Raw genomic sequence first — 230,686 nt, 5'->3', positions numbered from 1 at the left:
AGCCGGGTCAGCCGGGTCAGGGCAACCAGGTCGGAGCGCCCGCGGCGGCGCCGCAGCCGGGTCAGCCGGCGGCGGGACCGGGACAGCAGCCGGCCCCGGCGGGGCCCCCCGCGCCGAGCGGCTACGGCTTCCCGCAGCCCGGCACCCCCAACGCCCAGCCGCAGCCGCAGCCGCAGCCCGGTGGATACGGGTTCCCGCAGGCACCGGCCCCGCAGGCGAACCCCAACGCGCAGGCACAGCCCGGCGGATACGGGTTCCCGCAGGCGCCGGTCGATCCGCGGTCCGGTGCCGCGTGGCCGCAGCCCGTTCAGCACGACCAGCGGCAGCCGACCAACCCGGGTGCGGCGCCGCTCGGTTACACCGCCGCCGTGGAGCTGTCCTCGGACCGACTGCTCAACAACAAGAGGCAGAAGGCGAAGAGCGGGCGGCCCGCCGCGGCGGGCGGCCGGTTCAAGATCGGCGGCAAGAAGGAGGAGGCCGAGCGGCAGCGCAAGCTGGAGCTGATCCGCACGCCGGTGCTCTCCTGCTACCGCATCGCGGTCATCAGCCTCAAGGGCGGCGTCGGGAAGACCACGACCACCACGGCGCTCGGCTCCACCCTCGCCACCGAGCGGCAGGACAAGATCCTCGCCATCGACGCCAACCCGGACGCCGGCACGCTCGGGCGGCGTGTGCGCCGGGAGACCGGGGCGACCATCCGCGACCTCGTCCAGGCGATCCCGTACCTGAACTCGTACATGGACATCCGGCGGTTCACCTCGCAGGCGTCCTCCGGGCTGGAGATCATCGCCAACGACGTGGACCCGGCCGTCTCGACGACGTTCAACGACGAGGACTACCGGCGGGCGATCGACGTGCTCGGCCGGCAGTACCCGGTCATCCTGACCGACTCGGGCACCGGTCTGCTGTACAGCGCCATGCGCGGGGTGCTCGACCTCGCCGACCAGCTCATCATCATCTCCACGCCGTCCGTGGACGGTGCGAGCAGCGCCAGTACGACGCTGGACTGGCTGTCCGCGCACGGGTACGCGGACCTGGTCTCGCGGTCCCTCACCGTGATCTCCGGGGTCCGCGAGACCGGCAAGATGATCAAGGTCGAGGACATCGTGTCGCACTTCGAGACGCGGACCCGCGGGGTCGTGGTCGTGCCCTTCGACGAGCATCTGGCCGCCGGTGCCGAGGTCGACCTCGACATGATGCGGCCGCGGACGCGCGAGGCGTACTTCAACCTCGCCGCGCTGGTCGCCGAGGACTTCGTACGGCACCAGCAGTCGCACGGGCTGTGGACCAGCGACGGCAACCCACCGCCGGTGGCCGCCCCGCCCATGCCGGGCCAGCCGATGCCCGGTCAGCCCATGCCCGGCCAGCCGATGCCGGGCCAGCCGATGCCGGGCCAGCCCATGCCGGGTCAGCCGATGCCCGGCCAGCCCTATCCGCCCGGCCAGCAGCCCTACCCGCCCCAGCAGGGCCAGCCGTACCCGCAGGCCGCGCCGGGCCAGCAGCCGTACCCGCAGGCGGCGCCGGGTCAGCAGCAGCCCTACCCGCAGGCGGCGCCGGGTCAGCAGCAGCCCTACCCTCCGCAGCAGCCTGGCCAGCCCTACGGCTACCCGCAGCCTCCGCAGCAGGGGCAGCAGCCGCCGCAGCAGTAGCACGGAAAAGGGCGGCCGGTGCGTTCTTCGCACCGGCCGCCCTTCGCCATGCAGAAATGGCGGAATGGAGGAATGGAGAAGCGGGGGAACGCGCCGCGTAGGACCTACGCCTCCGCGGCGACGATCTCCCGGCACCGCTTCACATCCGCGGCCATCTGCTCCAGCAGGGCCTCCAGCGAGTCGAACTTCGCCTGGCCGCGCACGTAGGAGAGGAAGTCGACGGCGACGTGCAGCCCGTACAGGTCGAGGCCGACGCGGTCGATGGCGTACGCCTCCACCGTGCGCTCGGTGCCGTCGAACTGCGGGTTCGTGCCCACGGAGATCGCGGCCGGCATGGCCTCGCCCTCGACGTGCAGATAGCCGGCGTACACACCGTCCGCGGGGATGGCGGTATGCGGGAGGGTCTCCACATTGGCCGTGGGGAAGCCCAGTTCACGGCCGCGCTGGGCGCCGCGCACGACCACGCCCTCCACGCGGTGCGGGCGGCCCAGGATCTCGCGGGCGCCCTCGACGTCGCCCTCGGCGACCAGGCGGCGGGTCAGGGTGGAGGAGAACGGCTGTCCGCCGCCCGCCTCGCCGGTGACGTACAGGTCGACGACCTCGACCTCGAAGTCGTAGGTCTTGCCCTGCTCGGCGAGGAAGTCGACGTTGCCGGCGGCCTTGTGGCCGAAGCGGAAGTTGGGGCCCTCCACGACCGCCTTCGCGTGCAGCTTGTCCACCAGGACCTTCACGACGAACTCGGCGGGCGAGAGCTTCGAGAACTCGGTGGTGAAGGGGAGGATGAGGACCGCGTCCACGCCCAGGTCCGCCATCAGCTCGGCGCGGCGGTGGTGCGGGGCGAGCAGCGGCGGGTGGCTGCCGGGGCGGACGACCTCGCTGGGGTGCGGGTCGAAGGTGACCACGACGGCCGGGACGCCCAGCTCGCGGGCGCGGTCGACGGCGTGCTTGATGATCAGCTGGTGGCCCCGGTGGACGCCGTCGTAGGAACCGATGGTGACGACGCTGCGCCCCCAGTCCTGGGGGATCTCCTCCAAGCCACGCCAGCGCTGCACTGTGACCGCTCCTCGAACCCGTGTCCGTGTCTGTCCTGACCTCTTGTGCAGGTCTAAGGGTGCCATGCCGGGTGCCCCGGGCCCGCATCGGTACCAGGGCTGTGACCGGGCGCACGTTCACCGCTCGGCCCGGCGGCTCACGCCGGTACGCGCGGGCCCGCCAGGTTCTCCAGCATGCGGCGGGTGCTGGGGCCCACCACGGCGGCCCAGTCCTCCGGGGCGGCGGCCAGCCAGCGGGCCATCCGGGCGGCGAAGCCGGGCACGTGCCGGCCCAGGTCGACCAGGCCGCGGTCGAAGTGGGTGGCGCCCTCGGGGGTGCGGACGAGGAGCAGGCCGGTGCGGTGGACGAGCCCGCGGGCCTCCTCCTCCCAGCCCTCCCCGTCTTCCCGGGCTTCCCTGTCTTCCCCGCCCTCCCGGTCTCCCCCGCCATCGGCGCCTCCACCGCCCTCCGCACCGCCGTCGCCGTAGCCGTGCGCGGCCGCCGCGTGCAGGACGGCGTCCAGGACGGAGGCGGCCTGTTCCCGGGCGAGCAGGAACTCCAGCAGTTCGCGGCGCAGGGGGCGGGAGGCGGCGGTGCCGGGGGCGGCCAGGACGGTCGCGAGGGCGGTCCGCAGCTGTTCGGGGGCGTCGTCGAGCAGGCCGGTGACCAGCGGCAGCAGGACCGGGCGGGTGGTGGGGCCCTGGGCGAGGCGGCGGTCGACATGGGCGGCGACGTGTCCGGCGGTGGCCGGGTGCAGCCGTACCGCCTCCCGGATCAGGGCCGCGACGCGGCGGGCGAGGGCCGGGGTCGTGACGTCGGTCAGGGTGCCCAGTGCCTCGCGCGCGTGGGGGCCGCGCAGTCGGGCGCGGAAGGCCTCCAGGACCGGTTCGGGGTGGATGGTCAGGGCGGGGGCCAGGGCGCCCGGCGGGAACTGCGGGTCGCCGTCGGCGAAGTGCCGCAGGGCCGCGGTGAGGTGCCGGTCGCGGGTGTGCGGGTCGAGGACCAGCAGGGCGAGGGCGCCGCCGTGCAGGGTGCAGTCGGCGGGGCGGGCGAGCAGGGCGAGGGCGGCGTAGCGCAGCAGCTCGCGGTCGGCCGTCGAGCGGACGTGCGGGGCCGCGCGCAGCCCGAAGGCCACGGCCGCGACCCGGCGGGCGGGGCGCTCGTCGTGCGCCCAGCGGTCCACGGCCCGGCACACGGCCGACGGTTCGTCCTCGGCGAGGGTGGTGAGCAGTTCGTCGGCGCGCGGGTGCGCGCTCGCCACCAGGATCTCGGTGAGGTCGTCCAGCGCGCCGTGCCGGTGGGTGTGCAGCAGTGCCTGGGCGGCGGTCGCGACGGTGGCGTGCGGCGTCGCGGGCAGCGGCCGCTCGTCGTCGAACCAGCGCGTCAGCCCCGGCTGTACGACGGCGGGGGCGGCGGCGAGCAGCCGGGCGACGGCGTCCAGGTAGCGTTCGCCGGCCTCCGGGGGCGCCTGGTCGGCCAGCACGAGACGGCGCAGCAGATCGAGCCGCTCGGTGTCGCGGACCGGCAGTTCGGTCCAGAAGGCGGGACCGAACTCGGCAGGCACGGGCCGCTGGGCGCGGCGCCAGTCGACGACGCGGTCGGCGAGCAGCCGCAGCACCTCGGTGTACGGGGTCGCGTCCGGGACCTGGAGCAGGGTGCGGGCGAGCAGCCGGGCAGCCCACCAGGAGCCGGCATCGCGGTCCAGGGCGTCCGTCAAGTCCCGCAGCCGGGCGGCGAGTCGGTGTTCTCCGTACTGCCGGGCGAGGAGCAGCAGGGCTTGCACGACGGGGCCGATCCGGTGGTGCGGCACCGGCACGGGAGCGGTTGCGCGGTCGGCGCGGGGGCGGTGGACCAGGACGCGCAGGGCCTCGTCGAGGTCGAGGTGCAGGCCCTGGATCCAGTCGGCCAGCTCCTCGTGCGCGAAGCGGTAGCCGCGGCCCGCCGGGACGAGGAGGCCCTCGGTGAGGACGGCGGACGCCCAGCCGGCGCCGCCGCCCAGCCGGGCCGGGGCAGGCCCCCAGGGGAACACCGCTTCGAAGGACTCCCGGTCCAGCTCGCCCTGGCCGGGCCCGAGGCTGCGCCGGGCGGCCTCGTGCACCTGCCCGGCGACGCGTGCGGCGAGCCGGCGTACGGCCGTGCCGCGCAGGCCGCTCCCGGCGGCGAGCCGGACCGCGATCCGCAGGCACATCAGGTCCAGGTGGGCCGCGAACACCTCGTGCCGGTCGACCGGCCCCGTGACCGGCATGTCCGGCACGGCGGCGCGGACCTCGGCCAACAGGCGGAGGGTCAGCGGATGCCGGGCTTCGCGCTCGGCGAGGACCCCGTCCGGGATCCAGTAGCGGGCCCGGGCGAGACGCGCCTCGTCCTCGGTGAGGTCGGGGAGGCGCAGGTGGGGCGGGAGGGTGGGGGTGGGCCCGCTGGGGGCGTGCTCGGTGGGGGCGGGTGCGTCCTCCGGCGCAGTGGTCCCGGAGGTGGAAACGGCCGGCATGGGCGAGGCTGTGGCGGGGGCCGGGCACGGCGGGGTGTACAGCAGGTCGGTGGGGAATTCCGCCCCCGCGCGCTCCCAGTACTCCTCCCGGCAGGCCACCACCAGACGTGCGCCGGTCTCCCGCAGCCAGGCGGCCGTTCCCGCCGTCCACTCGGGCAGCCGGTGGGCGAGGACGGGGGGCATCTCCTCGGGGCCGTCGAGGAGGAGCAGCAGCGGGCGGCCGGCCCGTGCGGCGAGGCGGGCCAGGCGTTCCGGGCCGAGGTCCCCCAGGTCGGCGGGGTGGCCGGCGCGGGCGGCGGCGATGATCCGTGCGGCCCGTTCCAGGGTGCGGCGGGCCGCGTCGGCCACGGAGCCGTCGGCGTCCTCCAGGTCGGCGCCGCGCAGCCAGAGCGTCGGGGCGGGGCGCTCGCCGCGGGCCCGCCGTGCGGCGAGCGCGGCGAGTTCCGTCGTACGGCCGCTGCCCGGGGCGCCGACCAGCCCGAGCACCGTGCGATCGCCCTCCGTGAAGGCCGTCAACTCGCTTACCGCATCGCCCCGTTCGACCGGTCCCACGGCACCCGCGAGGAAGCTCCGGGGGCTGTCCTGGCCGGCCGAGGTGGCGGTCAGCTGCAGGATGCCGGCCAGGTTGAGGTCGGCGCCGTAGGCGGGCACCGTGGCCGCGTTGCGGGCGAGCAGTTCCGCGAGGGGGCCGTCGGCGGGTCGAAGCGGCACCGCGAAGCCCGTGTCGCGCTGTGCCGAGTGCAGGGCGGTGCCGAGGACGCCGAGCACCGCGCCGGTGCCCGCGTCGAGCACCGGTCCCCCGGCCGCCCCGCCGCCCAGCCGCAGTGCGTCCTGGCCGGCGGTGCCGATGGCCAGCTCCAGCGCCTCCTGGACGAGGTGGAAGCGGTCGGTGGCGGTGTACGTCACCTCGGTGGCGGCCAGCACCCGTGCCTCCCGCCAGCAGCCCGCCGGGACCCGTACGTACGTACCGGCGTCGATGCGTTCCCGCGCGGTCAGCGGCAGTGGCTCCAGGCCCAGGCCCTGGGTGCGGATCAGGGCCAGGTCGAGGGCGGGCAGTGGGGTGACGGCGTCGGCGGCCACCACACAGGTGTGGTCGTCCGCGGTACGCAGGACGAGCTGGGGCAGACCGTCGACGGCCTCATGGCTGGTGAGCAGGGTCCCCTGGTGATCGGCGGGGAATCCGACGCCCCGGGGCCGTCCGGCGAGGTCGCGGATCTGGACGAGGGCGGGGTCGGGACCGGGGCCGGGGCCGTCGCCGGTGAGCCGGGCGGGGCCGGCTGTGGGGGCGGCGGGGTGCGGGGTGTTGCCGATGCCGGTCGTTCCGGTGGTTCTGCCGATGCTGCCGATGCCACTGGTACCGGTGGTGTATGCGGTGCCCGCAGGGTTGCTGGTGCGGCAGCTGCCGGCGGTGCCGGTCGTGTACCCGGTGTCGTTGCCCCCGGCCCCGGCAGCCGTGCGGTCCCTGCCGTGCCCCCGGCCCCGGTCCTCCCGTCGAGCGCCGTACGCCGGTTCCCCCGTGCCGTCCGCCGCAGCCCCGCGACCGCTTCCGGTGCGCGGGCCCCGTCCCGCCATGCCGTACCTCCCGCCCTTACCGACGTGCCCTGTTCCCGACGGTAGGTGCGCGGTGATCGACGGGACAGATCGCCAGGCGAAAGCGCCCCCTTCCGCTCCCCCGGTTCACTCCGAGCGCCTGCCCGGACGGGTGAATAGACGGGAGCCGTTGGATAACCCTAGAGGTGGGGGAACCGAGGGGGGACCGTGGAGCGGCGGCCGGGGCGCACGAGCGCGGCCGGCCGCCGCTCCACGGGCGACGCCCGTGGCAGGGTGTCTCAGCCGAAGACGGCCAGGCTCTTGGCCTTGCCCTTCTGCTGCTCGACAAGCGCGAGGAAACGGCCCTCGGGGTCGAACACGGCGACGGGACCGACGCCCGCGTACTCGTCCGGCATCTCCAGCCGGACGCCGTTCCGCAGCAGCCCGGCGCGCCGGGCGTCCACCTGCCAGCGCGGGAACGCGGCCTCGGCGGCCTGGGCGATCGGCATCACGGTCAGCTCCTGCTGGAGCTGGTCCAGCGTCTTCGCCGTGTCGATCTTGTACGGTCCGACGCGCGTCCGGCGCAGCGCGGTGAGGTGGCCGCCGACGCCCAGGTCGGCCCCCAGGTCGCGGGCCAGGGCGCGGATGTAGGTGCCGGAGGAGCAGACCACGGACACGACCAGGTCGAGCACCGCGGTGCCGTCGTCGGCGACGGCGTCCCGGACGTCGTACACCGTGAAGGAGGAGACCGTTACCGGCCGCGCGGGGATCTCGAAGTCCTCGCCGTCGCGGGCCCGCTTGTACGACCGTACGCCGTCGATCTTGATGGCGCTGACCTTGGACGGGACCTGCATGATGTCGCCGGTCAGCTTGGCGATGCCGGAGTCGATGGCGTCCCGGGTCACCTTGGAGGCGTCGGTGGACGAGGTGATCTCGCCCTCGGCGTCGTCGGTGATCGTGTTCTGGCCCAGGCGGATGGTGCCCAGGTACTCCTTCTCGGTGAGGGCGAGGTGTCCGAGGAGCTTGGTGGCGCGCTCGACCCCGAGGACCAGGACACCGGTCGCCATCGGGTCGAGGGTGCCGGCGTGGCCGACGCGGCGGGTCCTGGCGATCCCGCGCATCTTGGCGACCACGTCGTGCGAAGTGAAGCCCGACGGCTTGTCGACGATGACGAGGCCGTCGGGCGTGGTGTGCTTCTGGGTCATTCCGCGGCGTCGCCGTCCGTCTCGGTCGTGTCGTCGTCCGCCGGCTTGCGGTACGGGTCAGCGCCGCCCGCGTAGTGGGCGCCGGCGGAGGCCTCGCGGACCTTCGCGTCGGACTGCCGTGCCTTGTCGAGGAGGTCCTCGATGGTCCGGGCGGTGTCCGGCAGGGCGTCCGCGACGAAGGTCAGGGTCGGCGTGAACTTCACGCCCGCCGCGCGGCCGACCTCGGAGCGCAGGATGCCCTTGGCGCTCTCCAGGCCCGCCGCCGCGGCCTTCCGCTCCTCGTCGTCGCCGTAGACCGTGTAGAAGACGGTCGCCTCCCGCAGGTCACCCGTGACCCGGGTGTCCGTGATGGTGACGTGCGAGCCGAGCCGCGGGTCCTTGATCCCGCGCTGCAGCTTCTGGGCCACCACCTCCCGGATGAGGTCCGCCAGCCTTTTCGCCCGCGCGTTGTCGGCCACTGGTCCGTCTCCCGTTCTTTCTTCTTCTTGCGTTCTGTGGTCTGGTCGCCGGTTGTTGTGCGTGTCAGTCGTCTTCGCCGTGGAAGCGGCGTCGGACCGACAGCAGTTCCACCTCCGGGCGGGCGGCGACCAGCCGTTCGCACCGGTCCAGTACGTCGGTGAGATGCGCCGCGTCGCCGGAGACCATGGCGAGGCCGATGATCGCCCGCCGGTGGAGGTCCATGTGGTCCACCTCGGCCGCGCTCACCGCGTACTTCCGCTGGAGTTCGGCGACGATCGGGCGGACGACGGAGCGCTTCTCCTTCAGCGAGTGGACGTCGCCGAGGAGGAGGTCGAAGGACAGAGTCCCCACATACATGTGTGTGACCGGTTCACCCGCCGGTACGGGATCGATGGCCCCGGGCCCGTGTGGGCCGGGGACACCAAGAAGGTTACGCGAACCCGCGCGGCCGCTCGACGGGGTTTTCCGCGGCCCCGGCAACGGCGAGCTGGCCGACGGGACCGAAGTCCCGCCGGCCAGCTCCGGAAACCGTGGGCCGTTACGCCCGCGGCTTCTCCCGCATCTCGTACGTCGCGATGACGTCGTCGACCTTGATGTCGTTGAAGTTGCCGAGGTTGATACCACCCTCGTAGCCTTCGCGGATCTCGGTGACGTCGTCCTTGAAGCGACGCAGGCCCTCGATGTTGAGGTTCTCCGCGACCACCTTGCCGTCGCGGATGAGGCGCGCCTTGGTGTTGCGCTTGACCTCGCCCGAGCGGATGAGGACACCGGCGATGTTGCCCAGCTTGGACGACTTGAAGACCTCGCGGATCTCCGCCGTACCGAGCTCGACCTCTTCGTACTCCGGCTTGAGCATGCCCTTGAGGGCCGCCTCGATCTCCTCGATCGCCTGGTAGATGACCGAGTAGTACCGGACGTCCACACCCTCGCGCTCGGCCATCTGCGCCGCGCGGCCGGCCGCACGGACGTTGAAGCCGATCACGATGGCGTCGGAGCCCATGGCCAGGTCGATGTCGGACTCCGTGACCGCACCGACACCGCGGTGCAGGACGCGGATGTCGACCTCTTCGCCGACGTCCAGCTGGAGCAGCGAGGACTCGAGGGCCTCGACGGAACCAGAAGCGTCACCCTTGATGATCAGGTTCAGCTGCTGGACCTCGCCGGCCTTGAGCACCTTGTCCAGGTCCTCCAGGGACACGCGGCGCGTGCGCTTGGCGAAGGCCGCGTTGCGCTCACGGGCGGCGCGCTTCTCGGCGATCTGACGGGCCGTACGGTCCTCGTCCACCACCAGGAAGTTGTCGCCCGCACCCGGGACGTTGGTCAGGCCCAGGACCTGGACCGGCGTCGACGGGCCGGCCTCGGCGACGTTGTTGCCGTTGTCGTCGAGCATGGCGCGGACACGGCCGTAGGCGTCGCCCACCACCATCGTGTCGCCGACCCGCAGCGTGCCTCGCTGGACGAGGACCGTCGCCACGGCACCGCGGCCGCGGTCGAGGCGGGACTCGATCGAGATGCCCTGCGCGTCCTGGTTCGGGTTGGCCCGCAGGTCGAGCGAGGCGTCGGCCGTGAGGATCACGGCCTCCAGCAGCGAGTCGATGTGCAGACCCTGCTTGGCGGAGATGTCGACGAACATGGTGTCGCCGCCGTACTCCTCGGCCACCAGGCCGTACTCGGTCAGCTGACCGCGCACCTTGGTCGGGTCGGCACCCTCGACGTCGATCTTGTTGACCGCGACCACGATCGGCACGTCGGCCGCCTTGGCGTGGTTGAGCGCCTCGACCGTCTGCGGCATGACGCCGTCGTTGGCCGCGACGACCAGGATCGCGATGTCGGTCGACTTCGCACCACGGGCACGCATGGCGGTGAACGCCTCGTGACCCGGGGTGTCGATGAAGGTGATCTTGCGCTCTTCGTCGTTGACCTCGGTCGCGACCTGGTAGGCACCGATGTGCTGGGTGATGCCACCGGCCTCGCCCGCAATGACGTTCGTCTTGCGGATCGCGTCGAGCAGTCGGGTCTTACCGTGGTCGACGTGACCCATGACGGTCACCACCGGCGGACGGACGACCAGGTCCTCCTCGGAGCCCTCGTCCTCGCCGAACTCGATGTCGAAGGACTCGAGAAGCTCGCGGTCCTCCTCCTCCGGGCTGACGATCTGAACCGCGTAGTTCATCTCGTCCGCGAGGAGCTGCAGCGTCTCGTCGGAGACGGACTGCGTCGCGGTGACCATCTCGCCGAGGTTCATCATGACCGCGACGAGCGACGCCGGGTTGGCGTTGATCTTCTCCGCGAAGTCGGTGAGCGACGCGCCGCGGGAGAGACGGATGGTCTCGCCGTTGCCGCGCGGCAGCATCACGCCGCCGACGCTCGGGGCCTGCATGGCCTCGTACTCCTGGCGCCTCTGCCGCTTCGACTTGCGGCCACGGCGCGCGGGACCGCCGGGACGGCCGAAGGCGCCCTGCGTGCCACCACGACCGCCCGGACCACCGGGACGACCGCCGAAGCCGGGACGGCCACCGCCGCCACCGCCGGGACCACCGGGACGGCCGGCGAAGCCGCCACCGCCACCGCCGCCGGGACCACCGGGACGGCCGGCGAAGCCGCCACCGCCACCGCCACCGGGACGACCGGCGAAGCCGGGACGGCCACCGCCGCCACCGCCGGGACGACCGCCGGCACCGGGACCGCGGCCGCCGGGGCCACCGCCGCCCGGACGCGGGCCGGCAGCGGGACGCTGCGGCATCATGCCGGGGTTCGGACGCGGACCGGCCGGGCCGGGACGCGGACCGCCCTGCGGCCGGGGCATGCCGGCCGGCGACGGGCGGGGACCGCCGGGAGCCTGCGGACGCGGACCGCCGCCCTGCTGGCCGGGGGCCTGCGGACGGGGACCGGCGCCGGGGGCACCCGGGCCGCCCGGACGGGGACCGCCCTGCGGGCGCGGGGCCTGCGGACGGGCCATGCCGGTGGAGCCACCGGAGGTGAAGGGGTTGTTGCCCGGACGCGGACCGGCCGGACGGGCACCCGGACGCGGGGCCTGGCCACCGGCGCGCGGAGCGCCCTGGCCCGGACGGGCCTGGCCCTGGCCGGAGGCCGGACGGCCACCGGGCTTCGGGGCACCCGGACGGGCGCCCGGACGCGGACCCTGCGCGGCCGGAGCCTGCGGGGTCTGGGCGGCCGGAGCGGCCGGCGGAGCGGTGAACTCCGGGGCGGCCGGAGCCGGACGCGGCGCGGGCTTCGGGCCGGGAACCGGACGCGGACCCGGGGCCGGCGCGGGCGCCGAGGGAGCCGACGGGGCGGCCGGCTGCTGGGCAGCGGGCGCCGTCGGAGGCTTGGGAGCCGCCGGCCTCGGGGCCGGGGCAGCCGGACGTGCCGCCTGCGCCGGGGAGGGCGCGGCGGGCTTGGGGGAAGCCTTGCGGGGGGCGGGCTTACCGGCGGACTTGCCGTTGCCACCGCCCTGGAAGGCGTCGGTCAGCTTGCGTACAACCGGCGCTTCGATGGTCGAAGACGCCGAACGGACGAATTCACCGAGTTCCTGGAGCTTGGCCATGACGACCTTGCTCTCGACACCGAACTCCTTGGCGAGTTCGTAGACCCGGACCTTAGCCACTTCGCTCCTTTGAGGTCCGGGTTGAAGCCGGACCGTCGCTAGTTCATGGGCGTACTCATCGCGTACTCATCGAGTGCTCATCGCAATCTCGACCTGCTTTCGACTCGCGAGGTACCAGGCCGCACGGGGTTCCGTACGGCACGTCTTACGGTGTTGCCTGCTCGGCAACTCTTGTCTGCTCGACGTACTGGCGCAACGCCTTTGTGTCGAGCGGCCCCGGGGCGCGCAGTGCCCGCGGGAACGCCCGGCGGCGTACCGCCTGGTCGAGACAGACCAGGGCGGGGTGTACGTAGGCACCCCGGCCGGGCAGCGTACCGCGAGGATCGGGGGCGCATGCGTCCTCGATCCTCACGATCCGCAACAGATCGTTTTTGGCCGCCCGCTTCCGGCACCCCACACAGGTGCGTTCAGGGCATGCTCCGGCGTGCGTCCGGCCAGACACAGTTAAGTCTACCTCCCCGTAGCGACCTCACCCCTTCGGGGCAAAGATCGAACGGTTGTTGTCGTGATCTCAGCGACCTGCGGCCGGGATTTATTCCCCGCCTATTCCCCGGCCTGCTCGGTGTCGGGCCGGATGTCGATGCGCCAGCCGGTGAGCCGGGCGGCGAGCCGGGCGTTCTGCCCCTCCTTGCCGATCGCGAGCGACAGCTGGTAGTCCGGCACGGTGACCCGGGCGGAGCGGGCGGCCATGTCGACGACCTCCACCTTGCTCACCCGAGCGGGTGACAGGGCGTTGGCCACCATCTCGGCCGGGTCGTCCGACCAGTCGACGATGTCGATCTTCTCGCCGTTCAGCTCGCCCATCACATTGCGCACCCGGCCGCCCATCGGGCCGATGCAGGCGCCCTTGGCGTTCAGGCCCGAACGGGTGGACCGTACGGCGATCTTGGTGCGGTGACCGGCCTCACGGGCGATCGCGGCGATCTCGACGGACCCGTCGGCGATCTCCGGCACCTCCAGGGCGAAGAGCTTCTTCACCAGGTTCGGGTGCGTACGGGACAGGGTGACCGACGGTCCCCGGACGCCCTTCGCCACCCGGACGACGTACGACCGCAGGCGCATGCCGTGCGGGTAGGTCTCGCCGGGCACCTGCTCCTGCACCGGCAGGATGGCCTCCAGCTTGCCGATGTCGACCAGCACGTTCTTCGGGTCGCGGCCCTGCTGGACCACGCCGGTGACGATGTCGCCCTCGCGCCCGGCGTACTCGCCGAGCGTCGCGTCGTCCTCGGCGTCGCGCAGCCGCTGCAGGATCACCTGCTTGGCGGTGGTGGCGGCGATACGGCCGAAGCCCGACGGGGTGTCGTCGAACTCGCGCGGCTCCTGCCCCTCTTCCAGGTCCTCGGGGTCCTCCTTCGCCCACACGGTCACATGCCCGGTCTCCCGGTTGAGCTCCACGCGCGCGTGTCGGCGGCTTCCCTCGGTGCGGTGGTAGGCGATGAGGAGGGCCGACTCGATCGCCTCGACCAGCAGGTCGAAGGAGATCTCCTTCTCCCTGACCAAGCCCCGCAGGGCGCTCATGTCGATGTCCACGGCTACGCCTCCTCCTCTTCCTTCATGTCCTTCTCGGCCTTGTCGGCCTTGTCTTCCTTGCGGTTGAACTCGACCTGCACGCGCGCCTTGTCGATCTCCGGGAAGCCGAGCCTGCGGGTGGTCGCCTTGCGGCCCTTGACCCCGGGTACCTCGACGTCGAGACCGTCCTCGTCGACCGTCAGGATCCTGGCGACCAGTTCGCCGCCCTCGGTCAGCTGGAACTTCACGAGCCGGTCGGTGGCGCGCACGAAGTGCCGGTGCTCGGTGAGGAGGCGCTCCGCGCCGGGGGTTCCGACCTCCAGGTCGTACGCCGCGTCGCCCATCGCGTTGGTCTCGTCGAGCTTCGCCGAGAGCGCACGGCTCACATCGGCGATGGTGTCCAGATCCGCTCCGGTGTCGGAGTCGACGACCACGCGCAGCACCCGCTTGCGTCCGACGGAGTCCACGGCGATCTCTTCGAGATCCAGCCCCTGGGAGGTGACGAGCGGTTCCAGCAGCTCTCGCAGCCTCTCGCTCTGGGTGGTGCTCATCCGGGTGACTCCTCGGCCGCGTGTGCTGTTGTGGGATGGGTCGCGTGTCTGGTCAAAGGGTATCCGGTCGCGAGGACTGTTGCTGTCCCCTCCAGGGGTGGGGCTGCCCCGCGCGCCTCGGGCGGGTCCGCTGAGCCGGTGACGAGAAGCGGAGGTGTGCGCGGGTACCGTGATCACGGCGGGGTGCCCTCCCGCCCGTGTGTTCGTACCAGGCCCCGAGGACATCAGCCGTGCCGTACCCGCCACCTTTCCGCACCCCGTCGGGGCCGCGCAGAAGATCCCTGCTCGCCTCGGCCGCCGGCACCGCGCTGCTGGTGGGCTGTTCGGCCGATCCGGATTCCGGCGGCAGCGGCGGCCCGTCGGCGACGGCACGGGCACGCGCGCGTGCCGCGGGGGACAGCCGTGGGCTGCTGGAGCGGTACGACGCCGTCCTCGCGGCGCATCCGGGGCTCGCGGAGCGGCTGCGCCCGCTGCGCGCCCAGGTCGCCGCCCACGCCGCGGCCTTCACGGACGGTGCGCCGCCCACGACGGCGGCCTCGGACTCCCCCTCCCCCGCCCCGGTTCCGGCCGGGGAGAAGGACGCGCTGGCCTCTCTGGCCGCCGCCGAGCGCGCCCTCGCCGACCGGCGTGCGAAGGAGCTGCTGGAGGTGCCGGGCGAGCTGGCGCGGCTGCTGGCGTCGGTGGCGGCGGCGGGCGCCACGCACGCGTACCTGCTGACGGAGGCGGCGAAGTGAGCGGCCGGGCGAGGGACGAGTCGAAGGCGGCCGAGCTGACCGCGCTGCAGGCGTCGCTGGCGGCCGAACACGCGGCGGTGTACGGGTACGGCGTCGTCGGCGGCCGGATCGGCGCGGCGCGCCAGTCGGAGGCGCGGGCGGCCTACGACGCCCACCGGGCGCGCCGGGACGCGCTGACCCTGGAGATCCGCGACCTGGGCGGCCAGCCGGTCGCCGCGAACGCCGCGTACGCGCTGCCGTTCCCGGTGCCGGACGCGGCCGCGGCCGTACGGCTCGCCGCCCGGCTGGAGGAGCGGCTGGCCGGCGTGTACGCGGACCTGGTGCGGGCGGCGACGGGCGCGCGGCGCGGTGCGGCCGCCGCGGCGCTGCGGGAGGCCGCGGTGCGCGCGGTGCGCTGGAGCGGCGAGAGCGTAGCCTTCCCTGGGCTCGCCGAGCGGGCCGGCGAGGGGGCGGGCGCGGCCGGTGCGGCCCCGTCGGCCGCCGCCCCGGCGGCACCGTCACGGTGACCCGGTGAGCGCCCGTACGACAGGAGCCGGACTGGAAGGGAACGACTCGCGCATGGCTTTCGAACCGCCGCCGCGCCTGGTACGGGCGCTCGGTGAGACGGCACCGGCCGGGGACGCCTGGCTGGCGGAGCTGCCCGTGATCGCCGAACGGGCCGTCGCCAGGGACGACTTGACCGTGGAGCGGGTCCAGGTGCCGGGCGGGCGCAGCAGCCTCGTGGTGCTGGTGCGGCGGGCGGACGGCACCCCGGCCGTACTGAAGCTCGCCCCGCCGAGGGCCCGCCCGGAGAGCGAGCGGGCGGCGCTGGCGCACTGGGGCGGACGGGGCGCCGTAGAGCTGCTGGACACCGGTGCCGGGGACGGTGTGCTGCTGCTGGAGCGGCTGCACCCGGATGTGTCGGTGCGGTCGCTGCCGGAGGCGAAGGCGCTGCTGGAGGCGGCGGGGACGCTGCGGCGGCTGTGGGTGGAGCCGCCGGCCGGACACACCTTCGAGACCGTCGCCGAGCGCACCGGGCGGCAGGCGACGGCCATGCGGGCGGGCGCCGACGCGGACCCCGAGGTGGCACCGCTGGTCGACGCGGCGCTCACGGCCCGCGAGCAGCTGCTGGCCGCCCCGCCCGAGCAGCGGTTGCTCCACGGCACGTTCCGGCAGAGCAAGGTGCTCGCCGCGGAGCGGATGCCGTGGCTCGCGGTGGGGCCGGATCCGGTGGTGGGCGAGTGTGCGTTCGACCTGGCGCGGCTGGTGCGCGACCGGGTGGAGGACCTGATCGCGGCGCCGTCCGGAGCGGCTGTCGTCCGGCGGCGGGTGAAGCGGCTCGCGGAGTCGCTGGACGTGGATCAGGAGCGGCTGCGCGGGTGGACGCTGTTCCGGGCGGTGGAGTCCGGTGTACGGGCGCTGCGGGTGGGGCGGCCGAAGGACGGGGAGCTGTTGCTGGAGTTCGCGGGGTGGCTCTAGGGAGCCGAGCGGCCGAAGCCCCCTGGGGCGCGCGCTCCCAGGGGGCTTCCTTCCGGTTCTTCGCTACGCCGTCAGGCGGGCGATCGCGTCCTGCACGGACAGTTCCTCGCGCTCGCCGGTCCTGCGGTCCTTCAGCTCCAGCACGCCCTCACCGGAGCGGCGGCCGGCCACCAGGATCTGCGGCACGCCGATCAGCTCCGCGTCGGTGAACTTCACGCCCGGGGAGACCCCGGCCCGGTCGTCCACCAGGACGCGGACACCGGCGGCGGCCAGCTTCTCGGCGACGTCGAGGGCCAGCTCGGTCTGCAGGGCCTTGCCGGCCGCGACCACGTGCACATCGGCCGGCGCGACCTCCTTGGCCCACACCAGGCCCTTGTCGTCGGCGTGCTGCTCGGCGAGGGCGGCGACGGCGCGGGAGACGCCGATGCCGTAGGAGCCCATGGTGACGCGGACCGGCTTGCCGTTCTGGCCGAGGACGTCCAGCTTGAGGGCGTCGGTGTACTTGCGGCCCAGCTGGAAGATGTGGCCGATCTCGATGGCGCGGTCCAGCTTGAGGCCGGTGCCGCACTTGGGGCAGGGGTCGCCCTCCTGCACGACCACGACGTCGACGTACTCGCCGACCTCGAAGTCACGGCCGGCGACGACGTTCTTCGCGTGCGTGTGCTCCTTGTTGGCGCCGGTGATCCAGGCGGTGCCGGGGGCCACGCGCGGGTCGGCGATGTACTTCACCTTCTCGCCCAGGCCCTGCGGGCCGACGTAGCCGCGGACCAGGTCGGGACGGCCGGCGAAGTCCCCCTCGGTGACCATCTCGACGACGGCCGGGGCGAAGTGCGCCTCGACCTTGCCCAGGTCCACCTCGCGGTCACCGGGCACGCCCACGGCGACGATCTCGCCGTCCACCTTCACCAGCAGGTTCTTCAGCGTGGCGGAGGCCGGTACGCCGAGGGAGGCGGCCAGGGTCTCGATGGTCGGGGTGTCGGGGGTGGGGATCTCCTCCAGGGCCGGGACGGCCGAGCCGTCCACCGGCCGGAGCGCATACGTGATCGCCTCCGTGTTGGCGGCGAAGTCGCAGTTCGGGCAGTCCGCGAAGGTGTCCTCGCCGGCCTCGGCCGGAGCGAGGAACTCCTCCGACTTCGAGCCGCCCATGGCGCCGGCGGTGGCGGCGCAGATGCGGTAGTCCAGCCCGAGGCGCTCGAAGATGCGCTGGTAGGCCGCGCGGTGCAGGGCGTAGGACTTCGCCAGGCCCTCGTCCTCGGTGTCGAAGGAGTACGAGTCCTTCATCAGGAACTCGCGGCCGCGCAGGATGCCGGCGCGGGGGCGGGCCTCGTCCCGGAACTTGGTCTGGATCTGGTACAGGATCACCGGCAGGTCCTTGTAGGACGTGCACTGGTCCTTGACCAGGAGGGTGAAGATCTCCTCGTGGGTGGGGCCGAGGAGGTAGTCGCCGCCCTTGCGGTCCTTGAGCCGGAACAGCTCCTGCCCGTACTCGTCCCAGCGGCCGGTCGCCTCGTAGGGCTCACGGGGCAGCAGGGCGGGGAGGGTGACCTCCTGGGCGCCGATGGCGTCCATCTCCTCGCGGACGATCCGCTCGACGTTGGCGAGGACCTTCTTGCCGAGCGGCAGCCAGCTCCAGATGCCGGCGGCCGTGCGGCGGACGTAACCGGCGCGGACGAGGAGCTTGTGGCTGAGGACCTCGGCGTCCGCCGGGTCGTCGCGCAGCGTCTTCGCCATCAACTGGGACATGCGCTGGACCGGTGCGTTCGCCATGGTTCTCGTACTCCTGCCGGGTAAGGGTGATGGCACAGGAGGTTAGCCGGGCTGGCTGTGCCGGTGGAAATCGGATATGACCCGGGCTTTGCCCGCAGCCCTATCTGCGCCGCAGCGGCAGCGGGGCACCCATCACCACGTACGGACGCGGCGCGCTCGGGAAGTGGACCTGGCGGGCGAGGTCCACATAGCCGAGGGAGTGGTAGAGGCCGCGGGCCGGGCTGTCGGTGTCGATCGCGGAGAGGATCGAGCGGGGTTCGGCGGCGGTGTCGGTGATCGTGGTGATCAGGCGGCGGCCGATGCCGCGGTTCTGGTGGTCGGGGTGGACGTGCAGCTCGGTGATCACGAAGGAGTCGTCGAGCCAGAAGTCGTGGCCGCCCGCGCGGAGGTAGGGCTCCACGACGGTGGACCACCAGTGCGTGCGGGCGTTCGGCATGCCGTACACGAACCCCACGAGGTGGCCGCCGACCGTGGCCCCGAGGGCCCTCGCTCCCCGGTACTGCATATGGCGCTGGACGATCTGACGGCGTACGGCGACTTCGTCGGGGCCGAGCCCGAAGGCGACGGCCTGGACGGCGAGGGCCTCGTCGACGTGGGCTGCGAGGTCCAGGGGGCCGATCACGAGGTCCATGACGGGAGCGTACCGGTGTGCACAGGAGTTCAGAACAGCACGCTCATGAAGGCGCCGACCTCCTGGAAGCCCACCCGGCGGTACGTCCGCCGCGCCGCCGTGTTGAAGTCGTTCACGTAGAGGCTGGCGACCGGGGCCACGTCGGCGAGCGCATACCGCAGGACCGCCGCCATGCCGGGGGCGGCGAGCCCCCTCCCCCGGTACTCGGGGGCCACCCACACACCCTGGATCTGGCAGGCCTGGCGGGTCGCCGCGCCGATCTCCGCCTTGAAGACGACCTTGCCGTGCTCGTCGAGGCGGGCGAAGGAGCGGCCGGCGCCGACGAGTTCGGCGACGCGGGCCTGGTACAGCAGCCCGCCGTCACCGGCGAGCGGCGACACCCCGACCTCCTCGGTGAACATCGCCACGCACGCCGGCATGATCGTCTCCATCTCGTCCTTGCGGACGCGACGGACATAGGGGTCCGGGGCGATGTCGGCGGGCATGCGGTCGGTGACCATCAGCGGCTGGTGGGCGCGGACGTCGCGGGCGGGGCCCCAGTGCGGCTCCAGCAGGCGCCACAGCGCGGCGGTGGGCCCGGCGGGGCCGACGATGGAGGAGCAGCGCCGTCCGGCCCGCCTCGCCCGGTCCGCGAAGGCGCGGACGGCGCGCGGGGTGGCACAGACCGGGACCAGGTTGGCGCCCGCGTAGCACAGGGACGTGAGCATGCCGTCCTCGTACCAGCCCCACATCTCGCCGCCCAGGCGCCACGGGTCCAGCCCGGCGACCTGCACCCGGGCCGCCACGAAGGCGTTCGCCACCGGCTCGCGGCCGAGGACGGCGAGCGCGGCGTCGAGGTCACTCGGTTCGAGCACCCGGGAGCTGGTCTGGGTCAACACGTACGGGGCCTCACCCTGGGGTTCTGCTGGTCTCGGCACTGTACCCCGAGGGGTTGCGAGGCGCTCCGGAGCGAGGATCGGGGGCCCTGCGTCATTTCAGGATCGAACGGCGGAAATCGTTCCAGACTCCGCGAACTGCTGCCGAAAGCTCGGCAGCGGACAGGTCGCCGGGCTCTCGTAGATCCGGTTCGACTTCGTAATCCTCAAGGAGCATGAAAACGCGATCAAAAAGATCCGCGAGAGGACCCTGGATGCGTTCGCCGTCCATTTGGGAGGCGCGCCGCGCCTTCCACCAGCCGTGGGCGAAATCGGACGCTGTGCACGTCCCTTCCACCAACTGGTCGAGCAGCTCCAGCTGCCTTGCCGCAGAGCTTCCGGGAGCCACGTCCGACGGACGGGACCATGCTCTCTGCCGAGCGGGGTAGGAATCTGCCACAGCGGTCAGGCCAGGGTGCCGATGCTGGAGGGAACCCGCATATCGACGGAAACGCGCGCGTGCCGTGTCCGTTCCTTCGCCGACTGCGGAAGCCATGAATTTATCGGTTCCGCCGACGAGTGCATAACCCGCTTCCGGGAACAGTACGGCTCCCTGGAGGTCGGGCGTGTAGATGACGGACGGTGGTTGCACGTCCGCCTGCCCCAGATTCACCGGGAGCAGCGGTGTGTTTTCGACGTGATCGCCGAGCCGGGCCCACAGGACGTGCTGCGCCCCGACAGCCCGACAGCCGGCCGTCACCCTGCGAATCAGCGCCGTGTCCATGTGTGAGCCCGCAGGTACCGGTGCGACCGACTTGCTCCGCAGCCAGGAGGGGGAGAAGGCCGCCCTGTCCGGGGCGAGGATCGCGGTGAGATCCGGTTCTTCTTCACCTGCCGCCTTCACCATCACCAGAGGAACCCCTTGTCGACAATCCCCTGGAACTGCTTGTCTCCCAGTTTCCAAGCAGACCAGAACGTTCCATCAGAATGCAGCATCACCATCTTCTGGGATGCCGGATCAATAAATCCGACCGCAGAGCCTTGGTTGCGATAATTGAAACGGTACATCTTCGTCCCGTCTGCGGTCATGTGCTCACGCATGGCGTCTTGGAAACGCTGCAGATTTGCCTTGTTCAGGTTTCCGGGATTATCCAGGAAGTCTCCGGCATGAGCGTGGAACTTCTTGCTCATGGTCTTCTGACTGGAGAAGTCGGCCTTGTCTGCCCAACCTCCCCGGGCACACGGGGCGAGCCCGAGCGGGTCAGTCCACTCTTGAGGATTGAGAACATATCCTACTGGGTTCGGCGCCGGTGCAAGGCCCAGAGGATCCGCGGTCAGGTAGCGGGCGGTTTCGGGGTCGTAGTGGCGGAAGTAGTTGTAGTGGAGGCCGGTTTCCGGGTCGTAGTACTGGCCGGGGAAGCGCAGGGGTGTGTAGGTGGTGCTGTTGGTAGCCCATGCCGTGGTGCCCCACAGGGTGCTGCGTGTGCGCCAGGCTATGTCACCGTGTTCGTCGATCAGTTCGCTGGGGGTGCCGACGAGGTCGGTGACTATGGCGAAGAAGCGGGAGTCGATCTCGTCCTGCGGGGCGTCGGCCGCGGTGATGCGTTCCGTCTGGGCCAGGGGGCGCAGGCCCTGGTGGTCCCAGGTGAGGGTGACCGGGTTGGGGAGGGACGCAGAGGTTGTCGTCTGCTCGCAGAGAGTGGTGCCGTCCCAGGTGAAGTCCACCCGTTCCAGGACCGTTTCGCCGTCCGCAGCGAGGCGGAGTTTTGCGGTGCGGCGGCCCAGGGGGTCGTAGGTGTAGCGCCAGCGGGTGCCGTCGGGGGTGACGACCGAGGTCAGGCGGTCCTCGGCGTCCCACTCGTAGTGCCAGGTGTCCGGCTTGCGGGACAGGCGGGTCTTCTGGCGGAGGGTGATGCGGCCCAGGGCGTCGTGTTCGTAGCGGACGTTGCCGGCGCGGGTGATGCGGGTGCCCGCGTAGGTGCGGGGGCCGGTTGCCTCGGCACCGGGGTGGTTCGCCGGCCAGATGGCTTCCGTCTGGTTGCCCGCCTCGTCGTAGGCGTAGCGCTCCGTCCAGTCCGCCGCGTGGACCGCTGTCACCCTGCCCGTCGCGTCCAGGTCGAAGCGGCGGGTGCCCGAGAGTTGGTCATCGATGCCGATGACGTTGCCGTCGGCGCGGTAGGTGTACGCCCGGCTCTGCAGCGTGCGGCCCTGTGCGCCGGTCACCGACTGGGTGGTCAGGCGGCCCAGGGGGTCGAAGGTGTGCTCCAGGGTGATCGTTTCGGCTATACGGCGGGTCAGTTCGCGGCCCGCCTCGTCGTAGGCGAAGTCGATCGTGCGGCCGTTGGTCGTCAGCCGGGTGCGGTTGCCCGCCGCGTCGTACGACCACGTGGAAACGGCGCCGGTCGGTGTGGTGCGGCCCGTGCGGCGGCCCAGGGAGTCGTAGGCGTAGGTCAGCGTCCGGCCGTTGACCGTTTCCGACTGCAGGCGGCCGTAGCGGTCGCGCAGCAGCGTCAGGGCCGTGCCGTCCGGGCCCGTTGCCTGGGCGAGTTGGTCGGTGAAGTCGTAGGCGTACGTGGTGAGGGCACCGGAGGCGTCCTTGGTGGTGATGCGGCCCAGGACGTCGCGTTCGAAGGACGTGACCTCGCCAAGGGCGTTCCGGCGGGAGATCAGGCGGCCCGTCGGGTCGTACCCGTACGTCAGTGTGCGGTCGTCGAAGTCCTTCTCCGACAGCAGGCGGCCGGCCGGGTCGTAGGTGTACTCCCACGTCAGGCCCTGCGGATTCGTGACCTTCGTCAGGTTCAGTTCGGTGTCGTGGGTGAACTCGTACCGGACGCCGTCCGGGCCTGTGCGGGCGGACAGGAGGTCGAAGTGGGTGTACTCGAAGCGGGTGACGCCGCCGAGGGGGTCCGTGTGGCTGGTGCAGTTGCCCTCGCCGTCGTACGTCCAGCTCTCCGTCGCGCCGTCGGGGGCCGTGCGGCGGGCCAGGTGGCCTTCCACCGTCCATTCCAGGTGGGTCGTCGCGCCGGTCGGGTCGGTGATCCCGATCGGGCGGCCGAAGGCGTCCCGGGTGTAGCGGGTGACCGCGCCCAGGGGGTCGGTCACCTCGATGGGGAGGCCCGCGCGGTCGCAGATCACCGTCGTCGTGTTGCCCAGCGGGTCCGTCACCGAGGTCAGGTGGCCGGCCTCCGAGTAGGTGAAGCGGGTGGCCTGGGACCCGGGGTCCGTCACCGTTGTGCGATTGCCCCGCTCGTCGTAGGTACGGCGGTGGGTGTTGCCGTCCGTGCCGGTCACCTTCACCGGCAGGCCCAGGTCGTTGTACTCCGCCCTCGCCTCGCGGCCGTCCGGGCGGATGACCGAGACGAGGTTGCCCTCGTCGTCGTAGCGGAACGTCGTCGTGTGGCCCAGCGGGTCCGTCGTCGAGAGCAGGCGGTTGTAGCGGTCGCGGGTGAAGTGGGTCGCCGCGCCGAGCGGGTCGATCTCGGTGACGACCTGGCCATTGGCGTTGATCAGGTAGCGGCGGGTGTGGCCCTCGCCGGTCACCGTGGTGGTGACGCGGTGGCCGGTCGCCGGGTCCGTGTCGTCGTAGGACAGGCGCAGGGCCAGGTGGCCGTGGGAGCCGCTCTCGGCGACGCAGCGGTCCCGGTCGTCGTACTCGTAGGTGTAGCTGCGGTCGTTCGTGTCCGTCCAGGACACCACCCGGCCGCGGTCGTCGTAGCCGAAGCGCAGGGGCAGGCCCGAGCTGTTGACGACCTCCGTCAGGTGGCCCTCGGCGGAGTAGCCGTAGCGCTTGATCTCGACATCGGTGCCGTCCGGGGCCGCGCCCGCCAGGTGCAGGGCCGTGATCCGGCTGCCCGCTGTCGTGATCTTCAGGCGGTAGCCGGCGGAGGAGGCGATCGCGAGTGGGGTGCCCTCGGTGTCGTACTCGAAGGTGAGCCAGTTGCCGTTGCGGTCGTCGATCTGTTCCAGGACCGCCCTGGTCCCGGTCTGGTCGGCGAAGTGCCAGACCCGGCCCGAGCGGGGATCCGTGATCGTGTAGCCGCCGTCCACTCTGTGCAGGGGCCAGCGGTTGCTGCCGTGGGTGGGGAGCGACGGGGCGCCCGGCTGCGGGTGGGGGTAGTCGAGGAGGCGGCCGTCCTCGGTGACGAAGATGATTCCCTCGGCGTCGACGGCCAGGTGCTGGTCGACCGTGGAGGACCAGGACGGGCCGAACCAGCGGCCCAGGTGGTAGCCGGATTCGACGCGGCGGGTGAAGGTCAGCGGGAGGGTGCCGGGGAGTACGACATCGGTCTGCGGCAGGTACATCTTGCCGGTGACCAGGTCGACCGGGTCCGTGTTGTCGTCCTGGACCTTGTTCTTCGGGTTCTCCGCCACCCCCTCGGGGTCCTCGCCCGCGGCCCGGCGGGCGTCGCCCGCCGCGGCCCGCTCGCCCGCGCTCAGGTCGGAGCCGAGGCCGTCGAGTCCGCTGGGCAGGGCGCGGGCGCCGGGGATGGAGATGCCGTCGAAGAGGGCGCGGAAGCCGCCTGCCTCGCCCGCCGCCCTGGCGAGGGCTCCCCCGCCGCCGAACATGCCGCCGAAGACCATGCCGGATGTCGCCGCGTCGCTCGCCTCGTCGAGGCTGAAGCCCTTGCTCTCGCCGGTGGCCATGGAGACCGGCTGGGTGACGGCCAGGTCGACGGCCACCGACTCGACACCGCCGAACGCGGCCGTGGCCAGGGTGGTGCCCGCGATCGTGGCGATCTCCGTGGAGACCTCGATGCCCAGGGTTCCGGCCAGTTCCACGATGCTCGCGGTGGCCGCCGCTGCCGCGCCCTCGGAGATACCGGCCGTGAAGATGGCCAGCGCGGTGCCCGCGACGATGGTCGCGCCGACGATCTCCAGCTCGTGTTCCAGCCTCTTGACCGCCTTGTGCACGACGTCGGCGTACTTGTCGAGCGCCTTGGCCATGCCCCGGGCGGCGTCGGACATGTCCTTGAGCCAGCCGTGGCCGTTGTAGTAGTAGCGGCGCCAGTACGGGTCGTCGAAGGCGGAGATCGCCTCGCCCTTGTTGTTGTCGATGATGCCGCGGGCCGACTTGTTCGCCGCGGACAGTACGTCGTCGATGTCGTCGGCGAAGTCCCGCCAGGCCTTCGCCGCGTCCCGCAGTCCGTCCTCGTCGGCCGCCGGCCACCACATGCCGGTGAGGTCCTGGACGATCTGCTTCGCCTTGTCGGCCGCGCTCACTTCGGCTGGCCCCCGCCCTCGCCGTGGCCGTCGTGCTCCACCTGGATCCGGCTGAACATCGAATGGATCAGCTGCTCGTTGTCGATATGGCCGTCCGCCATGTCCGTCATCGCCGTCTCGATGCTGGCCAGACCCTCGGCGAGGATGGACGCGGCCTTCTCGATCTTCGTGACGTTCGGGCCGTAGACCTTGTGGAACTCCTTGCCCTGCTTGTCGTCGCCCCACGGCGAACCGGCGGCCGCGAGGGCCGTCTTGAGCTTGGTCAGGGCTTTGGTGAGGTCGGTGCTGTGCGTGTGGAAATGCGGAGCCGTCTGCTTCAGATCGGCCATCTTGATGTCGAGTATCTTGCCGTCGCCGCCGCCCTGGTCACCCATGGTGCCGCGCCCCTCCCCGTCAGTCTGCACACCAGCCCGAAAACCCTAGTGAGCACGACGCGTTCGCGATCGGGAGCGGCACCAAAGGGACGGTAAAGTTCCGTTCAGAAGTGCGTAAGCCTCAGGAACCCCTCCCAGGCGGCGGGGGGCAGCGTGAGGGTGGGGGCGGTGGCCGGGTTCTGCTTGGAGTCGCGTACGTGGATGGTGGTGGGGCTGGTGGCGACCTCTACGCATTCGCCGCCCGACCCTGTGCTATAGCTGCTCTTGAACCACGTCAGCTCGGATGAGTCTTCTACCTTCATGTCTCTCCCAGCAACTTCTCTACGAGGGCTAGTGATTCACTCGGCGTCAGGGCCTGGGCGCGCAAGACGCCGTACTGCTGCTCCAGCTCCCTGACCGTCTCACGATCGGTGTAGAGGCGGCTGCTCTTGTAGGCCTCCACATAGGCGATCCTGCGCCCGTTCTTCGTTTCGATCAAGGTGAACGGGCCTTCAATTCCAGCGTGCGCCTCGCGAGTTGTCGGCATCACCTGGATTTCGACGTTGCGACGCTGCCCGTGGAGCAGGATCTGTTCCAACTGCCCACGCATCACCGCCTGCCCGCCCAGCGGTCGGCGTAGCAGGTGCTCCTCGATCACGAAGCTGATGGTCGGGAACACCGGTTGGGCAAAGATGTCCTGCCGGGCCAGACGGGCCGCGACCCGCTTCTGCACAGTCTCCTCATCCAGGAGTGGACGCCACATCCTGCACACGGCAAACGCGTAGTCCTCCGTCTGGAGGAGGCCCGGGATCGCCTTCGTAGCGAACACGTGCAGTTCGACGGCCTTCTTCTCCAGAGCCGCCGCATCCTGGAAGAACGCCGGATACTGCGCCTTCTCCATGTCCTCGATGAGCTCAACAAGTACCCCGCGCGCACCCAGCGCCTCGTCGGCCCGCATGATGAACCGCGCCGGCGGAATACGCCTGCCCTGCTCGAACGACGCGATGGTCGACGCCGAGTACCCGGTACGGGAGCCGAGTTCGGCGCGTTCCATGCCCGCCTGTGTCCGCAGCCGCTTCAACAACCGCCCGAAGATGAGCGGAACACCTGAGCCCGGCTCGGACTCCCCCTCCGCCTCCGGTACTTCCAGCTCTGCCCGCACTTCTTCGCTCACGTACACCCCCAATGTCCTCGCGCCACCCTCGGTCACGGCGCGCCCGCGTACAGCCGCACCCCACGCTCGTACAACGCGCGTTGGTCAAGGGGCTGCCGCTGTTCAACGCTACTGAGCGTGCGGAAGCGTAAGCAGTATGAAGTCGGAAATCTCCACCCACGAATTCGCCATGCGCTTCACGTCCACCCCGCGCGGCGCCCGGCTCGCCCGGCGGCTCGTCTCGCACCGGCTGGACGAGTGGGGGCACCCCTACGACGGCCCCGTCAACGAAGCCGTCACGCTGATCGCCGCGGAGCTCGCCGCGAACGCCGTACGGCATGGACACGTACCCGGGCGGGACTTCCACCTCCGGCTCATCGAGTCGGGCCGCAGCCTGCGCCTGGAGGTCTCCGACACCCGTACCGAGCGGTTGCCCGAGGTGCGCGTGCCCGGCGGTGAGTCCGGCCGTGGGCTGCTGCTGGTCGAGGCGCTCGCCGACAAGTGGGGCGTCACACCACGACTGCCCGGCAAATCCGTCTGGGCGGAGGTACACGTGAGTCCCGCCACCGAGCGGTGACGGGACTCACACGACGGTCGGAGGGGTCAGCCGGACACGGACACCGACGGCTCGCCCGACTCCACGCCCTCGTCCTGCATCTGCTCGGCCAGCTTCATGGCCTCCTCGATGAGGGTCTCGACGATCTTGGACTCGGGGACGGTCTTGATGACCTCGCCCTTGACGAAGATCTGGCCCTTGCCGTTGCCGGAGGCGACGCCGAGGTCGGCCTCGCGGGCCTCGCCGGGGCCGTTGACCACGCAGCCCATGACGGCCACCCGGAGGGGGACGTCCATGCCCGTCAGGCCTGCGGTGACCTCCTCCGCCAGCTTGTACACGTCGACCTGGGCGCGGCCGCAGGACGGGCAGGAGACGATCTCCAGGCCGCGCTGGCGCAGGCCGAGCGACTGGAGGATCTGGAGGCCGACCTTGACCTCCTCGGCGGGGGGCGCGGACAGGGACACGCGGATCGTGTCACCGATGCCCTGGCTCAGCAGCGCGCCGAACGCCACCGCCGACTTGATCGTGCCCTGGAAGGCGGGACCGGCCTCCGTGACGCCGAGGTGGAGCGGGTAGTCGCACTGCTCGGCGAGCTGGCGGTAGGCCTCGATCATGACGACCGGGTCGTTGTGCTTGACGGAGATCTTGATGTCCCGGAAGTCGTGCTCCTCGAAGAGGGACGCCTCCCACAGGGCCGACTCGACCAGGGCCTCGGGGGTCGCCTTGCCGTACTTCTGGAGGAGGCGCTTGTCGAGGGAGCCGGCGTTGACGCCGATGCGGATCGGGGTGCCGTGGTCCTTGGCGGCCTTGGCGATCTCCCTGACCTTGTCGTCGAACTGCTTGATGTTGCCGGGGTTGACGCGGACCGCGGCGCAGCCGGCCTCGATGGCGGCGAAGACGTACTTGGGCTGGAAGTGGATGTCCGCGATGACCGGGATCTGGGACTTCCTGGCGATGGTCGCGAGGGCGTCGGCGTCGTCCTGGGTGGGGCAGGCCACCCGGACGATCTGGCAGCCGGACGCGGTCAGCTCGGCGATCTGCTGGAGGGTGGCGCCGATGTCGGACGTACGGGTCGTCGTCATCGACTGGACCGAGACGGGCGCGTCTCCGCCGACGGCCACGCTTCCGACCTGGATCTGCCGGCTCTTGCGGCGCTCGGCGAGCTTGGTCGGAACGGACGGCATGCCGAGAGAAATCGCAGTCATCTGCTGTGCAACCCCAAGTCGTGGATCAAGGCCCGGTCCCGTCAGCAGCGGGCTCCGGGCTTCGAGATTACGGCACGGACGTGAACGGAGGCACGCGGCGTCCCAGCGGTCCACCCTATGGCGTCGCGCCGCAGGGGTCCGGGCATGGTGCGGGGCCCTGAGGAGCAGGATCCCTGGTTGATCACCGTGCCCGGCCCGTGGCCGGTTAGGGTCGGGTGGTGATCTCCCTGCGTGAGCCCGTCTTCTTCAGCCGCCTGCGCGAGGCGGGCCGGGTCCTCGTCGCGGGGGCGGGCGGGGGGTTCGACGTCTACGCCGGGCTGCCGCTGGCCCTCGCGCTGCGGTCGGCCGGTGCCGAGGTGCACCTGGCCAGCCTGTCCTTCTCCGACCTGTTCGGGCTGGACCTGGACTCCTGGGTCGCGGAGGACGTCGCCGCCGTCCGCCCGGACACCCCGCTGCGCGGCGACTACTTCCCCGAGCGCGCCCTCGCCCGCTGGCTCCACTCGCGGGACCTGCCCGACACCGTGTACGCCTTCCCCCGCACGGGTGTGCAGCCGCTGCGTGCCGCCTACCGGGCGCTGCTGGAGCACCTGGGCGGGGTGGACGCGATCGTGCTGGTGGACGGCGGGACCGACATCCTGATGCGGGGTGACGAGCACGGGCTCGGCACCCCGGAGGAGGACATGGCCAGCCTCGCGGCCGTCGCGGGACTGGACGAGGTCACGCACCGGCTCGTGGCCTGCGTGGGCTTCGGCGTGGACGCCTACCACGGCGTCAACCACTCGCTGGTGCTGGAGAACCTGGCCGCCCTGGACCGCGCGGGCGGGTATCTGGGGGCGTTCTCGCTGCCCCGCGAGAGCATCGAGGGTGCCGCCTATCTCGACGCGGTGGCCGATGCCCAGCGCAGCCATGCGAGCCATCCGAGCATCGTCCACGGGTCCGTCGCCGCCGCCGTGCGGGGGGAGTTCGGGGACGTACGGTTCACCGAGCGCACCCGTGGCAGCGAGCTGTTCGTGAACCCGCTGATGTCGCTGTACTTCTGTGTCGACCTGCCCGTCCTGGCGCGCGCGAACCTCTACCTCGACCGGCTGGAGGACACGGTTCTGATGCGCCAGATCAGCTCCGCGATATCCGGTTTCCGCGAGGAACTGCCCCGGCAGCGGCCACCTCGGGCCTTTCCGCACTGAGTCCTGCGCGTTGCTCGCGGTGCCCTCGGTCAGTCGCCGTTGAACAGGAGGTACCTGTGCGGACGCTCCGAAACCACATCCATCAGTTTCGCAAGCTCCGCCAGAGCCTCCGTCTCGTCGGCGGCACAGTGCTCGCGCAGCTGTACCAGTTCTTCGCGTAGGTGCGACACCTGGGTCCTGTTGAACACGGTGTCGTCGTACTTGTCCACGCAGCCCAGCATCACCAGACCGCGTTTCCGCGCGGACTCACATATCGCGCCGATGGCGGGATGGGCGGACGTCGCCAAGACCTCACCTGTATAGGTGCGTACCAGAATGCTGAGTGGCATTACCTCACCTCTTCGCCGCCCCGCACTGAGCCGGACAGCGGCACGAAGGCTCCCGTGCCGAGGGGCGAGGCTACGATCCTCACCCGCAACGGCACAGGAGCCCCGCGTGTGCTGCGTGGACCTCAGTCCGTACGCCGAAACGGTCCGAAGCGGGACGGTGTCATGGAGTTCCCCTCATCTTCGTGCCACTGGCAATGTGTCGCATGGACATAGTCGGCCCCGTCGTTCAGAACGAACCATTTTCCTCGCGGGCTCTCGATCTTCACCCCCGGCATGGCGAAGTGCTCGTCCTCATGTACCTCGAACCACTCGAAGCTCGTCGGAAGGTGCATGAAGTTGACGTTCGAGAAGAGCACGTCCACACGAGTCGGGGAGTACTCGGTGAGGCTGCGCAGCAACAGCCGCTGATAGCTCACCGAGTAATGCCACACTCGGAACCCGCGTTCCCACCGGGCGATAGTCACCTCAAGAACCCCCTAGATATTTGGATCCGGAATAGACTTCGTCGGTGACGTCTTTTCCGTCCAGGTAGAAGGTGACCCTGTTCCGGGGCAGCTCACCCACGCGGTGGGCTCGCTCCAGAAACGCCATCTCTCTCTGTGTGGTATACCAGTCCTCGCCCTGGCCTTCCTTAACGGCATCGTCGAAGAGCTCGGCCGGGGTTCCACCGCGATTTTGGAGGCGCGGGCCTGCGCTGCGGCGGTGTAGGCGGCGCTGGCGGATGCCCGGACCCACTGGGCGGAGCCGGCGGCGTCGACGGCGGAGGCGGCGGCGTCGCTTGCGGCCTGGTCGGCGGAGGCGGCTGCCTGGTCGGCGGAAGCCTGGGCGTCTTTGGCCGACTTGGCCGACTGGTCGGCGTAGCCCTTGGCCCGCTTGGCGGATGCGTCGGCCTTCTTCGCCCAGTAGGCCGCCTGATCCTTGGCCCTGACCGCGTTGGCGGCGGCCTGGTCCGGATCCCGTGCATCGAGCGCAACGGCATGGCCGCGGTGAAGGCGGTCACCGCCGCCAAGATGGCCATGCGCGGCGACGGCTCCCACAAGGTGTCCCTGGACAAGGTCATCAAGACCATGAAGGACACCGGCGCGGACATGTCGGTGAAGTACAAGGAGACGGCGCGGGGCGGGCTGGCTGTGAACATCATCGAGTGCTGAGGGCATGGGCCCGGAAGCGGTGGGGCGGCTCGTCCAGTGAGGTGACGAGCCGCCTTTCTGGTTACCGGTGTCAGTCGGGCGGACACAGCTTTCGAGCTTGTTCACGCAGCTCGCCGGGCAGTGTCTCTGACTCCGCCGCAGATTCCAGCAGTCCGGATACCAGCTGCGAATCGAAGCCGGGCATGCGCGCCATTCGAGTGAGCCACTGAACAGCCAGCGCCATCCAATAGGGGCGCCCTCGTTTACACGCGGATTGCACCGTCAGCTCCACCAGCTTCTCCGGGGTGGAAACCCCATGCCCCCCAAGGAGGTGCCAGGATCTCGTGAAGTCATCGAGGCACTCGACGAGATCCCGCTCCAGGAAAGGCCACATGGCTACGTAGCCGGACCCCTCCAGCGTCGCCCTGCCCTCGTCCGCCTTGCCGACACCGAGCATTCCGTTCGGCATGACACCCAGCCACGAGTCGTAACTGCTCCTCAGGACCGGCGTCCACTCTCCCATGTCTAGCCCCATGATTCGTACTCGGCCTTGATCCCGTAGCTTTCCATGAGCTTTTTGAACTGATCCCATGCGGCAGGTGTCCAGTTGTGCCCAAAATGGCCGCTCTCTTGCGTGAAGACGAGCTGTCCCTCCGCATCACGGTACAGCGTGCCACCCGCTACCGCCTTCGGATCGGCCCCCATTTTCGCCACCAACTGCTCATGGGGGCTGAGCCCTCCGGAAATCGGCTCTCTGTCTCCTGCGAGGAACTTTCCGGTGGTGGGGTCGAAGACGTACTCGGTCTCCGGCTTTGGTGAAGTGAAGGAGGACAAAGAATCAGCGGAGCTGATCCCAGGCCCTAGTTCAATGTCACCGCAGGTGCTGTTGTGCACCAGTACGGGAGTTGTTCCGGCGAGTACATAGTAGGTGTGGAGGTCGTCGACGGTGAGGTTGTAAGTCCGGGTGTGCTGGTCGAAGGCTCGGTTGGCCTGGACACGGACGGTGGTGCCGTTGGTGCTGAGGAGGGTGGTGCCAGGGGTGAGGTCGCGGGCCTTGACCCACCGGTGTACTGAGGGGCTCCAGAAGGGGTGTTCGTAGGTGGCGGTGAGATTCCGGGGGCCGCTGGGGGTGGTGATGGTGAGTTCGTCGAAGTGCTTGTCGCCGTCGGTGATGATGAGACGGCTGACCTTGCGGGGCGCGGTGCGGCCGGTGAACGGGTCGGTGGCCAGGACGGTGTCACCCGGGTGGATCGTCTCGATACTCCGCCGGCCGGTGTCGGCCATAAGGACCTTGGTGCCGGCCGGGAAGCACTGGGTGCACCCCTTCAGGTAACGGACGCGGCGCAGGTCCTCCAGCGCTTGCACCCCGCGTTCGAAGAGCCTGAGCTTGGATCTCATGGTGACGTCGGCGAAGAGCTCGCCGCAGGCGATGAGATCGCGGCGCTCGAAACAGTCCTCCCCTCGCCCGATGCCGGTGGTGTCCTTCACGAAGTCCCACAGCTGCTGCATCGCGGCGTTGGCGGCGGGGGCCTGGGAGAGGACCTCGCAGAAGGTCTCGTTGTGCTGGCACCAGTGCGCCGGGTGTTCGACGGCGTCGCAGCCGAGGATGCCGCAGCGGTAGCGGGCTTCGGCCTGGGTCCCGGTGTCCTTCTCGGCGGCCTTTCGTTCGGCTTCCTTCTTCTCCACGGCGGTCTGGAAGGCGTCCGCGAAGGCCTTGTCGGCGGCCTTGGAGTCCTTGCCGGCCGCGAGCTCGGAGGCGCGGGCCTGAGCGCCGGCGCTGTAGGCGTCGGCGGCGGATGCCTGGGCCCACTGGGCGGAGCCTGCGGCGTCGACGGCGGAGGCGGCGGCGTCGCTTGCGGCCTGGTCGGCGGAGGCGGCTGCCTTCGCGGCGGTGTGGGCGGAGGCGGCTGCCTGGTCGGCGGAGGCCTGGGCGTCCTTGGCCGACTTGGCGGCCTGGTCGGCGTAGCCCTTGGCCTGCTTGGCGGAGGCGTCGGCCTTCTTCGCCCAGTCGGCCGCCTGGTCCCTGGCCCTGACCGCGTTGGCAGCGGCCCTGTGGGCGTCGGCGGCGTTCTGCTGGGCGGTGGCCGCGACACCGGCGGCGTCCGCGATCAGCTGGGCGATCTGCGCGGTGTGGGTCGCGCCGAGGTGGTCCTGGCGCTGGGCCTTGTACTGCCCGATCTGGATGAAATGATCCAGCAGGTCGTCAGGGCCTTCCAGGGCGATCCGCGCCGCGGACTTCATCTGCGGGCCGCCGCTGTCGATCAGCTGGGCCGCGCGGACGCGTTCGTCCTGGGTACGGGCCTGGTACTGGCCGGTGGTGAGGAACTGCCGGTATTTCTGCGGATCGTTGGAGTCCAGTGCGGCCCGGCCGGTCTGCTGGACCACCGGTCCGCCGGCGTTGATGACCTGGGCGATGTTCACCCGGAAGTCCTGCGCACCCGCTTCGTACTGGCCGGTGGCCAGGAACGCCGAGACCTGGTCGTCGCTGCCCTTGAGCGCTTCCTCGGCCGCGGTGCGCACCGAGGCCAGGGAGCTCTCCTGGGCCAGCGTCTGCACGCGGTAGCGGTCGTCCTGGTGGGCGGCCTGGTCGCGGCGGGTGGTGAGGTAGTCGACGACGTCCTGGTCGGTGCCGGTCAGGGCGGTTTCGGCGGCGCCCTGGCTCCAGGGCCCGCCGGTCTGCATGGTCGCCAGCGCGACCTTGCGGCCGGCCGCAGCGAGGGTCTTGGGGTCGGCCCCGGGCTGGACGGCCTGCGCGGCCAGGCTCTTGGCCTGGCCGTCGGTGTCCTTGACCTGCTGGGCGGCAGCGGCGTCGGCGGCTGCCCGCTGGTCCTGCTGGGCCTTGAGGTCCTTGGCCTGCGCGATACCGGCGTTGGTGCGCTCGGTCAGCTCCTCCGTCTCGATCTTGACCGCGGTCTGATGGGTCTTCTGGGCCTTGGCGACGGCCGCGGTGGCGGCGTCGGCCGCCTCCTGGGCGGCCTTGGCATGCGCCGCCGACTGGGCGGCGGCGGTGGAAGCCTCGCCGGCGTGCTTGGCCGCGTCATCGGCGTCCTTGGCGGCGTTGTCCGCATGCGTGGCCGCCGCGTTCGCCGCGTCCTGTGCGTCACTCGCCGCGCTGGCCGACTCCCCGGCCAGTGCTGCTGCCGCGTTGGCGGCGCGGTTGGCCTCCTGCGCGTGACGGCGGGCAGCTGCCGCCTCGACACCGGCCTCGGACGAGTGGACGCCGGCCTGGGTGGCGTAGTCGTTGGCCTGATCGGCCGCGTCCGCGGCGGCGTCGGCGTTGCTGCCTGCATCGGCGGCGGCCTTCGCCGCGGTGCCGGCCTCGGCCGCCGCGTTGCCGGCCTGTTTGGCCGCGTCCGCCGCCAGCCGCGCTCCCTTGGCCGCGGTACGGGCGTCCTCGGCCGCCTTGCGCGCCGCCGAGGCCTTGCCCGCGTCGTTGGCCGCGTCCGCGGCGGCACTCTGCGCACGGGACGCCGCCTGCGCGGCACCCACCGCCGCCGAAGCCGCCTGCTCCGCCGCGCTGGCCGCCAGGCGCGCGGAGTTGTTGGCGGCCGCGGCGGCGTCGATCGCCTCCTGCGCGGCCTCCGCGGCCTGCTTGGCCGCCGACGCCGCCCGGCCGGCCGCCGAAGCCGCGTGCATCGAGTCGTTCTTCGCGGCCTGGGTCTCGGCCGCCGCCTTCTGCGCGGCCTCCTTGGCCAGCTTCGCCGCCGTCACAGCGCGCGCGGAGGCGTCCTTGGCGGCCTTGGTCTGCGCCGCCGCCCTGCTCCCGGCCTTCGTGGCCTGCGCCGCCAGCTGGGCGACCGTGGCGTGCTCCTGGTCACGGGCACGCGCCACGTACTGGCCGACCTCCAGGAACTCGTGGATGTCGTCGGCCGTGCCGTTCAGCGCGATCCGGCCGGCCGCCGCCACGTTGGAGCCGCCCGCGCTGATGATCTGCGCGACCTCGACCCGCTCGTCCTGCGCCCGCCGGTCGTACTGACCGGTGGACAAGAACGCCTTGATGTCGTCCGGCGTCCCGTTCAGCGCGGCCTGCCCGGCCTTCTGCACCTCCGGGCCGCCCGCATCGATGATCTGCGCGACCTGAACCCGCTGATCCTGGAAGAACGGATCCTGCCAGCCGCTGGAAAGAAAGGCCCGCAGGTCGTGTTCGGATCCGCCCAGAGCCTTCGCAGCCGCGTCCTGCAAATTCCGCCCGCCCACACTCGCGAGCTGTGCTGCGCTGACACGTTCGTCCTGGAACTCGGCGCTCCAGGCCGACTTCTCCAGGAAGTTCCTGACGTCGTCGTCGCTACCTGTCAACGCGGCTTCCGCAGCGGCCCGCACCTCGGGCCCGCCGGTCGACCACAGGTCGAGCACCCGAGCCCGGTCGGCAATCTCGGTGTTGCCGGAACTCGCCGGTGAACCGTCGGCCAGGGCATGGGAGGGGAGACCTCCCATCAGGCCGACGGCAAGGGCGATGGGCAGCAGAATCAGACAGAGCTTGTGTATCGCATGCGAGACCGTTCTCGCATGCATACTCCCGGGTTTCACTTTTCTCAACTGTCTCTCGAATCTTTCATGGGAAAGCGAAATGAGCAGTCGGCGCCGACGGCCGCACACAGAACGTCGGGGTCAGGCCCGTGAGCGGAGGAGTCGAACGCCGTTCCAGGCTGTTCAGTCGGCGGGCGCCAGCTGGACTTCGTCGTGGAGGCCCTTGGCGTCGACGCCGGTGAAGTAGCTGACGTGGCCGTCGTTCCAGCGGACGAGGATGTCGTTGGCGGTGGTGTTGGTGCTGAAGGCGCCGACGGTGACCGCAGCCGCGTTGGTCCAGTACGACTTCTCGGGCCGGATCCTGATCTCGGCGGGCAGGGCCTTGCCGGTCATGCCGGGGTAGATGGTGGTCTCGCCGTCGATCCAGCGCACCAGCAGGTCATCGGTGGTCTTGCCGGTGAAGGAGCCGGTGGCGAGTTTCTCGGCGAAGGGCCAGGTGTTGTTCTTCGCGACGGTCTGGGCCTGCTTCTTCAGGCCGTTGGCCGCCAGGTCGCTGAAGACGGAGACGTGGCCGTCCTTCCAGGTGACCAGCAGGTCGTCGCGCCGGCCGCCCGGGGTGAAGCGGCCGGCGGTCAGCTGCTGGGCGTCGTTCTGCCACTCGGCGGTGTGGGGCGGGGCGAGCTGCTTCTCGCCGTGGAAGCCCTTGGCGTCGACCGAGTTGTAGAGGGTCATCTCGCCGTCGTTCCAGCGGACCACGACTCCGTCGGTGGCGCCGCCGGTGTTGGCGCCGGTCACGTTGACGGCGTGGGTCCAGATGCTCTTCTCGGGCTGCAGCTGGTGTTCCGCGGTGAAGGGGCGGGCGGGGTCGTTGCCGTAGCCGCCCTGGTAGAGGGTGACCTTGCCGCTGTCCCAGACGACGATCAGGTCCATGTGACGGGTGCCGCCGGCCGAGTCGCCGGTGTAGTAGCCGGCCGTGATCTGCACGGCGTGCTTCCACGGGGCGGCCGCGAAGACGGGGGCGTAGGCGACCTGCTGGACCCAGGAGGCGAGGTCGTCGACCCGGGCGGCCACCGCGCCGGTGCGGGTCTCGGCCGGGTCGGTGCCCAGGCAACCGCCCTGCCACGACAGGCTGCTGACACCCAGGACCGCTCCGGTGGTGCTCAGCACCGGGCCGCCGGTGTCGCCCTTGCAGATCGCCGCGCCGTCGGACTTGCCGGCCAGATCGAGGGTGGTGGCGGCGGTGTTCTGGACGGTGAAAGCGGCCGCGTGCACCTGGTCGGGCACCCACTCCTCGTGGGTACGCCCCAACCCCGCGGCCTGGACTTCGTCCCCGGTCGCAGGCGCGGCGGTCGCCACCGGGACGGGCGTGATGCCGCCGACGGGCTTGGCGAGTTGGGCCATCACGACGTCACGGTCCGCGCGCGGCACCAGGTTCACCACCTGCTGGGCGCTGCCACCGAGGGTGGCGGTCGTCTTCAGCTTGGGCGCGCCGGGTGCGAGCGCGGTGCCCGGGGTGTCGGTGAAGCAGCTCGCGGCGGTCAGCAGCCACTGCGCGGCGACCAGGGTGGCCGAACAGCCGCGCTGGCCGCCGACATCGAGCCGGGCGGTGGCGGCCGCGACCGTGTCAGAAGCGGTCGGGCCGGATACGGCGGTGGCGGGTGCGGCGGTCAGGGAGACGGCCAGCGAGGTGGCGGCGATCAGGCCGCCGGTCCACGCGGTGCGCGGACGAAAGCCAGACATGAAGGGGTTCCTTGCTGTCGTGCGAGAGCGATGAGAGGGAGCGGGCAGGCGGGTGGGCCGGGTCAGCCGGTGACCCGCAGTTCCAGCAGCACGGACGGTGCACCACCGGCCGCGCCCTCGCCCACGCTCTGGTAGCCGTTCTTGTCGACGGTCACCGTCTTCGCCGGCGCCGTGGGATCGGCCTGCGGCCGCAGGTCCGCGCTGATCGGGTGGTCGGTGGTCTCCAGCGCGAACACCCGCGGCAGTTCCAGCGTGAGATACCCGGACTTCGCGGAGGCCTTGAAGCAGTACGCGCCCTGCGGGTTGCCGGCCTGCCCCTGCACGGTGAGGACCTTGATCTGCTGGGCCGAGTCGGCGCACGTGGCGAGGGTGATGTGTCCGTCGCCCTTGATCAGCTTGATGCCCTGATCCTTCTGGATCTGATCCGCGTTCGGGTAGGCGTAGTCCTCCACCGCGGACGGCGGCGTGGCCCCGGCGGTCCCCCCGGTCGGCTGCGGGTCGGCGGACGCGAGCATCGGCGTGCCCGCCAGCGCCAGGACGACAGCAGCCCCCGCGACGGGGAGCATCCTGCGCATACGAGGAGTCACCCGAATTCCTTTCCAGGCACGGGTGACGGCATGACGGAAGAACATCTGCAGCCCCCCGCGCACACAGACGTAAAGCAAAAATAAGTGGTCGAGCGAGAGGCTAAAACGGCGTCAGATCGGAAACAACGTGACCATCGCCATAGAGAACCCACGGAACCTGTACAGCAATTTCACACTGAGGCGTGGACATAGCGGCACAGAAAGGACTGCCGCTTTAATGGGTGAGAAAATCTTAGCGAAATCTAACCATAAACAATCGCGCACACGAACGAGGGGCGGTCTGTGGAAGACCGCCCCTCACACGCCTGCCCGTCGGACCGCTAACTGATCTTGACCGGGTTAACGACGTCCGCGATCAGGACCAGGATCGTGAAGCAGACGAAGATCCCCGCCACCACATAAGCCACCGGCATCAGCTTCGCCACGTCGAACGGACCGGGGTCCGGGCGGCGCAGCACCCTGGCCACGTTGCGGCGCAGGGACTCCCACAGGGCGCCCGCGATGTGTCCGCCGTCGAGGGGGAGCAGCGGGAGCATGTTGAACAGGAACAGGGAGAGGTTGAAGCCGGCGAGGAGCATCACGAACCCTGCCACCTGCTGGGAGGCGGGGATGTCCAGGGTGGCGATCTCGCCGGTGACCCGGGCCGCGCCGACGATGCCCATCGGGGAATCCGGTTCGCGCGGGCCGTCGCCGAAGGCGGCGTCCCACAGGGCGGGGATCTTGCCGGGCAGGGCGGCGAGGGAGTCGACGGCGTCGCCGACCCGGTCGGTCATCCAGGTCACGGACTGGCCGAAGTCCTGGTGCACCACGCCGGTGGCGGCGCCGAAGCCGAGGAAGCCGGCCTCGACGTACTTGCCCCGGACGTACTGTCCGCTGGAGTCCTTCTTGGCGACCTTGTTCGTCGCGATCGTCGTGTGCAGGGTCAGCTGCCGGCCCTTGCGGTCGACGACGATCGCGACCCTCTTGCCGGCGCTGTCGCGGATGAGGTCCGAGAGCGTGTTCCAGTCCTTGGTCGGCACGCCGTCGAAGGAGACGATCTTGTCGTGCGGCTTCATGCCCGCCTGCGCCGCCGGGGACACCGGGTCGGACTTCTTGCAGGTGTCGCGGTGCTGGCTCTGGTCGATGGAGCACGGCGAGACCGAGGCGACGGTCGTGGTCTGCTGCTGGATGCCGAAACCCATCAGGACCGTGAAGAACAGGCCGATCGCCAGGATCAGGTTCATGAAGGGGCCCGCGAACATGACGATGACGCGCTTCCACGGCTTGCGCGTGTAGAACATGCGCGTCTCGTCGCCCGGCTGGAGCTCCTCGAAGGCGGCCGAGCGGGCGTCCTCGATCATGCCGCGCCACGGGGAGGTGGAGCGGGCGGAGACCCGGCCCTGGTCGTCGGGCGGGAACATCCCGATCATGCGGATGTAGCCGCCGAGCGGGATGCCCTTGATGCCGTACTCGGTCTCACCCTTCTTCCGCGACCAGATGGTCGGGCCGAAGCCGACCATGTACTGCGGGACGCGGATGCCGAAGAGCTTGGCCGTGGACAGGTGCCCCAGCTCGTGCCACGCGATCGAGACCAGCAGGCCGACCACGAAGACCACTATGCCGAGGATGAACATCAAGGTCGTCATGCACGCGCCTCCGCGGTCGCCGTCGTGGCAGTCAGTTCACGGGCCCGGGCTCGTGCCCAGGTCTCCGCTTCGAGGACGTCCGACACCGTGAGTGAAGTTCCCGTGTCCGGGGTGCCGTGCTCCTCGACGACCCGGGTGACGGTTTCCATGATCCCGTTGAAGGGCAGCGCGCCGCTGCGGAACGCCTCGACGCACTCCTCGTTGGCCGCATTGAACACCGCCGGGGCGGTCCCCGCGAGCTGCCCCACGTGCCGGGCGAGGTTCACCGACGGGAAGGCCTCGTTGTCCAGCGGGAAGAACTCCCAGGTGGAGGCCGTGCTCCAGTCGAAGGCGGGCGCGGCGTCGGGGACGCGTTCGGGCCAGCCCAGACCGATGGCGATGGGCCCGCGCATGTCGGGGGGCGTCGCCTGGGCGATCGTGGATCCGTCGGTGAACTCGACCATCGAGTGGACATACGACTGGGGATGCACGACCACCTCAATGCGGTCGAAGGGAATGTCGTAGAGGAGGTGTGCCTCGATGACCTCCAGGCCCTTGTTGACGAGGGTCGCGGAGTTGATCGTGATCACCGGGCCCATGGCCCAGGTGGGGTGGGCGAGGGCGTCCTCGACCGTCACGTCCGCCAGCTCGGCCCTCGTCCGGCCGCGGAAGGGGCCGCCGGAGGCCGTCACCACCAGCTTGCGGACGTCTGCCCTGGTCCCGGACGCCAGCGCCTGGAAGAGGGCGGCGTGCTCGGAGTCGACCGGGATGATCTGGCCGGGCTTGGCGAGCGCCTTGACCAGCGGCCCGCCGACGATCAGCGACTCCTTGTTGGCGAGCGCGAGGGTGCGGCCGGCCTCCAGGGCGGCGAGGGTGGGGGCGAGGCCGATGGAGCCGGTGATGCCGTTCAGCACCGTGTGGCAGGGGGAGGCGGCGACCTGGGTGGCGGCGTCCGGGCCGGCGAGGAGCTCGGGGAGCGGCTCGCCGGGGCCGTACTCGGCGGCGAGCGCCTCGCGCAGGGCGGGTACGACGTCCTCGCGGGCGACCGCGACGGTCCGCACCCGCAGCCGGTGCGCCTGCTCGGCGAGGAGGGCGACGCGGCCGCCGTTCGCGGACAGGGCGGTGACCCGGAAGCGGTCGGGGTGGCGCAGCACGAGGTCGATGGCCTGGGTGCCGATGGATCCGGTGGAGCCGAGGATCACCACGTCCTTGGGGCCGTGGCCCGCGAGGGGGTCGTAGACGAGGTGCGGGTCGGCGAGGGGTGCCGGATGGGCGGGGCTGTCGGTCATCCCTCCATTGTTGCCGCAAGCGGAGACGGTCAGGACAGGGCGTCCCCCGGGCGGGTGCGTGCACGGGTTTCGTCACCGGACGGAGGGAATCTCCCGTTGTGAAGCACAGGTGAAGATCCTGTGATAACACTTCAGTCGCATCACTTTCGCGGACGACATCCTTGGGGGGATCTCTCCATGCGTACTGTGCGCCTTCGCGCCGCCGTGCCCGCCCTCGCCGGCGCAGCCCTGCTCACCGGCACCCTGCTCAGCACCCCGGCCCAGGCGGCCGGAGGCGTGCAGATCCACCACGTCTGGTTCGACAGCCCGGGCAGCGACAACCGTTCCAACGCCAGCCTGAACGCCGAGTGGGTGCAGATCAGGAACACCGGTGGCACGGCCGTCTCGCTCAACGGCTGGGTGCTGAAGGACGCCTCCAACCACCGGTACGTCTTCCCGAACGTCAAGATCGGCGCCGGGAAGTACATGAAGATCCACACCGGTCGCGGCTCGGACACCGCGTCGGACAAGTACCAGGGCCGCCGCGCCTACGTCTGGAACAACGACAGGGACACGGCCACCCTCACCAGGGCGAGCGGCGCCAAGGTGGACTCGTGCTCCTGGACCACGCGGGACCCCAGCGACAAGTACTGCTGAACAAGTCCTGCTTAAATTACGCACGTCAGGTCCCGGGGGATGGCATTCTTCTCCGTCGGGGCCCAGTCAAGAAGGGCCAAAGGGGGAGGAGTCACCACCATGAACCGCATGCGCGCGACCGCGGCCGTCCTGGCCACCGCGGGAGTTCTGACCGCCGCTCAGCTCGGACTCGCCGGAGCGGCATCGGCCGCCACCCGGACGTCGGCCGGCACGGGTTGCCCGGTCAACATCGTCTACCCGAGCCGTTTCTACATCGACTCGCACGGCTGGGTCACGAACGGGGGCCTGTACTTCGGCATCAAGAGCAATACGTCCCAGAGCTTCAAGAGGGTCACGTTCAACGTCACGAACCTCAAGAACGTCCGCTTCGGCCACGCCAAGCCGACCGGTGGCCGGATCACCCGCAACTCGTCGACGTCGGTGTCCGTCTACACGGGGACGCTCAAGGGCAAGGCCAGCCTGGGCTTCAGGGTGCCCTCGCACCTGCTCAACACGCACTCGTACCAGCTGAAGTTCAGCCTGTACGGCTCGGGCTGGAACTGCGCCGTGAAGCAGGGCACCTGGGGAGCCTGACCCAGGCGCCCTGCCGGCCGGCACAGGAGCGGCTCAGTCGCCGTAGGGGCGACGCTCGCTCGGCCGGGTGGCGGCTCCGGGGGTCGCGTCGGCGATCCACGGGCCGTCGTCCGACGGGTCGATGACCCCCTCCTCCAGCCAGGTGTACGCACCGCCGAGCACGCCCTTGACCACGCTGTGGTCGAGGGCGTCGGTGTTGGTCCACAGCCGGCCGAAGAGTTCCTCGACGCGGATGCGGGCCTGCCGGCAGAAGGCGTCGGCCAGCTGGTAGGCCTCGCGGCCGTGTTCGTCGCGGCGGCGCAGCAGTTCGGCGCGGACGCAGGCCGCGCTCATCGCGAACAGTTCGGCGCCGATGTCCACGATCCGGCCGAGGAAGCCCTGCTTGGTCTCCATCCGGCCCTGCCAGCGGGACATGGCGTAGAAGGTGGAGCGGGCCAGTTTGCGGGCGGTGCGCTCGACATAGCGCAGATGCCCGGACAGGTCGACGTCATGCCGGAACTCGCCGTAGGACGTGGGGAGCTGGCCGGGCCCGGCGACGAGCTTCGGCAGCCACTTGGCGTAGAAGACGCCCGCGTTCGCGCCCGCCCTGGCCTTGTCGGACAGGGACTTGTCGGGGTCGATGAGGTCACCGGCGACCGCGAGGTGGGCGTCGACGGCCTCGCGGGCGATCAGCAGGTGCATGATCTCCGTCGAGCCCTCGAAGATGCGGTTGATGCGCAGGTCGCGCAGCATCTGTTCGGCCGGGACCGCCCGTTCGCCACGGGCCCTGAGGGACTCGGCGGTCTCGTAGCCGCGTCCGCCGCGGATCTGGACCAGTTCGTCGGCCATCTTCCAGGCCATCTCGGAGCCGTAGAGCTTGGCGAGGGCGGCCTCGATGCGGATGTCGTTGCGGTCCTCGTCGGCCATCTGCGAGGACAGGTCGAGGACGGCCTCCAGGGCGAAGGTGGTGGCCGCGATGAAGCTGATCTTGGAGCCGACGGCCTCGTGCAGCGCGACCGGCTTGCCCCACTGCTCGCGCTCCGCCGACCATTCGCGGGCGATCTTCAGGCACCACTTGCCTGAGCCGGCGCACATCGCGGGCAGCGAGAGCCGGCCGGTGTTGAGGGTGGTGAGCGCGATCTTCAGGCCCGCGCCCTCCGGGCCGATCCGGTTGGCGGCCGGGACCCGCACCTGGTGGAAGCGGGTGACGCCGTTCTCGATGCCGCGCAGGCCCATGAAGGCGTTGCGGTTCTCGACGGTGACGCCCTCCGAGGTCGCCTCCACGACGAACGCGGTGATGCCGCCCTTGTGCCCCTCGGACTTCGGCACGCGCGCCATGACGACGAGCAGGTCGGCGACCACGCCGTTGGTGGTCCACAGCTTCACCCCGTCGAGGACGTAGTCGTCCCCGTCCGGTACGGCCGTGGTGGCGAGCCGCGCCGGGTCGGAGCCGACGTCCGGCTCGGTGAGCAGGAAGGCGGAGATGTCGGTGCGGGCGCAGCGCGGCAGGAAGGCGTCCTTCTGCTCCTGGGTGCCGAAGATCTTCAGCGGCTGGGGTACGCCGATCGACTGGTGGGCGGAGAGCAGCGCGCCGACGGCCGGGCTCGCGGAGCCGGCCAGCGCGAGGGCCTTGTTGTAGTAGAGCTGGGTGAGACCGAGACCGCCGTACTCGGGGTCGATCTTCATGCCGAGGGCACCGAGTTCCTTCAGGCCCGCCACGACCTCGTCGGGGATGCGGGCCTCGCGCTCGATGCGGGCGGAGTCGATCGTGGACTCGCAGAACGCGCGCAGCTTGGCGAGGAACTCCTCGCCGCGCCGGACGCTCTCGGGGTCCGGGAGGGGGTGGGGGTGGATGAGGTCGAGCCGGAAGCGCCCGAGGAACAGCTCCTTGGCGAAGCTGGGCTTGCGCCAGTCCCGTTCCCGGGCGTCCTCCGCCACCCGGCGCGCCTCGCGCTCGGTGACGGTGGTGCGTGAAGTGGTGGGGGCGGACATGAGGCTCACCTCGCCGCGAAGAGGGATGATTGCGGACCGTTCGTTACCGACCAGTGCTACTGGATCGTTGGTACCCGAAACGGGCCGACCCCACCACCCCTCGCGCGTCCGAACGGCCGAAAGGTCTGCCGGGGCCGGGTTCTCGGGTGTGTACTGCTTCCCAGTGACTCGTTCGGCATCTCGACCACGCAGAGAGCAGGGAAAAAGGCGTCGAAGCGCTTCGATGCGCTCTGGACACGCTGCCCTCGCTGGGGCTAGTGTCCATCACACCCTCACATTCATCGTCGGCAGAGCGCATTGTCGAAGCGCTTCACAACGCTTGGAGCACGGATGGTCACCCTCGCCGAGGTCGCCCAGCACGCCGGAGTCTCGGCGAGCACGGTGAGCTATGTCCTCAGCGGCAAGCGGTCCATCTCGTCGACCACCCGGCAGCGCGTCGAGCAGAGCATCCGGGAACTGGGCTACCACCCCAACGCCGGCGCCCGCGCCCTGGCCGGCAAGAGGTCGAACATCATCGCGCTGATGATCCCGCTGCGCACCGACATGTATGTGCCGGTGATGATGGAGATCGCCATCGCGGTGGCCACCACGGCCCGTACACACGGCTACGACGTCCTGCTGCTCACCGGAGAGGAGGGACCGGACGCGGTGCGCCGGGTGACCGGCAGCGGGCTCGCCGACGCCATGATCCTGATGGACGTCGAGCTCCAGGACGAGCGGCTGCCGCTGCTGCGGCAGACCCACCAGCCCTCGGTGCTGATCGGCCTGCCCGCCGACACAGCGGGTCTGACCTGCGTGGACCTTGACTGGAGCGCGACCGGCGCGCTGTGCGTGGAGCACCTGGCGGGCCTCGGTCACCGTGACATCGCCGTCATCGGCGAGGCCCCGGCCGTCTACGAACGGCACACCGGCTTCGCCGAGCGCACCCTCGACGGACTGCGCACCCGGGCCCGCGAGTCGGGCGTCCGGGTCCTGCACCGGCCGTGCGAGGGCGGGTACGACGCGATGGCCGCGACCCTGGCCCGCGTCTTCGACGAACGCCCGGCGACCACCGGGTTCGTGGTGCAGAACGAGTCGGCGGTGGAGCCGCTGCTCGCACTGCTGCGCCAGCAGGGCCGGGCCGTGCCGGAGGACGTGTCCGTGGTCGCGGTCTGCCCCGACCAGGTCGCCGTCCAGGCCTCGGTACGACTGACCTCCGTCGCCGTCCCCGCGCAGGAGATGGGCCGGCACGCGGTCGGGCATCTGGTGGCCAAGCTGGACGGGCGGGGCAGCGACGAGATCGTGCTGATCGCGCCCGAGCTGACGGTACGGGCGAGTTCGGGACCGGCACCGGCCGCCCCCTGACCTGCCCTCCCGTGCTCCGGTGGGTCCGGGGCACCCCTCTGCCTGCCTTGTCCCCGTCCCGCACGCCTTCAGGAGCACGCAGTGAACCAGCCTGCCGTCGCACAGCCCGAGGTCGGTCTCGCCCAGTCCTCCCCCACCGTCGGCACCTTCCGTGAACGGGACGGGGCGCTGGAGTGGAGCGGCCGTCAGGAGACGGTGCGGATCGAGCCCTGGGGTCCGGACGCGGTCCGGGTGCGCGCCCGGCTGGGCGGCCCGGTGCTCGACGGCCTGCCGGGGGCGCTCCTCGACTCCCCGCCCGAGCGGACCGGCACGGTGGAGACAGGTGACGGTGCGGGCCGGCTGACGGTCGGCGCGCTGACCGTCGAGGTGACCGCCGAGGGCCTGGTCCGCTTCCTGCGCACCGAGGACCGTACCGAACTGCTCGCCGAGGAGCGGGCCCACTTCTGGTGGCCCGGCCCGCGCCTGTACACGGCGGTCGGGGGCGGCCGGCACCGCCTGGAGCAGCGCTTCGCCGCCTACGAGGGCGAGAAGCTGTACGGCCTCGGGCAGCACCAGCACGGGCGGCTGGACCAGAAGGGCCTGGTGCTGGACCTGGTGCAGCGCAACGCCGAGGTGAGCGTCCCGGTGCTGGTCTCCAGCCGGGGCTACACCCTGCTGTGGAACAACCCGGCGATCGGCCGGGTGGAACTGGCCGGCAACGGCACCCGCTGGGTGGCGGACGCGGCCCGGCAGATCGACTACTGGATCACGGCGGGCACCCCGGCCGACGGCCAGCGCGCCTACACCGCCGTCACCGGACGCGCACCGATGCTCCCGGAGTGGGCGGCCGGCTTCTGGCAGTGCAAGCTGCGCTACCGCACCCAGGACGAACTCCTGGAAGTCGCACGGGAGTACAGCCGCCGGGGCCTGCCCGTCTCCGCGATCGTCTGCGACTTCTTCCACTGGACCCACCTCGGCGAGTGGAGGTTCGACCCCAAGGAGTGGCCGGACCCGGCGGCGATGGTGCGTGAGCTGGACGAGCTGGGCATCAAACTGGTCGTGTCCGTGTGGCCGTCGGTGTCGCCACTGAGCGAGAACCACCGGCTCATGGAGCAGCGCGGCTATTTCATCGGCACCCAGTACGGCCCGATGGCGCACGCCGACTGGCCCGACAAGGAGGTCGCCACCCCGGTCCAGGTCGCTTTCTACGACGCCACCAACCCCGAGGCGCGGGAGTTCGTGTGGTCGCGCGTCCGCGACAACTACCTGGTGCCGTACGGCATCACGGCCTTCTGGCTGGACGCCTGCGAGCCCGAGCTGAAGCCGGGCTTCCCGGAGAACCTGCGCTACTGGGCGGGCCCGGGCCTGGAGGTCGGCAACCTGTACCCGCGCGAGAACGCCCGCACGTTCCACGAGGGCCTGCGCGCCCAGGGTGAGGAGGTCATCACCCTCAACCGCTCGGCGTGGGCGGGCAGCCAGCGCTACGGCGCCGCCCTGTGGTCCGGTGACATCGGCACCGACTTCGCCACGCTGCGCCGCCAGCTCGCGGCCGGCCTCAACACCGCGCTGTCCGGCATCCCCTGGTGGAACACGGACATCGGCGGCTTCCACGGCGGCGACCCGCGGGACCCGGCGTACCGCGAGGTGATGATCCGCTGGTTCCAGTTCGGCGCGCTGTCCCCGCTGATGCGGCTGCACGGCTTCCGCGACCCGGGCATGCCGCTGGGCCCGGAGATGACCGGCGGCCCGAACGAGGTGTGGTCGTACGGCGAGGAGGCGGGCGCGATCCTGGAGCGGTACCTGCGCCTGCGCGAGCGCCTGAAGCCGTACGTCCTGACGGTGATGCGGGAGACCCACGAGCAGGGGCTGCCGGTGATGCGCCCGCTGTTCCTGGAGTTCCCGGACGACCAGGCCGCGTGGTCGGTGGACGACGCCTACCTCTTCGGCCCGGACCTGCTGGTCGCCCCGGTGCTGACCGCGGGCGCCACGGCCCGGACGACGTACCTGCCGGCGGGCGCCCGCTGGACGGACGCCTGGACGGGCGAGACGTACGAGGGCGGTACGGCGGTGACGGTGGACGCGCCGCTGGACCGCATCCCGCTGTTCCTGCGGGACGGGGCGGAGCTGCCGGTGGCGGAGTAGCCGAGTCCGTGCGGCCGGGCCCCTGCGAGGGAGCCCGGCCGCACCCGTCCGGTCAGTCCTGGCAGACGGACACCAGGGAGCGCACGAGCGCACCCGTGTGCAGCGGGTCGGGGCGCTTCTCGTGGTGGACCTCGACGACGGCTGCGACGAGCTCGGGCCCGCAGGCCGGGGTGGCGCGCTCCGCGGCGGTGCCGGCGAGGGTGCGGACGAGGTCCGTGTTGATGCGGTTGATCGTCTGCCGGACGACGTTCAGGTCCGGCTTGGTGGTCGGGGCCTGCTCGGGATGGGCCGTCCACCGGGCGAACAGGCCGCGCTGGACGGTCTTGTTGGCCTCTATCTGGTCGCGGAAGACCCGCCGGGCCTCGTCCGGATCGGCGCCGAGCTGCTCGGCCTGTGCGGCCACGGAGTCGAGGACCTGCTGTTCCCGGGCCGGGTCGTCGATGGGGCTGTCGGTGCCCCACTTGGCGGCGGCGACCAGGTCGGCGGTGGCGAGGCGGTCGGCGGCGAGGGAGGCCACGGGGTGGAGGGGCGAGGACAGGGGAGCCGCCGCCGCGGTGCCCGGCACGGCGAGCAGTGCGGCAGCGGCGGTCAGGGTGCGGACGAGGGGGGCGGAGATGCGCATGGAGTCCATGAAACCCCATCCCCCGGCTTCTCAACCGCTGCCGGCCGTCCCGTTGTTGACGGTGAGGTCCAGACCGCCGGACGAGGCCGTGATCTCGCGGGGGCCCGGTTCGCGGGTCCCGTGGACCGGTGCGTGGCTCACCCCTTCACGGCTCCTGTCAGCATCCCCTTCCTGAAGTGCTTCTGGACGAACGGCGACAGCACGGCCACCGGCAGCAGCGCCATCACCATGACGGCCATCTGCACCGCGAGCCCCGACAGCTCGCCGGTCTTGATCGCCTGCCCCAGCCCCACCGGAGCCTCCTGCTTCTGCACCAGCTGGATCATGACGTTCTGCAGCGGCATCTTGTCCTGGTCGTTCAGATACAGCGACGCGTTGAACCACGCGCTCCAGTACCCGACGGCGTAGAACAGCGTGATGACGGCGAGCACCGCCCGCGACAGCGGCATCACGATCTGCCGGAGGATCCGGAAGTCACCGGCACCGTCGATGCGCGCGCTGTCGATGAGTTCCTGCGAGATGCCCATGAAGAACCCGCGCAGGACCAGGATGTTGAAGACGCTCACGGCGCTCGGCAGGATCAGCGCCAGATAGCTGTCCATCAGGCCCAGGGACTGCACCAGCAGGTAGGTCGGGATGAGCCCGGCGCTGAAGAACATGGTCGCCAGCAGCAGCATCAGCAGCCAGCGGTGGCCGAGCGAGCCGATGCGCGAGAGGCCGTACGCGCACAGCACCGACACGGTCATCGAGAACAGCGTGCCGATCAGGGTGACCAGGACGCTGATGACCGCGGCCCGGGTGACCTGGCCGCCGCTCAGCAGCTCCCGGTACGCGACGAACGTGATGCCCCTCGGGATCATCACCAGCCCGCCCGCCTGGTCGATCGTCTTCCGGGACGACAGGCTGGTGACGACCACGATCCAGAGCGGGAAGAGGATGGCGAGGCAGGCCAGCGTCAGGACCAGGCCCTTGCCGGCCACCCCCGCGCCGCTCGGCTGCTCCTCCCACACCGGGCGGGGCGGCGCGGCCCACCGGGACGGCGGCCGTACGGGCGGCTTGTCGATGGCGGCGGTCACTTCTTGTACACCCCCTGCTCGCCCATGAGATGGGCCACCTTGTTCGCGGCGAGGACCAGTCCGAGGCTGACCACGCCCTTGATCAGGCCCGCGGCTGCCGCGTAGCCGAAGTCCTGGTTGCGGACGCCGTTCCACCACACGAAGGTGTCGAGGACTTCGGCGGCCCCCGGTCCGACGGCGTCGCGTTGCAGCAGGATCTGCTCGAAGCCGACCGTCAGCGCGTCGCCCACGCGCAGCACCAGCAGCAGCGCGATCACCGGGCGCAGCGCGGGAAGCGTGACGTGCCAGATCCGGCGCCAGCGGCCGGCGCCGTCCATCGCGGCGGCCTCGTACAGGTCGGGGCTCACCGAGGCCAGCGCGGCGAGGAAGATGATGATCCCCCAGCCCGCGTCCTTCCAGATCCCCTCCGCCGTGACGAGGAACTTGAAGGTGGAGGGGTCGGTCATGATGTCCAGGCCGCTGTAGCCGTGCCGGCGCAGGAGCTGCGACAGGACGCCCGCGCCGCCGAAGAGCTGCTGGAAGACCGCGATGACCAGCACCCAGGAGAAGAAGTGCGGGAGGTACAGGACCGCCTGTGCGATCGCCCGTACTCTCGGCCTGACCACGCTGTTGATGAGCAGTGCGAGCAGGACCGGTACCGGGAAGAACAGCAGGAGTTGCAGGAAGAACAGCACCAGCGTGTTCTCCACCGCGTTCCAGAAGGCCGGGTCCTGGAAGATCCGCTGGAAGTTCTCGAAGCCGACCCAGGGACTGTGCAGCACCGAGACGATGCCGTTGTCACTGATGTAGGGGTCGTAGTCCTGGAAGGCGACGATGTTGCCGAGGATCGGCAGGTAGTTGAAGAGCAGGATCAGCAGGACCGCCGGCAGCGTCATCAGGAGCAGGACGCGGTCGCGCCGGAATCTGAGGCGCAGCCCGAGCCGCCTGGCCGTCTTGCCGGTTCCGGTGGCGTCGCCGGAGGCCACCGGAATCTTTGCCGCCCTGTCGTCCGCCTCGGCCCCGCCGCGGGGCAACGTGCTGTGGGACACGGCCTTCTCCTTGCCTCGGTACCTCGCCTCAGCCGGCCGCCGTGCCGTTCTCGTCGAGGAGCTTCTTGTACCAGTCGCGCAGCTTGTCGCCGCCCTTGCTCTTCCAGTCGGAGACGGCCTGCTGCATGTCGCTGATCTTCTTGCGGCCCCGGGTGATGTCGTCCTCCAGCTGCTCGAAGTCGTTGCCGAGGTTGGTGTAGCGGGAGGGCTCGGTGATCATCTGGCCCCAGAAGCTGGACTTCCTGGTGAAGGCGCCCATCCGCTGCTGCCACTCGACCTGGGCCTTGGCGACCTCGGGGAAGTCGGGGTGGGCGACGGTGGCGGCGGGGCTCGCGACCATGACGTAGGCGTTCATGACCTCGTTGTTGCCCTGGGTGGTCTTGACGGGCACGCCGTTCTTGACGGTGTAGTGCGTTCCCTCGACGCCGTAGTTGGTGAGCATGTACTCCTTGGTGCCGTACGGCGCGGCGGTGACGTCGGCGACGGCCAGCACGTCACGGATCACGGACTCCGGGGCCTTCTTGTTGACGTAGGCGAAGACGCCGGCCGGCTGTTCGGCCCACAGCCGCGGGTGGCCGCCGTCGTGGCCGAAGATGTCCATGCCCCAGATCTTGAACTGCGGGTTCTGGGTGGCCTGTTCGGCGGTACGGCCCCACCACTGGCTGATGTTGTTGGGGTAGATCAGGAACTCGCCCGCCGCGAACTTGGGTCCGGGGTCGGGGGCGTTCTTGCCCATCCTGGCGTCGGGGTGGACGTACCCGGCGGCGAAGAGCTTGCGGGTCCACTCCAGCGCTTCGAGGTACTCCTCGGTCTCGATGCGGTTGACCAGCTTGCCGTCGACGAGGTTCCAGCCGAGGGGCTTCTCGCTGCCGGACATCACGCCGAAGGCCTGGAAGGCGGTCCACTTCATGTCGAGGCAGGCCCAGCGCCTGGCCCTGGCGTTGGTGATCTCCTTGCAGAGGGCCGTGAACTCGTCCGCCGAGCGCGGGACCCGGTAGCCCTCCTTGTCGAAGACGTCCTTGCGGTACAGGGGCACGATGCCGGTGACGTACGGGGTGGGCTGCGGCAGGCCGCGCAGCGCGCCGCCGATGATGCAGCGCTGCCAGGCGTCGGTCGGGATGGCGGCGAGGTTCGGGTATTCCTTGACCCTGTCGCCGGAGAGGTAGGGGCCGAGGTCGGCGAACTTGTTGATGATGGCGGTGGGTATCCTGCCGCCCATGTTCCAGCTCGGGACGACCACCACGTCCGGTACGTCGCTGGAGGCGAGGACCGCGCCGAGCTTCTGGTCGTAGGTGTTGCCGTCCTGGTTCTGCCAGAGGACGTCGACGCCGATCAGGTCGTTCATCGCCCGGTAGTAGGCGTTGTCGCCCTTGGGCGGGGAGCCCCAGAAGGGCGACATGACGGTGACCTTGCCGCCCTTGCCGAGCTTCCTGGGGACCGAGGTCTTCAGGGTCGCCAGGTCGAGCCTGCCGGTGAAGCCGATCGCCGAACCGTTCTTCGCGGGGATGTCCGGGGCCACCACATCACTCGCGACATGGGCCGGCAGCAGCTTCTTCTCGTCCTTGCCCGCGGAGGAGCCGCCGCCCGAACCGCTGTCCGAACCCCCGCACGCGGTGAGCAGCGGCATCCCCCCGGCGACCGCCGCGGCGGCGACCGCGGTGGAGGCGAGGAAGCTCCTCCGGCTGGGTGGGGTTGTCCCGCTGGTCGCGGCGGATGCGGAAACGGCGTTCGGCGTCATTGCGTCAACCCTTCATGGCGCACCAGGACACCCGGCGGGGGCCGTCGGCTGCGGTGTCTTGAGTGGATCTGGCTGAGCGGATATCTGCTCCGGCGGAGCGAGCACTCTGTCGAAGCGCTTCGATGTCCTGGAGGTTAAGTGAACGCCTGGGGGCGCACAAGGGGCGCTTCCAAGATTGCTCACGGGCCTTTTCCGCGCCCAGCACCTTGACACCTCACCCTCGGCCGATCCAGCATCGAAGCGCTTCGAAAGCATTCCGTCGCTCCCTCCGCAAGGGAAACCCGCCCGTGACCGCTGTCCCGCCGCCCACGCCGCCCTTCCGCGATCCGCAGCTGCCGTTCGCCAAACGCATCGACGATCTGCTGGCGCGGCTCACCCCGGCCGAGAAGATCTCCTTCCTGCACCAGTGCGCACCCGCCGTGGAACGCCTGGGCATCGCCGCCTTCCGTACCGGCCAGGAGGCGCTGCACGGCGTCGCCTGGATGGGGCCGGCGACGGTGTTCCCGCAGGCCGTCGGGCTCGGCGCGACCTGGAACCCGGAGCTGGTGCGGCGGGTGGGCGAGGCGGTGTCCAAGGAGGTGCGGGCGATGCGGGCCCGGGACGACCGGGTGGGCCTCAACGTCTGGGCGCCGACGGTCAATCTGCTGCGGCATCCGCTGTGGGGCCGTAACGAGGAGGGCTATTCGGAGGATCCGAAGCTGACCTCGGCGATCGCCACGGCGTACACACAGGGCCTGCGCGGCGACCATCCGGTGTACTGGCGCACGGCTCCCGTCCTCAAGCACTGGCTGGCCCACAACAACGAGACCGACCGGGCGACGTCGTCCGCCTCGGTCCGCCCGCGCGTGCTGCACGAGTACGACCTGCACGCCTTCAAGGAGACGGTCGAGGCGGGCGCGGTGGCCGGGGTGATGCCGGCCTACAACCTGGTCAACGGCCGCCCGAACCACCTCTCCCCGTACCTGCGCGAGCAGCTGCGCACCTGGACCGACGAGGAGCTGCTGGTCTGCTCGGACGCGGGCGCGCCCTCCAACCTGGTCGACGCCGAGCACTACTTCGACACCCATGAGGAGGCCACCGCGGCCGCCCTGCTGGCCGGCGTGGACAGCTTCACCGACCACGGCACGGACTCCGGGCCGATCACCGCCCGGGTCAAGGGTGCCCTGGCGCAGGGCCGGTTGACGGAGGCGGACATCGACACCGCCGTACGCCGCCAGCTCTCCGTCCGCTTCCGGCTCGGCGAGTTCGACCCGGACCACGACCCGCACGCCGGCACCGGCGCGTTCGACACCCCGGCGCACCGGGCGCTCGCCCGGGAGGCGGCCGAGCAGGCGGTCGTGCTGCTGAAGAACGACGACGGCCTGCTGCCGCTCGCGGCGGACACCCGGGTCGCGGTCGTCGGCCTGCTCGCGGACGAGTGCAAGCTGGACTGGTACAGCGGCGGCCTGCTGCACCGCTCGACTCCGCTGGAGGGCCTGTACGAGCGGTTCGGCGCGGAGCGTGTGGAGTTCGCGGAGGGCGTCGACCGGGTCCGGCTGCGCACCGCCGCGGGTGCCTTCCTGCACGTGCCGCCCGCGAACGCGCCGGTCGAGGCGCGCGGCGCCGAGGGCGCGCTGGACCCGGCGCTGCTGTCGGGCCGCACGGACCTGCCGCCGCTCACCACGGCGCCGGCCGGCACGGAGTTCGCCCTGGTCGACTGGGGTGAGGGCGTGCTGACCCTGCGCGCGCCCGACGGCCGCTACCTCTCGGTCGCCGAGGACGGACGGGTCCGCGCCGCGGCGGACCAGCCGGGCGGCTGGGTGGTCCAGGAGACGTTCCGTCTCGAACCGCACCGCGGCGGTCACCTCCTCAAGCACCTGGGCACGGGTCGTCATGTGCAGGTCGCCGCCGACGGCGTGCGGGTTGCCGAGGCCGGCGGATCCGGTGACGTCTTCCAGGTGATCACCGTCGAGCGGGGCGAGGAGGCGGTGGCCCGGGTGGCGCAGCGGGCGGACGTCGTCGTGGTGGTCGCGGGCAACGACCCGCACATCAACGGCCGGGAGACCGAGGACCGTACGACCCTGCGGCTGCCCGGCCACCAGGAGCGGCTGGTGCGTGCGGCCCGCGCCGCGAACCCGCGCACGGTGCTGGTCCTGACGTCGGCGTATCCCTACGCGGTGGACACCGCCCGGCTTCCCGCCGTGCTGTGGACCGCACACGGCGGCCAGGCGGCGGGCACGGCGCTGGCCCGGGTCCTGGCGGGCGACGTCTCCCCCGCCGGCCGTCTCCCGCAGACCTGGTACGCGGCGGACGCCGACCTGCCCGACCTCCTCGACTACGACGTGATCGGCAGCCGCCAGACCTACCTGTACTTCGAGGGCACCCCGCTCTTCCCCTTCGGCCACGGTCTGTCGTACGCGTCCTTCGCCTACGCCGGCCTGACGGCCACGGTGGAGGGCGGCACGCTGCGGGTGTCCTGCACGCTCACCAACACCGGCGACCGCACGGCGGACGAGGTGCCGCAGCTGTACGCACGCGCCGTGGAGCCCTCGGTCCCCCGCCCGCGCCGCGCACTGCTGGCCCACCGCCGCCTCACCCTCACGCCCGGCGAAAGCGCCGAGGTCGCCTTCGAGGTCCCGCTCGCGGCGCTGGAGTTCTGGGACGTGGCCCGGGGCGGCCCGGTTCTCGAACAGGGCCCGTACGACGTGCTGATCGGCGCGTCCAGTGAGGACATCCGCCTGCGTACGACCGTCCACCTCGCCGGTGAGCCGCCCGCCCCGCGTCCGGTGGCCCAACGCGGTCTGGCGGGCGCCGACTTCGACGAGCAGTCGGGCATCGCGATCGTGGACAGGACGCGGGCGGCGGGCGACGCGGTGACGCCGGCGGGCGGCGGGGCGGGGGAACTGGTCTACCGCTCCTGCGACTTCGGCACCGGGGTGACCGGACTGCGCGCACGGCTGGCGGGCGAGGGAGTCCTGGAACTCTCCCTGGACGGCGGCCCGGTCCTGGCCTCCCTCACACTCGACGCCCCCACCGTCGACGCCTACGCCTACACCACCCTCGGAGCCGGGCTCGTCGCGGACGGCGTGCACGACGTCCACCTCAGGCTGCGCGGTCCGCTGCGGCTCGCGCACGTCGGATTCACCGGTTGAGGGTCCGGAGGAGCCCGGCGGTACGCCAGAGTCTCCCGTTGCGGGTGTGACGTGCGTTTTCGACACTGGTGTGGAGAAAGAAATCCCCTGCCACCTGATCGGAATGCGGGGACCCTCCATGACTCGCTCAGCGAACAGCCAGATCAAACCGCTCAATGTCGTACTCCGTCCCGGCTCGCCGGCCAGCCGGGCCTACGCGCGCAGGCAGGCACCCGCGGCCGTCTCGGCGGAGGCGGTCACCGCCGAGGGATTCCGTGAGATCCCCAAGTGGGACCTGAAGGACCACGGAGGACGGAAGATCACGGATCTCGTCTTCGTCAACCGCTACCTCGGCGGTGCCGCGGCCTGGGACACGGGGGACATGAAGAACATCGACACGGCGCTCTCGGGCGCGATGTCCGACAGCAGGCTGGAATCGGTGATCGCCCAGTACTACCCGGGTGCGATCTCGTCCCGGATGCTGCCCTCCGACGTGGTGCCCGGTGCCGTGCCGGCGAGGTTCTTCAAGGACCAGGCGGAGGAACTCGCCGCGCGGCTCTTCAAGGAGGGGGTGCTCGGTGACAGCGACCCCAGGGAGAGCGTCATCAACCTCCTGCTTCCGCGTGGTGTCGTCCTCGTCGACGGCTTCTCGCCGGGCTTCCAGCCGCCCCCCGGCACGGAGGAGGAACACGGTCGCCGCCAGGAGGCGCTGATCAAACTGGATGACGACGCCGACAGCGATTCCGCGCACGGGCTGGGCGGCTTCCACGAATCGGTCCACGTGAAGCACAACGGCCAGGACGTCACGGTCTACTACGCGGTCGGAGTCTTCTCCGAAGGGGACAACGGCATCGTGGTGTTCGACGGGCAGAACGACGCCTGGGCGAACGTCGTCGCCACCTTCTACCACGAGCTCAACGAAGCGCGGACCGACCCCGACGTCGGGGACGCCATCCGGCTGAACGACATCCGGAAGCTCGGGTGGTACTCCGAGGCGGGCCAGGGCGAGATAGGCGATCTCCCCGTCAACGAAGCCGAGTCCGGACCGCATCCCGACATCAGCCGGGTCTTCAAGGTGGTGCCACTGGCCAACGGGACCGGCAAGGTTCCGGTCCAGCTCATGTGGTCGAACGCGGCGCACGCTCCCGCCGAGTCCCTGTGAAGGGGACTGCCGACGCGGGCCTTCACGGTACGACGGCCCGGGTCGGGGACCCGGGCCGTCGCGAGGGCGATGCGCGGCGTCAGCCGCGGCTCGCCTTGCCGAGGGCCGGCACGAAGCGGAGGGCGTCCAGGGTGCCCACGCCGGTGGCCATGTCGTAGCCGTTCACGGCCTTGTAGCCCTTGACACCCTGGTAGGTGTTGTCGGTGCCGTCGTTGACGTCGACGATGCCCGGGTTCTTCTGCTTGAGAAGGGTGTACAGGGCTCCGTTGATGTCACCCACGCGGTGGCCGGCCGCCTGGTCGGCGAGGGCGACGATGCCCGAGAAGAGCGGGCTGGCCTCGCTGGTGCCGCCGCTGACGTCCCAGCCGGTGGCGGTCGGGTCGTAGCTGGAGTAGACCCAGGCACCGCCGTTGACCGCGGCGGCCATCGAGATGTCCGGGGTGCCGCGGCGGGTGCCCACGACGTTCTTCACGCCGTTCTGGAAGGCCGGGCGCGTGAAGACGTGGGACTGGCCGCCGCCGCCCGCGCCGTTGTCGTTGTAGACGCTGTCCGGCTTGACGCGCTCACCCTTGTCGTTCAGGTGGAGCTGGGTGCCGCCGATGGAGGTGACCAGCGGGTCCGACGAGGGCCAGGAGTTGACGCGCTTCTTGTAGTACGTCTTGCCGTCCAGCTTCATGTCCGTGGCGCCGCCGTCACCGGAGGAGGCGAGGACGGTCACGTGCTTGCGCTGGGCGTCCTCGAAGGCGTACCGCAGCTTCTTGATGCTGGAGAAGTCGCCCTTGCCGAAGCCCGGGAAGGTGTTCTCGGTGGCGCCGAAGCTCTGGCTGATGACATCGCCGACGCCCTGGTCGATCAGGTGCTTCTCGGCGGACATCATCTCCGGCAGACCGGTGGTCCCCTCGGTCTCCGAGACCGCCGTCTCCACCAGGACGATCTTGGCGCCGGGCGCGACGGCGTGGGCCATCTCGACGTCCAGGGTGGTCTCGCCGGCCCAGCCGGTCATGTCGGAGTTCTTGGGGTCGAACTTGGGGACGTGGCCCCACTTGACGACCTTGACCTTGGTGCTGGGCAGCCCGAACTGCTTGCTGTAGACGTCCAGATCGTGCTGGACGGTCGGGGAACCGAAGGAGTCGACGATGACGATCGTGCGGCCCTTGCCGGTGATCCCCTTCTTGTACAGGGGGTTCAGGTTGTACGCGGTGCGGTACTGCAGCGGGTTGTAGCAGTTGATGTGCCACTTGGTCTGGCACTGCTCGATCGGAAGGGGGCTGGCCACACCGTGGACCAGGTTGTGCCCCGCGATGGCCGGTGCCGCGAAGGTGTGCGGTACGCCGGCGGGCGCGGCGGTGGTGGCGCCGGCCTGGGAGGTGGCCGCCAGTGCGGCGGCGACGAGTGCGACGGTGGCGGCGGACGCCGCGACCCCGCGCCCGGTACGGGCTATGTGCATGTGGTCCCCTGAGAGAGCCTGAGACGTTCCGAGTTGGGCGAACCAACTGGACGAAGTGGTCAGGCGCATCTCATCGGGAGAGTCATGGACAGAACAAGACTCTTGAACCGCCGATATCAAATCCTTTACCAGCAGGCAGAAAACGGGTTACTCCGGCCGGGCGCGCATGCGAACGGCCGGAGCCCCCGCACAGTGGGCTCCGGCCGTTCCGTCCGACCTGTCCGTGGCAGGTCAGAGCGCGAGTCCGGTGAGAACCAGCACGCGCTCGTAGGTGTAGTCCTCCATCGCGAACCGCACGCCTTCGCGGCCCACACCGGACTGCTTGGCGCCGCCGTACGGCATCTGGTCGGCGCGGTAGGACGGGACGTCGCCGATGACCACGCCGCCGACCTCCAGGGCGCGGTGGGCACGGAAGGCGACCTGCAGGTCGTGGGTGAACACGCCCGCCTGGAGGCCGTACTTGGAGTCGTTGACCGCGGCGAACGCCTCGGCCTCGCCGTCCACCTTCTGCACGGTCAGGACCGGCCCGAAGACCTCCTCGCAGGCGAGGGTGGCGCCGGCCGGTACGCCGGTGAGGACGGTCGGCGCGTAGGAGGCGCCGTCGCGGTCACCGCCGGTGAGGAGCGTGGCACCGGCCTCGACGGCCTCCTTGACCCACGACTCGACGCGCTTGGCGGCGTCCTCGCTGACCAGCGGGCCGACATCCGTCTTGGCGTCGGACGGGTCACCGGTGACCTGGGCCTCGACGGCGGCGACGATGCGCGGCAGCAGACGGTCGTAGACGGAGGCGTCCACGATGACCCGCTGCACGGAGATGCAGGACTGGCCGCCCTGGTAGTTGGAGAAGGTCGCGATACGGGTCGCGGCCCAGTCCAGGTCCGCGTCGGAGGAGAAGTCGCCGAGGACGACCGCGGCTCCGTTGCCGCCCAGCTCCAGCGTGCAGTGCTTGCGCGGCACCGAGTCCATGATCGCGTAGCCGACCTTCTCGGAACCGGTGAAGGAGATGACCGGCAGGCGCTCGTCCTGGACGAGGGCGGGCATCTTGTCGTTGGCGACCGGGAGGATCGACCAGGAGCCGGCGGGCAGGTCGGTCTCGGCGAGCAGGTCGCCGAGGATCAGGCCGGACAGCGGGGTGGCCGGGGCCGGCTTGAGGATGATCGGGGCGCCGGCGGCGATCGCCGGGGCGACCTTGTGGGCGCACAGGTTCAGCGGGAAGTTGAACGGCGCGATGCCGAGCACGACACCCTTCGGGAAGCGGCGGGTGAGCGCCAGCCGGCCCTGGCCGCCGGCGTCGGTGTCCAGCCGCTGGGCCTCGCCGCCGTTGAACCGTCGGGCCTCTTCGGCGGCGAACCGGAACACGGAGACGGCACGGCCGACTTCCCCGCGGGCCCACTTGATCGGCTTGCCGTTCTCGGCGGAGATCAGCTGGGCGATCTCCTCGGTGCGCTCGGCCAGCCGCTTGCTGACGTGGTCCAGGGCGGCGGCGCGCACGTGCGCCGGGGTGGCGGCGAACTCGTCCCGCACGGCGTACGCGGCGGCCACGGCCTCCTCGACCTGGGCGTCGGTCGGCACGCTGACCCTGCCGACGAGCCGGCCGTCCCACGGGGAGGTGACGTCGAAGGTGTCCTCGCCGGTGACCTGGCGGCCGGCGAGCCAGAAGGCGTGGGTGGAAGTCATGTGCGAGTCCCGGCCTTTCCGCGTAGTGGGTGTGCTTGGCTTGCGTGCTCCACGGTAGGGCGGGGGCAGCCGGGGGTCGCTTGTCCGAGTCGTAGCAGTAGCCGGACCGGGCACTACTGTTTGGACTATTCGGTGCTGGTCGCCTTCAGGGCGAGCCACAGCTCCATCCGCACGTCGGGATCGTCCAGCGACCGTCCCAGGATCTCCTCGACCCGCCGCATCCGGTACCGCAGCGTGTGCCGGTGCACCCCCAGATCCGCCGCGGCCGCGTCCCACTGCCCGTGCCGGGACAACCACGCCCGCAGGGAGGCGACGAGATCCCCCCGCCCCGTCGCGTCATGCTCGTGCAGCGCCCGCAGCAGCCCGTCGGCGAACGCCTTCACCGCGTCGTCGGCCAGCAGCGGCAGTACGGACCCGGCGGCCAGCTGCTCGTGTTCCACCAGGACGCGCCCCCGCCGCCGGGCCACGGACAGCGCCTGCTCGGCCTGTTTGTAGGCCGCCGCCGCGGCGATCGGCCCCGCCGGTGCGGACAACCCGACGACCAGCTCGTCCTCGTCGGCCCCGGCCTGCTCGGCCACCGCTCGCGCCGCCTCCAGCGCCGCCGCGTACTGCGTACAGGCGGCCACCGCCGCGCCCCCGTCGGCGGCGAGCACCACCAGCCGCTCCCCCTCGGGCACCACCAGTACGGCCTCCCCGGAGCGCGCGGCGGCGGACTCCACGGTCTCCGCCAGCCCGCCCAGCCGATCCCCGGCGCTGTCGGCGGCGGCGAGCGCGGCGGCCGGGGGCGCCTGCTTGGCGGCACCGGGCACACGCGCGTGAGCGTGGGCATGGGCGTCCGCGTGCGCCCGTGCGGCCGAGCCGGACACCGACTCGGCGACGATCACCCGGAACGGCGCGTCGAGCAGCCCGCCGTACAGGTCCCCGGCGACGGCCCGGGCATGGTCGGGCTGCCCGGCGAGCAGCATGCGCAGCACCGCCGTACCGATGCGCTGCTCGGCCGCGTACAGGGAGCGGGAGCGTTCGGTGGTGAGGGTGAGCAGCGCGATGGCGGAGTGGACGGCGTACCGTTCGGCGGTGCCGAGGGCCGCGGCCGTGCCGACGGCGAGCGCGGCGCGCGGGCGCCGTCCCGTGCCCAGGGAGTGCAGCTCGACCCGGTCCTCGTGATCCGGCCCGCCGACGACGGAGGAGGCCGGGGCGGGCCGCTCCCGCAGCCGCTCGACCTCGGCGGTCAGCCGGGCGGCCCGCCGGCCGGCCCACTCGGGCGCGGCGGCGACGACGGCGCCGGAGGCGTCGTACAGGGCGGCCCACCCGTCGACCTGCCCGGCGAGCGCGCCGAGCAGCCCCTCGGGCCCGGAGTTCAGCGCCTGCTTGGTCAGCTCTCGCTGCGCGGCGAAGCCGGCCGTGACGGCCCGGTACTGGTCGGCGGCGATGGCGGCGGACACGGCCTTGCTGATGGCGAGGAACGGGGTGCGGCGGGGCACCTCCAGCAGCGGCAGCCCTTCCTCGCGCGCGGCCTCGACGAGCGCCTCGGGAATCTCTTCGTAGTTCACCCCGACGGCGAACCCGAGCCCTACGACACCGGCCCCCACCAGCCGCTTCACATACCGCCGCATGACCTCGGGGTTCTCGGCGTCCAGCTTGAGCGCGGTGATCAGCAGCAGCTCGCCGCCCTCCATGTACGGCACGGGGTCGGCCAGCTCGCTGACGTGGGCCCAGCGGACGGGCACGTCGAGGCGGTCCTCGCCCGCGCGCACGGTCAGTTTGAGCGCGGAGTGGTGGACGAGCGAGGCGAGGGTCGGGGGCATGGGGCCTTCACGGTGAGGAAGATCGGGTGCTCTGCCGGGGATCTTTCGCTGATCTCTTGGCCGCGACGTATGAACGGCCTACGCCGATTCTGCCTCACCGTACGGTCCCCCGCCGCCCCCTCACCCCCGCAGATCCACCAGCAACGGCGGCGCGTGCTCCCCGCGCACACTGGTCAACGACAACACGGCATGCCCGGCCGGCACCCCATGAGCCAACTCGGAAGCCGACCAGCGCTCCCGCTCGACCTGCCGGACGGTGACGGCTTCCGTCGTCACCGCCTTGCCGGTCACCAGCTTGCGCAGAGCATGGATGGCGCGTGTCATCGGCTGGTCCGCAAACACGGTGTGGCGAGCCACGTCCCGGGTCTCCACCCACTGCGTGCCCCAGGCTTCCGCGAACCTGCCGCCGTCCCATGTGCTCACCCCGGAGAACGCCATACGGCAACCCACCGCCGCGTACAGCGGCCCGTGCAGCGCCTCGGGGACGTCACCGACCGTACGAAGAGTGAGCACCACGGCCGCGTTGCAGGACCGCAAGCGCTGGATACGGCGGACGGACTCGGTCGTCACCACACCCGTGGCGTCATCCAGGACGAGGCAGGCGAAGTGGGCCCGCTCGCCTGTCGCCACCACGGCGCCGAACTGGGCGAGCAGCAGCCGGGTGACGATCCGGGACGCCTCTTCGTGTCCGCGGTCGGGCAGGTCGATGCGCACACGGAGCGGATGATGGGCGACGGCACGCAGGGAGAACGGCCGAGCGCTCCCGCCGTCCCCACCGAAGAACTCGGCGAACACCGGCCGGTCCAGCACGGCGAGCCGGTCGGCGAGGACCGGTCCGGGATCTCCCGCAGTGTCTGACTGCCGGGCACGCGCTTCCAGTTCCCGGCGCATCGCGGTGTGCTCGTCCCCGGCGAGTGCACCGCGTAGCGCGGCAATGGCCGAAGCCTCGCCTTGCAGCAGTTCTCGCAGCATGGGCAGCGTCGGGAAGCGCCCGTAGGCCGCCCGGTAGGGGCCGAGGAGCTGGGCCAGCGCGGTGACCGCCCGCTGACCGCTCACCGAGTCAAGGTCGCCGGCCAGCCCTTCCGCCAGAAAGACGGCCGCCTCGTCGGGGTCGTCGGAATCCGCGTACGGGTCGAGGTCGTGCACGGACGCCGGGTCGCCGAGGCGTACGACCACATCGTAGGCCGAGTCGGGTCCGAGCGGAGTGCCGGCCGCACACACGACGACCACGGCGCACTGTCCCGCGAGCGCCTGCAGTCCGAGCGACTCGACGACGGGACGGATCAGGTGGCGCGTCTTGCCGGAGCCGGAGGGCCCGACGGCCAGCAACGAGGTGCCCAGGGTGTCCGGCGCGAGAGCGGCTCCGGCCCCGCCGTAGGCGAGCGGGGTGCGCTCCCCTGCCACCCACTGCCCGATGCGCACCTGTCCGGCGAGCAGATCATGCCGTGCTGCCCGGCCGGGCAAGTCACGGTCGCCGGACGGGTGCGTCCAGGCGGCACCCCCCTCGCGCAGCACGGTCTCGGCGAAAGAGAAGACTCGGGCACGGGCACGGGCCACAGTCCACATGTGGCCGATCCTGGCGCAGTCCACGTCGTTCATCCGGCCGGCGTCAACCTCGGCGGCGAGAACGTCCGCGGCCTGATGCTGACCGGCCTCGCGAAGTTCCGGCCATTGCGACGGCCGCCGGTCAACGGCCGGTTGCGGGACTTCGGCCGTCCTGGCCCGCGCCCGCGCGGCCAGCGCCTGCTTCGCGAGGGGCCACCAGCCGCCGACCCGGGCGAACGGCCACAGCACCAGCACGGTGATGAGCGCGTACAGTCCGTCGGTGAGCGGCTCAGACGCGAATACACCATAGTCTCCGCTGATCAGAACGATCAGGGAGAACAACGGGTCCTGAACGGGCAAGGCGTCCCAGCCGAGGCCGAACGCGCTCGGGAAGACGAAGGCCAGCGCGATCAGCGCCCCGAGAGCGGCGATGAGGGCGCGAGCGGGTTGCTCACGCCGGGTGACAACGTGCCGGATGATGTCCGCCCAGCTGCCCAGGCGCGCCATGACGTAGACGAGGATCACGAAGAACACTCCGTCGGCAACCGTCTTTGCCTCGGCGCCCTGGTAGCTCTTCGGCGACACGGTGCCGCTCCACCACCAGTCGTCAGGGGTGAGCAGCTTCAGAACCGTCCACTGGTACGGGATCGTGCCGTGTCGCCACAGTGACCACAGAAGCAGTCCCGCCACAAGGGGGACAACGAAACCGACGATGGTCACGGGGGCCAGGCGCTGTCCCTCTGCCGCCTTGGGCAGGCGGTAGCCGTAGCGCCAGATCCCGGGATCGACGGCCGGGCGCGGCTGGTCGAGCCACTCGGCAACGGGCGAGCGGGTTTGCGTCGAGTGGAGGGCATGCCCGGGTGGCACGGCCGACGGCAGGTCAGGCGCCCGCGTCGGCCGTGGCGGCATGGCAGGGGCGCCGTATGGCGGAGCCGCGCCGCTGTAGGGCGTGGCCGGCCCGTTCCGGGCCGCCGCGGGCATATCTGTCGGCTCCGCTGGGCGCGGCACAGGATGAGCATGTGTGCCCCGCGTGTCCTGCGTCCCGTCGCTGTCCATCGCCCCTGCCCCCTGAGCAGCCGCTCCGTCCACCATCAGCGAGTCAATCTAATGCCCTTGCACGGGGAGTTCAGCGATTGCGTGGCAGGGCACGCGGTGAGATGCGCGCACGCCGTCGCGCCGTCCTCCCAGTTCCTCTATATCCACTCCGGACAACCGTTCTCGCCGACAACGCCCACATGGAGCATGCCCACCCCCCTCCCCCGCCCCTAGCCTGCGGAGAAAGATAGGTAAGCGGCTGAAAACGCACCGCCCGGGATCGTCCGGGATCGCCCGGTACGCAGACTCAACGCAAGATCATCAGGGAGCCCCCATGACCGCACTTCCGCAGGAGCGCCGCGTCGTCACCGCCATCCCCGGCCCGAAGTCGCAGGAGCTGCAGGCCCGCCGTACCGCTGTGGTCGCGCAGGGTGTGGGCTCCGTGCTGCCCGTCTTCACCGCGCGCGCGGGCGGCGGGATCATCGAGGACGTCGACGGCAACCGGCTCATCGACTTCGGGTCCGGTATCGCCGTGACCTCCGTGGGTGCCTCCGCCGAGGCCGTCGTGCGGCGTGCCTCCGCCCAGCTGGCGGACTTCACCCACACCTGTTTCATGGTCACCCCGTACGAGGGGTACGTGGAGGTCGCGGAGGCGCTCGCCGAGCTCACGCCCGGTGACCACGCCAAGAAGTCCGCGCTGTTCAACTCCGGCGCCGAGGCCGTCGAGAACGCCGTCAAGATCGCCCGTGCCTACACCAAGCGGCAGGCCGTGGTGGTGTTCGACCACGGGTACCACGGGCGGACCAACCTGACCATGGCGCTGACGGCGAAGAACATGCCGTACAAGCACGGGTTCGGGCCGTTCGCGCCCGAGGTGTACCGGGTGCCGGTGGCGTACGGCTACCGCTGGCCGACCGGGGCGGAGAACGCCGGTCCCGAGGCCGCCAAGCAGGCCATCGACCAGATGTCCAAGCAGGTCGGCGCGGACAACATCGCCGCGATCATCATCGAGCCGGTGCTCGGCGAGGGCGGCTTCATCGAGCCGGCCAAGGGCTTCCTGCCGGAGATCGTGAAGTTCGCCAACGACAACGGCATCGTGTTCGTGGCCGATGAGATCCAGAGCGGCTTCTGCCGGACCGGGCAGTGGTTCGCCTGTGAGGACGAGGGCATCGTGCCCGACCTCATCACCACCGCCAAGGGCATCGCGGGCGGACTTCCGCTCGCCGCCGTCACCGGGCGCGCCGAGATCATGGACGCCGCGCACGCCGGTGGCCTCGGGGGGACGTACGGCGGCAACCCCGTCGCCTGCGCGGGTGCGCTCGGCGCGATCGAGACCATGAAGGAGCTCGACCTCAACGGCAAGGCCAAGCGCATCGAGGAGATCATGAAGGGTCGCCTCACCGCCATGGCCGAGAAGTTCGACATCATCGGTGATGTGCGTGGGCGCGGCGCCATGATCGCCATCGAGCTCGTCAAGGACCGGACCACCAAGGAGCCGAACCCCGAGGCCACCGCCGCCCTCGCCAAGGCCTGCCACGCCGAGGGCCTGCTGGTCCTGACCTGTGGCACCTACGGCAACGTGCTGCGCTTCCTGCCCCCGCTGGTGATCGGCGAGGACCTCCTGAACGAGGGTCTCGACATCATCGAGCAGGCCTTCTCGCGCATCTGAGCGAGAGTTCGGCACCGGTGACGGGGCCCTGCGGCAGGCCATGTGAAGAAGGTGTGCGAGGTGGATGACGGGACGCGATTCCGTCTGCCCAAGCGCCTTCGCCTGCCGTAGGTTCTACCCAGATGAGAGATACACCCCGCCCACAGGGGACTGTGGGCGATTTCAGGCCGGGGCCTCCCCAGCTTCGACCTGGTCGTGCCCTCGCGCACACAACCGGCGCCTGACGGCTCCGGGATCTCCTCACCGATCGGACGGTCGCCGCCCCAAACCCCCCGGGGCGCGCGGCGTTCCGATCCGGACGGCCGCCTCGGAACGCCCCCCCTGTTCCGGGGCGGCCGACCTCCTTCGCGCCGAGCACGTCTGTCAGGCTGAGCGCCGTGTCGACCGCAGTCCGCCGCGCCCCGCTCCTCGGCCTCCCGGCCGTCCTCTTCGCGCTCATCACCTGGCAGGTGGTCGGCCACGGCCCGCTGCTGCGCCTGGACGCCCGCCTCAGCAGAGCCCTCGTCCATCCGGACCGGTTCTCCGGGCTTCTCTCCGACCTGGGGAACATCCAGGTCGCCGTCCCCGTGCTGGCCCTGGCCCTCGGGTGCGCGGCCTGGCGGGGACGCGCCGCCGGTGCGCACCGGTGGTGGCTGCCGCCGCTCGCCGCGGCCGTCCTGATGGCCCTGGTCCCGGCGGTCGTCGTACCGCTCAAGGACTGGACGGCACGGCCGGGGACCCCGGAGATGCCCCCGGGGGTGGGGTACTTCCCCTCCGGTCACACGGCCACGGCGGCCGTCGCCTACGGCTCCGCGACCCTGCTCCTGCTCCCCTGGCTGCGTTCCACGGCCGCCCGCCGCACCCTGGTCGCCGGCTGCGCGGCCCTTGTCCTCGGGGTGTCGTACGGCCTGGTCCGCCACGGCTACCACTGGCCGCTGGACGTGGTGGCCAGCTGGTGTCTGTGCACCGTGCCGCTGACCGCCCTCGCCCTGTTCACCGGCTTCGCCGGCCGCAGCAGGCGGCGAAGTCCTCCTGGAACTCCCCGTTCGCACGGCGGTCCCCGTTCACCGGCCACGCGGGTGAAGGACTCCCGGCCCTAACCGTCCCGCTCCCCGCCCCCGACCGGTCCCGCCGCCGCCTCGTGCATCGCCAGCTCCAGCAGCGCCGGGTCGGTCAGCGTGCCCGAGCCGTCCGGCGGCACCAGCCAGCGCACGCCCTGGGCGGCCCGGCCCGGATAGGGCACGACGATCCAGGTGCCGGATCCGGCGGTACGGATGCCGGTGCCGAGCCAGCGGGCCGCGGTGCCCGGGGGTACGAAGAACCCGACCCGGTTGTCACCGAGGTCGGCGAGTACCGGGCCGGGCCGGTCGATGACCCGGGTGAGCACGTCCAGGGTCGGATGCCCGAGGTCGCCCGGCAGGATCAGCACGTCCCAGGCCCGGCCGGCGGGCAGCAGCGCGACACCGAGGGGATTGCGCTCCCACGCCCAGCGGCAGGCCTCGGGATCCGGCGCGACGGATAGCAGCCACTCGACGGCCGTCTTCGCCCCAGTCATGAGAAGGCCTCCCTCTTCTCTCGCCCGACCGTCCCTGCGCGGTCGCGTCGGGAGGAGAGAGGGAGGCCTCGCGGGGGCATTACGCGGGTTTCGGGACCCGGTTCACGTGACCTGGATCACGCGACCTGGCTCACGAACGCACGGGCTCAGCTGTCGAAGCCCAGGCCCAGCCGGTCCATCGTCCGCAGCCACAGGTTGCGCCGGCCGCCGTGCGCGTCCGCGCGGGCCAGGGACCACTTGGTGAGGGCGATCCCGGTCCAGGCGAACGGCTCGGGCGGGAACGGCAGCGGCTTCCTGCGGACCATCTCCAGCTCCGTCCGCTCGGTGCGCTCCCCGTCCAGCAGGTCCAGCATCACGTCGGCGCCGAAGCGGGTCGCGCCGACGCCCAGGCCGGTGTAGCCCGCCGCGTACGCGACCTTCCCCTGGTGCGCCGTGCCGAAGAACGCCGAGAAGCGGGAGCAGGTGTCGATCGCGCCGCCCCAGGCGTGGGTGAAGCGGACGCCCTCCAGCTGCGGGAAGCAGGTGAAGAAGTGGCCCGCGAGCTTGGCGTACGTCTCCGGCCGGTCGTCGTACTCGGCGCGGACCCGGCCGCCGTAGTGGTGGATCGCGTCGTAGCCGCCCCAGAGGATGCGGTTGTCGGCGGACAGGCGGAAGTAGTGGAACTGGTTGGCCGAGTCGCCGAGGCCCTGTCTGTTCTTCCAGCCGACCGACTCCAGTTGCGCGTCGCTCAGCGGCTCGGTCATCAGCGCGTAGTCGTAGACCGGGACGGTGTAGGAGCGCACGCGGCGCAGCAGGCTCGGGAAGATGTTGGTGCCGAGGGCGACGCGCCGGGCGCGGACCGCGCCGTACGGGGTGCGTACGGCCATCCCGGCGCCGTACTGCTTGAGGGTCAGCGCGGGTGTGTGCTCGTACACCCGCACCCCGAGCCGCGTGCACGCCTTCTTCAGGCCCCAGGCCAGCTTGGCCGGGTGCAGCATCGCCACGCCTTCGCGGTCCCACAGGCCGGCCTCGAAGGTGGGCGAGTTCACCTGCTCGCGCACCGCGTCGGCGTCCAGGAACTCGATGCCGTCGGCGAGGCCCCTCTCCTCCAGTTCCCGGTGCCAGTCCTTCAGTTCCCAGGCCTGGTAGGTCTCGGTGGCGACATCGATCTCGCCGGTGCGCTCGAAGTCGCAGTCGATGCCGTGCCGGGCGATCGCGGCCTCGATCTCGTCGAGGTTGCGCCGGCCCAGCGCCTCCAGCTTGTGGATCTCGTCGGGCCAGCGGGTGAGGCCGTTGGGCAGGCCGTGGGTGAGGGAGGCGGCGCAGAAGCCGCCGTTGCGGCCGGAGGCGGCCCAGCCCACCTCGCGGCCTTCCAGCAGCACCACATCGCGCTGCGGGTCGCGCTCCTTGGCGTTCAGCGCGGTCCACAGCCCGCTGTAGCCGCCGCCTACGACCAGCAGGTCGCAGGTGTCGGTGCCGGTGAGGGCGGGCTCGGCGGACGGCTTGCCGGGGTCTTCCAGCCAGTACGGGACCGGCTGGGCTTCGGAGAGAGAGGAGATCCAGTTGTCTTTGCCACGGCTCATGGCGCTTGGGGCCATGATTTCAACTCCCTACAGAGGACTTTCCGGAAAAGGCCTATGCCTTTTGCTTGTTACGGCGGTTGCTGACGACCATCGAGGTCAGGACGAAGAGCACGGCGACGAGGAACATGGCCGTACCGATGACGTTGATCTGGACGGGCGTGCCGCGCTGCGCCGAACCCCACACGAACATCGGGAAGGTGACGGTCGAGCCGGCGTTGAAGTTCGTGATGATGAAGTCGTCGAAGGAGAGCGCGAACGACAGCAGCGCGCCCGCGGCGATGCCCGGCGCCGCGATCGGCAGGGTGACCCGCAGGAAGGTCTGCGCGGGGCCGGCGTACAGGTCCCGGGCGGCCTCCTCCAGGCGCGGGTCCATCGACATCACGCGCGCCTTGACCGCGGTGACGACGAAGCTGAGGCAGAACATGATGTGCGCGATCAGGATCGTGTAGAAGCCCAGCTGGGCGCCCATGTTGAGGAACAGGGTGAGCAGCGAGGCGGCCATGACGACCTCGGGCATCGCCATCGGCAGGAAGATCAGCGAGTTGACGGCGCCGCGGGCGCGGAAGCGGTAGCGGACCAGCGCGAAGGCGATCATCGTGCCGAGCAGGGTGGCGCCGATCGTCGCCCATACGGCGATCTGGAGGCTGATGGAGAGCGAGCCGCACATGTCGGCGACGCCGCACGGCTGCTTCCAGGCGTCCAGCGAGAACTGCTGCCACTCGTAGTTGAAGCGTCCCTTCGGCTTGTTGAAGGAGAACACCGTGACGATGACGTTCGGCAGCAGCAGGTACGCGAGCGTCAGGAGCCCCGCGATGACGACGAGATGGCGCTTGAGCCAGGTGACGAAGGGCATTTAGACCAGATCCTCCGTCCCGGACCGGCGGATGTAGATCGTGACCATGGCCAGGATGGCGGCCATGAGGATGAAGGACAGGGCCGCGGCGGTCGGGTAGTCCAGGATCCGCAGGAACTGCGTCTGGATGACGTTGCCGATCATGCGGGTGTCGGTGGAGCCGAGGAGTTCGGCGTTGACGTAGTCACCGGCCGCGGGGATGAAGGTCAGCAGGGTGCCGGAGACCACGCCCGGCATCGACAGCGGGAAGGTGACCTTGCGGAAGGTGGTCCACGGCTTGGCGTACAGGTCGCCGGCCGCCTCGTGCAGCCTCCCGTCGATCCGCTCCAGCGAGGTGTAGAGGGGGAGGATCATGAACGGGAGGAAGTTGTACGTCAGCCCGCAGACGACCGCCAGTGGTGTGGCCAGGACGCGGTCGCCGGCCGTCCAGCCGAGCCAGTTGGTGAGGTCCAGGACGTGCAGCGAGCTCAGGGCGTGCACGACCGGGCCGTTGTCGGCGAGGATCGTCTTCCAGGCCAGGGTGCGGATCAGGAAGCTGGTGAAGAACGGCGCGATCACCAGGATCATGATCAGGTTCCGCCAGCGGCCCGCGCGGAAGGCGATCAGGTAGGCCAGCGGATAGCCGAGCAGCAGGCAGCCCGCGGTCGCGGCGGCGGCGTAGAGGACGGACCGCAGGAACTGCGGCCAGTATTCGCTGAGCGCGTCCCAGTAGGTCACGAAGTGCCAGGTGACCTTGTAGCCGGTCTCCAGGGAGCCGGTCTGCACGGAGGTGGAGGCCTGGTAGATCATCGGCAGCGCGAAGAAGACCACCAGCCACAGCAGGCCGGGCAGCAGCAGCCAGTACGGGGTGAACCGGCCGCGTCTGCGCGGGGGCTTCTTCTCCGGTGCGGTGGGCGCGAGGGGCGGGGGCGCCTCGGTGAGTGTCGACATCAGGCGGCCGCCTCTTCCTCGGTGCCCGCGTCGATGTCCTGAGCGGCGTCCAGGCCGAAGGTGTGCGCCGGGCTCCAGTGCAGGACGACGTCGGCGCCGGGCACCAGCCGGCCGTCGCGCTCGACGTTCTGGACGTAGACCGAGAGTTCGTCGCAGACCGGGCTGTCGATCACGTACTGGGTGGAGACGCCGATGAAGCTGGCGTCGGCGATCTTGCCGGTGAGGCGGTTGCGGCCCTCGGGGATCGAGCCCGCGTCGTCGGCGTGCGTGAGCGCGATCTTCTCGGGGCGGATGCCGACCAGCACCTTGCCGCCGGCCGTGGTGGGGGCGGAACATCGCGCCTCGGGCAGCACCAGCTTGCCGCCGGCCGCCTTGAGCACGATGTCGTCGCCGTTCCTGGTGTCGACCTCGGCCTCGATGAGGTTGGAGGTGCCGAGGAAGTTCGCGACGAAGGTCGTCTGCGGGTTCTCGTAGAGGTCGGTCGGCGAGCCGAGCTGTTCGACGCGGCCCGCGTTCATCACGGCGACCGTGTCGGCCATGGTCATGGCCTCCTCCTGGTCGTGCGTGACGTGCACGAAGGTGATGCCGACCTCGGTCTGGATGCGCTTGAGCTCCAGCTGCATCTGGCGGCGCAGCTTGAGGTCGAGGGCGCCGAGCGGCTCGTCGAGGAGGAGCACCTTCGGGTGGTTGATGAGGGCGCGGGCGACGGCGACGCGCTGCTGCTGGCCGCCGGAGAGCTGGTGCGGCTTCTTGCGCGCCTGCTCGCCCAGCTGGACCAGCTCCAGCATCTCCTCGACCTGCTTCTTCACGCTCTTGATGCCGCGCCGGCGCAGACCGAAGGCGACGTTCTCGAAGATGTCCAGGTGCGGGAAGAGGGCGTAGGACTGGAAGACCGTGTTGACCGGCCGTTTGTACGGCGGCAGGTGGGTGACGTCCTGGTCGCCGAGGCGCACGGTCCCGGAGGAAGGTTCCTCCAGGCCGGCGATCATGCGCAGGGTGGTGGTCTTGCCGCAGCCGGAGGCGCCGAGCAGGGCGAAGAAGGAGCCCTGCGGCACGGTCAGGTCGAGCGGCTGTACGGCGGTGAAGCCGTTGTCGTAGGTCTTGGAGATACCGGAGAGGCGGACGTCGCCGCTGTTGTCTGGTGTCGTCATCGTCGTCACGCCCCTGTGAGCTTCGAGAACTTCTGCTGGTAGGCCGTCTCTTCCTTCTGCGTCAGCGCGCGGAAGGCGTGGGACCTCGCCTGTATGGCCTTGTCGGGAATGATCAGCGGGTTGCCCGCCGCCGACTTGTCGATCTTCGCAAGATAGGGCTTCACGTTCGCGACGGGGCTCACGTAGTTGATGTACGCGGCCAGCTCGGCGGCCGGTCCGGGCTCGTAGAAGTAGTCGATGAGCCGCTCGGCGTTCGTCTTGTGGCGCGCCTTGTTGGGGATCAGCATGTTGTCGGTCGACGTCATGTAGCCGCTGTCGGGGATCACATAGCCGACGTCCGGGTTGTCCGACTGCAGCTGCACGATGTCACCGCCCCACGCGATGCACGCGGCGAAGTCCCCCTTGGTGAGGTCGGAGGTGTAGTCGTTGCCGGTGAAGCGGCGGATCTGGCCCTGGTCGACGGCCTTCTGGAGGCGGGCGATCACCGCGTCGAAGTCGTCGTCGGTGAACTTCGCCGGGTCCTTGCCCATGTCGAGCATGGTCATGCCGATGCTGTCGCGCATCTCGGTGAGGAAGCCGACGCGGCCCTTGAGCCGGGGGTTGTCGAGCAGGTCGGAGACCGACTTCACCTCGATGCCGTCGAGCGCCTTCTTGTTGTAGGCGATGACGGTGGAGATGCCCTGCCAGGGGTACGAGTAGGCGCGGCCCGGGTCCCAGTCGGGGGCGCGGAACTGGTCCGACAGGTTGGCGAAGGCGTGCGGCAGGTTGGCCGGGTCCAGTTTCTGGACGTACCCGAGGCGGATCATGCGGGCGGCCAGCCAGTCGGTGAGCACGATGAGGTCACGGCCGGTGTCCTGGCCCGCGGCGAGCTGCGGCTGGATCTTGCCGAAGAACTCGTCGTTGTCGTTGATGTCCTCGGTGTACTTGACCTGGATGCCGGTCCGCCGGGCGAACGCGTCGAGCGTGGGGTGGCGCTTGCCCTTGTCGTCCACGTCGATGTACTCGGGCCAGTTGGAGAAGTCGACGACCTTCTCCTTGGCCGAGTGGTCGTCCGCGGGGACGCCGCCCTGCGTCTTGGTCGCCGCGGGGATGCCGCAGGCGCTCAGCGCGCCGAGTCCGCCGGCCGCGAGCGCACCGCCCGCGGACGCCCGCAGCAGGGACCGGCGGGTCATGGCGGCCCGGCCGTTGCGGAGGCTGCGCCGCATCGCGGCGACTTCGACCGGTGTCAGGCGGTCGGGCTCGTACTGCTCCATGCGCGTGGTGCCCTTTCGGGAGTGATCGGCCTGGTCACTGGCCTGGTCGTCGCTAGCGGTCCCCGAAAACGGTGCGGTGCCAGTCCTTCGCGGCCACCGCGGTGTTGTCGAACATTACGTGTTTGACCTGCGTGTACTCCTCGAAGGAGTACGCCGACATGTCCTTGCCGAAGCCGGAGGCCTTGTAGCCGCCGTGCGGCATCTCACTGATGATCGGGATGTGGTCGTTGATCCACACGCAGCCCGCCTTGATCTCGCGGGTGCAGCGGTTGGCGCGGTAGACGTTCGTGCTCCACGCGGAGGCGGCGAGGCCGTAGGGGGTGTCGTTGGCCAGCCGGATGCCCTCATCATCACCGTCGAAGGGCAGGACGACCAGTACGGGGCCGAAGATCTCGGACTGGACGATCTCGCTGTCCTGGGCGGCGTCGGCGATCAGGGTCGGCCGGTAGTAGGCGCCGTTCTCCAGCCCGCCCTTCGGTGCCTCGCCGCCGGTCACCACGCGCGCGTAGGCACGGGCGCGGTCCACGAAGCCGGCCACCCGGTCCCGGTGGACGTGCGAGATGAGCGGGCCGAGGTCGGTGCCGACGGCGAACGGGTCCCCGAGCCGGACGGTCTCCATCAGCGCGGCGGTCCGCTCGACGAACGCCTCGTACAGCGGTCGCTGCACGTACGCGCGCGTGGCGGCCGTGCAGTCCTGTCCGCTGTTGATGAGCGCCCCGGCGACGGCTCCGTGGACGGCGGCTTCCAGATCGGCGTCGTCGAACACGACGAAGGGCGCCTTGCCGCCGAGCTCCAGGTGCAGCCGCTTGACGGTGGCGGTGGCGACCTCGGCGACGCGTCTGCCGACGGCGGTGGACCCGGTGAAGGAGGTCATGGCGACATCGGGGTGGCCGACCAGGTGCTCCCCCGCTTCCTTCCCGGTACCGGTGACGATGTTGATCACACCGTCGGGGAGGCCGGCGTCCGTGGCGGCCTGGGCGAAGAGCAGCGAGGTGAGCGGAGTCAGCTCGGCGGGCTTCAGCACGATGGTGTTGCCGGCGGCGATCGCCGGGAGGATCTTCCAGGCGGCCATCTGGAGCGGGTAGTTCCAGGGCGCGATCGACCCGACCACGCCGATCGGCTCGCGCCGGACGTACGAGGTGTGGTCGCCCGAGTACTCGCCGGCGGACTGGCCCTGCAGGTGCCGGGCGGCGCCCGCGAAGAAGGCGGTGTTGTCGATCGTCCCCGGTACGTCGAACTCGCGGGTCAGCTTCAGCGGCTTGCCGCACTGCAGCGACTCGGCGCGGGCGAAGTCCTCGGCGCGCCCGGCGAGCACGGCCGCGAACCGGTGCAGGGCGTCGGAGCGCTCGCCCGGGGTGGCCGAGGCCCAGCCCGGGAAGGCCTCGCGCGCGGCGGCGACGGCCGCGTCGACGTCGTCGGTGCCGGCCAGCTCGTAGCGGTACACCTCCTCGCCGGTGGCGGGGTCTACCACGGCGTGGGTACGGCCCGAGGTGCCCTTGGTCAGCCGGCCGGCGATGAACTGCGCGCCGGCGACGAATCGCTCCTCGGCGGGAAATCGTTCCGGGGTGGCGGTGCCCGGGTTGTGCATGTCGCTCTCCTCCGCCGTTTCGCCCCGTCCCGGGGGGTGGGTGGCGTAGCTCCAGCTCGATTTGAGTGCCGATCCTGACAGAGGTAATGGACTCCAACAAGTGATTCCGTTGTTGCCTTTTGGTTACGCGACGGAATCTGTCGACCAGGTGTCGAGTCCGGAGCGAAAAGGCCGGACGGAGTGTCAGTGGTGCGTGCCAGACTCGCGTGCATGGGGAAGATCGACGGGGTGGAAGCCCTGATCAGGGAGGTCCGGGCAGGGGCCCGGATCACGTATCTGCACTTCTGGGGGCACCGGCCGCGGCCGGACGGCCGGATCGGCGCGAGCTGTCTGAGCCAGTGGTGGCCGTCCCCGTTCACGGTGGACGGGGTGGAGTACGCCACGGCCGAGCACTGGATGATGGCCGGCAAGGCGCGGCTGTTCGGGGACGCGGAGGCGGAGCGCCGGGTGCTGGCCGCGGAGCATCCCGCTCAGGCCAAGAAGGCGGGGCGGCTGGTCCGGGGCTTCGACGAGGCGGTGTGGGAGCGGGAGCGCTTCCGGCTCGTGGTCGAGGGCAGTGTCCACAAGTTCGCGTCGGACGACGACCTGCGGGTGTTCCTGCTGGGCACCGGCGACCGGGTGCTGGTGGAGGCGAGCCCCGTGGACCGCATATGGGGCATCGGCCTCGCGGCGGACGACGAGGCGGCCTCGGATCCGGAGCGGTGGCGCGGGCCGAACCTGCTGGGGTTCGCGCTGATGGAAGCGCGGGAGCGGTTGTCGGGGGCCGGGGCCTGAGCGGACCGGGAGCTGGGGGGCCGGCCCGGTGCCAGGCCCCCGTTCGCTTCCTGGTCCGCCGGGACCGTCAGACCGTGCTGGCGCTGAAGAGGCTGGCGAAGAAGACGAAGACCAGCAGCGGCAGGAGCACGGTGGCGATGATGCCGCACACGAGACCGGCGGTCGCCGCGCCCCTGTTGGTGGCCTCACCGCGGTTGGCCTTGCCCCGGCCGACGGCACCGAAGATGATCGCCAGGATGCCCAGGATCATCCCGAGGACTTCCATGGCGATGGTGAGGCTGCAGACCACTCCGATGATGCCCAGCACCAGTCCCGCGGTGCCCATGCCGTTGCTCGGCTGCATCTGCATCGCATAGCCGGGGGCCTGCGGGTATGCCGTGGGCGGCGCGGCCGGGTAGGACGGCCCCGGCCCCGACTGGGGGTAGCCGTAACCGGGCCCCGGCTGCTGCGGGTATCCGTAGCCCGGCGGCTGCTGCGGAGCCGGCGGACCGAAACCGGGTTCCGGGTTGATGTTGGACATGAAGCGGGTTCCCCTCCGTTGACGATCAAGGCATCGTAATGGCCGTACGGAGGAGCGGGAGCGGGTTCCGGCCGACGGATGAGGGGCCGCGGCCCGGCGGACTCAGCGGCCGGCGGCCACCGTCACCGGGACGCTGCGGGCGGAGTTGTCGTCGTAGGGGTCGGTGTGCTTGCTGCCCTCGTGGATGGCGGCGGTGATACCGATCGCGAGCAGGACGATCACAGCGATGCCGAGCACGATGCCGACGACACCCATGATCAGGCCCGCCTGGGCCTGGCCGTGGTTGGTGGCCTCACCGAGATCGGCCCGCCGGCGGCCCTTGATGCCGAAGACCACCGCCAGGATGCCGAGGACCACCGAGACGACGCCGTACATGCAGAACAGGCACAGGGAGAGGATGCCGAGCACCATCGCCGCGGTGCCCATGCCGTTCTGCGGGGCCATCGGCATGCCGGGCCAGCCGTAGCCCGCCGAGTAGCCGGGGTAGCCGTAGCCGCCGGAAGCGGGCGGTGCGGGTATGCCGGGGCCCGAGGGGGCGATCGGCGGGGGCGGCACCGCCTCGCCGCCCACCGGTGCCGTGCCCGGCACGCCGTATCCGGAGGCGGCGGGCGGCGGCGCGAAGCCGGGAGGGGAGGCGGGCGGCGGGAAGCCGGGGGCGGGCGGTGCGAAGCCGTCGGTCGGCAGCGAGGTCATGGTCGCCTGGTCGTGCACGGACGGCGGCTGCACGGGCGGTTGGGCCTCCGCCTGGGGCGGCTGCTTCTCCAGCGAAGTCCGCTGCTCGGGCGGCGCCCATATGTTGTGGTCGCCCCCCGGGGTGCCACTCGGCTGCGCTCCGTCACTCACGGGCATGTCCCCCTCGGTCGTTCGTCCCGCCATGCTACGGCCTCGCCGCCGGACCACCGCGGCCCGGTCCCACCGGTCCGCCGGACCCGCCGCCCGCGGGGGCGGCCGGCGAGGTGCCGGGTGTCCCGGGGCACCACCGGGCCTCCGCCGACCGGTCCGCACCCGCCGCCCGCCTACGATGTCGTCCGTGCCACCGATCAGCCGATCACCCGCGCCTCGCCCGTACCGGGCCGCCGGCGCCCTGCCCGGGGAGGACCCCATGACCGACAGCAGCTCCGTACCCGCCGCCGGCACGGCCGACCGCGATCTGCGGGCCTTCATCGCCGGGCTGCCCAAGGCCGAACTGCACGTCCACCACGTCGGCTCCGCCTCCCCGCGCATCGTCTCGGAGCTGGCCGCCCGGCACCCCGACTCCAAGGTGCCCACCGACCCCGAGGCCCTGGCCGACTTCTTCACCTTCACCGACTTCGCGCACTTCATCGACGTGTACCTGTCGGTCGTCGACCTGATCCGCACCCCGGAGGACGTCCGGCTGCTCACCTACGAGGTGGCCCGCGACCTGGCCCGGCAGCAGGTGCGGTACGCCGAGCTGACCGTCACGCCCTTCTCCTCGACCCGGCGCGGCATCGACGAGCTGGCGTTCATGGCGGCGATCGAGGACGCCCGCAAGGCGGCCGAGGCCGAGTTCGGGACCGTGCTGCGGTGGTGCTTCGACATCCCCGGTGAGGCCGGGCTGGAATCGGCCGAGGAGACGGCACGGCTCGCCACCGACGACCGGATCCGCCCGGAGGGGCTCGTGTCGTTCGGGCTGGGCGGGCCCGAGATCGGCGTCCCCCGGCCGCAGTTCAAGCCGTACTTCGACCGGGCCATCGCCGCCGGTCTGCACTCCGTGCCGCACGCCGGCGAGACGACCGGCCCGGAGACGGTGTGGGACGCCCTGCGCGAACTGCGCGCGGAGCGGATCGGGCACGGCACCAGCTCCGCGCAGGACCCCGAGCTGCTCGCGCACCTCGCCGAGCACCGCATCCCGCTGGAGGTCTGCCCGACCTCCAACATCGCCACCCGCGCGGTCCGCACCCTGGACGAGCACCCGGTCAGGGAGTTCGTGCGGGCAGGGGTGCTGGTCACGATCAACTCCGACGACCCGCCGATGTTCGGCACCGACCTCAACAACGAGTACGCGGTGGCCGCCCGGCTGCTGGACCTGGACGAGCGGGGTCTGGCCGGCCTCGCCCGCAACGCGGTGGAGGCGTCCTTCCTGGACGCCGAGGGCAAGGCCCGTATCGCGGCGGAGATCGACACGTACACCAGCACCTGGCTCGCCTCCTGACGCCCACCACAATGGGGGCCATGCAGACCGTGACCGCCGTGGCCCACCGCGGCGCCCCCTACCGTTTCCGCGAGAACACCGTCGACTCGCTGCGTTCCGCGCTCGACCAGGGCGCGGACGCGGTCGAGATCGACGTACGGCTCACCCGCGACGGCGTCCCCGTGCTGCTGCACGACGCGACGCTCGCGCGGCTGTGGGACGTCGACCGGCCGCTCGGCGCGCTGTCCGCGGAGGAACTGCGCGGGCTCACCGCGGGCGGGGTGCCGACGCTCGCCGAGGCACTGGCCGCGACCGGTGACTGCCGGGTGATGGTGGACCTGTGCGGGCGGCCCGGCCGACGGTCGGTGGACCGGATCATGGACGTGGTCCGGCAGAGCGGTGCCCGGGAACGCGTCTACTACTGCGCGGGCGCCGAGGCGATGCTCGCCGTCCGCGCCGCCGACCCGGCCGCCGAGATCGCCCTGACCTGGACGACGCTCGCCCCGCCCCGGCCCGTGCTGCTGGACGTGGTCCGCCCGCGCTGGCTCAACTACCGTTTCTCGCTGGTCAGCCGGGAGCTGGCGGCCCGGGTGCACCACGGCGGACATCTGCTGTCCGTGTGGACCCCGGACACCCGCCGCTCGATGAGCCGCCTGCTGGAGCTGGGCGTCGACTCGATCACCACGAACCGGATCGACGCCCTGCACGCCCTGCGCGACGGCGGCCGGGCAGGACGAGGTCCGGCGCCCGCCACGGCTACGGAGCAGCCGGAGCGCTGAGCGGTGCGCTGAGCGCCGCCAGGCGCTTGATCTTCTTCCGTACGACGTACAGCGGGACGACTCCGAACACCCCGAAGGACATGTCGATCAGGCTCCAGAAGAAGGGGATCCCCCGGATCGGGCCGCAGATCAGGGCGAGCGGGATGATGCCGGCGCAGGCGATCATCCCGAACTCGACGACCCAGATGTTGCGGACGGGGTCGCGGTACGCGCCGTAGAAGGCGACCGCGATGACGAGGTGGGCGAAGGCCAGCCAGTCGGTGCCGTAGAGCAGGAACGGGTAGTCGGCGTCGGCCGTGTCGAGTCCGTCGCGCACCCGCGTGATCCAGGCCATGAGTCCCGGCAGGTGCTCCGGCACGGACAGGGCGCGCAACGCGCTGTCCGTCCACCGCAGTTCGTGCACCAGGGGGAAGGCCGTGGCCCCGCTGAGCACGAGGCACACGACGAAGAGGACCAACCAGACGCGAATGCCCTTGAGCAGGGCGGCTCTGTCGCTCATGGAAGGAGCGTACGCCCGTATTTGAACGCGTTCAAAAGTGGCCCCTCTCCTTCCCGTCACCCCAGCCGGTCGTCCAGCGGCACCTGCCACACGCCCGGCAGATGCCCGTCCAACTCGCCCGGCTCGAAGCGGCACATGCCCACCGCGTGCCAGAACTCGCCGGTGACGTCCCCCTCGTACTTGTAGCCGCCGGACGGGGCGAGCGCCGCCCAGCCGCCGGGCATGCCGACCAGGGTGACCCGCAGGGTGGCCGGGGCGTCGGCGGGGACGTTCCACAGCCGTACCGTGCCGTCCTCGCCGCCGCTGGCCAGCAAGGAGCCGTCGGGGCTGAACACCACCGCGAGGATCCGGCCGGTGTGGCCTCTCAGAACCGCCGTCTGCTCGCCGGTGTCCGGGTTCCACAGGCGGACGGTCCGGTCGTCGCCCGCCGTCGCCAGCAGGGGGCGCAGCGGGTGGGCGGCGGCGGTCCAGAGCTTGCCGGTGTGGCCGGTCAGCCGGTGGTCGATCTCGCCGTCCTTCCAGATCACCGCCGTACCGTCCCAGGAGGCGCTGGCCAGCCAGGAGCCGTCCGGGGCGAAGGCCACGGCGTACACCCGGTCGGTGTGGCCGTCCAGTTCGGCGGTGATCCGGTGGCCGTCCAGGTCCCAGATCCGCACCTTGCGGTCGTCGCAGCCGGTGGCCAGGACCGCGCCGTCGGACCGGAAGTCGATCGCGCGGACCCGCCCGTAGTGTTCCCCGATGGTGGCGACATGCGCTCCGGTGGCCCGGTACCACAGCCGTACCGTGTCGTCGTCGTTGGCGGTGGCGAGGAGTTCGCCGTCGGCGCTGAACGCCTCCGCCCACACATGGTCGGTCTCGACGTCCAGTTCGCGCTGGTACTCGCCGGTGGCCGCGTTCCACAGGTAGACGTCGCCGTCGCTGCTCGCGGTGGCCAGCAGGGATCCGGAGGGACCGAACGCCGCCGACACCAGGCGGTCGCTCTGGCCGGTCAGTTCGCGCAGCCGCCGGCCGGAGGCGGAGTGCCACACCCGCACGACACCGTCGTTGCCGCCGGCCGCCAGCAGGGTGCCGTCGGCGCTGAAGGACAGCGTGCCGATGCGCCGCCCGTGGCCGCGCAGGATGCGCCGGCCCTGGCCGGTGGCGGGCTCCCACAGCCGTACGACACCGTCGTTGCCGCCGGTCACCAGCAGGGTGCCGGGACCCTGGGCGGGCGTGTCGCCGTGCGGGCGGAACTTGCACACCCACACAGAGCCGCGGTGCTCGGCGGGCTGCCGGCTCAGCGGCGCCGCGACCGGGTCGGCCGCCGGGTCGATCCGCCACAGCCGGACCACCCCGGCGCTGTCCCCGGCGGCGAGCAGGGTCCCGTCGGGGTCGAACAGCACCTGGTACACGGCCCCGCGGCAGCCGCCGAGCAGCCCGGCCGAGCGTCCGGCCGCCAGGTCCCACAGCCGTACCTCCCCGTTGGTGTCGCCGCTGACCAGCAGGGCTCCGCCGGGGTGGAAGTCGAGGGTGTAGACGCGGCCGGAGTGCCCGCTGAACGTGTGCCGCGGCGTCCCGGTGGCGAAGTCCCACACGCGCACCGTGCCGCCGTGCTCCTCGTCGCCGCGGTCGGCGGTGGCCAGCAGGGTGCCGTCCGGGCTGAACCGCGCCCGGTAGACCACGCCGTGGTGACCGGGCAGCTCCCCGGTCTGCCGTCCGGTGGCCAGGTCCCACAGGCGTACGACGGTGGAGGCGTCCCCGGTGACCAGGGTGGCGTCGCCGGGTCCGAACGCGACGGTGTAGACGGGCGCCGCGTGTCCGGGCAGCCGGTGCAGCGGGGTGCCGGAGGCGGTGTCCCAGAGGGTGACCACGCCGTCGGCGTCGCCGATGGCCAGGCGCGAGCCGTCGGTGTCCAGGGCGAGGGGCCACACGCCGTTCGGGTGGATCTCCAGCCGGTGCAGGCAGCGGCCGGAGACCGGGTCCCACAGCCGTACCGTGCCGTCGGAGCTGCCGGTGGCCAGCACGCGTTCGCGGAACTTGACGGCGTAGACCCGGCCGGTGTGGCCCTGCAGGGTGCGCAGGGCGATGCCGGTGGCGGCGTCGCAGACCAGGACGCCGCCGTCCTCGCTGCCCACGGCGAGCAGTTCGCCGTCGGGGCTGTACGAGATGGGCTCGGGCAGCCGGATGCGGGCCTCGTAGCCGTACGGCACCCCGACCGTGGAGGGCCGGAAGCCGGAGTCGACGGCCATGCCGGGCGCGATCGCGGCTCCCCGCAGTTCGGGGGCTTCCGCGAGGGGCCCGGTGGTCGCCGAGATCAGCGCCGCCCGCCGCCACCGGCCGCCGTCCACCCGGGCGCCGGTCAGGTCGGTGCCGATCAGCCGGGCCCGTCTGAGGTCGGCCCCGCGCAGGTCGGCCCCGGTCAGGTCCGCGCCGTCCAGCCGGGCGCCGGTCAGCCGGGCGCCGCGCAGGACGGCGCCGGAGAGGTTGGCGCCGACCAGCCGGGCGTCGGTGAGGTCGGCGCGGGTCAGGTCCACGCCGGAGAAGTCGCGGTGGGACAGGTCCTCGCCGGCCAGGGCGGCGCCGCGCAGATCGGTGTGGGCGGGCACCCGGAGCCGGCTGAGGATCTTCACGGCGTTGGCGTGGCCGGCGTCCGAGGAGGCGTCCCCGGGTGTGCCGGACAGCTCCCGCTCGGCCCACGCCTGGCAGACCCGGTGGTCGGCGAGGTCGCACAGGAACTCGACGGCCAGCTGACTGAGCTGGCGCCGCCCCAGCAGGGCGCTGTCGCCCGCGGTGAGGCCGCGGGCGCACTCCCGGGCGACCAGCCACTCCACCACCGAGCCGTGGATGAACCGGAACACGCCGTCGTCGCTGCGCACCAGCAGACTGCCGGAGCCGATGGCGTGCGCGGTCTGCGGCACCGACAGCCGGGCGTCCGCGAGCCCGCTCAGGGTCTCGGCGACATCGGTCAGCTCGTCCAGCCGCAGCGAGTCCTGCCCGCTCTCCCACAGCCGCAGGGCGAGCGCGGTGACCGCGTCCCACAGCTGCTCCAGGGAGAGCCCGGGGGCCCGGCCGGGGCTGCCGCTGCCGCGCTGGACCTCGAAGTTCAGCCAGGCGGTGAGGACCTCCTGGTACAGCCCGGCGGGGCTGAGGGCGCGTCCGGCGCCGGCGACCGCGCGCAGCCGGTCGTCGTCCAGGTCGGCGACGAAGCCGAGCAGCCGGGGGTTGCGGCACAGGGCGAGCAGGTCGGGGATGGCGTCCAGCAGCCGCAGCCGGTGGTCGGCGGCGCGTTCGTCGCCGTCGTAGCGGTTGACCAGGTAGGCGCGGATCTGCTGCGGGGTGAACTCCTGGACGGCCAGGACCCGGCGGTGCGGGAGCAGGCCGACGCGTTCGCCGAGCGCGGTCAGCACCTGCCCCTGGGAGCGGAAGTGCTGGGTCCGGCTGGAGACCACGATCTTGGCGCTGTCCACGGCGGAGTCCAGCAGCACCTGCAGACGCTCGGCGGCACGGTCGTAGGTGACCTGGTTGACGAGTTCGTCGAAGCCGTCGAAGAGCAGCACGATCCGCCCCTGCTGGAGCATGTACCTGAAGGCCCGCAGGTCGATGTTGTCGACGCCGTGCGCGGCGAGGTGCGCGGCGACCAGCCCCTCGAACGAATACGCCCGGTCCAGCGAGTGCAGCTCCACCAGCAGCGGGACCAGGTGCGGCAGTTCGGCGGGGACCCGGCGGGCCAGTTCGCGCAGCGCGAAGGTCTTGCCGTGCCCGAAGTCGCCGAGCAGCAGCAGGAAGCGGCCCTGGTCGGAGTCGAGCAGCCGCAGCATCTCGTCGACGAGCCCGTCACGGTCCTCGGCGTCGAGGCGTTCCACCTCCCGGTACCGCTGCGGCAGGTACATGCCCGGGGGATAGCGCGGGTCGGTGCGCAGCCGCTCGCTCTGCGCACCGACGTATCCGCGCAGGTCCAGCAGGCCCTGGAACTCGGTGAAGCTGCGCACCCGGACGCCTCGCCGCCGGGCCGCGTCGCGCAGCTCGCGGGCGGGCGGCGGGCCGTCGTGGACGAGTTCGGCCTCGCTCTCGGCGTCGGCGGCGTGCACGAGGGCCACGAACCGGTCGACGTCCTGCGCGGTCGGGGTGCCGGTGTGCACGGCCACGCGCTGCTGCCGGACGAAGCCGGACTGGGTCCAGGTGACCAGCAGTTGCGGCAGCGGCCCGTCGACCTGGCGGATCTGTGCGCCCTCGTGGCGGGTGCGGCACACCTCGGCGACCCGGGCGAGCAGTATCCCCACCGGGCTCGTCAGGGCGCGCGGCTCCGGCTCGGGCTCGGGGAGGCCGTTCGGGCCGGCCGCGGGCACGTGGTCCGTGCGGGGGCCGCTCTCCTCGGTGCCGAAGGCCCGGTGGGCCCTGTGCCACCGGACCGGCCGCCGCTGTGGCTCCTGCGGCCCGTCCCAGACGGCCACTCCGTCCCGGCCGACCCGCAGCAGCTGGTGCCGGCCGGGCCCCACGGCGCCGATCACCGGCACCTCGCCGGAGGCGGTGGTGAGGACGGGCAGCGCACCGGGGTCGGCCGGGCCGTGCAGCAGCAGGTGCAGCCGGGGAGCGGTGAGCCGGGCCAGCACATCGGTGTCCCGCAGCGGCCCGGCACCGTCCAGCGCGGCCGTACCCGGCGCACCGCCCCGGCGGGCCCCGGGGGCGACGGCCCGGGCGGCACCCGGCGCGTGCCGCACGACCCCGATCCTCAGCCACCCCTCCGTCTCGTGCGGCCGCAGCGCCTGCGCGAACCAGGCGGCCTGCTCCCGCCCGACCATCCCGTACTGGTCGTCACGCCGGTGGCTGTAGGCCATCGACGAGTTCAGCCCCGCGACCACGGTGTGCAGCTCCGGGACGGGAAAGAGGGTCCAGGGCTGATCGCTGTCGAAGACGACGTCGAGTCCCTGGTACAGCTCCTGGAACAGCCGGGCGAAGTGCCGCCACTTGGGCCAGTACGGCGGCCGGGGCGGCATCTCGTCCGCCTCGCAGGTGCTGAAGTAGGCCTGGCAGGCCGCCTGGTTGACGTCCTGACCGCCCGGGACGAGGGCCACCCGGTGCGGTTCGAGCCCGAGCAGGGCCCGCATCCCGGTGAGGAAGGCGAGGGCCTGCTCGAACTCGCGCCGGCTGCCGGAGGCGGTCAGGTCACCGGTGACGACCAGCAGATCGGGCGTGGGCGCCCCGGCGTCCGCCAGCTCGACCAGGTCGCCCCAGATCGCCGCCTGCAGTTCGGCGGGGTCCTGGCCCCGGCCGAAGGCGGGCCCGGCCAGCTGCAGCACGGTGACCGCCTCCCGCTCGCCGGCCGCCGCGGACTGGCGCGGGTACGACGGCGGCGCGGCGGGCCTGCGCCGCCCCGCCCACCCCGGCCCGCCGAGCGGCCGACCGGGGCCCGGGGCGTACGGGGCGGACGGGACGGTGTGGCCGTTCGCCCCCGGGTAGCCGGGCGGCAGGCTGGGCCGGGCCCGCCCGTCGAGTGCCTGCCGCACCCGGGCGAGCAGCAGCTCCCGCGCCGCCCCCGCATCGGCGACCGGCACCAGATCCACGTAGGTGATGGTGGCCAGCAGCCCCTCCACCGGGATGTCCTCGACCCGCACGGTGATCAGCCGCCGCTCCGGCGCGTCCGGATCCGCGCGCAACGCGGCCTGCCACTCCATCCGCCCGTACCGGGACCGCTCGTAGTTCCGCGACAGTACGGCGATGACGGCGGCGGACTCGCTCACCCCCCGGTCCATGAAGTCCACGAAGTTCGTTCCCGGCACGAAGTCCCAGGCCTGCAGGACCGTGCGGTATCCGGCCTCCTCCAGGGTCCAGGCGATCCAGGACGCCCAGCGTTCGTCGGCGGGTGAGTAGCTGATGAAGAAGTCCAATGGCCCGGTGCTGTCCCCCGGGGTGTTCTGACGAGCCACCATGTATTGATGATGCCGTGAAAAGAGAGGTTGATACCGGTCGTTTCCAGGCGTTCGACGACGCCCTGGTCACAGCGGCGTACGAACGTGCGACCCTTCCCTCCGTGCGTGCCTTATTGCTGCGTCTGCATGTCCTCGACCGGGTGGCGATCGGTCTGCTGGTGACCGGACTGCTGTGCGTGGCCACGGGACTCCTGCCCACCGGTTCCGCGTCCGGCGCGATGACCCGCATCGCCCCGCTCCTCGCCTTCCTGGGCACGGTCATCGTGCTGGCCGAACTGACCAGCAGGGCCGAGGTGTTCGACGTGGTGGCGGCGCGGGTGGCGCGGGCGGGGCGGGGCAGCTACGCGTTGCTGTTCCTGCTGTGCGTGCTGTTCGCCGCGGTCACCACCATCGCCCTGAACCTGGACACGACGGCCGTCCTGCTGACCCCGGTGATGCTGGCGCTCGCCACCCGGGTGGGCATCGCGCCGGTGCCGCTGGCGATGACCACGGTGTGGCTCGCCAACACGGCGAGCCTGCTGCTGCCGGTGTCCAACCTGACGAACCTGCTGGCCGCCAACCGGGTGGCGCTGTCACCGCTGGGTCTCGCGGCACGTATGTGGGCGCCGCAACTCGCCGCGCTGGCGGTGACGATGGCTTGTTTGTGGCTGTTCTTCTGGCGGCGGGGCAGGCGTGGGGATCCTGTTGCGGAGGATTCCGGCCTGGTCGCCGTGCCGGTGTCGGGGCCGGGTGCGGCCCGCGCCGACGACGTACGCGCGGACGCCGCCGACCGCTATGTGCCGCCCCTCGTGCACCGCCCCGCCGACCCGGTGCTCTTCCGCGCCTGCGCGGTCGCCTGTGCCGGCTTTCTGCTCGCCATCCTGGTGGCCGACGTACCGCTGTGGATGGCGTCCGCGACGGCCGCGCTCGTCGCCGTGGCGGCGTTCGGGGTACGGCAGCGGTCCGCTCTCCGCCTGGCGCTCGTCCCGTGGCGGCTGCTGGTGATGGTGCCCGGCATGTTCCTGGTGGTCGAGACGTTCGACGCGCACGGACTGCACCATCTGCTGGCGTCGGCGGTCGGCACCGACGGCGGCACGCTCGGCCTGTTCCGCGCGGCGGCGGTCGGCGGCGGCCTGTCCAACGCGCTCAACAACCTCCCGGTGTATCTGGCCGGGGAGGCGGCCGTTCCGCTCGGCAACCACGACCAGCTGCTGGCCCTGCTGATCGGCACCAACGCCGGTCCGGTGGTGACGCCGTGGGCTTCCCTGGCGACGCTGCTCTGGTACGAGCGCTGCGTGTCGTACGGGGTACGGGTGCCGTTGGCGCGGCTGATGGGCACGGGTGCGGTACTGGCCGCCTCGGCGGTGGTGGCCTCGGTGGGCGCGCTGGCGCTGACACGCGGGTAGACCCGTGCGGCGACGGCCCCGCCCAGGTCCTCCCCCAGCGGGTGGGGCCCTCCGCCGTACGGGGGAGACGGTCTGCCGCAGCGGACGAAGCGCGGCTGCCGCGTCCGTGGCCAGCATGTACGTCATGACCACGGAAACCGCTCCGCTCCCCGCTCCCGCTCCCGTCTGGGCCCGGCGCGCCGCCCACGCCATCGCCCTGTGCGCCGTCCCCTCCGGCCTGTGGCGCATCGCCATGGCGTCCGGTGTCCACGTCGGCTACAGCGACCGCGTCCTGCGGGACGTGTTCGACATCCCGGGCTGGGGTGTCGCGTACGTCGTCGGGCTCTCCGTCCTCAGCGAACTGGCCGCCCTGTTCCCGCTGCTCCTGGTGAGCGAGCGGTGGCGGCCGCTGCGGCCCCGGACCCTCGCCACGGTGGCCTGGACCGCCTCGGCCGTCCTGGTCCTGGTGGCACTGTGGCAGGTCGGGGTCGCCCTGACGGTCGAGAGCCGGACGTACCTGTCCAGCGGTACGGCACGGACCGTCTGGGCCCTCGCCTACGCCCCGCTGCTCGCCGTCCCGGCCCTGATGACGGCGGTGACCTGGTCGTACACGAAGCGGCTGGGCCGGCCGCCGAGGTTCACGACGGCGGCCCGGAGGGGACGGAAGAGGGAGAGCACGAGCTGACGAGATCCAGCAGGTGCGGCAGCATCTCCGGGCGCCCGGCGACGAAGGACCGCCCGGCGTCGGGACCGCCGAAACCGCCGGCGAACTCGGCGCCGTCGAGGTGCCGCAGGGCGATGCCGGCCTCGCGGGCGAGCAGCGCACCGGCGGGCAGGTCGATCGCCTCCGCGCGGTAGCCGACGAAGCCGTCGATGTCGCCGCGGGCCAGCATCGCCCAGGCCACCAGGGGCGCCCAGAGCTGGAGCAGGCGGCGGGAGCGGAGTTCGAGGGTGTGCCGCAGGGAACAGGCCACGGGGTCGTCGCGGGAGACGCCGTGGCCCTGGGTCCAGGCCAGCAGCGGCCCGGCGGCCGGAAGCGGGCGGCCCCGCGCGGCCACGGCGAGCCGCCCGCCCGGCCCTCGCGCCCCACCGCCCCGCAGGGCGGACCACGTACGGCCGGTCATCGGATCGTGGACGACCCCCACGACGGGCGTGTCATCGACGCACAGCGCGATGCCGACCACATAGACCGCCAGCCCGATGACCACGTTGTTGCTGCCGTCGAGGGGATCGACGAGCCAGGTACGGCCGCCGCCGTCGCCGGTGAGTTCGCCGGACTCCTCGGCCAGGATGCGGTCGTGCGGGAAACACTCCCTGATCCGCCCGATCACCAGCTTCTCGGCGGCTACGTCCAAGTCGGTGACGACGTCCCCCCGTTCACCTTTCTGCCGCGCGGCGAAACCGTCGGGGAAGCGGGACCGCAGCAGTGCCCCGGCCTCCTCGGCGGCGGTCACGGCCGTCCGGTGCTCACTGCGGTAACCGGGGTCAGGGTTCGGGCTCATGGATCCTCCTGAGGGCGGCCCGAGCGATCCGGGCGGTCTCGGTCGCGTCACACGTGCTGCGGACCATGCGGTGCCCCGGCGCGGACAGCGGGCCCAGCGAGAGGTCCACCCGGCCGGGCAGGGTCCGCCCCAGCACCAGGGTGGCGGTGGGGCGGCCGTCCGGCACCACCGTGGTGTGGAACTCACCCGCCGGGAGGGCGTAGGTCTGGCCGGGCGCGCTGGTGTGTTCGGCGCCGGGCCGGCAGCGCACCAGCCGCTCGGTGGGCCGCAGTTCGTCGACGCCCGAGGGATCGCTGAGCACCTCGAAGATCCGGTGGGTGGCCGCGCCGGCGTCCTCCTCGATGTGCATGCGCCGGTTGCCGAGCCGGCCGTACAGCACGGTGCTGGTCAGGTCCCAGCTGTGGCAGTGCACCTGGGGGGCGGTCCGGTCGGGTACCGCCTCCGGTGTGCGGAAGACGTGGACGCAGACGCCGTCGTCGCCGTCGCGCAGGACGGGGAAGCAGACGAACCCCAGGGGATGGCGGACCGCGCGCAGGGCGCGGCGGCCCGAGGCGATCCGGTCCAGTTCCACTGCGGCGTGCCGGATCAGCTCGGCGGTGGCGTGCCGCCGGGCGGCCCGTTCCAGGGCCGGGTAGTCCATGTTCCCTCCCCCTTGGCCGGAACACGACGCTCACCTGCGGTACGGGTTCTCCGCGCGCAGCGCCTTGTCGATGATGTCGCCGACGTCACGATCGGTGAAGCTCGACGGAAGTGGCAGGCCGAGCACGTCGAGCAGGCGTCTGACCTCGTCGACGGTGGGCTCGTCGGCGAGGGGGACGGCCTCGCGCAGATCGAGCTTGACCGCCTGTTCGCGGCTCTGGTGCAGCTCGGTGACGTAGTAGTCGTAGAGCGGCCGGTCCCGCTCGACGCAGAGGCTGACCCGGCTCGGGTCGTCCTGGGTGATGATCAGGCAGGTGTCCGAGAGGTCGAACCGCAGGGCCGGTGCCACCGAGGACAGGTGGACGTCGATCTCCAGGGTGTCCAGGCGCTGCCGGTGCCAGCCGGCGGCGACGACGGTGGCGTAGGCCTCCTTGCGGGTGCGCTCGACGGTCCACTCGCCGAAGCCGCCGCCGAACGTGCTGCGGAAGCGGGCGTACGCGGTGCACACCTGGTCGTCGGCGGGGTTGATGATGTCGATCTTCATGCTGAGGGAGCGCCGCTGGCGCTGTGCCTCCAGCACGCACTCGGGCAGGGTGACGGCCCGCAGATAGGTGCCGGTGCCGCCCTTGAACACCCAGCGGGTGGTGGCGCGCCGGGCCCGCTCGTGCGCGAGCGCGACCTCGGCGCCGGAGAGCGTGCGCACCATCGCCAGGTCCTCGATGGCCCGGCTGGTCCCGGCGGTCGCGGCGCGGATGTCGGCCACCCGGCGGCGGCGCTCGGTGAGCGAGCCGTACACCAGCGCGGCGAGGACGAGCAGGGTGGCCCCGGAGACGATGTTGCTGCCCATGTGGTCGTTGAGGACGTCCATGAGCCCGACGACCACGGCGACGACGATCGCCACGATCCCGTCGGCGTTGCGGACCGCCCACGCGATCCCGTCCTCCAGCCGGCGCCCGGCGCCCTGCGGCGTGCTGCGTGTCACGTCCACCCTCCCCCGACGGTGGCCTCCATCGTAGGAGCACCGACACGTCGTCAGCCATGCATCAATCAGCCGTGAACGCGCGGGCGTTCCTCCTGCGGAGGTGGCGCAGTGCTGCGGCGGCTGCTCCGGCGCCGCACATGCCGTGGGCCCCGGGGCCCGGCGGGGTGGCGGCGGAGCAGCAGAAGACTCCTGGCACGGCGGTGGAGTACGGGTCGGGAGCGGGCCTCGGTCCGAGGAACAGTCGCGCGACGGTCTCGGCTCCGGTGACGATGTCGCCGCCGGCGAAGTTGGGGTTGGCGGCGGCGAAGTCGGCGGGAGAGGTGGTGCGCAGGCCGACGACGCGGTCCCGGGTGCCGGGGGCGAAGCGTTCGAACTGGCCGAGGACGGCTTCGGTGGCGTCACCGTCGTATCCGTGCGGGACATGGGCGTAGGCGTAGACGGGATGGACCCGGCCGGCGGACCGACCGGGGTCGGCCAGGTACTGCTGGCCGACGAGGACGAAGGGCCGTTCGGGCATGCGCCCGCGGTTCACGTCCCGTTCCGCCCGGGCGACCTCGGCGAGGGTGCCGCCGAGGTGCACGGTCCCGGCCCGCCGGGCGTGTTCGTTCGTCCACGGCACGCCTTCCTCGACGGCCAGGTCCACTTTGAAGGCGGCGGGGCCGGGGCGGAAGCGCCGGTAGGCGTTGCGCACCCGGCTGGGCAGCCGGTCGTCGTAGACGCGGGCGATCTGTGCGGGGGCGAGGTCGAGCAGGGTGACGTCGGCGGGCGGGATCTGTGTGTGGTGGGTGATGCGGACGCCGGTGTGGATCCGGCCCCCGTGGGAGCGCAGCGCGCGTTCCAGACTGCGGGCGATGTTCTGCGAGCCGCCCTCGGCGACGGCCCACCCGGCAGCGTGACCGGCGGCGAGGATGCCGAGGCCGATGGCCGAAAGCAGCGGCTCGGACAGCGGCCGGAAGGAGTGCGCCGCGACGCCGGCCCACAGGGCCCGGGCCCGAGGGGTGGAGAAGAGGCGGCCGAGGACGGTGGCGGGGAGTGTGGCGGGCAGGCCGAAACGGGCGAGGAGCAAGGGGTGGGATGGGATGCGCAGGAGCGGGCCCAGCACGTCCTGGCTCAGTGCGTCCCAGTGGCGCACCGAGGGCTCCAGCAGACGCCGGTAGCGTGGGCCGTCGGGGCCGAGCAGGCGGGCGGTGTCCCGCACGGAGCGCAGCAGCACGCCCGCGGTGCCGTCGTCCAGGGGATGGACGCAGTCGACGTCCGGCTGCCGCCAGCGCAGTCCATGGCGTGCGAGGTCCAGCGCCCGGTGCGCGGGCGAGGTGACGGCCATGGGGTGGATGGCGGAGCAGTGGTCGTGCAGCAGGCCGGGCAGGATCGCCTCCTCGCTGCGCGTGCCGCCGCCCACCTCGTCGGCGGCCTCCAGGAGGGTGACCTCCAGGCCGGCCCGGGCGAGGAGGGCGGCCGCGGTGAGCCCGTTGGGCCCGCCGCCGACGACGATCGCGGTGGTCATGCCGGGGTGTCCTCCACGGGTGCCGGGCGGGCTGGCTGGCGCCGGCCGGTGAACGGGCCGGCTTCCGCTCAGCAGATCACGCGTACGTCCGCCTCCGCACCCCGGGGGACGTCGGACCGGCCGTCTCCTCGCCGCCGGGCGTGGGCGCCCATGGCCGCCGTACCGGCAGCCATGAGCGCCGACGGCTGCGTCAGGCCGGCGAGGTGACGGCCCGGCCGAGGTGACGGGCGAAGAACCGGACCGCGCTGTCGGCCTCGAACCTGGGCAGTTCCTTGTGCCTGCCCGAGTTCACGTGCAACGACTTCTCCTGGGAGGCGAACGCGTCGAACAGCGCGAGCCCCTCCTGGCGGGAGATGTGCTCGTCGTCCCACTGCATGTCGTACTCGACCGGGACGGTGATCTGCTTCGCCTTCTCGGCCAGGACGTCGGGCCAGTGCTGGCCGAAGACGGCGGCCGTGATCCTGGGTTCGACCGCCACCAGCGGTATGCCGATGGCGGTGCCCATGTTGATGCCCCAGTAGCCGACCGGCCCGTCGGCGCCGATCTCCGGAAGCTCCTGGAGGGCGTCCAGGGTCGCCAGGTACTCGGGCACGGCGAGCTCGGCCAGGTGGGCGTTGTAGCGGACGACGATCGGGCCTTCCGGCTCGCCCGCCGCCCTCGCCCGGAACAGCTCGGCGATCTCCGCCTCGTCGTGCGCTGTGCGCGGCCGGTCGCCGTGGCCGGGCGCGTCGATGACCGCGACGTGGAAACCGCAGCCGGTCACCAGGAGCCGGGCCCGGCCGGACATCGCCGGGTGCTTCTTGTGGTTGCCGCCGCCGTGACCCATCAGGACCAGGGGCGCGCGATCCGCGCCGGAAGCCGGCGACCAGAGAACTCCGGGGACGTCGCCCACGGTGAAGTCCCGCTCGACGATGCCGTTCGACGACGACTCGGAAGTGAACTTGAAAGAGTGCATGAGGTGGTGCCTTTCGGGAGTGCCTTGTGGTCGAGGCGCTCCCGGCGACACCTGCGTCAGTCGCCGTCCGTGACGGGAAGGGGGAGCACCCACGTCGATCCAGCGGTCATGGGTCTCACCTCCTCGGGCGGTGTCACGGTCGACCGAAAGCTACCAGCCCGATGATCATGCCTTCAACCCTTTTCCCTTCCGCGTCAGACGGCGTGATGAGCCAGTACTTCGAGGGTTCACCGCCACCGTGTTCGGCGATGACCTGGCGTATCGGCGCCTCGATCAAGCTCCACGTCGCGGTGCGTGCGGTGGGAGGCGGCCAGAGCCTCCGGTCAGTGGCGTCTGGCAGACTCCGGCGCATGGGAATGTCCAAGCGAGCCAATGAGGCGGAGAGTGCCGGTCAGACTGGCACCAGAGCGGACCTGAGCATGCTTCTGCTGCAAGGCGAAGACATGATCGAGCAGCTGGCTCGGGCACATATGTCCTGGGGCCTGGGGACGGCGGACCGCTGGGATCTGGACCAGACCACCGGCCTCATCACCTGGACCTTTCCCGACAAGACCGCGACTGCACCTGCCCAGATCCTCGGCAGTTTCAGCCCGGGCTCGGAGTCATGGCTGTGGGCCTGGGCCAACAAGAGCATCCTCCCCGCCATGAGCCGCGACGCCCGCCGTTTCCGGGACTGGGCGGAAACCAACGGGCATCCCGCCCTTGCCCAGCCAGAGATCAACGCCGATGTGCAGGCCGCTTCGGCTCTCGTGGCCGTGGCTGTCCGGGTCACCGAGGCGACCGGCTACTACAAGGGCCCGGGAGGCAAGTCCTCGGTGATCATCACCTTTGGGCCGGTCACCCTGACCACTGCGGACGGCAGCGTCTCAACCTTCGACATCAGTATCAGCCAGGGCAGCGGACCGGGCCGGTAGGGACCGGCCCTGCCGCCCGGAGACGAGTCCGCAGACGCCGTCGGCCTGGGACGCGGTCAGCCGCCGCACGGCGAAGTCGTCGAGGAGCCCCGAAGAGGCGCTTCGGCTACCGGCCGCGTGGATACGGCAGCCCGAGACCACACACGGGCAGCACGCGTGTCACCGGCGTCCCGGGACATCACACCTAGAGACCCACGATCGTGTTCCACCGCTTCGCGAACTCCACTCTTTCCGTGGAGGTGATGTCGCGGGCGATGGCGAGGCGGGACCGCATGCCGGTGTCCGGGAAGATCAGGGGATTGTCCGCGAGGGCGGCGGTGTCCTTGTCCTTCGATGCCGCCAGGACCTCCTTGGCGGCCGGGACCGGGCAGACGTAGTTGACCCAGGCGGCCAGCTTCGCGGCGACGGCGGGGTCGTAGTAGGAGTCGATCAGGCGCTCGGCGTTGGCCTTGTGGCGGGCCCGGTCGGGGATCATCAGGGAGTCCGACCACAGTTCGGCGCCCTCCTCGGGCACGACGAAGCGGATGTCGGGGTTGTCGGCCTGCAGCTGGATGACGTCGCCGGAGTAGGCCTGGCAGGCCAGCACGTCCCCGCTGACCAGGTCCTTGGTGTAGTCGTTGCCGGTGAAGCGGCGTATCTGGCCGCGGTGGACCTCCCGCTCCACCTCGTCGCAGACGTGGTGGAAGTCGTCCGCCGTCCACCGCGTGATGTCCACGCCGTTGCCCTGCATCAGCAGCGCGAACGACTCGTCCAGGCCGGAGAGGAGCGTCACGCGGCCCTTGAGATCGCTCGCCCACAGGTCCTTGACGTGCCGGATCTCGCGGCCCAGCTTCCTGCGGTTGTAGGCGATGCCGGTGATGCCCGACTGCCACGGCACCGTGAACCGGCGGCCCTTGTCGAAGGCGGGCGACCGCAGCAGCGGGTCGAGGTACCTGGCCACGTTCGGCTGGCGGGCGCGGTCCATCTGCTGGACCCAGCCCAGCCGGACGAACCGGGCGCACATCCAGTCGCTGATGACGATCAGGTCGCGGCCGGTGGGCTGGTGGTTCATCAGCGCGGGGCTGATCTTGCCGAAGAACTCGTCGTTGTCGTTGATCTCCTCGGCGTAGTCCACGGAGATGCCGGTGCGCTTCTCGAAGGCGTCCACGGTGGGCCGCCGGTTGGGGTTCTTGTCATCGGTGTCGATGTACAGCGGCCAGTTCGCCCAGGTCAGCCTCTTGTCGGCCGCTGACTCGTCGGCGACGCCCCGGTCGCCGGGCGCGACATAGGCGGCGGGCACCCCGCAGCCGGCCAGGGCACCGAGCGCGGCGGTGCCGCCGAGTGCGCGCAGGAGGGAGCGGCGGGACATCGGCGACGTACGTGAAGAAGTCTGGGGCACCCCGGAAGGATGCCGCTCCGGCGCTCGGAGGGGCAATCGACGCTGCGTCGAGCATGCCCCCGCCTGCCCGACACCCTGTCGATCAGTGCCGTTCAGGCACCGGCCGGCCCCCAGCTGCCGATCAGTTCCAGGGCCTGGGCCGCCTCGGTCTCCAGGGCCGGGAGATAGCTGACCAGCACCTGGCCGGGGTCGTTGGTGGCGAGCACCTCGAAGTCCAGGGTGAGCGGCCCGACCAGCGGGTGGCGCAGGGTGTAGCGGCCGGGGCCCTTGTCCGCCACGTCCTGGCGGGCCCACAGCGCCGCGAACTCCTCGCTCTTCATGGCGAGGGTGCCGATGAGGGAGGCGAGCGCCGGATCGTCGGGATACCGGCCCACGCTCACCCGCAGGAACGCCACGGTGGCCTCCGCCTTCGCCCTCCAGCTGTCCGCGAACAGCTCGCGGTACCGGGCGTCGAGGAAGATGAGGTGCGCGAACGTCCGGCGGTTCTCGGGCACTTCGCCGAAGTCCCCGAAGACCGCCGCGGCGAGCGCGTTCCAGGCCAGCACCTGGGTGAGGTGGCCGCAGACGTACGCCGGGCCGGGCTGCGCGTCGATCAGCCGGCGCAGGGACGGCCGTACCGCCTCGGCGGCCGGTGCCGGATCCGGCAGGGCCCGGTCGGGGCGGGCCAGGTTGCGCAGGTGCGCCCGCTCGGCCGCGTCCAGGCGCAGCGCCCGCCCGACGGCCTCCAGGACGCCGTCCGACACATGCGGGTTGCGGCCCTGCTCCAGGCGTACGTAGTACTCGACGCTCACCCCGGCCAGCTGCGCCAGTTCCTCGCGTCGCAGTCCGGGCACGCGCCGGGGGCCGTACGCCGTCAGTCCCACGTCGGCCGGGGTGAGCCTGGCCCGCCGGGACCGGAGGAACTGGCTGAGTTCGGTGCGCCGTTCGCCGGGTGTCGTCATGCCCACGAGTATCCGGGACGTGCGCCGGACAAGGGTGGCCAAGTCTTTCCCCCCTATAAAGCTTGCCTGTCGAGGTGGCCCGCGAGGGGCGCAGAGTCGTGGACGTCAGCGAAACCTTCCGAGCACGACAAGGACGTACGACGATGACTCTCCCCCTCCGCCCCCTCGGCTCCTCCGGCCTGGACATCTCCGTGATCGGGCTCGGCGCCTGGGCGTTCGGCGGCGACGGCTGGCGCTTCACCTGGGGCGCGCAGGACGACCGGCAGTCGATCGAGACCGTGCACCGTGCGGTCGAGCTGGGCGTCAACTGGATCGACACCGCCGCGGTGTACGGGCTCGGGCACTCCGAGGAGGTGGTCGGCAAGGCGCTGGCCGAACTGCCCCGGGCCGACCGCCCGTATGTGTTCACGAAGGCGGGCCTGGTCTGGAACCCGGAGGACCCGGCCGCGGCTCCCCGCCGGATCATGCGGCCCGACAGCGTACGGCGCGAGGTCGAGGACTCGCTGCGCCGGCTCGGCGTGGAGGTGATCGACCTCTACCAGGTGCACTGGCCGGACACCGGCGCCTCCCTGAACTGGGACGGCACCGAGCCGCCCGAGGACGCGCGGGCCACCCCGCTGGAGGAGTACTGGCAGGTGATGGCCGACCTGAAGGCGGAGGGCAAGGTGCGGGCGATCGGTCTGTCCAACCACAGCCCCGAGCAGCTGGCGGCGGCCCACCGCATCGCCCCGGTCGACGCGGTCCAGCCCCCGCTGTCCCTCCTCAACCGCTCCGCCGAGCCGGAGATCGACTGGGCGGCCGACCACGGCACCGGCGTGATCCCCTACCAGCCGCTCCACTCGGGCCTGCTCAGCGGCACCTTCACCCGGGAGCGGATCGACGCCCTCGACCCCGCCGACTGGCGCCGCACCCACCCGGACTTCACGACGAACCTGGACACCAATCTCCGTACGGTGGACCGGCTCCGGACGGTCGCTCGGGCGCACGGTACGACGGTGGCGGCGGTGGCCCTCGCCTGGGTGCTGGCCCGCAGGGGCGTCACGGGGGCGATCGCGGGAGCGCGCAAGCCGGAGCAGACGGCGGACTGGGAGCGCGCGGCACGGCTCGAACTGACCGAGCAGGAGCTGGCGTTCGTGGCCGGGGACGCCGCAGGGGAATGAGACGGCGCGGCCCCGGACGGAGGTGAACCCGTCCGGGGCCGCTCACTGCTGTCTGCGACGGTTACTCGCCGATGGACGTCATCACGTGCTTGATCCGCGTGTAGTCCTCGAACCCGTACGCCGACAGGTCCTTGCCGTAGCCGGACTTCTTGAAGCCACCGTGCGGCATCTCCGCGACCAGCGGGATGTGCGTGTTGATCCACACGCAGCCGAAGTCGAGCTTCTTGGACATCCGCATCGCGCGGGCGTGGTCCTTGGTCCACACCGAGGAGGCGAGGGCGTACTCGACGCCGTTGGCCCACTGGACGGCCTGGTCCTCGTCGGCGAAGGACTGGACGGTGATGACCGGGCCGAAGACCTCCTTCTGGATGATCTCGTCGTCCTGCTTCAGGCCGGAGACCACGGTCGGGGCGTAGAAGTAGCCCTTGTCGCCGACCTGGTGGCCGCCCGCCTCGACCTTGGCGTGCGCGGGCAGGCGCTCGATGAAGCCGGAGACCTGCTTGAGCTGGTTCGGGTTGTTCAGCGGGCCGAAGAGGACGTCCTCGTCGTCCGGCTGGCCGGTCTTGGTCTCGGACGCGGCCTTGGCGAGCGCCGACACGAACTCGTCGTGGATGGACTCGTGGACGAGCACGCGGGTCGCGGCCGTACAGTCCTGGCCGGCGTTGAAGAAGCCCGCGACGGAGATGTCCTCGACGGCCTTGGCGATGTCGGTGTCCTCGAAGACGACGACCGGGGCCTTGCCGCCCAGCTCCAGGTGGACCCGCTTGAGGTCCTTCGACGCCGACTCGGCCACCGACATGCCGGCGCGTACCGAGCCGGTGATGGAAGCCATGGCCGGGATGTCGTGCTCGACCATCAGGCGGCCGGTCTCGCGGTCGCCGCAGATGACGTTGAAGACGCCCTTGGGCAGGATCGAGCCGATGATGTCGGCGATCAGGACCGTGGAGGCCGGGGTGGTGTCCGAGGGCTTGAGGACGACCGTGTTGCCCGCGGCGATGGCCGGGGCGAACTTCCACACCGCCATCATCATCGGGTAGTTCCAGGGGGCGACCTGGGCGCAGACGCCGACCGGCTCACGGCGGATGATCGAGGTCATCCCCTCCATGTACTCGCCGGCCGAGCGGCCCTCCAGCAGTCGCGCCGCGCCCGCGAAGAAGCGGATCTGGTCGACCATCGGCGGGATCTCCTCGGAGCGGGTGAGCCCGACCGGCTTGCCCGTGTTCTCCACCTCGGCCGCGATCAGTTCCTCGGCGCGCTCCTCGAACGCGTCGGCGATCTTGAGGAGAGCCTTCTGGCGTTCGGCGGGCGTGGTGTCCCGCCAGGACGGGAAGGCGCGCGCGGCGGCCTCCATGGCGGCGTCCACGTCCGCCTTGCCGGACAGCGGCGCGGTCGCGTACGCCTCGCCCGTCGCGGGGTTGACCACCTCGGTGGTCCGTCCGTCGGCGGCGTCCCGGAACTCACCGTCGATGTAGTTGCGCAGACGACGCAGCTCGGTGCTCACTGCCGGCCTCCTGATCAGGTTCTTTGCGTCCACTCACTGAGACACCCACCCTAGCCGCCGGGCCCACGTTTTCAACACCCCCGTCGCCCACAGTTCTGCGAAATCCGCAAGACACAGCATTCGAAACAACGGATTTCATCGATCGGGCCTTGCGAAACTGTCGAGACGTCGTGCACAGTGAGGTCGTGGCCAGTCGAAGCGCAGACCAGAGGGACTCCTCCCGCGAGTCCAGGAACGGCAACAGCCCCCAGCTGGACGCCGTCTCCCTCGCCATCATCCAGCAGCTCCAGGAGGACGGCCGCCGGCCGTACGCCGCGATCGGCAAGGCCGTCGGCCTCTCCGAGGCGGCCGTGCGCCAGCGCGTCCAGAAGCTGCTGGACCAGGGCGTGATGCAGATCGTCGCCGTCACGGACCCGCTCACCGTGGGCTTCCGCCGGCAGGCGATGGTCGGGATCAACGTCGAGGGCGATGTCGAGTCGATCGCGGACGCGCTGACCGGCATGTCGGAAGTCGAGTACGTGGTGATGACCGCGGGCTCGTTCGACATCCTCGCCGAGATCGTCTGCGAGGACGACGACCACCTGCTGGACGTCATCAACAAACGCATCCGGGCCCTGCCCGGGGTGCGCTCCACCGAAAGCTTCGTCTACCTGAAGCTGAAGAAGCAGACCTACATGTGGGGAACCCGATAACCGTGAGGACCCGATAACCGTGAGCCAGAAGGACCTCAGCCGCACCGCGTACGACCACCTGTGGATGCACTTCACCCGCATGTCCTCGTACGAGAACTCGCCCGTCCCGACCATCGTCCGGGGCGAGGGCACCTACATCTACGACGACAAGGGCAAGCGCTACCTCGACGGTCTCGCGGGTCTGTTCGTGGTCCAGGCCGGTCACGGCCGTACGGAACTCGCCGAGACCGCCTTCAAGCAGGCCCAGGAGCTGGCCTTCTTCCCGGTGTGGTCCTACGCCCACCCGAAGGCCGTCGAGCTGGCCGAGCGCCTGGCCGACCACGCCCCGGGCGACCTGAACAAGGTCTTCTTCACCACGGGCGGCGGCGAGGCCGTCGAGACCGCCTGGAAGCTCGCCAAGCAGTACTTCAAGCTGCAGGGCAAGCCGACCAAGTACAAGGTCATCTCGCGTGCGGTCGCCTACCACGGCACCCCGCAGGGCGCCCTGTCCATCACGGGTCTGCCCGGTCTGAAGGCCCCCTTCGAGCCGCTCGTCCCGGGCGCGCACAAGGTGCCGAACACCAACATCTACCGCGCCCCCATATTCGGTGACGACCCGGAGGCCTTCGGCCGCTGGGCCGCCGACCAGATCGAGCAGCAGATCCTCTTCGAGGGCCCGGACACCGTCGCCGCGGTCTTCCTGGAGCCGGTGCAGAACGCCGGCGGCTGCTTCCCGCCGCCGCCCGGCTACTTCCAGCGCGTGCGCGAGATCTGCGACCAGTACGACGTGCTGCTCGTCTCCGACGAGGTCATCTGCGCCTTCGGCCGCCTGGGCACGATGTTCGCCTGCGACAAGTTCGGCTACGTCCCGGACATGATCACCTGCGCCAAGGGCATGACCTCGGGCTACTCCCCGATCGGCGCCTGCATCGTCTCGGACAGGCTCGCCGAGCCGTTCTACAAGGGCGACAACACCTTCCTGCACGGCTACACCTTCGGCGGCCACCCCGTGTCGGCCGCGGTGGGCCTCGCCAACCTCGACCTGTTCGAGCGCGAGAACCTCAACCAGCACGTGCTCGACAACGAGGGCGCCTTCCTGCAGACCCTGCAGAAGCTGCACGACCTGCCGATCGTCGGCGACGTCCGCGGCAACGGCTTCTTCTACGGCATCGAGCTGGTGAAGGACAAGCACACCAAGGAGTCCTTCAACGACGAGGAGACCGAGCGGGTCCTGTACGGCTTCCTCTCCAAGGCACTGTTCGACAACGGCCTGTACTGCCGTGCCGACGACCGCGGCGACCCGGTCATCCAGCTCGCCCCGCCGCTGATCTCCAACCAGGAGACCTTCGACGAGATCGAGCAGATCCTGCGCGCCACCCTCACGGAGGCGTGGACGAAGCTCTGAGCCTCCCCCGGGAGGTCCGATCATCCGATCGGCTGATCGAAACCGGCCCCGGTGCCTCCGTTCGAGTGGGAACGGCGGCCCGGGGCCGTGTGCTGTCCGGGCTGCCGCAGGGGACCTGTCCTAGCGTTCCAGTGACCGATCGGCCCAGCCTTCGTTCCCCCGCACGAGGGACCGAGGCAGGGAAAACGGATCAGGAACCGAGGTGTACGCGCATGGAGGCCCCGCCGGACAACGACGTGCTCTGGGCACGCTCGCTGCACTTCAGGTACCCGGACGGGTCGCCGGGGCTCGCCGGGGTCGCGCTCGCCGTGCGCGAGGGCGAGATCGTCGCCGTCACCGGCCCGCGGGGCAGCGGCAAGACCACTCTGCTGCGCTGTCTGTCCGGTCTGCTGCCGGTGCGGCACGGCGAGGTGTGGTTCAACAGCACGCCCCTGCACACCCTCGGCCCGATGCGCCGGGAGCGGCTGCGCCGGGACCGCTTCGGCTGGATCGACTCCGCGCCCGTCCTGGTCCCCGAGCTGAACGCCTGGGAGAACGTCGCGCTCCCGCTGATGCTGCGCGGTGCCGGCCGCCGCAGGGCCAAGGTCGCCGCCCTGGAGTGGCTGGAACGGCTCGACGTGGGGGAGAAGGCCCGCAACCGCCCGCACGCACTCCACCAGGCCGAACGCCAGCGGGTCTCGATCGCCCGGGCGCTGGCCGCGGCCCCCATGATCCTGTTCGCCGACGAGCCGACGGCGCCGCTGCACCGCGCCGACCGCATCCAGGCCCTGCGCACCCTCATCTCGGCCGCCCGCTCGCACGGCATCACCGTGGTCCTCGCCACGCACGACCCCGAGACCGCCGCCCTCGCCGACCGCGCCGTGGGCCTGCTGGACGGCCGCAGCGTGCGCACCGTACACCTGCCGGAGGCACCCGACACGGAGGGCCGCGCCGCGTGGTCGCTCTCCGTCTGAGCCGTGCGGGACGCCCCGCCGTCCAGCTGCGCCGTCTGCTGGTGGCCGCGGCCTCGGCGGGCACCGGCTTCCTGCTCCTGTCCTGCCTCGGCTACGCCCTGAACCACCCCGAGTCCGCGGACGCCGCCACGCTGCGCCTGGCCTGGTGCGCGGTACCGCTCGCCGCCACGGTGTACCTGGCGCTCGCCGTCGCCCGCACCGACCCCGGCACCCGGCCACGCCCCGGCCTGTCCGCGGTGGGCCTCGGCCCGGGGCGCCTGATGGCCGTCTCCGCCCTGACGACGGCCCTGTCCTGCGCCCTGGGCTCGCTGCTGGCGCTGCTGGCCTTCCTCCACCTGCGCGGCGACCTGACGGGCCTGCCCTTCGACGGCGCCGCGGCGGACGTCCTGGCGGCGGAACGGCCGCTCCCCGCCCCCGCGACCCTGACCCTGCTGGCGCTGCCCCCCGCCCTCGCGTCGGCGACGGTGGCCCTGGCCCTGCGCCCGCAGGACCCGCACCCCGCCACCCCGGCCCACCACCGGTACGGCCGCTTCGGGGCGTACGGCTCGATGGCCCGGGAGACGTTCGGCTCGTACGCACGGTTCGGCGGACGGTTCGGCCGGCGGAACGCAGGCGACGGCGAGCGCCCCGGTGCTCGGCCCGCGGGCCGTCGTGCCGCCGGGGCGGCTCCCGCCCCCGCGCCGGCCGGCACCCCGCCGGCGCCGGTCGGCGCGACCGGCCCCGAGCCCCCGGACCCGGACTGGACCGACCTCGGCACACAGCCCCCCAGGGACGCGCCCGCCGGCTTCCCGTGGGGCGTCGCCCTGCTCGCCACCGGCCTGACCGCCCAGGCGTACGCCGACCGGTCGGCCCTCGCCGTGCTCACTGGCTGGCTCCTCACCGCGACCGGCCTCGTCCTCGCCTCCCCCGGCCTCACCCACCTGTGCGGCCGCCTCCTCCAGTCCACCCGCCCCGGCGCCCTCCGCCTCCTGGCCGGCCGGGTCCTCATGACGGAGGCCACCCGCATCGGCCGCCCCCTGGGCGTCGTCTGCGCGGTCGCCGCCGCCGGCCTCGCCGGGACCACCCCGGCCACCGGCTCGGCGCCGGCGTTCGGCCCCCTGACCACCTTCGGCACCCTGTTCGTCGCCGGCTGCGCGGTCGCCACCCTCCTCACCGCGGCCGTGGAGACCCGCCAGTGCCGGGCCGGCACGACCGCCGCGCTGCTCCGCCTCGGCGCTCCGGCCTCGATGCTGCGCGCGGCCGCGGCCCTCCGCGCGGCGGCCCTGCTGGCGGTCTTCGGCCCGCTCACGCTCGGCGTCGCCGCCCTGGCGGCGCTCCCCGTGACCCGCTGAGCGGCCCGCCGCAAAAAAATCTCCTGCGGCCGATGAGTTCCGCCGGGGCACGGGGTCTACCCCTCCGAACACGCTGAACCCCACGCGCGAACCACGGAAGCGAGAACCTCATGTCCCAGCAGATGATCTTCGTGAACCTGCCCGTGAACGACCTCGACGCCTCGAAGAAGTTCTTCACGGAGCTCGGCTACACGATCAACCCGCAGTTCAGCGATGAGAAGGCCGCCTCCGTGGTGATCAGCGACACGATCTTCGTGATGCTGCTCACCAAGCCGTTCTACGCGACCTTCACCAAGAAGGAGATCGCCGACGCGACCACGACCAGCGAGGTGCTGGTCTGTCTGAGCGCCGAGAGCCGCGAGAAGGTCGACGAGCTGGTCGACAAGGCGATCGCGGCGGGCGGCACGGCGAGCGGCCCGACCCAGGACCACGGGTTCATGTACGGCCGCGCCTTCGACGACCTCGACGGCCACACCTGGGAGGTCATGTGGATGGACCCGGCCGCGGTCGAGGGCCAGGGCTGAACCGGGATCAAACGTAGCGGCGATTAATAAGCGGGTAAAGCCAACTGCCCTGGGCGGCATATGCATTGACACTGCTTACGGAGCGCTTATAGACCTGTGAGCCTCCTGGGGGTGCTGGGGCCTCACCTCGTCTGTAGCTCCAACTCCCTCACAGCCCCCCGCAGTTGCACCTGTAAAGGACAAACGTGTCCATAACTCGCCGCAGTGCACGCCGTTCCGTGCGCATCCTGGGTGTCGCCTCCGCCTCGGCCGCCGTGGTGCTGGGTCTGTCCAGCTCCGCGCTCGCGTGCACCATCAGTGACTTCAAGGCCGAAGCCAAGTGCGACGGCGACAAGGGCGTCATCGTCGTCACCGACACCGACGTCTCCCGTACCCCCGCCACCATCTCGGTGTTCCTCAAGAACAACGGTGGCGTCGAGACCAAGGTGGGCGAGCAGAAGGTCAAGGGCTCGGCTCTGGGCACTCCGGTCAGCTTCCCGGACGACTGGAAGCCGAGCGCGACGTACCGCGTGCACGTCACGGCCGCCAACAAGAGCGTGGACGAGGACATCCAGCCCGACCTGGTGACCCCGTCCACCGCCTGCAAGAGCGCGAGCCCGACCCCGACGCCGCCGGCCGGGACGCCGAAGCCGACCCCGTCGAAGTCCGCCCCGGCCGAGTCGGCGACCCCGACTCCGTCGGCCTCCGAGTCCAGCTCCGCCCCGGCGTCCGTGCCGAGCAACGCGCCGTCCCCGGCAGCCGGTGACTCGAACCTCGCCGAGACCGGTGCCAGCTCCAACACCGGCCTGATCGCCGGCATCGCGGGCGCGCTGGTCGTCGTCGGCGGTGCCGCGGTCTTCTTCGGCATGCGCCGTCGTGGAACGCGCGGCAACGGCTGACGCCTCGCCCTCCGTACACCGCCGCGGCCCGTCCTCCTGTCCCCAGGGGACGGGCCGCGGTCGTCTCTCCGTCCGGCTCAGCCGAAGGTCGCCCGCTGAAGCCAGGACTCCAGCACCTCGCGCTCGCCGAGGACTTCGAGGCCGGGGCCGTCCAGCGGCAGCCGCCGGTAGAAGGCCAGCAGCACGGAGGTGAGCGGGCCGCGCAGCGCGACCGTGGCCTTCTCGTGGCCGCGCCGCCAGCGCACGCCCTCCGCGCCGAACTCCACCAGCCACTCGGCGTTCAGCGCCGGGTCGGCGTCGGTGGCATGGAGGTGGATGGAGCGGGTGGGGCCGTCCAGGCGCAAAGCCTCTTCATGGCCCCGGACCCGCTGGAGGAAGACGCCGAAGTCCAGCCACTCGTCCATCGTGTCGACGGCGACCTCAGGTGACAGTTCGTAGCCGAGCCCGGCGGCGAGGGCCGCGTCGGCCCGGTGGACGGTGATCTCATGGGTCATCCGGCGGGCCCAGAACCCGGAGACGGACCGCTCCGGGACGAAGCTCCACACCGCGGTGTCCGGCCCGGCCTCGCGCAGGGTCGCGACGACCAGCTCGCCGGACCGGGCCAGCCACTTGTCGAGCGCCGCCGCGTCGCCCCGCTCCTCGGGCCCGGCACCGAGCGGCACCTGGTCGTAGGGGACCCTCTCCTGAGCCCGGGTGCGCACCAGGGTCTCCACCCACCGCAGGGCGCCGCCCATATGCCGTACGAGGTCTTCCAGCGACCAGTCGGGGCAGGTCGGCACGGTCGCGGACAGATCGGCACCGGAGGCCACCACGGCCCTCAACTGCTCGGTCTGACGGGAGATCTCATCGCAGTAGCGATCATGGGAGAGCACAGTCATGCCTTCACCCTAGGCCTCCGATGACGAGCCGAGCACGACGGTTTCGGCCGCGTCGAACTCCACGCCCACCGCGTCCCCGACCTCCGGCGCCTCCCGCAGCGCGCAGGCCGCCTCCAGGCGCGGCCCGTCCTCGGGCTGGAGGTGGACGGCGACATGGGTGCCCTTGAAGGTGCGGGCGGTCACCGCGCAGGGCAGACCGGTGTCGGGCGCCACGAGCCGTACCCCGGCGGGCCGGACCAGCAGGCTGCGGGCGCCCTGCGGGGAGCCCTCGGGCACCGGCAGCTTGCCCCAGGGGCTGTCGGCGGCCGTCCCCGCGACGGTCGCCGGGACCACGTTGTCGAAGCCGAGGAAGCGGGCCACGAACGCGTCGGCGGGCCGCTGCCACACCTCAAGCGGCGTGCCGGACTGCGCGATCCGCCCGTCCCGCATCACCACCACCCGGTCGGCCAGCGCGAACGCCTCGCCCTGGTCGTGGGTCACGGCGAGCACCGTGGTGCCCAACCGGCCGAACAGCTCCCGCAGTTCGACCACCAGCCGCTCCCTGAGCGAGCGGTCGAGCTGGCCGAGCGGCTCGTCCAGCATGAGCAGCCGGGGCCGGGGCGCGAGCGCCCGGGCCAGGGCCACGCGCTGCTGCTCACCGCCGGACAGCGAGGCCACGGCCCGCCGGGCGGCCCCGGGCAGCCCGACCAGCTCCAGCAACTCGCCCACCCCGGCGTCCCGTTCACGCTTCGCCACGCCGTGCATGCGCGGCCCGAAGGCCACGTTCGCGCCGACGTCCCGCTGCGGGAAGAGCTGGTGGTCCTGGAACATCAGGCCGACACCCCGCTTGTGCGCGGGCACGCCCGACTGGTCACGGCCGTCGAGCAGCACCCGTCCGCCGGAGAGGGGCTGGAGCCCGGCGACCACGCGCAGCAGGGTCGACTTGCCGCTGCCGCTGGGGCCCAGCACACACACCACCTCGTGCTCGGCGACGTCCAGGTCGACCGCGTCGAGCACGGCCCGCCCGCCGAAGCGGACGGTCGCGGCATCGAGGCTCAGCAGCATCGGGCACCCACCCGTCCGGTCAGCGGCATCAGAACTCCCCCCTCGGGCTCAGCAGCATCTAGAACTCCCCCGTCCGGTCGGTGCGCAGCCGCTCCAGAACCAGCAGCGCGGCGGCGCACACCACCATCAGAATCGTCGAAAGGGCCATCGCCTGGCCGTAGTTGAGGTCTCCGGGGCGGCTGAGCAGCCGGGCCACGGCGACCGGGAGGGTCGGGTTGTCGGGCCGGGCGATGAACACCGTCGCCCCGAACTCGCCGAGCGAGACGGCGAACGCGAACCCGGCCGCGACCAGCAGCGCCCGTCGCACCAGCGGCAGGTCCACCTCCCGCCACACCCGCCACGGCGAGGCCCCGAGCACCGCGGCGGCCTCCCGCAGCCGTACGTCCACCGCGCGCAGCACCGGCAGCATGGTCCGTACGACGAAGGGGGCGCCGACCAGCGCCTGGGCGAGCGGGACGAGCATCCAGGACTGTCTGAGGTCCAGCGGCGGCTTGTCGAGGGCGATCAGGAAACCGAAGCCCACGGTCACGGCGGACACGCCGAGCGGCAGCATCAGCAGCGCGTCGAAGCCGCGCACCAGCCGCCCGGCATCCCTGCGGGCCAGCGCGGCGGCGGCGAGACCTCCGATCAGGACGGCGACGGCGGTGGCGGCGACGGCGTACTGCAGCGACGTCCACACCGCGTGCACCGGCGCCACCAGGAACGTACCGCCGTCGGCGTTCGTGAGCGCCCGGTAGTAGCCGAAGCCCGGCGCGTCCAGGGAGCGCTGGACGAGGACGGCGAGCGGCAGCACCAGGAGCAGCGCGATGGTGGCGAGGACGCCGGCGAGCAGCGCCCACTGCCCGGCGCCGCGCGGCCGGCGGGCGGTCGCCTTCGGGTCGACGAGCCGCAGGGCGGCCTCCCGGCGCCGTACCGTCCAGGCGTGCACGACGAGGATCGCGCCGACGGCGGCGAACTGGACGAGCGTGAGGACGGCGGCCGTGGAGAGATCGAAGAACTCGGAGGTCTGCCGGTAGATCTCCACTTCGATGGTGGAGAAGGTCGGGCCGCCCAGGATCTGGACGACGCCGAAGGAGGTGAAGGTGAACAGGAACACCATCAGCGCGGCGGCGGCCACGGCGGGCGCGAGCGCGGGCAGCGTCACCTTCCGCCAGGCGTGCCACCCGGACGCGCCCAGCATCCGGGCCGCCTCCTCCTGCCGGGGGTCGAGCTGGGACCACAGCCCGCCGACGGTCCGTACGACGACCGCGTAGTTGAAGAAGACGTGGGCCAGCAGGATCGCCCACACCGTGGTGTCCAGCCGTACGCCCCACAGCTCGTCCAGCAGCCCGCCGTGCCCGACGAGGGCGAGGAACGCGCTGCCGGCGACGACGGTCGGCAGCACGAACGGCACCGTGACCACGGCCCGCAGCAGCTGCTTGCCCGGAAAGTCCAGGCGGGCGAAGACATACGCGGCCGGCAGCGCGAACAGCAGGGTGAGGGCCGTGGAGGCGAGCGCCTGCCAGGTGGTGAACCACAGCACCTGCCGGATGTCCGGCTGCGTGACCACGTCCGCGAGCCGGCCGAACCGCCAGGCGCCGTCCGCCTTCAGCCCGCGCGCGACGATCGCGGCGACGGGCCAGGCGAAGAACAGCGCGAAGAACGCGACGGGCAGGGCCATGAGCCCGAGCCGCGCCGCGCTCCCGCGCCAGTCCCTCGTGCGGGGGACTACTTCACTACGAGCGAGGTCCACGACTTGACCCACTGGTCACGGTTGGCGGCGATCTTGCCGGGCGCCATGCTCTCGGGATGCGGGGCGGCCTTGCCGTACTCGGTGAACTCGGCGGGGACCTTCGCGCCCTGCACCACCGGGTAGACGTACATGTTCAGCGGCATGTCCTCCTGGAACTCCCTGGAGACCAGGAAGTCGATGAACGCCTTGGCGCCCTTGGGGTTCTTCGCGTTGCCGAGCAGTCCGGCGAACTCGATCTGCCGGAAGCAGGTGCCGTACGCCACCCCGGTCGGGGCGGTGCTGGGCCGCTTCTTGGCGTAGATCACCTCGGCGGGCGGCGAGGAGGCGTACGACACGACGAGCGGCCGGTCACCGCCGGCCTTCTTGCCCTGCGACGAACCCGAGAACTCCTGGTAGTAGGCCTGGTCCCAGCCGTCGACGACCTTGACGCCGTTGGCCTTCAGCTTCTTCCAGTAGCCCTGCCAGCCGTTGTCCCCGAACTGGGCCGCGCTGCCGAGCAGGAACCCGAGGCCGGGCGAGGAGGTGGCGGCGTTCTCGGTGACGAGGAGGTTCTTGTACGCGGGCTTGGTGAGGTCGGCGAAGGACTGGGGCGGGGTGAGGTGGTGGTCGGCGAAGTACTTCTTGTCGTAGTTGACGCAGATGTCGCCGTAGTCGACCGGCGTGACCCGGTGCTTGTCCCGGTCGAGCTGGTACTGGGCACCGACCTTGTCCAGGCCCTTGGCGGTGTACGGCTGGAAGAGGCCGTTGTCGAGGGCGCGGGACAGCAGCGTGTTGTCGACGCCGAAGAAGACGTCGCCCTGCGGGTTGTCCTTGGTCAGGATGGCCTTGTTGACGGCCTGCCCGGCGTCGCCGTCCTGGAGGTTGCGGACCTTGTACCCGGTCTGCCGCTCGAAGTCCTTGAGCACGCTCTTGGACACGGCCCACGCGTTGTGGCTGACGAGCGTCACCGTCCTGGAGTCCGCGGACGACGTGGTGCCGCCGCCGGAACCGCACGCGGACAGCGTGATCAGGCCGAGCCCGACCGCCACGGCCACGAAGGTCTTGTTCTGCACTGGATGTCCTCCTGGGGTTGGCCAGGAAGAGACGCGGCCCTGCCCGGGCTCCGCTGGGGAGACCCGGGCAGGGCGCAACAGCTTGAGTGATGACCGAACTCCCTACCCAGAATGACCTGGGCGAGGTTCAGAGGGTCTGCGGCCCTGTCCGCCGCACTCTCAGCGCTGTGGCGCTCCCCTGTCGGAATATGAAGATATGTGGACCCGGCCAGATTACCGCTCGGTGGCCGCCAGCTGACCACAGGCTCCGTCGATCTCCTGACCACGGGTGTCCCGGACGGTGACGGGCACACCATGCGCGGCGATGGCCTCCACGAACGCCTTCTCGTCCTCCGGCCGGGAGGCGGTCCACTTCGACCCCGGCGTCGGGTTCAGCGGAATGAGATTGACGTGCACGGGCTTGCCCTTGAGCAGCCGGCCGAGCCGGTCACCGCGCCACGCCTGGTCGTTGATGTCCCGGATCAGCGCGTACTCGATGGACAGCCGGCGCCCGCTCTTCTCGGCGTACTCGAACCCGGCGTCCAGCACCTCGCGCACCTTCCACCGCGTGTTCACGGGGACGAGGGTGTCGCGCAGTTCGTCGTCGGGGGCGTGCAGGGAGATCGCGAGCCGGCACTTGAAGCCCTCGTCGGCGAACCGGTGGATGGCCGGCACGAGCCCGACGGTGGACACGGTGATCCCGCGCTGCGACAGCCCCAGCCCGTCCGGGGCGGGATCGGTCAGCGCCCGGATCGCGCCCACGACGCGCTTGTAGTTGGCGAGCGGCTCACCCATGCCCATGAAGACGATGTTGGAGAGCCGGGCAGGGCCCCCGGGCACTTCCCCGTCCCTCAGCGCCCGCATTCCGTCGACGATCTGGTGGACGATCTCGGCGGTGGACAGGTTCCGGTCCAGCCCCGCCTGCCCGGTCGCGCAGAACGGGCAGTTCATCCCACACCCCGCCTGCGAGCTGATGCACATGGTGACCCGGTCGGGGTACCGCATCAGCACGGACTCGACGAGGGTGCCGTCGAACAGCCGCCACAGCGTCTTGCGGGTCGTCCCCTGGTCGGTGGACAGATGCCGTACGACGGTCATCAGCTCCGGGAACAGCGCTTCCCGCAGCCTGTCGCGCGACCCGGCGGGGATGTCGGTCCACTGCTCCGGGTCGTGCGCGTACCGCGCGAAGTAGTGCTGCGAGAGCTGCTTGGCACGGAACGGCTTCTCACCGATCTCGGCCACCGCGTCCTTGCGCTCGGCGGGCGTGAGGTCGGCGAGATGCCGCGGCGGCTTCTTGGCTCCGCGCGGGGCGACGAAAGTGAGTTCTCCGGGCTTAGGCATGGCCTTACCAGTGTCGCAGATCCAAACGGGTGGCCCCGCTGTGCGTGAGTGACGGCCCGGGTGCGGGAGGTGAGCTGTGAAGTTCTGCTGACGAACGGTCGGGTTTCCTGGTCGGGCCTTGTCCCGCCCCCTGGCCTGCCGTAACCACATGAACCATGAACCTTTTCGGCCGCACCTCCTTCCAGCGGCGCGCGCAGCCGTCCCCCGCCCCCGCGACGACCGCCGCCCCGGTGGCCAGAGCCACCGCCGTACTGCCCGATCCCGGACTGGTGGGCCTCACCGGCGAGTGGCTGATCGATCCCGCGCACAGCAGGATCGGGTTCTCCGTGCGGCACGCGATGGTGACGACGGTGCGGGGCTCCTTCGCGGAGTACGAGAGCCGTCTGTACTTCGACGGACGCGACCCGGCCCGCTCCCGGGCCGACATCGTGCTGTACACCGCCAGCGTCGACACCGGTGTCGAGCAGCGCGACGCCCATGTGGTCGGCCGCCAGTTCCTGGACTCGGCGACGTACCCGCGGATGACCTTCACGAGCACCGCCGTGCGGCTCGCCGGCAAGGACGTCTACCTCATGACCGGCGACCTCACCATCAAGGACACCACCCGGCCCGTCGTCCTGGAGCTGACCTACATCGGCCATGTGACGGACGCGTTCGGTGACGAGCGGGTCGGCTTCGACGGCACCACCACCATCAACCGCTCCGACTGGGGCCTTTCCTACGACGCGAGGCTGGCCCAGGGCGGCTCCATGGTGAGCGAGAAGGTCCGCCTCCAGTTCGACATCGCTGCCATCCGCGCCACGCCGTCGGCCTGAGAGTCCGAAGACCCTGACCCTGCCGTACGCGACGGGCCCCCGCCCTGCACCAGGACGGGGGCCCGTGAGCCGTACGGCGTGAGACGCACGTCCTACGCGGAGCCGACGAACAGCACCATCAGGAGCCAGACCACCGGGGCCGTCGGCAGGAGGGAGTCCAGGCGGTCCATGATGCCGCCGTGGCCGGGGAGCAGGGTGCCCATGTCCTTGATCCCCAGGTCCCGTTTGATCATGGACTCGCCGAGGTCGCCCAGCGTGGCGCTGGCCGCGACCGAGAGGCCCAGCAGCAGGCCCTGCCACCAGCTGCCGTGGTCGATCAGGAACTGCATGCACAGCGCGCCCGCCACCATCGCGAACAGCACCGCGCCGAGCAGGCCCTCGCGGGTCTTGCCGGGGCTGATGCGCGGGGCCAGCTTGTGTCTGCCGAACCGCCAGCCGACCGCGTACGCGCCGGTGTCGCTGACGACCGTCAGGAGGAGGAAGGTCAGGACGCGCCACGGCCCGTCCCCGGCCGTCAGCATCATGGCGACGAACGTGGCCAGGAACGGCACGTAGAAGGCGGCGAAGACGCCCGCCGTGACGTCCTTGAGATAGCCCTCCGGCGACTCCGTCATGCGCCAGACCAGGGCGGCCAGCGCCGTGAGGGCCATGGCGACCCATGCTCCCTCGGCGCCACGGACGTACCCGGCGACGACCATCGCCGCACCGCCGACCGCGAGCGGCACCAGCGGAGCCTTGATGCCCTTGCGCTCCCGCAGCCTGCTGGTCAGCTCCCACAGGCCGACGACCACGGCGACCGCGATGACGCCGACGAACGCGGGCTTCCAGACGAACAGGGAGGCGATGATGACCACCCCGAGCCCGACGCCGACCCCTATGGCCGCGCTGAGGTCACGGCCCGCGCTCTTCTTCTGCGGCGCTGGCGCCGGCTGGTGGGCGTCGGGCATGGGCTCCGGATTCTGGTTCTCGGCCGGGACGGTCCGGGTCGGGGCGGGCTCGGAGCGGAACTCGTCCTGGAACAGGGAGCCGCTCACCCGAGCGGCCCTCCGGTTGTCGGCTCCGCCCTGGGCGGATTCGTCGGGCACGATGGGCATGGGGCGAGTGTGCTGCGCCTCAGGCGCATCGTACGCGGGACCCGCCGGGGCGGCCCCCTGGACAGGCCCACCCTCGGTGGGCCCCCAGTAGCGGGCCGGCCCCGCCGGTGGCGGCGCCCCCCAGGAAGAGTCGCTCATCAGACTTCGAGCAGCTCCGCTTCCTTGTGCTTGAGGAGCTCGTCGACCTGGGCGACGTACTTCGCCGTGGTGTCGTCCAGCTCCTTCTCCGCACGGCGGCCCTCGTCCTCGCCGACCTCGCCGTCCTTGATCAGCTTGTCGATGGCGTCCTTGGCCTTGCGGCGCACCGAGCGGATCGAGACCTTCGCGTCCTCGCCCTTGCCCTTGGCGACCTTGATGTACTCGCGGCGGCGCTCCTCGGTCAGCTCGGGGAACACCACCCGGATGATGTTGCCGTCGTTGCTGGGGTTGACGCCCAGGTCGGAGTCCCGGATCGCCTGCTCGATGTTGCGCAGCGCGCTCTTGTCGAACGGCGTCACGACCGCCATGCGCGGCTCCGGCACGGAGAACGAGGCCAGCTGGTTGATCGGCGTCGGGGCACCGTAGTAGTCGGCCACGATCTTGTTGAACATCGCCGGGTGCGCACGGCCGGTGCGGATCGCGGCGAAGTCCTCCTTGGCGACCACGACGGCCTTCTCCATCTTCTCCTCGGCTTCGAGGAGGGTCTCTTCGATCACCACTTGCTCCTGCGTGTCTTGAGTAAGGCCCGGCTGCGGTTCCTGAAGTCGGTCGGCGGCCGGCTGCGTCGCGTCTTCTTCCTGCACGGTTCCCGACCGGCAGGACATTGTCCATCCCCCGGCCGATGTCCGGCCCCTTTACGGGGCCGCGCACCACCGGCCGGGTTGATCCCGGGTCAGTCCCGGCTGCCCTGGTCACCCACCAGGGTGCCGATCTTCTCACCCTTGACGGCGCGGGCGATATTGCCCTCCGCGAGAAGCTCGAAGACGAGGATCGGGAGCTTGTTGTCGCGGCACAGCGTGATGGCGGTGGCGTCGGCGACCTTGAGGTCGCGGGTGATGACCTCGCCGTAGCCGAGGGCGTCGAACTTGACGGCGTCCGGGTTGGTCTTGGGGTCGGAGTCGTAGACCCCGTCCACACCGTTCTTGCCCATGAGCAGTGCCTCGGCGTCGATCTCCAGGGCGCGCTGGGCGGCGGTGGTGTCGGTGGAGAAGTACGGCATGCCCATTCCGGCGCCGAAGATGACCACGCGGCCCTTCTCCAGGTGGCGCACGGCGCGCAGCGGGATGTACGGCTCGGCGACCTGCCCCATGGTGATGGCGGTCTGCACCCGGCTGTCGATGCCCTCCTTCTCCAGGAAGTCCTGGAGGGCGAGGCAGTTCATCACGGTGCCGAGCATGCCCATGTAGTCGGAGCGGGCGCGGTCCATGCCGCGCTGCTGGAGTTCGGCGCCGCGGAAGAAGTTGCCGCCGCCGATGACGACCGCGATCTCGGCGCCGTCCCGGACGACGGCCGCGATCTCGCGGGCGATCTTGTGCACCACGTCCGGGTCCACGCCCAGGCCCCCGCCACCGGAGAAGGCCTCTCCGGACAGCTTCAGCAGAAACCGGCCGCGTACTTTGCCGTCGTCGCTCTTCTGGGCCTTGGTGGTCATGGGGATCCCGCCTCTTTCACGTGTTGCACATACGAAGAAGACCATTGCCGGTGGGGTCGCTTTTCGCTCCCATGCGCGGCAATGGCCTCCTCGTCAGATCTGCTGCCGTCCGCCGCACGCCGGGGTGTGGCGGTGTGCGCGGACGACTGCTTACGACCCTATCGGGATTCCTCCCGGGATTGTTCCCGGAATCTCCCCGTGGGTCGTGCGTCGATCGCGGTACGGACTCAGATGCCGACCTTGATGCGCGAGAAGCGCTTCAGGGTGACACCGGCCTCGTCCAGCACCTTCTGGACCGACTTCTTGTTGTCGAGCGCGTACGGCTGGCCGAGCAGCGTGGCGTCCTTGAAGAAGCCGTTGAGGCGACCCTCGACGATCTTGGCGATCGCGGCCTCGGGCTTGCCCTCGGCGCGGGTGGTCTCCTCGGCGATACGACGCTCGGACTCGACGACGTCGGCCGGCACGTCCTCCTTGGAGAGGTACTTCGGCGCGAAGGCGGCGATGTGCTGGGCGACGCCCTTGGCGACCTCGGCGTTCGGCTTGTCCAGCTCGACCAGGACACCGATCTGCGGGGGCAGGTCGGGCATGGTGCGGTGCATGTAGGCGAGCACGAAGCCGTCGGAGAACTGCGCGAAGCGGTCCAGGACGATCTTCTCGCCGAGGTTGGCGTTGGCCTCGTCGACGAACGCCTGGACGGTCTTGCCGGCCTCGATCTCGGAGGCGAGCAGGGCCTCCAGGTCGGCCGGGTTCGTCTTGGCGACGTGCTCGGCGATGGCGTTGGCCACGGCCTGGAACTTCTCGCCCTTGGCGACGAAGTCCGTCTCGCACTTCAGCTCGACGATGACGCCGGAGGAGTTGTCGTCGGCGATGATGGAGACCACGGCGCCGTTCTCGGCGGAGCGGCCCTCGCGCTTGGCGACGCCCTTCTGGCCCTTGATGCGCAGCGCCTCGACGGCCTTCTCGACGTTGCCCTCGGCCTCGTCCAGCGCCTTCTTGCAGTCCATCATGCCGGCGCCGGTGAGCTCACGGAGCTTCTTGACGTCGGCGGCGGTGTAGTTCGCCATGAGTCTGTGAGTCTTTCTCGAAGTCTGGAGATCTTCAGATCAGCACGGAGTGCGCTCCACATGTGAACGCGGACCGCGTACGGCGCGCCGACCTACGGGTGAACAGCGGGGGCGGACTTCACCGCGCCATAGGCGCGGTGGGATGCGGTACCGCCCCCGCCGTCGAACGCTGACGGACCGGCGTCAGGCCTGCTCGCCCTCGGCGGCCTGCTCGCCCTCGGCCGGAGCGGCCTCGGCAGCGGGGGCAGCCTCGGCGGCCGGCGCCTCGTCCTTCTTCTCACCCTCCAGCAGGTCGCGCTCCCACTCGGCGAGCGGCTCGCCCGCGGCCTTCTCGCCCTTGTCACCGGCGGCCACGCCGGAACGGGCGATGAGGCCCTCGGCGACGGCGTCGGCGATCACACGGGTGAGCAGGGTGACGGAGCGGATCGCGTCGTCGTTGCCCGGGATCTTGTAGTCGACCTCGTCGGGGTCGCAGTTGGTGTCGAGGATCGCGACGACCGGGATGTTCAGCTTCCGGGCCTCGCCGACGGCGATGTGCTCCTTCTTGGTGTCCACGATCCAGACGGCGCTGGGCACCTTCTGCATCTCGCGGATACCACCGAGGGTCTTCTCCAGCTTGGCCTTCTCGCGCGAGAGCACGAGAAGCTCCTTCTTGGTCAGACCGGACGCGGCGACGTCCTCGAAGTCGATCTGCTCCAGCTCCTTGAGGCGCTGCAGACGCTTGTAGACGGTCGAGAAGTTGGTGAGCATGCCGCCCAGCCAGCGCTGGTTGACGTAGGGCATGCCGACGCGGGTGGCCTGCTCGGCGATGGCCTCCTGCGCCTGCTTCTTGGTGCCGACGAACATGACCGTGCCGCCGTGGGCGACGGTCTCCTTGACGAACTCGTAGGCGCGGTCGATGTACGACAGCGACTGGAGCAGGTCGATGATGTAGATGCCGTTGCGCTCGGTGAAGATGAAGCGCTTCATCTTCGGGTTCCAGCGACGGGTCTGGTGACCGAAGTGGACGCCGCTCTCCAGCAGCTCCCGCATCGTGACGACGGCCATGGCCGTTTCTCCTTGTTGTTCTCGGTTGTGCCGCGCCCGCCGGACGGCGGCCGCGCCTGACGCCCGCGATGCGCCTTGCCGCGAGGGACCGAGGGGCGCTGACAGGGACCGTTGCCGGCCGCCGTGTCGGGGCGTGCGAAGTCGACCCGGTGACCCGGATCGCCAGAAGAAGTGTACGGGACCGCCGGGGCACCGGGTGACGCCGCTGTCCACAACCGGGCGGTGGTCCACAGGCTCCGGCCATGATCGGCGGGGTGCGGCACGGTGGTCGCATGCGACGAGCGATGCGATACGTGTCTGTGTGGGCGGTTCTGCTACTGGGCCTGCCGGTGGCGGTGCTCACCCCGCTGGCCTGGGCGGATCCCCCTCCCCCGGCGCCCGCCACGCCCCCCGCGCCCCCGGTCCCGGCCGTCGCGCGCACCTGGCCGGTGGGCGTACACCCGTTGGTGTTACGCGGCTGGGAGCCTCCGGCGACGGTGTACGGCCCCGGACACCGTGGCGTGGACCTGTCGGCGCCGGCCGGGTCCCCGGTGCGCGCGGTCGCCCCGGGCCGGGTCTCCTTCGCGGGCCGGGTGGCGGGGAGCGGGGTGATCTCGGTCGACCTGACGGGCACGGACCTCCGCACGACGTACGAGCCGGTGACTCCGTCGGTACGGAAAGGGGACGAGGTGGGGGCCGGGGAGGTGGTGGGCACGGTGGAGCCGGTGGTCTCCCACTGCGCCGCCGCCTGCGTGCACTGGGGCCTGCTGCGGGGGAAGGCCTACCTGAACCCGCTGTCGTTGCTACCGCCCTGGCTGCTGCACCGCGGGCCACCGCGACTGCTGCCGGTGCTGGGGGTACCGCTGCCGGGGTGACCGAGGCCGTTGTCCGGCCGCGGCCGGTGGGGCTGATCGCGCGGCTCCCGCGTCCCCCCGGGGCGCTTGCGCGGCGGCCGGGGTCAGCCCTGCACACCCCGCAGCACCATCGCCACGGCCGCATCCGTCACCACGGAGGGATCCTCGGCGACACCGAGCTCAACGCGCCGCACCGCCGCGTCCACAACCCCCTGCAGCAGCATCGCCGCCAGCCGAGGCTGCGCATGCCCCATCTGCCCGAGCGCCTCGGCGATCATCCCGACCAGCTCCCCGTGCGCCGCCCGGATCTTCTCCCGCGCCCCGGCGTCCAGCTCACTCGCGGAGATGGCGACGACCGCCCGGTGCCGCCGGTCCCCGACCAGCGCCAGCTGCTGCCGCACATACGCCTCGACCTTGCCCTCGGCGGACTCGGCCCGCTCCATCGCGGCGGCCACCTCGGCCGCCCACAACGGAAAGTCGACCTCGCACAGCTCCTCGACCACGGCGGCCCGCGACCGGAAGTACTCGTACACGGATGACCGCGCCAGCCCCGTCCGCTCGGCCAGCGCGGGAAAGGTCAGCGCTTCGGTTCCGCCCTCGGACAAGAGGGAGCGAGCCGCGTCCAGCAGGGCGGCTCGCTGCATCGACCGGTGCTCGGCCACGGAGGCCGCTCGAATCCTTGGCACGTCAACCACTTTACGGACGCCCCCACCCGAACGGGAGCCTCAACGCCCGAAGCTCGCCAGCTTGGCCCGCAGCTGCAGCACCGACTTGGTGTGGATCTGGCTGACCCGGCTCTCGGTGACTCCGAGCACATTGCCGATCTCGGCGAGGGTGAGCCCCTCGTAGTAGTACAGCGTGACCACGGTCTTCTCCCGTTCGGGCAGCGTGTTGATCGCCCGCGCGAGAAACCTCCGCAGTTCCCGGTCCTCGGCCACCTCGACCGGATTGTCCGCGGCGGTGTCCTCCAGCGTGTCCATGAGGCTGAGCCGGTCCCCGCCCTCGCTGCCGGCGTGCAGCAGCTCCTCCAGCGCGACCACGTTGGCCAGCGACAGCTGGCTGAACACGGCATGCAGCTCATCGACCTCCATGCCCAGTTCCGCCGCGACCTCGCCTTCGGTCGGGGTGCGCCGCAGCCGGGCCTCCAGGGTGGCGTAGGCCCGCTCCACGTTCCGCGCCTTCTGCCGCACCGACCGCGGGATCCAGTCGAGCGCCCGCAGCTCGTCGATCATCGCGCCCCGGATCCGGGTGATCGCGTAGGTCTCGAACTTGATCTCCCGGTCGATGTCGAACTTCTCGATCGCGTCGATCAGCCCGAAGACACCCGAGGAGACGAAGTCGGCCTGCTCCACATTGGGCGGCAGTCCGACACTCACGCGTCCCGCGACGTATTTCACGAGCGGGGAGTAGTGCAGGATCAGCTGCTCCCGCAGCCGGTCGTCCCCCGTCGCCTTGTACGACCGCCACAGCTCGTCGAGCGTCGAGGGAGCGGGCGGCCGCACGCTGCCACCGTCGCGGGCGGCTGGGGGGATCGCCGCCCGGTCGGACCCGGAGGTGTGCTGGGGCATTCGTCGCCTAGTGCCGTTCTGCCGTGAAGTGCTGTGAAGTGCTGTGAAGTGGAAGGGGTGGGATGGGCTGGGGTGAGGTGGGCTGCCTGGGTGAGCTGTCGGTCCGGTGTCGAGTTGGCGGGATCTGGGTGCCGCCTTCGTGAGCGTAGCGTGACTGAGCTGTCGCGGTGTGCGAACAACGAGGCACCACCCGTGCGCGGGGCGCTCCCGCCGGTCTCGCGCGCGCCTGGCGCAGCTCGCTCTGTGTGACCGGCCGGGGCGCCAACTCCGGGAAACTTCAAGGGCGTCGGGGGTTCCCCCGGACGGCCGAACACGTTCGGTCAGCACGGACCGTGACCGGTGCGGACCGACATCACCGCCTGGCGTGTCAACTTCCAGCCGTCGCCGTGTCGTTCGACGTAGCCAAGTGCTCGGAGTTCGTACAACCTCGCGATCGCCTCGTCCCGCGTGGTCGGCGTGCCGAGCGCGATCTCCTCGACGGTGGCCGCGCGGTTGCCCGGCAGGGCGGCGAGGACGGCCCGGACGGCGGGTTCCAGCAGGTCACGTGGGAGGACGGGGCCCCGGCGGGTCGGTGCCAGCTCTCCCATGTCACCCACGAGTTCCACGATTTCCGCGGCATCGGTGACCAGCGTGGCCTCGCCGCGCAGCAGTTCGTGCACACCGGCGGAGAGTGCGCTGGTGACGGGGCCGGGCACGCCCATGGTGAACCGTCCGAGGCGCCCCGCGGCCCGCGCGGTGGCCAGCGAGCCGCTGCGGGCGGCGGCCTCCACGACCACGGTTCCCCTGGTCAGCGCGGCGATGACGCGGTTGCGCAGGATGAACCGGCTCGGCGTCGGATGATCCCCCGGCGGCAACTCACCGACCACCAGTCCCTGTTCCGCGATCCGGCCGATGAGCGCGGCGTGGCCGCGGGGGTAGGGCCGGTCGACGCCGCAGGCCAGCACGGCGGCGGTGGCTCCGCGGGCGGCGAGGGCGCCCCGGTGGGCGGCACCGTCGATGCCGTACGCGCCGCCCGAGATCACGACCCAGCCGCGCTCGGCGAGTCCTGCGGCGAGGGTGGCGGCCATATGGGTGCCGTACTCGGTGCAGGCGCGTGCCCCGACCACGGCCACCGATCTGAGCGCCCACATCCGCAGACTGGGCCGGCCGCGCACCCACAGCCCGATGGGGCGGGCGTCCCCGAGATCGTCGAGCTGCCGGGGCCACTCCGCGTCGTGGGGGCCCACGAACCGCGCCCCGGCGGCCCGCGCCACCGCGAGATCCCGCTCCGGCTCGGCCCGCCGGGCCCGCGCGGCCAGCCCGGCCCACCGCACCTCACTCACCCCCGGCAAGGCCCGCTTTCCCGCCCGCAGCCGCCGCACCACCTCCCCCACCCCGAACTCCCGGACCCACCGCCCGCCCACCTCGTCCCCCGGCTCCACGACCCGGCAGAGGAAGACCCGCCCGAGCAGCTCGTCTGCCGGGTCCTCGTCCGTGGTCATGTCAGTGCCCCGATGGCCATCGGCACCCCTCGGGGGACTCCGGTGCGCAGTTGCAGGGCCAGGGCGACGTCGGTCGCGTCCGGACGGTCGTGCCCGACGAGGTCGGCGACGGTCCAGGCGACGCGCAGGACACGGTCGATCCCGCGGGCGGTGAGCACGCCTCGCTCCAGGTTGCGCTCGGCCTCGTCCATCGCACCGGCGACGGGGTGGTAGCGGCTGCGCAGCTCCCGCCCCGGCACCTCGCTGTTGGTGAGCCACGGGGTTCCGGCCAGGCGGGCCGCCGCCCGCTCGCGGGCCTGCCGCACCCGCTCGGCCACGGTCGCCGTGGACTCGCCGCGGGCCGCGGGTTCGGTGAGCTGGGCGCGCGTGACCGGGTCGACCTCGACCCGCAGGTCCACCCGGTCCAGCAGGGGACCGGAGAGCCGGGACTGGTAGCGGCGGATGGCAGACGGCGGGCACTCGCACAGGGAGTCGCGTTGCGAGAAGCGCCCGCAGGGGCAGGGGTTGGCCGCCAGCACCATGAGGAAGCGTGCCGGGAACCGGACGACGCCCGCGCTGCGTGCGATCACCACGTGTCCGGACTCCAGCGGCTGCCGCAGGGCGTCGAGGGTCTGGCTGTGGAACTCGGGCGCCTCGTCCAGGAACAGCACGCCCCGGTGGGCGAGGGAGACCGCGCCGGGCCGGGCGATGCCGGGGCCCCCGCCGACGAGTGACTGCATCGTGGCCGAGTGGTGCGGGGCGCAGTAGGGCGCGACGTCGATGAGCGGCTTGCCCGGCGGCAGCAGTCCGGCCACCGAGTGCACGGCCGTGACCTCCAGTGACTCCGCCCTGGTGAGCCGGGGAAGGACGGCGGGCAGCCGCTCGGCGAGCATGGTCTTGCCCGCGCCGGGCGGCCCTTCCAGGAACAGGTGGTGTCCGCCGGCGGCGGCCACTTCCACGGCTGTGCGGGCCGAGGTCTGGCCGACGACGTCCGCCAGGTCGTGATCATGGTCGTGCTGAGCGGCGCCGCCGCTGTGCATGCCGGTGGCCGCGCCCGTGCCGGGCATGCGCAGCCCGGCCAGCAGGGGGTCGGGGCGCCCGTGCTCGTCGGGTTCCTCGTCGGGGACGGGCTCGTCGGTGAGGACGGCGATGAGCTGCCGCAGACTGCGGACGCCGAGCACGGACACTCCGGGGACCAGCGAGGCCTCGGCGGCGGCGCACTCGGGTACGACCACTTGTTCGTAGCCCGCGTCGGCCGCGGCGAGGACGGCGGGCAGGATGCCGCGGACCGGCCGGACCCGGCCGTCCAGGCCCAGTTCCCCGATCATGACGATGTCCGCGAGGACGCGCGGATCGATCCGTTCGGCGGCGCCGAGCACCGCGCAGGCGACGGCGAGATCGAAGCCGGAGCCGGCTTTGGGAACCGACGCGGGGCTGAGTCCGACGGTGAGCTTCTTCTGCGGCCACTCGGCGCCCGAGTTCACCACCGCGGCCCTGACCCTGTCGCGGCTTTCCGTCAGGCTCTTGTCCGGCAGGCCGACCAGGGTGAAGGCGGCGACGCCGGGTTCCAGGTCGGCCTGGACCTCGACGACGACTCCCTCGACGCCGACGAGGGCCACGGAGCACGTGCGGGCGAATCCCATTCTCAGGCCACCCCCCGCGCGTGCTCGACGGACGGGGCGCCCCGGTGCGGCAGCAGGACGCCGACCAGGTCGATGCGGACGCCGCCCGGCGGGGCTCCGCCATGGGCCTGGATCCAGTGCTCGGCCAGCTCGCGCAGCCTGGCCGCCTTCTCCGGGGTCACCGCGGCCATCGGGTGTTCATAGCCGCCGCCCCTGCGGGTCTTCACCTCGCAGACGACCAGGACATCTCCGTCCCTGGCCACGATGTCGATCTCGCCGGACCTGCCGGAACGCCAGTTGCGCTCCAGGATCGTCATGCCGGCTCCGGCGAGTCGCCGGGCGGCCAGGTCTTCGCCGTACCTGCCGAGTCCGTTGCGTGCCTTGTTCATGTCGGCACCACCTCCGGCGCCAACGGTCACGCATCCCGGCCTCAGTTGTTGATCTTGGTGCGCTACTCGGCGGTTGTGGAAAACCCCGTCACCCGCCCGGCAGCTCCAGGTCGCTCTTGTTCAGCTCCTCGATGTTCACGTCCTTGAACGTGAGGACCCGGACCTGCTTCACGAAGCGGGCCGGCCGGTACATGTCCCAGACCCAGGCATCGGCCATCGACACCTCGAAGAACACCTCGCCCTGGACCGAGTGCACCTGCATCTCGTAGTCGTTGGTGAGATAGAAGCGCCGTTCGGTCTCGATCACGTATTTGAACAGACCGACGACATCTCGGTACTCCCGGTAGAGCTTCAGCTCCATCTCGGTCTCGTACTTTTCGAGGTCCTCGGCGCTCATGGCATGTTCCCCTTCAGCCGTGCGATCCCCCCATTGTGCGCCAGTCCGACGGGCCCTCAGACGATTTCCGGGTCGAGGGTCACAGGACTGGCCGGGGGACCCTCGTCGAGCAGCGTGCGCAGCAGCTCGGCGAGTCTGGTCGGATACACCGTCTCATGTGCCCGGGTCAGTTCCTGACACGTCCACCAGCGCGCTCCGGCGACACTGCGCCGCTCCAGTTCCGTGAGCCCCTGCGCCGCGGTGGCCGTCTGCGTCGTACGGGCCAGGTAGTACCACTCATCCTGGTCCCAGCGGCGGCCCGCGAACGGGAAGGAGCATCTGCGCCGCCACAGCACCGGGCCGAGGTCGACATCGGTGATGCCGGTCTCCTCGGCGAGTTCCCTGAGCGCGGCCTCCTCGCGCGTCTCGGCGCCCTCCAGACCGCCGCCGGGGGTGAACCACCAGTCGTCGGCCTTGTCGTCCGGCTCATGGCCGTGCAGGAGGAGGATGCGGTCCTCGGGGTCCAGGAGGACCACTCGGGCCACCTTGCGCGGGGCGCCGGCCTCGCAGGCGTCCTCGCCCGTCCGCGTGGGCTCAGCGGACACCGGCCGTCTCCGGGCGGGCGGCACGGGCGCGGGAACTGCTCATGCGCCCCGCGATCGGGCCGTAGGCTCCGCCGGCCAGGACCAGGGCGGCGCCGACGACGATCAGCAGCTCGATCGTGGTGAGCGGGCCGGGCTGCGAGAGGGTGCCGAGCGCCTCGAATCCGGTGGGGCGCTTGAGCGGGCCCTTCCAGGGCCATACGACGGCGTCCACCCGGGCGGTCACGGCATCCCGGGAGACCGTGCCCCGGGCGGCGTCGGTGAGGTGGGCCGTGGAGTCCAGGGAGCCCCGGCGTTCGTCGCCGAGGAGGAACAGGCGGCCCCGGGGGACGGTCACCGTCGGGATGTTCTTGAACTCGGCGAGGCTGCCCTGGGGCAGATACGGTTCGTCGATCTGCTTGCCGTTGACGGTCAGCTTGCCGTCGGTGCAGCAGGAGACGGTGTCGCCGCCGACCGCGACCACGCGCTTGACCACCTTGGCGCCGGTGACCCAGCTCTTGTCCTCGAAGACGACGACGTCACCGCGCTTGACCTCGCCGCCGTCGACCTTCTGCGCCAGCACACGGTCACCGGCGTCGATCGTGGGGGTCATGGAGCTGGTGGGCACGGTGTAGGGACGGTAGCTCACCGCCGCCCAGCCGAACCCGCCGAGGAACAGCACCAGCCCCAGCGCCACGGCGACTCCGGACAAGCGCTGTCCGAGCCCCTTCCTGCTCTCACCAGTCATGGACCCGGACCCTACCCGGCGGTACCCGGGCTTGCCCACCCACCCGGGTGACTTCGGCGGGCGGGCCGTCCGCCGGGGCGTCCGGTCCGGCTGCTCAGCCGCGCCCGGCCTTCACCGCCCTGCGGCGCCGCCACACCGCCACCGGCAGCACCGCCGCGATCGCCACGCCCTGCGGGGCCACCGTCAGGGCGGCGGACGCCGAGGTCTGCTGCCCGATGCCGGGCTGGTCGAAGGTGTCCGGGATCGGCAGGGTGCCCCAGCGGTTGATCGGCCAGGCCTTGACGATCGCGCGGCCGACGACCTTGTCGACGGGAACCATGCCGTGGTTCTTGTCGGACTGGTTGTAGCGGGAGTCCTTGGAGTTCTGGCGGTGGTCGCCCATCACCCAGATGTAGCCCTTGGGGACCTTCACCTTGAACTGGCCGCCGATCTGGTCATCGGTGCACGGCGTGTTGCCGGGGTACACATACGGCTCGTTCAGCGCCTTGCCGTTGACCAGCAGCGGGCCGGTGCCCTTGCACTGGACGGTGTCGCCGCCCACGCCGATCACGCGCTTGATGAGGTCCTTCTCGTTGGCGGACGGCATCAGGCCGATCCAGCTGAGGACCTGCTGCACGGCGTTCGGGGTCGGCGCCGGTTCGCCCGCCAGCCAGTCGTCCGGGTCGTGGAAGACGACGACCTCGCCGCGCTCGGGCTCGGAGCCGAACCACGGGGTGAGCTTGTCGACCAGGACGCGGTCACCCACCAGGAGGGTGTTCTGCATCGAGGCGGACGGGATCGAGAACGCCTGCACCAGGAAGGTCTTGATCAGCAGCGCCAGGACCAGCGCGATGACGACGAGGATCGGCAGCTCCCGCCAGAAGGAGCGCGGCTGCTTCTTCGGCCGGCCGGCCGCCTCGCCCGCACCCGCGCCCTCGGTCGTCGGCCGCTGCCCGTGCTCCGGCGTGCCCTCGCCGCCCGCTGGTTCATTCTCTGAGGTCATGGTGCCGTCCGGTGCGGGGGCGTTCGCTTCCACGGGGTGCCCGCGGTGCTCCTCGCCGTCGTGCCCCGACCGTGCGCCAACCGCCACATCCCCCACGCCAACTCCTTACTCTGTGCCGCCGCCTGCCCCACATACGACGCAGGCCCACCACTCCCATAACGAGCGGGAGTTCCGCAGGGGTCGGGAGTTGGGTCATTCCGTTCGGATTCTCGGGGGCAACCCTATGCGACACCCGGGGACCGGCAGTCGCCCCCGACACGGAGTCGGCGACGCTTGCAAAGGTTTTAGGTTCGCGCAAACGCGTCCAGTGGCCGACCGGCCAGCCGATGACGACGGCCCGGCCGACGACGGAGTCCTCGGAGACCGTGCCGCCGTAGGGGGTGTTCTGGTGGGCGCGGGAGTCGGCGGAGTCCTCCCGGTGGTCGCCCATCACCCACAGCCGGCCCTTGGGCACGGTGATGTCGAAGGGGGTGGCGGCGGGCGACGTGCCGGGGTAGAGGTAGTCCCCTTCCGTGAGCGGTACGCCGTTGACGGTGACCCGGCCTTGCGCGTCACAGCACTTGACGTGGTCGCCTCCAACCCCGATGACCCGCTTGATCAGGTCTTTCTCGTTGTCGGAGGGCAGCAGGCCGATGAAGGTGAGGCCTTCCTTGAGCTGCTTGACGACGACCGGGTCGTGCTTCTTGGCCGTGTGCTCGTCGGCCAGCCAGCCGCCCGGGTCGTGGAAGACGACGACGTCCCCGCGCTGCGGCTCGGAGCCGAACCACGGGGTGAGCTTGTCGACCAGCACGCGGTCGCCGATCCGGATCGTCTGCTCCATCGAGCCGGACGGGATCACGAACGCCTGGACGAGGAAGGTCTTCAGGACCAGCGCTATCAGGACGGCCACGCCGACCAGGAGAGGGATCTCCCGGACGGCTGAACGCCGGCGCTTGCGCTTGACCTTGCGCTGGAGTTTCCGCCGCTCCGCGCGCGTACGGCCGCCGCCGGGCGCAGAGGCGGGCGCGGAGGCGCGGCGCGAGCCGGTGGGCAGCAGTTCCTCGGCGGGGCTGCTGGGCACCCCGCGCCGCTTGCCGCGGCTACCCATGGGCGCCCCCCGCCGAAGCGGCGGGCACGCGCGCGTAGGCGGACGGCCGCGTCAGGTGCGTCCAGTGGGCGTACGGCCACAGGATCCAGTCGGCGCGGCCGATGACGCCGTCGACCGGGATCATGCCGCCGCCGGGCGAGCCGAGATGGTCCCGGGAGTCGCTGGAGTCGCTGCGGTGGTCGCCGAGGACGAACAGGCGGCCGGCGGGCACGGCGACGTCGAAGGGCACGCTGGAGGCGCTGTCCCCCGGATAGAGGAACGCCGACTCGTCGACCGCGCGGCCGTTCACCTCGATCTTTCCCTTCTTGTCGCAGCAGACGACATGGTCTCCCCCCACCCCGACAACGCGCTTGACGTAGTCCGCGTCCCCGAAATACCCGGTGCCGTCGAAGACGATCACATCGCCGCGGCGCGGCTGGGCACCGAAACGGTACGCCAACTTATTTACGAGAACGCGGTCCCCGATCCTCAAACCCTGTTCCATGGATCCGCTCGGAATCTGGAACGGTTGGACCACGAAAGCGTTGAGGACCAGCAAAAACGCCAGGCAGGCGAAGAGGGTGAGGGTGATCCGGCCGCCCGGCAGCCAGTCGGCGAGCCGTGCCACCAACGCGAAACGCGACCGTTCCTCCGGCCCCGGGGAGTCCGGGTGGGAGGAGCGGTCGCGTTCCGTCGGCTGTGCTTCGGTGTCCATCGGAGCCAGATGCTATCCGGCTCCGCTGTGAGCCCGGTGTGGGCCGTGACACCGGGGAGGCGCTCAGCTCTCGCGCTTCTCCTTGATCTTCGCGGCCTTGCCGCGCAGCTCACGGAGGTAGTACAGCTTGGCGCGGCGCACGTCACCACGGGTGACCAGCTCGATCTTCTCGACGATCGGGGTGTGCACCGGGAAGGTGCGCTCGACGCCGACGGAGAACGAGACCTTGCGGACCGTGAAGGTCTCGCGGACACCGGAGCCCTGGCGACGGATCACGACGCCCTTGAACTGCTGCACACGGGAGCGGTTGCCCTCGATGACGCGGACGTGGACGTTGACGGTGTCACCCGGGCGGAAGGCCGGGATGTCGCTGCGCAGCGACGCGGCGTCGACGGAGTCGAGCAGGTGAGACATTTCGTCTGCTTTCTTCGCTGATGCCACAGGTCATCAACGGAAACTAGGTGTACGGGAAGTCTGCCGTGCGGGTCGGGACGGGCGTCGTGTCCCCCTGTGGCAGGGGCGCACGCCGGACGGGCGCACAACAGCGCCCTATTCTTCCACGCCCTCGGCCCGGCGCCAAAATCGGCCGTACGGCTCACCGTCGGGGTCGGGCGCCCAGCCCAGAATGGAGAGCATCTCGCGGTCCTTCTTGTCGAAGGCCTTGGGGTCGCAGCGCTCGATCAGGTCGGGCCGGTTGGCGGTCGTCCGCCGCAGCGCCTCGTCGCGGCGCCAGCGGGCGATCTTCCCGTGGTGGCCGCTGAGCAGCACGTCCGGGATGTCCCGGCCGCGCCAGACGGGCGGCTTGGTGTAGACGGGGCCCTCCAGGAGGCTCGCCATCGCGCCGGGCGCGAAGGAGTCGTCGCGGTGGGACTCGGCGTTGCCGAGGACACCGGGCAGCAGCCGGGCGACGGCCTCCGTGACGACGAGGACGGCCGCCTCGCCGCCGGCGAGCACGTAGTCGCCGATGGAGACCTCGTAGACGGGCATCCGGGTCGCGTACTCGTCCATCACGCGCCGGTCGATGCCCTCGTAGCGGGCCGGCGTGAAGATCAGCCAGGGGCGCTCGGAGAGTTCGACGGCCAGCTCCTGGGTGAAGGGGCGGCCGCTGGGGGTGGGGACGATCAGCGCGGGGGCCTGGGCACCGGACTCGTAGCCGTCGGCGAGGACCGTGTCCAGGGCGTCGCCCCAGGGGTCGGTCTTCATGACCATGCCGGGGCCGCCGCCGTACGGGGTGTCGTCCACCGTGTTGTGGCGGTCGTACGTCCAGTTCCGCAGGTCGTGCACGTGGACGTTCAGCTGCCCACGCGCGCGTGCCTTGCCGACGAGGGAGACGTTCAGGGGTTCCAGGTACTCGGGGAAGATCGTGACGACATCGAGCCTCATGCGCCGTCGTCCCTCGACGAGTCGATCTCCGCGCGGTCGTCGATGAGGCCCGGCGGCGGGGCGATGACCGCCTTCTGCTCCGCCAGGTCGATCTCGGTGACGATCTCCTCCACGAAGGGGATCATGACCTCGGTCCCGTCCGGGCGCCCCACGATGAACAGGTCCTGCGAGGGCAGGTGCGAGATCTCCGTGATCCGGCCGACCTCCGTGCCGTCCTCGGTGACCACGTCGAGGTCGATGAGCTGGTGGTCGTAGTACTCGTCCTCGCCCTCGGGCAGCTCCTCCGGGTCGATCTCGGCGATCAGGAGGGTGTTGCGCAGGGCCTCGGCCGCGTTGCGGTCGGCGACGCCCTCGAAGCGCAGGAGGAGACGGCCGCTGTGGACCCGGCCCGTCTCGATGGTCAGCGGTCCCGCGGAGGCGGGATCCGTGGCCAGTACGGCGCCGGGCGCGAGCCTGAGTTCCGGCTCGTCGGTACGTACCTCGACGGTGACCTCGCCCTTGATGCCGTGGGCGCGGCCGATCCGTGCGACTACCAGCTGCACTGTGCTTGATCTCCTGTCATACGACCAGCCATACGACTGCGGGCCGGGGACGGCCCGGAGGCCCTCCCCGGCCCGAGCCGGTGCTGCGAATGCGTCAGCGGACGTGATCCACGTCGACGAGGTCGACGCGGACACCGCGACCGCCGATGGCGCCCACGACGGTGCGCAGGGCGCGCGCGGTGCGGCCGTTGCGGCCGATCACCTTGCCGAGGTCGTCCGGGTGGACCCGGACCTCGAGCACGCGCCCGCGGCGCAGGTTGCGCGAGGCGACCTGCACATCGTCAGGGTTGTCGACGATGCCCTTCACGAGGTGCTCAAGCGCCTCTTCGAGCATGCTGCTCAGGCCTCGGTCGACTCGGACTCAGCCGCGGCCTCGTCCTTCTTCTCAGCCTTCTTCTTCTGGGTGATCGCCTCACCCTTGCCCTCGTCGTCACCGCCGAGAGCCTCGAACGACGGACGGGCCGGCTTCGGCTCGGCGACGAGCAGCGGCGCGGGAGCCGGCTCGCCCTTGAACTTCTGCCAGTCGCCGGTCTTCTTCAGGATGGCGAGAACGGGCTCGGTCGGCTGCGCGCCGACACCCAGCCAGTACGCCACGCGCTCGGCGTCCACCTCGATGACCGACGGGTTGTAGGTCGGGTGGTACTTGCCGATCTCCTCGATGGCCCGGCCGTCACGGCGGGTACGGGAGTCGGCGACGACGATGCGGTAGTGAGGCGAACGGATCTTGCCCAGACGCTTCAGCTTGATCTTGACTGCCACGGGAGTGGGTTCTCCTGGATTTGACGTGGTTGGGCACGGCGAGATGCCGCGTGGGGTTGCGGTACCCGAGTGCCCGATGGACGCGTCAGCCGGAGGAGAGAGGGGTCCTGTGCGGCTGTCGAGTACAGCTAGCCATTGTGCCACACCCCGCGGGTCGCTTCTGGCCGAGGGTGGGTGAGGTGCGTTTGGGCATGGCTGGGAGGCACCCGGCGTGGAGGTGAGGTCACGTCGGGTGCGCTGCCCGGTCGCGGAGGGTGGGACCACTTCCGGCACCCACGAGATGCCGGTACGCATGGCCCGCGGTCACGCCGCTCCCGCGACCTCCGGGATCCTGAACGGCTTGCCGCAGCCACCGCAGACGATGGGGGCCTGGGCCAGGACCGAGGGGACCACGCGGACGTTGCGGCCGCAGTCGCAGACCGCCTTGACGCGGACGCCGCCGCCGGAGGAGCCGTGCCGGGCGGCCGGGCCGCGGAAGCTGCGGGTGGTGTCCGACGAGGTGGCCGCCGTATGGGCCTTCAGAGCGCGCTGCAGCCGCTCCATGGTCGGGCGGTAGCGCCGCTTGGCCTCGGGGTTGAGCGTGACCAGCGAGAAACCGCTGCTCGGGTGCGGCTCCTCGGGGTGGTCGAGGCCCATTTCCTCGGCGATCGCGAGGAAGCGGCGGTTGTGGTAGCGGCCGGCGCGGGAGGTGTCGCGGATCCCACGGGCGGCGGCGATGCCGTGGACTGCCTCATGGAGCAGTCGCTCGAAGGAGAGTTCGTGACCGCACGCGGACGACGACTCCCCGATCAGGGACTCTGGCGCGGCGAGGTCCGGCAGCTCGGGGTGGTACCGCTGAATGTCGGCCCACGCCTGCGCCAGCTCTGCGGCGAGAACAGGTGGTGTCTGTGTCGTGCTCACGTAATGACAACGAGCGGGAGCTCGAATGTGTTCCTATTCCGGGTCATCTCAAATAATTTGCACGTACCCGTCAGTTGCCGCTGATGCGTCCGGACGAGGGCGGGTGCGCTGATCTGCGGAGAAGGCGCACAGCTCATACCAAGCTGGTGCGTAGTCCGCCGTACGACCCGGCATGTACGACCCGGTGCAGCTGTGGTCGGCGGTCGCGCAAGAGACGTTTCGGCCGCTCTCCTCGCGATGCCTCACCTCGGTCAGCGTCTGTGACGGCCGTGACGTTACCGCTGGGGGTCCGGCGCCCCGGAACCGGCCGGTACCCCGGAAGCGGACACCGTATGGCCTTCCGGATGACCGGGATGTGAAATCTCGCCACACCCGCGTCCGGAGCCCAAGCGGGACCCCACACCCCCTGGACGGGGCCGCGAGCCGGGAGTTACCTGACTTACGTGGGAAGTGCGTGCGCACGGTACGGGGGCCACGCAACCGGGCACAGCGGCGAACTGTCGGCGGATTGGGGCGCTTACCTATGACACCTACGCTCGTGCGGCAGCACGCGTTTCACGCGGATTCCGCACCCCGCGTGGACCTGTGCGCACGCGCGCGTGACTGGTCCGAGATCCAGGAGCGGATGCTGGTACCGCTCTACGAAGCCGTCTACGAACGACTCGAAGTGGGCCACGCCACCCGGCTGCTGGGCCTGCGCTGCGGTTCCGGGCTCGCGCTGCTGCTGGCGGCGGGCAGAGGGGCGACGGTCACCGGGGTCGACACCTCCTCCGCCGAGCGGCTCGCCCTCGCCCGCGAACGGCTGCTGCCGGACGCCTCGCGGGCCGGCAGCGGCGGCGCGGCCGCGTACGGCGGGAAAGGGCGACCACGCGCGCGTGCGGCGGCGCGGCTCGTCGACGGCTCGGCCCGTGACGCGGCCGGAGCCCAGACGGCCGGGTACGGCCTGGTGACCGTCTTCGAGCCGATCGGCTGCCTCGCCGGCGACTCGGAAGGGCTCGGCGCGCTGCTCGCGGACGCGCTGCCGCTGGCCGCGCCCGGCGCCGCCGTGGTGCTGACCGGCTGGGGTCCGCCGGAGCGCTGCGCCACCTCCTCGGTGCTGCGGGTGGCGACGAAACTGGCCGATCCCCTGCGCAGCGCGCGCAGCTGGCGGGCCGCCCGGCGGGACGACCTGGAGGAGGTCGCCCAGCGGGCGGGGCTGAAGCCCGACGGCTCGGGGCGGGTGGCCTGCCCGTTCGGGTACGCCGATGTCGACAGCGCGGTACGCGGGCTGCTGTCGACCGGCCTGTTCGACGCGGCGATCGCGGCCACCGACGCCAAACAGGTCGACAAGGAGCTGACGGAGGCCCTGCACCCGCACCGGCGCCCGGACGGGACCGTGTGGATGCCGAACGTCTTCCGCTACCTCGTCGCCCGGGTGCCCTAGGGTCTGCCGCCAGGCAGACGGGAGTTTGACGACAGACCCTAGGACGCGTCGGCGTCCTTGGTCAGGCGGGTGATCCCGGCGATCCGGTACGCGTCCGCCTCCTCCAGCGTCTCGTTCGCCAGCAGCGCCTCGGCGAGAGCGTCCAACTGGCCGCGGTGGTCGCGGAGTTTGCGGCAGGCCTCCTCGTAGCACTCGTCGACGATCCGGCGCATCTCGGCGTCGATCACGTCGAGGGTCTGCGGGGCGGCGGCGAGGCCGTAGGCCTGCTGGGCGTCGTTGGGGAGGGCGGAGAGCCGGCCCACCTCCCGGCTCATGCCCCAGCGGGACACCATCCCGCGCGCGATGCTGGTGACCTGTTCCAGGTCGCTCTCGGAGCCGGTGGTGATCACGCCGTAGACGACCTGCTCGGCCGCCATGCCGCCGAGGGCGCCGATGATCCGGCCGCGCAGGTACTCCTCGGTGTACGCGTACTTGTCGGCGTCCGGCGTGGAGAGGGTGACGCCGAGCGCGCGGCCGCGCGGCACGATGGTGATCTTGCGGACCGGGTCGGCGCCCGGCTGGAGCATGCCGAGCAGGGCGTGTCCGCTCTCGTGGTACGCGGTGCGCCGGCGCTCCTCCTCGGGCATCACCAGCGGGCGCTCCGCGCCGAGCTGGACCTTCTCCAGGGCGTCGGAGAGGTCGGACTGGGTCACCTGCGCCTGTTTCCGCTTCACCGCGAGCAGCGCGGCCTCGTTGGCGAGGTTGGCCAGATCGGCGCCGGTCATGCCCGGGGTCGTACGGGCGACCTGGGCGAGGTCGACGTTCCCGGCGAGCGGGATGTCGCGGGTGTGGATCTCCAGGATGGCCTCACGGCCGCCGCGGTCCGGGGGCGAGACCTGGACCACCCGGTCGAAGCGCCCGGGGCGGGTCAGCGCCGGGTCGAGGATGTCGGCGCGGTTGGTGGCCGCGATGACGATGACGCCCTCCGAGCCGGAGAAGCCGTCCATCTCGGTGAGGATCTGGTTCAGGGTCTGCTCGCGCTCGTCGTGCCCGCCCATCGACGCCCCGCCGCCGCGGGCCCGGCCGATGGTGTCGATCTCGTCGATGAAGATGATCGACGGGGCGAGCTTGCGGGCCTCCGCGAACAGCTCCCGCACGCGCGAGGCGCCCACGCCCACGATCATCTCGATGAACTCGGACGCGGACGCGGAGAAGAACGGCACACCCGCCTCACCGGCGACCGCGCGCGCGAGCAGCGTCTTGCCGGTGCCGGGCGGTCCGGCGAGCAGTACCCCGCGGGGCATCTTGGCACCCATACGGCGGTAGGCGTCGGGGTTCTTCAGGAAGTCGACGACGTCGTTCAGCTCGCCCTCGACCTCGTCGATGCCGGCCACGTCCTCGAAGGTGGTGCGCTTCTCGCCCGGGACCAGCTCGACCGGTTTCGGCGGGGCCTTGCGGCCCAGCATGCCGCCCGCGCCGCCGAGGCCCGCGCTCATCCGCCGCGCGACGAAGATCCACAGGGCGACGATGACCAGCATCGGCGCCAGCGAGATCAGCAGGTTGGACAGGAAGCTGCGGTGCTGGACGACCGGCTCGGCGGTGACCGTCACCTTGTGCTTGGTCAGGTTCGCCCAGAGGTCGTCGTGCGCGAAGGACGGGCGCTCGGTGTTGAACTTGGTGTAGTCCCCGCCGCCCTCGGGCTTCTTCCGCTGCTTGCGCAGCTGGCCCTGGATCGAGTCGCCCTTGGCGTAGATCTTGGCGACGTTGCCGTCGTTGACCTGCCTGCTGAACTCGGTGTACGAGATCGTCGGCTCGTTGGCCTGGTCGAAGTAGGACAACACCAGGTTGGCGACGAGGTACACGACCAGCGCGGTGACGACCAGCCGCCACCAGCCCCCGCGCATCCGGCGCCCGCCGGGCTGCTGCGGCGGCTCGTCGGGGGCGCCCTCGGTACGCCAGGGCTGGTCGGGCGACTTGCGTGGCGGCGCGGGGTTGGTCATATGCGGACGGTACGACAATGACCAACCCCTGGCACGCGCAGTGGTGGAACCAGAGACGAACTCAGCCCATGAACTTCTTGAACTCGTCGGGCAGCTCGAAGTCCTGGCCGCCCTGCTGGGGCAGCCCGAAGGCGTTCCCGCCCTCGGCGGCGGCGGCCCGGCGGGCGGCCTCCTCCAGCTCCTGCTGCTTGCGCTTCATCGGGTTGCCGGAGCGCTGCTTGCCCTTGGCCTTCTTCTGCTGCTTCTTCTGCCGGCCGGGGCCACCGCCCATGCCCGGGAGACCCGGCATGCCCGGCATACCGCCGCCCTGCGCCATGCGCGACATCATCTTGCGGGCGTCGAAGAACCGCTCGACCAGGTTCTTCACCGCGCTGACCTCGACACCGGAACCCTTGGCGATACGGGCGCGGCGGGAGCCGTTGATGATCGTCGGGTCCTGGCGCTCGGCCGGGGTCATCGACTTGATGATCGCGGCGGTGCGGTCGACGTCGCGCTCGTCGATGTTGTTGATCTGTTCCTTGATCTGGCCCATGCCGGGCAGCATGCCGAGCAGCTTGGAGATGGAGCCCATCTTCCTGACCTGCTCCATCTGGGCCAGGAAGTCGTCCAGGGTGAAGTCCTGGCCCTTCTTGGACGCCAGCTTCGAGGCCATCTTGGCGGCCTCTTCCTGGCTGAAGGTCTTCTCCGCCTGCTCGATCAGGGTGAGCAGGTCACCCAGGTCGAGGATGCGGGAGGCCATCCGGTCCGGGTGGAAGGCGTCGAAGTCGTCCAGCTTCTCGCCGTTCGACGCGAACATGATCGGCTTGCCGGTGATCTGCCGGATCGACAGGGCGGCACCACCGCGGGCGTCACCGTCGAGCTTGGAGAGCACCACGCCGTCGAAGCCGACACCGTCGCGGAAGGCCTCGGCGGTGTTGACCGCGTCCTGGCCGATCATCGCGTCGACGACGAACAGGATCTCGTCCGGGGAGACCGCGTCGCGGATGTCCGCGGCCTGCTGCATCATCTCCTGGTCGATGCCCAGGCGGCCGGCGGTGTCCACGATCACGATGTCGTGGACCTTGGACTTCGCGAAGTCGATGGAGTCCTTGGCGACCTTCACCGGGTCGCCGACGCCGTTGCCCGGCTCGGGCGCGTAGACGGCGACGCCCGCGCGCTCGGCGACGACGCTGAGCTGGTTGACCGCGTTCGGGCGCTGGAGGTCACAGGCGACGAGCAGCGGGGAGTGGCCCTGCTCCTTCAGCCAGCGGCCGAGCTTGCCCGCGAGGGTGGTCTTACCGGCACCCTGCAGACCCGCCAGCATGATCACGGTGGGCGGCTGCTTGGCGAAGCGCAGCCGCCGGGTCTCGCCGCCGAGGATGGTGACGAGCTCGTCGTTGACGATCTTCAGAACCTGCTGGGCGGGGTTCAGCGCGCGAGAGACCTCGGCGCCGAGTGCGCGCTCCTTGACGTTCTTGATGAACGTGCGGACCACCGGCAGGGCCACGTCGGCTTCGAGGAGCGCGATGCGGATCTCGCGTGCGGTGGCGTCGATGTCCGCCTCGCTCAGACGCCCCTTGCCGCGCAGATTCTTGAAGGTCGCTGAGAGGCGATCGGAGAGAGTATCGAACACGGCGGCGTCGGTCCTCGGAGTCGGGGGCAGTCTGAGCGTCTTCCAGGGTATCCGGCCCCGCAACCTCTTCGTCCTCGCGTGCCCCCTTGAGTGGGCGCGGGCGAGCACGACCGGGTCGCGGGGTCAGGCCCGCAGGGTCTCCTCCAGCGCCCTCGCCGTTGCCGCCGCGTCCTGCGCCGGCAGTGGCGCGCCGGTGCCGGTGGTGACGTAGAACGCATCGACGGCGTTGGAGCCCAGGGTGCTCACGTGCATGCTGCGCACCCGCACCGCCGCCTTCTCCAGCGCCATGCCGATGCGGTGCAGCAGACCCGGGGCGTCCTGGGCGCGGACCTCGATGACCGTGGCGTGGCGGGAGGCGGCCGGGGCCACCGTCACGCGGGGCGGCGGGGCGGTCCAGCCGCGCCGGCGGGGGTAGGCCGCGTCCCGTTCGGCCAGGCGGCCGGCGATGTCCAGGGTGCCGTCGAGGGCGCGGACGAGGTCGGCGCGCAGCCGGGTGGCCTGCGGCAGGGAGCCGTACTCGGCGGCCACCCGCCAGTTGAGCAGCAGGACCGAGCCGTCCTCGACGTCGTCGGGCAGTCGCAGGGCGCGGAGTTCCGCCGTACGGACCGTGAGGCGGTGGACCGCGAGGACGCCGGCGACCGCCGGGAGCACGGCGGGCTGGTCGGGTACGGCGATGAGCAGCTCCACGCCGAGGGGTTCACCGGAGCCGCCCTCCTCCGCGGCCGGTTCCGGCTGGGCGCGCAGCGCGAGGACCGGGCCTCCCGTGCGGTACGCCTCGATCGCCAGCCGCTCCTGCTCGGCCGTGGGCGCGGCGGGCTCCGGCTCCTCGGCGGCGTCCCCGGCGAGCACGGCGGAGACGCGGCGGACCAGGTCGGCGACGAGGGAGCCGCGCCAGGAGGACCAGGCCGCCGGTCCGGTGGCGAGGGCGTCGGCCTCGGTCAGCGCGTGCAGCAGCTCCAGGGTGCTCTGGCTGCCGACCGCCTCGGCGACCGAGCGTAGCGTGGCCGGGTCGTCCAGGTCGCGGCGGGTGGCCGTCTCGATGAGCAGCAGGTGGTGGCGGACCAGCAGGGACAGCACGGCCACGTCCGCGGGGTCGAAGCCGATCCGCGCGGCCACGTCCCTGGCGATGATCTCGCCGGCCACCGAGTGGTCGCCGGGCCAGCCCTTGCCGATGTCGTGCAGCAGGGCGGCGACGAGGAGCAGGTCGGGCCGGCTGACGCGGCGGGTCAGTTCGGAGGCGCGGACGGCTGTCTCGATCAGGTGCCGGTCGACTGTCCAGAGGTGGACGGCGTTGCGCTGCGGGCGGAAGCGGACCCGCTCCCAGTCCGGCAGCAGGCGGCTGATCAGGCCCTCCGCCTCCAGCGCCTCCCAGACGTCCACCGTCGGGCGGCCGGAGCCGAGCAGTGTCACCAGCTGTTCGCGGGCCTCGGCGGGCCAGGGCGTGGGCAGGGGGCGTGCGGTGGCGGCCATGCGCCGTACGGCGTGCAGGGAGAGCGGGAGGCCGGCCTGCGCGGCGGCGGCCGCGGCGCGCAGGGGGAGCACGGGGTCGCGCTCCGGGCGCGCGGCACGGGCGAGCACCACCTCGCCGTCCTGCTCCACCACCCCCTCCGCGAGCGGGGAGCGCTCGGCCACGGGCTTGCCCCCGCCCATCATGGCGCGCAGGCGCGGGCGGACGGCGCGCGAACGCAACACGCGCCCCACCTCGCGCCAGGTGACGTCACTGGCGTACGAGATGACCCCCGCCGCCTCGTAGACCTGCCGCAGCAGCGTGTCCGCGTCCAGCAGCCCCAGCGCGGCCGCCACCTGGTCCTGCTCCTGCAGCGCGAGCCGGTCGGTCGCGCGCCCGGTGGCCAGATGCAGCGCGTCCCGTACGTCGAGCAGGCGCCGGCGGGCGTCCGCGAGGCCCTCGCGCGGGGCGTCGGCGAGCCAGGAGGCGGCGACGGCGCGCAGGGCGGTGGCGTCCCTCAGGCCGCCGCGGGCCTCCTTGAGGTCGGGTTCCAGCAGGTACCGCAGCTCGCCCTGCCGTTCGGCGCGCTCGGCGCAGAGTTCCCGCAGTTCGGGGAGGCGTTTGGGGGCCTGGTTGCGCCAGTCGGCGAGGACGGCCGTACGCAGCCCCGCGGTGAGGGCGGCGTCACCGGCGAGATGGCGGGCGTCCAGGAGGCCGAGCTGGACTTTCACATCCTCCGCGGCCGTCCTGCGGGCCTCCGCCGGGGTGCGCACGGAGTGGTCGAGGGCGAGGCCGAGGTCCCAGACGGGGTACCAGAGGCGGTCGGCCAGGGCGGCGACCGCGCCCGGGCCTGAGCCGTCGTGCAGCAGCAGGAGGTCGAGGTCGCTGCGCGGGGACAGCTCGCCGCGGCCGTAGCCGCCGACGGCGACGAGCGAGACCCCGGGCACCCCGTCCGCCGCCGCGGAGAACAGTCCGGCGAGCCAGTCGTCGGTCAGCTCCGCGAGGGCGGCGCGGCGCGGCGGCCCGGACCGCGCCCCCTCGGTGAGGAGGCGCAGCCGGGCCGCCGCGTAACCGCTGGGTCCCGAGTCCTCTGCTTCCGTGCGCACGTCCGTTCCCGTCACCCAGCCACTCCCGTTCTCACCCGTTGTGGTCAGAGCGCGTCCGGACCGCGCTCGCCGGTGCGGACCCGCACGGCCGTCTCGACCGGCAGGGACCAGACCTTGCCGTCACCGATCTTGCCGGTGCGGGCGGCCTTGACGATGACCTCGACCAGCTGCTCGGCGTCGTCGTCCTCGGCCAGTACCTCGATGCGGATCTTGGGGACGAGGTCGACGGTGTACTCGGCACCGCGGTAGACCTCGGTGTGGCCCCGCTGCCGACCGTAACCGCTGGCCTCGGTGACCGTCAGTCCGTGGACGCCGAACGCCTGAAGGGCTTCCTTGATCTCGTCCAGCCGGTGGGGCTTGACGACGGCGGTGATGAGCTTCATGCGTCCACCTTCTTGGTCTGCGCGGCGGCCAGGGCGGGGGCGTGGGCGACGGAGCCGATGACACCGCCGCCGGCGCCGCTGAAGTCGTAGGCGGTCTCGGCGTGCTCGGCCTGGTCGATGCCGGAGATCTCCTCGTCCTCGGTGACCCGCATGCCGATCGTCTTGTCCAGCAGGAAGGCGAGGACCGCGGAGACGACCAGGGAGTAGGCGAGGACCGCGCCGACACCGGCGCACTGCTTCCACAGCTGGGTCCAGCTGTGGTCGCCGTAGAAGACGCCCGTGGCGGTGGACTGGCCCTTGCCGGTGGCGAAGAAGCCGATGAGCAGGGAGCCGATGATGCCGCCGACCATGTGGACGCCGACGACGTCCAGGGAGTCGTCGTAGCCGAACCTGAACTTCAGGCCCACGGCCGCGGCGCAGGCGACACCGGCGATGGCGCCGACGGCGATCGCGCCGAGCGGGGAGACCGCACCTCCGGACGGGGTGATCGCGACCAGACCGGCGACCGCGCCGGAGGCGGCACCGAGGGTGGTGAACGCGCCGTGCCGGATCTTCTCGTAGGCGAGCCAGGCCAGCATGGCGGCACCGGTGGCGACCTGCGTGTTCACGAACATCAGCGCGCCGACGCCGTCGTCGTTGCCGAGCCAGGAGCCCGCGTTGAAGCCGAACCAGCCGAACCACAGCAGGCCCGCGCCGAGCATGACCAGCGGGAGGCTGTGCGGGCGCATCGGGTCCTTCTTGAAGCCGACGCGCTTGCCGATGACGAGGATGACACCGAGGGCCGCCGCACCCGCGTTGATGTGGACCGCCGTACCACCCGCGAAGTCGATCACCCCGAGCTTGTAGGCCCAGCCGTCGGCGCCCCAGACCCAGTGGGCGACCGGGACGTAGACGATCGTGGCCCACAGGGCGATGAACAGCGACCAGGCCGAGAACTTCACCCGGTCCGCGAGGGCGCCGCTTATCAGGGCCGGGGTGATGATGGCGAACATCATCTGGAAGACCATGAAGACGAAGACCGGGATGGTGTAGCCGGGCCACAGATCCGTCAGCCCGATCCTGCTGAGGCCGAACCAGTCGGAGTTCCAGCCGATGAGGCCGTTGTGCTCACCGAAGGCGAGGGAGAAGCCGTAGAGCACCCACAGAATGGTGACGATGCCCATGCTGATGAAGCTCATCATCAGCATGTTGAGGGTGCTCTTGACGCGGACCATGCCTCCGTAGAAGAAGGCCAGGCCCGGGGTCATGACCAGCACCAGGGCGGAACAGATGAGCATGAAGCCTGTGTTCGCGGCAGACAGCTTGGGTGCCTCCGCGGCAAGCGTGATGGCTGGGGCCATCGGCGTCTCCTCGTCGGTTGGTACGGCTCCGTGCGGGCGGTGCCTGAGCGGTCCGGCGGGTCGGGGGGTGTGGGCCGGTTATGCGCCATGAGACTGGCGCAGCGCGGTTTCGGTGGAAGCCCCTCGTTGTTTCGCCGGGGTGACAAGGGCGCCGTGCTTGTTACGCCTGGATGAACCGCCGGATTCCGGGCTCGCCGATCGTTATCGTGGCGCAACCTTCCGCGGAGGATGCGGCCGGAGACGCAGGCCGGCCGCGGCGGGCCTCTCCGATGACCTGGCGCGGGGGAGCCGAGTCGGGCAGTTCGGGAGGACCGGCCGCGGCCGGGGCACGGTGCCGGAGGTTCAGACCGCTTCGGCGGTCTCCGGCAGGTCGACGGCGAGCTGGTCGGTGAGGTCGACGACGGCGGCGAGATCGCCGTAGTCCCGTACGGCCGTGTCGACCGTCTTTCGAATACGAGTGTTCACACGCTCGGAGCGGACCTTCTTGGCGATTTCCATGGCGCGGCAGGCATAGGCCGTGCTCTGTTCCGGCTCGCGCTGGAGCAGATGCACGGTGGCCATGCCGATCAGGTTGAGCGCGTACGACCGCTGGTGCTCGCTGTCCCTGGCGAACAGCTCCACCGCGCGCTGCATGAGCGGCTCGGCCAGGGAGGCGTAGGCGGGACTGCGTCCGGCGACGTAGGCGAGGTCGCGGAAGGAGTGGGAGTTCTCGCCGTACAGCTCCGCCTCGGAGAAGAAGCGGATCCAGTCGGGGTCCGGCTCGTCCCACTCGTCGGCCTCGGCGAAGGTGTCCTCGGCCATGCGGACCGCGCGCTTGGTCTTGCCGGGCTGGCCCATGTTGGCGTAGGCGCGGGCCTCCATCGCATACAGCATGGACTGGGTGCGCGGGCTGGCGCAGTCGCGGCTGCCGTACTGGGCGAGGTGGATCAGCTCCAGCGCGTCGTCGGGCCGGCCGAGGTGGATCATCTGGCGGCTCATGCTGGAGAGGATGTACGAGCCGAGCGGCTTGTCGCCGGCCTCCTTGGCCGCGTGCAGGGCGAGGACGAAGTACTTCTGCGCGGTGGGCTGGAGCCCGACGTCGTACGACATCCAGCCGGCCAGTTCGGCCAGCTCGGCGGCGACCTTGAAGAGCTTGCGGGTGGTGGCCTCCGGCTGGGGTTCCTGGAGCAGGTCGGTGACCTCGTGCAGCTGGCCGACGACCGCCTTGCGGCGCAGGCCGCCGCCGCACTGGGCGTCCCACTGGCGGAACATCCGCGTGGTGGACTCCAGCAGGTCCAGCTCGGGCCTGGAGAGCCGGCCGGGCCTGCGGGAGTCGAGGACCGGCTCGGGCTCGGCGAGGACCGGGGAGGCGGGGCTCGGGACGAGCCAGCGCTGCATGGGCTCGATGAGGGACGGGCCGGCGGACAGCGCCAGGGAGGTGCCGAGGAAGCCGCGCCGGGCCAGCATCAGGTCGCTGCGGGAGAACTCGCTGAGCAGGGCGACCGTCTGCGGGGCGGTCCAGGGCAGGTCGACTCCGGACGCGGAGGGTGACTGGCGGGCGGCGCGCAGGCCGAGGTCCTCGATGGAGACCACGCAGCCGAAGCGCTCGGAGAACAGCTCGGAGAGGATGCGCGGAATCGGCTCCCGCGGATTCTCCCCGTCCAGCCACCGGCGTACGCGCGAGGTGTCCGTGGAGATGTGGTTGGCGCCCATCTGGCGGGCCCGGCGGTTCACCTGGCGGGCCAGCTCGCCCTTGGACCAGCCGCTGCGCACGAACCACGAGCCGAGCAGCTCGTTGGGACGCTTGTCGGCGTTCGCCCCGCTACCGCCGTTGCCACTCACTGGAACGCCCCCATCCCTGTTGCGATCCTCGGTCGCCCCGGTGGGCGGACCGCCGCGCGCCAAGCCCTATCAGAATGCCGGTAAATACGGCTTCTCGTCCGGAGGTTCTCACCCTTCGAACGAGCTGACGACTCGCCTCCGGCATACCCATGGGTGCATATGCCCGCCGGACTCGCGCACTCACAGTAATCCTACGATCACCCGCTCAGCCACCGGGATCCCAGAAACGCCACCATTCGCCACCCCTTCGAATGAACTCACGGACAGTCGCACACGATTCACTTGACATAGGACGGCCGGAAGTGGGCGGAGTGAAGCACGAGGGGGCGCGCAGCCCTCCGGGTGCCACCCCGTTGCGCTTCAAGGCGCCGCCTTGGCTTGGCGTCGGGACGGGCAAGCGGAGCCGTAGCGTTACGTTCCGCTTCCGTCTCGTTCCGTGTCGTAACCACCGGCGCGCAGGACCCGTTGGAGGGGGCATGGGCTTCACGATCGGCGGCATTCGCGAGATCCGCTCCGGCACGCGCCGGCGCGGCCGTTCGTCGGAGTGCACCACCGTCGCCGAGTTCACCGGGCTGTGGGGCTGGGACGTGGTGCCGGGCGCGCGGGCCGCGGGCGGCGCCTGCTCGTGCGGGCACGCGGACTGCCCGGCGCCCGGCGCGCATCCGCTGGACTTCGCACCGCGGGTGCCGGCCGGGGCCACGCTGGACGAGGTGAGCAAGGCGTGGTCCGAGTTCCCGGGCGCCGCGGTGATGCTGCCGGTGGGTCGGGCGTTCGACACGATCGAGGTCTCCGAGGCCGTCGGCCGCCGCGCCCTGGTCCGCCTGGAGCGCATGGGCCTGCCCCTCGGGCCGGTGACCGCCACCCCGGACGGCCGCGCCCACTTCTTCGTCGCGCCCGGCGCCGCCGCCGAGCTCCCCCGGCTGCTCTACCGCATGGGCTGGGACGACCCTTCGGCCCTGGACCTGCGCGGCCTCGGCCCCGGCGCGTACCTCACCGCGCCGCCCTCCGACCGGGGCGGCCTGGGCCCCGTGCGCTGGCTGCGCCCACCCGCGCTGGACTCGGCGACACGGCCTCCGGCGGCTCGGCTGCTGCTGGGGACACTGGCGTACGTGGCACACCGGTCCCGCACACGGACGTAGCCACCCCCGGAAGAGCGAAACGCCCTCCGCGGCGCGGCCAGAAGAGCGAGGCGCCCGCCCCGGCTGTTCGGGGCGGGCGCTTCTCGTCGGGTACCGGCTTCGGTAACCGCTCAGTCACCGATCAGCGCGTCCACGAACGCCTCCGGCTCGAACGGCGCCAGATCGTCCGCGCCCTCGCCGAGTCCGACCAGCTTGACCGGCACGCCCAGCTCGCGCTGGACCGCGACGACGATGCCGCCCTTGGCCGTACCGTCCAGCTTCGTCAGCACGATGCCGGTGATGTCCACGACCTCGGCGAAGACGCGGGCCTGCACCAGGCCGTTCTGCCCCGTGGTGGCGTCCAGCACGAGCAGCACCTCGTCGAGCGGCGCGTGCTTCTCCACGACCCGCTTGACCTTGCCGAGCTCGTCCATGAGGCCGGTCTTGGTGTGCAGGCGGCCGGCGGTGTCGATGAGGACGACGTCGACCCCCATCTCCTTGCCCTCCTTGACCGCGTCGAAGGCGACGGAGGCGGGGTCGCCGGCCTCGGGCCCGCGCACGGTGTGGGCGCCGACCCGCTCGCCCCAGGTCTGCAGCTGGTCGGCGGCGGCGGCGCGGAAGGTGTCGGCGGCGCCGAGCACGACCGTGCGGCCGTCGGCGACGAGCACCCGGGCGAGCTTGCCGGTGGTGGTGGTCTTACCGGTGCCGTTGACGCCGACGACCATCACGATGCCGGGCTTGCGGTCCTCGGGCTCGGTCCTGACCGTACGGTCGACGTCGGTGCCGACCAGCTTGAGCAGCTCCTCGCGCAGCAGGCCGCGCAGCTCCTCGGGGGTGCGGGTGCCGAGTACCTTCACGCGCTCGCGCAGGCCCTCGACCAGCTCCTGGGTGGGCTGCACGCCGACGTCTGCGGTGAGCAGCGTGTCCTCGATCTCCTCCCAGGTCTCGTCGTCCAGGTGCTCGCGCGAGAGCAGCGTGAGCAGGCCCTTGCCGAGGGCGTTCTGGGAGCGGGACAGGCGGGCGCGCAGCCGGACCAGCCGGCCCGCGGTGGGCTCCGGGATCTCGATCCCGGGAGCCTCGACGGCAGGAGGCTCCTCTACGACGACCGGTGCCGGGCCGGGAAGATCCACCTCCTCGATCGTCCGGCGCGGTTCGTCGCGCGGCGTCTCGGCCTCGTCGCCGACATGCGGCTCGGCCGGGGGCGCGGTGATGTCGGGCGTCTTCGGGGGCGGCGGAGGCAGCGGCTTCCTGCGCCGGCTGCCCACGACCAGCCCGCCGAGCGCGACGAGCACGACCACGGCGATGACTACAGCAAGGATGACGGTTTCCATAACGCGTCCAGTATCCGCCATGGGGTACGTCCAGAAGCTGTTTGTGGCTTCCTCTGAGAGACAAACGCCACTTAAAGCGAGGAGTCGGAGCAAAGTACGATGGTGGCCACTCGGTTGACGCGCGTAGAGTCCCGATCGTCACTGTCCCCCCACGTCTGGCCCCTTTTTCATGAGCAAAACCGTCGAGACCGAAGGCGCTCTCGAAACCCGCGGCATCGAGCAGGTCCCGGATCACGAGCGGACCGCGAAGACCCGTGAGCTGTTCCCCACCTGGGTCGGCGCCAACATCAGCGTGCTGCTGCTGACCATGGGCGCGAGCCTCGTCGTGGCGTACCACCTGAACATCTGGCAGGCGCTCGTCGTCGCGGTGGCCGCGCCGGTCGTGTCGTACGGCCTGGTCGGGCTGATCGGCATCGCCGGCAAGCGGGGCGGTGCGCCCGGCATGGCGCTGTCGCGCGCGGTCTTCGGGCAGCGCGGCAATCTGCTGCCCGGCTCGCTGATCTGGGTCGCCCGCTGGGGCTGGGAGACGATCAACGCGGTGACCGGCGCCTACGCGATGCTCACCATCCTGGACATGCTGTTCGGTCTGAAGGCGAACAGTGTGCTCGACATGGTGATGCTGCTGGCGTTCGTCGTCTCGACCTTCGCGATCTCGGGGCTCGGCATCAACGCCGTGCAGAAGTGCAACAAGTACGCGACCTACCTGTTCGGCGTCTTCTCGGTGCTGGTCCTGGCCTATCTGGCCGTGAACACGGACTGGTCGAAGGTGCTGCACCAGGGCGGCGGCTCCACGGCCGCGGTGATCACCGGTGTCGGCATGATCGCGGCCGGCGGTGTCAGCTGGATCCCGTCCGCGCCCGACTTCACCCGCTACCTGCCGCGCACGGCGTCCTCGAAGGCGATCGTGGGTACGGCGGTCGGCGGCGCGGGAGTCGTCGTACTGCCAATGGTCCTCATGGGCGCGGTGATGGCGGTCTCCACGCCGGACCTGGCCTCGGCCACCGACCCGGTGTCCTTCCTCGGCGAGATCCTGCCGACGTGGATCGCGGTGCCGTACCTGTTCATCGCGCTGATCGGCATGCTGCTGATCAACTCGATGTCGATGTACTCGGCGGGCTTCACCGCGCAGACGCTGGGCTTCAAGGTGCCACGGCACTGGGCGGTCTCCGTGAACGCGGTGATCTCGCTGGTCTTCGGCGGGGTGCTGATGCTGGTGGCGACGAGCTTCATGGGCTCGTTCATCGCCTTCCTGTCGCTGCTGGCCGTCGCCTTCTCCGCCTGGGTCGGCGTCTTCGGCGCGGACATGCTGCGCCGCACCGAGTACGACGGCACGGCCATGGCCGACACGACCCGCACCAGCGCCTACTGGTACCAGGGCGGCTTCTCCCCCGCGGCCGTGGCCGCCTGGGCGATCGGCCTGGTCTCGGGCCTGATGTTCACGACCTCGGACTGGTTCACCGGCCCGCTCGCGAAGAACAACGTCATCGGCGAGTACGGCCTCGGCTGGGTCGCCACGATCGTGATCTCGGGCGCGCTGTACCTGGCCCTGCCGAAGCCGGCGGTGACGAAGCCGGCGGAGGTCGGCGAGCCGGCGGACGAGCCCGAGGCCGTCACCGTCTGACGGCTCTCGCACCGGCCGGACACATGGCCATCTGACACTGCGTCAGCTACCGTCCCCCTCCACCACACCGCACCGGAGGGGGACTTCCCATGCCCGTCACGGTCGTCCGTTTCAATCTCGTCGCTCCCGGCGCCGCCCCCGCCGCCCTGTCCGCCCGCTACCGGGCCGCCCTGGAGATGGCCGCGTACGCGGACGCGCACGGGATCAGCACCGTGCAGACCGAGGAGCACCACGGCGCCGCCGACAACTGGCTGCCGTCGCCGTTCGCCTTCGCCGGCGCGGTGTTCGGGGCGACCCGGACCATCGCGGTGACGGTGTCGGCGGTCATCGGCCCGCTGTACGAGCCGCTGCGGCTGGCCGAGGAGATCGCCGTACTGGACCTGCTGAGCGGCGGGCGGCTGGTGACGGTGGCCGGGATCGGCTACCGGCCCGAGGAGTACGCCCTGTTCGACGTCGACTGGACGCGCCGGGGCCGGCTCCAGGACGAGCTGCTGGAGACGCTGCTGAAGGCGTGGTCCGGCGAGGCGTTCGCGTACCGGGGCCGCACGGTACGGCTCACCCCGCGCCCGTTCACCGAACCGCACCCCCTGCTCCTGGTCGGCGGCTCCTCGAAGGCCGCCGCCCGCCGGGCCGCCCGGCTGGGCCTGCCGTTCTTCCCCAGCGCGTATCTGCCGGAGCTGGAGGCGTACTACAAGGAGAGGCTCACCGAGTACGGCACCGAGGGCTGGGTCATGATGCCGGCCGCCGAGACTCCCCTGCTGCACATCGCCGAGGACCCGGACCGGGCGTGGGCGCACTACGGCGAGCACTTCCTGCACGAGGCCCGGACGTACGCCTCCTGGCAGTCGGGCCGGATCCGCTCGGCGGTGAGGTCGGCGGCCACGACGGTCGAGGAGCTGCGGGCGGAGGGCGTGTACCGCATCCTCACGCCGGAGCAGTGCGTGACGCTGGGCGCCGGCAGCCTGGTCCTGCATCCGCTGGCGGGCGGGATGCCGGTGGAGGAGGGCTGGCGCAGCCTGCGGTTGTTCTCGGAGCGGGTGCTGCCGGGGGTGGGCGGCTGAGGTGCCGGGCCCTGGCCCTCGTACTGGATGTACGTGGGCCCGGGCCTGGTGCGGAACGCATCCGCCGATCGCCCTTGCCGACGCAGGCCGCCGCCCCCGGACCGGGCAGTGGCCGGTGCGGGGGCGGCGGGGGGTGCGAGGAGAGGGGCAGCGGGGTCTTGGGCCCCACTCCTCGGTATCGGGGGGCTGTCCGTCCGGGTCAGCCCATCTCCTCCAGCGACTTGCCCTTCGTCTCCTTGACGAACTTCAGGACGAACGGGATGGAGAGCGCGGCGCAGACCGTGTAGATCACGTAGGTGCCGGAGAGGTTCCAGTCGGCCAGCGACGGGAAGCTCGCGGTGATGGCCCAGTTGGCGATCCACTGCGCGGAGGCGGCCACGCCCAGGGCGGCGGCGCGGATCTTGTTCGGGAACATCTCGCCGAGGAAGACCCAGACCACCACGCCCCAGGACAGGGCGAAGAAGAGGACGAAGATGTGCGCGGCGATCAGGGCGGTCCAGCCCTGGGTGGTCGGGAGCTTGCCGTCGACCAGGTGGTAGCTGAACGCCCAGGCCTCCAGCGCCAGACCGACGACCATGCCGACCGAGCCGATCAGGGCGAGCGGCTTGCGGCCGACGCGGTCCACGAAGATCATCGCGATCACGGTGCCGATGATGTTGATGATCGACGTCGTGAAGGAGTAGAAGAACGAGTCCGTCGGGTCGACACCGACCGACTGCCACAGCGTCGAGGAGTAGTAGAACGCGACGTTGATGCCGACGAACTGCTGGAAGACCGACAGGCCGATGCCGATCCAGACGATCGGCTTGAAGAAGAAGCCGCCGCCGAGCAGGTCCTTGAAGGTGGACTTGTGCTCGCTCTGCATGGCGTGCTCGATCTCGGCGACGCGGGCGTCCAGGTCGGCGCCCTTGCCCTCGACCTCGGCGAGGATCTCCTTGGCGCGCTCACGCTTGCCGACGGAGAGCAGGAAGCGCGGGGACTCGGGGATCGCGAAGGAGAGCATGCCGTAGAGGACGGCCGGGACGACCATCACGCCGAGCATGACCTGCCAGGCCTCCAGGCCCATCAGGTGACCGCGCTGGTTGCCGCCGGCGGCGTTCAGCAGGCCCCAGTTGACCAGCTGCGAGACGGCGATGCCGACGACGATCGCGGCCTGCTGGAAGGAGCCGAGCCGGCCGCGGTAGGCGGGCGGGGCGACCTCGGCGATGTAGGCCGGGCCGATGACGGAGGCCATGCCGATGGCGAAGCCGCCGACGATGCGCCAGAGGGCGAGGTCCCACAGCGCGAAGGGCAGCGCGGAGCCGACGGCGCTGATGGTGAAGAGGACGGCGGCGATCTGCATACAGCGGATACGGCCGATGCGGTCGGCTATGCGGCCCGCGGTGGCGGCGCCGACGGCGCAGCCGATCAGGGCGACCGCGATGACCTGGGCGAGGGCCGCGGAGCCGATGTCGTACTTGCCGCGGATGGCCTCGACCGCGCCGTTGATCACGGAGCTGTCGTAGCCGAAGAGGAAACCGCCCATGGCGGCGGCCGCCGCGATGAAGATGACGTGCCCGAGATGTTCGGGATGAGCCGTCCTGACTCCTGACTGAGGTGCCTGCGCTGTGCTGGTCACGTGAATCTCCTCGGGCCGCGGCAACGCTGCCGGGGTGGGAACGAGCCCTTACAGGTGAGACCTGAAGGTAAAAGCAACGTTGCAGAGACTATGCCTTCAAGTTTCGAAGTCAATACTTCAACGGCTGTGAGTTTTTAGATATGACCCACTGCTCCGTGTTTACTTCTTGAACACGGAGTCAGATGATCTTGAATAGCCGCGCTACCGAAGGCGCTGGGAGATGACCTTCGAGACGCCGTCGCCCTGCATGGACACGCCGTAGAGCGCGTCGGCGACCTCCATCGTGCGCTTCTGGTGCGTGATCACGATCAGCTGCGAGGCATCCTGCAGCTCCTGCATGATCCGGATCAGCCGCTGGAGGTTGGTGTCGTCCAGCGCCGCCTCGACCTCGTCCATGACGTAGAAGGGGCTGGGTCGTGCCTTGAAGATCGACACCAGCAGGGCCACCGCCGTCAGCGAGCGCTCCCCGCCCGACAGCAGGGAGAGCCGCTTGACCTTCTTGCCCGGCGGGCGCGCCTCGACGTCCACGCCCGTGGTGAGCATGTTGTCGGGGTCGGTGAGCACGAGCCGTCCCTCACCGCCGGGGAAGAGCCGGCTGAAGACGCCCTCGAACTCGCGGGCCGTGTCCCGGTAGGCCTCGGTGAAGACCTGCTCGACGCGTTCGTCGACCTCCTTCACCACCTGCAGCAGGTCGGCGCGGGTCTTCTTCAGGTCCTCCAGCTGCTCGCTGAGGAACTTGTGCCGCTCCTCCAGCGCCGCGAACTCCTCCAGCGCCAGCGGGTTGACCTTGCCCAGCTGCTGGTACGCCCGCTCGGCGGCCCTGAGCCGCTTCTCCTGCTCGGCGCGCACGAAGGGGCGCGGCTGGTTGCGCGGGTCCGCCGGGTCCTCGGGCAGGTGCTCGCCGTCGGCGGGGGGCGAGGGCGGCACGGGCTGGTGCGGACCGTACTCCGCCACCAGTCCCGCCGGCTCGACACCCAGCTCCTCCAGCGCCTTGTTCTCCAGCTGCTCGATCCGCAGCCGCTTCTCGGCGCCGAGTACCTCGCCGCGGTGCACTGAATCGGTCAACTTGTCGAGCTCCGACTTGAGTTCGCGTCCGGCGGTGCGCGCGGCGGTCAGCTCCTGCTCGCGCTGCGCCTTGGCGGCCTCGGCGGCGGTGCGTTCCCGTTCGGCGCGGGCGAGGGACACCTCGATGTGCGCGAGGAGCTGCCGGGCGCCGGAGGCGACGGCCCCGGCGACCGCGGCCTCGTGCCGCAGACGGGCCCGGCGCTGCTCGGCACGCGCGCGTGCCTCGCGCTCCGCGCGGGCCGCCCGGTCCAGCGAGTCCGCCCGTCCGGCGAGCCCCTTGACCCGTTCCTCGTGGGTACGGACCTGGAGGCGGGCCTCCATCTCGGTCTGGCGGGCGTTGGCGCCGTCGGCGGCGAGCCGGTCCCGGACGGAGGTGTCCGGCTCCTCCTCGGCCGGCATCTCCTCCGCGACGGCCAGCCGCTCGGCCAGCTCCTCGGCCTCCTGTACGGCCTTGTCCAGAGCCTCCTGGGCGCGGGCGGCGGCGGCAGCGGAGCGTTCCGCCTCTCCGGCGGCACCACGCGCCTGACCGGCCAGCCGGCCCAGCTGCTGGGCCACGGCCGACTTCTCCCGGTCGGCGGCGCGGCGACGCTCTCCGAGTTCCTCCACGAGGGCGGCGGCGTGCGCGCGGCGCTCGGCCGCCGTGTGCTGTGCCCCGGCGAGTTGCTCGCAGCGGACCGCCAGCTCGGCGAGCTCGGCCGCGGCCTCGTCCACGGAGGCCTGGACCTCCAGCAGGCTGGGGGCGCCGGCCGAACCGCCGTGGGCGAAGTGGGCGCCGAGGAGGTCGCCTTCGGCGGTGACGGCGGTGAGTTCCGGGTGGGCGTAGACGAGGTCCTCGGCTTCTTCGAGGGTGCCGACGACCACGATTCCCCGCAGGAGGCGGCGGACGGCGGGGAGGAGCTCGGCGGGGCCGCGGACGAAACGCTCCGCGGGGAGGGCGGCCACGGGGAGTTCGGCGTCTGCGGGTGCGTCGTGGCTGGTCGCGCCCGCGCGGCGGCAGCCGCATGTCAGACAGGGCCCCGCGTCCCTCGGGGGCGCCTCGGCTTCCCCTGCCAGCAGCAGTGCCGCCCGGCCCCCGTCCTGCTTGCGCAGGAGCCGGATCGCCTCTGCCGCCGATGCGGGGGTGGTCACGGCGATCGCGTCCGCCGCCGCGCCGAAAGCCGCCGCCAGCGGGACCTCGTAACCCGGCGTGACCGTCAGCAGTTCCGCCGCCGGGCCGAGGATGCCCGTGAGGCGGTCCCGGGCGCCGAGCAGTATCCCGGTGCCGTCCTTGCGGCGCAGGCCCAGGGCCAGGGCCTCGTGCCGGGCCTGGGTCGCGGCGCGGGCGCGTTCCGCCGCGGTGGACGCCTCCCGGGCCGCGCTCAGGGCGGACTCGGCCTCGGTCAGCTGCCGCTTGGCCGCGTCGTGCTGCTCGGCCAGGTCCGCGTCGTCCGCGTCCAGGCCGTCGACCTCCGCCTTGAGCGCCTCGTACTCCTCCTGGGCCCGGACGGCACGTTCCCGCGCCTCGTCGCGGGCGGTGGCCAGGCGGTCGATCTCGGCCTGGGCCGAGGCCGCGCGGGAGCGGGCCGCGTTGACCTGGCCGGTCAGGCGGGCCAGGCCCTCGCGGCGGTCGGCGATGGCGCGGGCGACGTCCTTCAGGCGCCGTTCCTCGGCGGCGAGCTCCCGCTCCAGCTCGGCGCGGTGCGCGACGGTGTCGTCGAGGGCGCGCTGGGCCGCCTCCAGGGCCGCCTCCAGCTCGGCCTCCTGCTCGCGGATGCGGGCGGCCTCGCGCTCCAGGTCCTCGGGGTCGCGGCCGCGCCGCTCCTCGGGGGGCGCGGAGGTGGCGCTCTTCACCCGGGCGTCGGCCAGCGAGACGGTGCCCCGAACGCGTTCGGCCAGCTGGGAGAGCTCGTACCAGGTCTGCTGGGCGCGCTGCAGGCGCGGTGTGAGCTGCCGTACCTCGTCCTCCAGCAGTCCCTCGCGGTGCAGGGCCTTCTTCAGCTCCTGCTCGGCCGACTCCTTGCGCTCCTTCAGGGCCGCCTCGTCGGCGATCTCGGCCTTGAGGGCTTCGCGCAGGCGTACGAGGTCGTCGGCGAGCAGGCGCAGGCGGGCGTCGCGCAGGTCCGCCTGGATGACCGCGGCCCGGCGGGCCACCGCCGCCTGGCGGCCGAGCGGCTTGAGCTGGCGGCGCAGTTCGTCCGTCAGGTCCTGTACGCGCGCGAGGTTGGCCTGCATCGCGTCCAGCTTGCGCAGCGCCTTCTCCTTGCGCTTGCGGTGCTTCAGGACGCCCGCGGCCTCTTCGATGAAGGCGCGGCGGCCCATCGGGTCCGCGTGCAGGACGGAGTCGAGCTGGCCCTGGCCGACGATGACGTGCATCTCCCGGCCGATGCCGGAGTCGGAGAGGAGCTCCTGGATGTCGAGGAGGCGGCAGGTGTCGCCGTTGATCTGGTACTCGCTGCCACCGTTGCGGAACATGATCCGCGTGATGGTGACCTCGGCGTACTCGATGGGCAGCGCGCCGTCGGAGTTGTCGATGGTCAGGGAGACCTCGGCGCGGCCCAGCGGCGGACGGCCGGTGGTGCCGGCGAAGATGACGTCCTCCATCTTGCCGCCGCGCAGCGACTTGGCACCCTGCTCGCCCATGACCCAGCTGAGCGCGTCCACGACGTTGGACTTGCCCGAGCCGTTCGGTCCGACGACGCACGTGATGCCGGGTTCGAACCGGAGCGTGGTCGCCGAGGCGAACGACTTGAACCCGCGGAGGGTCAGGGCCTTGAGGTGCACGCCGCCGGACTCTACCGGGCGCCGCTATCTCACTCCATGAACCCTCGCAACCGCGCGGTTTCGCCCATGAACATGCAGGGCACACCGTACGTTAAAGAGGGTGAAAGGATGCGCGGGGCAAGAAGAAGGGACGCCGAAGCGTCCCTTGCCATTCTGGCGGCCGGGTTCCGGTCGCCCAATCAACTGAGCGGTTGATACGGCAGCCCGATCGCTGCGACTGCTGTTGTGGAGCTGATGCAGTGATCAGGTGAGCGCAGGCTCCGCCTGGTGTGCGTCGATGCTCTCCATGATCCTGTCCTGAGAGGCGGCAGCCGACAGCGCTTCGTTCTCCGCCTGGATCCGTACGAGCTCGGACTCCAGGTCCTGCACGCGCTGCTGCAGCCGTCGCATCTCGGCGAGGAGTCGAGGGTCGGAGCCGCCGACGTAACCGAGAAGCGCCTTTGCCATGATGGATGGTCCTCCACACTGAGTGACCGACCGATGCGGTGTGGGTCGTGAGGGATTCGCACCCGCGGTGCTTGGCACATCCGGGTGTTGCTCTGGTGTTGCTCCATGCCAAACAGCTAAGGTGCGCGGGGCTTTCAGCGTCTCACCAAAAAGTTTGACGGTCAACACGATCACGCCCTGTATTGGGGCCAAACCGGGGCGTGCGGCCGGGAAAGCGGCGGCGCTGCGACTCATCCGGGGCCCTCAGGGCGTGACGATCAGGAGTACCAGCCGGAGCCTGCCATGTCGGGCCGTTCTTGGCAACCACCAGGTCGTTTCCGCTCCGCGCGGGCGCTCCCGGGAGCTCGCCGCGCGCCCGTCCGCACGCCCTCGCGGCACCGGCTCAGCGGATGGCGAAGCCGTCGTAGCCGCCGCGGGGTGTGTCCCAGATCTCGGTGACTCCGTCGACCCTCCCGGGCGTGTCGTCCCCCTGAAGCCAGTCCAGCAGCCCCTCGCAGCCCTCGCGGGCCCCCTCCGCGACCACCTGGACGCGGCCGTCGGCCAGATTGAGAGCAAAACCACTCAGGCCGCCGATCTCCAGCGCCTTGGCACGCGTGAACCAGCGGAAACCCACACCTTGGACCTGTCCGCGCACCCAGGCGACCAGTCGTACATCCTCGCTCATGCGTGCAACCTAACCGGCCGATGTCGGTCGGGACACATCGCGCCCCGACGGCATGGGGTACCGTCCGGACCCAATGCATCTCATATGAAACTCACTCGATCGAGTGAGCCGGGTTGGCCAGAGGGAGTCACTCGCCAGCGAGTCACTCGCCGCACAGGCGCCGGTCGACCGCGAGGACGAGGAAGAGGGCAAGGACATGGGACGCCACCGACGCATCGGCGCCGGCCGCGCCGCCACGGGCCGCGCCACGGGGGTCATACGTACGGAGCGCTCCGGCGCCGGAAGCGGCGGCCCGCGGAACTCGTACGCGGAGGCACCCAGGGGCATCGCGCCGTATCTGAACCCGGAGGCCTACGCCGACGCGACCGCCAAGGCCCACGCCTATCTGTTCGCGGCGGACGACGAGGGGCCGGCAGCGGGCGGGGGCTTCACGCCGGGCGGCGAACCCCCGGGCGACCGCCGGCGCCGGAAGAAGGCCGGGAAGCCGGTGCGCACGGGCCTGCTCGGGGTGTCCGCCGCCGTCGCCCTCGGCACGGCCGCGGTGGCCACGGGCGTGGTGCCGGGGCTGCAGAACTACAAGCTCGGCGGCGCCACGGACACCACCGGCGGTGAGCGGGTGCAGGCGGTGGGCACACCGAGCAACACGGCCGCCGAGCAGGGCGGCACCTCGGGCAGCGCCGACCGCCACGGGGGCGGCGTCGGCCGTGGCACGGTTCGTCCGGAGTCCCCGAGCCCGTCCGTCTCCGCTTCGGCGTCGCGGTCGGTCTCCCCCACGCCCGCCCCGTCGAAGACGGCGTCCGAGCGGCCGACGCCGGTGCCGACGCCGTCGAAGCCGAAGGGCACGGGCAGCCCGTCGCGTACGGCGTCCAGGACACCCGAGTCACCCACGGCGCCCAAGGCGCCCCAGACACCCGAGGCACCCGCGGCGAGTTCCGCACCGGTGGCGGTGTCGGCGCGGGCCGCGGCCGAGGCGGAGGTGCTCAGGCTGGTCAACCAGGAGCGGGCGAAGGTCGGGTGCAGCCCGCTGGCGGCGAACTCCGCGCTGACCGGCCTGGCCGAGTCGTTCAGCGACGACATGGCGGCACGGGACTTCTTCGACCACACCGACCCGAACGGCAAGTCGCCGTGGGACCGGGCCGCGGCCGCGGGTGTCACCGACCTCGGCGGCGAGAACATCGCCCGCGGCCAGGCCGACGCGGCGGCCGTGATGACGGCCTGGATGAACAGCCCCGGCCACCGCGCCAACATCCTGAACTGCGACTTCAAGACCCTGGGCGTCGGCGTCCACTTCGGCCCGGGCGGGCCTTGGTGGACGCAGGACTTCGGTTACTGAGCCGCCCGCGGGTCACATCCCGAGGATCAGCCGACGCCGGCCGCCACCGCGGTCAGGCAGCGATACGCCCCCGAGTGAACACCTTCGCCGTCTCCGTCACCCGGCGGCCCAGGTGCTCGGCCGTGGCCAGGTCCGCCTTGTGGACGGCCTCGGGGCCCTCGTCGTTGTTGCTCTGAGCGGCCGCGCCGGCGAAGAAGCCGAGGCGGTTGAGGTCGTTCTCGGAGGCGGTGCTGGCGTTCCAGCCGGGCAGCAGGCCGAGGTTGACCCAGTGCATGCCGTGCTGGGCGGCGAGCGTCTGGAAGAACTGCAGGGTGTGCCCCTTGTCGCCGCTCTTGGACGCCGAGTTGGTGAAGCCGGCGGCCAGCTTGTCCTTCCAGTCCTGGCCGAACCACCGCTTGGAGGTCGCCTCGGCGAAGACGTGGAAGGCACCGGAGGCGGTGCCCATGTAGGTGGGCGAGCCGAAGACGATCGCGTCGGAGCGGTCCAGCGTCTCCCACTGCTCGTCGGTGATCTCGTCGACCTTGATCAGGTGCACCTCGGCGCCCGCGTCGGCGGCGCCCGCGCGGACGGCCTCGGCGAGGACGGCGGTGTGGCCGAAGCCGGAGTGGTAGGCGATGGAAACGACAGGGGTGGTCACAGGGACTCCTCATCTAGGTGCGCCGGAGAAGGGCAGCTCAAGTGCAGTGACCCCAGGAAAGCACTAACTTTGAGTTAGTGCAACCTGGTGGTTAGCGCTGCACGCGCGTACTCTTGGCACCATGACCGCCACCACTCAGGACCACGACGACCAGGCGTACGACGACCTGGCCTACAACGTCTTCGCGAAGGCCTGCCCGTCCCGCGGCACGCTGGAGCACGTCACGGGCCGCTGGGGCGGGCTGACGCTCGGCGCGCTGTACGAGGGCTCGCTGCGCTTCAACGAACTGCGCCGCCGCGTGGACGGGGTGAGCGAGAAGATGCTGTCCCAGACCCTGCACGCGCTGGAGCGCGACGGCCTGGTGCACCGCGAGGCCCAGCCGACGAACCCGCCGCGCGTGGACTACGAACTGACCCCCCTGGGCCGCCGGGTCGCCGAGCGCCTGCTGGCGCTCATCCACTGTGTGGAGGACGCCATGGACGACGTCCTCGCGGCCCGCGCGCGTTACGACGAGACGCGCGGCGCCCTCTGACACCTCGGGCAGAAGTAGCTGGAGCGGTTCATCCACGGGCGGCGGCGGATCGGCGTACCGCACCGCTTGCAGGGCTCGCCCTCGCGGCCGTACGCGTCCAGGGACCGGTCGAAGTAGCCCGACTCGCCGTTGACGTTGACGTACAGGCTGTCGAAGCTGGTGCCGCCGACGGCGAGAGCCGCGTTCATCACGTCCCGGACATGGCCGAGGAGGGCCGTCGTGACGGGGCGGGTGAAGGCGGCGGTCGGGCGCTCGTAGTGGATGCGGGCGCGCCACAGCGCCTCGTCCGCGTAGATGTTGCCGACCCCGCTGATCAGCGACTGGTCCAGCAGAGCGCGTTTGATGGTGGTCCGCTTGCGGCGCAGCGCCTGGTGGAAGGCCTCGTCGTCGAACAGCTCGTCGAGGGGGTCGCGGGCGATGTGCGCGATGACGTCGGGCAGGCCGTCCGGGGTGTTGTCGTGCAGTGACAGCCCGCCGAAGGTGCGCTGGTCGACGAAGCGGAGTTCCGTGCCGAGGGAGTCGGCGAACCGGATCCGGATGCGCAGGTGCTTCTCGTCCGGGCTCTCGTGCGGCTGCACCAGCAGCTGGCCGCTCATGCCGAGGTGCGCGAGGACGGACTGGTTGGTCTCCTCCAGCGGCAGCCACAGGTACTTGCCGCGGCGGCGGGGGGTGCCGATGTGGTGGCCCTTGAGGCGGTGCGCGAAGTCGTCGGCGCCCGCGATGTGCCGGCGTACGGCACGCGGGTGCAGCACCTCGACCTCGGCGACGGTGCGATGGGCGACCCAGCGGGCGAGGCCGCGCCGGACGACCTCGACCTCGGGCAACTCGGGCATGGGACCCCCGTACGAAGCGGTGGACGAGCTGAGCGCCCGCCCCGCCGTGAAGGGCGGGGCGGGCGCTCGGTACTGCTGTGGGTCAGGCGGGGGCGGACGACGACGCGTCGTCCTTGACGGCTTCCTTGGCCGCCTCGTCGGCCCGCTGGGCCTCCTTGGCCGCCTTGGCGCGCTCGTCCGCGGCGGCCTTGATGGCCCGCCAGGCGGACTCGGCGGCCTGCTGCTCCGCCTCCTTCTTGCTGCGGCCGGTGCCGGTGCCGTACGAGACGCCTCCGACGCGGGCGGCAGCAGTGAAGGTCTTCTCGTGGTCGGGGCCGGTCTCCGTGACCAGGTACTCGGGCACGCCGAGCCCTTCGATCGCGGTCAGCTCCTGGAGACTGGTCTTCCAGTCCAGGCCGGCACCGAGGTTCGAGGACTTCTCGATCAGCGGGTCGAAGAGCCGGTGCACCAGCTCGGACGCCGCGTCGAGGCCCTGATCGAGATAGACCGCACCGATCACCGCTTCCAGGGTGTCGGCGAGGATGGACGCCTTGTCCCGGCCGCCCGTGCCCTCTTCACCACGGCCGAGCCGGATGAAGGAACCCAGGTCGAGGCCACGGCCGACCTCCGCCAGCGCACGCGAGTTGACCACCGCGGCCCGCAGCTTGGCCAGCTGGCCTTCCGGCAGGTCCGGGTGGGTGCGGTACAGCGTGTCCGTGACGACGAGACCGAGGACGGAGTCACCGAGGAACTCCAGCCGCTCGTTCGTCGGCAGACCGCCGTTCTCGTACGCGTAGGAACGGTGGGTCAGCGCGCGCACCAGAAGGGCGGACTCGACCTGGTAGCCGAGCCGCCCTTCCAGAAGCGTGTGGGACGAGGCCTGGTTGTCCGCCTTCTTCTTGGCGGGTGCGTCCGCCTTGGCGTCTTCCGCCTTCTTGGGACTGGACACAGTGCCTCTCACCAGCCCGCTCAGACTTCGAGGACCTGGCGCTTGTTGTAGGTGCCGCAAGACGGGCACGCGATGTGCTGCTGCTTGGGCTCGTGGCAGCGCTCGCACGCAACCAGGGTGGGGACCGCAGCCTTCCACTGCGACCGGCGGTGGCGCGTGTTGCTGCGCGACATCTTCCGCTTCGGAACAGCCACGGCTACTTCTCCTGCTTCTCGTCGACGCCCGCTTCGGCGCCGCTCATCTCGTCCTTCTCGCCGTCTTCGAGTGAACCGGCGAGTCCCTGCAAAGCCGCCCAACGGATGTCGACGGCGTCGTGGTGGTGGTCCGGGTCGTCCGCGAGCCGCGCTCCGCACTCGGAGCACAGACCCGGGCAGTCTTCCTGGCACACCGGCTGCATCGGCAGTGCGAGCACCACCGAGTCACGCAGCAGAGGTTCGAGGTCGAAGAGTCCGTCCTCGAGGAAGAACCTGTCCTCGTCGTCCTCGGCGTCGTCGCCCGGTTCCGCGATCACACGGCCCCGGTCGTCGGCGTCAGGGTACGTGAACAGTTCCTGGAAGTCCGCTTCGAGCTCCAGCCCGACCGGCTCCAGACACCTTACGCACTCCCCCTCGGCCTGTGCACGGGCGGTGCCTGTGACGAGCACCCCTTCCATGACCGACTCAAGGCGGAGTTCGAGCTCCACCGGGGCGCCTTCCGGCACTCCGATGACCCCCTGGATGCCGAGATCGGCGGGAGCGTCGATCGTGCGGGTCAGGCGCTGCAGCGCGCCAGGACGCCGACCCAGCTCGTGCGTGTCGAACACGAGGGGGTTGCGGTGGTCGAGGCGGGCGTTGGAAGCCATTCCTGCTTTCGATCTTCGAACTCGGAGGGCCGCCGCCCGTCGGTGTTCGGGGCAGCGGAGATCGCGGACGTACACGCGACCGAAGAGCCAGGATACTGGAGCTTTCGCTCAGGGCCCAATCCGGGCCGTCACTGCAGACCGCGCCCCTGCTCGTACGCCCGCAGCTGCTCCGCGCTGATCATGCCGGTGTCGAAGAGGCTGGTCTCGTCCAGAGCGTAGTTCTGCTGCTGTTGGTGCTGCTGGGGCTGATGTGTCTGCTGGGCCTGCTGCGGGTCGTAGGCGGCCTGCTGGGGGTCGTAGGAGCCCTGGAAGGCGTAGGGGTCGGCCTGCTGGTAGCCGTACGGGTCCTGCTGGCCGTAGGCGGTCTGCTGCGGGAAGCCGCCGTAGGGGTCGGGCTGCTGCTGGTCATAGGCGTACGACGGCTGGGGCTCGTACGACGGCTGCTGCGGCGGCTGGGCCGGCCGGTCCGGGCGCTCGGCGGGGGTGTCCTGCTCCGCGAGGGCGGCGAGGTCGGCGAGGTAGTCGGCGTCGCTGGAGTGCTGGAAGGTCGAGGTGTCGTCGGCGAGGGCGCCGAGGTCGTCCGTGGCGATCCGGCCGTGCAGCTTCTGCCGGCCGCGGCCGACGGCCTCCAGGGTCTTGGCGAGGACCGCCTCGAAGGCGCCCAGCTTGGCGTCGACGTACTGGTCGGCGTTGTGGCGCAGGGTCTCCGGGTCGTGGCTGCGCTCGGGGGCGTCCTCGTCCTCGTAGCCGTTCTCGTCCAGGCCGGGGCCGGTGCCGAGCAGCTTCTCGCGGCCACGGCCGACCGAGCCGAGGGTCTTGGTGAGGACGACCTCGAAGTTGGCGAGCTTGGAGTCGACGTAGTCGTCGGCCTCGGCGCGGATCTCCTCGGCCTCCTTGCGGGCCTCGGCGAGGATCCGGTCGGCCTCGGCCTGGGAGCGGCGGGCGATCTCGGTGTCGGAGATCAGCGAGCCGCGCTCGGCGTGCGCGTTCTCGATGATCCGCTCGGCCTCCATGCGGGCCTGCTCGACCATCTGCTCACGGCCGCCGATCAGCTCCTGCGCCTGCGCGAGGGAGCCGGGCAGCGCCTGGCGCACCTCTTCGAGCAGCGCGAGCAGCTCGGCGCGGTTGACCACGCACGATGCCGACATGGGCATGGACCGGGCGCCGCTGACCGTGGAGACGATCTCGTCGAGCTTCTTCTGCACGTCCACCTGTGCTCGCCACTCTCTACAGCCGGGATGGAGACGGACGGGACGACTGTAGCCCCATCAGTCCTTGCGCAGCCGCTTGTTCAGGGCCTCCAGAACCGGCGCGGGCACCAGGTGGGAGACGTCGCCGCCCCAGGCGGCGACCTCCTTGACCAGGGAGGAGGAGAGGAAGCTGTACGTGGGGTTGGTGGGCACGAACAGCGTTTCGACGCCGGTGAGGCCGATGTTCATCTGGGCCATCTGCAGTTCGTAGTCGAAGTCGCTGACGGCGCGCAGGCCCTTCACGATGGCGGGGATGTCGCGCTGCTTGCAGAAGTCGACGAGCAGGCCGTGGAAGGCCTCGACCCGGACGTTCGCGTACTCGGCGGTGACCTCGCGGATCAGCTCGATCCGCTCCTCGATCTCGAACAGGCCCTTCTTGGACTTGTTGATCATCACCGCCACATACACCTCGTCGTACAGACGGGAGGCGCGGGCAATGATGTCGAGATGTCCGTTGGTGATCGGGTCGAACGACCCGGGACAGACGGCGCGGCGCACTTGAGATCCCTCGCTCTCCGGTCCGGTCATCGTGCGTCTTCGCACGTAGAGGCGGCGCGACCGTACCAAAACGTTCCCTCGCCGTAGCGACGGGACCGGATCGCCTCGAAGCCGTCCGGCCAGTGGAATTCGCCGCCTCTGGTGCTGCGCTCCACGGTGACGAGCGCTTGCTCAGCGAGCCAGCCTTCCGAGTGGAGTGTGAGCAGAATCTCGCGAAGATCGTCGTCTGTGACGGCGTACGGGGGGTCGAGGAAGACGAGGTCGTAGGGCTCGGCGGGGGGTGCGGTTCTGATCACTTGTTCCGCTTTGCCCGCTCGGACTTCGGCGCCGGGAAGGCCCAGGTTCCTCACGTTCTCGCGGACGGTTCTGGCTGCGCGGGCGTCGGCCTCGACGAGGAGGGTGTGGCCGGCGCCCCGGGAGAGGGCTTCGAGGCCCACGGCGCCCGAGCCGGCGTAGAGGTCGAGGACCCGTTCGCCGTCGAGCGGACCGCCCAGGAGGGACTGCCAGGTGGAGAAGAGACCTTCGCGGGCACGGTCCGATGTCGGCCGGGTTCCGGTGCCAGGCGGTACGGAGAGGCGCCGTCCGCCGGCCCGGCCGGCGATCACGCGGGTCATGTGGGGTCCTTCTTCGTGGGCGGCTTTACGTTCATTGTGTCTCAGCCCTTTTCCAGGTACTGCTCCCTCTCGTCGTCCAGGAGGGCGTCCAGGGCCGTACGCAGGCCCGGGAGCTGCCGCAGCTCCGGATCCGCCGCCACCACCGCCGTCGCCTCCTCTCTCGCCTCCGCGATGACCTCCTCGTCCTCGATGACCGCCAGGACGCGCAGGCTGGTGCGGGCGCCGGACTGGGCCTGGCCGAGGACGTCGCCCTCCCGGCGTTGTTCGAGGTCGATGCGGGAGAGTTCGAAGCCGTCGAGGGTGGAGGCGACGGCGTTCAGGCGCTGGCGGGCGGCGCTGGCCTCGGGCATCTCGGTGACCAGGAGACAGAGACCGGGGGCCGAGCCCCGGCCTACGCGGCCGCGCAGCTGGTGGAGCTGGGAGACGCCGAAGCGGTCGGCGTCCATGATCACCATGGCGGTGGCGTTGGGGACGTTGACGCCGACCTCGATGACCGTGGTGGCGACCAGGACGTCCGTCTCGCCCGCGGCGAAGCGGCGCATCACGGCGTCCTTGTCGTCCGGGTGCATACGGCCGTGGAGGACCTCGACCCGGAGGCCCTGGAGGGGGCCGCGGCCCAGCTGGTCGGCCACGTCGAGGACTGCGAGCGGGGGGCGCTTCTCCGCCTCGTCCTCCGCGGACTGCTTTCTGCCCGCCTTCTTCGGGTCGTCCTCCTCGTCACCGATGCGGGGGCAGACGACGTACGCCTGGTGGCCGTTCGCCACCTCCTCGCGCACCCGCTCCCAGGCGCGGGCCAGGAAGTGGGGTTTGTCGGCGGCGGGGACGACGTGGCTGGCGATCGGGGAGCGGCCGGCCGGGAGCTGGTCCAGGACCGAGGTCTCCAGGTCGCCGAAGACCGTCATCGCGACCGTGCGCGGGATGGGGGTCGCCGTCATGACGAGGAGGTGCGGGGGCTGCTTGCCCTTGCCGCGCAGGGCGTCGCGCTGCTCGACGCCGAAGCGGTGCTGTTCGTCGACCACGACCAGGCCGAGGTCGTGGAACTGGACCTTGTCCTCGATCAGGGCGTGGGTGCCGATGACGATCCCCGCCTCGCCTGTGACGAGGTCCAGCAGGGCCTGGCGGCGGGCGGCCGCGCCCATGGAGCCGGTGAGCAGCACGACCTTGGTGGCGTGCTCGGTGCCGCCCAGCATGCCTCCCTCGGCCAGCTCGCCCATCATCTCGGTGATCGAGCGGTGGTGCTGCTGGGCGAGGACCTCGGTGGGCGCGAGCATGGCGGCCTGGCCGCCCGCGTCGACCACGGCGAGCATGGCGCGCAGGGCCACCATCGTCTTTCCCGAACCCACTTCCCCCTGGAGCAGGCGGTGCATCGGGTGTTCCGTGGCGAGGTCGTCGAAGATCTCCTTGGAGACCTTCTGCTGGCCCTCGGTGAGGGTGAAGGGGAGGCGGTCGTCGAAGGCCGTGAGCAGGCCGTCCGGCCGGGGGGTGCGGGGGACGGCGGGGAGCTGGGCGTCCGCGTGGCGGCGGCGGGCCAGGGCGACCTGGAGGACGAAGGCCTCGTCCCACTTCAGCCGGGCGCGGGCGTCGGCGACGTCGGCCTTGGTGTGCGGGCGGTGGATCTTGAGGAGGGCCTCGGGGAGGGGAACGAGGCCGCGGCCCTCGCGGAGGGAGGGCGGCAGGGGGTCCAGGGCCTCCTGGGCGGTGGGCAGCACCGTCTGGACCGCCTTGCCGATCTTCCAGGACTCCAGTTTGGCCGTGGCCGGGTAGATGGGGATCAGGGCGCCGGCCCAGCTCTCCACCGTTTCGTCACTGTCGCCGCGCAGCAACTCGTAGGCGGGATGGGCGAGTTGCAGACGGCGGTTGAAGACCGAGACCTTTCCGGCGAACATCGCACGCGTGCCGGGCAGCAGCTCCTTGTGGGGCTTGTGGACGCCGTTGCCGAAGAAGACCAGCTGGAGCCGGCCGCTGCCGTCGGTGATCGTGACCTCCAGGCGCTGGCCCTTGCCGCGCGGTGCCTTGGCGGAGGCGAAGGTGTGCAGGCGGGCGTCGGCCACCTGGGCGACCACCGTGACGTGCTCGTCCATGGGCAGCTCGGCGAGCTGGGTGAGCTGGCCGCGCTCCTCGTATCTGCGCGGGTAGTGGTGGAGGAGGTCGCCGACGGTGTGCAGGCCGAGGTGCTCGGCCATCACCTTCGCGGTGGCGGGGCCGAGCACCGACTTCAGTGGCTGCTTCAGTGGTTCTTCCAGTCCGTGCACGCGATCCATTGCACACCACCGCACTGACAATGCCGTATATGTCTTGGGAAACCCCTGGTCAGGTGGGCTGTTCGGGCTCTAGCATGGCGCGCTCCGGCCATCCTTCGCGGTCACCGCCCCACCTGGGACCGCCCGACCCCACGCCGATGCCCTCCCCCCTCCGGCGCTGCGACGATGGACTCTCAGAGCTCACACACATCCCAGAGTTCCCTCCCACCTCATACGTTCCAGGTCGACCTCCGCGGTCTGGTGGATCTGCTCTCCCGTCACCTCTACTCCAGCCCCAAGGTCTATCTGCGCGAGCTGCTGCAGAACGCCGTCGACGCCATCACGGCACGGCGGGGCGAGGAGCCCGGCGCGCCGGCCCGGGTGCGGCTGTACGCCGAGGGCGGCGGCCTGCGCGTGGCGGACAGCGGGATCGGGCTCACCGAGGCGGACGTGCACGATCTGCTGGCCACCATCGGGCGCAGCTCCAAGCGGGCCGAGGGGCTGCAGGAGGCCCGCTCGGACTTCCTCGGCCAGTTCGGCATCGGCCTGCTCGCCTGCTTCGTGGTCGCCGAACGGATCCGGGTGGTCAGCCGCAGCGCACGCACGCCCGGCGCGCCGCCGGTGGAGTGGACGGCGCGCGACGACGGGTCGTACACCGTGCGGACGCTGCCCGGCACGGCGCGGCCCGAACCGGGCACGACGGTGTACCTGACCGCGCGGGCCGGGGCGGCCGAGTGGCTGGCGCCCGAGCGGGTCCTCGCCCTCGCGCGGGACTTCGGTTCGCTGCTGCCGTACGACGTGCGGGTGGGCGAGGAGCCGGTGACCGGTCTGCCCGCGCCCTGGGACCGGCCGTATCCGGGTCCCGCCGCGCGCCGGGTCGCGCTGGCCCGGCACTGCCGGGAGCTGTTCGGGTTCACGCCCCTGGACTCGATCGACCTGGATGTGCCGCTGGCGGGGCTGCGCGGGGTGGCGTATGTGCTGCCGTCGGCGGTGAGCCCCGCCCAGCGGGCGAGTCACCGGGTGCACCTGAAGGGCATGCTGCTGACCGAGCGGGCCGAACAGGTGCTGCCGGACTGGGCGTTCTTCGTGCGCTGCGTGCTGGACACCGACAGCCTCCGGCCGACGGCCTCGCGCGAGGCGCTGTACGAGGACGAGACGCTGGCCGCCGTGCGGGAGGCGCTCGGCGAGCGGATCCGCTCGTGGCTCACGGGGCTCGCCGCCGGTGATCCGGAGCGGCTGGCGGCGTTCCTCGCCGTGCACCACCTGGGTGTGAAGTCCCTCGCCCGGCACGACCGCGGCATGCTGCGCACGATGCTGCCCTGGCTGCCGTTCGAGACGACGGACGGGCAGCTGTCCCTGGAGGAGTTCGCGCAGCGGCATCCGGTGGTGCACTTCACGCGGACCGTCGAGGAGTTCCGGCAGGTCGCGCCGATCGCCTCCGCGCAGGGCGTCGGCGTGGTCAACGGCGGCTACACGTACGACAGCGAGCTGGTCGAGGCGCTGCCGTCGGTGCGGCCGGGGACGGTGGTCGCCGAGCTGGACGCGGACACCGTGACCGCACATCTGGACGCGGTCGACCCGGGCGAGGAGCTGGCGCTGTCGGGCTTCCTGGCGGCGGCGCGGGCGAAGCTGGACCCACTGGGCTGTGACGTCGTCCTCCGGGCCTTCCACCCGCTGTCGGTGCCCGCGCTGCACCTGGACGACCGGGCGGCCCGGCACGAGCAGGCGCGGGCCGAGGCCGAGGAGCGGGCCGACGACCTGTGGGCGGGCATCCTCGGCTCGCTGCGCGGCAGCGCGCCACGCGCACGTCTCGTACTCAACCACCTCAACCCGCTCGTGCGCCGGATCAGTTCGCTCGGGGACCCGGAACTGATCGGTACGGCGGCCGAGTCGCTGTACGGGCAGGCACTGCTGATGGCACAGCGCCCGCTGCGGCCCGCCGACTCGGCGCTGCTCAACCGGGCGTTCATCGGTCTGCTGGAGTGGGCGACGCACGGGGAGCGTGACGGGCGATGAGCGGGATCACGGACTTCGACGCGCTGCGCCGGGCGATGGCGGAGAACTCCGAGGAGCCGGAGGGCCCGGCCCGCAACGCGCGCGCGGAGCAGCTGCTCGCCGAGGCCGAGCGGCTGGACATCCCGCTCGCCGTGATCGAGGCGCTCGGACACCAGCTGAAGGTCTACAACTACAGCTCCGAGAAGGACAAGATGTTCGTCCCCTTCGCGCGGCTGCTGCGCATGTGGGACGAACGTTCCGGGGACTTCGACGCGTACGAGACGCACTCGCTGCACTGGGTCTTCAAGTGGATGTCGGCCGGCATGCTGGACCAGCCGCACATCCCGCTCGCCTCGGTCGAGAAGTGGCTCGGCGAGATGGCCCACCGCTACCGGCTCGCGGGGCACTCCGAACGTGCCGTGCGCAGCGCCGAGTTCAGCGTGGCCGCGCACATCGGGGACCTGGCGCGCGCGGAGCGGGCGTACGCGGCGTGGCTCGCCGCGGACCGCGACGAGATGGCCGACTGTCCCGCGTGCGAGCTGCGCGGACAGGGCGCCTGGCAGGTCGAGCGGGGCCGCGACGCGGAGGCGCTCGACCTCTGGCGGCCGGTGCTGGAGGGTGAGTTCGCGTGCGCGCACGAACCGCACACCGTGCTGGCCTCCTCGCTGGCCCCGCTGCTGCGCCTGGGCCGTGCGGACGAGGCCCGCGCCCATCACCTCCGGGGCTTTCGCCTCGTACGCCCGATGGAGTCGATGCGCGGCGCGTACGCCGACCATGTGGAGTTCTGCGCGCTGACCGGCAACGAGGCGCGCGGTCTGGAGCTGCTCGCCGAGCGGCCGGCGTACTTCACGGACACCGGGCATCCGCGCAGCCGGCTGGAGTTCCTGGCCGTGGTGGCGCTGCTGATGGACCGGCTGGCCGAGCTGGGGCTCGCCGGACAGCGGGTGCCGGGGCCGGCCGGGCGGACGTGGACCGCGGGGGAACTCGCCGCACACGCGCGCGTGGAGGCGCTGGAGCTGGCCGAGCGGTTCGACCGGCGCAACGGCACGTCGTACGTCGGCGACCGGACACGCGCGCGTATGGCCGGGCGGCCGCTGGTGGACCGCCTGCCGCTGGGCGTGCGCACGGTACGCCCGGCGCCGGCGCCGGTGGCCGCACCGGCGGCACCCGAGGTCCCCGAGGCGCCCGGCCTGGGGGCTCTGCTCGCCGAGGCCCGACGGCTGTCGGACACGCTGCAGCCGCATGCCCTTGAGGCCTGGGCGGCGGTCGCGCGAGCCGCGGGCGACGCGGGCGACGCGGAGCTGGGACCCCGCGAACGCGCCCAGATCGCCGACCACGAGGCGATGGCCCGTGGCCCCGAGGGCATCGAGCTGTTCGAACGGGCGGCCGTGCTGTACGCGGAGGCGGGCGACCCCGGCGAGGCCCTGGCGGCACGCGCGCGTGGCGCCTACGTCCGCGCCCTGACGGGCGAGGTGGACGCGGCACTGCACACGGTCAACGCCCTGTACGACGAGGCACTCGCCCTCTACGCCACGGATGCCACCGGCCTGCGCCAGACGGCATCGGTGCTGATGAGCCGGGCCCGGATCCTGATGCGACGCCTGCAGGAGGGGCCGGTGTCCGAGCCCCCCACGGGCGCCGGGCCGGCACCGGATGGCTCCACGGCGGAGAGCTCAGCGACCGGAGGGGCCGCTTCGGGCGGGGCGGGGCGGGACAGAGGCTCGGTGGCGCAGGCCGCTTCGGGCGGGGCGGGCCCGGACAGAGGCTCGGCGGTGCAGGGCGCTTCGGGCGGGGCGGTGCCAGAAGCGTCGGCCTCGGGCGGGGCGGGGCCGGACAGGGGCTCGGTGGCGGAGGCCGCTTCGGGCGGGGCGGTGCCTGGGGCGCCTGCGGCCGAGACGCCCCGGCCGGACGGGGCGGTGCCAGAAGCGTCCGCCTCGGGCGGGGCGGGGGCAGACAGAGGCTCGGCGGCGGAGGCCGCTTCGGGCGGGGCGGGGCCGGAATGCTCCGTCTCGGGTGAGCCGGAGCGGGACAACCGCTCCGCGACGGACCACGTTTCCGGCGGGGTCGGTGCGGGAGGCGTGGGTGTTCACGGGGATGCCGGGGCGGGCGTCGAGCAGGCTGTGCGGGAGGTGCTCGCGCTGGTCGGGGGGCGGAGCGGGGGCGATGTGCGGCTCGCCGCCCGGGGCGCGGAGGCGCGGGCCATGCTCGCCGAGCTGGCCGCGCACGCCGGGGACGCCGAGCGGTCCGCGGAGCTGTTCCGGCGGGCCGCCGCCGACTACGTGGCCGCCGGGCTCCCGTGGTTCGCGGTCGAGTACGAGGTGCAGGCCGCCGCACTGGCCCACCGGTCCGGTGACCTCGCCGGGGCCGAGCGGGCGCTGCGGTCCGCCCTGGAGCACGGCGGGCCGTACGTGGAGCCGGCCGGCCGGGCCCAGCTGCATCTGCAGCTCGCCGAGGTGATCGGCGTGCGGGGCGAGACCGCCGAAGCCGCCGAGCACGCGCTGGAGGCCGCGCACTGGGCCGACGAGGCGGGCGAGAGCGGCACGCTGGGCGCCTGGGCCCGGCAGCAGCTGGGCGGGCTCCTGCTCCGCCAGGGCCGTTGGGCGGAGGCCGCCGAGGTGCTGGAGTCGGCGCTGGCCGACCTGTCCGCCGAGACACACGGCGACGGCGCCGTCGTACAGGCGCAGTGGTGGCTCGGTGACTGCCTGAGCGAGCTGGGCGACCACCGCGCGGCAGCCGAACGCCGGCTGCTGGCGGCCGAGACCGCCCGGCACTGGCCCGAGCAGCAGGACCACGCCACGCTCGCCCATCTCGCCGCCGAGTCCCTGAGCGACGCCGGTCTGCCGGCGGAGGCGGACCGGGCCTACGCGCGCGCGGGTGACCTGTGGCGCGCGCTGGGCCACGCGCCCTTCCTCGTCCGCTCGCTGCGCGCCCGCGGCTGGCTGGCGCTGGACGGGGAGGGCGGAGCGGAACGCGCCCGCGAGCTGATGGCGGAGGCGGTGCGGGAGGGCGAGCGGGCGCTGGAGGCCGCCGCCGACCCGGTGTCCCGGGAGCAGCTCACGGAGGAACTGGCCGACACCCACCGCCAGTTCGGCGATCTGCTGGTCCGCTCGGTGCCCGAGGAGGCGGCGGACGGCGCCGTCCGGGCGGTGTTCAAGGCGGCGCTGGTCCAGCTGGAGCGGGCGGCCTCGCTGTTCGGCACGCTGGGCGCGGACGGGCTGCACAGCCGTACCGGCGCCGAACTCGCCGCGGGCCGGCTGGAGGCAGACCTCGGCCGTCCCGCGGAGGCGGCGGCACGCGCGCGTGCCGTACTCGCGGCCTACGAGGATGCCGACGACGAGGACGGGACCGTCCGCGCGCGGCGGGCGGAGGCCGCCCGGATGGCCGGCCCGGAGTCGTGAGGGCGGGTCACTCCACGCCGATGAGGAGCAGGGCGCCCTGGCGTCCGCCCCGGTACACCACCGTGTCCACGGCGAGGTAGGACTCCCGTACGCGCGCGTCGAGGTGTTCGGCGATGGTCTCGGGGGCGTCGTCGCCGACGACGAGGGTGACCAGCTCGCCGCCGGCCTGGAGCATGCGGTCCAGGACGGTCGCGGCGGTGGCGGTGACGTCCGGGCCGATCACCGCCACATCGCCGTCGATCAGTCCGAGCACGTCCCCGGCCTGGCAGATCCCGGCCGTCGTCCAGGACCGGTGTTCGGCGACGACGACCTCGGCGTACCGGGTGGCGCCCGCCGCCGCGGTCATCTGGACGACGTCCTCGTCGAACCGGCGCTGCGGCTCGTGCACGGCGAGCGCGGCGATGCCCTGGACCGCCGAGCGGGTCGGGATCAGGGCCACGCGGATGCCCTCGGTACGGGCCTGCTCGGCGGCTGCCGCGGCCGTCTGGCGCAGCTCGGCGTCGTTGGGCAGCAGCACGACCTCGCGCGCGTGGGCACGCCGTACCGCCTGCACCAGCTCCCCGCCGGCCGGCGGCTCCCCCGGGCGCGCGAGGACGGTGGTCGCGCCCGCCTCGGCGTAGAGGCCGGCCAGGCCCTCGCCCGGTACGACGGCGACGACGGCCCGCTGGACCCGCTCGCGCGGGTGCCGCTCGCCGCCGGTGTGCGCGTCCCCGAGACCGAAGTGGGTGATCCGGATCCGGTACGGCCGCCCGGCCTCCACGCCCGCCTCCACCGCGGCGCCCGCGTCGTCGACGTGCACATGGATGTTCCACAGCCCGTCGCCGCCGACCACCACCAGGGAGTCGCCGAGCGCGTCGAGGCGTTGCCGGAGCCGGGCCACGGCCGTGTCGTCGGCCTCCAGGAGATAGATCACCTCGTAGGCGGGTCCGGCGGTCTCGGAGCCGTCCGCGCACGGCCCGGCACACGGCCCGGCGGACGGCCCGTCCGGCGGTCCCGCATCGGAGACGGCCACGCACGCGTGCGCCTCGCGGGCGCTGCCGTCCGCGGTCCCGGCGCCGTCCGGGGCCTCGCCGGCGCGCGGGATCCCCGGGGTCTCCCCCGCCGCGGGGGCCTGCGCCACCGTCGGCGCCTCCCGCACCGCCTCCCCCGTGAACGCCTCCACCAGCGCCCCCAGCACCGCCACCAGCCCGCGTCCGCCCGCGTCGACCACTCCGGCCCGGCCCAGCACCGGGAGCTGGCCCGGCGTGGCCGCCAGGGCGGTCAGCGCACCGTCGTAGGCCGCGCGCGCGACCGCACCGCAGTCACCCTCGGCCCCCTCGGCGGCTTCGGCGGCGGCCGAGGCGACCGTCAGGACCGTGCCCTCGACGGGGTGCGCCACCGCCTGCCGGGCGGAGTCGGCGGCCCGCCGCAGGGCCAGCCGCAGTCCCGCGCCGCCGACGCGGTGCGTCTCGCCCCCGGGGGTGTCCGCGAGCACCTGGGCCATGCCCCGCAGCAGCTGCGCCAGGATCGTCCCGGAGTTGCCGCGGGCCCCGACGAGCGCCCCGTGCGCCATCGCGTGCACGGCGTCGGCCAGGGAGGGTTCCCCGGTGCCCGTCCCGTACCCGGCGAACACCGCCTCCACGGCCGTGGCCGCCGACTCCAGGGTGAGATAGAGATTCGTCCCGGTGTCGCCGTCGGCCACCGGATAGACGTTGATCGCGTCGATCTCCTCACGGGCCCGCCCCAGTGCCCGGAGCGCCAGACCGCACCAGGTGCGCACCGCGAGAGCATCGAAGAATGTCTGCGGCACCTGCGCCACCTGCGCCTCCCTGAGCTGGACGTGGGACGCAGCGTAGACCCCGGGACCGTGTGCACCGGAAGAGGGCCGGGAGCGGGGGCCTGAGCTGCCATGGTAGTTTCGTTGTACGGACGCAGTCGTTGTATGCTGCTCCGGTTGCCCGATCCTGATCGGGCCGTTCCCCTGGCAACGCCACTCAGATCTCAGGTCGTACGATCTCGATCCCGGCATGCCGGGATTAACCGTAAGTGCATCTGAAGTCTTTGGAGTGACCCGTGGCTGCCAACTGCGACGTCTGCGGCAAGGGGCCGGGCTTCGGCAACAACATCTCGTTTTCGCACCGCCGTACGTCCCGTCGCTGGAACCCGAACATCCAGCGTGTGCGTACCGTGGTCGGCGGGACGCCGAAGCGCGTGAACGCTTGCACCTCGTGCATCAAGGCCGGCAAGGTCTCGCGCTGACGCTACAGCTGAGCGCGCGGCCACTGCCTGGTTCGCTGCACTGAGCCGGTCCACCTGAGGGTGGGCCGGCTTTTTGCCGTACCCGGGCTCTTTACCGCCGCATCCAGGCTCCTTGCCGCCGTACCCAGGGCCACGCCCCGCCTGCCAGAATCCGGGGAATGCGCTTCGGCATCCTGGGCCCGCTGGACATCCGCACCGACGACGGCACCCCGATCGACCCCGGCGGCCCCCGCCCCCGTGCCCTGCTCACGCTGCTGCTCCTGGACGCCGGCCGCGCGGTCGCCACGGAACGGCTCACCGACGGTCTGTACGGTGCCGCACCGCCCGCCGGAGCCGCCGGCGCCCTGCAGTCGCAGATCTCCCGGCTGCGCAGGCGCCTCGGCCCGCACGCGGAGGTCGAGGCCACGCCCGGCGGTTACCGGATCACCGCCCCCGCCGACTCCGTCGACGCCCACCGCTTCGAGCGGCTGGCCCGGGAGGGACGCGAAGCCCTCGCCGCGGGCGACCCGCGGACCGCCGCAACCCTGCTGCGCGAGGCGCTCGCCCTGTGGCGGGGCCCCGCGCTGCCCGATCTGCCGGACGCCCACGCCGAGTCCGCCCGGCTGGAGGAGCTGCGGCTGGCCGCCGTACAGGACCGGGTCGAGGCCGACCTCGGCTCGGGCGGCGGCCCCGAGCTGGTGCCCGAGCTGCGCTCGCTGCTCGCCGCGCAGCCGCTGAGCGAGCGGCTCTACGGCCAGCTGATGCGGGCCCTGCACGCCGGCGGCCGGTCCGCCGAGGCGCTGCGCGTGTACGAGGAGGCCCGGCGCACGCTCGCCGACGAACTGGGCGCGGATCCCTCGCCCGAGCTGGCGGCCCTGCATCTGGAGCTGCTCCGGGGTGCGGAGCCGGTCCGCGCGCGGTCCCGGCTCCCGGCCCAGCTGACCCGCTTCGTCGGCCGGGACGCCGAGCTGTCCCGCATCCCCGCGCTGCTCGCCGAGGCGCGCCTGGTCACGCTCACCGGTCCCGGCGGGGCGGGCAAGACCCGGCTCGCGATCGAGGCCGCCCGCGCCCGCGCGGACGCGTACCTCGTCGAGCTGGCCCCGCTCACCGACGGCACCCGGATCCCGTACGCGATTCTCGCCGCCCTCGGGGTCCGGGAGGGCCTGCGCAGCGCCACGACGGACACCGCCGGGCGGCTGCTGGCCGCGCTGGAGGACCGGGAGCTGCTGCTCGTGCTGGACAACTGCGAGCACCTGGTGGAGGACGCGGCCCGGGTCGCCGGGCTGCTGCTCGGCTGCTGCCCCGGGGTGCGGATCCTCGCCACCAGCCGGGAGGCCCTCGGTATCACCGGCGAGGTGCTGGTCCCGGTGCCCGCGCTGCCGCCGGAGCCGGCCGAGCAGCTGTTCCTCGACCGGGCCCGGGCGGTGCGCCCCGGATTCGACGGCCACGCGCGCGTGGCGGACATCTGCCGGGCCCTGGACGGGCTGCCGCTGGCCATCGAGCTGGCGGCGGCCCGGCTGCGCACGCTGGAGCCGCGGGAACTCGCGGACCGGCTGGACGACCGTTTCCGGCTGTTGTTCCGCGGCGACCGCACCAAGGCGCCCCGCCACCGCACGCTGCGGGCCGTGGTGGAGTGGAGCTGGGAGCTGCTGGACGAGGAGGAACGGGAGCTGGCCGGGCGGCTGACCGTGTTCTCCGGGGGCGCCACGGTGGACGCGGTGGAGGCCGTGTGCGGGGTGCCGTATCCGGAGGACCTGTTGGTGTCGCTGGCGGAGAAGTCGTTCCTGGAGGTGTCCGAGGGGCGGTACCGGATGCTGGAGACCCTCCGCGCCTTCGCCGCCGAGCACGTGTCCTGCGGCCCCGCTCTGCGGGACGCGCACGCCGCCTACTACCTGCGGCTGGCCGAGCGTGCCGAGCCGCTTCTGCGCACCGGCGGGCAACTGCCCTGGCTGGCCCGGCTGGCCGCCGAGCACGCCAACCTGGACGCGGCCCTGCGCCACCTGATCCGCGGCGACGCGACGGACGCGCTGCGCCTGATGGCCGCGCTGTCCTGGTTCTGGCGGCTGCGCGGGCTGCACGGCGAACAGGTGCCGTCTGCCCGCGCCCTGCTGGCGGCCGTCGGCGACGAACCGCCCGAGGGGCTGACCGAGGAGTACGCCCTGTGCATGATGAACACGATCACCGGGCGCGGCGACGACCCCGCCGAACCCGGCCGCATCGCGCGCGTGGCCGAGCTCATGCGCACGCTGGACGGCCCGCTGCGGCTGCCGTTCACGATGGTGCTCTGGGCCCTGACCGGGGGCCCGTTGTTCTCCGACGACGAGAAGCTGCGCGCCGTCCGGGTCGAAGACGACCCGTGGGCTCGCGCGCTGCTGGATCTGGGGCTCGCCTACCAGGCGCAGTTCGCGGGGCGTCCGGCCGACTCGGAGGCCGCCTTCACGCGTGCCCTGGAGGGCTTCCGGGCGACCGGTGACCGCTGGGGGATGGCCAACTGCCTGGATCCGCTGGGTACCTTCGCCGGCTGGCGCGGCGACCACGAGCGTGCCCTGACGCTGTTCGACGAGGGACTGGCGCACGTCCAGGAGCTTCAGGCGCCGGAGGAGACCGCGGACCTGCTGCGCACCCGGGCGACCGTGCTGCTGCACCGCGGTGACGTCGAGGACGCGGTCGCGCACTTCGAGCGATCGGCCGCCCTCGCCCGCTCCACCGGCGCGCTCGACAAGGTGGCCGCCGCCCGGCGGGGCCTCGGCGACGCCGCCCGCCTGTCGGGAGACGCCGCACGCGCGCGCGTGCACTACGAAGAGGCCCTGCGGACGTGTGCCGCCAACTGGTTCAGCGCGGGCGAGAGCGTGCGGATCCTCATCGGCCTGGGGCGTGCGGCGGCCGCCGACGGGCGGGGCGAGGAGGCGCGCGACTGGTTCGAGCAGGCCGCCGCTCTGGCCGCCGACGGCCCGGGCGTCCTGGAACTCGCCGAGGTGGCCGAGGCCCTGGCGTCCGCCGCCGAGAGCCCCGAGCGGGCCGCCGTCCTGCTCGGCGCGGGCGCCGGTCTGCGGGGTGCCGTGCCGCAGGGCGACCCGGATGTCGCGGACACCGTACGGGACGTGCGGGCGCAGCTGTCGCCGGAGGTCTACGACCGGGCCTTCGAGCGGGGCCGGCGGCTGCGGTCAGCGGCGGTCAGCGAACGGTAGGCGGACGGTCAGCGCGCCCGCCGAGCCTGACGGACATGACGCACACACCGAACCGCCTCGGCCACCTCCACGTCCTCGTCTCCGGCGCGAGCGTCGCCGGACCCGCGCTCGCCCTGAACCTGGCCCGGTACGGCGCCCGGGTCACCGTCGTCGAGCGGGCGCCCGCCCTGCGCGGCGGCGGCTTCGCCGTCGACTTCCGCGGCCATGTGCACCGCAGGGTGCTCACCCGCATGGGCATCTGGGAGGAGATCCACGCCCGCCAGACGCACATGGGCCCGCAGCGCGTCGTCGACGCCGACGGCACCCCGCGCGTGGACCTGCCGGCCGAGATGATGAGCGGCGACGTGGAGATCTTCCGCGGCGAGCTGGCACGGATCATGTACGAGCGCACCGCGGACCGGGTCGAGTACGTCTTCGGGGACTCGATCGCGGCGCTCACCGAGACCCCGGACGGCGTCGAGGTGGCCTTCGAGCGCGGCGCCTCCCGCCGCTTCGACCTGGTCGTCGGCGCCGACGGGCTGCACTCGAACACCCGCCGTCTGGTCTTCGGCGACGAGAGCCGCTACCTGCGGTTCTTCGACCACTACGTGGCCGGTTTCCCGGTCCCGAACCAGCTGGGTCTGGACCGCAGCGGCCTCCTGTACAGCGAGCCCGGACGCTGCGTCGCCCTCAGCAACTACGACGGCGACCCGGACCGGGCCGGCGCGCTGCTGGTGTTCCGGTCGGAGCCGCTGGCCTACGACCGCCGGGACACGGCCGCGCAGAAGCGGATCCTCGCCGAGCGGTTCGCGGGCATGGGCTGGGAGGCCCCCCACGTGCTGAAGGCGCTGGAGGAGGCCGACGAGCTCTACTTCGACGCCATCGCCCAGATTCACGTCGACCGGCTGGCCAAGGGGCGGGTGGTGCTGCTCGGAGACGCCGGGTACGGCGCCACCATGGGCGGGATGGGCACGGGTGTGGCGGTCGTCGGCGCGTATGTGCTGGCCGGTGAACTCGCCCTCGCGGGCGGTGACCACCGTACGGCGTTCGCCGAGTACGAGAGCCGGATCACAGGATTCGCCAAGGGCTGCCAGAAGATCTCCGGCAACGCGGGCCCGTTCTTCGCGCCGCCCACCGAGCGGCGCATCCGCAGCCGCGACCGGATGTACCGGCTGCTCAGTTCACGTCTGATGGGCGGCTTCTTCAAGCGGCTCACCGAGAAGGCCGCCACGGACATCCGGCTGCGGGACTACCCGGCGTGAGTCCGGCGCAGGGCCCATCCGTGGTCCACCGGCCCGATCCCCGCGCCCAGCGTGAAGCCGGCCGCGATCGCCCCGGTGACGTACTCCTTGGCCCGCGTGACGGCCTCCGGCACGCTCAGGCCCTTCGCCAGCCCCGAGGCGATCGCGGAGGCGAGCGTGCAGCCCGTGCCGTGCGTGTGCCGGTTGCCGTGGCGGGGTGCGCGCAGCCGGTGCTCCTCGGAGCCGTCCGTCAGGAGATCGACCGCGTCCCCGGGCAGGTGCCCGCCCTTGACCAGCACCCACCGCGGCCCGTACGCCAGCACGGCGGCCGCCGCCCGCCGCAGGTCGTCCTCGGACTCGACGCGCACCCCGGTGAGTTGGGTCACCTCGTCGAGGTTCGGGGTGGCCACGGTCGCCACCGGCAGCAGCCTGGTGCGGACCGAGTCCAGGGCGGTGGCGGCCAGCAGCGGGTCGCCGTGCTTGGAGACGCCCACCGGGTCCACCACGGCCGGGGCGTCCGTGGCGGAGATCAACTCGGCGACCGTCTCGACCAGTTCCGCCGAGGCCAGCATGCCGGTCTTCACGGCCTGCACCCCGATGTCGTCCACGACACTGCGGTACTGCGCCCGGACGGCCTCCACGGGCAGCTCCCACACGCCCTGCACGCCCAGGGAGTTCTGCGCGGTGACGGCCGTGACCACGCTCATCCCGTGCACGCCGAGCGCGAGCATCGTCTTCAGGTCGGCCTGGATGCCGGCGCCGCCGCCGGAGTCGGAGCCCGCCACCGTCAGGACCCTGGGCAGGCTCATGACTCGATGTCCCCGAAGTGGTCCCAGCCGCCCTTGCTGGTCCAGGGCGCCCCGTCGACGGTCACCTGGGGCAGCGCGGAGGGGTTGAGGACCTCGCCGATGACCTTCCAGCGGGCCGGGAGCTTCACGTCCGGCGGGAAGGTCGCCACGATCGCGTGGTCCTCTCCCCCGGTCAGCACCCACTGCATCGGGTCGACGCCGACGGCCTGGCCGATGTCGTTCATCTGCGTCGGGATGTCGATCGCGCCGGAGCGGATGTCGATGCGGACCTTGCTGGCCTCGGCGATGTGCCCGAGGTCGGCGATCAGCCCGTCGCTCACGTCGCACATCGCGGTCGCGCCCAGCGCCGCGGCGGCCGGGCCCGCGTGGTACGGCGGCTCGGGGCGCCGGTGGGCCTCCACGAAGGCGCGCGGGGAGCGGAAGCCGCGGGAGAGGACCGCGTAGCCGGCCGCGGACCAGCCCAGCCAGCCCGTGACCGCCACCAGGTCGCCGGGCTGGGCGCCGGCCCGGGTGACGGGCTCCTGGTTGCGCAGATCACCGAGCGCGGTGATCGACACCATGATCGTGTCGCCGCGTACGACGTCCCCGCCGACCACGGAGGCGCCCGCGACCTGGCACTCGTCGCGCAGGCCGTCCATCAGCTCGCTGGGCCAGGTCACCGGGAGTTCGGCCGGTACGACCAGGCCGAGCAGCAGGGCGGTCGGTACGGCGCCCATCGCGGCGATGTCGGCGAGGTTCTGTGCCGCCGCCTTGCGTCCGACGTCGTAGGCCGTGGACCAGTCGCGGCGGAAGTGCCGTCCCTCCAGCAGGATGTCGGTGCTCGCCACCACCCGCCGGTCGGGTGCGGCGACCACCGCGGCGTCGTCGCCGGGGCCGATCCGGACCGCCGGGGTGGTGGTGAGACGGGAGGTGAGCTCCCTGATGAGCCCGAACTCCCCGAGCTCACCAACAGTGCCCTTCATCGCCTTGCTCCCCTTCTCTGCCATGCCGTGCCCACTCGCGCGTCATCAGTGTCCCCGATACGGTCGAGGTGACCGTCGACACGGTCGGAACGACCGTCGAAACGGTCAGGTGACCGTCAACTTCCGTCGTGCCTGCACCCTGGCGCGCAAGCCCGGTTCCCGCAGGTCTCCCCGCGGGGAGCGGCGACGCGATACCGTGGCGTTCCTTTTCCCCACATGATCCTCGTGGCCGCCTTGGAGGTTCCGTGGTACAGGCGTACATCCTGATCCAGACGGAGGTCGGCAAGGCGTCGACCGTCGCCGAGACGATCAGCAAGATCCCCGGAGTGATCCAGGCCGAGGACGTGACGGGACCGTACGACGTCATCGTGCGCGCCCAGGCCGACACGGTCGACGACCTCGGTCGCATGGTGGTCGCCAAGGTCCAGCAGGTGGACGGCATCACCCGCACCCTGACCTGTCCGGTCGTGCATCTGTAGCCCCCGTCTACCCTTGGCCGGTGAACATTTTCCGTCACCGGTCCCGCGGCCTGCTCGCGCCCGCGCTGCTGATCGCGGTCGCGGGCTGCTCATCGGCGGACGACGGCGCCGCGGTGGCGGTTCCCAGCCCCGACGCGAAGGCGGCGAAGGTGTGCCGGGAGCTGCACCGGGTGCTGCCGCGGAAGCTCGACGGACGGAACCGCAACGACCCCGAACCCCGGTCCGCCTACACGGCGGGCTGGGGAAACCCGGCGATCATACTGCGCTGCGGTGTCGTACGGCCGCCGAAGATGGTCGATCCCAAGGTGGCCGAGGGTGGTGACCCCGACGCCGTCGCGGGCGGGGTGAACGGCGTCGACTGGCTGATGGAGAAACAGGGCGACGGCACCTGGCGGTTCACCACGGCGAACCGCGTGGCCTATGTGCAGGTGAGCCTCCCCCGGGGGATGTCCGCGCAGGAGGAGGGCACGGCGGTCCTCACGGACCTCGCCCCGGCCGTCAAGAAGGCGATCCCCGAGGGGATCGCCTCCATGAGATGAGCGTGCGGGCTCAGCGCAGCCCGGTCGAGCGGCGCAGCGCGGCCTGCACCAGGCGGTCGATCAGCTCGGGGTAGCCGACGCCGCTGGCCTGCCACATCTGCGGGTACATCGAGATCGGTGTGAAGCCGGGCAGGGTGTTGACCTCGTTGATCACGAACTCGCCGTCCTCGGTGAGGAAGAAGTCCGCGCGGACCAGGCCCTCGCAGGAGACCGCCTCGAACGCCTGCACCGCGAGCTCCCGCACCTCGGCGGTCTGCTCCTCGGTGAGCGGCGCCGGGACGATACCGGGCGTGGAGTCGATGTACTTGGCCTCGAAGTCGTAGTACGCGTGCGCGTCCGGCGGCGGGATCTCGGCCGGCACGGAGGCGCGCGGCCCGTCCTCGAACTCCAGCACCCCGCACTCGATCTCGCGGCCCCGCACGGCGGCCTCGACGAGGATCTTCGGGTCGTGGGCCTGCGCGGTGGCGATCGCCTCGTCCAGCCCGGACAGGTCGTCGACCTTGGTGATGCCGATCGACGAACCCGCGCGCGCGGGCTTCACGAACAGCGGCCAGCCGTGCTCGCCGGCGAAGTCGACGATCTTCTTGCGGGCGGCGGACTCGTCCTGCCGCCACTCGCGGGGCCGGATCACCACGTACGGGCCGACCGCGAGCCCGTAGGAGGTGAAGATCCGCTTCATGTACTCCTTGTCCTGGCCGACGGCCGAGGCGAGCACACCGGCGCCCACGTACGGCACCCCGGACAGCTCCAGCAGGCCCTGGAGGGTGCCGTCCTCGCCGTAGGGGCCGTGGAGCACCGGGAAGACCACGTCGACCTCGCCGAGCGCCTTGGGCACCGAACCGGGCTCGCTGTAGACGACCTCGCGGTTGGCGGGGTCGACGGGGAGCACCACGCCGCCCTCGTGCGACTCCGCCAGCTCCTCCACGCTGGGAGTGCGGCGGTCGGTGATGGCCATCCGCTCCGGCTCGTCGGCCGTCAGCGCCCAACGGCCGTCCCGGGTGATGCCGATCGGCAGGACGTCGTACTTCGTCCGGTCGATGGCCTTGAGGACGGCGCCGGCCGTGACCACGGAGATCCCGTGTTCGGAGCTGCGCCCGCCGAACACGACGGCCACGCGCGGCTTGCGCGACGGCTGCTCAGGGCTCTGGGGAAGGTTCTCGGTGCTCATATCGCGTTGAGAGTACCCGTTGGTATCCGCCGAGTCAGCGCCCGCTGGGCCGCCGTGACCGAGCGTCCCCCCAACGGTCGCTCAGCGTCGCGCGTGCGGCCCGGTCAGCGCCTCTCGGGCTTGGCGCTGCGCCCCATCAGCTCCTTGAGGGCGACCACCGGCGGCTTGCCCTCGTGCACGATGTCCACGACCGTCTCGGTGATGGGCATCTCGACGCCGTGCCGGCGGGCCAGATCCGCCACCGACTCGCAGGACTTGACGCCCTCGGCGGTCTGCTTGGTGACCGCGATGGTCTCCTCCAGCGTCATGCCCTTGCCGAGGTTGGTGCCGAAGGTGTGGTTGCGGGACAGCGGCGAGGAGCAGGTGGCCACCAGGTCGCCGAGGCCCGCCAGTCCGGAGAAGGTCAGCGGGTCGGCGCCGAGCGCCATGCCGAGCCGGGTGGTCTCGGCGAGACCGCGGGTGATGAGCGAGCCCTTGGCGTTGTCGCCGAGCCCCATGCCGTCGGCGATGCCGACCGCGAGGCCGATGACGTTCTTGACCGCTCCGCCCAGTTCGCAGCCGACGACGTCGGTGTTGGTGTACGGCCGGAAGTACGGCGTGTGGCAGGCGGCCTGGAGGCGCTGGGCGACGGCCTCGTCGGTGCAGGCGACGACGGCCGCGGCGGGCATGCGGGCGGCGATCTCGCGGGCCAGGTTGGGCCCGGTGACGACCGCGATGCGGTCGGAGCCGACCTTGGCGACGTCGTCGATGACCTCGCTCATCCGCATGGTGGAGCCGAGTTCGACGCCCTTCATCAGGGAGACGAGCACGGTGTGCGGGGCGAGCAGCGGGGTCCACTCGGCGAGGTTGGCGCGCAGGGTCTGGGAGGGGATGGCGAGGACCGTGAAGTCCGCGTCGCGCAGGGCCTCGGCCGGATCCGAGGTCGCCGTGAGGTTCTCCGGGAGTTCGACGCCGGGCAGGTAGTCGGGGTTGGTCCGGGTGGAGTTGACCGCCTCGGCCAGCTCGGGGCGGCGCGCCCACAGGGTCACCTCGCAGCCCGCGTCGGCGAGGACCATACCGAAGGCGGTGCCCCATGAGCCGGTGCCCATGACCGCCGCCTTGACCGCCTTGCTCACTTGCCCTGCCCTTCCGGTTCCTTGCGCTGCGTCTGCGCCTGGGTGCGGCGTCGCTGTTCGATCCGCTCGCGGCGCGGGTCGTAGGGCGTCTGGGGCGCCTTCTCGCCGCGGATCTCCTCCAGCAGGCGGGTGATGGCCGCCATGATGACCTCGGTGGCCTCCTTCAGCAGGTCCGGGGTCATCTCCTTGTCGTAGAAGCGCGAGAGGTCCACGGGCGGGCCGGCCAGCACGTGATGGGTCTTGCGCGGGAAGAGGTCGGGCTTCTTGGCGTACGGCGGCAGCAGTTCGTTGACGCCCCACTGCGCGACCGGGACGACCGGGCACTTGGTCTGCAGGGCGACGCGGGCGGCACCCGTCTTGCCGGTCATGGGCCAGCCGTTCGGGTCGCGGGTGAGGGTGCCCTCGGGGTAGAAGGCGACGCACTCGCCGCGCTCCACGGCGTCGATCGCGGCGCGGAAGGCGCTGAGCGCGTCCGTGGACTCGCGGTAGACGGGGATCTGCCCGGTGCCCCGCATGGCGGCGCCGATGAATCCCTTCTTGAAAAGTCCGCTCTTCGCCAGGAATCGCGGAACCCGTCCGGTGTTGTACTGATAGTGCGCGTACGCGAAGGGGTCCACGTGGGAATTGTGGTTCACCACAGTGATAAATCCGCCCTCGGCCGGAATGTGCTCCATTCCACGCCAGTCCCGCTTGACCAGAACCACCAGCGGCGGTTTGCAGATCACCGCGGCGAAGCGGTACCAGAAGCCGATTCTGCGGCGGGGCACAAGGACACCTTCCTCTAGGGGCTGCCACCCCGGCGGGGGCCGCACAAGTGTCGCCCCGAGCCGCCGGTCTGTCGAGAACACCGTACGCCCCGAGGGGCCGCCCGCCCGATGGCCCAGGGACAATGATCGGGACAAGAGAGGGGCGGTACGCCGGTGCAGTGGACCTTGGTCATCCCCCTGAAGCCCCTGTCCCTGGCCAAGAGCAGGCTCTCGGACACCGCCGCCGGCGGGATGCGCCCGGGGCTGGCGCTCGCGTTCGCCCAGGACACGGTGGCCGCGGCGCTGACCTGTGCGGTGGTCGCGGATGTGGTGGTCGTCACGGACGACGGGCTGGCGGCGCGTGAGCTGGCGGCGCTGGGCGCGCGGATCGTGCCCGACGCGCCGGCGAACGGCCTGAACGCCGCGCTGGCACACGGCGCGGCCGTCGTACGCGAGATGCGTCCGCACACACCGGTCGCCGCCCTGAACGCCGATCTGCCGGCGTTGCGGCCGGCGGAACTGGGCCTTGTCCTGGACGCGGCGGCGGAGTTTCCGCGGGCGTTTCTCGCGGATGCGGCGCAGCTGGGCACGACGTTGCTGGCCGCGGGGCCGGACGGGGAATTGCAGCCCGAGTTCGGCATTGATTCCCGTTCCCGGCACCGGGCCTCCGGGGCGGAGGAACTCCGGCTCGCGGGGGTGGATTCGGTACGGCAGGACGTCGATACCGGGGACGATCTGCGGGCGGCGCTGGCATTGGGCGTGGGCCCGCACACGGCTGCGGTGTCGGCGGGGCTGCTGATCCCCGGTTCGTGAGGTGCGACCGCGAACATTAGGCTGGCCGCCATGCAAGCCACCGCATACACCTACGACGCCGAAACCCGAAGCGGGCAGGTACTGCTCGACGACGGCACCCCGGTCCCCTTCGACGCGTCGGCGTTCGACAGGGGCGGCCTGCGCCTCCTGCGCCCCGGTCAGCGTGTGCGGATCGAGACCGAGGGCCAGGGCGACGCCCTGCGCATCACCCTCGTAACCCTCCAAACCCTGTAACCGCCCTTACACACGCCGCGGGCCGGGCTCCCGAGGGAGTCCGGCCCGGCGCGTGAGTGCCCTGGCGTCGTGCCCTGGCGTCCTTACGACGTCGCCTTGCGGGCGGTGGCCTTCTTCGCGGTGGTCTTGCGCGCCGTCGACTTCTTGGCCGGGGCCTTCTTCGCGGTGACCTTCTTCGCCGGGGCCTTCTTCGCGGTGGCCTTCTTGGCGGTGGTCTTCTTCGCGGCGGTGGTCTTGGCGGTCGCCGTGGTCTTCTTGGCGGGCGCCTTCTTCGCCGTGGTCTTCTTCGCGGCGGCGGCCGTGGTCTTCTTCGCGGTCGTCTTCTTCGCCGTGGTCTTCTTCGCGGCGGCGGCCTTGGTGGTCTTCTTCGCGGCGGCCTTCTTGACCGTCGCCGCGGCGCCGCCGGTCAGGCTGCCCTTCGGCGCCTTCTTGACCGAGACCTCGCCCCCGCGCGGCAGCTTCTTCGAGCCGCTCACCAGGTCCTTGAAGCCCTGACCGGCGCGGAAGCGCGGCACGGAGGTCTTCTTGACCCGAACCCGCTCGCCCGTCTGAGGGTTGCGGGCGTAGCGGGCGGGGCGGTCCACCTTCTCGAAGGACCCGAAGCCGGTGACCGAGACCCGCTCGCCCGCGACGACCGCGCGGACGATGGCGTCCAGGACATGATCGACAGCGTCGGCGGCCTGCTGGCGGCCACCCACCTTGTCGGCAATCGCTTCTACGAGCTGCGCCTTGTTCACGTCTTCCCCTTCGGAGACATCGCCAGAACGAAAGTGTTCAAGCTTTTTCGCACGTTAGGCAGATATATACCGCAAATCAAACACGAAACGGGCTAATCACCCTTGTGCCGCAGCGGACTCGGTGGTCTCGGCCGTTCAGTGGTCCTCGTCGGGGATCCGACCCTCGTCGAGGTCCGTGTTGAACCGTTCGAGCCGCCTTGCCGCAGCGGCGAGATCGTGCTTGGCCGCGGCCGTAATGACCAGCAGCTTCCGGGTCAGCGCCATCCGTACGCCCTCCGGGACTTGCAGTGCGCGCACCCTTGCGTGCGCTTCTTTGAGTTGGTTCGCGACCGCCGTATAGAGCTGGAGTTGGCCGTCGTGTTCCATGCACAGATTGTGCCATCTGGGGCGAGTTGTCGCCTGCCCAGGGGGCAACTGCCGCCTCAAATGGCCTTCCAGGCACTTGCGGAGGACGCGGTCCCGGCACTCACGTACCCCTGCAACACCCTTCGTAACGTGGGAAGTTGAGAGCGGAGCAAGAAGCGTGCGGGACGGTTCGGGCCCGGACATGGCCGTACCCCCGATCGTGGCGATCGGGGGTACGGAGGGGGTGTTGGGGTGGCCGGATCTCGACCGCTCGGGCCCGGTGGACCGGAGTGGATCAGACCTGGAGCGTCCTCGGCTTGTACGACGGCCGCTTGGCCTCGTACGCGGCGATGTCGGCCTCGTTCTGCAGCGTGATGGAGATGTCGTCCAGGCCGTTCAGCAGCCGCCAGCGGGAGTTCTCGTCCAGCTCGAAGGAGGCGGTGATGCCCTCGGCGCGCACCTCACGCGCCTCAAGGTCCACAGTGACCTCAGCAGTGGGGTCCTGTTCCGTCAGTTCCCACAGCGCGTCCACGATCTTCTGCTCCAGGACGACCGTGAGCAGGCCGTTCTTCAGCGAGTTGCCCCGGAAGATGTCCGCGAAACGGGAGGAGATCACGGCCTTGAAGCCGTAGTTCTGCAGCGCCCAGACGGCGTGCTCGCGGGAGGAGCCGGTGCCGAAGTCGGGGCCGGCGACCAGCACGGTGGCACCCTGCCGCTCGGGGCGGTTGAGGACGAACTCCGGGTCCTTGCGCCAGGCCTCGAACAGCCCGTCCTCGAAGCCGTCCCGGGTCACCTTCTTGAGCCAGTGAGCAGGGATGATCTGGTCGGTGTCGACGTTGCTGCGGCGCAGCGGGACGGCCCGGCCGGTGTGGGTGGTGAATGCTTCCATGAGTGATCAGACTCCAGCGGGCGTACGGGTTGCGGCGTCGGACAGGTCGGCGGGCGAGGCCAGGTGGCCCAGGACCGCGGTCGCCGCCGCGACCTGCGGCGACACCAGGTGCGTACGGCCGCCCTTGCCCTGCCGGCCCTCGAAGTTGCGGTTGGAGGTGGACGCGGAGCGCTCACCCGGGGCCAGCTGGTCGGGGTTCATGCCGAGGCACATCGAGCAGCCCGCGTGCCGCCATTCGGCGCCGGCCTCCTTGAAGACCACGTCCAGGCCCTCGGAGACGGCCTGCAGACCCACCCGCGCGGAGCCCGGGACGACCAGCATCCGTACGCCGTCGGCGACTTTGCGGCCCCGCAGCAGGTCCGCGGCGGCGCGCAGGTCCTCGATGCGGCCGTTGGTGCAGGAGCCTACGAAGACGGTGTCCACCTTGATGGAGCGCAGCGGCTGGCCGGCCTCCAACCCCATGTATTCCAGGGCCTTTTCGGCGGCGAGGCGCTCCGAAGCGTCTTCGTACGAAGCCGGGTCGGGGACGTTCGCCGAAAGCGGCGCGCCCTGGCCGGGGTTGGTGCCCCAGGTGACGAACGGGGACAGCTCGTCGGCGTTGATCACGACCTCGGCGTCGAACTCGGCGTCGTCGTCGGTGCGCAGCGTCTTCCAGTACGCGACGGCCGCGTCCCAGTCGGCGCCCTCGGGGGCGTGCGGACGGCCCTTGAGGTACGCGAAGGTGGTCTCGTCGGGGGCGATCATGCCCGCGCGGGCGCCGGCCTCGATCGACATGTTGCAGATGGTCATCCGGGCCTCCATCGAGAGCTTCTCGATGGCGGAGCCGCGGTACTCCAGGATGTAGCCCTGGCCGCCGCCCGTACCGATCTTCGCGATGATCGCCAGGATCAGGTCCTTGGCCGTGACGCCCTCGGGCAGCTCGCCCTCGACCGTGATCGCCATGGTCTTGGGGCGGGCCAGCGGCAGCGTCTGGGTGGCCAGCACGTGCTCGACCTGGGAGGTGCCGATACCGAAGGCCAGCGCGCCGAACGCGCCGTGCGTGGAGGTGTGGGAGTCGCCGCAGACCACGGTCGTACCGGGCTGGGTCAGGCCCAGCTGCGGGCCGACGACGTGCACGACGCCCTGCTCGACGTCGCCCAGCGGGTGCAGCCGCACCCCGAACTCGGCGCAGTTCTTGCGCAGCGTCTCCAGCTGGGCGCGGGAGACGGGGTCCGCGATGGGCTTGTCGATGTCGAGGGTGGGGGTGTTGTGGTCCTCGGTGGCGATGGTGAGGTCGAGGCGGCGCACCGGGCGGCCGTTCTGGCGCAGCCCGTCGAAGGCCTGCGGGCTGGTCACCTCGTGCAGCAGGTGCAGATCGATGAAGAGGAGGTCGGGCTCGCCCTCGGCGCGCCGGACGACGTGGTCGTCCCAGACCTTCTCCGCGAGTGTCCTACCCATCGCTTTCCCTCCGGCCGGCAAAGGTCCACCGGCCCAACTAGAGATCTTGAGGAAGCGGCCGCCGCACCCTGATGTCGTGATTCCGGGCGTCCACCGCCAGGCCCGTTGGTCTGCGGGCCGCTGTGTGATTCCAGGGTGGCGCGTTCCACGGAAAATTGAACTTGCGTTTCACAGAGTGAGACGTGAGTATCGTTGCATGGACAACAGTAGCGGCGTCGGCGTTCTGGACAAGGCGGCCCTCGTCCTGAGCGCTCTGGAGTCCGGTCCGGCCACCCTCGCGGGTCTGGTCGGGGCCACCGGACTGGCACGACCCACGGCTCACCGCCTGGCCGTGGCTTTGGAACACCACCGCATGGTGGCACGCGACATGCAGGGCCGTTTCATCCTCGGCCCGCGCCTCGCGGAGCTCGCCGCGGCGGCGGGCGAGGACCGCCTGCTCGCGACGGCGGGCCCCGTGCTCACCCACCTCCGCGACGTCACCGGCGAGAGCGCGCAGCTCTACCGGCGCCAGGGTGACATGCGCATCTGTGTGGCCGCGGCGGAGCGCCTGTCCGGCCTGCGGGACACCGTCCCGGTCGGCTCCACGCTCACGATGAAGGCCGGCTCCTCGGCGCAGATCCTGCTGGCCTGGGAGGAGCCCGAGCGCCTGCACCGCGGCCTGCAGGGCGCCCGCTTCACGGCGACGGCCCTGTCGGGCGTACGGCGGCGCGGCTGGGCCCAGTCCATCGGCGAGCGGGAGCCGGGCGTCGCGTCCGTCTCCGCGCCCGTACGCGGCCCCTCCAACCGCGTCGTGGCCGCCGTCTCGGTCTCCGGCCCCATCGAGCGCCTGACGCGCCACCCGGGCCGCATGCACGCCCAGGCGGTCATCGACGCGGCGGCCCGCCTGTCCGAGGCCCTGCGCCGCTCAGGCTGAGCCGGCACCGCACGGAAACACGGGGAGGGCCCGCCCCAACGCCGCGGCAGGCCCTCCCCGCTCCCCCGACCCTCTCGGCCGCCGGAGCGCGCTGCGAGCGGCACGAGAACCGGCCCTTCGCGTACCGGCCCCGCGCGATCTGCCCGTACGCAGCGACCCGCCTGCCCGAGACCCCCGCGCCACCCAGGCCGAGCCGGCCCGCGCGGAAGCGCCGAGGAGGGCCCGCCCCAACGCCGGGCAGGCCCTCCCCGCTCCCCCATCCCCCGACCCTCTCGGCCGCCGGAGCGCGCTGCGAGCGGTACGAGAACCGGCCCTTCGCGTACCGGCCCCGCGCGATCTGCCCGTACGCGGCGACCCGCCTGCCCGAGACCCCCGCACCGCTGCGGAAGCGCCGAGGGGGCCTGCCCAAGGCCGCGGCAGGCCCCCTCGCTCCCCCGAGCCCCCCGGTTCAGCCGGTCTTCTCGGCCACCGGCTGCTGCTGGGACCGGTGGGCGAACCGGTCCTTCGCGTACCGCCCCCGCTTCTCCAGCGGGATCTGTCCGTGCGCGGCGGCCAGCCCGAACGCGGGCATGTCGCCGTAGATCGCCTCGTACGAGCCCTCCGGCACGACATACGTCTCGTGCCAGATCCCGACCTGCCCGCGCAGCTTCCCGGTCCGCTCCTTGCGGTTGAGCTTCGCCCAGGCCTTGTGGTGGAACGCGTCCGGCGCGGTCGCGTAGGCGTACAGCTTCTCCTTGGACTCCCAGTACTGAACGACGTAGTACGTGCGCGGAGAAGCCGTCAGCATGACACGGCTGCGCAGGCCCCGCGCCGGGTCCTTCTCCAGCTCGCGCAGCATGCGGAACATCGCGAGCATCACCGGCAGCCACAGATGGACCGCCCGGAAGCGGTTGATGCGCATGCCGATCAGCAGGACGACGACGTCGCCCTTCGCGTCGGCGGTCGTACGGGACACCATGACCACGTCCCCCTCGTTGGTGAGCGGCGCTATCCGAGTACCGATGGTTGGATAGTGCCGGTATCCGAGAAGGAGCGCAAGACATGCGGCTCGCCGAACTGAGCAGACGCAGCGGTGTGTCCGCCGCGACGATCAAGTACTACCTGCGCGAAGGGCTGTTGCCGCCGGGCCGCCAGATCAACGCCACGACGGCCGAGTACGGCGACGAGCACCTGCGCCGGCTGCGGCTGGTGCGCGCGATGATCCAGGTCGGCAAGGTCCCCGTGGCCACGGTCCGGGAAGTGCTGCGGCACGTCGACGACCACGCCCTGGGCCGCACCATCCGGCTGGGCGCGGCCCTGTGGGCGCTGCCGCAGGTGCCGGAGCCCGACGAGGAGGACGCCTTCGTGCAGGCGGCGCACCGGGAGGTGGACGAGCTGCTGGAGCGGCTGGGCTGGTCCAACGCGAAACTGCTGACGACGATCTCGCCCTCGTACCGCTCGCTGGTGGTGGCGGTGGCCGCGTTCCGCCGCCTCGGATACGAGTGGGGCTTCGAACTGCTCGCGTCCTACGGCAGGTTGATGCACGACGTGGCCAAACTCGACCTGGACTTCGTCGAGACGCATCCGTCGGAGGCGGAGAAGGTGGAGACGGCGGTGCTCGGCTCGGTGCTGACCGAGCCGATGCTGCAGGCCCTGCGCCGGCTGGCCCAGGAGGAGGAGTCGGCGCGCCGCTACGGCTTCGAGTGACCGGCGCCGGGTACGGCGAAGGCCCCCCACCGAGGTGGAGGGCCTTCCCTGTGCGTACCCCCGACCGGATTCGAACCGGCGCTACCGCCTTGAGAGGGCGGCGTGCTAGGCCGCTACACAACGGGGGCGTGGACTCTGCGTTTCCGCAGGTCCGAGCTGGTCTACCTGGACTCGAACCAAGACTAACTGAACCAGAATCAGTCGTGCTGCCAATTACACCATAGACCAATGATGGTTTAGACCAGTCAGTACCCCCGACCGGATTCGAACCGGCGCTACCGCCTTGAGAGGGCGGCGTGCTAGGCCGCTACACAACGGGGGCCCTAGCGATCCCGATCTGGATCAGGATCAGTACCCCCGACCGGATTCGAACCGGCGCTACTGCCTTGAGAGGGCAGCGTGCTAGGCCGCTACACAACGGGGGCTTTGCAGATAAGCTCTGCGAGCTGGCCTACCTGGACTCGAACCAAGACTAACTGAACCAGAATCAGTCGTGCTGCCAATTACACCATAGGCCACTGGAACTCAAGCCCCTGCGGGGTTCTCGTTCTAGCTTGCTCCGTGGGGCTCCGGCCTTCCGGCCCGCTCCCCTCGGCGCAGGAAGAACATTACCCGAAGGTGGACGGGGCTCCAAAACGGGTATCCGCGCGGACGAGCGCCGGGAGTTCGGCGAGGGTCGAGATCCGGTGCACGACGACGTCCCCGGCGGCCGCTGCGGACGCCGTCCCGCGGTCGATCCACACCGACAGCAGCCCCGCCTCGGCGGCGCCCCGCCCGTCGATCTCCGGGTGGTCGCCGACGTACGCCACCTGGTGCGGAGGCAGCCGCAGCGCCTCGCAGGCCGCCAGGAAGGCACCGGGCTCCGGCTTGGAGACGCCCAGCTCGGCGGCGCACAGCACGGCCTCGAAGCGGTCGAGGAGGCCGAGGGTGCGCAGCTTGTGCTCCTGGACCGTGATGCTGGAGTTGGACAGCACCGCGTGCCGGTGGCTGGCGGAGAGCGCCTCCAGGGCGGGCAGGACGTCCGGGAAGAGGCTCCAGGCGGCCTCGTAGTGCCCTATGTACCGCTGGAACCAGGCGTCGGCCTCGGCGTCGGTCATCTCGGCGCCCAGGAAGATCCGTACGCGGTCGCGCCGCTGGTCCTCGAAGGTGGCCTCCCCGGCCGAGAACCGCGCCCACTGCGCGTCGGTGATCTCCCGCCACCGGGCGAGGGCCTGTTCGGGGCTGTCGTAGCCCGCGAGCAGCCCTTCCACCACGAGGTGCGCCCGCATGCCCTCACGGTCCGCGGTCGTGTAGTCGAAGAGGGTGTCGTCCACGTCCCAGACCACGGCTCTGATCGTCATGACACCGACGGTACCGCCGAACGGCTGGCACACTGAGGGCCATGAGCGAGTACCGCGTCCAGTTCACCGTCGAGGCCCGTGCGACGTACGACGCCCTGCCCGCAGAGCGCCGGACGCAGTTGGACAGGGCCGTGCGGATCCTGGCCCGTGACCCGTTCCGGAAGACCTCGACCGCGCCCCTGGGGCCGGACGACAACCTCCGCAAGGCCTATGTCGCCCCCGGTGTGGTGCTGGAGTACATGGTGGCCGGCGCGATCATGGTCGTCGTCGTGCTGGAGATCTTCGACGAGAGCGCCTACCTGATCGACGAACCCGACGCCCAGTGACCAACGCGACAGGGGCGGCACCCGGAACACTCCGGATGCCGCCCCTGACGCATGTGCCGGCTAGGCGCTCAGCTTCGCCAGCGCAGCGTCGATCCTGGCCAGCGTCTTCTCCTTGCCCAGGATCTCCAGGGACTCGAAGAGCGGCAGGCCGACGGTGCGGCCGGTGACGGCGACGCGGACCGGGGCCTGGGCCTTGCCGAGCTTGAGGCCGTGGGCCTCACCGGCGGCCAGGACGGCCTCCTTGAGGGACTCGGCCGACGTCCAGTCGGCGGACTCCAGCTTCTCGCGGGCGGTGCGGAGCAGGGCGTCGCTGCCCTCCTTCATCGCCTTCGTCCACGAGGCCTCGTCGAAGACCGGCTCGGCGAGGAAGAGGAAGTCGACATTGTCGGTGATCTCCGACAGGACCTTCAGGCGGGTCTGCGCGTGCGGGGCGATGGCCTCCCACTTGGCCGCGTCGAAGTCCTCCGGCGCCCACGGGGCGAACGGGGCCTTCAGCCAGGGTGCGCAGCGCTCGGTGAACTCCTTCACATCCAGCATGCGGATGTGGTCGCCGTTGATCGCCTCGCACTTCTTCAGGTCGAAGCGCGCCGGGTTGGGGTTGACGTCGGAGATGTCGAAGGCCGCGACCATCTCGTCGATCGTGAAGATGTCCTGGTCCGCGGAGAGCGACCAGCCCAGCAGGGAGAGGTAGTTGAGCAGGCCCTCGGGCAGGAAGCCCTGCTCGCGGTAGAGGTTGAGGGACGACTGCGGGTCGCGCTTGGAGAGCTTCTTGTTGCCCTCGCCCATGACATAGGGGAGGTGGCCGAACCGCGGGATCTCCTTGGCGATGCCCAGTTCGATCAGCGCCTTGTAGAGCGCGATCTGGCGCGGGGTGGAGGAGAGCAGGTCCTCGCCGCGCAGCACGTGGGTGATCTCCATCAGCGCGTCGTCGACCGGGTTGACCAGCGTGTACAGCGGGGCGCCGTTCGCCCGGACGATGCCGTAGTCCGGCACGTTCTCGGGCGTGAAGGTCAGCTCGCCGCGGACCAGGTCGGTGAAGGTGATCGTCTCGTCCGGCATGCGGAAGCGGACGATCGGGGTGCGGCCCTGGGCCTTGTACTCCTCGACCTGCTCGGCGCTCAGGTCGCGGCAGTGGCCGTCGTAGCCGGAGGGCTTGCCGGCGGCGCGGGCGGCCTCGCGGCGGGTGTCCAGCTCCTCCTGGGAGCAGTAGCAGCGGTAGGCGTGGCCGCCGTCCAGCAGCTTCTGGGCGACGTCGGCGTAGATGTCCATGCGCTGCGACTGGCGGTACGGCGCGTGCGGGCCGCCGACCTCGGGGCCCTCGTCCCAGTCGAAGCCGAGCCAGCGCATCGCGTCGAGCAGCTGGGTGTACGACTCCTCGGAGTCGCGGGCCGCGTCGGTGTCCTCGATGCGGAAGACCAGGGTGCCCTGGTGGTGCCGGGCGAACGCCCAGTTGAACAGGGCGGTGCGGACCAGGCCCACGTGCGGGTTACCGGTGGGCGAGGGGCAGAAACGGACGCGTACGGGGGAGCCGGGTGCGCTAGCCACGCTTGACAACCTTGTTGGTGAGAGTGCCGATGCCTTCGATGGTGACGGCGACCTCGTCGCCGACGTTCAGGGGGCCGACCCCTGCCGGGGTGCCCGTGAGGATGACGTCGCCGGGGAGCAGGGTCATGGCCTCGGAGATGTTGACGACCAGGTCCTCGATGGGGTGGATCATCTCGCTGGTACGGCCCAGCTGGCGCTGCTGGCCGTTGACCGTGAGCTGGATGGTCAGGTCGTTCGCCCGCTCCAGGTCCAGGTCCGTCTCCACCCAGGGGCCGAGCGGGCAGGAGCTGTCGAAGCCCTTGGCCCGGGCCCACTGCTTCTCGCGGCGCTGGACGTCACGGGCGGTGATGTCGTTGGCGCACGTGTAGCCGAAGATCACGTCCTTGACGCGCTCGCGCGGCACCTCGCGGCACATGCGGCCGATGACGACGGCCAGCTCGGCCTCGTGGTGCAGTTCCTTGGAGAACGGCGGGTACTGGATGTCGTCGCCGGGCCCGATCACCGACGTGGACGGCTTGAAGAAGGCGAAGGGGGCGTCCGGCACCTCGTTGCCCAGCTCGCGCGCGTGCTCGCCGTAGTTGCGGCCGAACGCCACGACCTTGTTGGGGAGGACCGGGGGGAGCAGCCTGACCTTGTTCAGCGGCACCTTCGTACCGGACAGCTCATGGTCCGCGAACGGGATGCCCTTGATGATGTCGAGGACGAGTTCGTCCTGCTTGTCACCCTCGACCGCGCCGAAGGCGACGTTCCCGTCGATGGAGAACCTGGCGATGCGCACGGGATCCTTGCGCCCCTCACTGAGAACCGGCGTACTGACGCCTCAGGTTAACCGGTCGGGCGGCCCGGCGTTCGGCCGGTGCGGTGTGGCGGCCCGCATTTCCGGTACGGGAGGTACGGGAATGGGGCGGGCCGGAATTCCGCGCCGGCGGCTGCGGCGCACGCGGAATTCGGAACGAGGGGTGAAACGCGCGGTCGTTTCCGCCGCGGGCGCAGGCACAGGCGCGGAGGCGCCGGGGTCCGCGCACGGGCCGGCCCCCGGCCGTACGGCGCGGGGACCGGCGAGGGGAGAGCATCCTCCCGTGTCGTGCGGGCGGCTCCGCCGGGGCGCCGGAAATCCGGGCCGCCGGTGCCACCGGTGGATATCCGGTGAGAGCGGTGCCGATATCGGCTGTCGTGGCCGGGTGCACCCGGGGCCGAGACCAGGGAAAGGCGCCCTACGCGAATAGGGGCCCGTAATTCAGCGAAAAGGCGAGCCGGCCGGCCGGAGCGGGGAGTCCGGTCGGCTACTCTCCGGCCGGGGCCGCCGCGCCGACGGGAACGTCCACCAGGACGGTGCGCCGCGGGTTGGCGGTCTGGGCGGGGAGGTCGACGGAGTGCTCCGGCAGCTCGGGCGTCTGCAGGTCGCCGGTGTCCTTGAGATGCGCCAGGGTGGTGCGTCGCGGGTTGGCGATCTTGTGGAACATCATCGTCGTCTTCACGGTTCTACGAGTCCTAGTCCTGGGCAGCAGAGTCGCTCTTGTAAAGCGTCAGGCTAAACATCCGATTCCCCGCCGACGGCGCCAACTGCCCACGACGGACATGTGAGTTTGCTCACGGACTCACTGACAAACCGGTCAAATCCGACCCTCAATGCGCCCTAGCGAAACGGACATTGACCCCCTGAAGCCACCATTCCGCTCCTGATCATGGCGACTGGGACACCCGGCACCGAGCGGCGACTCGCTGAAAAACGCCCGTTTTGGGCTGGATCACCCTCCACGACTGGTAACTCGGCACTCACAGCCCGTCACGTAGGTCACAGCTCGGGACACGCACCTTGTTGGAGATCCGGCACTGTGCTGGAATTCCACGGACCGCCGCGGGGATCGAACCGGCGCACCGGGCGCGACGCAGCGCCGAGCGGCGGCGAGATCAGGGGGGAGCCAGCGCCGGTCACTCAAGACCACCCGGAGTGCGTTTTCAGGGCGCTCTCCACAACGCCGACACCGTGTCCCTCCGTTCCAGCGGAGGGGTGCCTGGTCCAGAGGTTGCGACGCTAGTGCAGGGACGTTTCAAGAGGGATGGCAGCGCTTCGGCGGAGCCGGAGTCGCACGACGGGACTGGCCCCATGAAGGGCAGCTCCTCGCCCCAGCACGCCCAGAACCCGGGCCAGGCCCCGTCCGGGAACGGCGGCGAGCGCAGCGGACGCCCCGGCGCGTCGGCCTCGTCGGCCACTACGGGCGGTACCGGCTCCGGTGCCGCCCCCGCACCGGCCGTGAAGCCCCCGAAGGGCCCCACCGGCCCCGGCTCACGCATGGCCCTGCGCAACTGGCGCATCTCCACCCGTCTGGTGTCGCTGCTGGCGCTTCCCGTCATCGCGGCCACCTCGCTGGGCGCGCTGCGCATCAGCGACAACATGGACGACATCCAGCAGCTGGACAACATGAAGCTGCTGACGGACATGACCAAGCAGGCCACCGAGCTGGCCATGGCGCTCCAGGACGAGCGCGACCAGTCCGCCGGTCCGCTGGCGCACGGCCTGTCGCAGAGCGACTACACGGTCAAGGGCTACGAGGAGAAGACCGACCGGGCCCGCGAGAACTTCCTCAACGCCTCCGAGCAGATCGACGCGGCCAGCAAGGACGGCAACCTCCAGGGCGTCCGCGACGCGCTCGTCGGCCTCGCCAACCAGCTGGACGACCTGGCCAAGATCCGCAAGACGGCCTACCGGTCGCAGGGCAACTCGACGCAGACGATCGAGTCCTACCACCGGCTGATCACCCAGCTGATCAGCCTGTCCCAGGACATGGCCGAGGCGTCCAGCAACCCGGAGATGATCTCGCGCACCCGCGCCCTGGCGGCCTTCTCCACCGCCAAGGAGTACGCCTCCGTACAGCGCGCCACGATCGCCGCGGCGCTGCCCGCGACCACGGACAAGAAGGGCGACCTCTCCGAGAACGACCGCCTGTACGGCCAGTCGGCGTACCAGAGCGAGAACTCGGAAATCGCGATCTTCCGGAAGATCTACGCCAACAACAACGCCGAGGAACTCCTCAAGCCGATCGACGAGGGCAACCCGACGATCGAGTCCGCGGACACCTACGCCAAGCGCGTCTTCGACTCCCCCAACGGCATCCAGACCCTGAACAGCCGTTCCTACAAGGACTGGGTGGACGACAGCTCGACCAAGATCGAGCAGATGAAGAAGATCGAGCACACGCTGCTTGAGGAGATGGAGCAGAAGGCCCGCGAGCTGAAGAGCGCCACCCAGCGTGACGCCATCATCTCCGGTGCGCTGATCCTCATCGTGCTCGGTGTGTCACTGGTCGGCGCCTTCGTCGTGGCCCGCTCCATGATCCGCTCGCTGCGCCGTCTGCAGGAGACCGCCACCAAGGTCGCCCAGGACCGCCTGCCCGAGCTGGTCAAGCAGCTGTCGGAGTCCGACCCGCAGGACGTCGACACGTCCGTGGAGTCGGTCGGTGTGCACTCCCGGGACGAGATCGGCCAGGTGGCCGCGGCCTTCGACGACGTGCACCGCGAGGCGGTCCGCCTCGCCGCCGAGCAGGCCCTGCTGCGGGGCAACGTCAACGCGATGTTCACCAACCTCTCGCGCCGCTCCCAGGGTCTGATCCAGCGCCAGCTGTCGCTGATCTCCGAACTGGAGTCCCGCGAGGCCGACCCGGACCAGCTCTCCTCGCTGTTCAAGCTGGACCACCTCGCCACGCGTATGCGCCGTAACGGTGAGAACCTCCTCGTTCTCGCGGGTGAAGAGCCCGGCCGCCGCTGGACCCGCCCGGTCCCGCTGGTCGACGTGCTCCGCGCCGCCGCGTCCGAGGTGGAGCAGTACGAGCGCATCGAGCTGGCCGCCGTCCCGACCACCGAGGTCGCCGGCCGGGTCGTCAACGACCTCGTGCACCTGCTCGCCGAGCTGCTGGAGAACGCCACCTCGTTCTCCTCGCCGCAGACCAAGGTCAAGGTCACCGGTCACGCGCTGCCCGACGGCCGCGTCCTGATCGAGATCCACGACACCGGTATCGGCCTCTCCCCCGAGGACCTCGCGGCGATCAACGAGCGGCTCGCCTCGCCGCCCACCGTGGACGTCTCCGTCTCCCGCCGCATGGGTCTGTTCGTGGTCGGCCGGCTGTCGCAGCGGCACGGCATCCGCATCCAGCTCCGCCCGTCCGACTCCGGTGGTACGACCGCGCTGGTCATGCTGCCCGTGGATGTCGCCCAGGGCGGCAAGAAGCCCGCTCCGGGCAAGCCGGGCGCGCCCGGTGTGTCCGGTGGTCCCGCCGCCGCGCAGGCCGCCGCCGGTGCGGCCGCGGCGCGTCGCGCGAACGCCGGCAACGGCCAGGGCGGTGCCCTCGGCGGCGGCCCGGCCGGTGGCGGTCTGCTCGGTGGCGGTCCCGGCCCGCGCGGCCAGGTCGGCGCCGGCCAGGGGCCCCGGGCCGCGCTGCCCGGCACGGGCCAGGGCGGCCGTCCCGGTGCGCGTGGCCCCCAGGGCGGTCCCGGTGGTCCCCAGCAGGGCCGGCCGGCGCCCGCGGGTGCCGGTGCGGGCGGCTTCGGCGGTCAGGCGCCCGGCGCTCCGCAGGGTCTGCAGACCGCGAACCCGGGTGGCCCGCAGCAGGACGCCTTCGGCGGCCGTGGCCCGCAGCGGCCCGGTGCCGCCTCCGACCAGGGCCGCCAGCCCCAGCTGCCGCCGCGCGGCGGCCCGCGGGCCGCGCTGCCCGGCGGTGACCAGCAGCAGCGCACCCCGGAGTGGGGCGATGCCCAGGCTCCGTCGCGTGCCTCGCTGGACGCGCCGCGCGGTCACGACGAGCAGAACCCGGCGCACACCGCGCACCTGCCGCGCGTCGACGACCGGCAGGGCCCGGGCTCGACCGCGGAGATGCCCCGGATCGACGCGCAGGGCCCGGCCGCGACGGGCGAGTTCGCGCGCCCGGAGCTGAACGGCCTGGGCGGCCCCCAGCACACGGGCCAGTTCGCGCGCCCCGACAACCCGCAGCAGACGGGCCAGTTCGCCCGGCCCGACTCCCCCGAGCTGACCGGGCGGTTCGACGGTGCCGGTGACCGGCAGGGCACCGATCCGTACGTCCGCTCCGACGTCTTCGGCACACCGGCGCCGCGGCAGGACGACACCGCGCAGAACGCCGGTCAGAACCCGGGTCAGAACACCGGCCAGTTCGCGGCTCCGCAGGGCTTCGACGGCGGCTACGACGGCAGTTCCACCGGCCGGCACGCGCTGCCCGCCCGCCAGAACCCGGCGCACACGGGCCAGTTCGAGCGCCCGCAGCCGGCCGGCCGGGACGACTTCGGCGCCCCGCGCCAGCCGGCCCCGCAGCAGCGTCCGGTCCAGCGTGAGCCGGAGGCTCTGCCGCCGGCCGCCGGCCCGGGTGACGGCCGTACCCCGCTGTACGACACGCTGGAGACCAACTGGTTCCACGGCGGTCCGCAGGCGGAGGGCGCGTCCGCGCCGCAGCAGCCGCAGGCACCCGCCCCGGCTCCGCAGCGCCCGGCGAACGGCAACGGCCCCGCCACCGGTTCCTGGCGCACCTCGCCGAACGACGAACTCGTCCGGCAGGCCGAGCGCGTCCGGCAGCCCGCGGCGGGCGGGGTCACCACCTCCGGCCTGCCGCGCCGGGTGCCCCGGGCCAACCTGGTCCCGGGCACCGCCCAGCAGCAACAGCACCAAGCCGGTCCGCAGGTCTCGCGTGCGCCTGACGACGTACGCGGACGGCTGACCAATCTCCGTCGGGGCATCGCTCAGGGCCGTCAGGCCGGCAGCGGCCAGACCGGCAGCTACCCGAGCCCCACTCACCAGCAGGAGCGTTAGTTGAGTCCGATGAGCCAGGCGGCACAGAACCTGAACTGGTTGATCACCAACTTCGTGGACAACACCCCCGGGGTGTCGCACACGGTGGTGGTCTCCGCCGACGGCCTTCTGCTGGCGATGTCCGAAGGGTTCCCGCGAGACCGCGCCGACCAGCTGGCGGCCGTCGCGTCCGGGCTGACCTCTCTCACGGCCGGGGCATCCCGGATCTTCGAGGGCGGCACCGTGGCACAGACGGTCGTCGAGATGGAACGCGGGTTCCTCTTCCTGATGTCCGTATCGGACGGGTCGTCCCTCGCGGTCCTGGCCCACCCCGAGTGCGACATCGGTCTCGTCGGCTACGAGATGGCACTGCTCGTCGACCGCGCAGGGGCGGTACTCACCCCGGACCTGCGCGCCGAACTCCAGGGCAGTCTGCTCCACTGACCGCCCCCGGCACCACCCACCTCACGAAAACACCGTCCGGCCGCCACAATCCCCCCACCGGCCCCGTCAGACGGCTTGACTGACCGACTTGCTGTCCTGCCCGGAGGATTCATGACCCCGCCCACCGCCCATCACGATCCGTATGCGGAACCGTACGGGGACGAGGGCGACCAGCCGCTGGTCCGTCCGTACGCGATGACCGGCGGCCGGACCAGGCCGCGCTATCAGCTCGCGATAGAGGCACTGATCAGTACGACGGCGGACCCGGCTGCGCTCATGGGACTGCTCCCCGAGCACCAGCGGATCTGCCACCTGTGCCGTGAGGTCAAGTCGGTCGCGGAGGTCTCCGCGCTGCTGGCCATGCCGCTCGGAGTGGCCCGGATCCTCGTCGCCGACCTCGCCGAGGCCGGCCTGGTCGCCATCCACCAGCCGGGTGGCGACGAGAACAACGGCGGCGCACCGGATGTGACGCTGCTCGAAAGGGTGCTCAGTGGACTTCGCAAGCTCTGACACGGGCCGGGCCACCACCTCCGCGAAGATCGTGGTGGCGGGTGGCTTCGGCGTGGGCAAGACCACGTTCGTCGGCGCCGTCTCGGAGATCAACCCGCTGCGCACGGAGGCCGTGATGACGTCCGCGTCGGCGGGCATCGACGACCTCACCCACACCGGGGACAAGACGACCACCACGGTCGCCATGGACTTCGGCCGCATCACCCTGGACCAGGACCTGATCCTGTACCTCTTCGGTACGCCGGGCCAGGACCGCTTCTGGTTCATGTGGGACGACCTGGTGCGCGGTGCGATCGGCGCGGTGGTGCTCGTGGACACCCGGCGCCTGGCCGACTGCTTCCCCGCGGTCGACTACTTCGAGAACTCGGGCCTGCCGTTCGTCGTAGCGCTCAACGGCTTCGACGGCCAGCAGCCCTACGCGCCCGAGGAAGTACGGGAAGCGCTGCAGATAGGACCGGACACCCCGATCATCACGACCGACGCCCGGCACCGCGCCGACGCCAAGAGTGCGCTGATCACGCTGGTGGAGCACGCCCTGATGGCACGCCTCAAGTAGCACAGGCGTACGTACTCAAGTGAGACGGCGAATACGGCAGTTGCGGTAAGCGGTACGGAGCCGACTGTGGCCTTAGCCACGGTCGGCTCCGACGTTCATAACAGTTCGGCAGAGGAATCACCCGGCATCACCACGCGACGCGGTCGCGCAGTGCCGCTGCGCGCACAAACGCCCCGCCTTTTGGCGGGGCTCGCTCTTTATGACCGTTTTATCTGGGGCTTACAAGACGGGCGCCGCAAGGTTTCCACTGTTTGGAAGAGCGCTGGTCCACGTGCTGGAATGCCTGAACTGCCCAATAGTCAAAGACGTACCTACCAAGGGGTCGATGACGAACCGGGCTCTGAGAGACTGCGGCACGACGTAGGTGCCGACCGCCGAGAGGTTGTTGGTCGAGTGAGGCGAAGCAAGAACGGTCCCGAGCCGTCGGCACGGGGCAACTTCACCCCGCCGCCGCGCGCTGCGGCGCCCACCCCTGTGCCCGGCGCGGAACCGACGTCGGCCCCCGCGCCGAGCGGCGGCCGTTTCTCGCCGCGCAACTGGCGGGTGCCGACCAGGCTGAACGCGATCCTGCTGATACCCGTGGCGGTCGGCCTCGTCATGGGCGGCTTCCAGGTGAAGAGCTCGATCGACACCTGGCAGCAGGCACGCGACGCCGAGAACACCGCCCGCCTGGTGCGAGCCGCCCTCACCTACGCCGACGCCCTCGAGAACGAGCGTGACGTCACCGCGGCGCCCCTGCTGCTGAAGAAGACCGACAGCAAGAGCAAGGCGACCATCGCCGCCGCCCGCAAGACCACGGACGACGCCGCCGACGGCTTCGACCAGGCCGCGCAGAACATGCCGCAGAAGTCGGGCCTGGTGCGCCGGCTGAAGCTGTTCCGCGAGGCCGAGCCCCAGCTCGCGCAGCTGCGCCAGGTCGCGTACACCTCCAAGATGACCGGCGTGCAGACCGAAGAGGGCTACGTCGAGGTCGCCCACCCCCTGATGGAGTTCGCCAACGAGCTCGGTCTGGGCACCGGCAACATCACCTCCTACGGCCGTACCGTCTACGCCATCTCGCTGACCAAGGCGGCGCTGTCGCTGGAGCGGTCGATCGGCACGCATCTGCTGGTCAAGCCCGGCCCGGACGCCCCCAACCTGGCGACCCAGCGGGTCTCCCTGTCCTCGTACGCCTACCTTGAGCGCATCGCCCTGGAGGAGTACAAGGGCGGTGGCACCGAGGCCGACGCGCAGCGGCTGAAGGACGAGCAGACCCAGATCGAGTCGCAGGGCGCCGCGATGGCCGCGTCGGCCAAGCAGCAGAACCCGAACTACGTCCCGCCGCCCTCCGACCCGACCAAGATGGTGGCGCAGCTGGCCACCATGAAGGACACCAGCGCGCTGACCCGCCAGACCCTCGCGGCGGGCGGCATCACCGCCGACAACTGGTACGCGGTCAACACGCTGAAGTACAAGGCGTACCGGCAGATCGAGTCGGACATGGCCGACAAGGCCGTGAACGAGGCCTCCGACATCGCCGACAACGCCAAGACCTCGGCGTTCATCACCGGTGGCGTCGTCGTGGTCGCGCTGCTCGCGGCGTTCATCCTGGCCGGTCTGGTGGCCCGCCAGATGAGCCGCTCGATGCGCCAGCTGCGCAACGCCGCCTTCGGTATCGCCGAGCAGCGGCTGCCGATGCTGGTCGACCAGCTCTCCCGCACCGACCCCGGCCGGGTCGACACCCGGGTCGCCCCGATCCCGATCACCACCAAGGACGAGATCGGCGAGGTCGCCCGCGCCTTCGACCAGGTCCACCGCGAGGCGGTCCGGCTCGCCTCCGAGCAGGCCCTGCTGCGGGGCAACATCAACGCGATCTTCACCAACCTGTCGCGCCGCAACCAGTCGCTGATCGAGGGCCAGCTGACCCTGATCACTGACCTGGAGAACAACGAGGCCGACCCGGACCAGCTGGAGAACCTCTTCAAGCTGGACCACCTGGCCACCCGTATGCGCCGCAACGGCGAGAACCTGCTGGTCCTCGCGGGCGAGGAGCCCGGCCGCCGCTGGGACCAGCCGGTCCCCCTCGTCGACGTGCTGCGCGCCGCCTCCTCCGAGGTGGAGCAGTACGAGCGCATCGAGCTGTCCGGCGTCCCGGAGGCCGAGATCCACGGCCGCGCGGTCACCGACCTCGTGCACCTGCTGGCCGAGCTGCTGGAGAACGCCACCACGTTCTCCTCCCCGCAGACCAAGGTCCGCGTCACCGCGACCCGGCTGCCCGACGGCCGCGTCATGATCGAGATCCACGACAAGGGCATCGGCCTGACCGCCGAGGACTTCGCGGACATCAACCACAAGCTGGCCAACCCGCCGACCGTGGACGCCGCGATCTCCCAGCGCATGGGCCTGTTCGTGGTCGGCCGGCTGTCCGACCGGCACGGCATCCGCGTCCAGCTGCGCCCCTCGGGCGAGCAGGCCGGTACGACCTCCCTGGTCATGCTGCCGGACGCGATCACGCACGGCGGTGGCGGCGAAACACCGCTGGACCGCGAGGAGTTCACGGTCTCGCAGATCATCCCGGAGCAGCAGTTCCAGGGCGAGAACTTCCACCAGCAGCAGCCGCTGCGCACCGCCGCCGAACTGGGCTTCGACGACAGCCGGTACACGGAGGTCCCCGACGACATCCGTGAGCTGGACCCCGTCGGCCGCTCCCTGATGCGCGAGGAGCGCCGGGCGGCCCTGGAGGCCCAGACGCACGGCCAGCAGGCCGCCGAGCCGCAGACGGAGGCCGCCGAGGCCCCCCGGTACGAGGACCCGCTCTTCGACGGGCGGCAGGCCTACCAGGAGCAGCCGCAGCAGGCGTACCAGGAGCAGACGTACCAGGAGCAGCCGCAGCAGGCGTACCAGGAGCAGACGTACGCCGAGCCGCAGCAGGCCTCGTTCCAGGAGCAGTCGTACGACAAGCCGTACGAGGAGCAGTACTACGCGCCCAACGGCGGCTACCCGGACCCCGCGTACGAGGAGCCGGCGCAGGCCCCGTCCTACCAGGACGACTGGCCTCAGCAGCCGCAGCAGCCGCAGCACGGCTACCGGAACGGGTATCCGGACCAGTACGCTCCGGAAGCGGAGTCCGCGCAGGCCGCTGACGCGAGTGAGCGGAACCGCGTAGGCTTCGACCGTCCGGGACCGGGCTCTCCCGCCGCCCACGAGCTGACCGACGCCGGGCTGCCCCGCCGCGGATCCGTCGCGAGCGGCTCCAACGGCTCGGGTGCCGCGAACGGCACGGCGCGCGCGCAGCAGGAAGCCAAGGCACCGGACAACACACCGGGAGCGGGCGGCGACGACAGCTGGCGTTCGGCCAACGACGAGCGCTGGCAGCAGGCGGCGCAGCTCCGGAAGCCCAAGGCAGGCGGGGTCACCGCCTCGGGCCTGCCGCGGCGGGTACCCAAGGCCAACCTGGTCCAGGGTTCCGCCGAAACCACCCCCCAGGGGGGCCCACAGGTCTCCCGCGCCCCGGAGGACGTCCGGGGCAGGCTGAGCAACCTGCGTCGAGGCGTCCAGCGCGGACGCAGCGCAGGCAGTGAAACGAACGGCCAGGGCTTCGGTCCTGACAGCACCTACAACCAGGAGCGTTAGTGTGAGCCCGATGAGCCAGGCGGCACAGAACCTGAACTGGTTGATCACCAACTTCGTGGACAACACCCCGGGGGTGTCCCACACGGTGGTGGTCTCCGCCGACGGACTCCTTCTGGCGATGTCCGAAGGCTTCCCCCGCGACCGCGCCGACCAGCTCGCGGCCGTCGCCTCCGGTCTGACGTCTCTGACGGCAGGCGCCTCCCGCATCTTCGAGGGCGGCAGCGTGAACCAGACGGTTGTGGAGATGGAGCGGGGATTCCTCTTCATCATGTCCATCTCCGACGGTTCGTCGCTCGCCGTGCTGGCCCACCCGGAAGCGGACATCGGCCTCATCGGGTACGAGATGGCCCTTCTGGTGGACCGCGCGGGCACGGTCCTCACCCCGGATCTGCGTGCAGAGCTCCAGGGAAGCCTTCTCAACTAGCAGGCGAACGGTGCGTATACGCGTCCCGGGGCCGTAAGGTTTCGGGACGCGGCTCCACACGGATGGGTGCCCGGCACAGTCGGAGGAGGAGAAGAGAGTGGCAACACCCCCAGGCGGTTCGAATTCGGGCAACTGGTCGTACGGCCCTGCCCAGGGCCGCGGCGACGGTTCCCAGAACCCGAACCGTTACAACTTCCCCTCCGCCCCGGGCCACCGGCAGCCGTACGCTCCGCAGGGCCCCGGCCCCTCGCCGTACGACCAGCCGCCGGCCCCGCGCATCCAGCCGGTGCAACCGCAGCGCCGCCCCGAGCCGGCGCCCGCGACCGCCTCGAACAACCCCTTGGTGCGTCCGTACGCCATGACCGGCGGCCGGACCCGCCCGCGCTACCAGCTCGCCATCGAGGCGCTGGTGCACACCACCGCCGCTCCGCACCAGATGCAGGGCCAGCTGCCCGAGCATCAGCGGATCTGCAACCTCTGCCGAGAGATCAAGTCGGTGGCCGAAATTTCCGCGCTCCTGACGATCCCTCTCGGCGTGGCCAGGATCCTCGTCGCCGACTTGGCGGAGGCGGGCCTGGTCGCCATCCATCAGCCCGGCGGCGACGAGAACGCCGGTGGCCAGCCAGACGTGACACTGCTCGAAAGGGTGCTCAGTGGACTTCGCAAGCTCTAGCGGCGGTCCTTCCCGCTCCACCACCTCCGCGAAGATCGTGGTGGCGGGCGGCTTCGGCGTGGGCAAGACCACGTTCGTCGGCGCCGTCTCGGAGATCAACCCGCTGCGCACAGAGGCCGTGATGACATCCGCGTCGGCGGGCATCGACGACCTCACCCACACCGGGGACAAGACGACCACCACGGTCGCCATGGACTTCGGCCGCATCACCCTGGACCAGGACCTGATCCTGTACCTCTTCGGCACCCCCGGCCAGGACCGCTTCTGGTTCATGTGGGACGACCTGGTGCGCGGTGCGATCGGCGCGATCGTCCTGGTCGACACCCGGCGCCTCGCCGACTGCTTCCCCGCGGTCGACTACTTCGAGAACTCGGGCCTGCCGTTCGTCATCGCCCTCAACGGCTTCGACGGCAACCAGCCGTACAACCCGGACGAGGTCCGCGAGGCCCTGCAGATCGGCCCCGACACCCCGATCATCACGACCGACGCCCGCCACCGCGCGGACGCCAAGTCGGCGCTGATCACCCTGGTCGAGCACGCCCTGATGGCCCGCCTGCGGTAACGCCGCCGCGCGAAGCAACCGACTCCGGCCTCTGTCTCTCTTCGTGGGGGACAGAGGCTTTTGTCGTGTACGGGGATGGTTGTGAGCAAGTTTCTGGCGGGCGCCCTGGTCGCCCTGTTCGGCGCCGTGCCGGCGGCCCTGTTCCTGCTGCTGGTGGTGCTGGCGACGGTGGCCGCCTTTCCGGGGACGATCGAGATCGACGGCCTGGGCGCGGTGTTCTGGGCGGTGCTGCTGGCCCTGCCGTGTGCCGCGCTGGCCTCGGCGGTGCTGTATCCCCTGCGGCTGCTGGGCCTGCGCAACCGGTACCTTCTGGGCTGGCTGTCCATGTTCCTGACGGCCATCCTGGTCATGGCCTGGACACCGGGCCTGCACACCTCCTCGCTGTGGCCTGCGGTGTGCCTGGCGACCCTGGAGCTCCCGCTGGGCTGGTGGCTGCAAAAGCGGGACGGGGCCCGGCGCACCGGGTGACAATGCCCCACATCGTGTTCACGGAGGGGGCGGGCGATGAGCGCTGAGGCGGCCGCGTTACGACTGGGGACGACCGTGGCCAAGGCCGCGGCCCAGGCATGGCTCGGGGGCAGACGGCGGGAGCAGGAACGCCGGACGGACATGGCCGGGCTGATCCGGCTGCGGGTGCCGGGTCTGCGCTTCCAGCGGAGTGTGGAGCGGCAGTTCGGGGAGATCGCGGACGCGGTGTTCGACCGGTTGGCGCCGTTCCTGGAGCGGGAGTTCGGCGGGCTGGACGAGAGCAGCCGGGAAGCCGTGATCGACGGCGTGTGCGACACGTTCGCGGCGGCGGACCTGTCGGACGAGGCGATCCTGACGGCGGACGCGAGGCCGGCGGAGATCGTGCGGCGGGTGACGGGTTCCGTACGGCCGCCGGTGGGCCTCGGCGAGGCGGAGGGCCGGCTGTACGAGGTGCTGTTCGCGGAGTGCGTCGAGTACTACGTGCGGATCGTGCAGGGCCTGCCGGTCTTCGAGGAACGGGCGCTGAGCGAACTGCTGGCGCGTACCACGTCGATGGGCGCGCAGATCGCCCGGGTTCTGGAACGGCTGCCCGACCGGTCGCTGTTCGCGCCGGAGGGCACGGACCGGGACGGGGACTTCCGGCGCCGCTACCTGGAGCTCGTCAGCACCGGGCTGGACGAGGTGGAGCTGTTCCGCCGCACGTCCGACCGGGCGGGGGCACAGGTGCGGCTGTCGGTGGCGTACGTGAGTCTGCGCGCCACGGGGGACGACGGCAGCGGCCGGCGCCCGGCCCGCTCCCTGCCGGTGCTGCGGCCCGACATGAGCGACTGGGAGGAGCCCGGCGACAGCGCGGGCATGCGGGTGGAGGCGGCCCTGGGCGGAGCCACCCGCGTGCTGCTGCGCGGCGAGGCGGGCTCGGGCAAGACGACACTGCTGCGCTGGCTGGCCGTCACGGCCGCGCGCGGCGCGTTCACCGGGGAGCTGGCCGCCTGGAACGGCCTGACGCCGGTCTTCGTGAGGCTGCGGGAGTACAGCGGACGGGCCCTGCCGCTCCCCGAGGCGATGCTGGACTCGGTGGCCGGGCAGATCACCGGTGTCATGCCGAAGGCCTGGGTGGAGCGCCAACTCGCCGACGGCCGGGCGCTCTTGCTGATCGACGGCGTGGACGAGCTGCTGGACGGAGAGCGGCGGGGCGTGCGGGAGTGGCTGCGCGGGCTGCTGGCCGCCTACGGGGACGTGCGCGTGGTGGTCACCTCGCGTCCCGCGGCGGCGCGTGCCGACTGGCTGCGCCGCGAGGAGTTCACGGCCCTGCACCTGGACCGCATGACCCCGCCCGACCTGTCGGCCTTCGTGCGGCAGTGGCACCAGGCGGTACGCGAACTGGGTGCGGAGCTGCCCTGCGCGGTCGAGGAACTGCCGCACTACGAACAGTCGTTGCTGGCCAGCCTGAAGGACCGCCCGCACCTGCAGTCCCTGGCGGGCACACCGTTGCTGGCGGCGATGCTGTGCGCGATGCACCTCACCCGGGGCAGCCGGCTGCCCCGGGACCGGATGGAGCTGTACCGCAACGCCCTGCACACCCTGGTCCACGAACGGGACGCCGACCGGAACGTGCCGAGCGCCGTGGACGGCCGGCTGAGCCTGGGCGACAAGCTGGTACTGCTGCGGGACCTGGCGTGGCGGCTGTCCGACAACAACCGCACCGAGATCGCGCTGGAGCAGGCGGCGGTGCACGTCGGCAGGAAGCTCACGGCGATGCGGCACCTGGACGAGCACGACGGCGCCAAGGTGCTGGAACAGCTCCGGGACCGCTCGGGGATCCTGCGCTCCCCCGCCGAGGGCCGCCTGGACTTCGTCCACCGGACCTTCCAGGAGTACCTGGCCGCCGAGGAGGCCACGGAGGAGGACCGCATCGGCAACCTGGTCGAGCGGGCCCACCTGGACCTGTGGCGCGAGACGATCATCATGGCGGCGGGCCATGCGATCCGCCCGCAGCGGGAGGAGCTGCTCGGCGGCATCCTGGACCGGGCGGCGTCCGAACCGCGCTACCGACGGAAGCTGCGGTTGCTGGCGGCGGCGTGCCAGGAGACGGTGCCGGAGGTCTCCGACGGTCTGGCCGGGCGGCTGGAGGACGCGGTGTCGGCGCTGCTGCCGCCGCGCCGCGCAACGGACCCGCCGGCGCTGGCGGCGGTCGGCTCCAGCCTGCTGCGCCGGCTGCCCCGGTCGCTGGAGGAGTTGTCGTCCAAGGCGGCGGTGCAGACGGTGCGGACCGTCGCGCTGATCGGTGGACAGGAGGCGTTGGGGCTGCTTGAGGGGTACACGGACGACCGACGTCGCGATGTGGTCGCCGCGCTGATCGACGCCTGGGCGTATTTCGATGCGGATGCTTACGCCGATCGGGTGATGGGTGGGCTTCCGCTGGGCGAGCACTCGGTGGAACTGACGCACTCGGCCCAGCTGCGGGCGGCGGCACGGCTGACGTCGCTGACCTCGCTGAGGATCATGTTCGGCCTGCACGACCTGTCCGTCCTGGGCGAGCTGTCCCCGCTGCAGGAACTGGGGTGCAACGTGCGCGGCACGGCAGACCTGTCCCTGTTGGTCGGCCACCCGGGACTGGAAAACCTCCAGCTGTTCGGCGATGCGGTGCTCCGACATCCGGAAGCCCTGGCGAATCTGCCTCAGTTGCGCCTGCTCCAGTTGCCGCTCAGCAGTCCGGATGGCATCGAGGGGCTCCCGGTCCCGCCGAACCTTTACTGGCTGGCCTTCTGGGGAGTCACGGGGGCGGCCCGACTGGAGTTCGTGACTCCGTTCACGGGCATCGAATATCTGCACCTGGTGGGGTGGCCGACCAGCCCCCTGCCCGACCTCTCGCCCCTGTCCGCGCTGACCGGTCTGCGCGGTCTCAACCTCTACAACTTCGATGTCCTCGACATCCGTGGGCAGCTGGCCCCGGTCCACTCAAAGCTCATCGATCTCACTCTGCTCGACTGTCTTCTGCCCGACGCGCTCGACGGCCTGCGCGCGTTTGGCCGGCTGAGGCGGCTGGAGCTGGGGGACTGCGCGACTCCCAAAGGCCCCGTCACCGCACCGGACCTACCCGGCGTCACCGTGATCGTCCGCTGAACCACCGCAGCCCCGCCCTCCCGGAAGGGAGCCGCGGGGCTGCGGTGTACGCGCAAGAACTCAGTGCCAGCTGTGCGGTGCCCGGAAGCCCGGCTCGCGCTCCAGGCGGCGCCAGCCGGCCTTGGCGCGGCCTCGGTGGGTCTGGGCGGAAGGCGCCGGCTGGGCCGCCGCACGGGCCAGGAGGACGGCCGTGATGGCGGCCACTTCCTCGGGCTCGGCGTGGCCCTTCTCGACGCGGATGTCAGGAGTGCTCATGGGTGTCAGTCTCCGTGAGAGAGAGGTCCGCGGGGTTGCCGCGGCGGGTCCGCTCGGTTACTGCGGGGGGTTGCCGTGCTTGCGCGAGGGCAGGTCGGCGTGCTTGGACTGCAGCATCGCCAGGGACTTCACCAGGACTTCGCGGGTCTCGGCCGGGTCGATGACGTCGTCCACCAGGCCGCGCTCGGCCGCGTAGTACGGGTGCATCAGCTCGGACTTGTACTCCTTGACCATCCGCGCCCGCATGGCCTCGGGGTCCTCCGCCCCGGCGATCTGACGGCGGAAGATCACGTTGGCCGCGCCCTCGGCGCCCATGACGGCGATCTCGTTCGTCGGCCAGGCGTAGGTGAGGTCGGCGCCGATCGACTGGGAGTCCATGACGATGTAGGCACCTCCGTACGCCTTGCGCAGGATCAGCGAGATCCTCGGCACGGTCGCGTTGCAGTAGGCGTACAGCAGCTTCGCGCCGTGACGGATGATTCCGCCGTGCTCCTGGTCCACACCGGGGAGGAACCCCGGAACGTCCAGGAAGGTGACGATCGGGATATTGAAAGCGTCACACATCTGGACAAAGCGTGCAGCTTTTTCGCTCGCCTCGATGTCCAGGACCCCGGCCAGGACCTGCGGCTGGTTCGCGATGATGCCGACCACCTGGCCGTCCAGGCGGGCCAGCGCGCAGATGATGTTCCGCGCCCAGCGCTCGTGCACTTCGAGGTACTCGCCGTCGTCGACGATCTCCTCGATGACCTTGGCCATGTCGTACGGCCGGTTGCCGTCGGCCGGGACCAGGTCGAGCAGGACGTCGGACCGGCGGTCCACCGGGTCGCCCGACTCCGCCCGGGGCGGGTTCTCGCGGTTGTTCTGCGGCAGCAGCGACAGCAGGTACCGCACCTCGGCGATGCAGGTTTCCTCGTCGTCGTAGGCGAAGTGGCAGACACCGCTCGTCTCGGCGTGCACATCGGCGCCGCCGAGGCCGTTCTGGCTGATCTCCTCGCCGGTCACCGCCTTGACCACATCCGGTCCGGTGATGAACATCTGCGAGGTCTCGCGGACCATGAACACGAAGTCCGTCAGGGCGGGGCTGTAGGCCGCGCCGCCCGCGCACGGACCCAGCATCACCGAGATCTGCGGGATGACACCCGACGCCTTGGTGTTGCGCTGGAAGATGCCGCCGTAACCGGCGAGCGCGCTGACGCCCTCCTGGATGCGGGCGCCCGCACCGTCGTTCAGCGACACCAGCGGCGCACCGGCCGCGATGGCCATGTCCATGATCTTGTGGATCTTGGTGGCGTGGGCCTCGCCCAGCGCGCCGCCGAAGATCCGGAAGTCATGGGCGTAGACGAAGACCGTACGGCCCTCCACCGTCCCCCAGCCGGTGATCACACCGTCGGTGTACGGCTTCTTCGCCTCCAGGCCGAAGCCGGTCGCCCGGTGCCGTCGCAGCTGCTCGACCTCCTGGAAGGACCCCGGGTCCAGGAGCAGCTCGATCCGCTCCCGTGCGGTCAGCTTGCCCTTGGCGTGCTGCGCCTCGGTCGCCTTCTCGCTCGGGCCCGCCACGGCCTGGGCACGAATCTCGTGCAGCTCGGCGACCCGTCCGCGCGCGTCCGTCGGCTCGCCGGTCGGCTCACCCGTCGTCTCTTCCAAAACGGTCATGTAGCGACCTTACGAAGGTTGCCAAGGAAAGCGAGCCGTCGACTCTGTACAGTCTCCGGCCCGTTTTCCTGGTGCCAGTGAACAGAACCATGGGCACGTGCAGCCCTTTCGACTGGTCACAGGGCATCGGCGTTGTAGGGAGAGCACAAAGACGCCACCTGAGAGCCACCTCACATTCGAGGTGCGCAGATGCCATCCCCAGAGTGACACGCCCCCTCCGGCGACGGTCCACCGGCCACACCCGGCCCCCATGAGGTTGAAAGTCGAACTAAATAGGTCTACGGTCGAGAGCGTGAGGTTGTTCAACCTTCAACCGACTGTACGGACACTCCCTGGAGCACGACATGGGCTTCTTCAGCCGCAAGGACAGCACCCCCGCGACCACCGCCACGCCGGCCGCCACGGGCCCCGACCTCACCGCGCTGACCGGTGACTACACGGTCGACCCGGCGCACACCACGATCGGTTTCGTCGCCCGGCACGCCATGGTCACCAACGTCAAGGGCCGCTTCCACGACATCACCGGCACGCTGCACCTGGACGGGGCGGACCCCAGCAGGTCCACCGCCACGCTCGACATCAGGATGGACAGCATCGACACCGGCAGCGCCGACCGGGACGGCCACCTGAAGTCGTCCGACTTCTTCAAGACCGACGAGTTCCCGGTCATGACCTTCCGCTCCACCAAGGCGGAGGCCCTGGGCGGCGACGACTACCGCATCACCGGCGATCTCTCCCTCCTCGGCGTGACCAAGCCGGTCACCATCGACCTGGAGTTCAACGGCGCCGCGAAGGACCCGTTCGGCAACGAGCGGGTCGGCTTCGAGGGCAAGGCCGAGATCCTCCGCTCGGAGTGGGGCCTGACCTGGAACGCGGCACTGGAGACCGGCGGCGTCCTCGTCTCCGACAAGATCAAGCTGAACTTCGACATCTCGGCGGTCAGGAACGCGTGACCCTGCGGGGCAACGGCACTCACAGCCGGACGTGCAGTGGCGGTCAGGGCGGCGACTGCCTCGAAGCAGCCACCGCCCCCACCACCGTCCGCGTCCGCGACGGACGCCGGAGCGGCAGCAGCCACCAGGCCGCGGCGATGGACAGGACCGCGCCCATCGCTATCGCGGCGAGGCGGGTCGGCAGCAGACTCACCGCGTCCTGGCCGAAGTAGCCCAGCAGCAGGGAGAGTGCGGTCGTCATCCCGGCCGCCCAGTAGGCGTAGTTGAGCGGGCGCAGCCACAGGGCGACGGCGAGGACGGCGAACATCGCCGCCACCGACGCCCGTCCGGTGATGCCCGCTGCCCCCACCCCCGTGGCCAGCAGCGTGCCCGCAGACGCTCCGGCGAACCGCTCGACCCCCTTGCGGAGCACGTCTTCTCGCCCCCGGTTGCCACTCGCCGCCACGTACGCCGTGAGCACCGCCCACGGCCAGTGGCCGTCGAAGAACAGCCGGCCGCAGACGAACGCCGCCGCCACGCCCCCCGCCATCTGCACGGCCATCCGGGTACTCGGGCGGGGACGGAGACGGGAGGCCCTGCGCGGCGCGGGCGGCGGCTCGGGGTCCGGGCGCCAGGGGCCGTACCGGTCGCCGAGCCCCTGCACCAGCCAGACGCAGGCACAGGCCAGGACGCCGACCACGGCCGACCAGAACCAGCTCACCAGCCCGCTCTCGGCGGCGGGCGGCAGCGCCGGGCCGGGGACGACGAGCAGGGCCACGAAGGGCAGGGTCATCAGGGTGCCGGCCTTGGCCGCCGCGTGCCCGAAGCGGCGGATCCAGATGCACAGGGAGACGCCCACCGTGTAGACGGCGGCACCGAGGGCGTAGTGGTGCATGATCAGCCGGCCCAGGAACTGGGCACCGGCGACCGTCACCGGCAGGAGCACGAGCGCCGTCAGTCTGCGGCGCGTGGATGCCGTGCGCTGGGTCGAGGACAGGGTGAGCGTCAGGGCGACCGCGAGGACGAGTACGTCGGTGTGCAGCCGGGCCGCGCCCTCCAGCCAGAGGGTGGTTCCCCAGCACAGCAGGACCGCCGTCATCGTCACCAGAGATTCGTACGCATTGCGTATGAGTTTTTGGCGCACTTGCCGACCATACAGGGAGTCGGGCTCCTGAACTAGTAAGTTATTGCGTACGATCTTCTCATGGACCATCTCTCCGAGGCCGCCCAGTTCCGTCGCGCCGTCGTCCTGCTCAGCCGGCGTCTGCGGCAGGAGCGCGGGGACGGGAGTCTCAGCTCCAACCAGCTCGTCGTACTCGGACACCTGCACCGGAACGGGCCGTCGACGCCCGGCGAGATCGCGGCGGCGGAGCGGCAGCGACCCCAGTCGCTCACCCGGATCTACGCCGAGCTGGAGGCCGAGGGGCTGATCGCGCGGGAGCGGGCCACGGACGACCGGCGGCAGTCCGTGCTGTCGCTCACCGGCCCAGGGCGTCAGGCGCTGGAGCGGGACATGGCCGAGCGGGACGCCTGGCTGGCCGGGGCGCTCGGATCGCTCGGCGACACCGAGCGCGGCGTGCTGGCGCTGGCGGCCGGGCTGATGGAACGGCTGGGTTCCCTGGAGACCCCCTCTGCCCCTCAGGCTGAGCCCTCCGGTCAGAACCCCCCGCCGAAGTCGCCGCCGCCGTCTCCCCCTCCCCCACCGAAGTCGCCGCCGTCCCCGAACCCTCCCCCGAAGTCACCGGCGTCGAAGTCCGTGCCGGAGACGTCGCCCCCTTCGTAGCCGCCCCCGCCGAAGTCGCCCCCGCCGAAGTCGCCGTACCCGGTGCCGTAGTCGGCCGCGTACGAGGGGGCGGCCATCATGCTGCCGAGGAGGGTGCCGACCAGGAGGCCGGGCAGGATGCCGCCGCCGAAGTAGCCGCCCGCCCAGGGGCCGTAGGCGGGGCCCGCGTCCCAGTAGGGGCGGCGGCCGTAGTCGGTGTCGACCTCGCGGATCACCGGGTCGCGGCCGTCGGCGAGCCGGGTGGCGTCGGCCGCGCAGACCGGGACCTGGCGCGGGGCACCGCCGGGCGGGGTCCAGGGCGCGTCGGTCACCGAGGGACCGTGCCGGGGGTCGAAGAAACAGGGCGGGCGGCGCTCGGGCAGGGGGCGGCCCTCACGGCGGGCGGCCAGCCGGGCCAGGGAGAAGCGGCCGTCCTCCAGGGCCTCGGTGACCGTGCGCACGTCCTCCGGGCGGCTCGCCTGCGCCATGCGCTGTTTGGCGGTGTCGTAGGCGTCGAGGGCGTGTTCGTAGTCGGCGCGCATCGCCTCGTCGGCGCCGGGGCCGGCCGGCTGGAAGTCGAGGCGGTCCAGTTCCTCGCCGAAGGCGGTGATGTCCTCGTCCACGACCACCCGGAGACGGTCGAGGGCGGCCCGCTGCTCCTCCTCGCGACGCCGACGGTTACGCCGGACCAGCGCGTACGCGCCCGCACCGCCCGCCACCAGCACCGCGCCCAGCGCGATCAGGGCCGCCGTGGCGGAGGATCCCCCGCCGGAGCCGCCGCCCCAGCTCTTCGGGGCGTGACCGCCCATGTGGGCCAGGGCGCGGTCGGCGAAGTCGGTGAGCTGGGCCTTCGCCGGCTCGCCCTGGACGCTGGTCACCAGGTTCCGCCGGGCCGTCACCGACATGACGGAGGAGTCGGCGCGGGCGTCGAAGCGGTCGCCGAGCCGGATGCCGTACAGACCGGTGACGCCCGTGGCCGCGCGCAGGTCGACGAAGAGGTTCGCGGTCGGGTAGCCGGCCGGGAGCACCGCGATGAACAGCGGTTTGTCCGCGTCCTTGATGCGTTTCGCGAGCGCGTCGGCGTCCGCCTTCGGCAGCTGGGCCGAGGCGGCCGGGTCGACGTAGACCGGGCTCTTGCGCAGGGCCTGGGCGATGGTGGAGATGCTCGTGTCCGCACTCGCCCCGGGTGCGAACAGAGTCGCCAGCACCAGGGCGAGGGCGGCCAGCAGCAGGGCCGGGAGGCTTCGGGTCCGCGGGACGGCCTTCATCCTTCGAAGTTACCCGAAGCCCCCCCGTAAGCGGGCGAATGCCCCCGAGCTACACCGCCCGGTACGCCTCCGTCAGCTTCTCCACCGCCCTTCCGTACCGGCCGGTCAGCAGCAGATGGTCGGCGTCGGCGAAGGGCTTCGCCGCCGCGTGTGTCATCCGGTCGCCGATCTCCTGCTGGACCAGGAGCCGCGCCTTGGTGACCAGCTCACGGCCGGCCCGCGCGTCACCCCGCCGCTCGGCCGCCGTCGCCGCCGCGCCCAGCGCCCTCAGGGTGGCCGTGCCGCCGCGCGGGACGCCGGTGAGCGTGGTCAGGCCCCAGCCGTACGGGAACCGGGGGTCGTACGACGTGTCGCCCACGTTGATCGGCAGCTGCGCCTCGGACCTCGGCCAGGTGACGGGGAGCTGTCCGGTGAAGGGGCGCTCGCCGTAGAGCACGTCGGCGACGCCCTCGCCCTCGGTGCCGGGCAGCCAGGAGGCCACCAGCGCGTCGATCCCGCCGAGCCGGTCGCCGATGAGCTGGGGGCGGCCGGAGACGATCAGCACCGCGCACCTCATGGCCGCGCACACCTTGTCCACGGCGGCCTGGTCAGCGGCGGACAGCTGGAGGCTGTGCCCGTTGCCGACGTCGCCGACGCCCTCGGCGTAGGGGGTCTCGCCGACGACGACCACGCCGGCGTCGTAGCCGTCCGTCGGGGCGGAGGCGTCCTTGGAGTAGGTGACGTCCCCGCCGGCCTCGCGCATGCCCTGCAGGATGGTCGTGCCCCGGGTGTGGGTGCCGGAGCCGCCCTGCCAGGTGAGGGTCCAGCCGCCGGTCTGGTTGCCGAGGTCGTCGGCGTTCGACCCGGCCACGTACACCTTCTCGCTCTTCCTCAGCGGCAGGACGTTCCCGCTGTTCTTCAGCAGGACCTGCGACTCGGCGGCCGCCCGGCGGGCGACCGCGCGGTGGGCCGGGGAGCCGATGGCGGCGGCGCCGCTGGTGTCGGCGTAGGGGTGCTCGAAGAGGCCGAGCCTGAACTTCTGGGTGAGGATGCGGGAGACCGCGTCGTCGATCCGCCGTTCGCTGATCCGGCCCGCCTTCACCTCGTCGGCGAGCGTGCTGGTGAAGTCCTGGTAGGTGTACGGCACCATCATCATGTCGACGCCCGCGTTCACCGCCGTGCGGACGTGGGCCGCGTGGTCGCCGGGGAGCTGGTCGATGGCGTTCCAGTCGCTGATGACGAAGCCGCCGAAGCCCATCCGGTCCTTGAGGACCCCGTTGATCATGTCGCCGCGGGCGTGCATCTTCACCGCGCCCTTGCCGTCACCGACGATGTCGAGGGAGGAGTACGACGGCATGACCGAGCCGATGCCCCGCTCGACGGCCGTCTTGTAGGGCGCCAGGTGAATGTCCTCCAGTTGCCGCCGGGTGACCGTGGTGACGCCCTGGTCGATGGTGTAGGTGCCGGTGGTCGAGGAACCGTACGCGGTGCCGCCGTCGCCGGCGAAGTGCTTGGCGGTGGCGAGCACCTTGTCGTTCCGGCTCAGGTCGCGTCCGTCGGGCCGGCCCTGGAGGCCCTGGATGACGGTCTCCATGGACTGCACGAGGGCCGGGTCCTCGCCGAAGGACTCGTAGGCGCGGCCCCAGCGTTCGTCGCGGCTCACGCACAGGCAGGGCGCGAAGTCCCAGGGGATGCCGGTGGCGCGGACCTCGGCGGCCGTCACCTCGCCCGTCTCCTCGGCGAGTTGGGGGTCCCGGGTGGCGCCGAGACCGGTGTTGTGCGGCATGATCGTGGCGCCGGCCAGGTTGTTGTGGCCGTGGACCGCGTCGACGCCGTAGACCAGCGGGATCTGGAACCGCGTCGACCGGGCGCGAAGCTGGAAGCCGTCGATCATCTTCGCCCAGGCCTCGGGGGTGTTGGGTGTGGGGACGGATCCGCCGCCGGACAGCAGCGAGCCGAGGGCGTAGGTCGCGATGTCGGCCCCGCCCCCGACGGCACCGCGCTCGGCCTGGGTCATCTGCCCGGCCTTCTCCGCGAGGGACATCCGGGACAGCAGGTCCGCGACGCGCTTCCTGACCGGCAACTTGCTGTTCAGATACGGCAGTCCGTGCGCGTCGACGACGATCTGCGGGGTCTCGGCGGGGGCCTGGGCGCCGGTGACCGTGAGCTTGAGGGGGATGGTCTTCGCGGGTGCGGGCGCCTTGTCCCTGAGCGTGGGCACCTCGATCGTTCTCGACGTTCCGGAGGCGGTCCCTGCCGGGAAGGTGAGGGTGCCTTCGACCGGGGTGTAGTCCCGGCCGGCGGTGGCGGTGCCGCCCTCGGTCCGGTAGGCGACCGTCACCGGCTCGTCGACGGGCCGGTCCCCGGTCGTGGCCAGGGTGACCCTGACCTCGGCGGTGCCGCCCGGCCCGACCGGGTGGACGGGCGCGTCGGTGCCGACGGAGGCGCGCAGCGTTTGGTCGGCCTTCCCGTACAGTTCGACGTCGTCCATGGCGAAGTCGCCCTTGGTGCCGGCCGGGAGCGTGACGGCGTACCCCCACATCTGCGTGAGGCCGAGGACGTGGTCGATGCCGCCGACGGGCTGGTAGTCGGTGCGGTAGGCGAAGTCGGTGAAGGGGATCCGGATCTGCTTCCAGCCGGTGAAGTCGTCGGTGAAGGAGGCCGTCCAGAGTTCCGACGCCTCGCCGTTCGCGCCGCCGTCCTTGATCTCGAAGGCGATCTTCCGGCCGTTGTCGCGGCCGTCCCACCAGAAGCGGATGCCCTGGTGGGCGGACCAGTCGTGGGCGGGCCGGTCGGCGGCGAAGTCGTGGGTGAAGCCGCCGTAGCCGCTGATGTCGTAGGTGCCGGTGAGGACCTTGGCGCCCTCGGGGGCGTCGGCGCGGCCGGCGAGGCGGAGGGCGGGCGGGTCGTCGGTGTCGCTCCCCCAGGTGAAGATGCCGTCGGCGGGCTGGGAGGCGAAGGGGACCTCGCCCTCGAAGCGGTCGACGGGGAGCGGGGCGGGGTCGTCGGCGGCGTGGGCGGCGGCGGACAGGGGCAGCAGGGCGGCGAGCAGGGCCCCGGAGACGAGCAGGGCGGTTCTCGGCATGGACCTTCCCTCGGCTCTCGCGGTTCACTCATGGCTTAGATCACGCCGTGAGTTAACTAACGGCCCACAGGCCCGTCAAGACGTCACGTCAGACGTTCCGGGGCGGAAAAAGGCGGTCGCCGTGCTGCGCTTCCGGGCTTCGCGGCCCATGGTAGGGCTATGACCACACCGCAGGATCTGTTCCTCGTCAGTCTCGACGTGCCCGGCGAGCGGCCCGTCGAGCAGGGCGATCTGTCGCTGGCGCTCGCGGGGGCCGAGCTGATCGATCTGCTCGGCGCGCGGGCTCTCACCCTGGACGGTGAGCGCATCGTGCCCGGTCCGGTGCTGACCACGGGTGACCGGATGCTGGACGAGGCCGGGGCGGCGCTGGTGCGGAGGGAGCCGTACGAGACGGTCGAGGACTGGTTGTGGCGCCGGGGGGAAGGGCTGGCCGTGGCCTACCGTGACGTGCTGGAGTCCGAGGGGCAGCTCACTGGGAAGCGCCGGCACTGGCTGGCACTGCGCGACCGGGACGACCCGCAGGCCGACACCCCTGCCCGCCGGCACGCGGCCGACCGGTGGTGGTCCCACGAGCCCGTCCTGGCCGGACTCGCCTCCACCCTGGGCATCCGGGGCGAGCGGTCGCCCGAGGAGGAGCCCGGGGACGAGGCGGTCGTCACCGTCCTGGTGGCGGTCGGCGACGCGGTGACCGAGCTGGAGGCCGTGCGCGAGCGGCGGCGCATCGAGAACGTGGCCTTCGACAACATCTGGCGGGCGCCCTGAGCCCCCAGAGGACCGGCTGGGCCCCGGACCTCAGAAGACCGGCTGGCCGATGCCCATCAGGTTGCCCTCGCTGTCCCGGAACCAGGCGCCCCGCTCCCCGCGCGCACCCTTGCTCGGGTAGTTGCCCTCGATCTCGGCGATGCCGTCCCGGGTGCGGAAGCCGGGCGCGTCCACGTCCTCGAACACGACTCCGCGCCGCCTGAGCTCCGCCACGACCGCCTCCAGGTCGTCGACCTCGAACGCCATCTGGGTGAAGGTGCCGGGCGAGACCCCGGTGGAGCGGAACACCACGAAGTCGGTTCCGCCGCACCGGTACAGCAGCCCGCCGGGGCGTTCGTCGACGGGTTCCAGACCCAGCTTGCCGGCGTAGAAGCGCCGGGCCCGCTCCAGGTCCCCGGCGGGCAGCCGGGTGGCCACGCGGGCCCGGGACAGCGGATCGGCGTTGTCTGTGCTCATGCCTCCACTGTGACTACTCCGCCGGTTCCACGCGCGCCCGCAGCAGGCCGTACGTGTACGCGTCCTCCAGGGCCTGCCAGGAGGCGGCGATGACGTTTTCGGCCACGCCGACGGTGGACCACTCGCCGGAGCCGTCGGAGGTGGAGATCAGCACCCGGGTGGTGGAGGAGGTGCCGTGCTTGCCCTCCAGGATGCGGACCTTGTAGTCGACCAGCTCCAGCTTGGCGAGCTGCGGGTAGATCTTCTCCAGGGCGACCCGCAGCGCGCGGTCGAGGGCGTTGACCGGGCCGTTGCCCTCGGCCGTGGCGACGATCCGCTCGCTCTTGGCCCACAGCTTGACGGTGGCCTCGTTGGCGTGGGTGCCGTCGGGGCGGTCCTCGACGATGGCCCGCCAGGACTCCACGTCGAAGTACTTCAGCGGGCGGCCCTCGACCTCGGCGCGCAGCAGGAGTTCGAAGGAGGCGTCGGCGGCCTCGTACGTGTAGCCCTTGAGCTCGCGCTCCTTCACGCGCTCCACCACCCGGCCGACCAGCTCCCGGTCGCCGCCCAGATCGATGCCGAGCTCCTTGCCCTTCAGCTCGATCGAGGCGCGGCCGGCCATGTCGGAGACCAGCATGCGCATGGTGTTGCCGACCAGCTCGGGGTCGATGTGCTGGTACAGGTCCGGGTCGACCTTGATCGCGGAGGCGTGCAGTCCTGCCTTGTGCGCGAAGGCGGAGACGCCGACGTACGGCTGGTGGGTGGACGGGGTGAGGTTGACGACCTCGGCGATGGCGTGCGAGATCCGGGTGGTCTCGCGGAGCTTGCCGTCGGGCAGCACCTTCTTGCCGTACTTCAGCTCCAGGGCGGCGACGACCGGGAAGAGGTTGGCGTTGCCGACGCGCTCGCCGTAGCCGTTGGCCGTGCACTGCACATGGGTGGCGCCCGCGTCGACGGCGGCGAGGGTGTTGGCGACCGCGCAGCCGGTGTCGTCCTGGGCGTGGATGCCGAGCCGGGCGCCGGTGTCGGCGAGGACGGTGGAGACGACGGCGTGGATCTGGGCGGGGAGCATGCCGCCGTTGGTGTCGCAGAGGATGACGACGTCGGCGCCGGCTTCCGCCGCCGTACGGACGACCGCCTTGGCGTACTCGGCGTTGGCGCGGTAGCCGTCGAAGAAGTGCTCGCAGTCCACGAAGACCCGGCGGCCCTGGTCCTTGAGGTACGAGACGGTGTCGCGGACCATGTCCAGGTTCTCGTCCAGGGTGGTGCGCAGCGCCAGTTCCACATGCCGGTCGTGCGACTTGGCGACCAGGGTGATCACCGGGGCGCCGGACTGCAGCAGGGCCTTGACCTGCGGGTCCTCGGCGGCCTTCGCACCGGCGCGGCGGGTGGCGCCGAAGGCGACCAGCTGGGCGTGCTTGAAGTCGATCTCCGCCTGCGCGCGGGCGAAGAACTCGGTGTCGCGCGGGTTCGCGCCGGGCCAGCCGCCCTCGATGAAGCCCACGCCGAAGTCGTCCAGGTGCCGTGCGATGGCGAGCTTGTCCGCGACGGTGAGGTTGATGCCCTCGCGCTGCGCGCCGTCGCGCAGCGTGGTGTCGAAGACGTGGAACGAGTCGTCGAGCTCGCTGGTTGCCGTCTCGGTCATGGTCTCAAGGCTCCTGTTGTGAATCTTCGGTCTTACCGGAATGACCGGCTCCACCGTCCCCCCAATGGTCCCTCGCGCTGCGCTCCCGGCTGAAGGTGGGCCGGAAAACGAAAAAACCCCTCGCGGGTGCGAGAGGTCTGCGCGCGGGTCGAGGACGACGGTGGCCACCCGCACCTGGTCGTACGAGGTGGTCACTGCGGACCGGCGCGCCTGCTGCCCATAATCATGGCGAGCGAGAGCACGGGGGCAGTCTGGCACAGTCCCGCCCCCGGCTCGCCGCCCGTCTCAGGATGCGGGCGTCAGACTGGAATCCGCACGGTCCCTCCCCCGGGCGAGGTCCAGGTCCTTCGTCTCCCGCATGGTGACGTACACCGCGAGGGACACGGCGGCACAGCCCGCCACGTACCAGGAGAAGCCGGACTCGATCCCGGCCTTCTTGAACCACAGGGCGACGTATTCGGCGGTGCCGCCGAACAGGGCGTTGGCGAGGGCGTACGGCAGGGCCACGCCCAGGGCACGCACCCCGGTGGGGAACAGCTCGGCCTTCACACAGGCGTTGATCGAGGTGTAGCCGGTGACGACGACCAGCGCGAGCAGGGCGAGGCCGAGGGCCGGCCAGAAGCTGCCCGCGTGCTTGAGCAGGGTCATGACCGGCACGGTGAGGACGGTGGAGCCGACCGCGAAGGTGATCAGCAGCGGGCGCCGGCCGATCCGGTCGGAGAGGGCGCCCGCGAGGGGCTGGAGCGCGGCGAAGACGGTCAGCGCGGTGAAGGAGACCAGGGTGGCGGTCTGCTTGGGCAGGCCGGCCGAGTTGGACAGGTACTTGGTCAGATAGGTGGTGTACGTGTAGTAGGCGACCGTGCCGCCCATGGTGAGGGCGATGACCAGGAACGCCTCCCGCTTGTGCGCCCACAGCGCGCGCAGGGTGCCGCGCTCCTCGGCGTGCGAGTCGTCCTCCGCGTACACCTCGGTCTCCAGCATGCTGCGCCGCAGATAGAAGATGACGGCGGCGCCGAGCGCACCGACGACGAACGGGATCCGCCAGCCCCAGCTGTGCAGGGCGCTGTCGGACATGGTCCGCTGGAGGATGATCTGCAGCCCGAGGCCGGCGATCTGCCCGGCGGTCATGGAGACGTACTGGAAGCTGGAGGCGAATCCGCGCCGCTTCGGGTCCGAGGCCTCGGTCAGATAGGTGGCGCTGGCCGCGTACTCGCCGCCCACCGACAGGCCCTGCAGCAGGCGGGCGACGAGCAGCACGAGCGCGCCGCCGTAGCCGGCGGCCGCGTAGGTGGGGGCGACGGCGATGAGCACCGCCGACGCCGACATCAGCGTGACGGTCAGGGTCAGCGCCGCCTTACGGCCCTTGCGGTCGCCGACCCTGCCGAGCAGCCAGCCGCCCACGGGCCGCATGAAGAAGCCGACGGCGAAGATGCCGGCGGTGTTCATGAGTTGGGCGGTGGGGTTGCCGCTCGGGAAGAACGCGCCGGCGAAGTAGGTGGCGAAGCTCGCGTACACGAACCAGTCGAACCACTCGACCATGTTGCCCGCCGAACCGACCCAGATCTTCTTCCAGTGTTGTCGTCCCATGCGGCGTTACTTGCCCGGCACCGGAGCGGACGATTCCTCTACCCCGCCGGTACCTGGAGGGAGTCGGCAATGAACTCCCTGACATGCGCCAGCACTTGGTCGCGATCAGTGCCGCGCAACCCGATGGCCACATGGATGGAGAACCCGTCCAGCAGCGCACGCAGCCTCGTTGCGAAGCGGTCCGCGTCCAGCCTGCGGAACTCGCCCCTCGACATCCCCTCGGCGATCAGCGCCACCAGGTCCCTGTGCCACGCCCCCTCGATCGCCGTCTGCCGGGCACGCGCGTCGTCGTCGGCGTTCTGCGAGCGGTTCCACACCTCCAGCCACAGGGTCCAGTGCGGATCGCGGTGGCCGTCGGGGACGTACAGGTCGACATAGGCGGACAGGCGCTCCCGGGCGGTTCCCGGGCCGGTGAGGAGCCGGCCCCGTTCCGCGCCGAGCCGCCCCTCGCTCCACTCCAGGGTCTGCAGCAGCAGTTCGTCCTTGGAGTGGAAGTAGTACAGGAGATGGCCGCTGCTCATCCCGACCTCGCGGCCGAGTGCCGCCATGGTGAGCTTCTCCAGACCGCGTTCGGCGATCATGTCCATGGCGGCGGCGAGTACCTCCTCGCGCGGCGGCGCGTTCTTCCGCGCCCGTGCCGCACCGGCCATCCCTGTCTCCTACGTCATCTCAGGCCTTCGGCTGCTGCTGGGTGATGCAGTGGATGCCGCCCCCACCCGCAAAGATCGTACGCGCGTCCACCAGGGTGACCGTCCGCTCGGGGAAGAGGCGGCGGAAGATCCCGGCGGCGATCTCGTCGCGCGGGTCGTCGAAGCCGCACAGCACGACGCCGCCGTTGCAGATGTAGTGGTTGATGTAGGAGTAGTCGGCCCAGTGGCCGTCGGCCTCCAGGACGGTCGGGGCGGGGACCTCCACCACCTCCAGCGCACGGCCCCGGGCGTCGGTCTGGGAGCGCAGGATGCCGATGACCTCCCGGGTGACCTCGTGGTCGGGGTGGGCGGGGTCCGGCTGGGTGTGCGCCACCACGACGCCCGGCCGGGCGAAGGCGGCGACGATGTCGACGTGGCCGAGGGTGCCGAAGCCGTAGGGCGGGTAGTCGCCGGTCAGGCCGCGCGGCAGCCAGATCGCCTTGCTCGTGCCGAGCTGGGCGTGGATCTCGGCCTCGACCTCCTCCTTCGACCAGTGCGGGTTGCGCTCGGGCCCGAGTTGGACGGTCTCCGTCAGCAGGACCGTGCCCTCGCCGTCGACGTGGATCGCGCCGCCCTCGTTGACCAGCTTCGAGGCGTACGTCTTCGCGCCCGCGAGGTCGGAGACATACGCGGCGATCTTGGAGTCGTGCTCCCAGCGGGCCCAGTCCTGGGCGCCCCAGCCGTTGAACGTCCAGTCCACGGCGGCCAGTTCGCCCTTGCCGTTGGTGAGGAAGGTCGGCCCGATGTCCCGCATCCAGGCGTCGTCGAGGTCCCGCTCGACGGTGTCGACGTCCGGACCGAGCAGCGCCTCGGCCTCGGCCGACTGGCCGGGGCCGCAGACCACGGTCACCGGCTCGAAGCGGCGGATCGTGCGGGCCACCGAGGCCCAGGCGGCGCGGGAGGCGGCGAGGTCGTCCGGGTCGTCGAAGGTCGGGTTGGGGCCCGGCCACGCCATCCAGGTGCGCTCGTGCGGGGTCCACTCGGCGGGCATGCGGAAGCCGTCGGCGGCAGCAGACATGGTGATCCTTAGAGGAAGTACAGACGGTTGAGGGAGACGGAGTCGGCGGGCTCGGAGCGCAGCGGGTCGCCGTCGAGGGTGACCAGTCCGGTGCGCCGGTCGACGTCGACCGCTCCGATACGGGCGTTCAGCCGCAGGTCGGCCGGGCCGATGCCCCGGGTGCCGCGCACCGCGACCCTCCGGCGGCGGGTGGGCATCGTGTCGCCCCCCTGGTCCACGGCCGCCTGGGCGACGAACGCGACGGAGATGTCGGCGGCCGTGGCACCGTACGAGCCGAACTGCGGGCCCAGGACGAGGGGTTCGCAGGTGTCGGTGGCCGCGTTGGGGTCGCCGACCACGCCGTACGCCGGGAAGCCGGACTTCAGCACCAGCTGGGGCTTGGCGCCGAAGTACTCGGGGCGCCACAGCACGATGTCGGCGAGCTTGCCGGTCTCGATCGAGCCGACCTCGTGCGCGAGGCCGTGGGCGATGGCCGGGTTGATGGTCAGCTTGGCCATGTAGCGCAGGACGCGGGCGTTGTCGTCGCCCTCGCCGTCGCCTTCCAGGGGCCCCAGCTCGGCCTTCATCTTGCCGGCCATGGCGAAGGTACGGCGGACCGTCTCACCGGCGCGGCCCATGCCCTGGGCGTCGGAGGAGGTGATGCCGATCGCGCCCAGGTCGTGCAGTACGTCCTCGGCGCCCATCGTGCCGGCCCGGATGCGGTCGCGGGCCATGGCGGCGTCGCCGGGCAGGTCCGGCTTGAGGTCGTGGACGGAGACGATCATGCCGTAGTGCTCGGCGACCGCGTCCCGGCCGAAGGGCAGGGTGGGGTTGGTGGAGGAGCCGATGACGTTCGGGACGCCGGCCATCTTCAGCACGTTCGGCACGTGGCCGCCGCCGCAGCCCTCGATGTGGAAGGCGTGGATGGTGCGGCCCTGAAGCACCTTCAAGGTGTCCTCGACCGACAGGCACTCGTTCAGGCCGTCGCTGTGCAGGGCGACCTGGACGTCGTGCTCCTCGGCGACCCGCAGCGCGGTGTCCAGGGCGCGGGTGTGGGCGCCCATGTCCTCGTGCACCTTGAAGCCGGAGGCTCCGCCTTCGGCCAGCGCCTCGATCAGGGGCGCGTCGTGGGACGACGAACCCCGGCCCAGGAAGCCGATGTTGACCGGCCAGGCGTCGAAGGCGTTGAAGGCGTGGCGCAGGGCCCAGGGCGAGTTGACGCCGACGCCCCACACGGGGCCGAACTCCTGCCCGATGACCGTGGTGACGCCGGAGGCGAGGGAGGCCTCCATGATGCGCGGTGACAGCAGGTGGACGTGTGTGTCGACGGCTCCGGCGGTGGCGATCAGCCCCTCGCCGGACACGATGGAGGTCCCGGTGCCGACGACGACGTCGACGCCGTCGAGGGTGTCCGGGTTGCCGGCGCGTCCGATGGCGCAGATCCGGCCTTCCCGGATGCCGATGGAGACCTTGCGGATCCCCTGCACCGCGTCGATCACGACGACGTTGCTGATGACGACGTCACAGGTCTCGCGGACGGCCGCGGCCTTCAGGTGCAGTCCGTCGCGGGCGGTCTTGCCGAAGCCGGCCAGGAACTCGTCGCCGTAGCGCTGGGAGTCGGACTCGACGCGGATGGTCAGGCCCGAGTCGCCGAGGCGGACCCGGTCGCCGGCGCGGGGGCCGTGGGTGGCCGCGTAGGCGTGCGGGTCGATGTGGATCGCGCGGCTGACCTCGCGCCCCTTCGAGCGGCTCATCGCTCCTCGCCTCCTTCCGGCGTGGTGGTTCCCCGGTATCCGCAGGCGGCGGCCCTGCGCAGGGCCTCTTCCTTCGCGCCGGGCGCGTCCAGCGGCCCGTCGACCAGCCCGGCGAAGCCGATCGCGACGCGCGCGCCGCCGATCGGGGCCAGACCGACCTCCTCGCTCTCACCCGGCCCGAAGCGGACCGAGGACCCGGCGGGCACGGCGAGCCGCATGCCGTAGGCGGCGGCGCGGTCGAAGTCCAGGCGCGGGTTGGCCTCGAAGAAGTGGAAGTGGGAGGTGACGGAGACCGGCACGGTCGCGGTGTTGGTGACCGTGAGCCGGACGGCCGGCGCGGGGTCGGCGTGCTGGGGTCCGGGCAGCAGCGCGCCCGGTGCCTGCTCGCCGAGGCCGCCGCCGATGGGGTCGGAGACCACCGCGAGCCGGGAGCCGTCGTCGAAGACGGCCTCGACCATCACCTCGGTGACGACGTCGGCGACGCCCGGCAGCACGTCCTCGGGGCCGAGTACGGAGCGGGCCGCCTCGATGGCCTCGGCGAGCCGCCTGCCGTCCCGGGCCGCCTCGCAGACGGTGTCCGCGATCAGCGCGGTCGCCTCCGGCACGTTCAGCCTGAGGCCGCGCGCCCGGCGGGCCCGGGCCAGCTCGGCGGCTCCGAAGAGCAGCAGCCGGTCACGTTCCGTGGGGGTGAGTCTCATGTCGCGGCACCTCCTTGCCATCACCCGATTAGAGCACCACTCTAAACACAGAATTCTTGAAACAGAAGCATTGACTGGCGGCGAGGCTTCACAGACATTGAACGTCGCTCTAACTCTCTGGCGGTAGTCGAAGGAGACCAGCCATGCCGATAGAACAGCGCGGAGTCGACACCATCCCCGACGAGGAGCGGACCAGCGGTCCGCGCGACCTCGTCTCGATCCTGCTCGGCTCCAACCTCTGCCTCGGGGTGATCATCTTCGGGTGGCTGCCGCCGTCCTTCGGGCTCGGCTGGTGGGCGTCGGTGAGCGCGATCGCGGCGGGAACGGTGGTCGGTACCGCCGTCACGGCCCCGCTCGCCCTCATCTCCCTGCGCACCGCGACCAACCTGTCCACGTCCTCCGGCGCCCACTTCGGCGTCCGGGGCCGGCTGGTCGGCTCGGTGGTCGGTCTGCTGCTCGCCCTCGGCTACACGGCGCTGACCGTGTGGATCGGCGGGGACGTGATGCTGAGCGTGCTCGGCCGGCTCTTCGGGGTGCCGGCGGACGGGGTGTCGTACGCCCTCGTCTACGCGGTGCTCGCGGCGGCGACCGTCGCGGGCGCGGTGTACGGCTACCGGGTGCTGCTCGCCCTGTCGCGCGTCCTCGCCGTCGGCATGACCGCCCTGCTGGCCCTCGGGATCGCCGCCTACGCCCCGCACTTCACCACCGCGGCGCTGCCCGGCGCCGGCGGCTATCTGCTCGGCTCGTTCTGGCCGACCTGGTTCCTGGCGGCGGTGGCCGCGGGCCTGTCCGGCCCCATCGCCTTCATCACCCTGCTCGGCGACTACACCCGCTACGTCTCGCCGTCCCGGCACTCCGGCCGCCGGGTGCTCCACGCCACCTGGCTCGGGCTGGTCCTCGGCCTGCTCGTGCCCCAGCTGTTCGGCACCTTCACGGCGTACGCGGCCCACGCGGCCACCGACTACGCGGGCCCGCTGGTGGTCGCCTCCCCCACCTGGTACCTGATCCCGCTGCTGCTGTCGGCGTCCGCCGGCTCGGTCGGCAACGCCGGTCTGATGCTGTACTCCATGGGCCTGGACCTGGACGCGATCCTGCCGAGGGCCTCCCGCGCCCGGGCCACGTACACCGTCGCCGTCGTCGCCACGGCCTGTGTCTTCGCCGGCCACTACGCCTGGAACGCGCAGTCCGCGATGACGTCCTTCGTGCTGCTGCTCACCGCCATCGGCACCCCGTGGGCCGTCATCACCCTCATCGGCTTCGCCCGCTGTCGCGGTGCGTACGACGCCGACGCCCTGCAGGTCTTCAACCGCCGTTCGCGGGGCGGGATCTACTGGTACCGGGCCGGCTGGAACATACGCGCGACCGTCTCCTGGGCGCTGGGCGCCGGAGTCGGCCTGCTGGCGGTGTCCCTGCCGGCGTACCAGGGCCCGCTGCTGCGCCTGACCGGCGGGGTGGACTGCAGCTTCCTGCTGTCGGGGGCGGCGGGCGGGGTGGTGTACCTGCTGCTGACGTTCCGCCAGGAGACGACGAGGGCCGCCGCGGAACCCCACGAGGAGTCCGAGGCGGCCCTGAGCGTGTCCGGCAAGGGCTAGCCGATCTTGTGCATCCAGCCGTGCCGGTCCTCGGCCGTGCCGCGCTGGAGGTCGAGGAGGGCCTTGCGCAGGCGGACGGTGACCTCGCCGGGCGTCCCGTCGCCGTGGGTCCAGGCGTCCGTCTTGGTCTTGACGTGACCGATGGGCGTGACCACGGCGGCGGTGCCGCAGGCGAAGACCTCGGTGAGCGCGCCGGAGGCCGCGTCCTCGCGCCACTGCTGGAGGGTGACCACACCTTCCTCGGCGGTGTAGCCGAGGTCGCGGGCGACCTGGAGCAGGGAGTCGCGGGTGATGCCCTCCAGGATCGAGCCGGTCAGCTCAGGGGTGACGATCCGGTCGCCGTAGACGAAGGCGACGTTCATGCTGCCGCTCTCCTCGACCTTGGTGCGGGTGACCGCGTCGAGGTAGACGACCTGGTCGCAGCCGTGCGCGGCGGCCTCGGCCTGCGGGAGCAGCGAGGCGGCGTAGTTGCCGCCGGTCTTGGCGTCACCGGTGCCGCCGGGGACGGCACGGACGTGGTCCTCGGAGACCCAGATGGTGACCGGCTTGACGCCACCGGCGAAGTAGGCGCCGGAGGGCGAGGCGATGAGCATGAACAGGTACTCGTTCGCCGGGTGCACGCCCAGCGCGGCCTCCGTGGCGAACATGAACGGACGCAGGTACAGCGACTGCTCGCCGCCGTGCGGCGGGACCCAGTCGGCGTCCTGGCCGAGCAGCGCGTCCAGCGCGGCGATGAACAGCTCCTCGGGCAGCTCGGCCATGGCCATGCGGCGGGCGGAGTTGCGGAAGCGGCGGGCGTTCGCCTCGGGGCGGAACAACGCGATCGAGCCGTCGGGCTGGCGGTAGGCCTTCAGCCCCTCGAAGATCTCCTGGCCGTAGTGCAGGACGTGGGTGGAGGGGTCGAGGGAGATCGGGCCGTACGGGACGAGCTGGGCGTCGTGCCAGCCGCGTCCCTCGGTCCACTTGATCGTCACCATGTGGTCGGTGAAGTGGCGGCCGAACCCGGGGTCGGCCAGGATCGCCTCGCGCTCGGCGGCGGCGAGGGGGCTGGCGGAGGGCTTGAGCTCGATCGTGGGCGTCGTCATGTGTTGTCCTTCACCGGTTGTAGTGACGGGCCGCTTATACGCCCCGCACTCGGCCGGTGGCCAGTTCTAGGACGTCCGAGCATTCCCTCATACCGCGGCTCCGCGTTCGATTATCGCGCGGGGGCTGCGGCCGACGGAACGGGGGTGAAAGCGACCCAAGGGTTGATGGTGGCACCCGGCGAGGCACAGGAAAAGCCGCCGGGTGCGGATGCGACCCGGCGGCTTGGTGGGTGGGGGCGCCGGGTCAGCCGGCTACTCGTGCGGCGAGCGCGTCGCCGATCTGCGAGGTGGTGCGGGCACCCAGCCCGGCACGCTCGGTGAGGTCGGCGGCGACGGCCACGTCGATGCGGTCCGCCTCGGCGTCGTAGCCGAGGTGGCGCAGCAGCAGGGCGACGGACAGCACCGTGGCGGTGGGGTCGGCCTTGCCCTGGCCGGCGATGTCCGGGGCCGAACCGTGCACCGGCTCGAACATCGAGGGGAACTGGCCGGACGGGTTGATGTTCCCGCTCGCGGCGACGCCGATGCCGCCGGAGACGGCCGCGGCGAGGTCGGTGATGATGTCGCCGAAGAGGTTGTCGGTGACGATGACGTCGAACCGGCCCGGGTCGGTGACCAGGAAGATCGTGGCCGCGTCGACGTGGAGGTAGTCGGTGGTGACCTCGGGGAACTCCTGGGCCACCTTGTTGAAGATGTTCGTCCACAGGTGCCCGGCGAAGGTCAGCACGTTGTTCTTGTGGACCAGCGTGAGCTTCTTGCGCGGGCGGGCCTGGGCGCGGGCGAAGGCGTCGCGGACCACCCGCTCGACGCCGAAGGCCGTGTTGACGGACACCTCGGTGGCGATCTCGTGCTCGGTGCCCTTGCGGATGGTGCCGCCGTTGCCGGTGTACGGGCCCTCGGTGCCCTCGCGGACGACGACGAAGTCGATCTCCGGCTGGCCGGCGAGCGGGGTCGCGACACCGGGCAGCAGCTTGCTGGGCCGCAGGTTGACGTGGTGGTCGAAGGCGAAGCGGAGCTTGAGCAGGAAACCGCGCTCCAGGACGCCGGACGGCACCGACGGGTCGCCGATGGCGCCGAGCAGGATGGCGTCGTGCCGCTTCAGCGCGTCGAGGTCGGCGTCGGTGAGGGTCTCACCCGTGGCGTGGTAGCGCTGGGCGCCGAAGTCGTACTCCTTGGTCTCCAGCTTCACATCCTGCGGCAGGACGGCGGAGAGGACCTTGAGACCTTCGGACACGACCTCCTGGCCGATGCCGTCACCCGGGATCACTGCGAGATTGATGCTGCGAGACATGCGGGCACCCTACTCCTCGTCCCAGCTACTGACATGACCCTTCCACCATGCGGACACCCGGAGGGGTGCGTTCCGCGGGTGGAAGCCGGCGGGCGGGACTCAGTGGCCGGTTTCGCCGCCGTTGTCGCGGCGGTCGAGGGCGCGCTGGAGGGCGGCGGCGGCGTTCTTGCGGTCGGACTCGCTCGCACGGGACGCGTGGCGGACTCGGCGGCGGACGGTCGTCTCGGCCATGGGAATCGACTCCTTCGGCACAGGGAGGGATGCGAGACGCCGGAGGGGCGGGGAGCCGAAAGGCGGCAGGGGTTGCCTGCACGGATGCCCGGCTCACGACCGCCATTCGCTGGATCGAGCGAGACGTTCGGCTCCTCCCAAACTAAGGGAGCGGCCCGCTCCTGTCTGCACGATTACTCGGACTTCCTACTATCTGAGACGGCGGACCGGCTCACACGGCTCTGAGCTGGGCCTTCGCGCGTTCGGGTGCTGCTGTGCCAAGGGCACGCAGGGTGCGGATCAGGGCCCGTACGGCGGTGGTCGTGGCCAGTTCCGCCGTCGTGACGTAGCCGACGGAGCGATGGGGCCGGCCCGGCCCGAGGTCGGTGATCTCCACGGCGGGCGGCGCCCCGGTGAGGGAGAGCGCGGGCATGATCGCCATACCGAGCCCGCTGCCGACCATGGAGAGCACCGCACCGTCGTCCTCGGCGTTGACGGTCGCCGCGGGGATCCAGTCCTGGGCGGCCCACCAGGCACGGGTGTAGGAGCCGCAGTTCTCCGCCCAGTCGACGAGCGGCAGGGCCCGCGGATCCGGGTGTCCTGCCGGATGGACCAGGGAGTACGGCTCCTCCAGCAGCACCCCGCCGACCAGTCCGGCCGGCGGCGGCCCGCTCAGGGTGGCGATCCCGAGATCGGCCCGTCCGGCGGCGACCTCGCCCACCGTGCCGGCACCCAGTTCGCGTACGACGGTGACGGTCAGCTCGATGCCGGGGTGCCGCGCGGTGAGCCGTTCCAGGGCGAGCGGCAGCAGATGCAGGGCCGCGCTGCGGAACGCGGCGATCCGCAGCGGCCCGGAGACCTCTTCGGTGTCCGCGCCCCGGACGTCCGCGGCCAGCGCCTGGAGCATGCGCAGCACCCGCCGCGCATGGGCCGCGGCCCGCTCCCCCGCCGCCGTCGGCCGCGCGCCGAACCGCCCGCGCTCGAACAGCACCGCTCCCAGCTTCCGCTCGATCCCCCGCACGGCGTGGGAGACAGCGGACTGTGTGGCCCCGAGCCGGGCGGCCGCGGCGGAGAACCCGCCCTCGTCGGCCACGGCGACGAGGATGCGCAGTTCCTGCGGGCCAAGGTCTGTTGCCGTCACTGGGGGCTCCCACCTGCACGTATGAGCCGGAGTCATGGACCGGCGCGTTCCATGAGCCCAACCCCCTGCCCGCCGCCGGCATTCCTCCCTACGGTCCCTGCCATGACCGAGATCGCGCTCACCGTGCAGCAGACCGCCCGCCCCACCGGCTTCCCGACCCCGGAACACTTCCGCTTCGCCGAGTCCCCGGTGCCCGAACCGGCGCCCGGTACGGCCCTGGTGGAGAACCTCTACTGGTCGGTGGACCCGTACCACCGCGAGATGATGGACGGCGACTTCGCGCTGCACGCCCCGCTGGAGGGCCGCACCCTGGGCCGGGTGGTGGCCTCCCGCACCCCGGCCCTGCCGGAGGGCGAGATCCTCTTCCACCGCCAGGGCTGGCGCACCCACGCCGTGGTGAGCCCCGAGGAGGTCCGCCGGCTCCCGCACCACCCGGGCGTGCCGCTGTCGGCGTACCTGAGCGTGCTGGGCGGCACCGGCCTGACGGCGTACATCGCCCTGACCCGGATCGCCCGGCTGCGCGCGGGGGAGGACGTGTTCGTCTCCGGGGCGGCGGGCGGGGTCGGCACGGCGGCCGGCCGCTTCGCCCGGCTGCTCGGCGCCGGCCGTGTGATCGGCAGCGCGGGCAGCCCTGAGAAGGTGGAGTACCTGACGGAACAGGTCGGTTACGACACCGCCTTCGACTACCGCACGGCACCGGTCTCCGAGCTGCTCGCCGAAGCCGCCCCCACGGGCATCGACGTCTTCGTGGACAACGTCGGCGGCGACCACCTCGGCGCGGCGATCGGCGCGCTGCGGAACCGGGGCCGGGTGGTGCGGGTCGGCACGATCAGCCAGTACAACACCCCGGACGCCCCGCCCGTCCTCTTCGACCACGCGGACGTGGTGGAGAAGAGCCTGCGCATCGAGGGCTTCCTGGTGAGCGACCACCGGGACGCGCAGGAGGAGTTGTACGACTTCGCCGTACCGCATCTGCGCAGCGGGGCGCTGGCGCCGGACGAGACGGTGGTGGACGGGTTCGAGCGGATCGTGGAGGCGTTCCTGCTGATGCTGCGCGGCGGCAACACGGGCAAGATCCTGGTCCGCGCCGCATGAGGACACGTCATTGGAAACGGGCCGGGAAGCCTGCTCGGTGGCAGGCTTCCCGGCCCGTGTTCAGGGGGCCGCGGGTCAGCCCATGTGCGGGTAGGTGTAGTCGGTCGGCGGGACCAGGGTCTCCTTGATGGCGCGGGTCAGGGTCCAGCGCAGGAGGTTCTGCGGGGCGCCGGCCTTGTCGTTGGTGCCGGAGGCGCGGCCGCCGCCGAAGGGCTGCTGGCCGACGACGGCGCCGGTCGACTTGTCGTTGATGTAGAAGTTGCCCGCGGCGAAGCGGAGCTTCTCCATCGTGTAGGCGGCCGCGGCGCGGTCGTTGGAGATCACCGAGCCGGTCAGGGCGTAGTCCGACACCGACTCCATCTGCTCCAGCATCTCGTCGTACTTGTCGTCCTCGTAGACGTAGACGCCGAGGACCGGGCCGAAGTACTCCGTGCGGAAGACCTCGTTCTCCGGGTCGGTGGAGACGATCACCGTCGGGCGGACGAAGTAGCCGACCGAGTCGTCGTAGCTGCCGCCCGCGATGATCTCGCAGGTCGGGTCGGACTTCGCGCGGTCGATGGCGGCCTTGTTCTTGGCGAAGGCACGGTCGTCGATCACGGCGCCGATGAAGTTCGACAGGTCGGTGACGTCACCCATGGTCAGGTGGTCGACCTCGGCCGCGAACTCCTCCTTGAAGCCGCTGTTCCAGATCGACGCCGGGATGTACGCCCGGGAGGTCGCGCTGCACTTCTGGCCCTGGTACTCGAAGGCACCGCGGGTCAGGGCGGTCTTCAGCACCGCGCGGTCGGCGCTCGGGTGGGCGACCAGGAAGTCCTTGCCGCCGGTCTCGCCGACCAGACGCGGGTACGAGCGGTACTTCTCGATGTTGGCGCCGACCGTCTTCCACAGGTACTGGAAGGTCCTGGTCGAACCGGTGAAGTGGATGCCGGCCAGGTCGCGGTGCTCAAGGGCGACCTTGGAGACCTCGATGCCGTCGCCGGTGACGAGGTTGATGACGCCCTTGGGCAGGCCCGCCTCCTCCAGCAGCTGCATGAGCAGGACGGCGGCGTGGGTCTGGGTCGGGGACGGCTTCCAGACCACGACGTTGCCCATCAGCGCGGGGGCCGTCGGCAGGTTGCCCGCGATGGCGCTGAAGTTGAACGGCGTGATCGCGTAGACGAAGCCCTCCAGCGGCCGGTGGTCCAGGCGGTTCCACACGCCCGGGGAGTTCGCCGGGGGCTGCTCGGCGATGATCTGGCGGGCGTAGTGGACGTTGAAGCGCCAGAAGTCGACCAGCTCGCAGGGCGTGTCGATCTCGGCCTGCTGGGCGGTCTTCGACTGGCCCAGCATGGTGGAGGCGGCGATGGTCTCGCGCCACGGGCTGGCCAGCAGCTCGGCGGCGCGCAGGATGATCGCGGCGCGGTCGTCGAAGGACATGGCGCGCCAGGCCGGCGCGGCGGCGAGGGCCGCGTCGAT

At 71.4% G+C, this 230,686-nt stretch carries 193 protein-coding genes, 5 tRNA genes and 3 pseudogenes (2 of these 201 running past the window's edge); 63 read left to right on the top strand and 138 right to left on the bottom strand.

Annotated features, from left to right (window positions below; translation table 11 throughout):
* A protein-coding gene (locus ABT171_RS06540; RefSeq protein ID WP_351240448.1) for an SCO5717 family growth-regulating ATPase crosses the window boundary here: on the top strand, positions 1 to 1,649 show its 3' portion. The gene continues 1,555 nt to the left of window position 1, outside the view; 1,649 of the gene's 3,204 nt are visible here — the last part of the coding sequence; its start codon lies off the left edge, out of view; the stop codon is at positions 1,647 to 1,649.
* Positions 1,650 to 1,753: 104 nt separating this feature from the next.
* Here ABT171_RS06540 and ABT171_RS06535 read toward each other — a convergent pair whose 3' ends face one another.
* From ABT171_RS06535 to rimP, 9 genes are all read right to left on the bottom strand, one after another.
* On the bottom strand, positions 1,754 to 2,701 hold the full coding sequence (locus ABT171_RS06535) for a bifunctional riboflavin kinase/FAD synthetase (protein ID WP_351240446.1): 948 nt from the start codon (positions 2,699 to 2,701) through the stop codon (positions 1,754 to 1,756).
* 137 nt (positions 2,702 to 2,838) lie between these two features.
* The gene (locus ABT171_RS06530; protein ID WP_351240444.1) at positions 2,839 to 6,741 is read right to left on the bottom strand and encodes a serine protease; all 3,903 of its coding nucleotides are present in this window, start codon (positions 6,739 to 6,741) and stop codon (positions 2,839 to 2,841) included.
* Positions 6,742 to 6,998: 257 nt separating this feature from the next.
* A complete protein-coding gene (gene truB / locus ABT171_RS06525) occupies positions 6,999 to 7,904 on the bottom strand; it encodes a tRNA pseudouridine(55) synthase TruB (protein ID WP_351240442.1) in 906 nt (301 codons plus the stop codon).
* A complete protein-coding gene (gene rbfA / locus ABT171_RS06520; RefSeq protein WP_351240440.1) occupies positions 7,901 to 8,362 on the bottom strand; it encodes a 30S ribosome-binding factor RbfA in 462 nt (153 codons plus the stop codon). Before rbfA ends, truB begins: the two co-directional genes overlap by 4 nt.
* A gap of 64 nt (positions 8,363 to 8,426) precedes the next feature.
* Positions 8,427 to 8,720: a DUF503 domain-containing protein gene (locus ABT171_RS06515; RefSeq protein WP_059252917.1), complete on the bottom strand. Its 294-nt coding sequence runs from the start codon at positions 8,718 to 8,720 to the stop codon at positions 8,427 to 8,429.
* A gap of 181 nt (positions 8,721 to 8,901) precedes the next feature.
* Positions 8,902 to 11,970 carry a translation initiation factor IF-2 gene (gene infB, locus ABT171_RS06510; RefSeq protein WP_351240438.1) on the bottom strand — a complete coding sequence of 1,023 codons (3,069 nt, stop codon included), beginning with the start codon at positions 11,968 to 11,970 and terminating at the stop codon, positions 8,902 to 8,904.
* A gap of 145 nt (positions 11,971 to 12,115) precedes the next feature.
* A complete protein-coding gene (locus ABT171_RS06505) occupies positions 12,116 to 12,412 on the bottom strand; it encodes a YlxR family protein (RefSeq protein WP_351240436.1) in 297 nt (98 codons plus the stop codon).
* A 101-nt stretch (positions 12,413 to 12,513) separates the two neighbouring features.
* Positions 12,514 to 13,500 (bottom strand): transcription termination factor NusA, encoded by a 987-nt coding sequence (gene nusA, locus ABT171_RS06500; protein ID WP_351240434.1) that lies wholly within the window; start codon positions 13,498 to 13,500, stop codon positions 12,514 to 12,516.
* A 2-nt stretch (positions 13,501 to 13,502) separates the two neighbouring features.
* Positions 13,503 to 14,030, bottom strand: coding sequence for a ribosome maturation factor RimP (gene rimP, locus ABT171_RS06495; RefSeq protein WP_351240431.1), 528 nt, complete (start codon positions 14,028 to 14,030; stop codon positions 13,503 to 13,505).
* Between the two features lie 230 nt (positions 14,031 to 14,260).
* On the opposite strand from rimP, the gene ABT171_RS06490 reads away from it, so the two are divergent.
* The 3 genes from ABT171_RS06490 to ABT171_RS06480 are packed head-to-tail and all read left to right on the top strand — an operon-like array spanning position 14,261 to position 16,222.
* Positions 14,261 to 14,764, top strand: a complete 504-nt coding sequence (locus ABT171_RS06490; protein WP_351240429.1) for a hypothetical protein — start codon at positions 14,261 to 14,263, stop codon at positions 14,762 to 14,764.
* Positions 14,761 to 15,270 (top strand): ferritin-like domain-containing protein, encoded by a 510-nt coding sequence (locus tag ABT171_RS06485; protein WP_351240427.1) that lies wholly within the window; start codon positions 14,761 to 14,763, stop codon positions 15,268 to 15,270. The genes ABT171_RS06490 and ABT171_RS06485 overlap by 4 nt, the downstream gene beginning before the upstream one ends.
* A 52-nt stretch (positions 15,271 to 15,322) precedes the next feature.
* Entirely contained in the window at positions 15,323 to 16,222 is a 900-nt protein-coding gene (locus ABT171_RS06480) for an aminoglycoside phosphotransferase family protein (protein ID WP_351240425.1), read from the top strand.
* Positions 16,223 to 16,285: 63 nt separating this feature from the next.
* Here the strand turns inward: ABT171_RS06480 and ABT171_RS06475 are convergent, their stop codons facing one another.
* The 8 genes from ABT171_RS06475 to ABT171_RS06440 form a co-directional block, all read right to left on the bottom strand.
* Positions 16,286 to 17,989, bottom strand: a complete 1,704-nt coding sequence (locus ABT171_RS06475; protein WP_351240423.1) for a proline--tRNA ligase — start codon at positions 17,987 to 17,989, stop codon at positions 16,286 to 16,288.
* A gap of 100 nt (positions 17,990 to 18,089) precedes the next feature.
* Complete coding sequence (locus ABT171_RS06470) at positions 18,090 to 18,620, bottom strand: GNAT family N-acetyltransferase (RefSeq protein WP_351240421.1); 531 nt, start codon at positions 18,618 to 18,620, stop codon at positions 18,090 to 18,092.
* A gap of 29 nt (positions 18,621 to 18,649) precedes the next feature.
* A complete protein-coding gene (locus tag ABT171_RS06465) occupies positions 18,650 to 19,498 on the bottom strand; it encodes a GNAT family N-acetyltransferase (RefSeq protein WP_351240419.1) in 849 nt (282 codons plus the stop codon).
* Positions 19,499 to 19,589: 91 nt separating this feature from the next.
* Positions 19,590 to 20,384, bottom strand: coding sequence for a hypothetical protein (locus ABT171_RS06460; protein WP_351240417.1), 795 nt, complete (start codon positions 20,382 to 20,384; stop codon positions 19,590 to 19,592).
* Entirely contained in the window at positions 20,381 to 24,694 is a 4,314-nt protein-coding gene (locus tag ABT171_RS06455; RefSeq protein ID WP_351240415.1) for a DUF6531 domain-containing protein, read from the bottom strand. The genes ABT171_RS06460 and ABT171_RS06455 overlap by 4 nt, the downstream gene beginning before the upstream one ends.
* Complete coding sequence (locus ABT171_RS06450) at positions 24,691 to 25,098, bottom strand: WXG100 family type VII secretion target (protein ID WP_351240413.1); 408 nt, start codon at positions 25,096 to 25,098, stop codon at positions 24,691 to 24,693. The genes ABT171_RS06455 and ABT171_RS06450 overlap by 4 nt, the downstream gene beginning before the upstream one ends.
* Positions 25,099 to 25,172: 74 nt before the next feature.
* A complete protein-coding gene (locus ABT171_RS06445) occupies positions 25,173 to 25,370 on the bottom strand; it encodes a DUF397 domain-containing protein (protein WP_351240411.1) in 198 nt (65 codons plus the stop codon).
* Entirely contained in the window at positions 25,367 to 26,221 is an 855-nt protein-coding gene (locus ABT171_RS06440) for a helix-turn-helix domain-containing protein (protein ID WP_351240409.1), read from the bottom strand. The genes ABT171_RS06445 and ABT171_RS06440 overlap by 4 nt, the downstream gene beginning before the upstream one ends.
* Positions 26,222 to 26,357: 136 nt before the next feature.
* Here ABT171_RS06440 and ABT171_RS06435 point away from each other — a divergent pair, with 136 nt between their 5' ends.
* Positions 26,358 to 26,777, top strand: a complete 420-nt coding sequence (locus ABT171_RS06435) for an ATP-binding protein (protein ID WP_351240407.1) — start codon at positions 26,358 to 26,360, stop codon at positions 26,775 to 26,777.
* Positions 26,778 to 26,803: 26 nt separating this feature from the next.
* Here the strand turns inward: ABT171_RS06435 and ispG are convergent, their stop codons facing one another.
* Positions 26,804 to 27,961 carry a flavodoxin-dependent (E)-4-hydroxy-3-methylbut-2-enyl-diphosphate synthase gene (gene ispG, locus ABT171_RS06430; protein ID WP_351240405.1) on the bottom strand — a complete coding sequence of 386 codons (1,158 nt, stop codon included), beginning with the start codon at positions 27,959 to 27,961 and terminating at the stop codon, positions 26,804 to 26,806.
* A 218-nt stretch (positions 27,962 to 28,179) separates the two neighbouring features.
* On the opposite strand from ispG, the gene ABT171_RS06425 reads away from it, so the two are divergent.
* On the top strand, positions 28,180 to 29,145 hold the full coding sequence (locus tag ABT171_RS06425) for a DUF1152 domain-containing protein (RefSeq protein ID WP_351240403.1): 966 nt from the start codon (positions 28,180 to 28,182) through the stop codon (positions 29,143 to 29,145).
* Between the two features lie 29 nt (positions 29,146 to 29,174).
* Here ABT171_RS06425 and ABT171_RS06420 read toward each other — a convergent pair whose 3' ends face one another.
* Positions 29,175 to 29,474 (bottom strand): hypothetical protein, encoded by a 300-nt coding sequence (locus tag ABT171_RS06420; protein ID WP_351240401.1) that lies wholly within the window; start codon positions 29,472 to 29,474, stop codon positions 29,175 to 29,177.
* 122 nt (positions 29,475 to 29,596) lie between these two features.
* Complete coding sequence (locus ABT171_RS06415; RefSeq protein WP_351240399.1) at positions 29,597 to 29,890, bottom strand: hypothetical protein; 294 nt, start codon at positions 29,888 to 29,890, stop codon at positions 29,597 to 29,599.
* Between the two features lie 501 nt (positions 29,891 to 30,391).
* Between ABT171_RS06415 and ABT171_RS06410 the strand changes: the two are divergent.
* Positions 30,392 to 30,625, top strand: a pseudogene (locus ABT171_RS06410) (L-serine ammonia-lyase, iron-sulfur-dependent, subunit alpha); the annotation flags it as partial.
* A gap of 70 nt (positions 30,626 to 30,695) precedes the next feature.
* Here the strand turns inward: ABT171_RS06410 and ABT171_RS06405 are convergent.
* The 6 genes from ABT171_RS06405 to dxr form a co-directional block, all read right to left on the bottom strand.
* Complete coding sequence (locus tag ABT171_RS06405) at positions 30,696 to 31,127, bottom strand: hypothetical protein (RefSeq protein ID WP_351240397.1); 432 nt, start codon at positions 31,125 to 31,127, stop codon at positions 30,696 to 30,698.
* Between the two features lie 2 nt (positions 31,128 to 31,129).
* The gene (locus ABT171_RS06400; protein ID WP_351240395.1) at positions 31,130 to 35,038 is read right to left on the bottom strand and encodes a polymorphic toxin-type HINT domain-containing protein; all 3,909 of its coding nucleotides are present in this window, start codon (positions 35,036 to 35,038) and stop codon (positions 31,130 to 31,132) included.
* 216 nt (positions 35,039 to 35,254) lie between these two features.
* On the bottom strand, positions 35,255 to 36,811 hold the full coding sequence (locus ABT171_RS06395) for a trypsin-like serine protease (protein ID WP_351240393.1): 1,557 nt from the start codon (positions 36,809 to 36,811) through the stop codon (positions 35,255 to 35,257).
* Positions 36,812 to 36,873: 62 nt separating this feature from the next.
* Positions 36,874 to 37,398 (bottom strand): hypothetical protein, encoded by a 525-nt coding sequence (locus ABT171_RS06390; protein WP_351240391.1) that lies wholly within the window; start codon positions 37,396 to 37,398, stop codon positions 36,874 to 36,876.
* 320 nt (positions 37,399 to 37,718) lie between these two features.
* The gene (locus tag ABT171_RS06385) at positions 37,719 to 39,023 is read right to left on the bottom strand and encodes a M50 family metallopeptidase (protein ID WP_503074090.1); all 1,305 of its coding nucleotides are present in this window, start codon (positions 39,021 to 39,023) and stop codon (positions 37,719 to 37,721) included.
* Complete coding sequence (gene dxr, locus ABT171_RS06380; protein WP_351240389.1) at positions 39,020 to 40,291, bottom strand: 1-deoxy-D-xylulose-5-phosphate reductoisomerase; 1,272 nt, start codon at positions 40,289 to 40,291, stop codon at positions 39,020 to 39,022. Before dxr ends, ABT171_RS06385 begins: the two co-directional genes overlap by 4 nt.
* Positions 40,292 to 40,468: 177 nt before the next feature.
* Between dxr and ABT171_RS06375 the strand changes: the two genes are divergently transcribed.
* Positions 40,469 to 40,927 carry a lamin tail domain-containing protein gene (locus tag ABT171_RS06375; RefSeq protein ID WP_351240387.1) on the top strand — a complete coding sequence of 153 codons (459 nt, stop codon included), beginning with the start codon at positions 40,469 to 40,471 and terminating at the stop codon, positions 40,925 to 40,927.
* 99 nt (positions 40,928 to 41,026) lie between these two features.
* On the top strand, positions 41,027 to 41,500 hold the full coding sequence (locus tag ABT171_RS06370) for a hypothetical protein (protein ID WP_351240385.1): 474 nt from the start codon (positions 41,027 to 41,029) through the stop codon (positions 41,498 to 41,500).
* Positions 41,501 to 41,533: 33 nt separating this feature from the next.
* On the opposite strand, the gene ABT171_RS06365 is transcribed toward ABT171_RS06370, so the two are convergent.
* Entirely contained in the window at positions 41,534 to 43,471 is a 1,938-nt protein-coding gene (locus tag ABT171_RS06365) for an acyl-CoA dehydrogenase family protein (RefSeq protein WP_351240383.1), read from the bottom strand.
* A gap of 330 nt (positions 43,472 to 43,801) precedes the next feature.
* Here ABT171_RS06365 and ABT171_RS06360 point away from each other — a divergent pair, with 330 nt between their 5' ends.
* Positions 43,802 to 44,815, top strand: a complete 1,014-nt coding sequence (locus ABT171_RS06360; RefSeq protein ID WP_351240381.1) for a LacI family DNA-binding transcriptional regulator — start codon at positions 43,802 to 43,804, stop codon at positions 44,813 to 44,815.
* A gap of 81 nt (positions 44,816 to 44,896) precedes the next feature.
* Positions 44,897 to 46,936 (top strand): glycoside hydrolase family 31 protein, encoded by a 2,040-nt coding sequence (locus ABT171_RS06355; RefSeq protein ID WP_351240379.1) that lies wholly within the window; start codon positions 44,897 to 44,899, stop codon positions 46,934 to 46,936.
* A 52-nt stretch (positions 46,937 to 46,988) separates the two neighbouring features.
* On the opposite strand, the gene ABT171_RS06350 is transcribed toward ABT171_RS06355, so the two are convergent.
* The 4 genes from ABT171_RS06350 to ABT171_RS06335 form a co-directional block, all read right to left on the bottom strand.
* Positions 46,989 to 47,558: a chorismate mutase gene (locus ABT171_RS06350; protein ID WP_351240377.1), complete on the bottom strand. Its 570-nt coding sequence runs from the start codon at positions 47,556 to 47,558 to the stop codon at positions 46,989 to 46,991.
* A 137-nt stretch (positions 47,559 to 47,695) separates the two neighbouring features.
* Complete coding sequence (locus ABT171_RS06345; protein WP_351240375.1) at positions 47,696 to 48,634, bottom strand: carbohydrate ABC transporter permease; 939 nt, start codon at positions 48,632 to 48,634, stop codon at positions 47,696 to 47,698.
* A complete protein-coding gene (locus tag ABT171_RS06340) occupies positions 48,631 to 49,662 on the bottom strand; it encodes an ABC transporter permease (protein WP_351240373.1) in 1,032 nt (343 codons plus the stop codon). Before ABT171_RS06340 ends, ABT171_RS06345 begins: the two co-directional genes overlap by 4 nt.
* Before the next feature lie 28 nt (positions 49,663 to 49,690).
* Positions 49,691 to 51,400, bottom strand: coding sequence for an extracellular solute-binding protein (locus tag ABT171_RS06335; protein ID WP_351240371.1), 1,710 nt, complete (start codon positions 51,398 to 51,400; stop codon positions 49,691 to 49,693).
* 287 nt (positions 51,401 to 51,687) lie between these two features.
* Here ABT171_RS06335 and ABT171_RS06330 point away from each other — a divergent pair, with 287 nt between their 5' ends.
* Both ABT171_RS06330 and ABT171_RS06325 read left to right on the top strand, forming a co-directional pair.
* The gene (locus tag ABT171_RS06330; protein ID WP_351240369.1) at positions 51,688 to 54,531 is read left to right on the top strand and encodes a glycoside hydrolase family 3 C-terminal domain-containing protein; all 2,844 of its coding nucleotides are present in this window, start codon (positions 51,688 to 51,690) and stop codon (positions 54,529 to 54,531) included.
* 118 nt (positions 54,532 to 54,649) lie between these two features.
* Positions 54,650 to 55,672, top strand: coding sequence for a hypothetical protein (locus tag ABT171_RS06325; protein WP_351240367.1), 1,023 nt, complete (start codon positions 54,650 to 54,652; stop codon positions 55,670 to 55,672).
* A gap of 79 nt (positions 55,673 to 55,751) precedes the next feature.
* Here the strand turns inward: ABT171_RS06325 and ABT171_RS06320 are convergent, their stop codons facing one another.
* From ABT171_RS06320 to ABT171_RS06305, 4 genes are all read right to left on the bottom strand, one after another.
* Positions 55,752 to 57,119 (bottom strand): S53 family peptidase, encoded by a 1,368-nt coding sequence (locus ABT171_RS06320; protein ID WP_351240365.1) that lies wholly within the window; start codon positions 57,117 to 57,119, stop codon positions 55,752 to 55,754.
* Positions 57,120 to 57,350: 231 nt separating this feature from the next.
* Positions 57,351 to 58,796 (bottom strand): aldehyde dehydrogenase family protein, encoded by a 1,446-nt coding sequence (locus ABT171_RS06315; protein WP_351240363.1) that lies wholly within the window; start codon positions 58,794 to 58,796, stop codon positions 57,351 to 57,353.
* Positions 58,797 to 58,921: 125 nt separating this feature from the next.
* Positions 58,922 to 60,601 (bottom strand): PucR family transcriptional regulator, encoded by a 1,680-nt coding sequence (locus ABT171_RS06310; protein WP_351240361.1) that lies wholly within the window; start codon positions 60,599 to 60,601, stop codon positions 58,922 to 58,924.
* Positions 60,602 to 60,721: 120 nt separating this feature from the next.
* Entirely contained in the window at positions 60,722 to 63,202 is a 2,481-nt protein-coding gene (locus ABT171_RS06305) for an ATP/GTP-binding protein (RefSeq protein ID WP_351240359.1), read from the bottom strand.
* Between the two features lie 313 nt (positions 63,203 to 63,515).
* On the opposite strand from ABT171_RS06305, the gene gabT reads away from it, so the two are divergent.
* Together gabT and ABT171_RS06295 are read left to right on the top strand one after the other, a co-directional pair.
* Entirely contained in the window at positions 63,516 to 64,850 is a 1,335-nt protein-coding gene (gabT, locus tag ABT171_RS06300; protein WP_351240357.1) for a 4-aminobutyrate--2-oxoglutarate transaminase, read from the top strand.
* Positions 64,851 to 65,227: 377 nt separating this feature from the next.
* The gene (locus ABT171_RS06295) at positions 65,228 to 65,929 is read left to right on the top strand and encodes a phosphatase PAP2 family protein (RefSeq protein ID WP_351240355.1); all 702 of its coding nucleotides are present in this window, start codon (positions 65,228 to 65,230) and stop codon (positions 65,927 to 65,929) included.
* Here ABT171_RS06295 and ABT171_RS06290 read toward each other — a convergent pair.
* From ABT171_RS06290 to ABT171_RS06260, 7 genes are all read right to left on the bottom strand, one after another.
* Positions 65,926 to 66,384 carry a hypothetical protein gene (locus tag ABT171_RS06290; RefSeq protein ID WP_351240353.1) on the bottom strand — a complete coding sequence of 153 codons (459 nt, stop codon included), beginning with the start codon at positions 66,382 to 66,384 and terminating at the stop codon, positions 65,926 to 65,928. The two genes, ABT171_RS06295 and ABT171_RS06290, sit on opposite strands and share 4 nt — an antisense overlap.
* 146 nt (positions 66,385 to 66,530) lie before the next feature.
* Entirely contained in the window at positions 66,531 to 67,961 is a 1,431-nt protein-coding gene (locus tag ABT171_RS06285) for an NAD(P)/FAD-dependent oxidoreductase (protein WP_351240351.1), read from the bottom strand.
* Between the two features lie 37 nt (positions 67,962 to 67,998).
* Positions 67,999 to 68,799: an ABC transporter permease gene (locus tag ABT171_RS06280; RefSeq protein WP_351240349.1), complete on the bottom strand. Its 801-nt coding sequence runs from the start codon at positions 68,797 to 68,799 to the stop codon at positions 67,999 to 68,001.
* Positions 68,800 to 69,729: an ABC transporter permease gene (locus ABT171_RS06275; RefSeq protein ID WP_351240347.1), complete on the bottom strand. Its 930-nt coding sequence runs from the start codon at positions 69,727 to 69,729 to the stop codon at positions 68,800 to 68,802.
* Positions 69,729 to 70,880 carry an ABC transporter ATP-binding protein gene (locus ABT171_RS06270; RefSeq protein ID WP_503074085.1) on the bottom strand — a complete coding sequence of 384 codons (1,152 nt, stop codon included), beginning with the start codon at positions 70,878 to 70,880 and terminating at the stop codon, positions 69,729 to 69,731. Before ABT171_RS06270 ends, ABT171_RS06275 begins: the two co-directional genes overlap by 1 nt.
* 5 nt (positions 70,881 to 70,885) lie before the next feature.
* The gene (locus tag ABT171_RS06265) at positions 70,886 to 72,133 is read right to left on the bottom strand and encodes an ABC transporter substrate-binding protein (RefSeq protein ID WP_351240343.1); all 1,248 of its coding nucleotides are present in this window, start codon (positions 72,131 to 72,133) and stop codon (positions 70,886 to 70,888) included.
* A 52-nt stretch (positions 72,134 to 72,185) separates the two neighbouring features.
* Positions 72,186 to 73,721 carry a gamma-aminobutyraldehyde dehydrogenase gene (locus ABT171_RS06260; RefSeq protein ID WP_351240342.1) on the bottom strand — a complete coding sequence of 512 codons (1,536 nt, stop codon included), beginning with the start codon at positions 73,719 to 73,721 and terminating at the stop codon, positions 72,186 to 72,188.
* Between the two features lie 210 nt (positions 73,722 to 73,931).
* Here ABT171_RS06260 and ybiA point away from each other — a divergent pair, with 210 nt between their 5' ends.
* Positions 73,932 to 74,495 carry a riboflavin biosynthesis intermediates N-glycosidase gene (ybiA, locus tag ABT171_RS06255; RefSeq protein WP_351240341.1) on the top strand — a complete coding sequence of 188 codons (564 nt, stop codon included), beginning with the start codon at positions 73,932 to 73,934 and terminating at the stop codon, positions 74,493 to 74,495.
* Between the two features lie 67 nt (positions 74,496 to 74,562).
* Here ybiA and ABT171_RS06250 read toward each other — a convergent pair whose 3' ends face one another.
* Positions 74,563 to 75,015, bottom strand: coding sequence for a DUF4190 domain-containing protein (locus tag ABT171_RS06250; RefSeq protein WP_351240340.1), 453 nt, complete (start codon positions 75,013 to 75,015; stop codon positions 74,563 to 74,565).
* A 102-nt stretch (positions 75,016 to 75,117) separates the two neighbouring features.
* The gene (locus ABT171_RS06245) at positions 75,118 to 75,858 is read right to left on the bottom strand and encodes a DUF4190 domain-containing protein (protein WP_503074084.1); all 741 of its coding nucleotides are present in this window, start codon (positions 75,856 to 75,858) and stop codon (positions 75,118 to 75,120) included.
* Between the two features lie 120 nt (positions 75,859 to 75,978).
* Here ABT171_RS06245 and ABT171_RS06240 point away from each other — a divergent pair.
* Positions 75,979 to 77,188: pseudogene (locus tag ABT171_RS06240) on the top strand (adenosine deaminase).
* Positions 77,189 to 77,208: 20 nt separating this feature from the next.
* On the top strand, positions 77,209 to 77,946 hold the full coding sequence (locus ABT171_RS06235) for a glycerophosphodiester phosphodiesterase (protein WP_351240336.1): 738 nt from the start codon (positions 77,209 to 77,211) through the stop codon (positions 77,944 to 77,946).
* Here the strand turns inward: ABT171_RS06235 and ABT171_RS06230 are convergent.
* Entirely contained in the window at positions 77,924 to 78,445 is a 522-nt protein-coding gene (locus ABT171_RS06230) for a hypothetical protein (RefSeq protein WP_351240334.1), read from the bottom strand. The genes ABT171_RS06235 and ABT171_RS06230 overlap by 23 nt on opposite strands.
* A 56-nt stretch (positions 78,446 to 78,501) precedes the next feature.
* Positions 78,502 to 84,351 carry a WD40 domain-containing protein gene (locus ABT171_RS06225; protein ID WP_351240332.1) on the bottom strand — a complete coding sequence of 1,950 codons (5,850 nt, stop codon included), beginning with the start codon at positions 84,349 to 84,351 and terminating at the stop codon, positions 78,502 to 78,504.
* A 101-nt stretch (positions 84,352 to 84,452) separates the two neighbouring features.
* Here ABT171_RS06225 and ABT171_RS06220 point away from each other — a divergent pair, with 101 nt between their 5' ends.
* Positions 84,453 to 85,736, top strand: coding sequence for an ArsB/NhaD family transporter (locus ABT171_RS06220; protein WP_351240330.1), 1,284 nt, complete (start codon positions 84,453 to 84,455; stop codon positions 85,734 to 85,736).
* A 115-nt stretch (positions 85,737 to 85,851) separates the two neighbouring features.
* Entirely contained in the window at positions 85,852 to 86,400 is a 549-nt protein-coding gene (locus tag ABT171_RS06215; protein ID WP_351240328.1) for a hypothetical protein, read from the top strand.
* On the opposite strand, the gene ABT171_RS06210 is transcribed toward ABT171_RS06215, so the two are convergent.
* The 5 genes from ABT171_RS06210 to ABT171_RS06190 form a co-directional block, all read right to left on the bottom strand.
* A complete protein-coding gene (locus ABT171_RS06210) occupies positions 86,354 to 87,217 on the bottom strand; it encodes an inositol monophosphatase family protein (protein WP_351240326.1) in 864 nt (287 codons plus the stop codon). The two genes, ABT171_RS06215 and ABT171_RS06210, sit on opposite strands and share 47 nt — an antisense overlap.
* Positions 87,201 to 87,857, bottom strand: coding sequence for a hypothetical protein (locus tag ABT171_RS06205; protein WP_351240324.1), 657 nt, complete (start codon positions 87,855 to 87,857; stop codon positions 87,201 to 87,203). The genes ABT171_RS06210 and ABT171_RS06205 overlap by 17 nt, the downstream gene beginning before the upstream one ends.
* A 30-nt stretch (positions 87,858 to 87,887) precedes the next feature.
* A complete protein-coding gene (locus ABT171_RS06200; protein WP_351240322.1) occupies positions 87,888 to 88,838 on the bottom strand; it encodes a hypothetical protein in 951 nt (316 codons plus the stop codon).
* Positions 88,839 to 88,899: 61 nt separating this feature from the next.
* A complete protein-coding gene (locus ABT171_RS06195) occupies positions 88,900 to 90,342 on the bottom strand; it encodes a phytoene desaturase family protein (protein WP_351240320.1) in 1,443 nt (480 codons plus the stop codon).
* 190 nt (positions 90,343 to 90,532) lie between these two features.
* On the bottom strand, positions 90,533 to 91,297 hold the full coding sequence (locus ABT171_RS06190) for an alpha/beta hydrolase family protein (RefSeq protein ID WP_351240318.1): 765 nt from the start codon (positions 91,295 to 91,297) through the stop codon (positions 90,533 to 90,535).
* A 350-nt stretch (positions 91,298 to 91,647) separates the two neighbouring features.
* Between ABT171_RS06190 and ABT171_RS06185 the strand changes: the two genes are divergently transcribed.
* Positions 91,648 to 92,211, top strand: coding sequence for a DUF6882 domain-containing protein (locus ABT171_RS06185; RefSeq protein WP_351240316.1), 564 nt, complete (start codon positions 91,648 to 91,650; stop codon positions 92,209 to 92,211).
* A 184-nt stretch (positions 92,212 to 92,395) separates the two neighbouring features.
* Here the strand turns inward: ABT171_RS06185 and ABT171_RS06180 are convergent, their stop codons facing one another.
* Together ABT171_RS06180 and ABT171_RS06175 are read right to left on the bottom strand one after the other, a co-directional pair.
* A complete protein-coding gene (locus ABT171_RS06180) occupies positions 92,396 to 93,589 on the bottom strand; it encodes an ABC transporter substrate-binding protein (protein WP_351240314.1) in 1,194 nt (397 codons plus the stop codon).
* 92 nt (positions 93,590 to 93,681) lie between these two features.
* The gene (locus tag ABT171_RS06175; RefSeq protein WP_351240312.1) at positions 93,682 to 94,530 is read right to left on the bottom strand and encodes a helix-turn-helix transcriptional regulator; all 849 of its coding nucleotides are present in this window, start codon (positions 94,528 to 94,530) and stop codon (positions 93,682 to 93,684) included.
* 143 nt (positions 94,531 to 94,673) lie between these two features.
* On the opposite strand from ABT171_RS06175, the gene ABT171_RS06170 reads away from it, so the two are divergent.
* Entirely contained in the window at positions 94,674 to 95,690 is a 1,017-nt protein-coding gene (locus ABT171_RS06170; RefSeq protein ID WP_351240310.1) for an aldo/keto reductase, read from the top strand.
* 61 nt (positions 95,691 to 95,751) lie between these two features.
* Here ABT171_RS06170 and ABT171_RS06165 read toward each other — a convergent pair whose 3' ends face one another.
* Complete coding sequence (locus ABT171_RS06165) at positions 95,752 to 97,191, bottom strand: gamma-aminobutyraldehyde dehydrogenase (RefSeq protein WP_351240308.1); 1,440 nt, start codon at positions 97,189 to 97,191, stop codon at positions 95,752 to 95,754.
* A gap of 170 nt (positions 97,192 to 97,361) precedes the next feature.
* Between ABT171_RS06165 and ABT171_RS06160 the strand changes: the two genes are divergently transcribed.
* The 6 genes from ABT171_RS06160 to ABT171_RS06135 all read left to right on the top strand — a co-directional run bounded on the left by ABT171_RS06160 (position 97,362) and on the right by ABT171_RS06135 (position 102,953).
* A complete protein-coding gene (locus ABT171_RS06160) occupies positions 97,362 to 97,883 on the top strand; it encodes an Lrp/AsnC family transcriptional regulator (RefSeq protein ID WP_185149123.1) in 522 nt (173 codons plus the stop codon).
* Positions 97,884 to 97,902: 19 nt separating this feature from the next.
* Positions 97,903 to 99,267 (top strand): aspartate aminotransferase family protein, encoded by a 1,365-nt coding sequence (locus ABT171_RS06155; protein WP_351240305.1) that lies wholly within the window; start codon positions 97,903 to 97,905, stop codon positions 99,265 to 99,267.
* Between the two features lie 212 nt (positions 99,268 to 99,479).
* Positions 99,480 to 100,220, top strand: coding sequence for an ABC transporter ATP-binding protein (locus ABT171_RS06150; RefSeq protein ID WP_351240303.1), 741 nt, complete (start codon positions 99,480 to 99,482; stop codon positions 100,218 to 100,220).
* A complete protein-coding gene (locus tag ABT171_RS06145; protein WP_351240301.1) occupies positions 100,202 to 101,551 on the top strand; it encodes a hypothetical protein in 1,350 nt (449 codons plus the stop codon). Before ABT171_RS06150 ends, ABT171_RS06145 begins: the two co-directional genes overlap by 19 nt.
* 110 nt (positions 101,552 to 101,661) lie before the next feature.
* Positions 101,662 to 102,075: a VOC family protein gene (locus tag ABT171_RS06140; protein ID WP_351240299.1), complete on the top strand. Its 414-nt coding sequence runs from the start codon at positions 101,662 to 101,664 to the stop codon at positions 102,073 to 102,075.
* Positions 102,076 to 102,260: 185 nt separating this feature from the next.
* Positions 102,261 to 102,953 (top strand): LAETG motif-containing sortase-dependent surface protein, encoded by a 693-nt coding sequence (locus ABT171_RS06135; RefSeq protein ID WP_351240297.1) that lies wholly within the window; start codon positions 102,261 to 102,263, stop codon positions 102,951 to 102,953.
* 77 nt (positions 102,954 to 103,030) lie between these two features.
* On the opposite strand, the gene ABT171_RS06130 is transcribed toward ABT171_RS06135, so the two are convergent.
* The 5 genes from ABT171_RS06130 to rlmN all read right to left on the bottom strand — a co-directional run bounded on the left by ABT171_RS06130 (position 103,031) and on the right by rlmN (position 108,979).
* On the bottom strand, positions 103,031 to 103,831 hold the full coding sequence (locus ABT171_RS06130; RefSeq protein ID WP_351240295.1) for a maleylpyruvate isomerase N-terminal domain-containing protein: 801 nt from the start codon (positions 103,829 to 103,831) through the stop codon (positions 103,031 to 103,033).
* Between the two features lie 9 nt (positions 103,832 to 103,840).
* Positions 103,841 to 104,875: an ABC transporter ATP-binding protein gene (locus ABT171_RS06125; protein WP_351240293.1), complete on the bottom strand. Its 1,035-nt coding sequence runs from the start codon at positions 104,873 to 104,875 to the stop codon at positions 103,841 to 103,843.
* Positions 104,876 to 104,933: 58 nt separating this feature from the next.
* Positions 104,934 to 106,535: an ABC transporter permease gene (locus tag ABT171_RS06120; RefSeq protein WP_351240291.1), complete on the bottom strand. Its 1,602-nt coding sequence runs from the start codon at positions 106,533 to 106,535 to the stop codon at positions 104,934 to 104,936.
* A 47-nt stretch (positions 106,536 to 106,582) separates the two neighbouring features.
* Entirely contained in the window at positions 106,583 to 107,659 is a 1,077-nt protein-coding gene (locus ABT171_RS06115) for a thiamine ABC transporter substrate-binding protein (RefSeq protein ID WP_351240289.1), read from the bottom strand.
* A gap of 213 nt (positions 107,660 to 107,872) precedes the next feature.
* On the bottom strand, positions 107,873 to 108,979 hold the full coding sequence (gene rlmN / locus ABT171_RS06110) for a dual-specificity RNA methyltransferase RlmN (RefSeq protein WP_351240287.1): 1,107 nt from the start codon (positions 108,977 to 108,979) through the stop codon (positions 107,873 to 107,875).
* A gap of 155 nt (positions 108,980 to 109,134) precedes the next feature.
* Here rlmN and ABT171_RS06105 point away from each other — a divergent pair, with 155 nt between their 5' ends.
* A complete protein-coding gene (locus tag ABT171_RS06105; protein ID WP_351240285.1) occupies positions 109,135 to 109,794 on the top strand; it encodes a YceI family protein in 660 nt (219 codons plus the stop codon).
* Positions 109,795 to 109,886: 92 nt separating this feature from the next.
* Here ABT171_RS06105 and ABT171_RS06100 read toward each other — a convergent pair whose 3' ends face one another.
* From ABT171_RS06100 to rpsB, 5 genes are all read right to left on the bottom strand, one after another.
* Positions 109,887 to 111,026, bottom strand: coding sequence for a phosphatidate cytidylyltransferase (locus tag ABT171_RS06100; protein WP_351240283.1), 1,140 nt, complete (start codon positions 111,024 to 111,026; stop codon positions 109,887 to 109,889).
* Positions 111,026 to 111,583: a ribosome recycling factor gene (gene frr, locus ABT171_RS06095; protein ID WP_014675285.1), complete on the bottom strand. Its 558-nt coding sequence runs from the start codon at positions 111,581 to 111,583 to the stop codon at positions 111,026 to 111,028. The genes ABT171_RS06100 and frr overlap by 1 nt, the downstream gene beginning before the upstream one ends.
* Positions 111,584 to 111,759: 176 nt before the next feature.
* Positions 111,760 to 112,518, bottom strand: coding sequence for a UMP kinase (gene pyrH / locus ABT171_RS06090; protein ID WP_031167360.1), 759 nt, complete (start codon positions 112,516 to 112,518; stop codon positions 111,760 to 111,762).
* Positions 112,519 to 112,745: 227 nt separating this feature from the next.
* Positions 112,746 to 113,582, bottom strand: coding sequence for a translation elongation factor Ts (gene tsf, locus ABT171_RS06085; protein WP_351240281.1), 837 nt, complete (start codon positions 113,580 to 113,582; stop codon positions 112,746 to 112,748).
* A gap of 183 nt (positions 113,583 to 113,765) precedes the next feature.
* Positions 113,766 to 114,629 carry a 30S ribosomal protein S2 gene (gene rpsB, locus ABT171_RS06080; RefSeq protein ID WP_351240279.1) on the bottom strand — a complete coding sequence of 288 codons (864 nt, stop codon included), beginning with the start codon at positions 114,627 to 114,629 and terminating at the stop codon, positions 113,766 to 113,768.
* A gap of 284 nt (positions 114,630 to 114,913) precedes the next feature.
* On the opposite strand from rpsB, the gene ABT171_RS06075 reads away from it, so the two are divergent.
* Complete coding sequence (locus ABT171_RS06075) at positions 114,914 to 115,483, top strand: peptidoglycan DD-metalloendopeptidase family protein (protein WP_351240277.1); 570 nt, start codon at positions 114,914 to 114,916, stop codon at positions 115,481 to 115,483.
* An 83-nt stretch (positions 115,484 to 115,566) separates the two neighbouring features.
* On the opposite strand, the gene ABT171_RS06070 is transcribed toward ABT171_RS06075, so the two are convergent.
* The 17 genes from ABT171_RS06070 to ABT171_RS05990 form a co-directional block, all read right to left on the bottom strand.
* Positions 115,567 to 116,124 (bottom strand): TetR/AcrR family transcriptional regulator, encoded by a 558-nt coding sequence (locus ABT171_RS06070; RefSeq protein WP_351240508.1) that lies wholly within the window; start codon positions 116,122 to 116,124, stop codon positions 115,567 to 115,569.
* Positions 116,125 to 116,187: 63 nt separating this feature from the next.
* A complete protein-coding gene (gene whiG, locus ABT171_RS06065; protein ID WP_351240275.1) occupies positions 116,188 to 117,030 on the bottom strand; it encodes an RNA polymerase sigma factor WhiG in 843 nt (280 codons plus the stop codon).
* A 320-nt stretch (positions 117,031 to 117,350) separates the two neighbouring features.
* Positions 117,351 to 118,511 carry a DNA-processing protein DprA gene (dprA, locus tag ABT171_RS06060; protein ID WP_351240273.1) on the bottom strand — a complete coding sequence of 387 codons (1,161 nt, stop codon included), beginning with the start codon at positions 118,509 to 118,511 and terminating at the stop codon, positions 117,351 to 117,353.
* Complete coding sequence (locus ABT171_RS06055; protein WP_351240271.1) at positions 118,508 to 120,133, bottom strand: YifB family Mg chelatase-like AAA ATPase; 1,626 nt, start codon at positions 120,131 to 120,133, stop codon at positions 118,508 to 118,510. Before ABT171_RS06055 ends, dprA begins: the two co-directional genes overlap by 4 nt.
* A 2-nt stretch (positions 120,134 to 120,135) precedes the next feature.
* Positions 120,136 to 120,501 (bottom strand): YraN family protein, encoded by a 366-nt coding sequence (locus ABT171_RS06050; RefSeq protein ID WP_351240269.1) that lies wholly within the window; start codon positions 120,499 to 120,501, stop codon positions 120,136 to 120,138.
* A gap of 88 nt (positions 120,502 to 120,589) precedes the next feature.
* Positions 120,590 to 120,898 carry a DUF2469 domain-containing protein gene (locus ABT171_RS06045; RefSeq protein ID WP_003965949.1) on the bottom strand — a complete coding sequence of 103 codons (309 nt, stop codon included), beginning with the start codon at positions 120,896 to 120,898 and terminating at the stop codon, positions 120,590 to 120,592.
* A gap of 56 nt (positions 120,899 to 120,954) precedes the next feature.
* On the bottom strand, positions 120,955 to 121,482 hold the full coding sequence (locus ABT171_RS06040; protein WP_351240267.1) for an NUDIX hydrolase: 528 nt from the start codon (positions 121,480 to 121,482) through the stop codon (positions 120,955 to 120,957).
* Positions 121,472 to 122,206, bottom strand: a complete 735-nt coding sequence (gene lepB, locus ABT171_RS06035; RefSeq protein ID WP_351240265.1) for a signal peptidase I — start codon at positions 122,204 to 122,206, stop codon at positions 121,472 to 121,474. The genes ABT171_RS06040 and lepB (ABT171_RS06035) overlap by 11 nt, the downstream gene beginning before the upstream one ends.
* A gap of 94 nt (positions 122,207 to 122,300) precedes the next feature.
* Positions 122,301 to 123,284 carry a signal peptidase I gene (lepB, locus tag ABT171_RS06030; protein ID WP_351240263.1) on the bottom strand — a complete coding sequence of 328 codons (984 nt, stop codon included), beginning with the start codon at positions 123,282 to 123,284 and terminating at the stop codon, positions 122,301 to 122,303.
* Positions 123,172 to 124,275: a signal peptidase I gene (lepB, locus tag ABT171_RS06025; RefSeq protein WP_351240261.1), complete on the bottom strand. Its 1,104-nt coding sequence runs from the start codon at positions 124,273 to 124,275 to the stop codon at positions 123,172 to 123,174. Before lepB (ABT171_RS06025) ends, lepB (ABT171_RS06030) begins: the two co-directional genes overlap by 113 nt.
* Entirely contained in the window at positions 124,268 to 124,969 is a 702-nt protein-coding gene (lepB, locus tag ABT171_RS06020) for a signal peptidase I (protein WP_351240259.1), read from the bottom strand. Before lepB (ABT171_RS06020) ends, lepB (ABT171_RS06025) begins: the two co-directional genes overlap by 8 nt.
* A 63-nt stretch (positions 124,970 to 125,032) precedes the next feature.
* Complete coding sequence (rplS, locus tag ABT171_RS06015; RefSeq protein WP_059252839.1) at positions 125,033 to 125,383, bottom strand: 50S ribosomal protein L19; 351 nt, start codon at positions 125,381 to 125,383, stop codon at positions 125,033 to 125,035.
* 135 nt (positions 125,384 to 125,518) lie between these two features.
* The gene (gene trmD / locus ABT171_RS06010; RefSeq protein WP_351240257.1) at positions 125,519 to 126,352 is read right to left on the bottom strand and encodes a tRNA (guanosine(37)-N1)-methyltransferase TrmD; all 834 of its coding nucleotides are present in this window, start codon (positions 126,350 to 126,352) and stop codon (positions 125,519 to 125,521) included.
* Positions 126,349 to 126,894 carry a ribosome maturation factor RimM gene (gene rimM / locus ABT171_RS06005; protein ID WP_351240255.1) on the bottom strand — a complete coding sequence of 182 codons (546 nt, stop codon included), beginning with the start codon at positions 126,892 to 126,894 and terminating at the stop codon, positions 126,349 to 126,351. The genes trmD and rimM overlap by 4 nt, the downstream gene beginning before the upstream one ends.
* 94 nt (positions 126,895 to 126,988) lie before the next feature.
* Positions 126,989 to 127,228 carry an RNA-binding protein gene (locus ABT171_RS06000; protein ID WP_003973401.1) on the bottom strand — a complete coding sequence of 80 codons (240 nt, stop codon included), beginning with the start codon at positions 127,226 to 127,228 and terminating at the stop codon, positions 126,989 to 126,991.
* A gap of 5 nt (positions 127,229 to 127,233) precedes the next feature.
* Positions 127,234 to 127,653 carry a 30S ribosomal protein S16 gene (gene rpsP, locus ABT171_RS05995; RefSeq protein ID WP_030785131.1) on the bottom strand — a complete coding sequence of 140 codons (420 nt, stop codon included), beginning with the start codon at positions 127,651 to 127,653 and terminating at the stop codon, positions 127,234 to 127,236.
* Positions 127,654 to 127,956: 303 nt separating this feature from the next.
* Positions 127,957 to 128,553 (bottom strand): hypothetical protein, encoded by a 597-nt coding sequence (locus ABT171_RS05990; RefSeq protein WP_351240252.1) that lies wholly within the window; start codon positions 128,551 to 128,553, stop codon positions 127,957 to 127,959.
* 523 nt (positions 128,554 to 129,076) lie between these two features.
* Between ABT171_RS05990 and ABT171_RS05985 the strand changes: the two genes are divergently transcribed.
* Positions 129,077 to 129,976 (top strand): class I SAM-dependent methyltransferase, encoded by a 900-nt coding sequence (locus ABT171_RS05985; protein WP_351240250.1) that lies wholly within the window; start codon positions 129,077 to 129,079, stop codon positions 129,974 to 129,976.
* A gap of 38 nt (positions 129,977 to 130,014) precedes the next feature.
* On the opposite strand, the gene ftsH is transcribed toward ABT171_RS05985, so the two are convergent.
* The 6 genes from ftsH to nsdA all read right to left on the bottom strand — a co-directional run bounded on the left by ftsH (position 130,015) and on the right by nsdA (position 139,664).
* Positions 130,015 to 131,955, bottom strand: coding sequence for an ATP-dependent zinc metalloprotease FtsH (gene ftsH, locus ABT171_RS05980; protein WP_351240248.1), 1,941 nt, complete (start codon positions 131,953 to 131,955; stop codon positions 130,015 to 130,017).
* 61 nt (positions 131,956 to 132,016) lie between these two features.
* Entirely contained in the window at positions 132,017 to 133,567 is a 1,551-nt protein-coding gene (gene ffh, locus ABT171_RS05975; RefSeq protein ID WP_351240246.1) for a signal recognition particle protein, read from the bottom strand.
* Between the two features lie 123 nt (positions 133,568 to 133,690).
* Positions 133,691 to 136,135, bottom strand: coding sequence for a [protein-PII] uridylyltransferase (locus tag ABT171_RS05970; RefSeq protein WP_351240244.1), 2,445 nt, complete (start codon positions 136,133 to 136,135; stop codon positions 133,691 to 133,693).
* 29 nt (positions 136,136 to 136,164) lie between these two features.
* Positions 136,165 to 136,503, bottom strand: coding sequence for a P-II family nitrogen regulator (locus ABT171_RS05965; RefSeq protein WP_100828472.1), 339 nt, complete (start codon positions 136,501 to 136,503; stop codon positions 136,165 to 136,167).
* Positions 136,500 to 137,843, bottom strand: coding sequence for an ammonium transporter (locus ABT171_RS05960; protein WP_351240242.1), 1,344 nt, complete (start codon positions 137,841 to 137,843; stop codon positions 136,500 to 136,502). Before ABT171_RS05960 ends, ABT171_RS05965 begins: the two co-directional genes overlap by 4 nt.
* A 342-nt stretch (positions 137,844 to 138,185) precedes the next feature.
* Positions 138,186 to 139,664, bottom strand: coding sequence for a transcriptional repressor NsdA (nsdA, locus tag ABT171_RS05955; protein WP_351240240.1), 1,479 nt, complete (start codon positions 139,662 to 139,664; stop codon positions 138,186 to 138,188).
* A gap of 476 nt (positions 139,665 to 140,140) precedes the next feature.
* Between nsdA and ABT171_RS05950 the strand changes: the two genes are divergently transcribed.
* Positions 140,141 to 140,803, top strand: coding sequence for a bifunctional DNA primase/polymerase (locus ABT171_RS05950; RefSeq protein ID WP_351240238.1), 663 nt, complete (start codon positions 140,141 to 140,143; stop codon positions 140,801 to 140,803).
* A 110-nt stretch (positions 140,804 to 140,913) separates the two neighbouring features.
* Here the strand turns inward: ABT171_RS05950 and ftsY are convergent, their stop codons facing one another.
* Positions 140,914 to 142,113 carry a signal recognition particle-docking protein FtsY gene (ftsY, locus tag ABT171_RS05945; protein WP_351240236.1) on the bottom strand — a complete coding sequence of 400 codons (1,200 nt, stop codon included), beginning with the start codon at positions 142,111 to 142,113 and terminating at the stop codon, positions 140,914 to 140,916.
* Between the two features lie 169 nt (positions 142,114 to 142,282).
* Here ftsY and ABT171_RS05940 point away from each other — a divergent pair, with 169 nt between their 5' ends.
* Entirely contained in the window at positions 142,283 to 143,734 is a 1,452-nt protein-coding gene (locus tag ABT171_RS05940; protein ID WP_351240234.1) for a cytosine permease, read from the top strand.
* A gap of 89 nt (positions 143,735 to 143,823) precedes the next feature.
* On the top strand, positions 143,824 to 144,795 hold the full coding sequence (locus ABT171_RS05935; RefSeq protein WP_351240232.1) for an LLM class flavin-dependent oxidoreductase: 972 nt from the start codon (positions 143,824 to 143,826) through the stop codon (positions 144,793 to 144,795).
* Positions 144,796 to 144,994: 199 nt separating this feature from the next.
* On the opposite strand, the gene ABT171_RS05930 is transcribed toward ABT171_RS05935, so the two are convergent.
* The 4 genes from ABT171_RS05930 to ABT171_RS05915 form a co-directional block, all read right to left on the bottom strand.
* Positions 144,995 to 146,413, bottom strand: a complete 1,419-nt coding sequence (locus ABT171_RS05930) for a sugar porter family MFS transporter (protein ID WP_351240230.1) — start codon at positions 146,411 to 146,413, stop codon at positions 144,995 to 144,997.
* Between the two features lie 201 nt (positions 146,414 to 146,614).
* Positions 146,615 to 150,238, bottom strand: coding sequence for a chromosome segregation protein SMC (smc, locus tag ABT171_RS05925; RefSeq protein WP_351240228.1), 3,624 nt, complete (start codon positions 150,236 to 150,238; stop codon positions 146,615 to 146,617).
* A 243-nt stretch (positions 150,239 to 150,481) separates the two neighbouring features.
* Positions 150,482 to 150,685: a hypothetical protein gene (locus ABT171_RS05920; RefSeq protein ID WP_031167290.1), complete on the bottom strand. Its 204-nt coding sequence runs from the start codon at positions 150,683 to 150,685 to the stop codon at positions 150,482 to 150,484.
* Between the two features lie 382 nt (positions 150,686 to 151,067).
* Positions 151,068 to 151,349 (bottom strand): acylphosphatase, encoded by a 282-nt coding sequence (locus tag ABT171_RS05915; RefSeq protein WP_351240226.1) that lies wholly within the window; start codon positions 151,347 to 151,349, stop codon positions 151,068 to 151,070.
* A 196-nt stretch (positions 151,350 to 151,545) separates the two neighbouring features.
* On the opposite strand from ABT171_RS05915, the gene ABT171_RS05910 reads away from it, so the two are divergent.
* Positions 151,546 to 152,682, top strand: coding sequence for a CAP domain-containing protein (locus ABT171_RS05910; RefSeq protein ID WP_351240506.1), 1,137 nt, complete (start codon positions 151,546 to 151,548; stop codon positions 152,680 to 152,682).
* A 52-nt stretch (positions 152,683 to 152,734) separates the two neighbouring features.
* On the opposite strand, the gene ABT171_RS05905 is transcribed toward ABT171_RS05910, so the two are convergent.
* Entirely contained in the window at positions 152,735 to 153,319 is a 585-nt protein-coding gene (locus ABT171_RS05905) for a flavodoxin family protein (protein WP_351240224.1), read from the bottom strand.
* A gap of 121 nt (positions 153,320 to 153,440) precedes the next feature.
* Between ABT171_RS05905 and ABT171_RS05900 the strand changes: the two genes are divergently transcribed.
* A complete protein-coding gene (locus ABT171_RS05900) occupies positions 153,441 to 153,851 on the top strand; it encodes a winged helix-turn-helix transcriptional regulator (RefSeq protein ID WP_351240222.1) in 411 nt (136 codons plus the stop codon).
* Here the strand turns inward: ABT171_RS05900 and mutM are convergent.
* From mutM to recG, 8 genes are all read right to left on the bottom strand, one after another.
* A complete protein-coding gene (gene mutM, locus ABT171_RS05895) occupies positions 153,824 to 154,684 on the bottom strand; it encodes a bifunctional DNA-formamidopyrimidine glycosylase/DNA-(apurinic or apyrimidinic site) lyase (RefSeq protein WP_351240220.1) in 861 nt (286 codons plus the stop codon). The two genes, ABT171_RS05900 and mutM, sit on opposite strands and share 28 nt — an antisense overlap.
* Before the next feature lie 82 nt (positions 154,685 to 154,766).
* Positions 154,767 to 155,624, bottom strand: coding sequence for a ribonuclease III (gene rnc, locus ABT171_RS05890; protein ID WP_351240218.1), 858 nt, complete (start codon positions 155,622 to 155,624; stop codon positions 154,767 to 154,769).
* Positions 155,625 to 155,632: 8 nt separating this feature from the next.
* Positions 155,633 to 155,806 (bottom strand): 50S ribosomal protein L32, encoded by a 174-nt coding sequence (gene rpmF, locus ABT171_RS05885; protein ID WP_003951102.1) that lies wholly within the window; start codon positions 155,804 to 155,806, stop codon positions 155,633 to 155,635.
* A gap of 2 nt (positions 155,807 to 155,808) precedes the next feature.
* Positions 155,809 to 156,453: a YceD family protein gene (locus ABT171_RS05880; RefSeq protein ID WP_351240216.1), complete on the bottom strand. Its 645-nt coding sequence runs from the start codon at positions 156,451 to 156,453 to the stop codon at positions 155,809 to 155,811.
* Between the two features lie 128 nt (positions 156,454 to 156,581).
* Positions 156,582 to 157,664 carry a F0F1 ATP synthase subunit B gene (locus tag ABT171_RS05875; protein WP_351240214.1) on the bottom strand — a complete coding sequence of 361 codons (1,083 nt, stop codon included), beginning with the start codon at positions 157,662 to 157,664 and terminating at the stop codon, positions 156,582 to 156,584.
* 57 nt (positions 157,665 to 157,721) lie between these two features.
* Entirely contained in the window at positions 157,722 to 158,201 is a 480-nt protein-coding gene (gene coaD / locus ABT171_RS05870) for a pantetheine-phosphate adenylyltransferase (RefSeq protein WP_067041222.1), read from the bottom strand.
* Between the two features lie 26 nt (positions 158,202 to 158,227).
* Positions 158,228 to 158,815: a 16S rRNA (guanine(966)-N(2))-methyltransferase RsmD gene (rsmD, locus tag ABT171_RS05865; RefSeq protein ID WP_351240212.1), complete on the bottom strand. Its 588-nt coding sequence runs from the start codon at positions 158,813 to 158,815 to the stop codon at positions 158,228 to 158,230.
* Positions 158,816 to 158,856: 41 nt separating this feature from the next.
* Entirely contained in the window at positions 158,857 to 161,076 is a 2,220-nt protein-coding gene (recG, locus tag ABT171_RS05860; protein ID WP_351240210.1) for an ATP-dependent DNA helicase RecG, read from the bottom strand.
* A gap of 165 nt (positions 161,077 to 161,241) precedes the next feature.
* Here recG and ABT171_RS05855 point away from each other — a divergent pair, with 165 nt between their 5' ends.
* Positions 161,242 to 163,071 carry an HSP90 family protein gene (locus ABT171_RS05855; RefSeq protein ID WP_351240208.1) on the top strand — a complete coding sequence of 610 codons (1,830 nt, stop codon included), beginning with the start codon at positions 161,242 to 161,244 and terminating at the stop codon, positions 163,069 to 163,071.
* A complete protein-coding gene (locus ABT171_RS05850) occupies positions 163,068 to 166,448 on the top strand; it encodes a tetratricopeptide repeat protein (RefSeq protein WP_351240206.1) in 3,381 nt (1,126 codons plus the stop codon). The genes ABT171_RS05855 and ABT171_RS05850 overlap by 4 nt, the downstream gene beginning before the upstream one ends.
* Positions 166,449 to 166,455: 7 nt before the next feature.
* On the opposite strand, the gene ABT171_RS05845 is transcribed toward ABT171_RS05850, so the two are convergent.
* Positions 166,456 to 168,246: a DAK2 domain-containing protein gene (locus ABT171_RS05845; RefSeq protein ID WP_351240204.1), complete on the bottom strand. Its 1,791-nt coding sequence runs from the start codon at positions 168,244 to 168,246 to the stop codon at positions 166,456 to 166,458.
* A 254-nt stretch (positions 168,247 to 168,500) separates the two neighbouring features.
* Here ABT171_RS05845 and rpmB point away from each other — a divergent pair, with 254 nt between their 5' ends.
* The 3 genes from rpmB to ABT171_RS05830 all read left to right on the top strand — a co-directional run bounded on the left by rpmB (position 168,501) and on the right by ABT171_RS05830 (position 173,094).
* Complete coding sequence (rpmB, locus tag ABT171_RS05840; protein WP_009190838.1) at positions 168,501 to 168,686, top strand: 50S ribosomal protein L28; 186 nt, start codon at positions 168,501 to 168,503, stop codon at positions 168,684 to 168,686.
* Between the two features lie 158 nt (positions 168,687 to 168,844).
* Positions 168,845 to 171,853: an ATP-binding protein gene (locus tag ABT171_RS05835; protein ID WP_351240202.1), complete on the top strand. Its 3,009-nt coding sequence runs from the start codon at positions 168,845 to 168,847 to the stop codon at positions 171,851 to 171,853.
* A 35-nt stretch (positions 171,854 to 171,888) separates the two neighbouring features.
* Complete coding sequence (locus tag ABT171_RS05830) at positions 171,889 to 173,094, top strand: FAD-dependent monooxygenase (protein WP_351240200.1); 1,206 nt, start codon at positions 171,889 to 171,891, stop codon at positions 173,092 to 173,094.
* On the opposite strand, the gene thiD is transcribed toward ABT171_RS05830, so the two are convergent.
* Both thiD and ABT171_RS05820 read right to left on the bottom strand, forming a co-directional pair.
* Positions 173,082 to 173,882: a bifunctional hydroxymethylpyrimidine kinase/phosphomethylpyrimidine kinase gene (thiD, locus tag ABT171_RS05825; RefSeq protein WP_351240198.1), complete on the bottom strand. Its 801-nt coding sequence runs from the start codon at positions 173,880 to 173,882 to the stop codon at positions 173,082 to 173,084. The two genes, ABT171_RS05830 and thiD, sit on opposite strands and share 13 nt — an antisense overlap.
* Positions 173,879 to 174,844, bottom strand: a complete 966-nt coding sequence (locus ABT171_RS05820; protein WP_351240196.1) for a thiamine-phosphate kinase — start codon at positions 174,842 to 174,844, stop codon at positions 173,879 to 173,881. The genes thiD and ABT171_RS05820 overlap by 4 nt, the downstream gene beginning before the upstream one ends.
* Before the next feature lie 245 nt (positions 174,845 to 175,089).
* Here ABT171_RS05820 and ABT171_RS05815 point away from each other — a divergent pair, with 245 nt between their 5' ends.
* Complete coding sequence (locus ABT171_RS05815) at positions 175,090 to 175,323, top strand: Lrp/AsnC family transcriptional regulator (protein WP_003997603.1); 234 nt, start codon at positions 175,090 to 175,092, stop codon at positions 175,321 to 175,323.
* 20 nt (positions 175,324 to 175,343) lie between these two features.
* On the top strand, positions 175,344 to 175,862 hold the full coding sequence (locus ABT171_RS05810) for a DUF3515 domain-containing protein (protein ID WP_351240194.1): 519 nt from the start codon (positions 175,344 to 175,346) through the stop codon (positions 175,860 to 175,862).
* A 10-nt stretch (positions 175,863 to 175,872) separates the two neighbouring features.
* Here the strand turns inward: ABT171_RS05810 and ABT171_RS05805 are convergent, their stop codons facing one another.
* From ABT171_RS05805 to ABT171_RS05795, 3 genes are all read right to left on the bottom strand, one after another.
* Entirely contained in the window at positions 175,873 to 177,030 is a 1,158-nt protein-coding gene (locus tag ABT171_RS05805; protein ID WP_351240192.1) for a D-alanine--D-alanine ligase family protein, read from the bottom strand.
* A 104-nt stretch (positions 177,031 to 177,134) separates the two neighbouring features.
* Complete coding sequence (locus tag ABT171_RS05800) at positions 177,135 to 178,145, bottom strand: NAD(P)H-dependent glycerol-3-phosphate dehydrogenase (RefSeq protein ID WP_351240190.1); 1,011 nt, start codon at positions 178,143 to 178,145, stop codon at positions 177,135 to 177,137.
* Entirely contained in the window at positions 178,142 to 178,912 is a 771-nt protein-coding gene (locus ABT171_RS05795) for a lysophospholipid acyltransferase family protein (protein ID WP_351240188.1), read from the bottom strand. The genes ABT171_RS05800 and ABT171_RS05795 overlap by 4 nt, the downstream gene beginning before the upstream one ends.
* 153 nt (positions 178,913 to 179,065) lie before the next feature.
* Between ABT171_RS05795 and cofC the strand changes: the two genes are divergently transcribed.
* Positions 179,066 to 179,704 carry a 2-phospho-L-lactate guanylyltransferase gene (cofC, locus tag ABT171_RS05790; RefSeq protein ID WP_351240186.1) on the top strand — a complete coding sequence of 213 codons (639 nt, stop codon included), beginning with the start codon at positions 179,066 to 179,068 and terminating at the stop codon, positions 179,702 to 179,704.
* A gap of 30 nt (positions 179,705 to 179,734) precedes the next feature.
* Positions 179,735 to 179,938 carry a hypothetical protein gene (locus ABT171_RS05785; RefSeq protein ID WP_351240184.1) on the top strand — a complete coding sequence of 68 codons (204 nt, stop codon included), beginning with the start codon at positions 179,735 to 179,737 and terminating at the stop codon, positions 179,936 to 179,938.
* Between the two features lie 83 nt (positions 179,939 to 180,021).
* On the opposite strand, the gene ABT171_RS05780 is transcribed toward ABT171_RS05785, so the two are convergent.
* The 4 genes from ABT171_RS05780 to leuC all read right to left on the bottom strand — a co-directional run bounded on the left by ABT171_RS05780 (position 180,022) and on the right by leuC (position 183,346).
* Positions 180,022 to 180,675, bottom strand: coding sequence for an HU family DNA-binding protein (locus ABT171_RS05780; RefSeq protein WP_351240182.1), 654 nt, complete (start codon positions 180,673 to 180,675; stop codon positions 180,022 to 180,024).
* Between the two features lie 135 nt (positions 180,676 to 180,810).
* Positions 180,811 to 181,041, bottom strand: coding sequence for an SCO5555 family protein (locus ABT171_RS05775; protein ID WP_351240180.1), 231 nt, complete (start codon positions 181,039 to 181,041; stop codon positions 180,811 to 180,813).
* A gap of 274 nt (positions 181,042 to 181,315) precedes the next feature.
* The gene (gene leuD / locus ABT171_RS05770; RefSeq protein WP_351240178.1) at positions 181,316 to 181,909 is read right to left on the bottom strand and encodes a 3-isopropylmalate dehydratase small subunit; all 594 of its coding nucleotides are present in this window, start codon (positions 181,907 to 181,909) and stop codon (positions 181,316 to 181,318) included.
* 6 nt (positions 181,910 to 181,915) lie between these two features.
* Positions 181,916 to 183,346, bottom strand: coding sequence for a 3-isopropylmalate dehydratase large subunit (leuC, locus tag ABT171_RS05765; protein ID WP_351240176.1), 1,431 nt, complete (start codon positions 183,344 to 183,346; stop codon positions 181,916 to 181,918).
* A 196-nt stretch (positions 183,347 to 183,542) separates the two neighbouring features.
* On the opposite strand from leuC, the gene ndgR reads away from it, so the two are divergent.
* The gene (gene ndgR, locus ABT171_RS05760; RefSeq protein WP_023546516.1) at positions 183,543 to 184,259 is read left to right on the top strand and encodes an IclR family transcriptional regulator NdgR; all 717 of its coding nucleotides are present in this window, start codon (positions 183,543 to 183,545) and stop codon (positions 184,257 to 184,259) included.
* Positions 184,260 to 184,707: 448 nt separating this feature from the next.
* Here the strand turns inward: ndgR and ABT171_RS05755 are convergent, their stop codons facing one another.
* Positions 184,708 to 185,217, bottom strand: coding sequence for a DUF4188 domain-containing protein (locus ABT171_RS05755; protein ID WP_351240175.1), 510 nt, complete (start codon positions 185,215 to 185,217; stop codon positions 184,708 to 184,710).
* A gap of 83 nt (positions 185,218 to 185,300) precedes the next feature.
* Here ABT171_RS05755 and ABT171_RS05750 point away from each other — a divergent pair, with 83 nt between their 5' ends.
* Positions 185,301 to 185,945, top strand: a complete 645-nt coding sequence (locus ABT171_RS05750; RefSeq protein WP_351240174.1) for a MerR family transcriptional regulator — start codon at positions 185,301 to 185,303, stop codon at positions 185,943 to 185,945.
* Positions 185,946 to 186,000: 55 nt separating this feature from the next.
* Here the strand turns inward: ABT171_RS05750 and ABT171_RS05745 are convergent.
* The 6 genes from ABT171_RS05745 to ABT171_RS05720 form a co-directional block, all read right to left on the bottom strand.
* Positions 186,001 to 186,073, bottom strand: a tRNA-Glu gene (locus tag ABT171_RS05745).
* A 28-nt stretch (positions 186,074 to 186,101) separates the two neighbouring features.
* Positions 186,102 to 186,173 (bottom strand) — tRNA-Gln (locus ABT171_RS05740).
* A gap of 21 nt (positions 186,174 to 186,194) precedes the next feature.
* Positions 186,195 to 186,267: transfer RNA gene (locus tag ABT171_RS05735), tRNA-Glu, on the bottom strand.
* 30 nt (positions 186,268 to 186,297) lie between these two features.
* A tRNA-Glu gene (locus ABT171_RS05730) sits at positions 186,298 to 186,370 on the bottom strand.
* Between the two features lie 21 nt (positions 186,371 to 186,391).
* Positions 186,392 to 186,463, bottom strand: a tRNA-Gln gene (locus ABT171_RS05725).
* A 90-nt stretch (positions 186,464 to 186,553) separates the two neighbouring features.
* Positions 186,554 to 187,285 (bottom strand): HAD family hydrolase, encoded by a 732-nt coding sequence (locus tag ABT171_RS05720; protein WP_351240172.1) that lies wholly within the window; start codon positions 187,283 to 187,285, stop codon positions 186,554 to 186,556.
* 41 nt (positions 187,286 to 187,326) lie between these two features.
* On the opposite strand from ABT171_RS05720, the gene ABT171_RS05715 reads away from it, so the two are divergent.
* Positions 187,327 to 187,611, top strand: coding sequence for a type II toxin-antitoxin system RelE family toxin (locus ABT171_RS05715; protein ID WP_351240170.1), 285 nt, complete (start codon positions 187,327 to 187,329; stop codon positions 187,609 to 187,611).
* Positions 187,612 to 187,671: 60 nt separating this feature from the next.
* Here ABT171_RS05715 and gltX read toward each other — a convergent pair whose 3' ends face one another.
* The 3 genes from gltX to ABT171_RS05700 form a co-directional block, all read right to left on the bottom strand.
* On the bottom strand, positions 187,672 to 189,156 hold the full coding sequence (gene gltX, locus ABT171_RS05710) for a glutamate--tRNA ligase (protein ID WP_351240168.1): 1,485 nt from the start codon (positions 189,154 to 189,156) through the stop codon (positions 187,672 to 187,674).
* Positions 189,149 to 189,934, bottom strand: a complete 786-nt coding sequence (locus tag ABT171_RS05705; RefSeq protein WP_351240166.1) for a fumarylacetoacetate hydrolase family protein — start codon at positions 189,932 to 189,934, stop codon at positions 189,149 to 189,151. Before ABT171_RS05705 ends, gltX begins: the two co-directional genes overlap by 8 nt.
* Before the next feature lie 505 nt (positions 189,935 to 190,439).
* On the bottom strand, positions 190,440 to 190,634 hold the full coding sequence (locus ABT171_RS05700; protein ID WP_351240164.1) for a hypothetical protein: 195 nt from the start codon (positions 190,632 to 190,634) through the stop codon (positions 190,440 to 190,442).
* A gap of 560 nt (positions 190,635 to 191,194) precedes the next feature.
* On the opposite strand from ABT171_RS05700, the gene ABT171_RS05695 reads away from it, so the two are divergent.
* The 10 genes from ABT171_RS05695 (at position 191,195) to ABT171_RS05650 (ending at position 205,319) form a co-directional block, all read left to right on the top strand.
* Entirely contained in the window at positions 191,195 to 194,968 is a 3,774-nt protein-coding gene (locus ABT171_RS05695; RefSeq protein WP_351240162.1) for a sensor histidine kinase, read from the top strand.
* A gap of 9 nt (positions 194,969 to 194,977) precedes the next feature.
* Positions 194,978 to 195,391 (top strand): roadblock/LC7 domain-containing protein, encoded by a 414-nt coding sequence (locus ABT171_RS05690; RefSeq protein ID WP_023546525.1) that lies wholly within the window; start codon positions 194,978 to 194,980, stop codon positions 195,389 to 195,391.
* Positions 195,392 to 195,502: 111 nt separating this feature from the next.
* Positions 195,503 to 195,901 carry a DUF742 domain-containing protein gene (locus ABT171_RS05685; protein WP_009190816.1) on the top strand — a complete coding sequence of 133 codons (399 nt, stop codon included), beginning with the start codon at positions 195,503 to 195,505 and terminating at the stop codon, positions 195,899 to 195,901.
* A complete protein-coding gene (locus ABT171_RS05680) occupies positions 195,882 to 196,457 on the top strand; it encodes a GTP-binding protein (protein WP_351240160.1) in 576 nt (191 codons plus the stop codon). Before ABT171_RS05685 ends, ABT171_RS05680 begins: the two co-directional genes overlap by 20 nt.
* 393 nt (positions 196,458 to 196,850) lie before the next feature.
* Positions 196,851 to 200,069, top strand: a complete 3,219-nt coding sequence (locus ABT171_RS05675) for a sensor histidine kinase (protein ID WP_351240158.1) — start codon at positions 196,851 to 196,853, stop codon at positions 200,067 to 200,069.
* 10 nt (positions 200,070 to 200,079) lie between these two features.
* Positions 200,080 to 200,493, top strand: coding sequence for a roadblock/LC7 domain-containing protein (locus ABT171_RS05670; protein ID WP_004983065.1), 414 nt, complete (start codon positions 200,080 to 200,082; stop codon positions 200,491 to 200,493).
* A gap of 97 nt (positions 200,494 to 200,590) precedes the next feature.
* Positions 200,591 to 201,166: a DUF742 domain-containing protein gene (locus ABT171_RS05665; RefSeq protein ID WP_351240156.1), complete on the top strand. Its 576-nt coding sequence runs from the start codon at positions 200,591 to 200,593 to the stop codon at positions 201,164 to 201,166.
* Positions 201,147 to 201,728, top strand: coding sequence for a GTP-binding protein (locus tag ABT171_RS05660; RefSeq protein ID WP_026248371.1), 582 nt, complete (start codon positions 201,147 to 201,149; stop codon positions 201,726 to 201,728). The genes ABT171_RS05665 and ABT171_RS05660 overlap by 20 nt, the downstream gene beginning before the upstream one ends.
* Before the next feature lie 81 nt (positions 201,729 to 201,809).
* Positions 201,810 to 202,196 (top strand): hypothetical protein, encoded by a 387-nt coding sequence (locus ABT171_RS05655; protein WP_351240154.1) that lies wholly within the window; start codon positions 201,810 to 201,812, stop codon positions 202,194 to 202,196.
* 36 nt (positions 202,197 to 202,232) lie between these two features.
* The gene (locus ABT171_RS05650; protein ID WP_351240152.1) at positions 202,233 to 205,319 is read left to right on the top strand and encodes an NACHT domain-containing protein; all 3,087 of its coding nucleotides are present in this window, start codon (positions 202,233 to 202,235) and stop codon (positions 205,317 to 205,319) included.
* A gap of 60 nt (positions 205,320 to 205,379) precedes the next feature.
* On the opposite strand, the gene ABT171_RS05645 is transcribed toward ABT171_RS05650, so the two are convergent.
* Both ABT171_RS05645 and ABT171_RS05640 read right to left on the bottom strand, forming a co-directional pair.
* Positions 205,380 to 205,574 carry an acyl-CoA carboxylase subunit epsilon gene (locus ABT171_RS05645; RefSeq protein WP_351240150.1) on the bottom strand — a complete coding sequence of 65 codons (195 nt, stop codon included), beginning with the start codon at positions 205,572 to 205,574 and terminating at the stop codon, positions 205,380 to 205,382.
* A 57-nt stretch (positions 205,575 to 205,631) separates the two neighbouring features.
* Positions 205,632 to 207,227, bottom strand: coding sequence for an acyl-CoA carboxylase subunit beta (locus ABT171_RS05640; RefSeq protein WP_351240148.1), 1,596 nt, complete (start codon positions 207,225 to 207,227; stop codon positions 205,632 to 205,634).
* A gap of 344 nt (positions 207,228 to 207,571) precedes the next feature.
* Between ABT171_RS05640 and ABT171_RS05635 the strand changes: the two genes are divergently transcribed.
* A complete protein-coding gene (locus tag ABT171_RS05635) occupies positions 207,572 to 208,180 on the top strand; it encodes a YceI family protein (protein WP_351240146.1) in 609 nt (202 codons plus the stop codon).
* A gap of 43 nt (positions 208,181 to 208,223) precedes the next feature.
* On the opposite strand, the gene ABT171_RS05630 is transcribed toward ABT171_RS05635, so the two are convergent.
* Positions 208,224 to 209,258, bottom strand: coding sequence for an FUSC family protein (locus tag ABT171_RS05630; RefSeq protein ID WP_351240504.1), 1,035 nt, complete (start codon positions 209,256 to 209,258; stop codon positions 208,224 to 208,226).
* A 105-nt stretch (positions 209,259 to 209,363) separates the two neighbouring features.
* On the opposite strand from ABT171_RS05630, the pseudogene ABT171_RS05625 reads away from it, so the two are divergent.
* Positions 209,364 to 209,612 (top strand): annotated as a pseudogene (locus ABT171_RS05625) (MarR family winged helix-turn-helix transcriptional regulator); the annotation flags it as partial.
* A gap of 203 nt (positions 209,613 to 209,815) precedes the next feature.
* Here the strand turns inward: ABT171_RS05625 and ABT171_RS05620 are convergent.
* Both ABT171_RS05620 and ABT171_RS05615 read right to left on the bottom strand, forming a co-directional pair.
* Positions 209,816 to 211,189, bottom strand: coding sequence for a hypothetical protein (locus ABT171_RS05620; protein ID WP_351240144.1), 1,374 nt, complete (start codon positions 211,187 to 211,189; stop codon positions 209,816 to 209,818).
* A gap of 49 nt (positions 211,190 to 211,238) precedes the next feature.
* On the bottom strand, positions 211,239 to 214,253 hold the full coding sequence (locus ABT171_RS05615) for a glycoside hydrolase family 3 N-terminal domain-containing protein (protein ID WP_351240142.1): 3,015 nt from the start codon (positions 214,251 to 214,253) through the stop codon (positions 211,239 to 211,241).
* Positions 214,254 to 214,412: 159 nt separating this feature from the next.
* Here ABT171_RS05615 and ABT171_RS05610 point away from each other — a divergent pair, with 159 nt between their 5' ends.
* On the top strand, positions 214,413 to 215,015 hold the full coding sequence (locus ABT171_RS05610; protein ID WP_351240140.1) for a GOLPH3/VPS74 family protein: 603 nt from the start codon (positions 214,413 to 214,415) through the stop codon (positions 215,013 to 215,015).
* A 30-nt stretch (positions 215,016 to 215,045) separates the two neighbouring features.
* Here the strand turns inward: ABT171_RS05610 and ABT171_RS05605 are convergent, their stop codons facing one another.
* The 7 genes from ABT171_RS05605 to ureA form a co-directional block, all read right to left on the bottom strand.
* Entirely contained in the window at positions 215,046 to 215,471 is a 426-nt protein-coding gene (locus ABT171_RS05605) for a VOC family protein (protein WP_351240138.1), read from the bottom strand.
* Positions 215,472 to 215,484: 13 nt separating this feature from the next.
* On the bottom strand, positions 215,485 to 217,095 hold the full coding sequence (gene cimA / locus ABT171_RS05600; protein WP_351240136.1) for a citramalate synthase: 1,611 nt from the start codon (positions 217,093 to 217,095) through the stop codon (positions 215,485 to 215,487).
* Positions 217,096 to 217,380: 285 nt separating this feature from the next.
* Positions 217,381 to 218,682 carry an MFS transporter gene (locus ABT171_RS05595; protein ID WP_351240134.1) on the bottom strand — a complete coding sequence of 434 codons (1,302 nt, stop codon included), beginning with the start codon at positions 218,680 to 218,682 and terminating at the stop codon, positions 217,381 to 217,383.
* 38 nt (positions 218,683 to 218,720) lie between these two features.
* A complete protein-coding gene (locus tag ABT171_RS05590; RefSeq protein WP_351240132.1) occupies positions 218,721 to 219,332 on the bottom strand; it encodes a TetR/AcrR family transcriptional regulator in 612 nt (203 codons plus the stop codon).
* Positions 219,333 to 219,351: 19 nt separating this feature from the next.
* Positions 219,352 to 220,389 carry an agmatine deiminase family protein gene (locus tag ABT171_RS05585; protein ID WP_351240130.1) on the bottom strand — a complete coding sequence of 346 codons (1,038 nt, stop codon included), beginning with the start codon at positions 220,387 to 220,389 and terminating at the stop codon, positions 219,352 to 219,354.
* A gap of 8 nt (positions 220,390 to 220,397) precedes the next feature.
* Entirely contained in the window at positions 220,398 to 222,122 is a 1,725-nt protein-coding gene (locus ABT171_RS05580; RefSeq protein WP_351240128.1) for an urease subunit alpha, read from the bottom strand.
* A complete protein-coding gene (gene ureA / locus ABT171_RS05575) occupies positions 222,119 to 222,820 on the bottom strand; it encodes an urease subunit gamma (RefSeq protein ID WP_351240126.1) in 702 nt (233 codons plus the stop codon). Before ureA ends, ABT171_RS05580 begins: the two co-directional genes overlap by 4 nt.
* 143 nt (positions 222,821 to 222,963) lie before the next feature.
* Between ureA and ABT171_RS05570 the strand changes: the two genes are divergently transcribed.
* Entirely contained in the window at positions 222,964 to 224,412 is a 1,449-nt protein-coding gene (locus ABT171_RS05570; protein ID WP_351240124.1) for a cytosine permease, read from the top strand.
* Here ABT171_RS05570 and ABT171_RS05565 read toward each other — a convergent pair.
* From ABT171_RS05565 to ABT171_RS05550, 4 genes are all read right to left on the bottom strand, one after another.
* Entirely contained in the window at positions 224,409 to 225,497 is a 1,089-nt protein-coding gene (locus tag ABT171_RS05565) for a branched-chain amino acid aminotransferase (protein WP_351240122.1), read from the bottom strand. The genes ABT171_RS05570 and ABT171_RS05565 overlap by 4 nt on opposite strands.
* Positions 225,498 to 225,741: 244 nt before the next feature.
* Positions 225,742 to 226,785, bottom strand: a complete 1,044-nt coding sequence (locus ABT171_RS05560) for a 3-isopropylmalate dehydrogenase (protein ID WP_351240120.1) — start codon at positions 226,783 to 226,785, stop codon at positions 225,742 to 225,744.
* A 99-nt stretch (positions 226,786 to 226,884) separates the two neighbouring features.
* Positions 226,885 to 227,016, bottom strand: a complete 132-nt coding sequence (locus ABT171_RS05555) for a hypothetical protein (protein ID WP_351240118.1) — start codon at positions 227,014 to 227,016, stop codon at positions 226,885 to 226,887.
* Positions 227,017 to 227,227: 211 nt separating this feature from the next.
* Entirely contained in the window at positions 227,228 to 228,136 is a 909-nt protein-coding gene (locus tag ABT171_RS05550) for a LysR family transcriptional regulator (protein ID WP_351240116.1), read from the bottom strand.
* A gap of 102 nt (positions 228,137 to 228,238) precedes the next feature.
* On the opposite strand from ABT171_RS05550, the gene ABT171_RS05545 reads away from it, so the two are divergent.
* Positions 228,239 to 229,231, top strand: coding sequence for an NADP-dependent oxidoreductase (locus ABT171_RS05545; RefSeq protein ID WP_351240114.1), 993 nt, complete (start codon positions 228,239 to 228,241; stop codon positions 229,229 to 229,231).
* Between the two features lie 75 nt (positions 229,232 to 229,306).
* Here the strand turns inward: ABT171_RS05545 and pruA are convergent, their stop codons facing one another.
* A protein-coding gene (gene pruA, locus ABT171_RS05540) for an L-glutamate gamma-semialdehyde dehydrogenase (protein ID WP_351240112.1) crosses the window boundary here: on the bottom strand, positions 229,307 to 230,686 show its 3' portion. Its footprint extends 252 nt past the window's final position; the window shows 1,380 of its 1,632 coding nt (coding positions 253-1,632); its start codon lies beyond the right edge, outside the window; it ends in the stop codon at positions 229,307 to 229,309.

The sequence above is a fragment of the Streptomyces sp. NPDC001851 genome (assembly GCF_040297165.1).
GTDB lineage: Bacteria > Actinomycetota > Actinomycetes > Streptomycetales > Streptomycetaceae > Streptomyces.
The sequence above is the reverse complement of the archived record's forward strand: the minus strand, read 5'-3'. Positions and strand labels throughout refer to the sequence as shown.

Bases quoted from the DNA above. Each gene is read 5' to 3' on its own strand.
- ABT171_RS06105 (WP_351240285.1), top strand. From the start codon at position 109,135: ATGAACCTTTTCGGCCGCACCTCCTTCCAGCGGCGCGCGCAGCCGTCC.
- ABT171_RS05690 (WP_023546525.1), top strand. From the start codon at position 194,978: ATGAGCCAGGCGGCACAGAACCTGAACTGGTTGATCACCAACTTCGTG.
- ABT171_RS05720 (WP_351240172.1), bottom strand. From the start codon at position 187,285: ATGACGATCAGAGCCGTGGTCTGGGACGTGGACGACACCCTCTTCGAC.
- ABT171_RS06045 (WP_003965949.1), bottom strand. From the start codon at position 120,898: ATGAGCGCCGAGGACCTCGAAAAGTACGAGACCGAGATGGAGCTGAAG.
- ABT171_RS05645 (WP_351240150.1), bottom strand. From the start codon at position 205,574: ATGAGCACTCCTGACATCCGCGTCGAGAAGGGCCACGCCGAGCCCGAG.
- ABT171_RS05670 (WP_004983065.1), top strand. From the start codon at position 200,080: ATGAGCCAGGCGGCACAGAACCTGAACTGGTTGATCACCAACTTCGTG.
- ABT171_RS06215 (WP_351240328.1), top strand. From the start codon at position 85,852: ATGTACGTCATGACCACGGAAACCGCTCCGCTCCCCGCTCCCGCTCCC.
- ABT171_RS05750 (WP_351240174.1), top strand. From the start codon at position 185,301: ATGCGGCTCGCCGAACTGAGCAGACGCAGCGGTGTGTCCGCCGCGACG.
- ABT171_RS06260 (WP_351240342.1), bottom strand. From the start codon at position 73,721: ATGCACAACCCGGGCACCGCCACCCCGGAACGATTTCCCGCCGAGGAG.
- ABT171_RS06290 (WP_351240353.1), bottom strand. From the start codon at position 66,384: ATGACTGGGGCGAAGACGGCCGTCGAGTGGCTGCTATCCGTCGCGCCG.
- ABT171_RS06150 (WP_351240303.1), top strand. From the start codon at position 99,480: ATGGAGGCCCCGCCGGACAACGACGTGCTCTGGGCACGCTCGCTGCAC.
- ABT171_RS06195 (WP_351240320.1), bottom strand. From the start codon at position 90,342: ATGACCACCGCGATCGTCGTCGGCGGCGGGCCCAACGGGCTCACCGCG.
- ABT171_RS06265 (WP_351240343.1), bottom strand. From the start codon at position 72,133: ATGGAGCAGTACGAGCCCGACCGCCTGACACCGGTCGAAGTCGCCGCG.
- ABT171_RS05755 (WP_351240175.1), bottom strand. From the start codon at position 185,217: ATGGTGTCCCGTACGACCGCCGACGCGAAGGGCGACGTCGTCGTCCTG.
- ABT171_RS05985 (WP_351240250.1), top strand. From the start codon at position 129,077: ATGACACCTACGCTCGTGCGGCAGCACGCGTTTCACGCGGATTCCGCA.
- recG (WP_351240210.1), bottom strand. From the start codon at position 161,076: ATGGATCGCGTGCACGGACTGGAAGAACCACTGAAGCAGCCACTGAAG.
- ABT171_RS05820 (WP_351240196.1), bottom strand. From the start codon at position 174,844: ATGAAGGGCACTGTTGGTGAGCTCGGGGAGTTCGGGCTCATCAGGGAG.
- ABT171_RS05855 (WP_351240208.1), top strand. From the start codon at position 161,242: ATGGACTCTCAGAGCTCACACACATCCCAGAGTTCCCTCCCACCTCAT.
- ABT171_RS06395 (WP_351240393.1), bottom strand. From the start codon at position 36,811: ATGTCTGGCTTTCGTCCGCGCACCGCGTGGACCGGCGGCCTGATCGCC.
- ABT171_RS06205 (WP_351240324.1), bottom strand. From the start codon at position 87,857: ATGGACTACCCGGCCCTGGAACGGGCCGCCCGGCGGCACGCCACCGCC.
- ABT171_RS05805 (WP_351240192.1), bottom strand. From the start codon at position 177,030: ATGAGCACCGAGAACCTTCCCCAGAGCCCTGAGCAGCCGTCGCGCAAG.
- ABT171_RS05620 (WP_351240144.1), bottom strand. From the start codon at position 211,189: ATGAAGGCCGTCCCGCGGACCCGAAGCCTCCCGGCCCTGCTGCTGGCC.
- trmD (WP_351240257.1), bottom strand. From the start codon at position 126,352: ATGAGGCTCGATGTCGTCACGATCTTCCCCGAGTACCTGGAACCCCTG.
- ABT171_RS06515 (WP_059252917.1), bottom strand. From the start codon at position 8,720: ATGTATGTGGGGACTCTGTCCTTCGACCTCCTCCTCGGCGACGTCCAC.
- ABT171_RS05900 (WP_351240222.1), top strand. From the start codon at position 153,441: ATGACCGCCACCACTCAGGACCACGACGACCAGGCGTACGACGACCTG.
- ABT171_RS05775 (WP_351240180.1), bottom strand. From the start codon at position 181,041: ATGGAACACGACGGCCAACTCCAGCTCTATACGGCGGTCGCGAACCAA.
- ABT171_RS06235 (WP_351240336.1), top strand. From the start codon at position 77,209: ATGCAGACCGTGACCGCCGTGGCCCACCGCGGCGCCCCCTACCGTTTC.
- ABT171_RS06365 (WP_351240383.1), bottom strand. From the start codon at position 43,471: ATGTCCGCCCCCACCACTTCACGCACCACCGTCACCGAGCGCGAGGCG.
- ABT171_RS06250 (WP_351240340.1), bottom strand. From the start codon at position 75,015: ATGTCCAACATCAACCCGGAACCCGGTTTCGGTCCGCCGGCTCCGCAG.
- ABT171_RS06370 (WP_351240385.1), top strand. From the start codon at position 41,027: ATGAACCGCATGCGCGCGACCGCGGCCGTCCTGGCCACCGCGGGAGTT.
- ABT171_RS05715 (WP_351240170.1), top strand. From the start codon at position 187,327: ATGAGCGAGTACCGCGTCCAGTTCACCGTCGAGGCCCGTGCGACGTAC.
- rlmN (WP_351240287.1), bottom strand. From the start codon at position 108,979: ATGCCTAAGCCCGGAGAACTCACTTTCGTCGCCCCGCGCGGAGCCAAG.
- ABT171_RS05610 (WP_351240140.1), top strand. From the start codon at position 214,413: ATGACCACACCGCAGGATCTGTTCCTCGTCAGTCTCGACGTGCCCGGC.
- ABT171_RS05565 (WP_351240122.1), bottom strand. From the start codon at position 225,497: ATGACGACGCCCACGATCGAGCTCAAGCCCTCCGCCAGCCCCCTCGCC.
- ABT171_RS05880 (WP_351240216.1), bottom strand. From the start codon at position 156,453: ATGGCTTCCAACGCCCGCCTCGACCACCGCAACCCCCTCGTGTTCGAC.
- lepB (WP_351240259.1), bottom strand. From the start codon at position 124,969: ATGGACACCGAAGCACAGCCGACGGAACGCGACCGCTCCTCCCACCCG.
- ABT171_RS06075 (WP_351240277.1), top strand. From the start codon at position 114,914: ATGCGATACGTGTCTGTGTGGGCGGTTCTGCTACTGGGCCTGCCGGTG.
- ABT171_RS05685 (WP_009190816.1), top strand. From the start codon at position 195,503: ATGACCCCGCCCACCGCCCATCACGATCCGTATGCGGAACCGTACGGG.
- ABT171_RS05615 (WP_351240142.1), bottom strand. From the start codon at position 214,253: ATGCCGAGAACCGCCCTGCTCGTCTCCGGGGCCCTGCTCGCCGCCCTG.
- ABT171_RS05850 (WP_351240206.1), top strand. From the start codon at position 163,068: ATGAGCGGGATCACGGACTTCGACGCGCTGCGCCGGGCGATGGCGGAG.
- ABT171_RS06475 (WP_351240423.1), bottom strand. From the start codon at position 17,989: ATGGCGAACGCACCGGTCCAGCGCATGTCCCAGTTGATGGCGAAGACG.
- ABT171_RS06140 (WP_351240299.1), top strand. From the start codon at position 101,662: ATGTCCCAGCAGATGATCTTCGTGAACCTGCCCGTGAACGACCTCGAC.
- ABT171_RS05920 (WP_031167290.1), bottom strand. From the start codon at position 150,685: ATGGCAAAGGCGCTTCTCGGTTACGTCGGCGGCTCCGACCCTCGACTC.
- ABT171_RS06055 (WP_351240271.1), bottom strand. From the start codon at position 120,133: ATGGGATTCGCCCGCACGTGCTCCGTGGCCCTCGTCGGCGTCGAGGGA.
- ABT171_RS06375 (WP_351240387.1), top strand. From the start codon at position 40,469: ATGCGTACTGTGCGCCTTCGCGCCGCCGTGCCCGCCCTCGCCGGCGCA.
- ABT171_RS06480 (WP_351240425.1), top strand. From the start codon at position 15,323: ATGGCTTTCGAACCGCCGCCGCGCCTGGTACGGGCGCTCGGTGAGACG.
- ndgR (WP_023546516.1), top strand. From the start codon at position 183,543: ATGGACAACAGTAGCGGCGTCGGCGTTCTGGACAAGGCGGCCCTCGTC.
- gabT (WP_351240357.1), top strand. From the start codon at position 63,516: ATGACCGCACTTCCGCAGGAGCGCCGCGTCGTCACCGCCATCCCCGGC.
- ABT171_RS06420 (WP_351240401.1), bottom strand. From the start codon at position 29,474: ATGCCACTCAGCATTCTGGTACGCACCTATACAGGTGAGGTCTTGGCG.
- ABT171_RS06275 (WP_351240347.1), bottom strand. From the start codon at position 69,729: ATGTCGACACTCACCGAGGCGCCCCCGCCCCTCGCGCCCACCGCACCG.
- ABT171_RS06335 (WP_351240371.1), bottom strand. From the start codon at position 51,400: ATGACGCCGAACGCCGTTTCCGCATCCGCCGCGACCAGCGGGACAACC.
- ABT171_RS05960 (WP_351240242.1), bottom strand. From the start codon at position 137,843: ATGGCCCCAGCCATCACGCTTGCCGCGGAGGCACCCAAGCTGTCTGCC.
- ABT171_RS06185 (WP_351240316.1), top strand. From the start codon at position 91,648: ATGGGAATGTCCAAGCGAGCCAATGAGGCGGAGAGTGCCGGTCAGACT.
- whiG (WP_351240275.1), bottom strand. From the start codon at position 117,030: ATGCCCCAGCACACCTCCGGGTCCGACCGGGCGGCGATCCCCCCAGCC.
- ABT171_RS06175 (WP_351240312.1), bottom strand. From the start codon at position 94,530: ATGACGACACCCGGCGAACGGCGCACCGAACTCAGCCAGTTCCTCCGG.
- ABT171_RS05580 (WP_351240128.1), bottom strand. From the start codon at position 222,122: ATGAGCCGCTCGAAGGGGCGCGAGGTCAGCCGCGCGATCCACATCGAC.
- ABT171_RS05555 (WP_351240118.1), bottom strand. From the start codon at position 227,016: ATGGCCGAGACGACCGTCCGCCGCCGAGTCCGCCACGCGTCCCGTGCG.
- truB (WP_351240442.1), bottom strand. From the start codon at position 7,904: ATGACCCAGAAGCACACCACGCCCGACGGCCTCGTCATCGTCGACAAG.
- ABT171_RS06385 (WP_503074090.1), bottom strand. From the start codon at position 39,023: ATGACGACCTTGATGTTCATCCTCGGCATAGTGGTCTTCGTGGTCGGC.
- ABT171_RS06125 (WP_351240293.1), bottom strand. From the start codon at position 104,875: ATGCTGCTGAGCCTCGATGCCGCGACCGTCCGCTTCGGCGGGCGGGCC.
- ABT171_RS06170 (WP_351240310.1), top strand. From the start codon at position 94,674: ATGACTCTCCCCCTCCGCCCCCTCGGCTCCTCCGGCCTGGACATCTCC.
- ABT171_RS05605 (WP_351240138.1), bottom strand. From the start codon at position 215,471: ATGAGCACAGACAACGCCGATCCGCTGTCCCGGGCCCGCGTGGCCACC.
- rpsB (WP_351240279.1), bottom strand. From the start codon at position 114,629: ATGGCCGTCGTCACGATGCGGGAGCTGCTGGAGAGCGGCGTCCACTTC.
- ABT171_RS06270 (WP_503074085.1), bottom strand. From the start codon at position 70,880: ATGACGACACCAGACAACAGCGGCGACGTCCGCCTCTCCGGTATCTCC.
- ABT171_RS05650 (WP_351240152.1), top strand. From the start codon at position 202,233: ATGAGCGCTGAGGCGGCCGCGTTACGACTGGGGACGACCGTGGCCAAG.
- ABT171_RS06190 (WP_351240318.1), bottom strand. From the start codon at position 91,297: ATGCACTCTTTCAAGTTCACTTCCGAGTCGTCGTCGAACGGCATCGTC.
- ABT171_RS05935 (WP_351240232.1), top strand. From the start codon at position 143,824: ATGCCCGTCACGGTCGTCCGTTTCAATCTCGTCGCTCCCGGCGCCGCC.
- cimA (WP_351240136.1), bottom strand. From the start codon at position 217,095: ATGACCGAGACGGCAACCAGCGAGCTCGACGACTCGTTCCACGTCTTC.
- ftsH (WP_351240248.1), bottom strand. From the start codon at position 131,955: ATGACCAACCCCGCGCCGCCACGCAAGTCGCCCGACCAGCCCTGGCGT.
- tsf (WP_351240281.1), bottom strand. From the start codon at position 113,582: ATGGCGAACTACACCGCCGCCGACGTCAAGAAGCTCCGTGAGCTCACC.
- ABT171_RS06470 (WP_351240421.1), bottom strand. From the start codon at position 18,620: ATGGACCTCGTGATCGGCCCCCTGGACCTCGCAGCCCACGTCGACGAG.
- ABT171_RS05950 (WP_351240238.1), top strand. From the start codon at position 140,141: ATGGGCTTCACGATCGGCGGCATTCGCGAGATCCGCTCCGGCACGCGC.
- ABT171_RS06280 (WP_351240349.1), bottom strand. From the start codon at position 68,799: ATGCCCTTCGTCACCTGGCTCAAGCGCCATCTCGTCGTCATCGCGGGG.
- ABT171_RS05785 (WP_351240184.1), top strand. From the start codon at position 179,735: ATGCAAGCCACCGCATACACCTACGACGCCGAAACCCGAAGCGGGCAG.
- ABT171_RS06360 (WP_351240381.1), top strand. From the start codon at position 43,802: ATGGTCACCCTCGCCGAGGTCGCCCAGCACGCCGGAGTCTCGGCGAGC.
- ABT171_RS05910 (WP_351240506.1), top strand. From the start codon at position 151,546: ATGGGACGCCACCGACGCATCGGCGCCGGCCGCGCCGCCACGGGCCGC.
- ABT171_RS05835 (WP_351240202.1), top strand. From the start codon at position 168,845: ATGCGCTTCGGCATCCTGGGCCCGCTGGACATCCGCACCGACGACGGC.
- ABT171_RS05915 (WP_351240226.1), bottom strand. From the start codon at position 151,349: ATGAGCGAGGATGTACGACTGGTCGCCTGGGTGCGCGGACAGGTCCAA.
- rplS (WP_059252839.1), bottom strand. From the start codon at position 125,383: ATGTCTCACCTGCTCGACTCCGTCGACGCCGCGTCGCTGCGCAGCGAC.
- ABT171_RS06305 (WP_351240359.1), bottom strand. From the start codon at position 63,202: ATGGACAGCGACGGGACGCAGGACACGCGGGGCACACATGCTCATCCT.
- ABT171_RS05560 (WP_351240120.1), bottom strand. From the start codon at position 226,785: ATGTCTCGCAGCATCAATCTCGCAGTGATCCCGGGTGACGGCATCGGC.
- ABT171_RS06445 (WP_351240411.1), bottom strand. From the start codon at position 25,370: ATGAAGGTAGAAGACTCATCCGAGCTGACGTGGTTCAAGAGCAGCTAT.
- ABT171_RS06050 (WP_351240269.1), bottom strand. From the start codon at position 120,501: ATGAACAAGGCACGCAACGGACTCGGCAGGTACGGCGAAGACCTGGCC.
- ABT171_RS06230 (WP_351240334.1), bottom strand. From the start codon at position 78,445: ATGAGCGACAGAGCCGCCCTGCTCAAGGGCATTCGCGTCTGGTTGGTC.
- ABT171_RS06310 (WP_351240361.1), bottom strand. From the start codon at position 60,601: ATGCCCCCGACCCTCGCCTCGCTCGTCCACCACTCCGCGCTCAAACTG.
- ABT171_RS05590 (WP_351240132.1), bottom strand. From the start codon at position 219,332: ATGGCCGGTGCGGCACGGGCGCGGAAGAACGCGCCGCCGCGCGAGGAG.
- ABT171_RS05585 (WP_351240130.1), bottom strand. From the start codon at position 220,389: ATGTCTGCTGCCGCCGACGGCTTCCGCATGCCCGCCGAGTGGACCCCG.
- rimP (WP_351240431.1), bottom strand. From the start codon at position 14,030: ATGAGCACCACCCAGAGCGAGAGGCTGCGAGAGCTGCTGGAACCGCTC.
- ABT171_RS05830 (WP_351240200.1), top strand. From the start codon at position 171,889: ATGACGCACACACCGAACCGCCTCGGCCACCTCCACGTCCTCGTCTCC.
- ftsY (WP_351240236.1), bottom strand. From the start codon at position 142,113: ATGGAAACCGTCATCCTTGCTGTAGTCATCGCCGTGGTCGTGCTCGTC.
- dxr (WP_351240389.1), bottom strand. From the start codon at position 40,291: ATGACCGACAGCCCCGCCCATCCGGCACCCCTCGCCGACCCGCACCTC.
- leuD (WP_351240178.1), bottom strand. From the start codon at position 181,909: ATGGAAGCATTCACCACCCACACCGGCCGGGCCGTCCCGCTGCGCCGC.
- leuC (WP_351240176.1), bottom strand. From the start codon at position 183,346: ATGGGTAGGACACTCGCGGAGAAGGTCTGGGACGACCACGTCGTCCGG.
- lepB (WP_351240265.1), bottom strand. From the start codon at position 122,206: ATGACTGGTGAGAGCAGGAAGGGGCTCGGACAGCGCTTGTCCGGAGTC.
- ABT171_RS06320 (WP_351240365.1), bottom strand. From the start codon at position 57,119: ATGCACATAGCCCGTACCGGGCGCGGGGTCGCGGCGTCCGCCGCCACC.
- ABT171_RS06000 (WP_003973401.1), bottom strand. From the start codon at position 127,228: ATGCTCGAAGAGGCGCTTGAGCACCTCGTGAAGGGCATCGTCGACAAC.
- dprA (WP_351240273.1), bottom strand. From the start codon at position 118,511: ATGACCACGGACGAGGACCCGGCAGACGAGCTGCTCGGGCGGGTCTTC.
- ABT171_RS06435 (WP_351240407.1), top strand. From the start codon at position 26,358: ATGAAGTCGGAAATCTCCACCCACGAATTCGCCATGCGCTTCACGTCC.
- thiD (WP_351240198.1), bottom strand. From the start codon at position 173,882: ATGAGCCTGCCCAGGGTCCTGACGGTGGCGGGCTCCGACTCCGGCGGC.
- ABT171_RS06325 (WP_351240367.1), top strand. From the start codon at position 54,650: ATGACTCGCTCAGCGAACAGCCAGATCAAACCGCTCAATGTCGTACTC.
- ABT171_RS05965 (WP_100828472.1), bottom strand. From the start codon at position 136,503: ATGAAGCTCATCACCGCCGTCGTCAAGCCCCACCGGCTGGACGAGATC.
- ABT171_RS06400 (WP_351240395.1), bottom strand. From the start codon at position 35,038: ATGGGAGGTCTCCCCTCCCATGCCCTGGCCGACGGTTCACCGGCGAGT.
- ABT171_RS06405 (WP_351240397.1), bottom strand. From the start codon at position 31,127: ATGGGAGAGTGGACGCCGGTCCTGAGGAGCAGTTACGACTCGTGGCTG.
- ybiA (WP_351240341.1), top strand. From the start codon at position 73,932: ATGGGGAAGATCGACGGGGTGGAAGCCCTGATCAGGGAGGTCCGGGCA.
- ABT171_RS06225 (WP_351240332.1), bottom strand. From the start codon at position 84,351: ATGGTGGCTCGTCAGAACACCCCGGGGGACAGCACCGGGCCATTGGAC.
- rsmD (WP_351240212.1), bottom strand. From the start codon at position 158,815: ATGACCCGCGTGATCGCCGGCCGGGCCGGCGGACGGCGCCTCTCCGTA.
- ABT171_RS06100 (WP_351240283.1), bottom strand. From the start codon at position 111,026: ATGAGCGACTCTTCCTGGGGGGCGCCGCCACCGGCGGGGCCGGCCCGC.
- lepB (WP_351240261.1), bottom strand. From the start codon at position 124,275: ATGGGTAGCCGCGGCAAGCGGCGCGGGGTGCCCAGCAGCCCCGCCGAG.
- ABT171_RS05940 (WP_351240234.1), top strand. From the start codon at position 142,283: ATGAGCAAAACCGTCGAGACCGAAGGCGCTCTCGAAACCCGCGGCATC.
- ABT171_RS06120 (WP_351240291.1), bottom strand. From the start codon at position 106,535: ATGGCCCTGCCCGTCGCGTTCTTCGCGCTGTTCTTCGCCTGGCCCGTC.
- ABT171_RS05545 (WP_351240114.1), top strand. From the start codon at position 228,239: ATGACCGAGATCGCGCTCACCGTGCAGCAGACCGCCCGCCCCACCGGC.
- ABT171_RS06285 (WP_351240351.1), bottom strand. From the start codon at position 67,961: ATGGCCCCAAGCGCCATGAGCCGTGGCAAAGACAACTGGATCTCCTCT.
- ABT171_RS05635 (WP_351240146.1), top strand. From the start codon at position 207,572: ATGGGCTTCTTCAGCCGCAAGGACAGCACCCCCGCGACCACCGCCACG.
- ABT171_RS05630 (WP_351240504.1), bottom strand. From the start codon at position 209,258: ATGACGGCGGTCCTGCTGTGCTGGGGAACCACCCTCTGGCTGGAGGGC.
- ABT171_RS06530 (WP_351240444.1), bottom strand. From the start codon at position 6,741: ATGGCGGGACGGGGCCCGCGCACCGGAAGCGGTCGCGGGGCTGCGGCG.
- ABT171_RS05640 (WP_351240148.1), bottom strand. From the start codon at position 207,227: ATGACCGTTTTGGAAGAGACGACGGGTGAGCCGACCGGCGAGCCGACG.
- pyrH (WP_031167360.1), bottom strand. From the start codon at position 112,518: ATGACCACCAAGGCCCAGAAGAGCGACGACGGCAAAGTACGCGGCCGG.
- ureA (WP_351240126.1), bottom strand. From the start codon at position 222,820: ATGAGACTCACCCCCACGGAACGTGACCGGCTGCTGCTCTTCGGAGCC.
- ABT171_RS06210 (WP_351240326.1), bottom strand. From the start codon at position 87,217: ATGAGCCCGAACCCTGACCCCGGTTACCGCAGTGAGCACCGGACGGCC.
- ABT171_RS05570 (WP_351240124.1), top strand. From the start codon at position 222,964: ATGCCGATAGAACAGCGCGGAGTCGACACCATCCCCGACGAGGAGCGG.
- ispG (WP_351240405.1), bottom strand. From the start codon at position 27,961: ATGACTGCGATTTCTCTCGGCATGCCGTCCGTTCCGACCAAGCTCGCC.
- ABT171_RS05595 (WP_351240134.1), bottom strand. From the start codon at position 218,682: ATGGGACGACAACACTGGAAGAAGATCTGGGTCGGTTCGGCGGGCAAC.
- ABT171_RS06315 (WP_351240363.1), bottom strand. From the start codon at position 58,796: ATGACTTCCACCCACGCCTTCTGGCTCGCCGGCCGCCAGGTCACCGGC.
- mutM (WP_351240220.1), bottom strand. From the start codon at position 154,684: ATGCCCGAGTTGCCCGAGGTCGAGGTCGTCCGGCGCGGCCTCGCCCGC.
- ABT171_RS06350 (WP_351240377.1), bottom strand. From the start codon at position 47,558: ATGCGCATCTCCGCCCCCCTCGTCCGCACCCTGACCGCCGCTGCCGCA.
- ABT171_RS06130 (WP_351240295.1), bottom strand. From the start codon at position 103,831: ATGACTGTGCTCTCCCATGATCGCTACTGCGATGAGATCTCCCGTCAG.